A 195,218-nucleotide genomic window follows, 5' to 3' on the forward strand; every position below is an offset into this window, starting at 1 on the left:
GTCGCCGACGCCGAGGAGCGAGACCAGCGCGGTGCCCTTGAGCAGCTCGACCAGCAGGTTGCAGAACGGCGGGATCATCTCCGGCACCGCCTGCGGCAGCAGCACCAGCCGCATCCGCTGCCACGGCGTGAGGCTCAGGGCTATGCCGGCCTCGCGCTGCGCGGCCGGGACCGAGTTCAGCGCGCCCCGGACGATCTCCGCCCCGTACGCCCCGTAGGACAGGCCGAGCGCCAGGACGGCCGCCCACATCGGCACCAGCTGCCAGCCCACCAGCGGCGGCAGCACGAAGAACAGCCAGAACATCAGGACCAGGGCGGAGGTGCCCCGGAAGACCTCGGTGTAGAAGCCGGCCAGGAACCTGACGAACACCGAGCGGTGCGTACGGGCCATGCCGACCCCGAAGGCGACGGCGGCGGCCAGCGCCGCGCTGTACACGGTCAGCTGGACGGTGATCCAGATTCCCGGCAGCACCCAGTGCTGCCACAGTCCCGCCGTCATCGGCACAGCTCCTTGGCGGTGAGGTTGGTCATCTCCGCGCGGGTGAAGCCGAACGGCCGCAGGATGCGGAAGAGTTCGCCGCTGGCGCGCATCTTGCGCAGCTCGGTGTTGAAGGCGTCGCGCAGGGTGGTGTCGGTGGGCCGGAAGGCGAAGCCGCCGCCGTCGACCTTCTTCCTGCCGTCGACGACGGCGGCGAAGGGCGCGGTGGCCTCGGCGCGGCTGCTCTTGCGCACCACGGCGCGGGTGGTCAGCGCGGTCCCGGCGAAGACGTCGACGCGGCCGGACTCCACCGCGTTCAACCCGGCGACCTGGTCCTGGAGGATGACGATGTCCTTCTCGGGGATACCGGCGGCGACCGCGTACTGGATCTCGGCGTAGCCGGTGCCGGTGGCGAAGCGGGCGCGGGTGCGCACCACGTCCCGGTAGGTGTGCAGCCCCTTGGGGTTGCCCTTGCGCACGATGAACGCGTCGAGCATCTGGTACTCGGGGTCGGCGAAGAGGACCTGCGCGCAGCGCTCCTTGTTGATGTACATCCCGGCCGAGACGACGTCGAACTGCTGGGAGTTGAGGCCCGGGATCAGTGAGGAGAAGTCGGTGGCCACCGGCTGGACGCGGTCGATGCCGAGCCGCTTGAAGATGACTTTGGCCAGTTCCGGTGCCTCGCCGGTGAACCGGCCGTCCTCGTCGACATAGCCGTACGGGACCTCTCCGGCGATTCCCAGCCGTACCGTGCCCTGCGATCTGAGGCGCCCGAGCGCGTCGCCTTCGGGCACCCGGGAGCAGCCGGCGGCGGCCAGGGCCACGCCGACACCCCCGGCGAGAAACGTTCGTCGTGCAGTTGCTCGAACCATGGCGGCGCCGCTACCCGGGATCGACGCCCCCATGCGTACCGACCGGCTCCCTCAGCTCTCCAGTGCGTGCGCCGCCCTCAGCACCAGGTCGTCGCGGTGGCGCGCGGCGACCAGCTGGAGGCCGATCGGCAGCCCCGCCGCGTCCGTGCCGACCGGGACGGTGAGCGCCGGCTGGCAGGTCAGGTTGAAGGGGTACGTGAACGGGGTCCAGCCCGTCCAGTGGCGCAGCCCGGACCCCTCGGGGACCTCCGCGCCCGCCTCGAAGGCGGTGATCGGCAGGGTCGGGGTGACCAGCAGGTCGTAGGTGCGGTGGAAACGCGCCATCCGGTGGCCGAGCTCGGCGCGCACGTCGAGCGCGGCCAGGTAGTCGAGCGCCGAGTACCGCGCGCCCCGCTCGGCGATGTCCCGCAGCCCCGGCTCCAGGGCCGCGCGCCGCTCGGAGGGGACCCGGGCGGCCACGCGCGCCGCCCCCGTGAACCACAGGGTGTGGAAGGCGGCGACCGGGTCCGCGAAGTCCGGGTCGGCCTCCTCGACGTAGGCGCCGAGTCCGGCGAGCCGGGTCACGCCCGCCCGTACCGCCGCCGCGACCTCGGGGCGCACGGCCACCTGGCCGCCGAAGGACGGCGAGTACGCCACGCGCAGCCCCTTCACGCCCTCGGCGAGGCACGGGGAGACGGGCCGGGCGGCCTCGCCCGCCGACCAGTCGCGCCAGTCGGCGCCGCTGATCACGTCGAGCAGCAGCGCCGTGTCGGCGGCGTCCCGCGCCAGCGGCCCGACGTGCGCCAGCGAACCGAAGGGGCTCGGCGGGAACAGCGGCACCCGCCCGTACGTCGGCTTCAGCCCGACGACCCCGCAGAACGAGGCGGGAATGCGCACCGAGCCGCCGCCGTCGGTGCCGAGGGAGAGCGGCGCCGCCCCGGCCGCCACCGCCGCCGCGCTGCCGCCGCTGGAGCCGCCCGCCGTACGGGAGGGGTCGTGCGGGTTGCGGGTGATCCCCGAGAGCGCCGAGTCGGTGACCGCCTTCCACCCGAACTCGGGCATCGTGGTCTTGCCCACCAGCACCGCCCCGTGCTCGCGCAGCCGCGCCACGGCGGGCGCGTCCACCTCCCAGGGCCCGGGGCCCGCCGGGAGCGTGGAGCCGCGCAGGGTCGGTCCGCCGGCCACCGGGAGCGCGTCCTTGACGGACACCGGCACCCCGTCGAGCGGGCCCAGCGGCTCCCCGGCCCGCCAGCGCGCGGTGGATTCCACGGCCCGGGCCAGCGCCGCCTCGGCGTCGACCCGGACGAAGGCGTTGATCCGGGGCTGTACGGCGGTGATCCGCTCCAGTACGTCGCGGACCGCGTCGAGCGGGGAGAAGTCGCCCCGGCCGTATCCGGCCCTGAGTTGACGGGCGGTCAGGTCGGCGAGGGAGGTGGTGAGGCCTGTCGTCGGCTCGGTCATGCCCGGGTTCGTACCCGGGTTTGCTGATCGACAGCGGCCCGGCGGATGCCTGTGGCCGGGAATAAAACGGAGACCGCCTCCAGTTGGCTTCGGTGTATCCGTACGGCACGAACTGGAGGAGCGGACCGGTGGACGTGGACGACATTCGAGGGACGGCGTTCGGCAGCGCGCCCGTGCCCCTGTCCGTGCTGGACCTGGTGACGGTCGGCAGCGGCTACACCGCGAGCACGGCCCTGCGCACCAGCGTGCAGATCGCCCGGCTCGCCGAGCGGCGCGGCTTCACCCGCCACTGGGTCGCCGAGCACCACTCCATGCCCGGCGTCGCCTCCTCGTCCCCGGCCGTCATCCTCGCCCACCTCGCCGCCCACACCGAGCGCATCCGGCTCGGCTCGGGCGGCGTGATGCTGCCCAACCACGCCCCGCTGGTGATCGCGGAGCAGTTCGGCACGCTGGAGGCGCTGGCGCCCGGGCGCATCGACCTGGGCCTGGGGCGCGCGCCCGGCACGGACGGCGCGACGGCGGCGGCCCTGCGCCGCACCGACCACTTGAACGAAGGCGCGGACGATTTCCCGCAGCAACTGGCCGAGCTGACCCGCTTCCTGGACGACGACTTCCCCGACGGGCACCCCTACGCCCGTATCCACGCCGTGCCCGGCCCCGTGCAGGGACCCACCGGCCGCCCCCCGATCTGGCTGCTGGGCTCCTCCGGCTTCAGCGCCCGGCTCGCCGGGATGCTGGGCCTGCCGTTCGCGTTCGCGCACCACTTCTCGGCCGCCAACACCGTGCCCGCGCTGGACCTCTACCGGGAGTCGTTCCGGCCCTCGGCGGTGCTGGCCGCGCCGTACGCGCTGATCGGCGTCTCCGCGCTGGCCGCCGACACCGAGGAGGAGGCCCGCCGCCAGACGCTCACCAACGCCCTGTCGATGGTGCGGCTGCGCACCGGCCGCCCCGGTCTGGTGCCGACGCCCGAGGAGGCGGCGGCGTACTCCTTCAGTGCGCTGGAGCGGGAGTTTGTCGACGGCTGGCTGGCCAACGTGGTCTCCGGGACGGCCGAGGAGGTGCGCGAGGGACTCGACGCGCTCCAGAAGCGCACGGGCGCGGACGAGCTGATGCTGACGGCGAACGCGCACGGGCCCGAGGTGCGGCTGCGCTCGTACGAACTGATCGCGGACGTCTACGGGGCGCCCACGGCGTAGTCCACCGGCGCCCCCGCGGCGAGCGCCCGAAGCCTCGCGCGGTGCCCGCGCACCGGTGAATCCTGAATTCCGCAAGGCCGGTGGTCCAACCCGGCCACGGCCCCACCCAAGATCCATAAGACACCCTTAAACCGCTCGTCACCGATGGTGGCGGGCGGTTCGTGCGTAAGGTCCACCGCGCTGACAAGCGGTTTCGCTCCCAAATTGGTCTAGTCCTCAATTTGGTTCAGACCATTGACTCGGCCCCGGAGTGATCGCTATCACTGCTGCAACCGCCGTTCCGCTCAGCTCCCCGGAGGCCGACCGTGCCCGTCCGCAGACCTCTAGCCGCAGCCCTCACGACCGCGACGCTCGCCGCCGGCGCGCTGGCCGCCTTCGCGGGCCTCGGCCCGGCCGGCGCCGCCTCCGCCGGCCGCACCGAGACGGTCGCCGCCTCCACGGGCGGCGTGAAGATCGCGTACTACGACCAGTGGAGCGTGTACGGGAACGCCTTCTACCCCAAGCACCTCGACACCCGGGGCATCGCGGGCAAGCTGGACGTCATCAACTACTCGTTCGCCAACATCCACCCCACCGACCTCACCTGTTTCGAGGCCAACAAGGCGGCGGGCGACGACAGCAACGCGAGCGCCGGTGACGGCGCGGGCGACTCCTACGCCGACTACCAGAAGTCGTTCGGCGCGGCCGACAGCGTCAGCGGGACCGCCGACACCTGGAACCAGCCCATCGTCGGCGTCTTCAACCAGTTCAAGCAGCTCAAGGCGAAGTACCCGAAGCTGAAGATCAACATATCGATCGGCGGCTGGAGTTACTCCAAGTACTTCTCGGACGCGGCGAAGACCGACGCGAGCCGCAAGAAGCTGGTGGCGTCCTGCGTCAAGCAGTACATCCAGGGCGACCTGCCGGTCGACGGAGGCTTCGGCGGCCCCGGGACCGCCGCCGGGATCTTCGACGGCATCGACATCGACTGGGAGTACCCCGGCTCGCCCGACGGCCACCTCGGCAACCACTACGCGCCCGAGGACAAGCAGAACTTCACGCTGCTGCTCGCCGAGTTCCGCAAGCAGCTCGACGCCTACGGGGCCGCGCACGGCGGCAAGAAGTACCTGCTGACGGCGGCGATGCCGGCCGGCCAGGACAAGATCAAGAACATCGAGACCGACAAGGTCGGGCAGTACCTCGACTACGCCAACGTCATGACGTACGACATGCACGGCGCCTGGGACGGCGACGGGCCGACGTACCACCAGTCGCCGCTGTACTCGGGCGCCGACGACCCGACCGACGTGATCAAGCCGGGCACCCAGAAGTACTCGATCGCCAACGCGGTCGACTCCTGGCTGGACGGGAACGCGGCGTACGGCATCGCGGGCGGCTTCCCGGCGAACAAGCTCACCCTCGGGTACGAGTTCTACTACCGCGGCTGGAAGGGCGTCCCGGCGGGCAGCGCGGGCGGCCTCGCCCAGACGGCGACCGGCCCCTCGGGCGCACGGCCGCTGAGCCAGCAGCCGGGCATCGCCCACTACAAGGAGCTCGGCGGGATCGTCGACAACGCGGCGACGACGTACTGGGACGACCGGGCGAAGGCGTCCTACTTCTACAAGGACGGCGAGTTCTTCACCGGCCTGAACCAGAAGTCGATCCAGGCGCGCGCCGACTACGCGCACAGCCGGGGGCTCGCGGGCGCGATGATGTACTCGCTGCTCGGGCTCGACGACCGGACGACGCTCCTGAACCAGATCGTCACGGCGGTCGGCTCGTCCCCGTCCTCGACGCCGGACCCGACGACGCCGCCGACGACTCCCCCCACCACGCCGCCGACGACGCCTCCCACGACGCCTCCGACGACTCCGCCGACGACGGGCTGCACGGCCGCGGCCTGGGACAAGGGCGGTACGTACACGGGCGGGGCGCAGGTCTCCCACAAGGGCCACACCTGGAAGGCCAAGTGGTGGACGCAGGGCGAGGAGCCCGGGACGACGGGTGAGTGGGGGGTGTGGCAGGACCTGGGCGCGTGCTGATGTGAGCCGAGAGCCCCCTTCGGGGGGAAGCCGCCCCACCCCGTGCCGGGGGTGGGGCGGCTTTCTCTTGCCGGGGGCTCCGCCCCCGGACCCCCGCTCCTCGATTTTGTCCGCGGGTGAGTGGGGGCTGGTCGCGCAGTTCCCCGCGCCCCTCAAGAACGGGCTCCGCCCCGATCGACGGACGGGGGCTGGAGGTGCGGCGACCAGGAGGTACCCAGGGCCGCGGAGAACTGCGCGAGCAACCTCCCACCGGCCGGCAGGCGAACACCGGCCCCTTCAGGGGCGCGGGGAACTGCGCGAGCAACCCTCCACCGGACGGTCAGACGAACCCCGGGCCGACCCAGGGGCGCGGGGAACTGCGCGACCAGCCCCCACCGGACGGTCAGACGAACCCCGGGCCGACCAGGGGCGCGGGGAACTGCGCGACCGGCCACCCACTTACCCGCGGACGAACCCCGTTACTGCGGCACCCCGCACCCCCCGGACAGCATCGTCCCGATACACCCCGGCCCCACCGCCCGCGAATACAACCACCCCTGCCCCGTGTCGCACCCGATCCGCCGCAGCCGCCCCGCCTGGTGTGACGTCTCCACGCACTCCGCCGTCACCTTCAGGCCCAGCCGGTGCGCCAGTTGCACCAGTGCCTCGACGATCGTCTCGTCGGCGGGGTTGGGATGCGTACCGCCCTCGTCGTACTGGAAGCCCCGGACGAAGGAGCCGTCCAGTTTCAGGACCGAGACCGGCAGCCGGGAGAGGTACGCGAGGTTCGAGTAGCCCGTGCCGAAGTCGTCGATGGCGATCCGTACGCCCATGTCGGACAGGGCCTGGAGGGCCTGGAGGGGACGGCCCGCCGAGCCCATCACGGCGGACTCCGTGAGCTCCAGTTGCAGCAGGTGCGGCGCGAGGCCCGTCTCCGCGAGGATCTCCGCCACGTCCGCGACCAGGTCGGAGTCCCAGACCTGGCGCACGGCCACGTTCACGCTGACGAAGATCGGCGGCACCCCGGGGTGCTCGATCTGCCAGCGGCGTGCCTGCCGGCAGGCCGTGCGCAGGACCCAGCGGCCGAGCTGGACGATCGAGCCGTCTTCTTCCGCAATTCCGATGAACCGATTCGGCGCCAGTGTGCCGAACTGTGGATGGTTCCATCTGACAAGCGCCTCGACGCCCTCCACTGATCCGTCGGCCATCCCCACCAGCGGCTGGTACTCCAGCGCGAACTCGCCCCGCTCCACGGCCGGGCGCAGCGTCGAGGAGAGCGCCTGACGGGTCATCCGGTGCGCGTTGCGCTCGGGGTCGAAGAGGGTCCAGCGGGCCTTGCCGTCGGCCTTGGCCCAGTACAGGGTCGTGTCCGCGTCCTGCATCAGACCGGTGGCCGTCGTGCCCGCGACCGCCCGCTCCACCACGCCGATGGACGCCGAGACCGACAGCCGCTGCCCGGCCAGGTCGAACGGCTGCTGGAGCACCGCCAGTACGGACTTCGCCAGATCCGCCAGCTGCTCGGTCCCCGTCGAGTCCTCGACCAGGACCGCGAACTCGTCGCCGCCCAGGCGCGCCACCAGATGGCCGCCGCTGCGGGCGTAGCCGCTCTGGTCGGCGCAGTGCGTGAGGCGGGCCGCGACCGCCGACAGGAGCCGGTCGCCGATGCGGTGGCCCAGCGTGTCGTTGACGGCCTTGAAGCCGTCGAGGTCGAGGTAGCAGATCCCGATCCGGCCGGTGCCGCCGCGTCCGTACGTGGACGCCTCCATCGCCCCCGCGAGCCGCTCGAAGAAGAGCGTCCGGTTGGGCAGGCGGGTCACCGGGTCGTGCATCTGGAGGTGGCGCAGCCGCGCCTGGAGCTCGCGCCGGTCGCTGATGTCGGTGATCGAGAGGAGCGCTCCGGTCCCGTCGCGCACCGGCGAGACGGTGACCTCGGCCCACAGCGAGTGCCCGTCGGGGTGCTTGAGGCGGCGGGTGCAGCGGAACCGGGAGCGGCTGCCGTGCAGGACGTCCTGGTAGATGTGCCAAGTACGGGCGTCGGCGGCGAGGTCGACGAGGTCGGCGGCGGCCTGGCCGCACAGCTCGGTGGGCGCGGAGCCGAGCAGTTCGGCCAGCGCGTGGTTGACGGCGGTCACCGTGCCGTCCCGGTCGACGACGGCCATCGCCAGATGGGCCGCGTCGAACGCCGCGCGGTAGTCGCGCGGCTCGGCCGTGGTGCGCCCGACCGCGTGACGTTCGGGCGGTCGTCCCATGGGCCCCAGCGGCCCCTCCAGATCACGCTCTGTGACCGGTGGCCGCATGGTCCCGGGGGCTGCTCCCGGTCCTTCGGGGGTTCCGCTCACCGCTCGCTCCCGCTGTGCATTCGAGTCGTACAGAGATGTGGTCGGGGCCGTCGGCCGAGTGGAGGACAGCCGTCCGAGGCTGAATCCACGCAGGAAAGTGTGCCGATCATAGAGGCAGGCGCAATGGCCGAGCCAGCTCCACAGTCGTGATCATGCGCACCCGGGAGCACAGGCCGATCGTTTCTGCACGTGCCTGGCCAGCGGCGATTCACAAGTGACCAATTGTGACTTTCTGTAAGGCGTCGGGGTGTCGGGCTGGTGTCGGGCCCCTCACCCGCCTGGGGCAGCGGAACAGGGCGTAATCACACAAATCACCACAAGGTGGGTGAGGTGTCCCGCATTCCGTACCCGGAGGTCGACGTGGAGCGTCAGCTGACACCCGGGGGAGTGGAGCGTGCCCGGCTGCGCAGTGCCGCCGCCGCGCTCACCTCCCTGACCGCGGTCGCCGCCACCACCCTCGTGGCGGGCCCCGCCGTGGCCGCCAGATCCGCGATGCCCTGCGCCCTGCCCCGCACCGCGGCCCACCACTCGCTGGGAGTGGACACCTGGAACACCGCCTATCCCCGCCCGGTGCGCACGCTCAGGGCGGTGATGGTCTTCCTCTCCTTCCCGGACTCGGTGCCCGTGGCCGCCCCCAAGGACATCGCCACCGACTACTTCCCCGCGACCAGCGACTTCTTCGCCCGCGCCTCGTACGGGAAGTTCCGGCTCCAGGCCGACACACGGCCGGAGTGGGTGCGGATGCCGAAGCCGTCCACCTCCTACCGGATACAGCGCGACTGGGACCCGGACCGGCGCACCGAGTACCTGCGCGACGCCGTCACGGCCGCCGACCCGGGCGTGGACTTCTCCGCGTACGACATCGTCTACCTGGTCGCGGACCCGGACGCGCCGGGCGTCGACTCGGACGCCACCAAGGTCGTCAACTTCGACCAGCCGCTGCGGGTCGACGGGACGGACCTCAAGCGGGTCGTCACGGTCTTCGAACAGCACCCGCCGGACCGCAATGTCCTGGCGCACGAGACCGGGCACGTCTTCGACCTGCCCGACCTCTACCACCGCCCGGTCGACGGCAAGGGCGACTGGGACACGTACGTCGGCGACTGGGACGTCATGGGCAGCCAGTTCGGGATGGCCCCGGACCTGTTCGGCTGGCAGAAGTGGAAGCTGGGGTGGCTGGACCGGCGCCAGGTGGCGTGCGTGGCGACGCGCGGGTCCTCACGCCTGACCCTGGCGCCGCTCTCGGAGTCGCCCGCGCGGGTGGGCCACGGCGGCGTCCGGCTCGCGGTGGTGCGGACCTCGCAGGACAGCGCGGTCGCCATCGAGGCCCGGAACTCGGCGGGCAACGACCGTACGACCTGTACGTCGGGGCTGCTGATCTACCGGGTCCGCAGCGAGACGGCGTCGGGCACCGGCCCGGTCGAGGTCCTCGACACCCACCCCAATACGGGGGCGTGCTGGGAGCGCTCGGTCTACCCGGCGCTCGCGGACGCGCCGCTGAACGTGGGCGAGACGTTCACCGTGCCGGGGGAGGGGATCCGGATCGAGGCGACGGGGCGGACGCGGTCGGGGGGCTGGACGGTGAAGGTCACGCCGTAGGCGCGACGGCTCCGCCCCGGGCGTACCCGGCGGACCCGTCCGGGCATACGAAAAGGCCCCCCGCTCGCGCGAGGGGCCTTCTCCGTCTGTGCGCCGCCAGGGACTCGAACCCCGGACCCGCTGATTAAGAGTCAGCTGCTCTAACCAACTGAGCTAGCGGCGCCTGCTGACGTCGTAGACCTTAGCACCCTGATCGGCGGGAGGAAAAATCGATAAGCGCCGGTCGGCGGGGGCGCTGTCGCGGGCGGCCCGGACGCATGCCCACAGCAGTACGTCCGGGCCCGGCAGTCTGGGGTGGCGGGTGTCCGGGGCGATCAGCCAGCGGGCGGCGCCGGGGCGGCCGGGGTCCCCGGGGCGGCCGGTGCCGGGGCGGCCGATGCCGGGCACGGTGACCGCGTCGCCCGTGCCGTGGCAGAGCAGCGGCGGCACCTCGGCCCACTCCTCCCAGCCGAGCAGGGCGGGCAGGCGGTGGGCGGTGCCGGGGGTGGCGAAGAGCAGCATCCTGCCCCGGTGCCGGGCGACCGGCCCGGAGCCGGCGCCCTCGCCCCACAGCCGGTCCAGCATCCGGCGCCCGAAGAGGGCGGGTACGCCGACCACGTCGAAGACCGAGCCGCAGGGGAGCACGACGGGGGCGTCCGGGCGGTCCTCCCACAGGGCGAGGGTGCTGCGCGGGTACGAGCTCGCCGACGCCAGCCACGCGGCGCCCTCGGGGGTCACCTCCCCGGCACCGTCATGGGGGAGCAGGGCCTCGTCGCGCCGCATGATGCTCATGGGTCATAGGTCTACGGGTCGCGGCGCCCCCGTCTGGGCGGATTGCCGGAAACCGGGACGGGGTGGGGCGGGTAGGAGTATCTTGCGCGGCCGGTGGCATATGCCCGTGGGGTTGCCCGGTGTTTGGGTGCGGGTGGTGGTGGGTTGCTCGCGCAGTTCCCCGCGCCCCTGCAAGCCTGTGGCTGAGCCAACTGCTCGGGCTGCGGCCGACCCCCTGAGGGGCGCGGGGAACTGCGCGACCAGCCACCCACTCACCCGCAGACGAACCCCCCACCCCACCCCCTACCCCCGCTCCCCCCGCGACAGATCCCGGCCGAACTCGACCATCTTCTTCGCGTAGTCCTCGGTCCACTGCGCCCGCTCGGCGATGTCCGCCGCCGTGAGGCGGTCGAAGCGGCGGGGGTCGGCCAGCTGGGCCGCCGCGATCGCCTGGAACTCCACCGCCCGGTCCGCCGCCGCGCGGAACGCCAGCGCCAGTTCCGTGGAGCGCGACAGCAGCTCCCGGGGGTCGTCGATCGACTCCAGGGCGAAGAAGTGCTCCGGGTCGGCGGCGGCCTCGGCCGGCTCGAACAGCAACGGCGCCGGCCTCAGCCGCTGCTCTTTCCGCTCGGACTCCGCCATCGGGTCTCCTCCTGCCGCAGTTCAGCGGCCCGGAGTTCGCCCCGGGCCACCCTCCATTGTCCCGCGCCCCGCAAGTGGGCCTCACGCCGTCCGCGCGCCCCCTACGGCCGCCACCGCACCCGGTGCTCCGCCAGATGCGTGAGGACCGCGTGGTTCGCCTCCCAGCCGTCCGGGGCTGCAACCATGGGCCGCTTCCAGCGGCGTGCCGGACTCCGTCCGGCGGTCCGGCGGGGTGCTCGCCGCCGGACAGGCAGGAGCCGGAGCGCCGGTCACGGCCGCCACCGCACCCGGTGCTCCGCCAGATGCGTCAGGACCGCGTGGTTCGCCTCCCAGCCGTCCGGGAACTTCACCGTGACCCCCAGCTGGACCGGCTCGGTCGAGGGGTGTTCGTCCAGCAGGTCCGTCACGCCCGCCCGGCACACCACCACGCAGGCGTGCCGGTGGCGGGAGGCCAGGACGCACAGGCGGCCCGTCTCCAGGTGGAACGCCGTGGCGTCCGGGCGCCCCGACAGCGGGTGCAGGACGACCGTCACGTCGAACTCGCGGCCCTGGAGCCGGTTCGCCGTGTCCACCGCGACCCCGCTCACCCCCAGCTCCGCGAGCGCGGCCCGCACGGCCGCCGCCTGGTCGCGGTGGGCGGTGCCGACGGCGACCCGGGCGGCGGTCAGCGGCGCCGGGTCCGGGGAACGCTCGCTGGTCGCCGCGCCGCCCCGGTCGAGCAGCCTGCGGACCACCTGGGCCACCGCCCGTACCGCCTCCGGGTCGGTGCGCGGGGTGTGCCGCGCCGGCAGCTCCAGCAGGGCCCAGCCCGACTCGGCCGCCTCGTCCAGCGCCCGGTCCGGCGCCGAGCCGTCGGAGGGGACGCCGAAGGAGAGCCGCCGGTCGCCGTGGTCCGTACCGCTGCGGAACGGTGTGTACGGGTAGAACGCGTCGGAGACCAGCGGCGCCGCAGACGCGGGCAGCCGCCAGGAGACGGGCAGCCGGTGCTGCGGCAGCTCGGGGTTGTGGGCGAGCAGCGTCGTCACCGCGCTCGCCGACGGGTCGTAGGAGAGCCCCGCCCACTGCTCGGAGTCCGCGATCGCGAACGGGTCCAGCTGGCCCGGATCGCCCACGAACAGCGCCCGCTCGAACAGCCCGGCCACGGCGAGCAGCGCGTCCGAGCGCATCTGGTACGCCTCGTCCACGATCGCGTGCGCCCACGGCTCGACGTCCTTGACGTGCGCCCACTTCGCGGCCGTCGACAGCACGATGTCCAGACCGGCCAGATCGGCGGCCCTGGACGACTTGCGTACGTGCGCCAGGTCGTCCAGCGCCTTGTCGTACGGGTCGGCGTCGCTGCTGTGCAGACGGCCCACCGGCAGCTCCGGCTGCTGCTCGGCGAGGCGCAGGACGAGGTCGTCGACCTGGGCGTTGGTCTGCGCCACCACCATCAAGGGGCGCCCGGCGGCGGCCAGTTCGAGCGCCGCGCGCACCACGAGCGTCGACTTGCCGGCGCCCGGCGGCGAGTCCACGACGACGCCCCGGGCCTCGGCGTGCAGGGTGTCGTGGAGGATCCTCCCGGTGGCCTCGGCCGCCGCCGTACCCGGGTCGAAGCCGCGCTCGGCACGGATCACAGCAGGTCCTCTGGGGTGAGGGGGTCGGGGTGTTCCACGTCCGTGCCCGGCGGGCCGCCGTGGGTCCACGGGGTGGCCTCCGGGTCCGGCAGCTTCGGGCCGCCGCGCTGGTCGTGCTCGAAGAGCGTCCAGCACACCCGGTCGCCCTTCTCGGGCACCGATCCGGGCGCGGGGTCCTTGCTCCGGCCCATCTTGTCGAGCAGGCGCAGCACGAGCGAGCCGTCCCGCTCGTACCCCACGAACTCCGCCGACTGGGGCTTGCCGTCCAGCGAGCGGAACACCTTCGCCCGCTCGGCCAGGTGCGGCGCGTCACCGGTGCGCACGGTCACCAGCGGGCGCGGGCTCGGCCGCTTCGACTCCGACCAAGCCATCACCACCTCGACGACCTCGCCCGCGAACGCCTCGCCCGCGAGGCGCCGCCCGGCCATCACCAGCGGGTCGTCCAGCGCCTCCTGCGCCTCCAGCTGCGCCTGGGCGCTCTCCCGCGAGGCGAGCTTGGCCGCCGCCGTCACCGCGTCGTCGCGGCGGGGCTGCGGCGGCTCACCGGCCCGCACCCGGTCCCGGTGGGCGGTGAACGACCAGCGGTCGCGGGTCCAGCGGTCCGCCGCGCGCGGCGCCTCGGGCAGCTCCCGCAGCAGGTCCAGGGAGCGCCACACCGCGTCCCAGGTGGGTCGCAGCTGGCCTCCGACCAGTCGGCGGATCTCCTGCTCGGCCCGGGTCAGGGCGGCCAGGCGCGCGTCGGCCGCCTCGCCGTCCTGCGCCGCGGACAGCGCCTGGCGGGCCCGGTCGTAGCGGTCGATCGCCGGGGCGAGCAGCTTGTTGTCGAAGGCCGGGTCGGTGGCCGGGCCCGCGGGCGGGCACAGCAGCTGGCCGTCCCGGTCGCGGGCCAGCTCGGCCCGCAGGGCCGCCTCGGCGCCCGTGGCACCCTCGGGCGGGTCGATCCAGGCGAGCAGCGCCCCCAGGTGCTGGTCCTCCAGGCCGGACTGGCCGGTCGCCCAGTGCCGGGCGAGCAGATCGGTGGCGGCGAGCAGCAGCGCGGAGCCGGGGACGCGGGCGCGCTCCCCGTAGTGCGTCAGCCAGCGGCCGAGCAGCGGGACGCGCGGCGGCGCGGGGTGCGGGGTGTCCGGGTCCTGCTCGGCGGTCCGGCGAAAGCGCATGGAGCGGCCGAGCAGCCGTACGAAGTCGACGGCGGCCCGGCCCGGCACCACGATCTGCGGCGCGTCGGCGCACAGCTCGACCTCGACCTTGACCTTCTTGCCGGTCTCCGGGTCCGTTTCGTTGCGCTCGGCGGCCTCCACCTCGTCCGCGTACGCGTCCAGATGCGGCAGTACGGCGTCGGCGAGCTCGGCGAGGAAGGCGAACCGCAGCTCGCGGTCGCGCGGCTGCGGCACGACGAGCAGCCGGGGCGCCTCGCGGTCGGTCCCCACCAGCGCGCCGAGCGGCGCCCCGGCCTCTCCGGAGGTGGTCAGCGGGACGAGCACGAGAGGCCGCTCGGACAGATGCCGGTGGCGCACGGTGGCCAGCGGCGCGGCCCGTCCGGCCTCGACGGCCTCCAGCCGCGCGAGGGTGGCGATCAGCGACATACCGCGCCTCCGGTGGCCGCGCCCTCCAGGGCCTCCGCCCGCAGGGCCGCCGCCCTGCGCAGCGCCGCCACCGCCGGGTCGGCCGGGTCGCCCGTATGGCCGCGCGCCGCGTCCAGGACCGCGCCGACGCTGGTCAGCCCGCCCAGCTCGGCCCGCAGGCCGCGGCCGAGCGCCGTCACCGCGGCCACGGAGCGGGCCCGCTCGCGGCAGTGGAAGGCCAGCTCGCAGGCGGCCAGGCACTCCGGCGCGTACGTCGCCGGGACCGACTCGACCGTGTCCACCAGCTCGGGGGCCGGCCGGTCCAGCGCGAAGCTGGCGCCCGGCGGCAGGGCGTCGGCGATCTCCTCGATCCGGGTGAGCCGGGCCAGCTGGCGCCGGGTCACCGACAACTGCTTGCGCACGTCCACCAGGGAGGCGGTCGGCAGGTTGGAGAAGTCCTTGGGGCAGACGAGCAGCACCGAGTGCGCGACGGCGGGGGCCGGGGAGGCTGTGTCCTGCGGCCCTCCCACCAGCCCCGCCACCCGCTCCAGTGCCAGTACGTACACCGCCGCCTGGCGTGCCGCGGCGCCCACCTTGGCCGGGTCGGCCGCCGCGTCGATCATCGGGAAGGACTTGATCTCCACGACCGTCCAGCGGCCGTCCGGGGCGATGACCACCGCGTCCGGCTCCAGGTAGGCGGGGGAGCCCGCCACCTCGAGGGTCAGCATCGGGTGGTCCAGGAGCGTCCATCCGCCGGACGCCGTCGCCTCGCGCAGCGCGAGCGCCGTGCGGGCGGCCCGGCCCTCGGGACCGGCCGCCGCCAGGTCGGGGACTGCCGCGTCCTTGGGCGGTTCGCCGCCGGTGCGCTCGTGCAGCAGGCGCAGCAGTTCCGTACCGCCGTCGGACTTCACCCGGGCCTCGAAGGTGTTGCCGCGCGCGATGGCGAACTGGGACTGGCCGAACGCCGCCGACGGGGAGCCCAGCGCCTCGGCCAGCGCGCCCTTGTCGACGCCCGCTCCGTCGAGCAGGGCGCGGCGGCGGCAGCCCGGGTTGGCGGCCAGCGCCGCCAGCGCCCGGGCGTCCAGCGGGCGCGGCACGGTGGTGGGACCGCGCAGCTCAGCGAGCCGCTGACGAATGGCTGTCGCCCGCTCCCGCGGTGGAGTCGTCGGACGCGCGCTGCCCTGGGATTCGCTCACCCGGGGAAGTCTTGCATCCGGCACTGACAATCGGGGCCGGTGCGGCGAACGAGCCGGGTGCGACACGGGCGCGCACCGCGTTCGCGAGCCGCATCGCGGGCCGGGAGAGCAGCAGTCCGAGCCCCATCACGACCGCCCCGGCGACCGCGTCGAGCAGATAGTGGTTGGCGGTGCCCATCACCACGAACGTGATGGTCAGCGGGTACGCGACGCCCAGCACCCGGGTCCAGCGCCGGCCGCCGAACCGCCACAGCATCACCCCGCACCACAGCGCCCAGCCCACATGGAGGCTCGGCATCGCCGCGTACTGGTTGGTCATGCCGCCCATGCCGCGCGGTGCGCTGGCCTCGCCGCCCCACCAGCCGTACGAGCTGTACTGCGCCATGGTGTCGACGAAGCCGTGCGAGGGGTCGAGCAGACGCGGCGGGCAGGTCGGCAGCAGCGAGAAGCCGATCAGGCCCATGAGGGTGGAGAGCATCAGCCAGGTGCGGGCGGCGCGGTAGCGCACCGGGCGGCGCCGGAAGAGCCACACCAGGATCGCCGGCGTCACCAGGTAGTGCAGCGACGCGTAGGCGAAGTCGGCGGGTATGCCGAGGGAGGGGGTGCGGGTGAAGAGCCGGTTGAGCGGGTGCTCGGCGTTGAGGTGCAGGTACTTCTCGATGCGCAGGATCGCCAGACCGTGGTCCACGGCCTGCGACTCGTCGCCGCTCACCAGGAGTCGGCCCGCCGAATAGGCGGCATACACGATGGCGATGAGCGGCAGCTCGGTCCACCAGCGGGGCCGAGGCGCGGGGTGCTGCATCTCCGGACCCTCTCCATCTCTTCTTCAGGGCCCCGTCGGGCCCCGTTCAGGTGTTCAACCGTACGGTGGTCGTGGGCGCGCGCGTGCACCCACCCCCGAAGGACGCAGGGGAGGGCCGCGAGGGTGCGCGATGATGGAGGTGAACCTCCGCCGAACCCTCGGCATTCTGCACGCGCCCCGGGAGTGACCTGACATGCCAGCCGCCGAACCGCGCATCCTGCTCGCCCGGCACGGGCAGACCGAGTGGTCGCTCGCCGGCAGGCACACCGGCCGTACCGACATCCCGCTCCTGGAGGAGGGCCGCCGGGGCGCGAAGCTGCTCGGCGAGCGCCTGCACCGCGCGCCCTGGGACGGCCTGGCGGACGTCGAGGTCCGTACGAGTCCGCTGGTGCGCGCGCGGGAGACCTGCGACCTGGCCGGATTCGGGGAGCGCGCGCGTGACTGGGACGCGCTGATGGAGTTCGACTACGGGGCGTACGAGGGGCTCACCCCGGCCCAGATCAAGGCGGGGCGGCCCGACTGGTTCATCTGGCGCGACGGGGTCGAGGGCGGCGAGACGCTGGCCCAGGTGTCGGACCGGGCGGACGAGGTCGTCGAGTGGGCGCGGTCGGCCGGGCGGGACGTGCTGGTCTTCGCGCACGGGCACATCCTGCGGTCGATCGCGGCGCGCTGGCTCGGCGAACCGATCGGCTTCGCGGCCCGCATCAAGCTCGATCCGACGTCGCTGTCGGTGCTGGGCTGGGCGTACGGGGCTCCGGCGGTCGAGCGGTGGAACGACACGGGGCACCTGGAGGTCTGAGGCCTGCCGGGGCCTGCGCCCCGCACCCGCCCCGGCCGCAACGGCTACACCGACGCCCTCCGTTCGAGGAACGTCCGCACCTCCGGGCAGTTCCCGTGGGGAGCCAGAATCCGGGCCGTGTCCGCCAGCATCGCCTGGATGCGGGTGGACTGGACCTCGGGGAGGAGGTCGAGGACCTGGTGACCGGCCGCCGCCGACTCCGTGGGGGAGCCGGCGCGGGCCAGGTCGTCGGCGAGTTCCGCGCGGTACAGGGCCAGGTTGCGGGCGAAGTGCGGGTCCTGGAGACAGGCCGCGCGGTGGGCGTGGCGGGCCGCACGGGACCACTCGCCCAGTGCCGACCAGCACTGCGCCTCCAGCATCTCCAGCTCGGCCTCCACGAAGAACGTCATCCACTCCGGGTCCCGCTCGGACGGGCCGCGCGCGAACAGCGTGTGCGCCCGGGCGAGCGACTGCTCGCACGCCCCCCGGTCCCCGAGCCCGGCCCAGCCGCCGGCCTCCCGCAGGCTGAGCAGCGCGAGCAGCCGGGGCGAGCCGAGCCGGCGGGCCGCGCGCCCGCCCGCCTGCGCGGCCCGCAGCGCCTCGCGCGGCCGGCCCGCGTCCCTGGCCAGGAACGACATATTGCAGAAGGCGTGCGCCTCCAGGGCCGGGTCGCCCGCGAGCCGGGCGGTCGCCAGCGCCTCCGCGTAGTGCGAGCGGGCCTCCTCGTAGTGGCCCGAGTCATGGGCGAGCCATCCCACCGAGATGGCGAGCTCGCCCGCGCCGGCGTGCAGCCGGTCGGCCGTGGAGCGGCGCGCGGTACCCGCGTCGAGCAGCGCGTAGGCGGTGCGCAGCGGCTGGGCGGCCCTGCGGTAGAGCCCGTTCGCGCCGTGCCGGTCGTCGAGCAGCCGGATCCGCCGTACCGCCTCCTCGACCGCGCCCACCTCGGCCTCGCCGACCCGCCGCACCGAGTGGTGGACGCGGTCCTGGGGCGCGGCGCCCGCGTACTCGGGCAGCAGCCCCAGGGAGACGGCCGCCAGGGTGGCGGAGCCGCCGGTCATGAACGCGCGACGCAGCACGTCGCTCTCCTCGTCATTACGGTTTTCCTCGTGGTCGATGGTGCCGCAGGGGGGTGCGGGGTGCTGTTGACGCGCCGCGGACGCGGGGGTCGCACCACACCCCGCACGCGCCCCCCGGCCCCGTACCGCCTCACGCGACGAGAACCCCATGTCGGCCAGCGTCAAACCCGGGAACATGTGGCGGAACACGCGTTCGTAGGCGTAGTTGGGGCAACGGATCTCGCCCGCCTCCACCCGTCCGACGTACCGCGCGTCACAGGCGACCTGTTCACCGATCTCGCGGGCCGCTCTGCGGACCGCCGCCGCGAACTCGCCGGGGGAGCGCTGCCCCCGCAGTTCGCGGAAGGCGGTGTTGGGGCCCTTGGCGGGACTCCGTTCGGGGGGACGTGCGGCGGAGTTCGCTCCGGCACGGGGATCCGTGGTCGTCGCCATGGCTCAACAGCTCTCTCTGGCGTGGTGGTGCGGAGCAAGAAGGTACCGACAACCTCGGCCACCACAACCGAAGTTTGGCTACAAAAGGGATATCTCATCCCTGATCTGCCATGAACTGCCATCCTTTGCGGCGGCATACCGCCGTAGCCGTTGACAGCGAACGGCGTTGAACCATGTGGATACCGCCAACCCGCAGAAACCACGTGGGGGTTGCCTTGTTGGAGGCCGGCATGGACATCAATGGCACCGGGACGACCACGACGACCGTGCGGCACCGGCCCGGCCGGGACGCCGGTGGACCGCCGGGCGGCGAGGAGCCCTGCGACCTGGTCACCGTGCCCGCGCGGCAGGGCCTGGAGGCGGTGGACATCCTGCGCCGCGCCGTCGCCCCGGCGGCCGTCGGCCCGGTGCTCCACGACGGCGCCTGCGACACCCTGGGCTTCCTGGTGCCGCCCGGCACCGCCGCCGCCTGGGACGTGCCGGGCAGCGCCTGCACCGAGACGAACGGACGCGGTCTGCGCCTGCCCGGGCCGGCCGCCGGGCCGCCGGTCTCCGGCAGCGGCTGGCTGCTCCCGCCGGACGCGGTGACGGTCACCGACCCGGCCGTGCTGCGCCTCGCGCTGGGCGAGGCCGCCCGGCTCATCAAGGCCGCGGACGGCATCACCGAGGCGGGCGGCAGATAATGGTCGGATGGCGGCACGAAGCGGTACGAAGAACACGGCGAAGGGCGGGGCGAAGGCCGCGCAGGGCGGGCGGCGCGGTCGCCCGGCCGCCCCGCAGGCCGTCGTGGAGCCGGTCGACGGCGGCCTCGCCGAGCTGATACCGGACCGGGACCGCCCCCGCGGCTGGACGCTGCTGCTCGACGGCGCCCCCCAGTCCCACGTCGACCTGGACGCGCCGGAGCGGCTCACCTTCGAGTACCAGCGCCGCCTCGGCCACGTCATCGACCTGGCCGGCGAGCCGGGCCGCCCCCTCCAGGTGCTGCACCTGGGCGGCGGCGCCCTCACCCTCGCCCGCTACACGGCCGCCACCCGTCCCCGCTCCACCCAGCAGGTCGTCGAGATCGACGCGGCGCTCGTGGCACTGGTCCGCCGCGAGCTGCCGCTCGATCCACAGGCCCGCATACGGGTGCGCTCCCTGGACGCGCGCGAAGGTCTCGCCAAGCTCCCGGACGGCTGGGCCGACCTGGTCGTCGCCGACGTCTTCAGCGGCGCCCGCACCCCGGCCCATCTGACCAGCACCGAGTTCCTGGGCGAGGTGCGCCGGGTGCTGCGGCCCGGCGGGATCTACGCGGCCAACCTCGCCGACGGCCCCCCGCTGACACATCTGCGCGGCCAGATAGCCACCGCCGCCGGGCTCTTCCCCGAACTGGCGCTCGCCGCCGACCCGACCGTGCTGCGCGGCAAGCGGTTCGGCAACGCGGTCCTGCTCGCCTCGGACGTGCCGCTGCCGGTGGCCGAGTTCACCCGCCGGATCGCGGGCGACCCGCACCCCGGACGCGTCGAACACGGGCGTGCGCTCGCCGACTTCACCGGCGGGGCGTCCCCGGTGACGGACGCGACCGCCAAGCCGTCCCCCGTACCGCCGCCCGCGGTGTTCCGCTAGGAAGGTGGAGACTCGGCGACCGCGGGCTCAGCCCCGGTCGTCCAGCTCCACGGTCGGCGCGTGGTCGTACCAGGTGCAGAAGACCGACACCTCGCGCGTGCCCCGGCTGAACGTCACCCGGATCCACGTCGGCTGCTTCCACACCTGCATCCGCCAGCCCGAGTCCGGCGTCGCCGTCACCAGCTCCGCCGAGGCGGTGCCGATGTCGAAGACGACCCGGCCGCCGTCGACGTTGTAGCCCTTCACGTTTCCGGAGGAACCGGAGGAACCGTAAGAACCGGAAGAGCTCGAAGAAGGGCGGTCGGAGGGCGACTTGGGCGGTGGCGGCGCGGCGGGGGAGCGGCCCGGTTGCCTGCCGCCCGGGTCCGAAGGCGTACCGGAGGGGCTGGTGGACGGCGACGGCGAGTCCTTCGGCCGCCGCGTCGAGGAGGCGAGCGGCCGTACCCCCTGGGTGGTGTGCCCGTCACCGGTGAGCGGAACCGCGCGCGGGGGGTCGTACGCCGTCCCGGCCATCACCGTGTGCACGCCCCACCAGGAGAGCGTGACCGCCGCCCCGGTGGCCAGCGACCAGGCGCAGACGTGAACGATTCCTCGGTGCATCGGGGTCATATCGGGGGCCATACTGCCCCACGCGCCCCACGCGTGTCCCCTATCGCGGCCTCCCGCCGCCTCCCGCACCCTCTCGTCCCGGCCGGGACCGGTGTACTCCGGATGACGTACGGTGCCGCCCATGGCAAGTGTGCTCGTGGTCGAGGACGACCAGTTCGTTCGCTCCGCCCTCATCCGCCACCTCACCGAGGCCTCCCACACCGTACGGAGCGTCGGCACGGCGCTGGAGGCGCTGCGCGAGGTGGCCCATTTCCGCTTCGACGTGGTCGTCCTCGACCTCGGACTGCCCGATCTCGACGGGGCCGAGGCGCTGAAGATGCTCCGCGGCATCACCGACGTACCGGTGATCATCGCGACCGCGCGGGACGACGAGACGGAGATCGTCCGGCTGCTCAACGACGGCGCCGACGACTACCTGGTCAAGCCGTTCTCCGTGGAGCACCTGTCCGCCCGGATGACGGCCGTGCTGCGCCGGGCGCGGGCCGCGGGCGCCGAGCCGCCGCCGACGCTGATCCGGGTCGGCGGCCTCTCCATCGACCCGCTGCGCCGGCAGGCCGAACTCGACGGGCTGCGGCTCGATCTGACCCGCCGTGAGTTCGACCTGCTGGCGTTCCTCGCCGGGCGGCCCGGCGTGGTCGTACCGCGCAAGGAGCTGCTGGCCGAGGTGTGGCAGCAGTCGTACGGCGACGACCAGACCATCGACGTCCATCTGTCCTGGCTGCGCCGCAAGCTCGGCGAGACCGCCGCGCAACCCCGCTATCTGCACACCCTGCGCGGGGTGGGTGTGAAGCTGGAGCCACCGCGGGCGGAGCCCGGCCGATGAGATGGGCCCTGGTGAAGGTCGCGGTCGCCGTCACCCTCATGGTGGTGCTCGCCTTCGCCGTACCGCTGGGGCTGGTCATCAAGGAGATGGCGCGCGACCGCGCCTTCTCCAACGCCGAGCGCCAGGCCGCCGCGATCGGCCCCACCCTGTCGATCACCACCGACCGGGACGCGCTGGAGCGGGCCGTCGCCTCCACCCAGGCGGGCGCGGCGGGCCGGATGGCGGTGCACATCCCGGCGCCGCCGGACGGCGCGCCCCTGGAGATCGGCAAGCGGCGGGCGGCCCGCAAGGATCTGGACGCGACCCGCAAGGTGGTCCGCGCGTACATCTCCGGCGTCCCCGGCGGCTCCGCGCTCCTCCAGCCGACCGCGCTGAGCTCGGGCGAGATCGCGATCGTCGAGGTGTACGTCCCCGAGGCCGAGGTCACCAACGGCGTGGCCACGGCGTGGCTGGTCCTCGCGGGCGTGGGCATCGCGCTCGTCATCGGCTCGGTCGCGGTGGCGGACCGCCTGGGCGTACGGATGGTGCGCCCCGCACAGCGGTTGGCGGGGGCGGCGCACGACCTGGGCGAGGGGAGGCTCGGGGCGCGGGTGCCGGAGGAGGGGCCGGCGGAACTGCGTTCGGCGGCGGTCGCCTTCAACTCGATGGCCGACCAGGTGGTCCAACTCCTGGCGAACGAACGGGAGCTGGCGGCCGATCTCTCCCACCGGCTGCGCACCCCGCTGACGGTGCTGCGCCTCAACGCCGCGTCCCTGGGGGACGGTCCGGCAGCCGAGCAGACGCGGGCGGCGGTCGAGCAGCTGGAGCGCGAGGTCGACACGATCATCCGTACGGCCCGGGAGGCCAAGCCGCAGACCCAGCCGGCCGGGGCGGGGGCCGGGTGCGACGCGTCCGAGGTCATCCGGGACCGGATGGCGTTCTGGTCGGCGCTGGCGGAGGACGAGGGCCGGGAGGTGCGCCTCGCGGGCGTCGACCGGCCCGTCCGTATCCCGGTCGCCCGGCCCGAACTGGCCGCCGCGCTCGACGCGATGCTCGGCAACGTCTTCCGGCACACCCCGGAGGGCACGGCCTTCGCGGTGGACGTCCACAACGGCGAGGACGCGGTGATCGTCCTGGTCTCCGACGCGGGCCCCGGCATCGCCGACCCCCGGGCGGCCCTGGCCCGGGGATCGAGCGGCGGCGGCTCGACTGGCCTGGGCCTGGACATCGTGCGGCGGATGGCGGAGGCGACGGGGGGCGACGTGCGGCTGGGGCGGTCGGTGCTGGGCGGGACGGAGGTGCGGGTGTGGATCGGGCTGGGCGGCGCCGGCACGAGGCCGTCAAGAATCCGCCGCCGTGGCAGACGCCGCCGCCCGGAGCTACGGCGCACGGGCCCGCCTGCGGCGTAGGGGCGGGGTCGCCGGGGCGTGGGGGGCGATGCGGTGGGCCGGCCTTCGTTTTTGGCTGCGGACCGTGGTGGGTTGCGCGCGCAGTTCCCCGCGCCCCTGGGTGGCCGGGGGCGCAGCCCCGCAGCGGGTCGGTGGGCCGAGGGGTCCGGCTCCCCGGCCCCCGTCCCCCTAGGGGCGCGGGGAACTGCGCGAGCAACCCCCACCGGCCCGCAGAAGAACCCCCCGGAATTAACCGCACCACATCGCCCCCTTAAGCGAACCCTAAGATCCCCAACCCCCGCCCCCCACGCCCCATTTGCCCGTTTCCCAACGGCTAGCGTGCTGCCCGCACCCCATCACCCCCTCACCCCCAACCACTCAAATCCCCCCCACCTCCCAAGGGCAGGCGCACTCATGACCCACCCCCGTACCCACCGCCGCCGCGCCACCGGCAAGGCGAAGGCGATCGGCGCCATAGCCACCGCCGGTGCCATCGCGGGCGCCGCCATCGTCCTCACCGGCACCGCGCACGCCGCCTCCGTCGCCGCCGCGTACACCAAGACCAGTAGCTGGGACGGCGGTTACACCGGGCAGTACGTCATCACCAACGACACCGGCAAGGCCCTCCCCGACTGGACCCTGGAGTTCGACCTCCCCGCCGGGACCAAGCTCTCCTCCCTCTGGAACGGTGAGCAGACCGTCAAGGGCCGGCACGTCACCGTGAAGCCCGCCACCTGGGACAGGAACGGCCTCGCCGCGGGCGCGTCCGTCACCGTCGGCTTCGTCACCAGCTCCACCGGCACGGCGGGCGACCCCACCGGCTGTCTGATCAACCAGGAGAAGTGCTCGGCCGGCACCGGCGCCACCCCCGCCCCGACCGGCCGCCCGACGACGAAGCCGACCCCGACCACCCAGCCCACCAGCCAACCCACCACCCCGCCCACCACCCGCCCCACCGCCACCGCTAAACCCACCCCCGGCCCCACCGAGCCCACCACCCCCCAGCCCCCCACCACCGGCACGACCTCCCGCTTCGCCCCCTACATCGACACCTCGCTCTACCCCGCGTACGACCTCGTCGACACCGCCACCAAGACCGGCGTGAAGGAGTTCCACCTCGCCTTCATCACCTCCGGCGGCGGCTGCACCCCGCTCTGGGGCGGTGTCAGCGGTCTGGACAGCGACGCCGTCGCCGCACAGATCGGCGCCCTGCGCGCCAAGGGCGGCGACGTACGCGTCTCCTTCGGCGGCGCGTCCGGCTCCGAACTCGGTCTGGTCTGCAAGAGCGCCGACGAGCTCGCCACCGCGTACGGCAAGGTCATCGACGCGTACAAGCTCACGAAGGTCGACTTCGACATCGAGGGCGCGGCCCTGCCGGACACCGCCGCCAACGCCCGCCGCGCGCAGGCCGTCGCGCGGCTCCAGAAGTCCCACCCCGGCCTCGACGTGTCGTTCACGCTGCCGGTGATGCCGGAGGGCCTCACCCAGCCCGGCGTCGACCTCGTCGCCGACGCCAAGAAGAACGGCGTCGCCGTCTCGGCCGTCAACATCATGGCGATGGACTACGGCCCGGCGTACAGCGGTGACATGGGCACGTACGCCATCCAGGCCGCCACCGCCACCCAGGCCCAGATCAAGGGCGTCCTCGGACTCTCCGACGCCGCCGCCTGGAAGGCCGTCTCCGTCACCCCGATGATCGGCGTCAACGACGTCAACACCGAGACGTTCAAGGTCGACGACGCCACCCAGCTGGTGGACTTCGCCAAGTCCAAGGGCCTGGGCCGGCTCGCGATGTGGTCCGGCGCCCGGGACAAGCAGTGCGCGGGCGGCGCCAAGAACTCCGCCGACCCGACCTGCTCCTCCATCGTCCAGGAGCCGCTGGCCTTCACCAAGGCCTTCGCCGCCTTCAAGTAGCCCCGACCCCCGGACCCCACAGCCCCCGGGCCCCACCCCAGCGCGCGCCCCGCCGGTTCACCCCCCACCCGGCCGGGGCGCGCGCCTCCTCCGTACGAGGACGAGCACCCCCAGCGCGCACGCCACCCCCACCACCGCCTCCCACGGCACCACCCCCACCACGGCCAGTACGCCCAGCAGCGGCAGTCCCACCAGCAGCAGCGGCGCCACCGAATACCCCCTCACGCGCGCTCACTTCCCCGCGCCGCGTCCAGGTAGGACGACAGGTCGTCCCACTGCCCCGGGCGCGCCGTCGCGTCACCGCTCAGGGCGGCCGGATCCGCGCGCCACGCCTCCCGTACTCCCGCCGAGACCGCCCGGTCCCCGCCGCCGAACAGCGCGCTCAGCTCGTCCATCCGCGCCACCAGCTTCCGTACCGGGGCGGCGGTCGGCGGTGTCCCGGCCGTGCGCAGCGCCTCGGCCCGCCGGTACAGCTCGGGCCACTCGACCTCCAGGAGGTAGTGCGCGGCCGGGCCGAGCGCGGCGGCGCGTGCGCCCAGGGCGCTCACCTGCTCGTCGTCCAGGTGGTGGCGCAACGCGCGCTCGGCCGCCGGACCCGCCGCCCCGGTCGCGCGCAGCGCCGACAGCACCGCCTCGGTCGTGGGCGCGCGCCCCTCGGCGAGCTCCTCCTCGATGTGGAGCAGCCGCTGCCGCAGCGCGCCGAGTGACGCCAATGCCTCCTCGACGCCCGCGCGATGGTCGCGCAGCACCCGGGTCGGGTCGAGGCCGGAGTCGAGGCAGACGGCGATGGACTCCAGGCCGAGACCCAGGCCGCGCAGGGCCAGGACCTGGTAGAGGCGGACGATGTCGTCCTCGGTGTACTCGCGGTGCCCTCCCGCCGTGCGCCGGGACGGTGAGAGCAGCCCGATGGCGTCCCAGTGGTGCAGGGTGCGGACGGTCAGCCCGCTGGACTCGGCCAGCGGACCCACCTTCCAGGTCGTGGAAGCGGTCATGGCCCCTACGATGCCTCCTGACGTGGCGTGAGGTTCAAGCGCCGAACGGCGACCGCCACCGCGATCGCCGCCGCCACCCCCTGCGCACCGTCACGCCGACGGCGCCGCATCCGGCAGCTCGCCCGTCCGCGCCACCTCCCCGTACCACCGCGCGCTGGACTTCGGCGTACGGGTCTGCGTCTCGTAGTCGACGTACACCGCCCCGAAGCGCTTGCCGTAGCCGTACGCCCACTCGAAGTTGTCGAGCAGGGACCACAGGAAGTACCCGCGTACGTCCGCCCCGTCCCGCATCGCGCGGCGCACCGCCGCGAGGTGGCCGTGCAGATAGCGGATGCGGTCGGGGTCGTGCACCGAGCCGTCGGGGGACGGCTTGTCGTCGTACGCGGCGCCGTTCTCCGTGATCATCAGCGGTACGCCGGGCGCCTCGCGGGTGTAGCGCATCAGCAGGTCGTACAGCCCCGTCGGGTCGATCGACCAGTCCATCGCGGTCAGCTCGCCCGGCGGCTGGTGGAAGACGACGGAATCGGCCCCGGGCCAGGGCGAGTGGGCGCTCGCGCCGTGCCCGTCGGGGCGGGGTACTCGCAGGTCAGGGCCCTCGCCGGGGCCGTTGTCAGTGGCGGCGGATACAACTGAGGGTGCGTAGTAGTTGATGCCCAGCACATCGAGGGGGTGCTTGATGGTGCTCAGATCGCCGTCGTGGACGAACGACCAGTCGGTGAGCCGCGCGGTGTCCCGCAGCAGGTCCTCGTCGTACGCGCCCTTGAACATCGGCCCGGTGAACACCCGGTTGGCGAGCGCGTCGATGCGCCGCCGCGCGTCCAGGTCCGCGGGGGACTGGGTGCGGGCCCTGACCGCGCTCGGGTTGAGGCTGACCGCCAGCCTGGCGGCCTTCGGCAGCCTGGCGCGCAGGGTCTGGGCGGCCAGGCCGTGGCCCAGGTTCAGATGGTGCGCGGCCCGCAGCGCGGCCACCGGATCGGTGCGGCCGGGCGCGTGGACGCCGGAGCCGTACCCGAGGAAGGCGCTGCACCAGGGCTCGTTGAGGGTGGTCCACATATCCACCCGGTCGCCGAGCGCCTCGGCGACGAGCCCCGCGTAGTCCGCGAACCGGTGGGCGGTGTCCCGTTCGGGCCAGCCGCCCGCCGACTCCAGCTCCTGCGGCAGGTCCCAGTGGTAGAGCGTGAGGGAGGGCCGGATGCCCTGCTCCAGGAGCCCGTCCACCAGCTTGCGGTAGAAGTCGAGCCCGCGCTGCACCGCGGGTCCGCGCCCGGTCGGCTGCACCCGGGACCAGGACACGGAGAAGCGGTACGCGGTGAGGTTCAGCTCCGCCATCAGCCGGATGTCGTCCTGCCAGCGGTGGTAGTGGTCGACGGCGACGTCCCCGCTGTCCCCGCCGAACACCTTCCCCGGGGTACGGCAGAAGGTGTCCCAGATGGACGGCGTACGGCCGCCCTCGGCGACCGCGCCCTCGATCTGGTACGCGGAGGTGGCGGTGCCCCAGAGGAAGTCGGGCGGAAACCGGTCGGTCATGGAGGCGCTCCCATCGAGGGGGTATGGAAGGGGGGTGCTGTCGGGCGCGTGGTCGGTGCTCACCCCTTGACCGCTCCCTGCATGATTCCGCCGACGATCTGCCGCCCGAAGAGGACGAACGCCAGCAGCAGGGGGAGGGTGCCGAGGAGGGCGCCGGCCATGATGACCGACTGGTCGGGGATGTAGCCGCGGCCGAGTCCGGTGAGCGCCACCTGGACCGTGGGGCTGCCGTTCTGGGTCAGCGCGATGATCGGCCAGAAGAAGTCGTTCCAGGCCATCACGAAGGTGAGCATCCCCAGGACGGCCATCGCGGGCCGGGCGGCCGGGAAGACCACGTGCCACACCACCCGCCAGCTGCTGGCGCCGTCGACCCGGGCGGCCTCGATCAGCTCGGTGGGCAGCGCCTCGATGAGGAACTGCCGCATGAAGAACACCCCGAAGGCGCTGACCAGGGTCGGCAGGATGACCGCCTGGAGCTGATCGGTCCACGACAGCTTCGCCACCATCATGTAGAGGGGGACGACGCTGAGCTGCGGCGGGATCATCATCGTGCCGATGACGAGCAGGAGCAGCACGTTCTTGAAGCGGAACCGCAGCTTGGCGAAGGCGAATCCGGCGAGTGTGGAGAAGAAGACCGTGCCGAGCGCGATCGAGCCCGCCACGATCGTGGTGTTGAGCAGGGCCGTGCCCATGTTGGCGTCGGTCCAGGCGATCTTCAAATTCTTGAAGAGGTTCCCGCCGAACCAGAACGGCGGCGGAGTCTGGGCCAGCCGCTCGTTGGTACGGGAGGCGGCGATGGCCGTCCACACCAGCGGGAAGAGCGAGCCGGCGGTGAAGAGGATCAGGATCGCGTACGTCAGGCGTCCGCCGTGGAGCTGGCGCCCGGCGCGGTGGACGGACCGGGGGGAGGAGCGGCCGGCGGCGGGACCGCCGGCGGGGACGGCCGGGGCCGTCGTCTTGGCGTTCATGACGTCTCCTTGCGCAGGGCGCGCGAGACCAGCCAGTTCACCGCGCCGATCAGCAGCAGGATCAGGAACATCGTCCAGGCGATCGCCGAGGCGCGGCCGAGGTGGAGGTTCACCCAGCCCTGCTCGTACAGATACAGCCCGAGCGTCTGGAACTGGTGGTCGGAGCCTCCGGTGGCTCCGGCGCCGCCGTTGAACAGCAGCGGTTCGCCGAACAGCTGGGTCGCGCCGATCGTGGACACGACGCAGGTGAACAGGATGGTCGGCCGCAGCGCGGGCACGGTGACGTGCCGGAACTGCTGCCAGCGCGAGGCGCCGTCCAGCGCGGCGGACTCGTACAGATCGGGCGCGATGGCCTGCATCGCGGCCAGATAGATCAGCGCGTTGTAGCCGGTCCAGCGCCACACCACGATCGTGGAGACGGCGAACTGCGAGGTCCAGGTGCCGTTCTGCCAGTCCACCGGGCCCACCCCGAGCTGACCGAGCGCCCAGTTGATCATGCCGTAGTCGCGTCCGAAGAGGAGCACGAAGACGAGGGTCGCGGCGGCCACGCTGGTGGCGTACGGGGTGAGGACGGCGACCCGGAAGAACATCGAGCCGCGCAGCTTGTAGTTGAGCAGATGGGCGATGCCGAGGGCCATCAGGAGCTGGGGGACGGTGGAGATGAGGCCGATGGTGAAGGTGTTGCGCAGCGCGTTCCAGAAGAACTCGTCCGAGAGCAGCCGCGAGAAGTTGCGCAGCCCGACCCAGTGCATGTCGTTCGGCGCGGTCAGCTCGACCTGGTGCAGCGAGGCCCAGCCCGTGTAGAGGAGCGGGAAGAGGCCGAAGGCGGCGAAGAAGAGGAAGAAGGGCGCCACGAAGGCGTACGGGCTCCAGCGCACATCGCGCCGGTAGCGCCGGCTGCGCCGCTCGCGCCGCCGCGCCTCGCGGGGATCGGCGCCCGGGGCGGGGGAGGCCGCGGGGCGCGGGGCCGCCGCGGCCGGGGCGGCCCCGTCCGGGGTGGCGGCGGTCAGCCCCGCCACACCCCCGCCGCCCCGGTCCCCGGAAGCCCCCGCCCCCGTGCCGTTGGCCGTCCTCACTGGTCCAGCGCGTTGTCGATGGCCTTCACCGCGGCCTCCCAGCCCGCCTGCGGGGACCGGCCCTTCTGGTCGACCTGGAGCATGCCGACGTCGGCCAGGTTCTGCGCGATGATCAGGTCCTTGGGTCCGAGGACCTGCACCGGCGTGCCCTCGGCGGCCTTGGCGAAGATCTGCCCGATGGGCGCGCCGCCGAAGTAGTCGTGGTGGGCGTTGGCGACGGTGGGCAGGCCGTACGCGGCCTTGGCGCTCGGGAAGCTGCCGCGCTTCTCGAAGAACGTCGCCTGCTGGGCCGGCGCGGTGAGCCAGGCGGCCAGCTCGGCGGCCTGTTCGCGGTGCTTGCCCGCCGACGGGACGACGAGGAACGAGCCACCCCAGTTGGACGGCTTGGGCGCTGCCGCCACATCCCACTTGCCCTTGCCCGCGGCGCCCGCCTTGTCCTGGATGTACCCGAGCATCCAGGCCGGGCAGGAGACGGTGGCGAAGCTGCCGTTGGCGAAGCCCTGGTCCCAGCTGGGCTGGAACTGCTGCAACTTGGCGGTCAGCCCGTGCGTGGCGAAGGAGGCGGCCGTGTCCCAGGCGTCCTTCACGGCCGGGTTGGACTTGTAGACGACCTTCCCGGCGGCGTCGTAGTAGCGGGTGTCGCTGGAGCCGGTGATGGCGTTCAGGACGCCGGAGGCGGAGTCGACGAAGGCCGTCCCCTTGGGCGCCTTCGACTTGTAGCGCTCACCGGCCGCGAGGTACTTCTGCCAGTCGCCCTCCCACAGCTTCCCCACGGCCTCCCGGTCGGTCGGCAGCCCGGCCGCGGCGAACAGGTCCTTGCGGTAGCAGATGCCCTGCGGCCCGATGTCGGTGCCGAGGCCGACGGTCTTGCCGTCCTTGTTGGTGGCCTGCCCCCACTTCCACGGCAGGAAGGCGGCCTTGTCGACGCCCTTCACCTTGCCGAGGTCCTCCAGATGGGCCGCCTGGGTGGCGGTCACCTCGGCGATGTTGTTGACCTCGACCGCCTGGATGTCGGCGAGCCCGCTGCCGGAGCCGAGGTGGGTGAGCAGCTGCGGGTAGTAGTTCTCGTTCCGCTCGATCGAGGTCTGCTTGATCTCGATGTCCGGGTGGAGCTTCATGTACGCGTCGTAGAGCCCGGCCTCCTTGAGACCGAAGGCCCCGAAGACACCGACGGTGAGCGTGGTCTTCGCCCCGCCGCCCCCGCCGCCCCCGGAGGAGGACGAGCCGGAGCCGGTCGAGTCCTTGCTGTCGCCGTCGTCGGCGCAGCCCGCGAGCAGTCCGGCGCCGAGTACGGAGACGACGGCGAGCGCCGCGAGCCGCCGGGGCGCGCGGGTGCCGAGGGGTGTTCTTGTACGGGTTCTCGAACGCATGGTGGTCCTCCAACGTGCTTTCCGTGCAGAACGATTGACGGTCGGTCGTGCAGTGGTGGAAGGTGCGGAAGGTGTACGGGCAGCTAGGGGTGGGAGCGCTCCCAGTCGTGATGTGTTGAAGGGTGGCGACTGTCCGGGAGGGTGTCAAGGGAGCGGGCAAAGGCAGTCCGCCGCCGGGGTCGTGCTGTTAGTTTTCACCCCGAGGTCCACGATGTGCGGCAAGACGGGGAGGCAGCCATGAAAGCAGCTCGCACGGTCCGGGGCCGCGGGGCCGGGCGGCCCACCCTTGAAGAGGTGGCGGCGCGTGCCGGGGTCGGCCGCGGCACGGTGTCCCGGGTGATCAACGGTTCGCCCCGGGTCAGCGACCGTACGCGCGCGGCCGTCGAGGCGGCGGTCGCCGAGCTCGGCTACGTCCCCAACCGTGCGGCCCGCGCCCTGGCCGCCAACCGTACGGACGCGATCGCCCTGGTCGTCCCCGAGACCGAGACGCGCTTCTTCGCGGAGCCGTACTTCTCCGAGGTGGTCCGGGGTGTCGGCCAGGCGCTCGCGGAGACCGACATGCAGCTCCTGCTGACGCTGGTGGGCAGTGAGCGGGAGCGCCGCAGGCTCGCCCAGTACCTGACCGGCCAGCGCGTCGACGGGGTCCTGCTGGTGGGCGTCCACGCCGACGATCCGCTGCCCGAGCTCCTGGAGCAGCTCGACATGCCGGTGGTGATCAGCGGCCCGCGCTCGGAGGAGGAGCCGCTGGCGTCGGTGGACTCGGACAACTTCGGCGGGGCGCGGGCGGCCGTGGCGCATCTGCTGGCCCGGGGCCGGCGCCGGATCGCCACGATCACCGGCCCGCTGGACGTCTACGGCGCCCGCTGCCGTCTGGACGGCTACCGGGCGGCCCTGGCCGGGGCGGGCCTGCCGCCCGAGCCCGGGCTCATCGGCCCCTCGGACTTCACGGAGGAGGGGGGCCGCGAGGCGATGGCCCTGCTCCTCGACCGCGAGCCCGGCCTCGACGCGGTCTTCGCCGCCTCGGACGTGATGGCGGCGGGCGCCCGCCAGGTCCTGCGCGAACGAGGCCGGCGCGTCCCCGAGGACGTGGCTCTGATCGGCTTCGACGACTCGGCCATAGCCCGCCACATGGAGCCCCCGCTGACCAGCGTGCGCCAGCCGATCGAGGAGATGGGCCGGGCGATGACGGACCTGCTCCTCGCCCAGATCGCGGCGGGCGAGCGCGCGGGCACCCAGCTGGTGCTGCCGACGGAGGTGGTGGTGCGGGCGTCCGCGTGAGGCCCGCGCTACCTCTTGCCGCTCTTGCCGCTCTTGCGTACGCAGCCGGGCGTACCGGCCGGATGCCGGTACGTGTCCGGCCGGGCCCCGCACGACGAGAAGCCGACCACGACCTAGGCCTCACCGCCGACGGGTTCGTCGCAGACGGCGCAGATCCGGGGGAGCGCGTGCCCCGGGCAGGCCCGGGGGTACCAATAGGTCCGGTAGTCCAGGATCTTCAGCGGCCGTGGCCCCAGGTCGACGGCGGTCGCCGCGGTGAGCGTCACCCCGCACCACACGCAGTCGACACCGCGCTGCTGTGCCTGCGAGAGCCCGCCGATGTCGGGGAGCCCGCCGATGAGCCTCGTCGCGGGCCTCCCGTGTGCCCCGAGGGCCGGTCCGCCGCGGCGTACCCCCGCGCCTGGTTCGTCAGAGGATTCGGGGTCGGACATGGGGACTCCCTGGGTGGGTGGTGCGGATGCCGTCGGTCAGGAAGGTAGGCGGGCGCGATGCCGCACATCGAGCTTTGTGCAGATATGTGCGCACGCCCCATGGAGCTCCATATGGTCCGGCGCACGCCCTTGAAGGGCGCCCTCGTGGACGAGGAGAGTTCTGCACACAGCTGCACAACTCACCGCAGGAGGACGACATGTCATTACTGTTCGTCGGGATCGACCCCCACACGGGCGACAAGCAGAGTCCGACCGTCTGGGTGGACCAGACGAACAGGGAGATCGTCTTCCAGGGATGGCGGGCTCTGTCCGGTCAGCCGAGCACCTGGAGATGCGGGACGCGTACGCCGTCGACTACGAGGAGGGGCCGTTCGCCGCATGGCGCAAGGGCTTCCGGCACGATCCGGCGGACCGCGCGTCCTGGTGGAGGCCGTGGCTCGACCTCATGAGCGAGACCGTCGCCAGGGGCGTCACCGTGCGCCGGGCGCGCATCGTCTCGGAACCGGTCAGCGAGTACATTCGGTACGAGCACGCGGGCACCTTCACCAACGTCGCAGCCGGAGAGCAGGTGCGCTGGCTGCCCAGGCGGCAGGCCTCGACCATCCCTTTGCCGGGCAACGACTTCTGGCTCTTCGACGGCCGGTGGGTGCACTGGAACCACTTCGCCGGTGACGGCACCTGGGCTGGTGAGGAGGTCACCGAAGACCCGGCCGCGGCGCGGCTGTGTGCCGCCGCTTTCGAGGAGGTCTGGTCCAGAGCGGTTCCTCATGAGCGGTACGAGATCCACTGACAGGAAGTACGGACAGCGCGCCTCATGCCCATCTCACCGTCCTCGTCCGCCCAGGCCGCCCGGGAGATCGTCGCCGAGCGGCTTCGCGGCATCCGTAAGGAGGCGGGGCTCACGGTTTCGGAGCTGGCTGCCCGGTGCGGCTGGCATCACTCGAAGACCTCCCGGATCGAGAACGCGCGTACCGCCCCGACCGCGAAGGACATACGTCTGTGGTGCGAGGCGGGCGGTGTCGCCGATCAGGCAGCCGGGCTGGTCACCCAGTCCCTCAACGCCGAGTCCCTGTACAGCGAGTGGCGTCTCCAGCTGCGGAACGGGCTCAAGCAGCTCCAGGACAGCTGGGTCCAGTTCTTCCACGAGACGCGGCTGTTCCGGGTGTACTCGGCCACGCTCGTGCCCGGTCTCCTGCAGACCGAGGGCTACGTCACGGCACTGTTCCGCCGCATCGCGGAGTTCCGGGAGATCCCCGACGAGTCGGAGACGGCCGCCACGGCACGGGTCGAGCGGTCCCGGGTGATCCATGAGCCGGGGCACAGGTTCGTGCTGCTCGTGGAGGAGTCGGCGCTCTACTTCCGAATGGGGCAGGAGGAGGCGATGGCCGCTCAGCTCGGCTACCTGCTGACGGCCGGTGCGCTGCCGTCCGTCTCGCTCGGGGTGATTCCGGCGGTCACCCGGGAGAGGACCCTGTGGCCGATGGAGACCTTCCATGTGTACGACGACACGTACGTGTCGGTGGAACTCCTGTCGGCCCAGGTCAACATCGTCCAGCCGGACGAAGTCGCCCTGTACCTGAAAGCCTTCGAGCACCTGCGCACCATGGCCGTCTACGGCCCCGAGGCCCGCGCGCTCATCCTCAAGGCCATCGCGTCCCTGGGCTGACCCGTTCCCGTACCCGCAGGAGCCCGTATCCGCCCAGAGTCCGCGCAACGAAGAAGGCCCGGTCCGCTTGCGCGGACCGGGCCTTCCCGATCAGGGTGAGTAACGGGACTCGAACCCGCGACATCCTGGACCACAACCAGGTGCTCTACCAGCTGAGCTATACCCACCATGCGTGGCCGGACTGTTGTGGTCTGGGAAAGTCCCTGGGGGCTTTCCTTACCGGCCGAGAAAAAGTGTACAGGGTCCGGGAGGGTGCTCGCGCACATGTTTCGCGGCACCCTCCCGGGGCGGTCCCCGGTCGCCCCCGGAGTGACCCGGAAGGGTTACTCCGCAGGCAGGACGTGCTTCGCCGCGATCGCCTTCGCCGTGTCCGAGTCCGGGCCCGGCTGGGCGACGAAGATCGCCTCGCGGTAGTAGCGGAGCTCCGCGATGGATTCGCGGATGTCCGCCAGCGCGCGGTGGTTGCCGTTCTTGTCCGGGCTGTTGAAGTACGCCCTCGGGTACCAGCGGCGGGCGAGCTCCTTCACCGAGGAGACGTCCACGATCCGGTAGTGGAGGTACTCCTCCAGCGCGGGCATGTCGCGGAGGAGGAACCCGCGGTCGGTGCCGACCGAGTTTCCGCACAGCGGGGCCTTGCCCGGCTCCTTCACGTGCTCGCGGACGTACGCCAGGACCTGCGCCTCGGCGTCGGCCAGCGTGGTGCCGCCGGCCAGCTCGTCGAGGAGCCCGGAGGCGGTGTGCATCGTGCGCACCACCTCCGGCATGGTCTCCAGCGCGGCGTCCGGGGGACGGATCACGATGTCCACCCCTTCACCGAGCACGTTCAGCTCCGAGTCGGTGACCAGGGCGGCCACCTCGATAAGTGCGTCGTCCGTCAGCGAGAGCCCGGTCATCTCGCAGTCGATCCACACCATGCGGTCGTTCATGTGTCTCAGCCTACGGGGCCGCTGCGCTGCCCCGGCAGACTCGGACGCATATAACCGGTGGCGTACATCTCCGAGACGGACTTCCCCGGGTGGTCCGGCGGCGCCGCGTGGGTGATCGCCGCCGGGCCGACCAGTGCGCTCGCCGCCGTGCGCCGCGACTGCGGCATGGCCTGCGACGGCACCGTCTCCAGGGTCGGCGGACCGCCGGACGGCTCCGCCTGCGGCCGGCGCGCCCGGTAGGCGGCCCGGTAGGACGCCGGGGACGAGCCGAGCTGGCGGCGGAAGTGCCCGCGCAGCGCGACCGGCGAGCGGAAGCCGCAGCGGCCCGCGACCTCGTCGACCGAGTAGTCCGACGTCTCCAGGAGACGCTGGGCCTGGAGCACCCGCTGGGTGATCAGCCACTGGAGCGGGGCCGATCCGGTCAGCGAGCGGAACCGCCGGTCGAACGTACGACGTGACATGTACGCGCGAGCGGCGAGGGTCTCCACGTCGAACTGCTCGTGGAGGTGCTCCAGCGCCCAGGACACGACCTCGGCCAGCGGGTCGGACCCGATCTCTTCAGGTAAAGACCTGTCGAGATAGCGCTCCTGACCGCCGCTGCGCCGCGGCGGGACGACGAGCCGGCGCGCGAGGGCTCCGGCGGCGTCGCTGCCGTGGTCGGTCCGCACGATATGCAGACAGAGATCGATTCCGGCCGCCGTGCCCGCCGACGTGAGGACGTCCCCGTCGTCGACGAACAGCTCCCGCGGGTCCACATGGACCGACGGATAGCGCTTGGCGAGCGTCGGCGCGTACATCCAGTGCGTCGTCGCCGGGCGGCCGTCGAGCAGCCCGGCGGCGGCGAGGACGAACGCCCCGGTGCACAGGCCCACGATGCGGGCCCCTTCCTCGTGCGCCCGGCGCAGCGCGTCGAGCGCGGCGGCCGGCGGTGGCGAGGTGATGGATCGCCAGGCGGGCACCACGACGGTGCCGGCCCGGTTGATGGCCTCCAGCCCATAGGGCGCGGTCAGTTCGAGCCCGCCTGTGGTCCGCAGGGGGCCCTCCTCTCCGGCACAGACCAGCAGGCGGTAACGGGGCACGCCCGCGTCCTGCCTGTCGATCCCGAACACGGAGAGCGGAATGGAGCTCTCGAAGATGGGGCCGCCACTGAACAGCAGTACGGCAACGACTTCCCGGCGTCGACGGCCGGCGAGCTTCCTTGTGGCCTCCGGTGATGCGGCAGCGGAGTCCTGGCTCATTTTGCTAAGCCCCCCTCGGTGTTCGCGGCTCCCCGTTCTTGTCCGGCTTGTCGCTCCTGCACTTTTCCCCTTGGTTTTGCACGAGTCCCCCAGCCTTCGATACGCATGATCGAATCTACTGCGTTCTGTGGCGTCGGCGTGACAAGTCCGGTACTCAGCGCTATGTCGACTTGGCAACTTGGCGCGAAGCGTTCGATCACGAAGGGTTTCACCCGAGGCGCCCGTAGGGAAGTGGGCGTGGCATGCATGGCCCGTACCCGTATGGCGAAATCCGCCACGGCTGCCCGTTTTTCCCTGGTGACAAGGGGGCTGGCAGGCCATTTCGGGCAGGCGGGAGGGGGGAGGGGAAGTTGGCTGAAAACATACGGGTCCGTGTGTGCGAACCCGTCAGTCCGACGGCGGACTTTCGCCGTTCGTCCGCCGGTCGCGGTGTCTGCCGGGTCCCGGTCGGGCGGTCGTGTGCCCCGCCCGCCCCGTCCGCTCCGTCCGCGCCGTCCGCGCCGTCTGCTCGGAGTGTCGCAGCAGCAGCCGGCAGACCGCGGTGACGGCCGCGAGCCCGAGGGCCCAGCCGGCCGCGCCGGCGAACGAGGAACCGTAGACGAGGAGCACCACCGGGACCAGGACGCAGCTGAACGCCGCCCAGCGCACGACATCGCCCGCACAGTCACCGGTGCCCGCCGCGGGCCTTCGTACGCCGTGCGCGCCCCCCTGCGGGCTCTCCCGGTGGCGCGGCGCCCCCGCCCCGGGCGCGCCGGACTCCCGGGGGGTGTGCGCCACCCGGGGGATGCCGCCGGGCGGCGTGGGCGGACAGGCGTCCTGGGCGAACGGCGGGGCGGACACGGGCGGGGGCTCCCTGGGGGGTGCGGTGTGGAACAGCGTCGCGGCGACCGCGTGTCTAACGGCCGGGCACCTGTTCCGGTCACTCCGCGTGCACAGCGGGGGCATAGCCGGGACACAGCCGGAACCGGCCGGAGGTCACCCAGGCGGATCGAACGTGCACAGAATGTTGAAGACCAGACCTCTGTACCAGCCATCTGCCATTGCCATCCGGGGCGGGCTCGTGCATGCTCCGGGGAACGTCGTGCAGCACCGGCGGCTCTGTGCAGGAGAGGAGTGTCGCCGTACCCTTGGGGGTATGGGCTTGGGAAGATGATTCCCGGACACAGCTCCGCCGCCAACTGTCGCCCTCCATGAGGATCCAAACGCCGAGACACCCATGGCCGGTCAAGAATTTTCCGAACCCGCGGACCGCAAGCAGGTAGCCGACCCGACGTCGGACCTCCAGGCGGCGGAAGAGCCACGTCTGTCCTGCGACCCCGCCTTCCGGCACGGAGTGGTGGTCGGCTTCGACGGCTCGACGTCCAGTGAGCGCGCCCTGGCGTACGCCATCGGTATGGCCAGACGCTCCGGCTCCGGCCTGATCATCGTGCACGTCGCCAACCGGCTGCCCACCACCGTGTGGGCGGGGTGCGAGCCGCCGGTCTTCGTGGACGTGCCGGACCACCGTACGGAAGTGCTCGGCCTGGAGCTGGCCTGCGCGGACTACCTCACCGAGGTCTCCTGGATCCTGGTCGAGCGCGGTGGGGACATCTGTCACGAACTGGAAGAAGTCGGGCGGGAGTACGCGGCGGACGCGATCGTCGTCGGCTCGACCCACGGCATCGTCGGCCGGATCTTCGGCTCGGTGGCCGGGCGGCTGGCCCGGCGTGCCCAGCGCCCCGTGGTCGTCATCCCGTAACCCCGTCCCTCGCGCCGGCTGAGGCGGCGTCAACTCCCTTGCCCGAGAGGCGAATCTACCCTTCGGTAGGTGGTGGATTGTGCCCTTGTGAAGGGTACATAAGGGTCGCTGGGGACGCCCCACAGCATGCCCCACAGCACGGCCCGCAGCACAACTGCACAGGAAGGGAGCCCGCCGTGGACCACGAAGCCCCCGCGGGAAGCGTCACCTCCACCCTCGGCCACCTCGCACTCGGACTCACCCTGCTCGCCTTCGGCCTCGGCACCACCCGGGTCGTCGACGGCGTCACCGTGGCCGACGCGGTGTCGATCGCGACGTACATCGGCGGCATCGCCCTCTTCGTCCTCGGCATCGTCGCCTTCCGTGACCAGGACGCCTTCACCGGCACCGCCTTCGCGGGCCTGGGCGCCTTCTGGTTCACCTGGGCGAACGGTGCGGACGCCAAGTTCTCGGCCAACGCGGCCGGCCTGTTCCTGCTGCTCTTCGGGCTCCTCGCGCTGAGCCTGGCGGTGGGCTCGACGGGCTACGGGCCCATCCGGCAGGGCTCGTTCGCGCTGCTCTTCGTCTCCCTGGTGCTCCTCGCCATCGCGGACTTCGCCACCAACGACGGTCTGGCGAAGGCCGGCGGCTGGGTGGCCGCGGTCGCGGGCGCCGTGTCCTGGTACGGGGCGACGGCGGGCCTGGCCAACTGGCCGACCGCGGTCCCGCGACGCGCTGCCGGCCGGGGGGTGACGGCCGCCGGCTAGGCAGCCGCACGCCGGTGCGATGGGCGGCACCGGCAGGCAAGGGAGCGGCCCCGCACGCCAGGTGGCGCGTGCGGGGCCGCTTCTGCCTCTACGGGGCCGATGGATACGGAACCAGCCGTACCGGACGGACTACTCGACCGTGACGGACTTCGCCAGGTTGCGCGGCTTGTCGATGTCGCGGCCCATGGCCAGCGCCGTGTGGTACGCGAAGAGCTGGAGCGGGATGCCCATCAGGATCGGGTCCAGCTCGTTCTCGTTCTTCGGGACGACGATGGTGTGGTCGGCCTTCTCCTGCTCGCGGTGGGCCACGGCGAGGATACGGCCGCTGCGGGCCTTGATCTCCTCCAGGGCCGCGCGGTTCTTCTCCAGCAGGTCGTCGTCGGGGACGATCGCGACCGTCGGTAGCGCGGGCTCGATGAGCGCCAGCGGGCCGTGCTTGAGCTCGGAGGCGGGGTAGGCCTCGGCGTGGATGTAGGAGATCTCCTTGAGCTTCAGGGAGGCCTCCAGGGCGACCGGGTAGCCGCGCACCCGGCCGATGAACATCATCGACTGGGCGCCGGCGTACTCCTTGGCCAGCTTCTCGATCTCCGGCTCCATCGCCAGGATCTCGGAGATCTGTGCGGGCAGCTTGCGCAGGCCCTCGATGATCCGCTTGCCGTCGGCCACCGACAGGTCGCGGATGCGGCCCAGGTGCAGGGCGAGCAGCGCGAAGGCGACCACGGTGTTGGTGAAGCACTTGGTGGAGACGACGCAGACCTCGGGACCGGCGTGCACATAGGTGCCGCCGTCCGCCTCGCGGGCGATCGCCGAGCCGACGACGTTCACGACGCCGAGGACGCGGGCGCCCTTGCGCTTGAGCTCCTGGACGGCGGCGAGCACGTCGTAGGTCTCACCGGACTGGGAGACCGCGATGTACAGCGTGTCGGGGTCCACCACCGGGTTGCGGTAGCGGAACTCGGAGGCCGGCTCAGCGTCCGCGGGGATACGGGCCAGCTCCTCGATGAGGCCGGCGCCGATGAGACCGGCGTGGTACGAGGTGCCGCAGCCGAGGATCTTGATCCGGCGCACACCGCGGGCCTCGCGGGCGTCGAGGTTGAGGCCGCCGAGGTGGACGGTGGAGAACCGGTCGTCGATCCGGCCGCGCAGCACGCGGTCCACGGCGTCGGCCTGCTCCGACATCTCCTTGTGCATGTACGTGTCGTGGCCGCCCATGTCGTAGGAGGCGGCCTCCCACTCGACGGTCTCGGGGGTGGCGTTGGTGAGCGTGCCCGAGGTCGTGTACGTACGGAAGTCGTCGGCCTTCAGCGTCGCCATCTCGCCGTCGTTGAGGGTGACGACCTGGCGGGTGTGGGCGATCAGCGCGGCGACGTCGGAGGCGACGAGCATCTCCTTCTCGCCGATGCCGAGGATGACCGGGGAGCCGTTGCGGGCGACCACGATGCGGTCGGCGAAGTCGGCGTGCATCACGGCGATGCCGTAGGTGCCCTCGATGACCTTGAGCGCCTCGCGGACCTTCTCCTCCAGGGAGTCGGCCGGGGAGCGGGCGATCAGGTGGGTGATCACCTCGGTGTCGGTCTCGGAGGCGAAGACGACGCCCTCGGCCTCCAGCTTGGCGCGCAGCTCGGCGGCGTTGTCGACGATGCCGTTGTGGACGACGGCGACCTTGTTCTCGGGGTCGAGGTGCGGGTGCGAGTTCACGTCGCTGGGGGCGCCGTGGGTGGCCCAGCGGGTGTGCGCGATGCCGGTGGTGCCGGTGAAGCGCTTGGGGACGCGGGCCTCCAGGTCGCGGACGCGGCCCTTGGCCTTGACCATCTTCAGCGCGCCCGACTTGGGGCTGTTGATGACCACGCCCGCGGAGTCGTAACCGCGGTACTCCAGCCGCTGGAGGCCTTCCAGCAGCAGGGGAGCGACATCACGCTTACCGATATAACCGACGATTCCGCACATAGAGTCTTGACCCCTCCATCGACGTACAGGTTCAACAGGTCCAACACGTTCGGGTGTGCTCAGCCGTAGACGATGCGGCGCAGCTGGCGGAGCGAGAGCTCCGGGGGCGCCACGGCGCGGTGCGGCAGTTCGGCCGCGATCCGCTCGAAGATCTCCGCGTTCACCAGACCACCGGACTGCAGTTCACGGTGGCGGCGGCGGACGAACTCCTCGTACGTCTCGTCGAAGTACGCCAGCACATCGAGGACCACCCGGGCGGCCTCACCGCGCTGGAGCGCGGTGCTGCGCACCAGATGGTCGATGAGGTCGTCGTGCGACGACGGGCTGCGGCGTTCGAGCACCCGTCGATATTGCGGGCTATCCGGTTCGCACGCAAGAATCCTGCCCGATATCGGGCAGGATTCCCATGATCATACGCATCCTGGTACGGACCAGGCCTGCGGAGGGCTGTTGGCTATTGGTCTGCACCTTGACGGTGGCGGTGGCGGGCGGCTGTGATGGTTCCCGTTCGGTTGCTCGCGTCCCCTGCTCGTGTCCCGTCGAAGGGAACCGCTTGTGAGACCGCTCGTGAGACCGCGTACGAGACAGCGCACGAGGCGGCGCGGGACGATCACGGGTCTGCTGGGCGCCGCCCTGCTTCTTCTGGCGGCGGGCATCTCCTCGGCCGGCGCCTCCTCCGCCGCAGCCGCGCCCCGCGCCCCGCGCCCGCTGGACCACATCGTCCCGGCCCCGGCCTCCGTCACCCCCGGCGGCTCCCCGTACACGCTCACGCCCGCGACCGTGATCCGGGTCGACGCCTCGGCGGGCGCCGAGGGCCGCCGCATCGCCGGGTACCTGGCGGACGTCCTGCGCCCGTCGACCGGGTACGCGCTGCCGGTACGGGCGGAGGGGCGCGGCGGCATCCGGCTGCGGCTCTCCGGCGAGGCGCGGCTCGGACCGGAGGGGTACCGGCTCGAAAGCGGCCCCGGCGCGCTCACGCTCACGGCGCACCGGGCGGCCGGGCTCTTCCACGGAGTCCAGACGCTGAGGCAACTGCTGCCCGCGCCGGTCGAGAGGCGCACCCGGCAGCCGGGGCCGTGGCAGGTGGCGGGCGGGACGATCACGGACGTGCCGCGCTATGCCTACCGGGGTGCGATGCTGGACGTCTCCCGCCACTTCTTCACCGTGGCGCAGGTCGAGCGGTACATCGACCAACTGGCCCTCTACAAGATCAACAAGCTGCATCTGCACCTCAGCGACGACCAGGGCTGGCGGATCGCCATCGACTCCTGGCCCCGGCTGGCGGAGTACGGCGGGCAGACGCAGGTGGGCGGCGGCAAGGGCGGCCACTACAGCAAAGCGGACTACCGGGAGATCGTCCGGTACGCGGCGAGCCGATATCTGGAACTCGTCCCCGAGATCGACACGCCCGGCCACACGAACGCGGCCCTCGCCTCCTACGCCGACCTGAACTGCGACGGTGTCGCACCGCCCCTCTATACCGGCACGGACGTCGGTTTCAGCTCACTGTGCGTGCCCAAACAGGTGACGTACGCGTTCCTGGACGACGTGGTGCGGGAGCTGGCGGCGATGACCCCGGGTCGATATGTCCACATCGGCGGCGACGAGGCGCACTCGACGCCGCACGCGGACTACGTGGCCTTCATGGACCGGGCCCAGGCGGTGGTCGGGAAGTACGGCAAGACGGTCATGGGCTGGCACCAGCTCACCGGGGCGCGGCCCGTCGCCGGGGCGGTGGCCCAGTACTGGGGCACGGAGGGGAACGAATCCGAGGTCGTCGCGGCGGCGAAGGCGGGGACGAAGGTGGTGATGTCCCCGGCGAACCGGGCGTGTCTCGACATGAAGTACGACGCGCACACGGAGCTGGGGCAGGACTGGGCGGGCTATGTGGAGGTGGACCAGGCCTACGGCTGGGACCCGGACACCTTCGTGAAGGGGATGCCGGCGGGAGCGGTGCTGGGGGTGGAGGCGCCGCTGTGGTCGGAGACGCTGGTGCGGAGCGGGGACGTGGAGTACATGGCGTTTCCGCGCGTGCTGGGGATCGCGGAGCTGGGGTGGTCGCCTGCGGCGACGCACGACTGGGGGGCGTACCGGGTCCGGCTGGGGGAGGAAGGGGCTCGGATGGCCGCGCGGGGGGTGAACTTCTATCGGTCGCCGCTGGTGCGGTGGGGGTGAGGTTTCCGGGGTACGCCCCCGGCCCCCCGAGGCGCGGGGCCTGCGGCCCCCCGGACCCCGCCGCTGTGTGTTCGTCCGCGGGCCGGTGGGGGGCTGGTCGCGCAGTTCCCCGCGCCCCTGTTCGGGCCACGGGGTCGCTCGTGCAAGCCCCCCGCGCCCCTGATCGGGCGGGTCCCAACTGCGCACCAGCCACCCACGGTCCGCAGGTCGACACTCAGAAGGGCCCCGCAGCGGGGGTCACCCCCCGATCGGGTTTCGCAGGGTGCCCACCAGCTGCAACGCCCCCGCCGGATCACCCAGATCCACCATCTGCCGGTTGTTCCGCAGCTGGAGCCGGTTCAGGCACGACAGCGCGAACTCGGGCGCGAACATGTCGTACTGCTTGAACTTCTCGGCCAGCTCCGGCACCGACGCCTGGTACGACCTGACGCACTCCGCCACGGCCCCCCAGAACTCCGTTTCCTCCAGCACCCCCTCGCTCACCAGCGTCGCGTTCAGGAAGCGGAAGAAGCAGTCGAAGACGTCCGTGAAGACGGACAGGAGCTTCATGTCGTCGGGGACGTCGGCCCGGATCCGCTCCACCGTGGGCGGCAGCACCGCGTCCGGGTCCATGACCGCGATCTCCTCGGCGATGTCCTTGAAGATCGCCCGTGAGACCGTGCCGTCCGGCGCCAGCACGAGGATCACGTTCTCGCCGTGCGGCATGTAGACCAGGTCGTAGGCGTAGAAGGAGTGCAGGACCGGGAGCAGATAGGCGTCGAGGTAGCGCCGCAGCCACTCCCGCGCCCCCACCCCCGACCGCTCTATCAGCGCGCCCGCGAAGGACGCCCCGGCGCCGTCGACGTGCAGGAGCGACGCCATCGTGGCCAGCCGCTCGCCCGGCTGGAGCGTCGGCACCGGGCTCTCGCGCCACAGCGCCGCCAGCATCTTGCGGTACGGCGACGAGCGGTCGGTGGCCCGCTCGTACTGGCGGTGGTGGTAGCCGATCGCCGCCCGTTCGCGGATGATCGAGAAACGGGCCGCGCGCAGGACGGAGTCGCGCTCCACCAGCCCCGCCAGCCAGTCGTTGATGGCCGGTGTCGCCTCCATGTAGGCCGCCGACAGGCCCCGCATGAAGCCCATGTTCAGGACCGACAGCGCCGTCTTGACGTAGTGCTTCGTCGGGTCCGTCGTGTTGAAGAAGGTACGGATCGACTGCTGGGCGAGGTAGTCGTCGTCGCCCACCCCCAGCGGCACCAGCCGGTCCTGCGCGACCTCCGCCGCGAACGTCACCGACAGCTTGTTCCACCACTGCCAGGGGTGGACCGGCAGCAGGTGGTAGTCCGCGAGGTCCAGGCCCCGCTCCGCCATCGTGTCGGCGAAACGTTCCAGCGTCGCGGCGCCCAGCTCCGCCTGGATCAGCGTCTCGTAGTCCAGGCCCGCGCCCGAGGTGAAGGTCGCCCGGTCGCGCCGCGCCGCCAGCCAGATCAGCCGGACGGGCGCGGCGGCCTCCGGCGCGTACGCCGGGTACTCGTGCGCGCCGAAGCCGAGCCGTCCGTTGTTGGCCACGAAGCACGGGTGGCCCTCGGTCATGCCCGTCTCGATCGCCTGGAAGTCCGCCTCGGCGAGCTCGGCCGCCGGGATCTGCTCCTTGGTGAGCTTGTACGCCGTACCGGAGAGCGTGGAGGAGATCTCCTCCAGGTACACCGGCAGGATCTCGTCGCTCAGGCCCAGCGTCGTGCGCAGCTCGATGAAGAAGTCGAGCGCGTCGAGCGGCAGTGGGCCCTCGGCGCCGTGCCGCGACACCGACTCCGGGTCGATCTGCCAGTGGTCGAGCGCGTACAGCGTGGCGGTGAAGCGGTACTCCACCGTGCCGTCGTCACTGGGCACGCCGTACCGGTTCGCACCGAGCGGTCGCGGCTCCAGCAGCCGTTCGTGGGCGAACTCGGCGAGCGCCTTGCGGACCAGCAGCCGGTTGGCGCGGGCCCAGAGGCCGGGGGTGAGGTGGGGGACGGTGACGTCGGGGGTGCTCGGGGCGGGCCGCGCGGTCATCGGGTGGCCTCCTCGAACGCGGCCCGTGTGCAGACGCTGAGCAGCGCCCGCTTCTCCGGCTTGGTGATCTCCCCGACGACCTCGAAGCCGACGGCCGCGTTGAGCGCGTGGACGGCCTTGTTGCCCACGTCCGGCTCCACGACGACCCGCCGGGTCGCCGGGTCCGCGAAGAGGTGCGCCATCACGGCGGTGATGACCGCGCGGGTGAAGCCGTGGACGGGCGTGCCGGTCGGCGCGACCAGGAAGTGCATCCCGACGTCGCCCGGCTCGGGCTCGTACAGGCCGACCAGCTCGCGGTGGGCGGGGTCGTACGTCTCCATCAGGAAGGCGGGCTCACCGTCGTGCAGTCCGAGCAGCGCGTGGTGGTGCTCGTCGGCGGCGATCTCCATGTACGCCCGCTCGACGTCCTCCAGCCTGGCGTCCCCCATCATCCAGAACGCGGCCTTGGGGTGGGTGACCCAGCCGTGCAGCAGCTCGGCGTCCTTGAGGGGGTCGAGGGCGCGGACGGTGAAGGTGCCTATGCCGGCGATGGTGTGCGTGGTGCTCATACGGCGAACTCCTGGAAGGCGATGGACTTCTCGACCGGGTAGTACTCACGGCCGAGGAGTTCGCCGATGATGTACGCGTTGCGGTAGGCGCCCATGCCCAGGTCGGGCGAGGTGATCGAGTGGGTGTGCACGGCGGCGTTCTGGAGGAAGATCTCGCGGCCGGCGGTGTCGATGGCGTAGTTGCGGGCCACGTCGAAGCGGCCGTGGCCGTCGCGCCTGATCCGGTCGGCGATCGGCTCCAGGAACTCGGGCTCGGCGTACTGGTAGCCGGTGGCCAGGACCAGGCCCTCGGTGTCGAGGGTGTAGTCCTTCTCCTGCTCCTCCTGGCGCAGCCCCAGGGTGTACGTGCCGGTCGTGGTGTCGTAACTGGCGGCGTTCAACGACGAGTTGGTCAGCAGCCGGGTGCCGACGGGGCCCTTGAGGTTCTTCTGGTACAGCAGGTCGAAGATCGCGTCGATGAGCTCCGAGTCGATGCCCTTGAACAGGCCCTTCTGCTGCGACTCCAGGCGGTAGCGGGTGGACTCGGGCAGCGCGTGGAAGTAGTCCACGTACTCCGGCGAGGTCATCTCCAGCGTCAGCTTGGTGTACTCCAGCGGGAAGAAGCGCGGCGAGCGGGTGACCCAGTTCAGCCGGTAGCCGTGGACGTCGATCTCGCTCAGCAGGTCGTAGTAGATCTCCGCCGCCGACTGACCGCTGCCCACCAGGGTGATCGACTTCTTCTTCTGGAGCGCTTCCTTGCGCTCCAGATAGCGGGAGTTGTGCAGATAGTCGCCCCCCAGGCCCTGGCACGGCTCGGGCACGAACGGCGGGGTGCCGGTGCCGAGCACGAGGCGCCGCGCGCGGAACCGGGAGCCGTCCTCGGTGCGTACGACGTACACCTCGTCCTCGTACGTGACCGTCTTCACCGTCTGGTTGAAGCGGATCGAGGAGAGTTTCCCGGCCGCCCAGCGGCAGTAGTCGTTGTACTCGGTGCGCAGCGGATAGAAGTTCTCGCGTATGTAGAACGCGTAGAGGCGGCCCGACTCCTTCAGATAGTTGAGGAAGGAGTACGGCGAGGTCGGGTCCGCGAGCGTCACCAGGTCCGACAGGAACGGGGTCTGGAGGTGGGCGCCCTCCAGGAACATGCCCGAGTGCCACTCGAAGTCCGGCTTGGACTCCAGGAAGAGGCCGCTGAGCTCGTCGACCGGCTCGGTGAGGCAGGCCAGGCCCAGGTTGAAGGGCCCGAGGCCGATCCCGATGAAGTCGTACGGCTCACGAGGCTGCGTGGACAAGGTTCTCTCCCAGGTACTGCTCGGCGTGGCCGGCGATCAGATCGAGGACGGCGGCGATGTCGTGGACCGTCGTCTCGGGGTTGAGCAGGGTGAATTTCAGGTACTGGCGCCCATCGGCCCTGGTGCCCGCGACGACCGCCTCGCCGGACGCGAACAGTGCCTTGCGGGCGTAGAGGTTGGCGCGGTCGATCTCGGCGGGCGAGGTGATGGCGTCCGGGACGTAGCGGAAGACCAGGGTCGAGAGGGTGGGCTCGACGACGACGTCGTAGCGCGGGTCGGCGGCGAGCAGCCGCCAGCCCTCAGCGGCCAGCTCGCACACCTCGTCGAAGAGCGAGCCGATCCCGTCGGCGCCCATGGTGCGCAGGGTCATCCACAGCTTCAGGGCGTCGAAGCGGCGGGTGGTCTGGAGGGATTTGTCGACCTGGTTGGGGATGCGCTCCTCAGCGGCCCGGCGCGGGTTGAGGTAGTCCGCGTGGTACGTGGCGTGCCGCAGCGTGGTGCCGTCCTTGACCAGGATCGCGCTCGAACTGACCGGCTGGAAGAAGGACTTGTGGTAGTCCACGGTGACCGAGTCGGCGTGCTCGATGCCGTTGAGGAGGTGGCGCCGGGTCGGGGAGACGAGCAGCCCGCAGCCGTACGCGGCGTCCACGTGGAACCAGGCGCCGTACCGCTCGCACAGCTCGCCGATCTCCGGCAGCGGGTCGAGCGAGCCGAAGTCGGTGGTGCCGGCGGTGGCGACGACGGCCATGGGCACGTTGCCCTCGGCGGCGCAGCGCTCCAGGGCGCGGGCGAGCGCCACGGTCTGCATGCGCTTGTCGCGGTCGCAGGGGACCGACACGACGGCGGACCGGCCGAGGCCGAGGAGCTGGGCGGACTTCTGGACGCTGAAGTGGCTGCACTCGGAGGAGAAGATCCGCAGTTTCGCCAGGTCGTCGGTCTTGGCCTCCTCGCGGGCCAGCAGCAGCGCCTGGAGGTTGGACTGGCTGCCGCCGCTGGTGAACACCCCGTCCGCGCCCGGTCCGTAGCCGACCCGCCCGGCGGTCCAGTCGATCAGCCGGCGCTCGATGAGGGTGCCGCCGGCGCTCTGGTCCCAGGTGTCGAGCGAGGAGTTGACGGCCGAGAGGACCGCTTCGCCGAGGACGGCGGGGATCACCACCGGGCAGTTGAGATGGCCCAGGTAGCGGGGGTGGTGGAAGTAGACGGCGTCGCGCAGATACACGTCCTCCAGCTCGTCCAGGACGGCGGAGGTGTCGCCCAGCGGCCGGTCGAGGTCGACGCGGTCGATGAGGGGGGCGATGTCCTCCACGCCCGCGCCGGTGAACGGGCGCCGGGTCGCGGCGAGTTTCGACGCCACCCGCTCGACTCCTTCGGTCACGGAGCGCCGGTAGCTCTCCGCCGTCGTGTCATTGAGCAGGTGCGAACGCATGAACTGTCCTCCCGGATCGGGGACTTCGTCGGGCCCTCCGGGCAGAAAGGAAGGGGGCGAGGACCGCGATCTGTAAGTAAGGTTAGCCTAACCTAACTTTGATCTCAACAGGCCTCGCCCCCCTTGAGGCGGGGTGCGGCGCCCTGAGGCCCGGCCTCCGTCTGCGGTTGAGTGGGTGGCTGTTCGCGCAGTTCCCCGCGCCCCCAAAAGCTTGTGGCTGAGCAGAGTTCTCCGGCTGCGGCGGACCCCCTAGGGGCGCGGGGAACCGCGCGACCAGCCCACCACCGGCCCGCAGCCGCGCAACCGGCCTACGCTGCCTCTTCCTCGCGGAGCTGGTCCTCGGAACGCCCCCGCCGCCAGTAACCGACGAAAGTAACGTTCCTGCGGTCGACATGACGCTCATGCACGAAGTGCCGCCGCAGCTCCCGCATGGTGCCGGCCTCCCCGGCGATCCATACGTACGGGTCTAGCCCCGGCAGCACCGGCTCCGCCCGCACCGCGTCCAGGACGGAGGGCGCGCCCTCCTCCTTCACCAGCCAGGTGACCGTGGCGTCGGCGGCCGTCGCCAGCGCCATCCGGTCCTCGCTGTACGGCACTTCGAGCCAGACCCGCGCGGGCGTACCGGCCGGCAGCCACTCCAGGATCGCGGAGACGGCGGGCAGTGCCGTCTCGTCGCCCCAGAGCACGACCCCGTCCGTCCCCGCCGGGGGCCGGAAGCGCACCGCCGTGTTGTCGGCGACCGCCGGACCGAGGACCGCCACACGGTCCCCGGGCACGGCGCGCCCGGCCCAGCGGCACGCCGGGCCGCCGTCCTCGTGGAGCGCGAAGTCGATGTCGACCTCGTCGGGGTCACGGCGCTGGTCGCGCAGGGTGTACGAGCGCATCACGGCCCGTACGTCGGCGGGCAGCGCCCGGTACTCCGCGAACCACGTCCGCGGGTCCTCGGCCGGCGGCAGGACGGGCGCGTCCTGGCCGGGGTGCGGCAGGAAGAGCGAGAGGCTCTGGTCCCGGCCGCCGCCCTCGAAGTACGCCAACTGCTCGCCGCCGAAGGTGATCCGCACCAGCGACGGGCCGAGCCGCCGGGTCCGTACCACGCTCAGGTCGAAGAGACGGAAGGGGACGGTGGCGGTCTCGGCTGTCAGCGTCATGGTCAGGCAACCTTCTTCGCGGTCTCGATGGCCTGGGCGAGGGTTTCGAGGATCGGGGCGCACTTGGCGTACGAGTAGATCGGCTCGGTGGTGCGCGGGGTGATCTGGCCGGCCTTGACGGCGGGCAGTCCGGCCCAGGTCGGCTTGGACTTCAGGGAGTCGGGCTGGAGGGCGGTGGAACGGTTGTCCATCATGATCACGTCGGCCTTGTACTTGCCGACGTTCTCCCAGCTCAGCTCCTCGAAGAAGCCCTGCGCGTTGACCTTCGGCTCGACGAACTTCACGCCCAGCTCCTGGAAGTAGGCGGTGTCGGCGGAGGTCTTGGGCGCCGAGACGTAGAACAGGTCGGCGCTGGCGGAGCCGATCATCACCGTGACGTTGGGGTTGGCCCTGGTGGCGGCCTTCAGCCGGGCGGCGGCCTTCTCGAACCGGGCCTTGGCCTCGGTGACCTTGGCGGCCTTGAGGTCGGCGCCCAGGGAGGCGGCGAGGTCGGCGCGGCGCTGGAGGGCGGCGGGCATGCTGAGCTGCGCGGCCCACAGGGCGACGCTGGGGGCGAGCTTGAGGATCTTGTCCTTGCTGTTGTCCGGCACGTACCAGAGGGCGTCCTTCTCCCACATGTCCGTGACGAGCAGGTCGGGGGCGAGGGCTGCGTACTTCTCGACGCTGAACTCGCCCCAGACGTTGCCGAGGATCTCGACCTTGTTGATGTCGAGGTCGCCCGCCTGGACGTCCGGCTTGCCGTCCTTGGTCTTCGTCGGGCCGAACACGGCCTTGACCTCGACGCCGTAGTCGTGGAGGGCGGCGGCGGTGCCGGTGAAGGCCACGATGGTCTTGGGGGTGGACTTCGTCCGCACGGTCTTGCCGCGGTCGTCCTTGAAGGACCAGGGGCCGGACTTCTCCCCGGCCTTCTGCGCGTCGCCCGTCGCGTCGCCCGTTTTCTTGTCGTCGTCGCCGTCCCCGCAGGCGGCCAGCGCGGCCCCGAGGCCGATGGCGCCGCCGGCGGCCAGCAGACCGCGACGGGAAAGGTGGGACGCTCGGGAAAAGGGCATGACGATCCGCTTTCGTGCGTGCCGGGGTCGGCCTCTGGCAGTTCTTGGGTAGGTTAGCCTAACCTCACAAGGATCTGTAGAGGGGGAGCTTGGCCCTGGGCGCTCTGGCGTTCCGGGGGTTGGGGGGGCTCGGACGCGTGGCCACGGGTGCCTATCGCCGCAGCGGGGCGTAGGTGAAGCGGACTTTGTGGGACGCGGTGGGTTCGTAGAGGGTGCGGCAGACGGTGCAGTGCCAGTGCCAGTGGTCGGCGGCGCCGGGGGCGGTGGCGGAGGTGTCCTTCCACAGGGGTGGCCGCGTGGGGCAGGCGGGGCAGGTGGGCGGGGTCACGGTGCCCAGGGTGGGGGTGGGGGGTGCGGGTGCGGGGGGTGTACGGGCCGGGTCCACCCCTTCGGGGGATTTCCCCCGCCCCGCCCCTTCCCTGAACCCTCCGGGGGTGGGGGTGGGTTGAGGCGCCTTCCCGGGGCCCATGGCCCCGGTGCCCCGCTGCCGACCGGGAGCGGACCTGCGGACCGTGCTGGGTTGCTCGCGCAGTTCCCCGCGCCCCTGGGCAGTTAGGGGCGCGGGGAACTGCGCGCTCAGCCAAAGACGGTCCGCAGACGAACTTCGCAGCCCGCCCCGCAGACGCTTCCCGGGCCGAGTCGCAACCCCCTGAGGGGCGCGGGGAACTGCGCGAGCAACCCACCACTCAGCCGCAGACGAAGGCCGGGCACCACGCCTACGCCGGCAAACCGAGTTCCCTCGCGATCAGCATCCGCTGCACCTCACTCGTCCCCTCCCCGATCTCCAGGATCTTGGAGTCCCGCCACATCCGGGCCACCGGGTACTCGTTCATGAAGCCGTACCCGCCGTGGATCTGCGTCGCGTCCCGCGCGTTGTCCACCGCGACCGTGGACGAGTACAGCTTCGCCACCGCCGCCTCCTTCTTGAAGGACTCGCCCCGCACCAGACGGGACGCCGCGTCGCGCCAGCCCACCCGCGCCATGTGTGCCCGCATCTCCATGTCCGCGATCTTGAACTGGATCGCCTGGTTGTCCCCGATGGGACGGCCGAAGGCGTGGCGCTCGCGCGCGTACTTCACCGACTCGTCGACGCAGCCCTGCGCCAGCCCCGTGGCCAGCGCGGAGATCGCGACACGGCCCTCGTCGAGGATGCGCAGGAACTGGGCGTAGCCCCGGCCCTCCTCGCCCAGGAGGTTGGCCGCCGGGACGCGGACGTCCACGAAGGACAGCTCGCGGGTGTCCGAGGCGTTCCACCCCACCTTCGAGTACGGCGCGGCCACCGTGAAGCCCGGCGTCCCGGACGGGACGATGATCGAGGAGATCAGCGGGCGTCCGTCGGGCTTGCGGCCGGTCACGGCCGTGACCGTCACCAGGCCCGTGACATCCGTACCGGAGTTGGTGATGAAGCACTTGGTGCCGTTGATGACCCACTCGTCGCCGTCGCGCACCGCCGTCGTGCGCGTGCCTCCCGCGTCCGAGCCGCAGTCCGGCTCGGTCAGACCGAACGCGCCCAGCGTCTCCCCGGCGCAGAGCTTGGGCAGCCACTCCCGCTTCTGCTCCTCCGTACCGAACCGGAACACCGGCATCGCCCCGAGCGAGACCCCCGCCTCCAGGGTGATGGCCACCGAGGAGTCGACCCGCGCCAGCTCCTCCAGCGCGATGCCCAGCGCCAGGTAGTCGCCGCCCATGCCCCCGTACTCCTCGGGGAAGGGCAGTCCGAACAGGCCCATACGGCCCATCTCGCGGACGATCTCGTACGGGAACTCGTGGCGCTCGTAGAAGTCGCCGATCTTGGGGGCGACGACGTCGTGCGCGAACTCCTCGACCGTACGGCGGAGTTCTTCGTGCTCGTCGGAGAGCCGGTGGTCAAGGGACATGGGGGGTCACTCCTTGTGGGAGTCGGGGGAGAGGGCGCGGACGGTGCGGGACGGGCTCGGCCGTCCCAGCTGCTCGGCGAGCCACACGCTGGTGGCGGTGAGCCTGCCGAGGTCGACCCCGGTGTCGATACCGAGGCCCTGGAGCATCCACACGAGGTCTTCGGTGGCGAGGTTTCCGGTGGCGGACTTGGCGTACGGACAGCCGCCCAGGCCGCCCGCCGAGGCGTCGACCGTGGTGACGCCGTGCTGGAGGGCCGCGAGGGTGTTGGCGAGCGCCTGACCGTAGGTGTCGTGGAAGTGCACCCCGATCGCGGAGGTCGCCACGCCCTCCTCGTTGAGCGCCGTCAGCAGGATCTGGACATGGGCCGGGGTCGCGACCCCGATCGTGTCCCCGAGACTCAGCTCGTCGCAGCCCAGGTCCATGAGGGACTTGGCGACGCGGACGACCTGCTGGACGGGGACGGCTCCCTCCCACGGGTCGCCGAAGCACATCGACAGATAGCCCCGGACATGGACCCGCTGCTCCTTCGCGCGGGCCACGACCGGCGCGAACATCGCCAGCGACTCGTCCACCGTACGGTTCAGATTGGCCTTGGCGAAGGACTCCGTGGCGCTGGCGAAGACCGCGATCCGGTCGGCGCCCAGCGCGAGCGCCCGGTCCAGGCCGCGCTCGTTGGGCACCAGGACCGGCAGCGCCACGCCCGCGATGTCCCCGAGCATCGGGAAGAGCCGCTCGGCGTCGGCCAGTTGGGGCACCCACTTGGGGTGGACGAAGCTGGTCGCCTCGATGGTGGTCAGGCCCGCGTCCGCGAGGCGGCGCACGAACTCGGCCTTGACCTCGGTGGGGACGACGGCCTTCTCGTTCTGGAGCCCGTCGCGGGCCCCGACCTCGTGGATGCGCACCGAGGCGGGCAGGCCCGGCGCCGGTACGACCATGGGGAGCGTCACTGGTCCTCCTCCTTCGGGGTCACCACGGCCAGCACCTGGTCCATGGCGACGGTCGAGCCGGGGGAGACGTCCAGCTCGGTGACGGTGCCGGCGTGCGGGGCGGAGATGACGTGCTCCATTTTCATCGCCTCGACCACCAGCAGGCTCTGGCCCGCCGCGACCTCGTCCCCGACGGCCACCTTGACGACGGTGACGGTGCCGGGCATCGGGGCGGCCAGGGTGTCCGCGCCGCCGCGCGCGGCGCCGCCGAGGCTCGCCGCGACCGGGTCGTGGTCCAGCACATGCCAGCTGTCCCCGTCCCGCCCCAGCCAGGTCCCCTCCGGGGAGGAGGCGGTGGTGAAGGTGTGGGTGACACCGTCGAGTTCCACCCGGACGTGTCCGGGGGCGACCTGTCCGGCGGCCTCGCCCCGCACCACATGAGTGACGGGTTCGAGTCCCGGTACCCGGAACGGGAACGCCAGCGGGGCCGGTTCGCCGCCGATGCGCCAGCCGCTCGGCACCGCGAACGGGTCCAGCCATCCGCCGGCGGCCGTCGGCCGCAGGGCCTCCTGCCGTACCAGCGCCGCCGCCGCGTACACCTCGTCCGGCACACCGTCCGGGACCAGGGTGTCGGCCTCGCGCTCGACCAGGCCCGTGTCGAGGTCGCCCGCGACCACGGCCGGATGGGCGAGCAGCCGGCGCAGGAAGCCCGCGTTGGTGGGCACGCCCAGGGTGACCGTGTCGGCCAGCGCGGCGCGCAGCCGGCGCAGGGCAGTGGCGCGGTCCGGTCCGTATGCGATGACCTTGGAGAGCATCGGGTCGTAGAGGCTGCCGACCTCGGTGCCCTCGCTCAGGCCCGAGTCCGTGCGCACCCCGTCGCCCTGGGGCTCGCGCAGCGCCAGGACCGTACCCCCCGAGGGCAGGAAGCCCCGGGCGGGGTCCTCGGCGCAGATCCGGGCCTCCACGGCGTGGCCGGTCAGGGTGATGTCCTGCTGTCCGAACGGCAGGTGTTCGCCGGAGGCGACCCGCACCTGCCACTCCACCAGGTCCAGCCCGGTGATCAGCTCGGTGACCGGGTGCTCGACCTGGAGGCGGGTGTTCATCTCCATGAAGTAGTACGAGGAGGGGTCGTTGCCCGGGACGATGAACTCGACCGTGCCCGCGCCCGCGTAGCCGCAGGAGCGGGCCGCCTGGACCGCCGCCTCGCCCATGGCGGCCCGGGTCTCCTCGTCGAGGAGGACCGAGGGGGCCTCCTCGATGATCTTCTGGTGGCGGCGCTGGAGGGAGCACTCGCGCTCGCCGAGGTGCACCACGTTGCCGTGGCCGTCCGCGAGGACCTGGATCTCGATGTGGCGGGGGCGGTCGACCCACCGCTCCACCAGGAGCGTGTCGTCGCCGAAGGAGGCGCGCGCCTCGCGCCGGGCGGCGGCGATCTCGTCGGCGAGGGCCGCCTCCTCGCGGACCAGCCGCATGCCCTTGCCGCCGCCGCCCGCGCTGGGCTTCAGCAGGACCGGCATCCCGATCTCGCGGGCCGCGTCGGCGAGTTGGCCGTCGCTCAGGCCGCTGCCGGAGGAGCCGGGCACGACCGGGACGCCGGCCGCCTTCACGGTCTCCTTGGCCCGGATCTTGTCGCCCATCAGGGAGATGGCGTCCGCCGGGGGGCCGATGAAGACCAGGCCCGCTTCGGCGCACGCGCGCGCGAAGGCCGCGTTCTCGGCGAGGAAGCCGTAGCCCGGGTGGACGGCCTGGGCGCCGCTGCGCGCCGCCGCCGCAAGGAGCCGGTCGATGGAGAGGTAGCTCTCGGACGCCGCCGCCGGGCCGATCCGCACGGCCGTGTCGGCCTCGCGCACATGGCGGGCGTCCGCGTCCGCGTCGCTGAACACCGCGACCGAGCGCACCCCGAGGGCGCGCAGGGTGCGGATGACACGGACGGCGATCTCGCCCCGGTTGGCGACGAGGACTGTGTCGAACATCGTCATGGTCCGCCTCACATCCGGAAGACGCCGAAGCCGGGCGCCGAGTAGTCCCGCTGGGGGAGGGGGGCGTTGGCACAGGCCGTCAGGGCGAGCCCGAGGACCTGGCGGGTGTCCGTCGGGTCGATGACCCCGTCGTCCCACAGCCGGGCCGACGCGTAGTAGGCGTTGCCCTGCTGCTCGTACTGCGCGCGGATGGGGTCCTTGAAGGACTCCTCCTCCTCGGCGGGCCAGGACTCGCCGCGCGCCTCCAACTGGTCGCGCTTGACGGTGGCCAGCACCGAGGCGGCCTGCTCACCGCCCATCACGGAGATCTTGGCGTTGGGCCACATCCACAGGAAGCGCGGCGAGTACGCCCGGCCGCACATCGAGTAGTTCCCCGCCCCGTACGACCCGCCGACCACGACCGTCAGCTTGGGGACGCGAGTGCAGGCCACGGCGGTGACCATCTTGGCGCCGTGCTTGGCGATGCCCCCCGCCTCGTAGTCCCGGCCGACCATGAAGCCCGAGATGTTCTGGAGGAAGACCAGCGGGATGCCGCGCTGGTCGCACAGCTCGATGAAGTGGGCGCCCTTCTGGGCGGACTCGGAGAACAGGATGCCGTTGTTGGCGACGATGCCGACCGGGTGGCCGTGGATCCGGGCGAAGCCGGTGACCAGCGTCTGCCCGAACTCGGACTTGAACTCCTGGAAGCGCGAGCCGTCGACCACGCGCGCGATGACCTCGCGGACGTCGTACGGCGTGCGCGAGTCGACCGGGACCGCCCCGTACAGCCCCAAGGGGTCGACCTTCGGCTCCTCCACCGGCTCGACGCTCCAGGGCAGCTCCCCGCGCGCGGGGAGGGTGGCGACGATGGTGCGGACGATGCGCAGCGCGTGCGCGTCGTCCTCGGCGAGGTGGTCGGTGACGCCGGAGGTGCGCGAGTGGACCTCGCCGCCGCCCAGCTCCTCGGCGGTGACGACCTCACCGGTGGCGGCCTTCACCAGCGGCGGCCCGCCGAGGAAGATCGTGCCCTGGTTGCGGACGATCACGGCCTCGTCGCTCATCGCCGGGACGTAGGCCCCGCCGGCCGTGCAGGAGCCGAGAACCGCCGCGATCTGCGGGATCCCGGCGCCCGACATCCGGGCCTGGTTGTAGAAGATCCGCCCGAAGTGGTCCCGGTCGGGGAAGACCTCGTCCTGCATCGGCAGGAAGGCGCCGCCGGAGTCGACCAGGTACAGACACGGCAGCCGGTTCTCCAGGGCCACCTCCTGGGCGCGCAGGTGCTTCTTCACCGTCATCGGGTAGTACGTGCCGCCCTTGACCGTGGCGTCGTTGGCCACGATCACGCACTCGCGACCGCTGACCCGCCCGATCCCGGCGATCACCCCGGCGGCGGGGGCCTGGCCCCCGTACATCCCGTCCGCCGCCAGCGGCGCCAGCTCCAGGAAGGGCGAGCCGGGGTCGAGCAGGGTGTCGACCCGGTCGCGCGGCAGCAGCTTGCCGCGCGCGACATGGCGCTCGCGGGCCCGCTCGCCGCCGCCGAGGCGCGCCGCGGCCAGTCTGGCGCGCAGCTCCTCGCCGAGGGTGCGGTGCGCCTCCTCGTTGGCCCGCCATGCCTCGGACGCGGGATCGGCCGCGCTCCCAAGGACCGGTGCCTGCTGCATCGTGTCGAGCCCCCTTGCCCGTACGAAGTCTCCGGCGGAGTCTTCCGGTGAGATCTCCGGCCGGATGTTAATGACCGTTAACTCATTTCCACCAGGTTAACGAGCGCTAACCGCGTTGTCTAGAATGAATTCCCATGAGCACCCGGACCGATGCCCCCACCCGCCGCGAGCAGATCCTGCGCGAGGCCGCGCGCCTCTTCGCCGAGCGCGGCTTCCACGGCGTGGGCGTCGACGAGATAGGCGCGGCCGTCGGCATCAGCGGTCCCGGCCTCTACCGGCACTTCGCGGGCAAGGACGCGATGCTGGCGGAGCTGCTGGTCGGGATCAGCGGGCGGCTCTACGACGGCGGGCGCAAGCGGGTCGCCGAGGCGGACGGGGGCCCCGAGGCGGTCCTCGGCTCGCTCATCGACGGCCACATCGACTTCGCCCTGGACGACCGGGCGCTCATCACCCTCCACGACCGGGAGCTGGACCGGCTGCGCGACAGCGACCGCAAGCTGGTGCGCCAGCTCCAGCGGCAGTACGTGGAGCTGTGGGTCGCGGTCGTCCGCGAGCTGTACCCGCACGGCTCCGAGGCCGAGGTCCGCGCCGCCGTCCACGCGGTGTTCGGCCTGCTCAACTCGACCCCGCACCTGGGCTCGTACGGGGCGGGGCTGCCGGGGCGCGCCGCCACGGAGGCGCTGCTGCGGCGCCTGGCGCACGGGGCGTTCGCGGCGCTCGCGAACTGAGCCCCCACGCGCGCGTGAACGGGTGCGCGAGGGAGGCGCGAGGGGTGCTTCCCCGCGCCCGTGGCCGCACGTCCACTGCGCGGACGACGGCGCCGGGTGCCGCGCGCGGGGGCAGAATGGGGCGCATGCCGATACCCAGCCGTGCCGCTCTCGTCGACCACCTCGTCCGCACCCGTATCGCCGGAGACGTCGCCACCCCCCGCGACAACAACCTCTCCCACTACCGCAAGCTCGCCAACGGCGACCGCCACTACTGGCTGGGCCTGGAGCTGGGCGAGCGCTGGAGCGACGAGCAGGACGTGCTCGCCGTGATGGCCGAGCGCTGCGGCGTCGTCGACGACCCCGGGCACCGCACCGGCCAGGACACCATCGACCCGGAGCTGACGGTCGACGCGCTGGAGCGGATGGCGGCACGGCTGCGGAAGGCGGTGGCGGGCAATCAGCGGGTGCTCTTCGCCACCGGCCACCCCGGTGCGCTCATCGACGTGCACAGCCGGACCGCGGCGGCGCTGCGGGCGGCCGGGTGCGAGATCGTGCGCATCCCGGACGGGGTGACGGCCGACGAGGGCTGTGTGGTGCAGTTCGCGGACGTCTCGCTGTACGAGCGGGGCGCGTCCCTGTGGCACACGCACTCGCCCGCGCCCATGGCGGCGATCCTGGACGCGCTGGAGCGGGAGGGACGGGCGCTGCCCGATCTGGTCGTCGCGGACCACGGGTGGGCCGGGTGCGCCGCCCAGCGCGGGATCGACGCGGTCGGGTACGCCGACTGCAACGACCCCGCGCTGTTCCTGGCGGAGGCGGAGGGGACGCTTCAGGTCGCGGTCCCGCTGGACGACCACGTGGTGGACCCGCGCTACTACGAGCCCATGACCGAATACCTGCTGGCTGCGGCCGAGTTGGTCTGAGGCCGTCCCTAAAGGGGCCGCGGGACCCTGACCACGCCCTCCTGGACCACCGTCACCGCCAGGCGGCCGTCCTGGGTGTAGATGCGGGCCTGGCCCAGGCCCCGGCCCGCCGAGGCCGAGGGGGACTCCTGGTCGTACAGGAGCCACTCGTCGGCCCGGAACGGGCGGTGGAACCACATCGCGTGGTCCAGCGACGCGCCCACCACGTCCCCGACCGCCCAGCCGCCCCGGCCGTGCGCGAGCAGCACCGAGTCGAGCAGCGTCATGTCGGAGACGTAGGTGGCCAGCGCGATGTGCAGCAGGGGGTCGTCCGCGAGCTTGCCGTTCGTACGGAACCAGACCTGCGAGCGCGGCTCGCGCGGGGTGCCGGCGCTGGCCCACGGCGGTGCGTCCGCGTAGCGCAGGTCGACGGCCGCGCGCGCCTCGATCAGGCGCTCGGCGACGTCCGCGGGCAGATGGCGCGGCAGCATCTCGGCCGCGGTCGGCAATGACTCCGGGTCCGGTGCGGGCGGCATGTCCGCCTGGTGCTCCAGCCCTTCCTCGTACTTCTGGAAGGACGCCGAGAGGTGGAAGATCGGCTGGCCGTGCTGGACGGCGACGACCCTGCGGGTGGTGAAGGAGCGGCCGTCGCGGATGCGGTCGACCAGGTAGACGATCGGCGCGCCCGGGTCCCCCGCACGCAGGAAGTACGCGTGCAGGGAATGCGGCGTCGGGGTCTCGGCGGGAACGGTGCGGCCCGCGGCGACCAGCGCCTGGGCCGCGACCTGTCCGCCGAAGACGCGCGGGACGAGCGCCGAGCGGGAGCGGCCCCGGAAGTAGTCCCGCTCGATCTGCTCCAGGTCGAGCAGATCGAGCAGGGCATCCAGAGCCTCGGTCACAGACCCATGTCCTTGGCGATGATCGACTTCATGATCTCGCTGGTGCCGCCGTAGATCCGGTTGACGCGGTTGTCGGCGTACAGACGGGCGATCGGGTACTCGTTCATGAAGCCGTAGCCGCCGTGCAGCTGGAGGCAGCGGTCGATGACGCGGTGGGCGACCTCGGTGCAGAACAGCTTGGCGGAGGCGGCCTCGGCCGGGGTCAGCTCGCCCGCGTCGAGGGCTTCGAGGGCGCGGTCGGCGACCGCCTCGGCGGCGTCCACCTCGGCCTGGCAGGCGGCCAGTTCGAACTTGGTGTTCTGGAAGTGCGCGACCGGCTTGCCGAAGACGGTGCGCTCCTGGACGTACTCCTTGGCGAACCGGACGGCCGCCTTGGCCTGCGCGTAGGCGCCGAAGGCGATGCCCCAGCGCTCGGAGGCGAGGTTGTGGCCGAGGTAGTAGAAGCCCTTGTTCTCTTCGCCGAGCAGGTCCTCGACGGGGACCTTCACGTCGACGAACGCCAGCTCGGCGGTGTCGGAGGTCTTCAGGCCGAGCTTGTCGAGCTTGCGGCCGATGGAGTAGCCCTCGGACTTGGTGTCGACGGCGAACAGCGAGATGCCGTGGCGGCGGTCCTCGGCGGTGGGCGCGGCGGTGCGGGCGCAGACGATCACGCGGTCGGCGTGGACGCCGCCGGTGATGAAGGTCTTGGCGCCGTTGAGGACGTAGTGCGTGCCGTCCTCGGAGAGCTTCGCGGTGGTCTTCATGCCCGCGAGGTCGGAGCCGGTGCCCGGCTCGGTCATCGCCAGCGCCCACATCTCCTCACCGGAGACGAACTTGGGCAGGAAGCGCTTCTTCTGCTCGTCGCTGGCGAGCATCTTGATGTAGGGCAGGCCCAGCAGCACGTGCACACCGGAGCCGCCGAACTGCACGCCCGCGCGGGCCGTCTCCTCGTACATGACGGCCTCGAACTTGTACGACTCGATGCCGGCGCCGCCGAACTCCTCGTCGACGCGGATGCCGAAGACGCCGAGCTCGGCGAGCTTGTAGTAGAAGTCGCGCGGCGCCTGGCCGGCGGCGAACCACTCGTCGTAGACCGGGACGACCTCGGCCTCGATGAAGGCCCGGATGGTGTCCCGGAACGCCTCGTGGTCCTCGTTGAATACGGTGCGGCGCACGGACGCTCTCCTTCTGACGGTGGCGGCGGCTTGGCTAAGCGCTTGCTCAGAGTTTGAAAGACGAAGTTACCCGGCGGTCACTCGCACTGTCCAGAGTGAGCCTCAGCACGTCCATGCGCACTCCGTAGGGCGAGCCACAGCTCCGTACGGACGTCCATGTCGTCCAGGTCCGCGTCCAGCAGCGCCGCGCAGCGGGCCACGCGCTGGCGGACGGTGTTGCGGTGCACCCCGAGGGCCACGGCCGTGCGGTCCCAGCTGCCGTGCAGCGAGAGCCAGGTGCGCAGCGTCGTCACCAGCGGCTCGGTGAGCGGGGCGAGCAGCGCGCGGGCGTACGCGGCGGCCTCCTCCGGGTCCACCAGCGAGGCGTAGCCGCCGGTGCGGTGGCGTACCAGCGGTGTCCGGGCGGCCTCGGCCCGGCGCAGGGCCCGCGCCGCCTGGGCATCGGCCGCGGCCAGCTCCCCGGCCGCCACGGGCGCGCTCACGCCCAGCGTCCAGCCGGCGCGCGCGGCCACCTCCCGCCCGCCGGGGACGAGTACGCGCGCGTGGCCGCCGTCCGCCTCCACCAGCGGGCTGCCGAGGTCGGGCGGGTCGCCCTCGCCGCGCGCGTGGACGACGGTCCAGGGCCCCTCGCCGAGCAGTGGCGCGACCTCGGCCGGGGCCGCGCCGAGCAGCAGCCGCACCAGCGCGGCCGAGCGGACGGCCTCACCCGCGCCCTGGCGCTCCGCGGTGAGCAGCGAGAGCAGTACGGACGCGACCCCGGCCACGGTGTGGTCGCCCGCCTCGCGCCCCTCGGCCACGGTCCCGAGCACCAGCTGCCGCGGTCCGGTCAGGGCGTACGCGGCGAGGTGCGGGCCCGCGCCGGTGTCGGTGGCGGACGCGGGGGAACCGGGGGTGCCCGGGGCCACCACCACCGCCAGCCGGCGCAGCGCCGCCGCCGCGCGCGGGGACGGCTCCGGGCCGGCCGCCCGCAGGACCTCGCCCCCGGGGCCGAGCAGCCCCGCCCAGCCGTCGAGCCCGACCGCGAGCTGGTGCAGGACCGCCGGGACCGGGTCCGGGCGGGCCGCCGCCGCGGCGAGCCCCTGCTGAGCGCGGGCGACCCGGCGCAGCTCATGGTGGCGGGCCCGGGTCATCAGGCCCCACACCGCGCGGGCGACCGCGGTGAAGGTCGTGGTCGGCGGCACTTCGAGCAGCGGCAGCCCGTGCCGCTCGCAGGCGTCGACCAGCGCCGCCGGGACCGTGTCGTACACGGGCGTGACGCCGAAGCCGAGCGCCGCCGCGCCCGCCTCGGCGACCCGCGCCGCGTACCGCTCCGGGTCGCTGAGCTGCACGCCCGCGGTCAGCAGCAGCTCCCCGCCGAGCAGATACGGATACGGGTCGGCCATCTCCGAGGTGTGCACCCAGTGCACATCGGCCTCGGGCGGCCCTGCGATCCGCCGCAGACCGAGGTCGGTGCGGGTCAGCAGGGCCGACAGCGGCACGGGAGGGGTGGGAGGGACGGAGGAGTCCGGCATGGTGGAGGATCCATCCATCATCGGTGTCGGGAGTGGAGGAAACGTACACTTCAGTGTCGCTGCCCGGCGACCTATCGTCGTGGTGAACCGCATGAACCGTGTGAAGTGCGCGAACTGCACAGATCGCATGAATCGCTGAAACGAAGGGCCATTCACATGAGCAGCAACGGAACGCCGCGCGGTCCGATCGACTCGTCCCGCGTCCCGCGGTACGCCGGTCCCGCGACCTTCGCCCGGCTGCCCCGCCTCGACGAGGTCGGCACCGCCGATGTCGCCGTCGTCGGCGTGCCCTTCGACAGCGGTGTCTCCTACCGGCCCGGCGCCCGCTTCGGCGGCAACGCCATCCGCGAGGCCTCCCGGCTGCTGCGCCCCTACAACCCGGCCCAGGACGCCTCGCCCTTCGCGCTCGCCCAGGTCGCGGACGGCGGTGACATCGCGGTCAACCCGTTCAACATCAACGAGGCCGTGGACACCATCGAGGCCGCCGCCGACGACCTGCTCGGCACCGGCGCCCGGCTGATGACGCTGGGCGGCGACCACACCATCGCGCTGCCCCTCCTCAGAAGCGTCGCCAAGAAGCACGGCCCGGTCGCGCTGCTCCACTTCGACGCGCACCTGGACACCTGGGACACCTACTTCGGCGCCGAGTACACCCACGGCACCCCGTTCCGCCGCGCGGTCGAGGAGGGCATCCTCGACACCGAGGCGCTCTCCCACGTCGGCACCCGCGGCCCGCTCTACGGCAAGCAGGACCTCACCGACGACGAGAAGATGGGCTTCGGCATCGTCACCTCGGCCGACGTCTACCGCCGCGGCGCCGACGAGATCGCCGACCAGCTGCGCCAGCGCATCGGCGACCGCCCGCTCTACATCTCCATCGACATCGACTGCCTCGACCCGGCGCACGCCCCCGGCACCGGCACCCCGGAGGCGGGCGGCATGACCTCCCGCGAGCTCCTGGAGATCCTGCGCGGCCTGGCCTCCTGCAACCTGGTCTCGGCCGACGTCGTCGAGGTCGCCCCGGCGTACGACCACGCCGAGATCACCTCGGTGGCCGCCTCCCACACCGCGTACGAGCTCACGACGATCATGTCCCGGCAGATCGCGGCGGCCAAGGCCGCCAAATGACCCACGACCACGACCTGGTGCTGCGTCCGACGCCGCGCCAGGTCGAGGCGGCCCTCAACCCGCCGCCCGGCCGCATCGGCGGCGACCTGGTCGTCGAGACCCTGCGGGGACTCGGCGCCACCACCGTGTTCGGCCTGCCCGGGCAGCACGCGCTGGGGATGTTCGACGCGCTGCGCCGCTCGTCGATGACGTACGTGGGCCTGCGCATGGAGAACAACGCGGCCTTCGCCGCCGACGCCTACGGCCGGGTCACCGGCGAGGCGGCGCCGCTGCTGCTCTCCACCGGGCCCGGCGCCCTGATGTCGCTCGCCGCGCTCCAGGAGGCAGCCGCGGCGAGCGCCCCGGTGCTGGCCGTCTGCGCCCAGGTGCCCACCGCCGGGCTCGGCGGCGGACGCCACGGCCATCTGCACGAACTGCGCGACCAGCAGGCCGCGTTCCGCGACGTGGTGAAGTCGGTGCACCCGGTGCGCGCCCAGTCCCAGATCCCCTCCGCGCTCGCGGCGGCCTGGGAGTCGGCGCTCACCGCCCCGCACGGCCCGGTGTACGTGGAGATCCCGCAGGACGTCCTGCTCGCCGAGACCGCGCTGCCGGTCGTCACGGCCGTGGACGCGACCCCGCGCGACCTGGTGCCCCGCCCCGAACTGACCGCCCTGGCCGCGCACCTGCTGGAGAACGCGGCCCGCCCCGTGATCGTCGCGGGCGGCGGGGTGGTGCGCGCCGACGCCGCCGGCAAGCTCCGCGCGCTCGCCGAGCGGCTGGACGCGCCGGTGGTCACCACCTTCGGCGGCAAGGGCGCGTTCCCCTGGGAGCACCCGCTCTCGCTCCAGTCCTGGATGGAGGACCGGCACACCACCGACTTCCTACAGGACGCCGACGTCCTGCTGGTGGTCGGCTCGGGGCTGGGTGAACTCTCCTCGAACTACCACACGTTCCGGCCGCGCGGCCGGGTGATCCAGATCGAGGCCGACCTCGGCAAGCTGGAGTCCAACCACCCGGCGCTCGGCATCCACGCGGACGCCCGGATCGCGCTCTCGGCGCTCCTGGAGAGCGTGGGTGAGCGCACCGACCCGGCGGCGGCCGAGGCGGTACGGGGCGTCCTGGCCCGGGTGCGCGAGCGCCTCGACGGGCAGGGGCTCCAGGCCGAGCGGCGAATCCTGGAACAGGTGCGCGCGGCCCTGCCCGCCGACGCGCCCAGCTTCTGGGACATGACGATCCTGGCGTACTGGGCCTGGTCCGCCTGGCCGGGCGCGATGCACTCGGCCCAGGGCGCCGGCGGCCTCGGCTACGCCTTCCCGGCGGCCATCGGGGCCGCGGCGGCCGATCCGACCCGCCCGGTGCTCGCGGTCAGCGGCGACGGCGGCGCGATGTACTCGATCGCGGAGCTCGCCACGGCGCGCCAGTACGACGCGCCGGTCACCTGGCTGATCGTGGACGACGGCGGCTACGGCATCCTGCGCGAGTACATGACGGACGCCTTCGGCACGGCCACCGCGACCGAGCTGGACCGCCCCGACTTCGTCGCGCTCGCCGAGTCCTTCGGCGTCCCGGCGGTCCGTACGAGCGAGGAGGCGCTCCGGGACGACCTGGCCGCGGCGCTGGCCGCCCCCGGTCCCTCGGTGGTCGTCCTGCCCGCCGTACTGAGGATGTTCGCGCCCACGCACCGGTGACGGAGGCCGGCGATGCGAGGGAGGCGGGCGATGCGACGAAGTCCGCCTTCTTCCGCGTGCGCGAGGTACAACCTTTCGGCCCTCGGTGAGTCATCTGAAGCGAGCACGTCACAACGACGTGCTCGCCTCAAGACGTATCAGGGGACGGGGACGCTTTGCCCAGGAAACTCCGCACATCCCGCATATCCCGCCGGGCGCGCCGCGGCGCGCTCTCGGTGGCCGTCGCCGCGGGCGTGCTCGCGCCGGTGGCCGCGGGCGCGACACCGGCCGCCGCCGCGACGACGGTGAGCTGCACCTCCGCCAAGGCCGGACTCGCGGCCAGGCTGACCAACGACATCACCTCCGCGCTCAAGGGCCACGCCTCGCTGACGGCCGTGGCGCTGTACGACCGCTCGACCGGCACCAAGTGCGAGCTGCGCGCGACCGACACCTTCGACTCCGCGAGCGTGATCAAGGCCACCGTGCTGGCGACGCTGCTCTGGGACGCCGGCAACCACCACCGCTCGCTCACCTCCAACGAGCGCGCGCTGGCCACGAAGATGATCACCGAGTCGGACAACGACTCGACGACCGCGCTGTGGAAGCAGCTCGGCGCCTCCAAGGTGTCGGGGTTCCTCAAGGCCGCCGGGATGACCCAGACGACGCCGGGCTCCGACGGCTACTGGGGCCTGAGCCGGGTCTCCGCCCGCGACCAGGCCAAGCTGCTCGCCCTGCTGACCTCCCGCAACCCGGTGCTCAGCGACGACGCCCGGGAGTACGAGCTGGGCCTGATGAACCGCGTCCGCTCGGACCAGCGCTGGGGTACCCCCGCGGGGGTCCAGGGCGGGACGACCGTGCACGTCAAGAACGGCTGGCTGCCGCGCGCCACGCACGGCTGGCGGGTGCACAGCATCGGTGCCTTCACCGACGGCGGCCACGACTACGGCCTGGCCGTCCTCACCGAGGACAACAGTTCGATGAGCCAGGGCATCAGCACCATCGAGGCCGTCGCCCGCGCCGTCCACGCCGATCTCGGCCGCCCGGCCGAGGGCGGCAAGCCCTGGCACCCGCCGAAGTGGCAGAAGCCGACGCCGGTGAGCGAGGCCATCCCGCCGGTGCCCGAGGCACCCGCGGGCCGCGACCTGGTCACGGTGGTCCCGACCCGCTAGGGCCCCGGCACGCCCCCGGAAAACCCGCCCGGTCCCCAGCGACCGAGGCGGGTTTTTAGTCGCCGTACGTTGCGGCGGGATGAAATCCGCCGGTGACGGCGTTGGAGCCTTCCGGCGGAGCGGACACACGGGAGGCACCAGTGGCGGCGGCAGAGCAGGGGTGGGCACGACGGCTCACCGGGTACGCCTGGCGGTACCGGCGGGATGTGCTGCTGGCCCTCGGGTCGTCGCTCGGCGGCATGGCGGTGATGGCTCTGGTCCCGCTGGTCACCAAGGTGATCATCGACGACGTGATCGGGGCCCACACCCGGTCCCTGGCCGTGTGGACCGGGCTGCTCATAGCCGCGGCCGTGGTCGTGTACGTCCTGACGTACATCCGCCGCTACTACGGCGGCCGGCTCGCCCTCGACGTCCAGCACGACCTGCGGACCGAGATGTACGCGACGATCACCGGGCTCGACGGGGGGCGTCAGGACGAGCTCTCCACCGGCCAGGTCGTCGGCCGCGCCACCAGCGACCTCCAGCTCATCCAGGGCCTGCTCTTCATGTTGCCGATGACCATCGGCAACATCCTGCTCTTCGTGATCTCCCTCGCGGTCATGGCATGGCTCTCGCCGCTGCTGACCCTGGTGGCGCTGGCCGTGGCGCCCGCGCTGTGGTTCATCGCCAGGCACAGCCGCAACCGGCTCTTCCCCGCCACCTGGTACGCCCAGGGCCAGGCGGCGGCCGTCGCGGGCGTCGTCGACGGCGCCGTCTCGGGTGTCCGGGTGGTCAAGGGGTTCGGGCAGGAGGAGCAGGAGACCGGCAAGCTCCGCGAGGTCGGCCGCAGGCTCTTCGCGGGCCGGCTGCGCACGATCAAGCTGAACTCCCGCTACACCCCCGCCCTCCAGGCCGTGCCCGCGCTGGGCCAGGTCGCCATGCTGGCGCTGGGCGGCTGGCTCGCCACCCGGGGCGAGATCACCCTCGGTACCTTCGTCGCGTTCTCCACGTATCTGGCGCAGCTCGTGGGTCCGGTGCGGATGCTGGCCATGGTCCTCACCGTCGGTCAGCAGGCGCGGGCCGGCGTCGAGCGGGTGCTGGAGCTGATCGACACCGAGCCGTCGATCGCGGACGGCACCAAGGAACTGCCCGCGGACGCGCCCGCCACCGTCGAGTTCGACGACGTGAGCTTCGCGTACGAGGACGGGCGGCCGGTCCTGGACGGCTTCTCCCTGGAGATCGCCCCCGGTGAGACCGTCGCCGTGGTCGGCGCCTCCGGTTCGGGCAAGTCCACGGTGTCGCTGCTGCTGCCGCGGTTCTACGACGTCACCCATGGCGCGGTCCTGGTCGGCGGCCACGACGTGCGCGAGCTGACGATGGCCTCGCTGCGCTCCGCCATCGGCCTGGTCCCGGAGGACAGTTTCCTCTTCTCCGACACCGTGCGCGCCAACATCGCGTACGGCAGGCCCGACGCCACCCAGGAGGAGGTCGAGGCCGCCGCGCGGGCGGCCCAGGCGGACGGGTTCATCTCGGACCTGCCCGAGGGCTACGACACCACCGTCGGCGAGCACGGTCTGACCCTCTCCGGCGGCCAGCGCCAGCGAGTGGCGCTGGCGCGTGCCATCCTCACCGATCCGCGTCTGCTGGTCCTGGACGACGCCACCTCGGCCGTGGACGCGCGCGTGGAGCACGAGATCCACGAAGCCTTGAAGACGGTGATGGCCGGGCGCACCACGCTGCTCATCGCGCACCGCCGCTCGACCCTCAACCTCGCCGACCGCATCGCCGTCCTCGACGAGGGCCGCCTCGCGGCGCTGGGCACCCATGAGGAGCTCCAGCGCGACTCGGCGCTCTACCGCCGTCTGCTGACCGACCCGGACGAGCTGGGCGCGGTCTCGCCCGGCCACATCGTGGCGGTGGAGGCGGTGGAGGACCACACCGTGCGGGAGGAGCTGGACGCGGAGTTCGACGCCGAGCGGGGCATCACGCCGCCGCTGTGGATCCGCGAGGACAAGCCGGTCTCCGCCGCGCCCGGCGGGATGCCCGCCACCCCCGAGCTGCTGGCCCAGGTCGAGGCGCTGCCCCCGGCCACCGACACCCCCGGCGTCGACGAGGCCAGGGCCGTGCGGCCCGAGACGTCCTACGGGCTGCGCCGGCTGCTGAAGGGCTTCGGCCGGCCGCTCTGCGTCAGCCTGGCGCTGGTCGCGGTCGACGCGGGCATGTCCCTGCTGCTGCCGGTGCTGATCCGGCACGGCATCGACCAGGGCGTCACCAAGCTGGCGCTCGGCGCGGTGTGGGCGGCGGCGGGTCTGGCCCTGCTGACCGTGGTGATCCAGTGGGCCGCGCAGTTCGGCGAGACCCGGATGACCGGACGCACCGGTGAGCGTGTCCTCTACAGCCTCCGGCTGAAGATCTTCGCCCAGCTCCAGCGGCTCGGCCTGGACTACTACGAGCGCGAGCTGACCGGCCGGATCATGACCCGGATGACCACGGACGTGGACGCGCTGGCCACCTTCCTCCAGACCGGTCTGGTCACCGCGTTCGTCGCCGTCGTCACCTTCTTCGGCATCATGCTGGCGCTGCTGGTCATCGACCTCCAGCTGGCGCTGGTCGTCTTCGCCACCCTGCCGCCGCTGATCCTGGGCACGTACTTCTTCCGCAAGCAGAGCGTCAAGGCGTACGAGCTGGCCCGCGAGCGGGTCGCCGGGGTCAACGCCGACCTCCAGGAGTCGGTGAGCGGACTGCGGATCGTGCAGGCCTTCGGCCGCGAGCGCGACGGCGCCGAACGGTTCACCGCCCGCAGCGCCGACTACCGCGCCGCCCGTATCCGCGGCCAGTGGCTGATCTCGGTGTACTTCCCCTTCGTCCAGCTCCTGTCGTCGGTCGCCGCCGCGGCGGTGCTGATCGTGGGCGCCCACCGGGTCGACGCGCACACCCTCACCACGGGCGCGCTCGTCGCCTATCTGCTCTACATCGACCTGTTCTTCGCCCCCGTACAGCAGCTCTCGCAGGTCTTCGACGGCTACCAGCAGGCGGCCGTCTCCCTCAAGCGCATCCAGGAGCTGCTGCGCGAGCCGACCTCCACGGCGGCGGCCGGCGCACCGAAGGAGGTCCCCTCGCTGCGCGGCGAGATCGCCTTCGAGGACGTCGACTTCCGTTACGGGGACGAGGAGGAGGCCCTGTCGGGTGTGAACCTGCGCATTCCGGCCGGGCAGACCGTCGCCTTCGTCGGCGAGACCGGAGCGGGCAAGTCCACGCTGGTCAAGCTGGTCGCGCGGTTCTACGACCCCACCGGGGGCCGGGTCACCGCCGACGGCACCGACCTGCGCGACCTCGACCTCACCGCCTACCGGCACCGCCTCGGGGTCGTCCCCCAGGAGGCGTACCTGTTCGCCGGGACCGTCCGGGACGCCATCGCCTACGGGCGGCCCGACGCCACGGACGCCCAGGTCGAGGCCGCCGCCCGCGCGGTCGGCGCACACGACATGATCGCCACGCTGGACGGCGGCTACCTCCACGAGGTGGCCGAGCGGGGCCGCAACCTCTCGGCCGGACAGCGCCAGCTGATCGCACTCGCCCGCGCCGAGCTCGTCGACCCGGACGTGCTGCTCCTGGACGAGGCCACCGCCGCCCTGGACCTGGCGACCGAGGCCCAGGTCAACCAGGCCACCGACCGGCTCACCGGCCGCCGCACCACGCTGGTGGTCGCCCACCGCCTCACCACGGCCGCCCGCGCGGACCGGGTCGTGGTGATGGACCACGGCCGGGTCGTCGAGGACGGCACCCACGACGAACTCCTCGCCCGGGACGGGCGCTACGCCAGCCTGTGGCGCACCTTCATCGGCGAGGACGAGCCCGCCGCGGTGTGAGCGTCTGAGTACGCGCACACAGACGAATGAGTACCGGGGACGGTCCGCGCGGCGGGCCGTCCCCGGTTGGATCGGGGCATGACCACGAAGACCGCGTTCACCCCCGCCCCCGTCCCGAAGAGCTCCGGGGCCCGGCTGCGTACGGCCGCCGTGCTCTCGGCGTTCGGGCTGATCCCCGCCGTCGTGCTGGTCGGGCTGGCCGTGGCCAGTTCCGAGCGGTTCTCCCGGTGCCTGACCTACGGCGACTACTACACGGACTGCGCCTCGCACGGGGCGAGCGCCACGCAGATGAGCTGGGCGCTGTGGGCCGCCGGTCTCGCGTTCGTCCTCGTCCTGGCCGTGCCCGGCCGCGCCCGGCGCGCCAGGGAGCTGCGGACGGCGGGGCTGTGGGTACAGATCGTGGCCGAGGCGGTCTTCCTGGCGATGCTCGGGAGCAACGCCTGACGAGCCGCTCCGCCTCCGGCGCAACCGTGGGTAGCCCCCGCGCGTCCGTACCCACATACGTTCATGTGAGGGAAGGAGGCACGGGTGTTCGGTGGGGGAAGGCGGGCGCTGCGGGACCGGGCAGGACCGGGGCTGGTGGTGCTGCTGGCGACGGCGGCCCTGACCGTGCTCGGACCGGGCGCGGGCAGCGCGGACGCGGCGGCCTCGTGCGGCGGACGGCAGGTCAGGACGGTCTCGTTCGCCACCGGCGAGCTGCGGGTCTACAAGACGCACGGCTACGCGTGCGCGGTGTCCGTCGCCAAGTCGCCCGGCGCCAGACGGCAGATGTCCGTGACCATCCAGGCGCGCGGCGGCGGTCCGGTCTCCGACAGCGGCCAATTCACCCGGCAGGCGGGCCCGGTCACGGTGCACGCCATCAACCGCTGTGTACGGGCCTCGGGTTCGGTGGCGGGCAGGGGCGGCTCAACGGGCTGGATCCTGTGCTGAGACGGCCCTGAGGACGGGATGACAACGCTGCCATGACGGCCGGCGGTACAACGGGGTCTGGTCGCACTGGTGTTGCCCCCGCTAGGTTCACGACGATCACGTCACGTCGTGACCCCAGGGGAGAGTGCATGCGCAAGACGCTCAGATGGCTTCTTTCACTCGTCGTGCTCATAGGCACGGTGAGCGTGGCGGGAGCCACGGCAGGGGCGGCCACCGCCGCCGAGCCGGACATCAAGGACCGCATCCTGGCGATACCCGGGGTGAGCCTCATCGAGGAGAAGCCCTACGCGGGCTACCGCTACTTCGTCCTCAACTTCACCCAGCCCGTGGACCACCACCATCCGAAGGCGGGCACCTTCCAGCAGCGGATCACCCTGCTGCACAAGGACACCAGCCGCCCGACCGTCATGTACACCAGCGGCTACAGCGTCTCGACCAACCCCAGCCGCAGCGAGCCGACCCAGATCGTGGACGGCAACCAGGTCTCGGTCGAGTACCGCTACTTCACCCCGTCCCGGCCCGCGCCCGCGGACTGGAGCAAGCTGGACATCTGGCAGGCGGCCAGCGACCAGCACCGCGTCTTCCAGGCCCTCAAGCCCCTCTACGGCAAGAACTGGCTGACCACGGGCGGCTCCAAGGGCGGCATGACGGCGACCTACTACAAGCGCTTCTACCCCCGCGACATGGACGGCGTGGTGGCGTACGTCGCGCCCAACGACGTCGTCAACGACGAGGACTCCGCGTACGACCGCTTCTTCAAGACGGTCGGCACCAAGGAGTGCCGCGACAGGCTCCAGGCCGTGCAGCGCGAGGCGCTGGTGCGCCGCAAGCCGCTGGAGGCCAAGTACGCCGAGTACGCCAAGGCCCACGGCTACACGTTCACCACCACCGGCTCCCTCGACAAGTCGTACGAGGCGGTCGTGCTCGACTACGTGTGGGCGTTCTGGCAGTACAGCCTGCTGTCGGACTGCGCCACCATCCCCGCGGACGCGCCGCACGCGACCGACCAGGCGATCTGGGACACGGTCGACACGATCTCCGGGTTCTCCTTCTACACCGACCAGGGCCTGGAGCCGTACACGCCGTACTACTACCAGGCCGGCACCCAGCTGGGCTCGCCCACCATCGAGCAGCCCTGGCTGCGCGGTCTGAGCCGCTACGGCTACCAGCCGCCGCGCCACTTCGTCCCGCGCTCCATCCCGATGCGCTTCCAGCCGTCGGCGATGGCCCACGTGGACACCTGGGTGCGCCACCACGCCGACCACATGCTGTACGTGTACGGCCAGAACGACCCGTGGGGCGCGGAGCGCTTCCGTCTCGGGCGCGGGGCGCGCGACTCGTACGTGTTCACGGTCGCGGGCGGCAACCACGGCTCCAAGGTCGCGGGTCTCGCGGCCGGGGAGAAGTCGACGGCGACCTCGGCGATCCTGCGCTGGGCGGGTGTGCCGGCGGCGACCGCGGCCCAGGCCAGGCCGCTGGCGTCCTTCGACGCGCGGCTCGACCGCCCGTCCGTCGAGCGGGAGCCGACGCTGCGGCCGTAGCACCACGGCTCACAGCCGCCGCGCGCACCCCACCCTGTCCCCGCCCCCCGGCAGCTGCACATAGAGCGCCGTGGAGGCGGGGCAGTCGGGGCGGCGCGGCACCGCCGAGGTGACCTCGAACTCGGCGGGATGGGCGCCGGACCCGTCGCACGGCGTCTCCTTCACCAGGTCCGGCCCCGCGTGGTACACGCAGTCGCCCACCACGGTGTAGGGGCCGCCGCCCATGCCCGGGTCGCCCGGGTGGGGCGCCTCCAGGTTGCGCATACAGGCGTAGCCGGAGGCACCCTCACCCCCGATGTACAGCACGAAGTCCGTGTCCGCCGGGCAGCCCGCCGCCCCGGCCGCCCGCGTCCCCTCCCGGCGCGCCAGGACCCGGGCCACCGCCCGCTCGCTGGTGCACGGCACCTCGCGGAACGTCCGCCCGCGTGCCGCGCAGTCCCCGGCCCCGAGGAAGGTGGCGCCGTAGGACGGCGGCACGGAAGAGGCGGGGACGGCCGCGTCGCCCGGGTCCTGCCGACAGCCCGTCAGCAGCAGCGTCCCGGCCCAGAAAACGGCCGAAACGGCCCGAACCAGTCTTGTGGCACCGTACTCGTACATGTCCGACCCCCCGCTCCAGCGTGACGTGTCACGCCGAGAACACGCCAGAGGGCCCGGGGGTTATCTCCGGTACGACAGCCCGTAGCCGATCGGGTACAGCACCCGGTCCGGATCGTCCCCGCGCGGCACCGCCACCGGCAGCCGCCCGAGGGGCTCGGCCCGGCCCGCCATGACCCGTACCGCGGCGCGCAGTTCGACGTCGGTCCAGGAGTAGGTGGCGAGCGAGGCGGTGTACCCGCTGAGGTGCGCGATGTCGTAGGGGTTGCGGATCGCGAGGTGCACCACCGGCACACCGCTCGCGCCGAGCGCCGCCACCAGCCGGGCCTGCGCCCCACCCGCTCCCGCGTTGTACGTGCCCACGACCACCACGTCCCTGCCGCGCGCGGCGGCCACCGCCGCGTCGATCTGCGCCTGCGAGGGCAGGGTGCCGGTCGGCAGGGCGCTCGCGGTGAAGCCGAGCCCGGTCAGCGCCTCGGCCAGGACGGCCGTCGGGGGCCCGGTCGTCCCGGAGGGGGAGGCCGGGTCCGCGCCGACGACCAGGACGGAGCGATGGCGCCGCCGGGAGAGCGGGAGCAGTTCGCCCGTGTTGACGAGCAGGGTCGTGGTGCGCTCGGCCACCGCGTCGGCGGCGGCGCGGTGCGGCCGGGTGCCCACCACCCGGTCCACGGCCTCCTGGGAGACGTACGGATGGCTGAACAGCCCCCGGCGCTCCTTGAGTTCCAGCACCCGCAGGATCGATTCGTCGAGCCGGGCCTCGCTGATCTCGCCGCTGGTGACCGCCGCCATCACACCGTTCCACGCCACCGCGAGGTCCGGCGGGTTGAGCAGCTGGTCGGCCCCGGCCTTCAGGGCGAGCACCGGGACCCGGTCGTCGCCGTACTTGTCCCGGACGCCCTGCATGCCCAGCGAGTCGGTGACGATGACCCCGCGGTAGCCGAGCTCCTCGCGCAGGATGCCGGTGAGGATCGGACGTGACAGCGTCGCCGGGTCGTCGGTCGCGTCGAGCGCCGGGAACTGGATGTGCGCGGTCATGATCGAGTCGATCCCGGCGGCCACGGCGGCCCGGAACGGCGGCGCGTCCAGCTCCTCCCACTGCCGCCGGGTGTGGGTGATCACCGGGATGCCGGTGTGGCTGTCGACCGTGGTGTCGCCGTGCCCGGGGAAGTGCTTGGCGGTCGCCGCGACCCCCGCCTCCTGGTAGCCGCGCACCTCGGCGGCGACCATACGGGCCACCGCCGCCGGGTCGGCGCCGAAGGAGCGCACCCCGATGACGGGGTTGGCCGGGTTGACGTTCACATCGGCGTCGGGGGAGTAGTTCTGCCGGATACCCAGTGCGCGCAGCTCGGCCCCGGCGACGCGCCCGAGCGTGCGCGCGTCGCGCGCCGACCCCCCGGCGCCGAGCGCCATCGCGCCCGGGAAGAGCGTGGCGGGGTAGCCGACCCGGCACACGATGCCGTGCTCCTGGTCGGTGGCGATGAGCAGCGGTACGGGCGTGGGCTGGGACAGGCCCGCCCGCTGGATGCCGTTGGAGAGGTCGGCGATCTGGTGCGGGTCGCGGGTGTTGTGCGCCCAGGCGAAGTAGATGATGCCGCCGACGTGGTACTTGGCGATCAGCTCCGCGGCGGTGCGCACGCCCAGCTCGCGCAGGTTGGCGTCGATGTCGGCCTGGTCGGGCGCGGTCGCGGAGTGTCCGTACACCCGCATCACGAAGAGCTGGCCGACCTTCTCCGCCAGGGACATCCGGGCGAGGAGCCGGCGCAGCCGGGCGGCGGGGGCGCGCGGCGTCTCGGCGTACGCGGGGAGCGCGGGCCCCACGGCAGCCGCGGCGGCCGTCGCGGCGGCGGTGGTGAGAAGGGTGCGTCTGGAGGTGCGGTACGACACGGGCACTCCATCCCTAGGTCTGGAAGAAACTTCCAGACCGAACCGATAACCGGAAAGTTATTGCCGGTCAAGGGGGCGCGCACCGCCCGGCCCGGAATCCGGGCGGGAACGCGCGGGAGGCGGCCCGTCACCGGAGCGGCCCCGGGACGGTCAGGGGCGGGCCAGGGCGGCGAGCCGCTCCCGGCCGGCCGTCAGCAGCCCCGCCAGCCCGGCCGCCTCCGGGTACCAGCGCTTCTCGTACTCCCAGCACAGCCAGCCCCCGGCGCCCAGCGCCGCCAGCGCGTCCGCCAGCGGCAGTACCCCGGCCCCCAGCGGCAGCGGGGCGGTGTCCTCGGCCGAGGCGATGTCCTTGACCTGGACGTACCCCAGGTGCGGGGCGAGCGCCGCGTACGACTGGGCGGGGCTCTCGCCGCCGAGCCAGGTGTGCATCACGTCCCACAGGGCGCCGGCCGAGGGCGAGCCCACCCGGTCCAGGACGCGGGCGACGGCCGCGCCCGTGCGGTGCGAGTCATGGGTCTCCAGCAGCACGCGCACGCCCCGCTCGGCGGCGAGCGCGCACACCCGGCGCAGCCGCCGCACCGCGATCCCGTCGTCGTCCGGACCGCCCCGGCCCCCGGGAAAGACCCGCACATAGGGGGCGCCGAGGTCGTGCGCGAGGTCCACCAGCGCGTCGACCGGCTCGGGGTCGTCGGGGTCGGCCACGCGCGCGTAGCCGGCGACGGCGAGGACGCTCACGCCGTGCGCCGCGAACTCGGCGGCCACCCGCGCCCGTTGGCGGGCGCCGAGGCCGGGGTGGACCGGCTCCTCCGGATGGGCGCGCAGCTCCACGCCGTCGTAGCCGTGCGCGACGGCGAGGCGCACCACCTCGGCGACCGGCAGACCCGGCACCCCGAGCGTGGAGAACGCGTACCGCGTCCGCCCGCTCACCGGTCCGTCCGGCCGGGCCGCGCACCGAGGGGCGCGGCCGGGGCCCCGCCCAGCACCGCCGTGAACCGCTCCACCGTCTCCTTCAGCACCGCCGTCCCGTCCCGGCCCCACAGCTCCTCGTTGAACAACTCGACCTCCACCGGGCCCGTGTAGCCCGCCGCCTCCACCCGGTCGTACCACGCCACCAGGTCGATCGCCCCGTCCCCGAGGGGGCCGCGCCCGGTCAGGACCCCGGCGGGCAACGGGGTGACCCAGTCGGCCAGCTGGAAGGAGTGGATGCGGCCCGCCGCACCGGCGCGGGCCACCGCCGCCGGAGCCAGGTCGTCCCACCAGACGTGGTACGTGTCCACGACCACCCCCACCTCCCGCGCCGGGAAGCGCTCCGCGAGCTCCAGGGCCTGGCCGAGGGTGGAGACGACACAGCGGTCCGAGGCGTACATGGGGTGCAGCGGCTCGATCGCCAGGCGTACGCCCCGGGCGCGCGCGTAAGGACCGAGCTCGGCCAGCGCGTCCGCGACCCGCTCGCGCGCACCGGCCAGGTCCCGGCTGCCCCCGGGCAGCCCGCCGGAGACCAGCACCAGGGTGTCGGTGCCGAGCGCCGCCGCCTCGTCGAGCGCCGCCCGGTTGTCGTCCAGGGCCCTCGCGCGCGCGTGCGGCTCGTCCGCCGTGAAGAAACCGCCCCGGCACAGCGTGGTGACGCTCAGCCCGGCGTCCCGCACCAGCCGCGCGGCGGCCTCGACGCCGTACGCCCGCACGGGTTCGCGCCACAGCCCGACCCCCGGCACGCCCGCGTCGGCGCAGGCGCGGACCAGATCGGGCAGCGGGAGCTGCTTCACGGTCATCTGGTTGATGCTGAGGCGGGAGAGGGTAGCGGGGCTCATGAGGTGACTCCATAGACCGTGAGCAGGGCGCGCATCCGGGCGGCGGCGGCCTCCGGGTCGGGGAACAGGCCGAGGCCGTCGGCCAGTTCGTAGGCCCGTGCCAGATGCGGCAGCGGGCGGGCCGACTGGAGGCCGCCGACCATGGCGAAGTGGTCCTGGTGGCCCGCGAGCCACGCGAGCAGGACCACTCCGGTCTTGTAGAAGCGGGTCGGTGCCCCGAAGAGATGGCGGGCGAGCCCGACCGTCGGGTCCAGGCGCTTGCGGAAGCCCGCCGGATCGGCCGCGTCCAGCGCCCGTACCGCGTCCGCCGCGAGCGGACCCAGCGGGTCGAAGATCCCCAACAGGGCGTGGCTGAAGCCCTGTTCGTCGCCCTCGATCAGCTCGGGGTAGTGGAAGTCGTCCCCGGTGTAGCACTTCACACCGTCCGGCAGCCGCCGTCGCAGCCGGACCTCGCGGTCGGCGTCGAGCAGCGACACCTTCACCCCGTCGATCTTCCCCGCGTGCGCCGCGACGATCCCCAGGAACGTCTCGGTGGCCGCGTCGAGGTCGGTCGAGCCCCAGTAGCCGGCCAGCGCCGGGTCGAACATCGGGCCAAGCCAGTGCAGGATCACCGGCCGTCCGGTCTGCTCCAGCAGCCGCCCGTACACGGCCCGGTAGTCCTGCGGGCCGCGCGCCACCGCCGCCAGCGCGCGCGAGGCCATCAGGATCGCCTGCGCGCCGGCGCCCTCGACGACGGCGAGCTGCTCCTCGTACGCGGCCGTCACCTCGGCGAGCGAGGCCGCCCGCACCAGCTGGTCGGTACCCGCCCCGCAGGCGATCCGCCCGCCGACGGCCCTCGCCTCGGCGGCCGAACGCCGGATCAGCTCGGCGGCCGAGGGCCAGTCCAGGCCCATCCCGCGCTGGGCGGTGTCCATCGCCTCCGCGACGGCGAGGCCGTGCGACCACAGATGGCGGCGGAAGGCGAGCGTGCCCTCCCAGTCGAGGGCGGCGGGGCCCTCGGGCCCGGCCTCGGCACACGGGTCGGCGACGACGTGCGCGGCCGAGAAGACCGTACGGGACAGCGGGGGGCCGCCCGGGGCGACGGGGGCAGGGTCCGGGCGCGGCTCGTACCGTACGAGCGTCCCGTCCGCGCGCGGCAGCAGCAGGCTCACAGCGCGATCTCCGGCACCTCGACGCGGCGGCCCTCGGCCGAGGACCGCAGCCCCAGCTCGGCGAGCTGCACCCCGCGCGCGCCCGCCAGCAGGTCCCAGCGGTAGGGGGTGTCGAGCGCGACATGGCGCAGGAACAGCTCCCACTGCGCCTTGAACCCGTTGTCGAACCCGGCGTTGTCCGGCACCGGCTGCCACTGCTCGCGGAACTCCTCGCCGGCGGGCAGGTCCGGGTTCCACACCGGCTTGGGGGTGGCCGCGCGGTGCTGGACGCGGCAGGTGCGCAGCCCCGCCACCGCCGAGCCCTCGGTGCCGTCCACCTGGAACTCGACGAGCTCGTCACGGTGTACCCGGACCGCCCAGGAGGAGTTGATCTGGGCGACCGCGCCGCCCTCCAGTTGGAAGATCCCGTACGCGGCGTCGTCGGCCGTGGCGTCGTACGGCTTGCCGCCCTCGTCCCAGCGCTGCGGGATGTGGGTGGTCGCCAGCGCCTGTACGGAGGTGACGCGGCCGAAGAGCTCGTGCAGGACGTACTCCCAGTGCGGGAACATGTCGACGACGATGCCGCCGCCGTCCTGCGCGCGGTAGTTCCACGACGGGCGCTGGGCCTCCTGCCAGTCGCCCTCGAAGACCCAGTAGCCGAACTCGCCGCGCACCGACAGGATCCGCCCGAAGAAGCCGCCGTCGACGAGCCGTTTGAGTTTCAGCAGGCCCGGCAGGAACAGCTTGTCCTGGACGACGCCGTGCTTGATCCCGGCGTCCCGGGCGAGCCTGGCCAGCTCCAGGGCGCCGGCCAGGCCCGTCGAGGTGGGCTTCTCGGTGTAGACGTGCTTGCCCGCGGCGATGGCCCTGGTGAGGGCCTCCTCGCGGGCGGAGGTGACCTGGGCGTCGAAGTAGATCTCCACGGAGTCGTCGGCGAGCACGGCGTCCAGGTCCGTGGACCAGTGGGCGAGGCCGTGGCGTACGGCGATGTCCCGCAGCGCGGACTCGCGGCGGCCCACCAGGACCGGTTCGGGCCACAGGACCGTGCCGTCGCCGAGGTCGAGGCCACCCTGCTCGCGCAGGGCGAGCAGGGAGCGGACGAGGTGCTGGCGGTAGCCCATGCGGCCGGTGACGCCGTTCATGGCGATCCGCACGGTCCGGCGCGCGGACGCCGGTGGCGCCGGCAGCGCAGACGTCGGTGTCATCTGAAGTCCCCTTCGTCCCATCAGCCCCGTCCGCCGGGCGGCGGGACTCGGTGATCCAGCGGCGATCTACTGGTAACAGGCGTAGCAAGCGCTTTCTATCGAGGGGGACGCTAGCCTGCGCACAGCGCCGCCGACAAGAGGCGCGCGGCGGTCCACCCCAAGTGCCCACGAGACGTGCCCGGAGGCAGAGATGACAGCGACCCTGGCGGATGTGGCGGCGCGCGCCCGGGTGTCCCCGGCGACCGTCTCGCGGGTGCTCAACGGCAACTACCCGGTCGCCGCGGCCACCCGGGAACGGGTGCTGCGGGCCGTGGACGAACTGGACTACGTCCTGAACGGGCCCGCCAGCTCCCTCGCCGCCGCCACCTCCGACCTGGTCGGCATACTCGTCAACGACATCGCCGACCCCTTCTTCGGGATCATGGCGGGCGCCGCCCAGTCCGAGATCGGCGGCGGCCCCGGGGCCCGCGAGAAGCTCGCGGTGGTCTGCAACACCGGCGGCTCGCCGGAGCGCGAACTCACCTACCTCACCCTGCTCCAGCGCCAGCGCGCGGCGGCGGTCATCCTCACCGGCGGCGCCCTGGAGGACCCCGGGCACGCGGCGGCGGTCGCGGCCAAGCTGGGGCGGCTGGCGGAGGCGGGCGCGCGGATCGTGCTGTGCGGACGGCCCCCGCTGGCGCTCTCCGGACCCGGCGGGCAGCCGCGCAGCGCCGGGCCGGACGCGGCGACGCTCACCTTCGACAACCGGGGCGGCAGCCGCCGTCTGACGGAGCATCTGCTCGCGCTGGGCCACCGCCGCATCGGCTATGTGGCGGGCCCCGAGGAGCGCACCACCACCCGGCACCGCGTCGAGGGCCACCTCGCGGCGCTGGCGGACGCGGGCGTGGCGCCGGGACCGCTCGTCCACGGCTCGTACGACCGCCGCTCCGGCTACGACGCCACCAACGAACTCCTGCGCCGGGACCCGGCGTTGACCGCCGTCGTGGCCGCCAACGACACCGTCGCGCTCGGCGCCTGCGCGGCCCTTAGGGACCGGGGCCTGTCCGTCCCGGACGACGTCTCGGTGGCGGGCTTCGACGACCTCCCGTTCAGCACGGACGCGGTCCCGGCCCTGACGACCGTACGGCTGCCGCTGTACGAGGCGGGGGCGCGGGCGGGCCGGCTCGCCATGGGCAAGGAGCCGGTGCCGCCGGGCGGGATCGCCACCGTGCACGGGGAGCTGATGGTCCGCGGCTCGACGGGACGTACGCGCGCGTAGCGGGAGCCGGCGGCGGTTCGGGGGCGTGACCGGGCGGAGTTCGCTGCCGGATTCCCGCCAGCCGACCGGGGCGCGGCGGCGCAGGATCGTGGGCACGGCCTTCGGTTCGCCCCCTTCGGGGCCAGGGCCGCAACCCTAGGAGACCCCTCATGGACCTGCACCTTTCCGGCCGCACCGCGCTCGTCACCGGCGCCTCGAAGGGCATCGGCCTCGCGGTCGTGAGCACCCTGCTCGACGAGGGCGCGCGGGTGGTCGCGGTCTCTCGCCGCACCAGCCCGGAGCTGGAGAAGCTGGCTCGCCCCGAGCTCGTCCACGTACCGGCCGACCTCATGGACCCCGCGGCCCCCGCGCGTGTGGTGGCCCGTACCGTCGAGGAGTTCGGCGCGCTGGACGTCCTGGTCAACAACGCGGGCGGCCCGCCGCCGGGCGTGTCCCTGCCGCGCACCTCGTTCCTGGACGCGGACGACCCGGACTGGTCCGCGATCTTCGAGTTCAACCTGTTCTCGGCGGTACGGACGGTCCGCGCCGCCCTGCCGCACCTGCTCGCCGACGGCGGCGGCGCCGTCGTCACCGTCTCCACCGCCCTGGCCCGCCAGCCCTCGGTCGGCAACGCCGAGTACGGCGCGGCCAAGGCGGCCCTGACCAACCTCACCAAGGTCCTGTCGGAGGAGTACGCCCCGCGGGGCGTCCGCTTCAACACGGTCTCGCCGGGGGCGGTACGGACCGCGTGGTGGACCGAGGAGGGCGGCGCGGCCGATGTGATCGCGGCCATGGCGGGTTCGGACCGGGACACGGTGATGGACAGTCTGGCCCCGCAGATGATGAACGTGTCGACCGGCCGCCTGGTGACCCCGCAGGAGATCGCCGACGCGGTGGTCCTGCTGGCCTCCCCGAGGTCGGGCAGTACGACGGGGACGGACCTCGTCGTCGACGGGGGCTACCTCAAGGCGGCGTGAGGACCGGGCGCAGATAAAACCTTCCTGGTTGCCCCCTTTTGTCGGCACGTAGGGATTCCGGAAAAATTACTGCCCGCAGTTGTACAACCCTTCTGGCGTGACGGGTGTCTTAGTTGGCGTCGGTGTTCCGGGGGAGGGATCCGGGGGGGGGGTCCGAGGGGACATCGGCAGGGGAGGGAATGGGGAGGATCGAGGGGCCCGGTCATACGGACCGGGCCCCCTTGAATTCCCGGCCCCCGCCCGACCTCCGGCCCCCGCCCGACCTCCGGCCCCCGCCCGCCGAACCCCCGGCCCGGCGGCCGAAGTTGTCCACAGGCGTCCCGCGATGTCCGAGGCCACGGGTAGCGTCGGATCATGTCCAATCTCGCGGTGCTCGAAGGGGTCCTGGAACGGATCACCTATGCCAACGAGGAGAACGGCTACACGGTCGCCCGGGTCGACACCGGGCGCGGCGGTGGCGACCTCCTCACGGTGGTGGGCTCGCTGCTCGGCGCGCAGCCGGGCGAGTCCCTGCGGATGGAGGGCCGCTGGGGCTCCCACCCGCAGTACGGCAAGCAGTTCACCGTGGAGAACTACACGACGGTCCTGCCCGCCACCATCCAGGGCATCCGGCGCTATCTCGGCTCCGGCCTGATCAAGGGCATCGGCCCCCGCATCGCCGACCGCATCGTCGAGCACTTCGGCACGGACACCCTCGACATCATCGAACAGCGGCCCGAGCGCCTGGTGGAGGTGCCGGGCCTCGGCCCCAAGCGCACCAAGCTGATCGGCGCCGCCTGGGAGGAGCAGAAGGCCATCAAGGAAGTGATGGTCTTCCTCCAGGGCGTCGGCGTCTCCACCTCCATCGCCGTGCGCATCTACAAGAAGTACGAGGACGCCTCGATCTCCGTGGTGAAGAACCAGCCCTACCGGCTGGCCGCCGACGTCTGGGGCATCGGCTTCCTCACCGCCGACCGCATCGCCCAGGCCGTCGGCATCCCGCACGACAGCCCGGAGCGCGTCAAGGCCGGCCTGCAGTACGCCCTGTCCCAGTCCACCGACCAGGGCCACTGCTTCCTGCCCGAGGAGCAGTTGATCGCCGACTCGGTGAAGCTCCTCCAGGTCGACACCGGACTGGTGATCGAGTGCCTGGGCGAGCTGGTGGCCGAGGAGGGCGTCGTCCGCGAGTCGGTGCCCGGACCGCCGGGCGGGGCCGAGCGGGTCAACGCCGTCTATCTCGTCCCCTTCCACCGCGCCGAGCTCTCCCTGGCCGCCCAGGTCGTCCGGCTGCTGCGCACCGGCGAGGACCGGATGCCCGGCTTCCAGGACGTGGACTGGGACCGCGCCCTGTCCTGGCTCGCCGGACGCACCGGTGCCGAGCTCGCCCCCGAGCAGCAGGAGGCCGTCCGGCTCGCCCTGACCAGCAAGGTGGCGGTGCTCACCGGCGGCCCCGGCTGCGGCAAGTCCTTCACCGTGCGCTCGGTCGTGGAGCTCGCCCGCGCCAAGAAGGCCAAGGTGGTCCTCGCCGCGCCCACCGGCCGTGCCGCCAAACGGCTCGCCGAGCTCACCGGCGCCGAGGCGTCCACGGTCCACCGCCTGCTGGAGCTGAAACCGGGCGGCGACGCGGCCTACGACAAGGACCGCCCGCTCGACGCCGACCTCGTCGTGGTCGACGAGGCCTCGATGCTCGACCTGCTGCTCGCCAACAAACTGGTGAAGGCGGTCGCCCCCGGTGCGCACCTGCTGATGGTCGGGGACGTGGACCAGTTGCCCTCCGTCGGCGCCGGCGAGGTGCTCCGGGATCTGCTCGCCGAGGGCGGCCCGGTCCCGCGCGTGCGGCTGACCAGGATCTTCCGCCAGGCCCAGCAGTCCGGTGTGGTCACCAACGCCCACCGCATCAACTCCGGGGTCCCCCCGCTCACCCAGGGTCTGAGCGACTTCTTCCACTTCGTGGAGGAGGAGACCGAGGACGCCGGACGGCTCACCGTGGACGTGGCGGCGCGGCGCATCCCCGCCAAGTTCGGCCTCGACCCCCGGCGCGATGTGCAGGTGCTCGCCCCGATGCACCGCGGCCCGGCCGGCGCGGGCACCCTCAACGGCCTCCTCCAGCAGGCCATCACCCCGGGCCGCCCCGATCTGCCGGAGAAGCGGTTCGGCGGAAGGGTGTTCCGGGTGGGCGACAAGGTCACCCAGATCCGGAACAATTACGAGAAGGGCAAGAACGGTGTCTTCAACGGCACCGTAGGCGTGGTGACCGCGCTCGACCTGGACGAACAGCGGCTGACGGTGCTGACGGACGAGGACGAGGAGGTGGGTTACGACTTCGACGAACTGGACGAGCTCGCCCATGCCTACGCGGTGACGATCCACCGCTCGCAGGGCAGCGAGTACCCGGCGGTGGTGATCCCCGTCACCACGGGCGCGTGGATGATGCTCCAGCGGAACCTGCTCTACACGGCGGTGACCCGCGCCAGAAAACTCGTCGTCCTGGTGGGGTCCCGCAAGGCGATCGGCCAGGCAGTGCGTACGGTTTCCGCAGGCAGACGCTTTACCGCACTCGCTCATCGGCTGTCAGGAGGGCCCTCGGTGGGAAACATCACCTAGGGCTTCCAGAACCGGGGCGAAGGGGGCAGGATGAGCAGGTTGACGGCACTGAGTGCCGCTAATAAGCCCAATGGGCGACCCCGAGTGCACTCTGCTGAGCCAAATGGGGGATGGTAGAGACAGTCAGGGCACCTCGAAGAAGAGGCACTACGTCGGTGAGGGATGACGTGAGCGAGAACGCTAACAACGCTGTAGTACTGCGGTTCGGCGATGGCGAGTACACCTACCCGGTGATCGACAGCACCGTCGGCGACAAGGGCTTCGACATCGGGAAGCTCCGGGCCCAGACCGGTCTCGTGACCCTGGACAGCGGATACGGCAACACTGCCGCCTATAAATCCGCCATCACCTACCTCGACGGCGAACAGGGCATCCTGCGCTACCGCGGATACCCGATCGAGCAGCTCGCCGAGCGCTCGACCTTCCTGGAGGTCGCGTACCTCCTCATCAACGGTGAGCTGCCGACGGTCGACCAGCAGTCGACGTTCAAGAGCGAGATCACCCAGCACACGCTGCTGCACGAGGACGTCAAGCGCTTCTTCGACGGCTTCCCGCGCGACGCCCACCCGATGGCCATGCTGTCCTCGGTCGTCTCCGCGCTGTCGACGTTCTACCAGGACAGCCACAACCCGTTCGACGAGAAGCAGCGCCACCTCTCGACGATCCGCCTGCTCGCCAAGCTTCCGACGATCGCGGCGTACGCGTACAAGAAGTCGATCGGTCACCCGTTCGTCTACCCGCGCAACGACCTCGGCTACGTCGAGAACTTCCTGCGGATGACGTTCTCGGTCCCGGCGCAGGAGTACGAGCTGGACCCGGTCGTCGTCTCGGCGCTCGACAAGCTGCTCATCCTGCACGCGGACCACGAGCAGAACTGTTCGACCTCCACGGTCCGCCTGGTCGGCTCGTCGCAGGCCAACATGTTCGCCTCGATCTCGGCGGGCATCTCGGCGCTGTGGGGCCCCCTGCACGGCGGCGCCAACCAGTCGGTCCTGGAGATGCTGGAAGGCATCCAGGCCAACGGCGGCGATGTCGACTCCTTCATCCGCAAGGTGAAGAACAAGGAGGACGGCGTCCGTCTGATGGGCTTCGGCCACCGGGTCTACAAGAGCTTCGACCCGCGCGCGAAGATCATCAAGGCTGCCGCGCACGACGTCCTGTCGGCCCTCGGCAAGTCCGACGAGCTGCTCGACATCGCGCTGAAGCTGGAGGAGCACGCGCTCTCCGACGACTACTTCGTCTCGCGCAACCTGTACCCGAACGTGGACTTCTACACGGGTCTGATCTACCGCGCGATGGGCTTCCCGACCGAGATGTTCACGGTGCTGTTCGCGCTCGGCCGGCTGCCGGGCTGGATCGCCCAGTGGCACGAGATGATCAAGGAGCCCGGCTCCCGCATCGGCCGCCCGCGCCAGATCTACACGGGTGAAGTTCTTCGGGACTTCGTGCCGGTCGAGGCCCGCTAGTCGCTCCGCGAGGAGCAAGGGTTTTCGGCTGCGGACCGTGCGTGGCTGGTCGCGCAGTTCCCCGCGCCCCTAGGGGGTTGGGAGCCTCCGGGACCGAGCCCCAAAAAAACACAGAAGCGCCCCGCCCACCAATCCCCCCACGGGTTGGCGGGCGGGGCGCTTCCCCTATACCCGGTGCGGATTCCCCCCACGGGATCCGGCCGGGAGCCCGGCGGTCTGCCGGGGTACGTACGTCACGGGTGGGCCGCTCAAAGCTCCCCGTGGTACGTGCCCCGGCCAACGCGCTGCCTGGAACGTCCCCCAAGACATTCCATGGACGTCCCCCAAGACATCCTCGGCATCGCCCACTTAGACTCCCGAACCGGTCCGATGGTTACCTCATAATCTCTGTGATCTAGCTCTCTTTGTGGAGATCAGGTGAAGGAGCGCAACCGTAGGCTGTTGGTTACCACGAAGACCGAGGAGAACGCCATAGCCGCGCCCGCGATCATAGGGTTCAGCAGGCCCGCCGCGGCGAGCGGAACCGCGGCCACGTTGTAGCCGAAGGCCCAGAACAGGTTGCCCTTGATGGTCGACAGGGTCCGCCGGGAGAGCCGGATGGCGTCGGCCGCGACCCGCAGGTCACCCCGGACGAGGGTCAGGTCGGACGCCTCTATCGCCGCGTCCGTCCCGGTGCCCATGGCGAGCCCCAGATCCGCGGTGGCCAGCGCCGCCGCGTCGTTGACGCCGTCGCCCACCATCGCCACCGAACGGCCCTCGGCCTGGAGCCGTTTGACCACGTCGACCTTCTCCTCGGGCAGCACCTCGGCGTGGACGTCCTCGGCGGCGATCCCGACCCGGGCCGCCACCGCCTCGGCCACCGCCCGGTTGTCCCCGGTCAGCAGCACCGGCCGCAGTCCGAGGCCGCGCAGCATGGCCACCGCCTCGGCGCTGGTCTCCTTCACCGCGTCGGCGACGGTCAGCACCCCCCGCGCGGCGCCGTCCCAGGCCACCACGACCGCCGTACGCCCCTCGGCCTCGGCGGCCTCCTTGGCGGCGGAGAGGGAGGCGGGCAGCTCCACGCCCCGGCCCACGAAGACCGTGTGGCCCTCGACCACACCCTCGACCCCGCGTCCGGGCAGGTTGCGGAACGACTCGGGGACGGGCAGCTCTCCCGCCTGGTCGGCGGCGCCTTCCGCGATCGCCCGGGCGATGGGGTGTTCGGAGGCGTGCTCCAGGGCGCCCGCGTACCGCAGGAGTTCCTTGTCGCCGGTGCCCTCCGCCGCGTACACGTCGTACAGCGTCATCCGGCCCGTGGTGACCGTGCCGGTCTTGTCGAGGACGACGGTGTCGACGCGGCGGGTGGACTCCAGGACCTCGGGGCCCTTGATGAGGATGCCGAGCTGGGCGCCCCGGCCGGTGCCGACCATGAGCGCGGTCGGGGTCGCGAGCCCCAGGGCGCACGGGCAGGCGATGATCAGGACCGCGACGGCGGCGGTGAAGGACGCGGTGATGTCGTCGGTGGCCAGCAGCCAGCCCACCAGGGTGCCCAGCGAGATGAGCAGCACGATCGGCACGAAGACGCCGGAGATGCGGTCGGCGAGGCGCTGGACCTCGGCCTTGCCGTTCTGGGCGTCCTCCACGAGCCGGGCCATCCGGGCCAGCTGGGTGTCGGCGCCGACCCTGGTCGCCTCGACGACGAGCCGGCCGCCCACGTTGACGGTGGCGCCGGTGACACCGTCGCCCGCGCCCACGTCCACCGGGACGGATTCGCCGGTCAGCATGGACGTGTCCACGGCGGAGGCGCCCTCCACGACCGTGCCGTCGGTGGCGACCGTCTCGCCGGGCCGCACCACGAACCGGTCCCCGGTCCGCAACTCGCCGATCGGCAGGCGCACTTCGCGGCCCCCGCGCAGCACGGCCACGTCCTTGGCGCCGAGTTCGAGCAGGGCCCGCAGGGCCGCGCCCGCCTTCCGCTTGGAGCGGGCCTCCAGATAGCGGCCCAGCAGGATGAAGGTGACGACGCCGGCGGCGACCTCCAGATAGATGGTGGAGGCGCCGTCGGCGCGGCTGACGGTGGCGTCGAAGCCGTGGCGCATCCCGGGCATTCCCGCGTCACCGAGGAACAGCGCCCACAGCGACCAGAGGAAGGCGGCGAGGGTGCCCACGGAGACGAGGGTGTCCATGGTGGCCGAGCCGTGGCGCAGATTGGCCCAGGCCGCCCGGTGGAAGGGCAACGCCCCCCAGACGACGACGGGCGCGGCGAGGGTGAGGCTCAGCCACTGCCAGTTGTCGAACTGGAGCGAGGGCACCATGGCGAGCAGGACGACGGGCGCGGCGAGCAGGGCCGAGACCTGGAGCCGCCCGCGCAGTGCGGCGAGCGCCTGCGCGGCGCGGCTCTCGGCGGCGACCGCCGCGTCGGCCCGCGCGTCGGCGCGGGGCGCGGGCGGCTGCTCCGTCCCGTCCGTCCCGGCTCCCGTCGGCGCGGGCCCGGTGGCGCCGGTGGGGGGCGGGGGCTCCGGCGGGGGCGGAGCCAGTGATTCGGCGGTGTACCCCATCTTGGTGACCGTCGCGACGAGACCCGCCACCTCGACGCCGTCGACGAAGGCGACCTTCGCCTTCTCCGTCGCGTAGTTGACGCTCGCCTCGACCCCGTCCATCCGGTTCAGCTTCTTCTCGATACGGGCCGCGCACGAGGCGCAGGTCATACCGCCGATGGACAGCTCGAGCAGGTTCGTTTCCACGTGGGCTCCTGAAAAAGAGACCGGGCCGTACGGCGCGGACGCGCTCGTCGTACGGCCCGGAAGAGGGGGAGCGGGCCGCTCAGGCCCGGCCGACCAGCTCGAAGCCGGCCTCGTCGACCGCCGCGCGCACGGCCTCGTCGTCCAGCGGCGCCGCCGAGACGACGGTCACCTCGCCGGTCGCGGCGACGGCCTTCACCGAGCCGACGCCGGCGATCTCGCCGATCTCGCCCGACACCGCGCCCTCGCAGTGCCCGCAGGTCATGCCGGAGACCTTGTAGACGGTGGTGACGGAGCCGACCTGGACGTCGGCCGGGCCCTCGCTGTGGCAGGAGCCGGCGGGCGAGCAGCAGGAGCCGGTGGTGCCGGCGGCGGCTTCGGTCTCGGCGGTCATGGACTTCTCCTCTTCGGGGGTACGGATTCCATGGTGCACCAGGGGGTCACGAGAAGGCCGGGACCCGCTGACGGTCTCCACGTTATACCCCTGGGGGGTATAAATCCAATACCCGGCGTACGGACTTCCCAGTCAGTCGTTGCCCTTGCGGCCACGGTTCCCGGGACGGCGCGAGACCCAGGTGCGGATGGTGTCGGCGTACCAGAAGGGCTTGCCGTTCTCGACGAGGTCCGGAGCGGGCAGCAGCCCGTGCTTGCGGTACGAGCGGACCGTGTCCGGCTGGACGCGGATGTGCGCGGCGATCTCCTTGTACGACCAGAGCCGTCGGTCGGTCATGGTGGGCACCTCCCTGCGTGCGCCGCAGCGGCGGTCTGGCGGCCGTCGGGGGAGCTGGGCGCGGACAGTTGACGATCACTCAGCCTGTGCCCGTTGAACGACGGAGAGTGAAGGCGGGAGTGCGGCTGTCGACTCTCTGTGACGCAAGACCCGCGTAATGGAGACATCTGTGACAGGAAAGGGGTAGTTGTGACGGGCGTGGCGAATGGGACGGGCTCATGGCCAAGGGTGCGCCCCCTGCCATGGCCCGGTCCGGCCCCGCCCGCCACGTCCCGCCCGCCACGTCCCGCCTGTCAGGTCCCGCCTGTCAGGTCCCGCCCGTCAGGTCCCCCCGGTCAGGCCCCGCCCGTTACGCGTAGAGCCCGGGCCGCTCCCGTGCCGGTTCCACGGCCACCCGTGCGCCCGAGCGCTGGGCCCGTACGCCCGCCTCGCAGACCACGGCCGCCATATAGCCGTCCCAGACGCCGGGGCCCTCGACGCGGCCCCGCCGGGTGGCGTCGACCCACGCCTGCACCTCGCGGTCGTACGCGTCGGCGAAGCGGGTCGTGAAGTCCTGCGGGAGCTCGCCTCCCCAGCGCCCGCCGGAGCGCACCACCGGGCCGGTCCCGTCGCCGACGGAGGCGGCCCCGCGTTCGCACACGGCCTCGCAGCGGACCTCGTACCCGAAGCCGCAGTTGACGAAGATCTCGACGTCGACGACGGCGCCCCGGGCCGTCTCGAAGAGCACGAGCTGGGGGTCGCCCAGGTCCTCGGGCGCGTACGAGGACGGGCGCGGGCGCAGCACCTGGACGGCGGTGAGTTCCTGGCCGAGCAGCCAGCGGGCCGCGTCGACCTCGTGGACCACGGAGTCGCGGATCAGCATCTCGGTGGTGAAGAACGAGGGGGAGGAGGCGTTGCGGTGGCGGCAGTGCAGAAACAGCGGGCGCCCGAGGCCGCCCTCGTCGAGCAGCGCCTTGAGGCGGAGGAACTCGGCGTCGTAGCGGCGCATGAACCCCACCTGCGCCAGACGCCGTCCCAGCCGCGTCTCGGCCTCCAGGACCCGCAGGGCCCCGGCCGGGTCGGGTGTGAGGGGCTTCTCGCACAGCACGGGCAGCCCGCGCCGGAACGCCTCCAGGAGCGCGGACTCGTGGGCCGGGCCCGAGGACGCGATCAGGACCGCGTCGACGCCCGGCGCGGCCATCGCGGCGGCCGGGTCGGTGTGGGCGGTGCAGCCCTCGACCGGGCCGGCCACCTCCTTGGCGCGCTCGGCGTCGATGTCCGCGACGGCGGCCACCCGGGCCCCGCCGGTCACGGTGGTGAGGCGGCGCACATGGTCGGCGCCCATCTTCCCGGTGCCGATGACGGCGATCCCGAGCGGTGCGGCGGCCATCGCCTCACGCCCCGCAGGAGCGCAGGAACGCGCGCGTGCGCGTGGCGATCGGCAGCGGACGGTCCGGGTCGCAGGGGTACATGTCCTGCTCCACGATCGCGAACAGGTCCACGTCGAGCGCCTGGGCCGCGGCCAGGACCGGTTCGAGGGCGGGCACCCCGGCGGGCGGCTCGCACATCACCCCCCGGGCGACGGCGGGCCCGAACGGCAGCCGTTCGGCGTGCACCTGGGCCAAGACGTCCGGGTCCACCTGCTTGAGGTGGAGGTAGCCGATCCGCTCGCCGTACGTCTCGATCAGCTTGACGCTGTCGCCGCCGCAGTAGGCGTAGTGCCCGGTGTCCAGACACAGGTTCACCAGGTCGGGGTCGGTGGCGTCGAGGAAGCGGGCCACGTTCTCCTCGCTGTCGATGTGGGTGTCGGCGTGCGGGTGCACCACGATCCGCAGTCCGTAGCGCTCGCGCACCTCGCGGGCGAGCCGTTCGGTCTGCCCGGCGAGGTCGCGCCACTGGGCGGCGCTGAGGGTTGCGCTCTCCAGCACCTCGCCGGTCCTGTCGTCCCGCCAGAACGCCGGGATGAGGACCAGGTGCCCGGCGCCGGTGGCCCGGGTCAGCTCCGCCACGTCCGCCACGTGCTCCCAGGTGGTGTCCCACACCGCGGGGCCGTGGTGCAGCCCGGTGAAGACGGTCCCGGCCGAGACGCGCAGGCCGCGCCGCGCGGTCTCGTCGGCGAGGCGCGCCGGGTCGGTGGGGAGGTAGCCGTACGGTCCGAGTTCGATCCATCCGTATCCGGCCCCGGCGACCTCGTCGAGGAAGCGGGTCCACGGGACCTGGCGGGGGTCGTCGGGAAACCAGACGCCCCAGGAGTCGGGGGCCGAACCGATCCGGATGCGAGTCTTGGCCGTCGTCATGGGAGCAGCCTTCCGGGGGCGCCGGAACGGTGTCAAGGCTACGTCCGAATGTCAGGACAAAAGATTGACAGGGTCGGTCCGGGCCCGTTAGACCTGGGTCGGCCGGACTGGCCCTGAGGTCGCCGATGAAGGGGGCGTTGCATGGAGGCGGTTCCGTACGACGTGATCACCATGGGGCGGATCGGGGTGGACCTCTACCCGCTCCAGACCGGTGTGCCGCTCGCGGAGGTGACCTCGTTCGGCAAGTTCCTCGGCGGCTCGCCCTCCAACGTGGCGGTCGCGGCGGCCCGGCTCGGGCGCCGCACGGCCGTGGTCACCGGCACCGGCGAGGACCCCTTCGGGGCGTATCTGCGCGAGGAGCTGGGCGCGTTCGGGGTCGATGCCCGCTGGGTGAAGAGCGTGCCGGGCCTGCCGACCCCGCTCACCTTCTGCGAGATCTTCCCGCCGGACGACTTCCCGCTGTACTTCTACCGCGCGCCCAAGGCCCCCGACCTGGAGCTGTACGAGGCGGACCTCGACCTGGACGCGATCCGCGCGGCGCGGATCTTCTGGGTCACCGGCACGGGCCTGAGCGCCGAGCCGAGCCGGTCCACCACGCTGGCGGCGCTGGCCGCCCGGGCGCGCGCGGGCACCACCGTCTTCGACCTCGACTGGCGGCCCATGTTCTGGGGGAACCCCGAGGAGGCGCGCCCCTACTACCGCGAGGCCCTGCGGCACGCGACCGTGGCCGTCGGCAACCTGGAGGAGTGCGCGGTGGCCACCGGGGAGAGCGAGCCGCACGCCGCCGCGCGGGCGCTGCTCGCCGCCGGAGCCGAGCTCGCCGTGGTCAAACAGGGGCCCGAGGGGGTGCTAGCCCTCCACCGGGACGGCGCCGCCGCCGAGGTGCCGCCGGTCCCCGTCGAGGTGGTCAACGGGCTGGGCGCCGGGGACGCCTTCGGGGGCGCGCTCTGCCACGGACTGCTGTCCGGCTGGGACACCGGACGGCTGATGCGGTACGCCAACGCCGCCGGCGCGATCGTCGCCGCCCGCCTCGCCTGCTCCTCCGCGATGCCGTACCCGGCCGAGGTCGAACGCGTCCTGGCGGGGGGAGCGCCGTGAGCGTCCACGTCAGCCCCGGTGAGCTCGCCCGGGTCCGCACCCGCCACCCCGAGGCCGTCGCGGAGGCGGCGGCCCGGCGCGCCCGGCGCCCGCTCGTCCGGGACTCCGGGCGGCTGCTGATCGTCGCCGCAGACCACCCCGCCCGGGGCGCGCTGGCCGTCGGCGACGACGCCTTCGCCATGGCCGACCGGTCCGTCCTGCTGAGCCGCCTCTGTCTGGCGCTGTCGCGGCCCGGCGTCGACGGGGTGCTCGCCAGCGCCGACATCCTGGAGGACCTGCTGCTCCTGGGGGCCCTGGAGGACAAGGTCGTCATGGGGTCGATGAACCGGGGCGGGCTCGCCGGGTCCGCCTTCGAACTGGACGACCGCTTCACCGGCCACCGCGCCCAGGACCTCGCCCGGCTCGGCTTCGACGCGGGCAAGCTGCTGCTCCGCCTCGACTACGAGGACCCCGGCTCGCTCGACACCCTGCACACGGCGGCCCGCGCCATCGACGCGATGGCGGAACGTCGGCTTCCCGTCTTCGTGGAGCCGTTCATCTGTCACCGGCGCGACGGACGGCTCCGCAACGATCTGGGGGCGGACGCCGTGACGCGCTCGCTCGCCATCGCCTCCGGTCTGGGCGGCACCTCGGCGTACACCTGGCTGAAGGTGCCCGTCACCGAGGATCCCGACGACATGGCCCGGGTGATGGCGACCACCACGCTGCCCGCCGTGCTGCTCGGCGGGGACACCGGCAGGACACCGGGGGAACAGGAGGCGGCGTACGAGAAGTGGCGCGGCGCGCTGGGCCTGCCCACCGTGCAGGGGCTGGTGGCGGGGCGCACCCTGCTCTATCCGGCCGACGGCGACGTGGCGGGCGCGGTCGACATCGCCGCCGGGCTGCTGAAGGGGTAGGGATCGGGCATGGACGAGCGCAAGGACGAACTGTTCGTACGGGCCGGATCCGCCGCCGGCGGGGCGTACGCCCTGGACATCGGCCCCGAGCGGGCCGGCTGGGGCTACTCGGCGCTGCGGATCCTGGAGCTGGCGCCGGGCGCGGACCACACCTTCGCCACCGGCGACAGCGAGTGGATCCTGCTGCCCCTCAGTGGTGGTTGTGCCGTACACGTAGAGGACCGGACAGAGGAAAGCACCGAGGACAGCACCGAGGACAGCACCGAGGACCGGACCCTGGAACTGCGGGGCAGGGAGAGCGTGTTCGCCGGAGTCACCGACTTCGCGTACCTCCCGCGTGACGCCCACGCACAGATCGCCTCCGGCGCGGGAGGCCGTTTCGCACTGGCAGGGGCGAGATGCGAGCGCCGACTCCCCGCTCGCCACGGCCCCGCGCCGGAGGTACCCCTCGAACAGCGCGGCTCGGGCGTCAGCGCCCGCGAGATCCGGGGCTTCGCCGCCGCCGACGCCTTCGTCTGCGACCGGCTCATCGCCGTCGAGGTGATCACCCCGGGCGGCAACTGGTCCTCCTACCCGCCGCACAAGCACGACGAGCACCTGCCGGGCCGGGAGTCGGAGCTGGAGGAGATCTACTACTTCGAGTTCGCGAGCCCGGACGGCTTCGGCTACCAGCGCGTGTCGCCCTCGCGCCCGGGCGGCGCCGATGTCCTCGCCGAGGTCCGCACCGGCGACACCGTCCTGGTCCCCGACGGCTGGCACGGGCCCTCGATCGCCGCCCCCGGACACCCCATGTACTACCTGAACGTGATGGCGGGGCCGGGCGAGGAACGCGCGTGGCGCATCAGCTTCCACCCGGGCCACACCGACTACACAGAGGGTTACCGATGAGCGGTACGACCAGGCGTCTGACCACCGCGCAGGCGCTGCTCGCCTTCCTCTCCCGCCAGTACACCTCCCGCGCCGGGACCGAGCAGCGTCTGATCACCGCCGCGTGGGGCATCTTCGGCCACGGCAACGTCGCCGGGATCGGCCAGGCGCTCCTGGAGCCGGGCAGCGACATGCCGTACCACCAGGGCCGCAACGAACAGGCCATGGTGCACGCGGCCGTCGGCTACGCCCGCCAGTCCGGCCGGCTCTCGGCGCACGCGGTGACCACCTCGATCGGTCCGGGCGCCACCAACCTCGTCACCGGCGCGGCCCTGGCGACCGTCAACCACCTGCCCGTCCTGCTGCTGCCCGGCGACGTGTTCGCCTCCCGGCCGGCCGATCCGGTCCTCCAGCAGCTCGAAGTCCCCTACGCGGGCGATGTGTCGGTCAACGACTGCCTGCGGCCCGTCTCGCGCTACTTCGACCGGATCACCCGCCCCGAGGCGCTGGTCCCGGCCGCGCTCGCCGCGATGAGCGTGCTCACCGACCCGGCCAGGACCGGGGCGGTGACCCTGGCGCTGCCGCAGGACGTACAGGCGCAGGCGTACGACTGGCCCGAGGAGTTCTTCCGGCGCCGGGTGTGGCACGTACGCGCCCAGGAGCCGGACCCGTACGAGCTGGACGCGGCCGTCCGCCTGCTGCGCGCCGCCCGCCGTCCGCTGGTCGTCGCGGGCGGCGGGGTCCACCACGCCCGCGCCGAGGACGCGCTGCGCCGCTTCGCGGACCAGACCGGCATCCCGGTCGCCGCCACCCAGGCGGGCAAGGGCTCACTGCCCCACGACCACCCGTGCGACGTCGGCGGGATCGGCCACACCGGTACCGCCACGGCCGACGCGCTGGCCCGCGAGGCCGATGTCGTCCTCGGGGTCGGCACCCGCTGGACCGACTTCACCACCGCCTCCTCGACCCTCTTCCAGAACCCCTCGGTCCGGTTCGTCGGGCTCAACGTCAACGGCGCCGACGCCCACAAGCTCGGCGCGCTCCAACTGGTCGCGGACGCCCGCGCGGGCCTGGACGCCCTGACGCGGGCCCTCGACGGGCACCGGGTCGCGCCCGCGTACCCGGCCGCGTACGGCGAGGCCAAGGCGGCCTGGGAGGAGCGGGTCACCGCCGCGTACACCCCCGGGGACGAGGACGCCCGCCCCACCCAGGCCCACGTCCTCGGCGTCCTCGACACGTTGGTCACCGGCGACGACATCCTGATCAACGCGGCGGGCTCGCTCCCGGGCGATCTGCACAAGCTCTGGCGCACCCGCTCGCGCGACCAGTACCACGTCGAGTACGGCTACTCCTGCATGGGCTACGAGATCCCGGCCGCGATCGGCGTGGCGCTCGCCGCACCCGGCCGGCCGGTGTGGGCGCTGGTCGGCGACGGGACGTATCTGATGAATCCCACCGAGATCGTCACGGCGGTGCAGGAGAACCTGCCCATCAAGGTGGTGATCCTCCAGAACCACGGATACGCCTCGATCGGCGGGCTCTCGGAGTCGGTGGGCGGCGAGCGGTACGGGACGGCCTACCGCTTCCGGGCGCCCGACGGGAGCTTCACGGGTGAGCCGCTGCCGGTCGACCTGGCGGCCAACGCGGCCTCCCTGGGGATGGTCGTGCTGCGCCCCAGAACCGTCCGTGACCTGCGGGAAGCCCTCGCCACGGCCCGCGCGGCGGACCGTCCCACATGTGTCTACGTCGAGACCGAAACGGCAGACACTGTGTCGGGCCCGCCCCCGGCGCAGGCGTGGTGGGATGTTCCCGTGGCCGAGACCGCGACCCGCTCGTCGGCGGTCGAGGCGCGCGAGGAGTACGACCGGCAAGTCGCAGCCCGACGCCGCCATCTCTGAAGGAGTTTCCTGCCATGACGAAGACCGTCAACCACTGGATCGGTGGTAAGCCCGTCGAGAGGGCTGCGGGCGCCTCCGGTTCGTACGGCCAGGTCACCGACCCCGCGACCGGGGCCGTGACCACACAGGTCGCCTACGCGAGCGTCGAGGAGGTGGACGCGGCGGTCGCCGCCGCCCGCGAGGCCTACGCCACCTGGGGCCAGTCCTCGCTGGCTCAGCGCACGACGGTGCTCTTCAAGTTCCGCGCCCTGCTGGACGCCAACCGCGACGCGATCGCGGAGCTGATCACCGCCGAGCACGGCAAGGTGCACTCCGACGCGCTCGGCGAGGTCGCGCGCGGCCTGGAGATCGTGGACCTGGCGTGCGGCATCAGCGTCCAGCTCAAGGGCGAGCTGTCGACGCAGGTCGCCAGCCGGGTGGACGTGGCGTCCATCCGCCAGCCGCTGGGCGTCGTCGCGGGCATCACGCCGTTCAACTTCCCGGCGATGGTGCCGATGTGGATGTTCCCGCTCGCCATCGCCTGCGGCAACACCTTCGTCCTCAAGCCGTCCGAGAAGGACCCCTCGGCGTCGATGAAGATCGCGGAGCTGCTGAGCGAGGCCGGGCTGCCCGACGGCGTCTTCAACGTCGTGCACGGCGACAAGGTCGCCGTCGACCGCCTCCTGGAGCACCCGGACGTGGCCGCCGTCTCCTTCGTCGGCTCCACCCCGATCGCCCGCCACATCCACACCACCGCCTCCGCCCACGGCAAGCGCGTCCAGGCGCTCGGCGGCGCCAAGAACCACATGCTGGTCCTGCCGGACGCCGACCTCGACGCGGCGGCCGACGCCGCCGTCTCGGCCGCCTACGGCTCGGCGGGCGAGCGCTGCATGGCCATCTCGGCGGTCGTGGCGGTCGGCGCCATCGGCGACGAGCTGGTCGCGAAGATCCGCGAGCGCGCCGAGAAGATCAAGATCGGCCCCGGCACCGACCCGGCCTCCGAGATGGGCCCGCTGATCACCGCCGCCCACCGCGACAAGGTCGCCTCCTACGTCACCGGCGCCGCCGCCCAGGGCTGCGAGGTCGTCCTCGACGGCACAGGTCTCACCGTGGAGGGCTACGAGGACGGCCACTGGATCGGCCTCTCGCTCCTCGACAAGGTGCCCACCTCCGCCGACGCCTACCGGGACGAGATCTTCGGCCCGGTGCTGTGCGTGCTGCGCGTGGAGTCCTACGAGGAGGGCCTGGCGCTCATCAACGCCTCGCCGTTCGGCAACGGCACCGCGATCTTCACCCGTGACGGCGGCGCGGCCCGCCGCTTCCAGCTGGAGGTCGAGGCCGGCATGGTCGGCGTCAACGTGCCGATCCCGGTGCCGGTGGGCTACCACTCCTTCGGGGGCTGGAAGGACTCGCTCTTCGGCGACCACCACATCTACGGCAACGACGGCACGCACTTCTACACCCGCGGCAAGGTCGTCACCACCCGCTGGCCGGACCCCTCCGACGCGCCCGCCGGCGTCGACCTGGGCTTCCCGCGCAACCACTGACCCCGGCCCGGCCGACCCCCCGCCCGGCCCCTCGAAGCGGCCCGTACGGTTCTCCCCCACCGTGCGGGCCGCAGCCTTTCCCGCCCCGGCGGGGGCCCGGCGGGCCCACCGGTCGGCGCCGACCGGTGACCAGGGGTAACCGCAGGTGTGGCACGGGGTGCCAAAGGCGTTCCGGTATACGGAATCCCGCAAATTTTTTCGGCGCGACGGCTGCGGTTCCCGTAGCGGCCGAACATTGCGCTTTTGTTGCGCTCTTAACGCCGTATCAGTTCCCTAAGCGTCCCAGAGCAACGAATTCCGTAGGTGAACAGCTATTGACCTGCGGATCGAGTGGAGATTGAAATGGCGGCCCGGGAGCGACCCACCACTCACCACCGGGGCCGGACGGGCCCCGGAGCACCACCCGGAGGTCGATAGCGCTCCCCGCTCACACCCCCACCCGCCGATCGGACGCACATCGATGACCGAAACGCTCAGCCCGCCCCACGTCCTCTCCCCGGCCACGGGCGAAGCCCCCAAGAAGCTCAAGCGTTCCATCGGCGTCGTGGGCGGCACCCTGCTCACGCTCTCCTGCGTGACGCCCGCCTCCACCCTCTTCGTGGTCGTGCCCGACCTCTTCTCCAGCCTCGGCACCTACACCGCGCTCACCATCGCCATCGGCTCGCTGCTCTGCGTCGGCGTCGCGTTCTGCTACTCGGAGCTGGGCACCCTCATCCCCAGCGCGGGCGGCGAGTACGCGATGGTCTCCACGCTGGCCGGACGGCTCGCGGGCTGGCTGGTCTTCGTCCTCTCGCTGCTCGTCGTGATGATCGTCCCCCCGGTCATCGCCATGGGCACCGCCGACTACCTGGCGCCGCTCGTCCACATCCCGGCCCCCGTCGCCGGCGGCGGCGTGATGCTGCTCGCCACCCTCGCCGGGCTGCTCGACCTGCGGGCCAACGCCTGGATCACCGGTATCTTCCTGGTCCTCGAAGTGGTGGCCGCGGCCCTGGTCGCCGTCCTCGGCTTCGCCCACAGCGAGCGCGGCGCCGCCACCCTCGTCCACGGCACGGTCGCCGCCGACGGCGGCGGCCACTCCACGGTCACCGCGATGATGGTCGTCTCGGGCCTCGCCATCGCCCTCTTCATCACCCAGGGCTTCTCGACCGCCGTCTACCTCTCCGAGGAGCTGGAGCACCCGCGCCGCAACGTGGCCCGGACCGTGCTCGCCACCCTCGCCATCTCCACCGCCGTCATCCTCGTCCCCGTCGTCGCCATCACCCTGGGCGCCTCCGACCTCTCGGCGCTCACCTCCGGCGACATCAGCGGCATGGTCACCGCCTGGTCCAACTCGGCCGTCGGCACCTTCGTCAGCCTCTGCGTGGCCCTCGCCATCGTCAACGCGGGCATCGTCATGGTCATCCAGAACTCCCGCGTCCTGTTCGCCTCGGCCCGCGACAAGGCCTGGCCCGAGCCGGTCAACCGCGCCCTGTCCCGCCTCGGCCGCTTCGGCTCCCCGTGGGTGGCCACCCTCCTGGTCGGCGTCCCCGGCGCCGCCCTGTGCTTCGTCAACCTCGACACCCTCTACGGCGTCACCGGGGTCTCGGTCACCGGCATGTACCTGCTGGTCGCCGTCGCCGCCCTGCTCAGCCGCCGCGGCGGGCACCGGGAGACCGCGGCCTGGCGGATGCCGCTGTGGCCCGCCGTCCCGGTGGTCCTGATCGCCGTCCTCGCGTACATCCTCACCCAGCAGGAGACGCGCTACCTGCTGTGGACCGGCGGCATCACCGCAGTCGCCACCCTCTACTGGGCGCTCTACCTGCGCCCGCGCCGTGAGACGCGGTGGCTGGTGAGCATCCCGGAGGACGAGCAGACCTGACGCGGCCCGGTGGCGGGGACCGCCCGGACCCGGCGGCGGACTGTCCGGATCCGGCGGTCCCGCCACGGGACGCAACGGGCGTGCCCCGCCTAGGGTTTGGGGTATGACTGCCGCGCACACGCCGCTCGACCACGACTTCTACTGCTCCGAAATCCTGCGCCAGACCGACGCGCTGGTGTCGCACCTGGCCGGCGCCGATCTCTCCGCGACCGTACCGACCTGCCCCGACTGGACGCTCAGGCAGCTGGCCGTCCACGTCGGCGGCGCCCACCGCTGGATCGCCGAGATCGTCCGTACGAAATCCACCACCGCCGTCCCGCAGGAGCGCGTGCCCGACTACGACGGCCCCGAGAAGGACGAACCGGAGGCGCTGGACGCCTGGTTGGGCCAGGGCGCCGCCCTCTGCGCCGACGTCCTGCGCACCGCCGGGCCCGACCAGGCGGCCTGGTCCTGGACGGGCGACGCGACCGCCGGGTTCTGGGCGCGCCGGATGACCCACGAGACGGTGGTCCACCGCGCGGACGCGGCGCTCGCGGTGGGCGCGGAGTACGTGCTCGCACCGGAGGTCGCCGCGGACACGATCGACGAGTGGCTGGAGATCGTCACCTACGTCCAGGCCGCCCGACTGGCCCCGGCCGCCGCCGAACTGCGCGGCCCCGGCCGCAGCATCCACCTGCACGCCACGGACACGCCCGGCGCCGAGTGGCTGATCGAGCTCGGCGAGGACGGGGTGAGCTGGCGGCGCGCCCACGAGAAGGCCACGGTGGCCCTGCGCGGCCCGCTCACCGATGTCCTGAGCGTCTTCTACCGGAGGCTGCCCGCCGACAGCCCCCGGGTCGAGGTCCTGGGCGACGCCGGGCTCCTGGACTTCTGGCTGGAGCGGGCCTCCTTCGGCTGAGCACCCGCCGAGCCGCACGGGGAGGCCGCCCGGCCATCACCGGGCGCCTGCCCGGCCGTCACTGGCGCCCGCGCCCGTACTGCCGCTGCGGTACGGGAACGGCCGCCCGTACGCCGCGAGTACACCCCGGCCTCCACCTGGCGGCAGGTCCGGTTGTCGGACCCGGCGCTTACCGTGGAGGCATGAGACTGCGCAGACCTCGTGGGAGGGCGGCGGCCGGGGTGGCCGCCGCCCTCGTGGTGCTCGCCGGTGCCGGTGTGTGGACGGCCACCGGCGCCGGCGGCGCGCCCGCGGTGCACCAGGAGGACCGGGTGATGGAGATGCCCGGGGCGAAGATCGACACGTCGTACTTCACGGCGGGCGACGCGAAGAAGAAGCGCCCCGCCGTCCTTCTCGGCCACGGCTTCGGCGGCAGCAAGGACGACGTCCGCACCCAGGCGCGCGACCTCGCGCGCGAGGGCTACGCGGTGCTGACCTGGTCCGCGCGCGGCTTCGGCGACTCCACGGGCGAGATCGGCCTCAACGACCCGGCGTTCGAGGTGAAGGACGTCTCCCGGCTGGTCGACTGGCTGGCGAAGCGCCCCGAGGTGCGGCTCGACGCGGCGGGCGACCCGCGCGTCGGCGTCACCGGCGCGTCCTACGGAGGCGCGATCTCCCTGCTGGCCGCCGGTCACGACAAACGGATCGACGCCATCGCCCCCCAGATCACGTACTGGAACCTGGCCGACGCGCTCTTCCCCGACGGCGTCTTCAAGAAGCTGTGGGCCGGCATCTTCTTCTCCACCGGCGGCGGCTGCAAGACCTTCGAGAAGCAGCTCTGCGAGATGTACGAGAGGGTCGCGGTCAGCGGGAGGCCGGACGCCGAGGCGCGCGACCTGCTCGCGGCCCGCTCCCCGTCCGCCGTGGGCGACCGCATCAAAGTGCCCGCGCTGATCGTCCAGGGCCAGAGCGACTCGCTCTTCCCGCTCGGCCAGGCCGACGCCATGGCCCGGCGGATCCGCGCCAACGGCGCCCCGGTCGCGGTCGACTGGATCACCGGCGGCCACGACGGCGGCGACCGCGAGTCCGGACGGACCGCCGCCCGGATCACCTCCTGGTTCGACCGCTACCTCAAGGGCGACAAGACCGCCTCCACCGGCCCCGCCTTCCGGGTCACCAGGACCGGAGGCATCAGCTCCACCGACGGCGCCGCCCAACTGCGCGGCGCCACCAGCGGCAGCTACCCGGGCCTGTCGGACGGCACGCGCGCGGTGCGGCTCACCGGCCGCGAGCAGACCTTCCAGAACCCGGCGGGCGCCGCCCCGCCCGCCATCTCGGCCGTGCCCGGCGTCGGCGGAGGCCTCGCGGGCCTGTCCTCGCTGGGCGTGGGCGGCCTGTCCATCGACTTCCCCGGGCAGTACGCGCGCTTCGACTCCGAGCCCCTCAGGCCCGGCCTGCGCGTCACCGGCTCGCCCACGGTCCGGCTCAAGGTCACCTCCAGCGCCGACGACGCGGTGCTCTTCGCCAAGGTGTACGACGTCGGCCCCGGCGGCAAGCAGCAGGTGCTCCCCGCCCAACTGGTCACTCCCGTCCGGGTGGAAGGCGCCAAGGAGGGCAAGGAGGTCGAGGTCCGTCTGCCCGCCGTCGACCACAACGTGGAGGCGGGCCACCGGCTGCGCCTGGTGGTCGCCGCCACCGACCTCGGCTACGCCTCCCCGGCCGAGCCGGGCACGTACAAGGTCTCGCTCGTGGACGGCTCTCTGGCCGTGCCGACGGCGCCCGGCGTGAAGACCGAGCCCGCCGGGGTGCCCTGGTGGGCCTGGGGGCTGCCGCTCGCGGGCGCGGTGATCGCGCTGGGCCTGCTGGCCACCCGCCGCGCCACGGCCCCCGCGCCCGACCCGGAGCTGGCCGAGGTCCCGCTCCAGATCACCGGTCTGACGAAGAAGTACGCGAAGGCGACCGACCGGTACGCGGTCCGCGACCTCTCCTTCCGTGTGGAGAAGGGCCAGGTCCTCGGCCTGCTCGGGCCCAACGGGGCGGGCAAGACCACCACCCTGCGGATGCTGATGGGCCTCATCCGCCCCGACAGCGGCGAGATCCGCGTCTTCGGCCACGCCATCCGGCCGGGCGCCCCGGTGCTCTCGCGCGTCGGCGCGTTCGTCGAGGGAGCGGGCTTCCTGCCGCACCTGTCCGGCCGCGCCAACCTGGAGCTGTACTGGCAGGCCACCGGCCGCCCCGCCGAGGACTCCCACATGGAGGAGGCCCTGGAGATCGCGGGCCTGGGCGACGCGCTCCAGCGCGCCGTGCGGACGTACTCGCAGGGCATGCGCCAGCGCCTCGCCATCGCGCAGGCCATGCTGGGCCTGCCCGACCTGCTGATCCTCGACGAGCCGACCAACGGCCTCGATCCGCCGCAGATCCGCGAGATGCGGGACGTGATGATCCGCTACGCCCAGGGCGGCCGTACGGTCATCGTCTCCAGCCACCTGCTCTCCGAGGTCGAGCAGTCCTGTACGCATCTGGTGGTCATGGACCGTGGCCGGCTCGTCCAGGCGGGCCCGGTCGCCGAGATCACCGGCGGCAGCGACATGCTGCTGGTCACGGTCGACGGCCCGGTCACCGAGGTGGTGGCCGACAAGGTGGCCGCCCTGCCCGGCGTCGGCGCGGCGACGCCGGCCGACGGCGGCCTGCTGGTGCGCCTGGAGGGCGCCACGGCCACGGAACTGATCGCCGAACTGGTCCGCCTGGACGTGCCGTTGACGGGCGTCGGCCCGCACCGCCGCCTGGAGGACGCCTTCCTGACCCTGATCGGAGGAGCGGCATGAGCGCGCCCACGCACACCGGGGCCGGGGCGACGCCCGACCTGAGGGCGACCGCCCCGGGCTACCGTCCGCGCCGCACGCTTCCCCTGCGGGTGGAAGCGGCGCGCCAACTGCGCCGCAGGCGCACCCTGGTGATGGCCGGCATCCTCGCCGCGCTGCCGTTCATCCTGGTCACGGCGTTCGCCATCGGCGGCACGCCGTCCGGGCGGGACGGCCGGATCACCCTGATCGACACGGCGACGGCCTCGGGGGCGAACTTCGCGGCGACCGCCCTGTTCGTCTCGGCCGGCTTCCTGCTCGTGGTGCCCGTCGCGCTGTTCTGCGGGGACACGGTCGCCTCGGAGGCCGGCTGGTCGTCACTGCGCTATCTGCTGGCCGCGCCCGTGCCCCGAGCGCGGCTGCTGTGGAGCAAGCTGGCGGTGGCACTCGGCCTGAGCGCGGCGGCGATCGTCCTGCTGCCGCTGGTGGCCCTGGCGGTGGGCACGGCGGCGTACGGCTGGGGCCCGCTGGAGATCCCCACCGGCGGCTCGCTCGGAGCCGGTGAGGCGCTGCCGCGCCTGGCCATCGCCGTGGGGTTCGTCTTCGTCTCCCAACTGGTCACGGCCGGGCTCGCGTTCTGGCTCTCCACCAAGACGGACGCGCCGCTGGGCGCGGTCGGCGGCGCGGTGGGCCTGACGATCGTGGGCAACGTCCTGGACGCGATCACGGCCCTGGGCGACTGGCGCAAGGCCCTGCCCGCCCACTGGCAGTTCGCCTGGGCGGACGCCCTCCAGCCCCATCTGGAGTGGAGCGGCATGGCCCAGGGCGCGGGTGTGTCGGTGGGGTACGCCCTGGTGCTGATGGCACTGGCGTTCCGGGGGTTCGAGAAGAAGGACATCGTGTCGTAGGGCGGCGGGTGGCGCGCTGCCGCGCGGGCGGCCCGGGTGGCGCAGGTGGCCGAGTGGGACGACCCGGACGGGGGTGTGCGGTGAGGGGACGCCCCGTCACCGCGTAGCCCTGGGCCGCCCGCAGGGTCCGGAAACAGCCGGCCGGAGGGCCGGACGCGTCCCGGCCCACCGGGCGGCGCGTACGGTGCTTTACGCGGCCTCTACGGCCCACTCGCTAGGTTGCGGCTGACCAGCAAGAAGGCCCTCCCGAAGGGGAGGGCCCGACACCGCACGGCAGTGGCGCCCCCGGCAGGACTCGAACCTGCGGCCAAGCGCTTAGAAGGCGCCTGCTCTATCCACTGAGCTACGGGGGCCGGATGGCCTGGAGCCCCCGGGCGGGCAAGGCTGTGATCCGGAGCTCGGCTCCGGGCCGTGACCTTGCCGGGGACAAGGATAGGGCTCCTCTCACCTCGCCCCGGTTGCTTCACCTGCGTGGCACGATGTGGAGGTTCGGTGAAGCGAACCGATAATCGCAGGCGAGCGCGGAACATGCAGCGCTTTTGACGCTCGCGGGGCCGGGTGTTGTGCACTCGTTATGCCTGCGTCCCACTCCTCCCGTCTGTCCCATGTGTCCGATCGGCGCGCGAAGGCTTCCATACGCTTCAAAAAGCCGCCAAAATTGGGCATTCTTCGCATGTGGTGACCTTGGACGTACGGCCTCAGCTGATCGACGCACTCTCCGCCCTGCGCGACAGGGTCGCCGCCGTGCGTCTTCCGCTTCCCCTCCCGGGGGCGGCGCGCGCACGGCAGACCCGGGGCGAACTGCTCGCACAGCTCGACGACTATCTGCTGCCCCGGCTCAGAGATCCCGAGGCGCCCCTGCTCGCCGTCGTCGGCGGGTCCACCGGCGCCGGAAAGTCCACCCTCGTCAACTCCCTTGTGGGGCGACGGGTCAGCGAGGCCGGTGTGCTACGGCCGACGACCCGCACCCCCGTACTCGTCTGCCACCCCGACGACCACCACTGGTTCACCGAGGTCCGCGTCCTGCCCCAGCTCACCCGTGTCTGGCTGCCCCAGCAGAACGACGAGGCGGACATCGACGAGGGCATCGGGGGCAACGACGCGGAGAACTCGCTGCGCGTCGAGACCTCGCGGAACCTGCCCGTCGGGCTCGCCCTGCTCGACGCGCCCGACATCGACTCACTGATCGTCAGCAACCGTCTGCTCGCCGCCCAGCTGATCTGCGCCGCCGACATCTGGGTGATGGTGACGACCGCCTCGCGGTACGCGGACGCCGTCCCATGGCATCTGCTGCGGACCGCCAAGGAGTACGACGCCATGCTGATCACCGTCCTCGACCGGGTGCCGCACCAGGTCATCGGGGAGGTGTCCCGGCAGTACGCGGCGCTGCTGACCAAGGCCGGGCTCGGTGACGTGCCCCGCTTCACCATCCCCGAACTGCCCGAATCGGCCGGGGGCGGAAGCGGATTGCTGCCCGCCACCGCGGTCGCCGCGCTCGGCCAGTGGCTCGCCCACCGGGCCCAGGACCCGGCCGCCCGCCAGCAGGCCGTCTTCCGTACCGCCGTCGGGGTCATCGACTCGCTCAACGCCCGGATGCCCGAGCTCGCCTCCGCCGTCGCCGCCCAGTACGCCGCCGCCGTACGGATGACGACGGCGGTGGAGGAGGCGTACGAGCGGGAAGGGGCGCGGGTGCGGCGCAGGCTCCAGGCGGGGGGCGTGCTCGCCGGGGACGCGCTGACCCGCTGGCGCGCGTATCCCCGGGACGCCACCTCCGTCGAGCTCCTGGAGGCCCTCTGCGAGAGCCTCATCGAACTGCTCGGCTGCGCCGCTGCCGCCGCCGACGAACGGGTGCGCGAGGCATGGGGCCGCGAACCGGCCGCCGCAGAGCTGGTCCGCCGCGTACGGGACCGGGAGGCGGGGGACCGCATCGGGCTCGCCGTCCGGCGCTGGCGGCGGGTCCTGGAGGAGCTGGCCGAGGAGGAGGTACGCGAGATGGACCGGGCCGTCGCGCCCTCCTCCGAGGCCGTGGCGGCCCTGCTGGCGGCCTCGCTCCTCGGCGGGCGCCGCGCCCGCAGGGCCGGGGAACGGCTCGCCGAACGCATCGGAGCCAAGCGGGCGCTGCACCTGCGCGACCAGGGCGGGAAGCTCGTCACGTCGTACATCGACCGCGTCCTGAACGCCGAACGCGACCGCCGGCTCGCCCCGCTGGACGCGCTCCGGGTGACCCCGGAACCCCAGGCCGAGCTGATCGCCGCGCTGTCCCTACTGCAGAAGGAGAGGTGAGCGGGGTGACCGCTCTGACGGACCGGCAGGGGGCCGACCAGCCCGAGTCCGGGGGGCCGGAACCGGAACCGGACGCGGGGGAGGGGGGCGGTGCCGGGGGCGGGAGTGGCAGCGGGGCGGGTGCCGGTGCCGGTGCCGGTGCCGAAGCCGGGGCTGGGGCTGGGGCTGGGGCCAAGGGTGGGGCGGGGAGTTCCGCCACTTCCGCCGCTGCGGGCGCTGCGGCCTCCGGCGACTCCGGCGATTCCGGTGTAGAGGGCAAGGCGCCGCCCGTCGACGGCTCCGGGGAGGGCCCCGCCCAAGCGGTGGCGGTCCAGTCCGTGACGGTCGAGGTACGGATCCCCGGGAGGCCGCCGATCGGCGGGCTGGAGACCGTCCGGCCCACCTCCGGGTGGCTCGGTTTCGACCGCCCGTGGGCCGAACGGCCGCCTTCTCGTCGGTCGGAGCCGGATGGGCGGGCGGCCGGGGCCACCGGAGCCGCCGCCGTGGCGTCGGAGCCGGAACTCCTCTCGGAGGAAGCCGACACGCCGGACGCCGACACAAACGGAAGTACGTCTTCCGGCGGCGATACGCCCGAGTCCGGCGCGTCCAAGCCGGTCGCGCCGGAGCCGCGCAAGTCCGGGTCGGGGCCGTTGAGGCGCGACAAGTCGAGGCGCCTCAAGCCCGAGCCGGACACGGCCAAACGTGACAGGTCCAAGCCGTTCAGGCAGGAGGCGGCCAAGCGCGACAGGGCCAACCACGAGGCGGCCACGCCGGTGGCGGCCGAACCGGGGAGGCCGGCGCCGGACGCGGCCAAAACGGATGCGCCCAGGTCGGCGGACGTGGCCCAGGCGGGCGGTTCCGTACCGGACACGTTCAAGGCCGATGCGTCCAGGTCGGGCGTGGCTGAGGCCGGCGGCCCCGAGCCAACCAGGCCCAAGCCGGTTGCGGCCAACCCCGGTGCGTCCCGGCGGGACGTGGTTGAGGTCGGCGGCTCCGTACCGGACAGGTCCAAGGCCGATGCGTCCAGGCCGGGCGCGGCTGGGGCGGACAGCTCCGGGGACGCACTCAAGCCGGTCGCCGCCAACTCCGGCGCGTCCCAGCCGGGCGTGGCTAAGACCGGCGGCCCCGTGCCGGAGACACTCAAGTCCGAGGCGTCCGAGCCGGGCGTGGCTGAGGCCGACTGCTCCGAGCCGGACACGCCCGAGCCGGTCGCGGCCAACCCGGGGGCGTCCAAGCGAGACGTGGTTGAGTCGGGCGGCTCCGTACCGGAGCCGCTCAAGGCCGATGCGTCCAAGCCGGATGCGGCTGAGTCCGAGAGGTCCAAGCCGGACGCGTCCAAGCCGAACACCCCCAACTCAGACGCCTCCAAGCCCGCAACTCCTGGCCCCGAGGCGTCCAGCCCCGCCGCAGCCAAACCCGACCCATCCAGCCCAGCCGCCACCAAGCCCGACCCGTCCAGCCCACCCGCAGCCGAGCCCGACCCGTCCACCAGGGCGGTCACGCCCGGGCCGGTCACCTCCAGGGAGGGCACCACGGGCGGGCCGGGCACCACGGCGGGGCCGGGCACCATGTCCGGGCCGGGCACCACGGCGGGGCCAATCACCTCCAGGGTGGTCACGGCCAGGCCCGCCACCTCCAAGCTCCTCACTTTCAAGCCCGTCACGTTCAAGACCGACACACCCAAATTCGACACGCCCGGGCCCAAGACGACAGAAGTCGACATGTCGCTAGCCGATACGGCCAAGAAGACCCCGCCCCCCACCGAGGCTCCCAGGAGCCGTCGCCTCCTCACCCGAGGCACCACGAGCACCCGCACCAAGACACCCCCGCTCCCCCCATCGGCCCCGCGGACCCCACCGGCCCCGACCCGCTCGGCGGCGCCTTCACCCGCCCCCGCGGCCGTCCCGCCCCGGCCGAGCCGCCCCCCGTCCCGCCGCGCCCGCGCCGACTCCACGCAGGCCACCCAGGCCATCCACGCCACCCAGGGCGCCCCGGTCGCGGAGGCCGAGCCCGGCTGGGACGACGGGCTGATCGCCCGACGCGTCAACGAAGCGGCCGAGGACCTGGTTCCCGTCGAGGAACCCGAGCCGGTCGAGGCGTACGTGCCCATCGGAGGTCCCTACGGCGCCGAACTGCGCGGACGGCTGGAGGCGTTGCGGGAGCTCGTGGGGCTGTCGCGGACGCGACTCGACGGGAAGACGCTGGCCGAGGCGGGCCGCGTGCTCGACGAGGCCGCCGCACGGCAGCGGCTGTCCGCGCGGCACACCGTCGTCGCCATCGCCGGAGCCACCGGCAGCGGCAAATCGACCCTGTTCAACGCCCTCGCCGGTACGCACATCTCCGAGACGGGGCTGCGCCGCCCCACCACCGGCGCGCCCATCGCGTGCAGTTGGACCGACGGCGCGGCGGGACTGCTGGACCGGCTCGGGCTGCCGGGGAGACTGCGGCGCAGACCGCTGCCCACCGACCCGCACGCCGAGGCCCTCCAGGGCCTGGTCCTCGTGGACCTGCCCGACCTCGACTCGGCGGTCGTCGAACACCGTCGCCAGGCCGACCGCGTCCTGGCGCTCGTCGACGCGGTCGTCTGGGTCGTGGACCCGGAGAAGTACGCGGACGCCGTACTCCACGAGCGGTATCTGCGACCGCTGGCCGGGCACGCCGAGGTCACCTTCGTCGTACTGAACCAGGTGGACCGGCTCCCCGGTGACGCCGCCGACCAGGTGCTCGACGATCTGCGCCGCCTCCTCGACGAGGACGGCATGGCGCTCGGCGAGCACGGCGAACCCGGCGCCACCGTGGTCTCCCTCTCCGCCCTCACAGGCCAGGGAGTCGGCGAACTGCGCGATCTGCTCAGCCGGTTCGTGCAGGAGCGCGGCGCCCCGGAACGCCGGGTCGCGGCCGATCTGGACGCGGCTGCCGCCGACCTGCGACCGGTGTACGTGGCGGACGGCCGCGCGGGGCTCGACGAGCGGGCCCGCGAGGCGTTCACCGACCGCCTCGCCGCGGCCGTGGGCGCAGCCGCCGCGGGGGAGGCCGCCGAACGGGAGTGGCGGCGCAACGCCGGCCGCGCCTGCGGCACTCCGTGGCTGCGGCTCTGGCGCTGGTACGAGGGGATGCGCGTCCCGGGCCGGGAGTCGCCGCAGCCCGCTCCTCCTCCGGAGGAGGAGGTGACGGCCCGCCAGCGGGTAGAGCAGGCGGTCCGCCTGGTCGCGGAGGAGGCGGCCACCGGACTGCCCGCCCCCTGGGCGCAGGCGGTACGGGAGGCCGCGGTGCGCGGCGCGGAGGGGCTGCCGGAGGCCCTGGACGAGCTGGCGGTACGGGCGGAGCTGGAACGGGGCACCTCGCCCAGGCCCGCGTGGTGGCCCGCCGCGGTGGTGGTGCAGGCGGCCATGACGCTGGTGCAGATCGTGGGCGGTGTGTGGCTCGCCGGGCAGATCGTGGGGGTGTTCCCGCCCGGGCTGCTGGTGCCGGCGTTGGTCATGCTGGCCGGGATCGTCGGGGGCCCACTGGTCGAGTGGGCCTGCGGGGTCGCGGCGCGCGGACCCGGCCGGCGCTACGGGCAGGAGGCCGAGCGGCGGTTGCGGGAGGCGGCGGCCGGGTGCGGCCGGGCGAAGGTTCTGGACCCGGTCGCGGCGGAGCTGATGCGCTACCGCGAGGTGCGGGAGCAGTATGTGGCGGTGCGCGGGGGGACGGCAGCGGGGGTGCGGGTGGGGGTGTCGTGACGGGGTTTTGTGACGGGGATGTCGTGACGGGGGTGGCATAGGGAGCGCGGGGGCGGGTCGGGAGCAGGGGGCGCAGGGGGCGCGTGGGTGGCGCCCGCTCCCGGCAACCCCCGTACGGGTGACGAGGTTTTCCACAACCGCCGGGCGGTCCACAGGCCCCGGCACAAGGTCCTCCGTCCGGTCCAGCATGGTGATCGACAGCGCAAGGGTTCGATCGGCCGACTGGGCCGGACGGAGCCGCGACGGGGACGCCGTGCGGGCGAAGGGCGCGCGCGGCAGGCGGGACGGGGGAGTGGTGGGGATGAACGACACGCTGGTGACGCTGGTGGGGAACGCTGCGACGCGGGTGGAATACCGGGAGACGGCGACGGGCGGGGTGGCCCGGTTCCGGCTCGCGGTGACTCCGCGCCGGTTCGACCGGCAGAAGAACGCCTGGGTGGACGGCCACTCCAGTTTCTACACGGTCTGGGCCTGGCGGACGCTGGGCCTGAACCTGGCGAGTTCGGTCGCCGTGGGCGAACCGCTGGTGGTGCACGGCAGGTTGCGGGTGCGCGACGAGGACCTGGACGGACAGCGCCGGTTCTCGGCGGATGTCGAGGCGATCGCGGCGGGCCACGATCTGACGCGGGGGACCTCAGCGTTCCGGCGGGTGGTGAAGGCGGACCCGGCGCTGACCGAGCCGCCCAAGGACCCTGCGGGAGAGCCCGGTTCGGCGGATGCGGAAGTACGGAAACCGGTCCTGCAACCGGTTTCTGCGGCCTCTCCGGGATGGACGGGAACGGGCGGTGCGGGCGTGGTAGCTGGGGGTGACGGGGCGGCGGGGGTGAGTGCCGACCGGGTTGGTGAAAGCCCAGGTGGGGGGCGTGAAGCGGCTTCCGTGAAGCCGCGCGCCGCAGCCGTCGCGGCGCCCTGAAAGTCCGTTTCCGCACTGGAGATTTGTCGATAACCCCAGGTGGGGACGGGTAACGGCGATAACGATTCCGATTCGGAATGGTTATCTGATCGCATGACAGGGGATCAGGGCGCCCGATCTCCATAGGATTTCCGTTACTCACGGGGCACTTGAGTCAGCAGGCGAGGCACTTCCCCCACGCGCACGTACGCGAAAGCTCCTCGCCCGAAGGGGAATTCTGTGTTTTCAGTCGTTCACGGGCTTTCTGTACCCAAGTCTGTACGCAAGCGCGGCATGGCACGCGTCGCCGCCGCTGTCGCCGTCTCGGGTCTGGTCGCCGGCGGCGCCATAGCCGGGGCGGGCACGGCGATCGCCGACACGCCCGGCCAGCAGCACCAGGGTGGCGCGGTCGCCACCATCAAGGGCCTGGACCCGGACGCCTCCGGCAAGGCCGTCATCCACCAGCAGGGCGGCGACCGCCCGGTCTCGGCCGGCCTCTTCCAGATGGTCGTCGACGGCGGCGGCACCCTGCGTACGTACTGCATCGACATCCACAACCCGACCCAGCCCGCCGCGAAGTACCAGGAGACCCCCTGGAGCGGCACCTCGCTGAGCGGCAACCCCGACGCGGGCAAGATCCGCTGGATCCTCGAGCACTCGTACCCGCAGGTGAACGACCTGACGGCGCTCGCCAAGTCGGCCGGTCTCAAGGGCCAGCTGACCAATGGCACGGCCGCCGCGGCCACCCAGGTCGCCATCTGGCGCTACTCGGACCACGCCCAGGTCGACGCGGTGGACGCGCAGGCCAAGGACCTGGCGGACTGGCTGACCAAGTCCGCGCAGAACGTCGCCGAGCCCAAGGCGTCGCTGACCCTCGACAACCCGGCCGTCTCCGGCAAGGCGGGCTCCAAGCTCGGCCCGGTGACCGTCCACACCAACGCCGACAAGGTCACGGTGACCCCGTCCGAGGAGCTCAAGGCCGCAGGCGTCAAGGTCCTCGACAAGGGCGGCAAGGCCGCCACGGTCGCCAAGAACGGCACCCAGCTCTACTTCGACGTGCCCGCGGGCGCCCAGCCGGGCTCCGGCTCGCTGACCGTCCAGGCCGCCACCCAGGTGCCGGTCGGCCGCGCGTTCGCCAGTGAGTCCAAGAGTCAGACGCAGATCCTCGCCGGCTCCAGCGACTCCACGGTGACCGCGGTCGCCAAGGCGACCTGGGCCAAGCAGGGCGCCATTCCGGCCCTGACGGCCGCGAAGAACTGCGCCAAGGGCGGCGTGGACGTCACGGCGACCAACAAGGGCGACGAGGCGTTCACCTTCAAGCTCGCCGGCTTCTCGTACACGATCGACGCCGGCAAGTCGAAGACCATCACCGTGCCGGTCGCCGAGGACCAGGCCTACGACTTCGTGATCACCGGCCCGAACGGCTTCAAGCAGGAGTTCAAGGGCGTCCTGGACTGCAAGACCGCCGGCACCCCCAGCACCACCAAGCCGTCGTCGCAGCCCAGCCCCGCCTCCGCGGGCGGCACCTCGTCCGGCTCCACCACCGGTGGTGACCTGGCCGAGACGGGTTCCTCCAGCTCCACGCCGATGATCGCGGGCGTCGCTGTCGCCCTGGTCGTCATAGGCGGCGGCGCGGTGTTCTTCCTCCGCCGCAAGAAGGCCGGGACCGCCGGGCACTGACCCCGCGGCTCCGAGCCACGTGACCGTGGACTCGGAGTGACCACCTCGTGACAGTGGCCCCGGTGAGCGCAGGCGCACCGGGGCCACTGGCGTCCCCGCGGAAGTACCCGTTTCCGCCAAGGGGTGGCGGTACGGCAAGATGGGGTGTATCTGCCCACAGCCCGATTCACACTGCCGGACGGTTTCTCTTGGCTGAGTACATCTACACCATGCGCAAGACGCGCAAGGCGCACGGCGACAAGGTGATCCTTGACGACGTCACGCTGAGCTTCCTGCCCGGCGCGAAGATCGGTGTGGTCGGTCCCAACGGTGCCGGTAAGTCCACCGTCCTCAAGATCATGGCGGGCCTTGAGCAGCCCTCCAACGGTGACGCCTTCCTGTCGCCCGGCTACAGCGTCGGCATCCTGATGCAGGAGCCGCAGCTGGACGAGACGAAGACGGTCCTGGAGAACGTGCAGGACGGCGCCGCCGAGATCATGGGCAAGCTCAAGCGCTTCAACGAGGTCGCCGAGCTCATGGCGACGGACTACTCCGACGCGCTCCTCGAGGAGATGGGCAAGCTCCAGGAGGACCTCGACCACGCCAACGCCTGGGACCTCGACGCCCAGCTGGAGCAGGCCATGGACGCGCTGGGCTGCCCGCCCGGCGACTGGCCCGTCGTCAACCTCTCCGGTGGCGAGAAGCGCCGTGTGGCGCTCTGCAAGCTGCTGATCGAGGCGCCCGACCTGCTCCTCCTCGACGAGCCCACCAACCACCTCGACGCCGAGTCGGTGAACTGGCTGGAGCAGCACCTCTCGAAGTACCCGGGCGCCGTCGTCGCGGTCACCCACGACCGGTACTTCCTGAACAACGTCGCCGAGTGGATCCTGGAGCTCGACCGCGGCCGGGCGATCCCGTACGAGGGCAACTACTCCACGTACCTGGACAAGAAGGCGTCCCGCCTCAAGGTCGAGGGCCGCAAGGACGAGAAGCGCGCCAAGCGGCTCAAGGAAGAGCTGGAGTGGGTCCGCTCCAACGCCAAGGGCCGGCAGACCAAGTCCAAGGCGCGCCTCGCCCGTTACGAGGAGATGGCTGCCGAGGCCGACAAGATGCGGAAGCTGGACTTCGAGGAGATCCAGATCCCGCCGGGCCCGCGTCTGGGCTCGATCGTCGTCGAGGTCGCGAACCTCTCCAAGGCCTTCGGCGACAAGGTCCTCATCGACGACCTGTCGTTCACGCTGCCGCGCAACGGCATCGTGGGCGTCATCGGTCCGAACGGCGCGGGCAAGACCACGCTGTTCAAGATGATCCAGGGCCTGGAGACCCCCGACTCCGGCTCCATCCGGGTCGGCGAGACCGTCAAGATCTCGTACGTCGACCAGAGCCGCGCCAACATCGACCCCAAGAAGACCCTCTGGGCCGTGGTGTCGGACGAGCTCGACTACATCAACGTCGGCCAGGTCGAGATGCCGTCGCGCGCGTACGTCAGCGCGTTCGGCTTCAAGGGCCCGGACCAGCAGAAGCCGGCCGGGGTGCTCTCCGGTGGTGAGCGCAACCGCCTCAACCTGGCGCTGACGCTCAAGGAGGGCGGCAACCTGCTGCTCCTCGACGAGCCCACCAACGACCTCGACGTCGAGACGCTCTCCTCGCTGGAGAACGCGCTCCTGGAGTTCCCGGGTGCCGCTGTCGTGATCTCCCACGACCGTTGGTTCCTGGACCGGGTCGCGACGCACATCCTGGCGTACGAGGGCGACTCGAAGTGGTACTGGTTCGAGGGCAACTTCGAGTCGTACGAGAAGAACAAGATCGAGCGGCTCGGTGCCGACGCGGCGCGTCCGCACCGCGCCACCTACAAGAAGCTCACCCGGGGCTGATTTTCTTGGCTCGCCACATCTACAGCTGCCCGCTCCGCTGGTCGGACATGGACGCCTTCGGGCACGTCAACAACGTGGTCTTCCTCCGCTATCTGGAGGAGGCCCGGATCGACTTCATGTTCCGGCTGGCGCCGGGGGACGGCTCGCCGTCGTTCTCGGGCGGGTCCGTCGTGGCCCGGCACGAGATCGACTACGTACGGCCGCTGGTGCACCGCCACGCGCCGGTGACCGTCGAGTCGTGGGTCACGAAGATCGGCGCGGCGTCGCTGACGATCGCGTACGAGATCAAGGACCCCGAGCAGGTGTATGTGCGGGCGTCCACGGTCGTGGTGCCGTACGACCTGGCGGCCGGGCGGCCCCGGCGGATCTCCGCGGAGGAGAAGTCGTTCCTCCAGGAGTACGTCGAGGGGCCGGCCGGTGCGGGGAAGCCGGCGCGGTCCGGGGCCGCGGGGTCTGCGGGAGCTGCGGGGTCCGCGGGGTCCACGGGGTCGGAGCGGGCCGCGGCATGACCGTGAAGCTGGGCTTCGCCGACGCCGGGGAGGTGGCGGATCTCGCCGCCTTCCTGGCCCGGCTGATCCACTACGACCGGTCGGCGGCCGTGCGGCTGCAGGCCGGGAGTGGTGCGCTGGCGGTGTTCGGGCGCCCGCCGGCGTTCGAAGTGCTGGCGATTCGTACGGTGCGGCTGGACGCGGTGGTGGAGCTCGATGTCACCGTGTCGGCGGGTGAGCTCCTGGAGGCGCTCGACGAGCCCGCGTCGGCGGTGGTCGTCCCGTCCGCGGTGACCGGGCCGCCCTGGGCCGGGGTGCTGCCGCCGCGCGGCGGCTGGCGCCGGCTGCCCGGGCTTCCCTCGGCCGAGGAGATGCGCGGCGCGGTCGGGGCGGCGGTGGCGGAGTTCCGGGCCCGGGACGAGGCGCTGCCGGAGCAGTCGCGTACGCGCGCGGAGCGGGAACGGATCGGGCGCGAGATCTGGTCGCGGACGCTGGGGGAGACCGAGGTGCCGCTGCGGGTCGTGCACGCGGCGCAGTCCCTGGGGTTCCTGCGGTCCGGCGTATCCGCGTCCGGGGCGGAGCCGGCGCTGCTGGGGGCGGGGCCGTGGTTGCGGCTTCGTACGGCGTACGGGTCTGTGGCGGTTAGGCGGGCGGGGGCCGGGGCGCTGCCGTTGTCCCCGCTCTGACGTTCCCGGGGGCTTCGCCCCCGGCCCCCCGGGCGTGGCCGCCCCCGTACTTTGGGCGTGGCTGCGCCCCGCCTCCCCTCCCGGGGCCTGCGGCCCCCGCGCCCCGCTGCGGGCCGGGAGCAGACCTGCGGGTCGTGGTGGGTTGCTCGCGCAGTTCCCCGCGCCCCCAAGACGGCCCGGAGTGGATCTGCGGGCTGTGGTGGGTTACTCGCGCAGTTCCCCGCGCCCCCAAGACGGCTCGGAGCAGACCTGCGGGTCGTGGTGGGTTACTCGCGCAGTTCCCCGCGCCCCTCAATACCTGGGGGCGCGGGGAACTGCGCGCTCAGCCACAGACAGCCCGCGGACGCACTCCGGCCCGCACCCCGCACACGCACCCCCCCCGCACACGCGCCCCGCAACCCCCTACTCCCCGCCCCCGTCCGGCCACACCTGGATGTGGTCCTGTTCCAGTTCCAGCAGCACCCTTCGTTCCATCTCCAGTGCCTCCGTGTACTCCGTGGGGAGCTGGAGGCGGCCCGCTCTGTCGAGCATCGCGTACTCGCGGGAGATCACCGACTCCTCGCCGGTCCGCTCGTCCAGGTGGGTGCGGCGCAGGACCTCCGTCGAGGTGCGGCCGTCGCGGATCGCCACCGTGCGGCGGACCTCGGTCGCGACCGTCTGGTCGTGGGTGACGATGACGATCGTCGTGCCGAGCTCCTCGTTCGCCTTGCGGAAGGCCGCGAAGATCTGTTCCGCCGTGGCGGAGTCGAGTTCGCCCGTCGGCTCGTCCGCCAGCAGGACCGCGGGGTTGTTGGCGAGGGCGACCGCGATCGCCACGCGCTGCTGCTCGCCGCCGGACATCTGGTGGGGGCGGCGGTCGCGGCAGTGCGCCACGTCCAGGAGCGTGAGGAGTTCGTCCGCCCGCGTCGACCTGTTCTTCGCGCGGCGGCTCCGCAACTGGATGGGCAGGGAGACGTTCTGAGCTGCCGTCAGGTACGGCAGGAGGTTCCTCGCCGTCTGCTGCCAGACGAAGCCGACCACCTCCCGGCGGTAGTCCAGCCTCGCCTTCGCGTCCATCGACAGCAGGTCCCGGCCCGCCACCTTCGCCTGGCCGGCCGTCGGGACGTCCAGGCCCGCCAGGATGTTCATCAGCGTGGACTTCCCGCTGCCGGACGCTCCCACCAGGGCCATCAGTTCGCCCTCGGTGACCAGGAGGTCCAGACCCTGCAACGCCTGGACCTCCACGCCGTCCGTGGTGAAGATCCGTACCAGCCGGTCGCAGGCGATCAGGGCGTCATGGCCGTACGCCGGGCGGTCGCGGCGCGCCGCCGCCCGCGCCTCCAGCTCCGACAGCGTCCGGACCTGCGACCCGGCCCCCGGCCCCGGTCCCGCCCCCGGTCCCGCCCCCGTCGTCGTCTCCGTCCCCGTCATCGCGCGTCTCCCGCCCTCAGCTCCGTCACCGAGCCACGCCGGCTCGTCCACCACGCCTGTGTCGCCGCCACCCCGGCCGCCAGTGCCACCACGCACACCGCCGGGACGAGGAGCGACAGCGCATCCGTGCGCAGCCCGCCCCCGGCCGCGGCCGTCGACGGTGATGCCGCCAGGGCCAGGCCGGTCAGGTCCACGCCGGGGGCTAGCAGCTCCGTCGCCGCCCAGCCCGTGAGCGCCCCGCCGAGTGCGGCCAGAGCCGCCTGCGGCAGCGCCTCCAGGATCAGCAGCCGGCGGCCCTGCCGGCGGGTCAGGCCCATCGTCCGCAGCCTCGCAAGCAGCGCCGACCGCTCCGGCGCGCCCCGCAGCAGCGAGAGCAGCAGCGCCAGCACCGCGTACCCGGCGCCCGCCGCCACCGCCGCCCCGTACACACCTTCCGCCCCCGACTGGAGCGGGGAGTCGATCAGCTGGTGCCGGGTCTCCGAGCGGAGCTGGACGGTGGGGGCGTCCGGGGAACGGGAGGGAGTCACCGTGCGGCGCAGCGCCGTCGCGTCCAGATCCGCCCCCGCCATCAGCAGCGTCGTGGGCTCCCGCGCGCCCAGCCCGGCCACGTCCACCAAGAGGAAGTCGCCGCGCGGGACGGCCGGGGTGCGCTCGCGCACCGCCACCACCTCGACCATGAGGCGGTAGCCCGCCACCTGTACCTCCCGGGGCCCCCGGCCCAGGTCCGCCGCGACCTTCGGGGACGCGATCGCCGTCAGGGCCCCGCCGCGGCGGGCCTTGAGGTCGTCGGCGTGGATCGCGCCCAGGCCGGTGCCCGCGGTGAGGCGCGCGTACGGGGAGGGGTCCGCGCCGATCATCGCGACCTTGTCGCCGGACGGCAGCGCCACGCCGTACTCGACGTGCGCCGCGGTCACCTGCGACACCCCGCGGACCTTGGCGACCCGGTCCGCGAGGCCCGGCGGCAGCGGTCCCTGGCTGTCGATCCGCGCGTCCGCGCCCGTCGTGTACAGCGCGGCCCGGTCCCGCGCGTCCGCCACCCCGGCGAGCACCGACCCGCCGAACGCGGCCGTGGTCAGCGCCGTCAGCAGGGCGAGCAGCGGGAGGACCCCGCCGCCGGGGGCGCGGCCCGCGCGGGCCAGCGAAAGGAAGCCGACCGTGCCGCGCAACCGTGCGGCCGGGCGGGCCGCCCAGCGCAGGGGCAGCGGATACAGCCGTACCAGGACCAGCGCCGCGATCACGCCGATGAGTACCGGCGCCGAGCTGACCAGCGAGTCGGAGCCCGCCGCCGTGCTGCGCCGGCGCAGGGCGTACACCGCGCCCGCCGCCAGCACCAGCAGTGTCAGCTCGGCCACCGTGCGGAGCCGGGTGGGCCGGGTGCGTACCAGGTCGTCGCGGTCGGCAGCGGTACGGACCGTGCGGTGGGCGAACACCGCCCGCACCGGCAGCGCCAGAGTGGACACCGCCGCCACCACGGCCGCGGCGAGCAGCGAGGGGCCGAGCCGCCCGCCGCGTACGGTCAGGACCGCCAGGGCCAGGCCCAGGGCCGCCGACGGGAGGGCCACCACGGCCATCTCCGCGGCGAGCCGGGCGCCGATGCCGGGCAGTGAGCCGCCCCGGGCGCGCAGCAGGGCGAGTTCGGTGGTGCGGCGGGCCGCCGCCAGACCGCCCGCCATCAGCAGGACCACGGCCGCGACCGTGCCCGTGCCGAAGGTGGCGACGGCGACCACCGGGGTGATCGAGTCGCGTACGGCGGTGTACCGCGTGAAGATCGCGTCGAGTTCGGTGGCGGCCGTGGTGCCGGGGCCGAGCGACTCGCGCAGCACGGCGAGTGCCGGGCCGCCCTCCAGGGAGGCCACCGAGGTGGAGAGGGCGTGGAGCCGGCGGGCGTCCATGGCGCTCGCGGCCGGGGCGATGTCCGCGTACACCTCGGGGTGGCCGCCCGCGTCGAGGAGCGCGGGCGCCGAGCCGTCGCCGAGCAGCAGGCCCCCGTACCAGTAGTGCGGCGCGTCCGGCTTGGGGGACATGGGGACGAGCTGGGGGTCGCGCAGCGCCGCCGCGGTGGCCCAGTAGCTGGAGTCGGGGGCCAGGGGGCGCACGATCCCGGTGATCCGGATCGCGAGGGGTGCGCCCTTGGCGCCGGGGGCGTGGACGACCGAACCGGCGGAGATGTGCAGCGCGGTGGCGGTCGTGGCGGTCACCACGGCCTCCGCCGTGAGGGAGTCCGCGGCGACCGTCGCGGTGGGCAGACGTCCGCTCACCAGACGGGCGTGGTCGGCCAGGGACGACCGGGAGGCGATCAGCAGGCGCGGCGGCAGCCCCTCGGGCCGGGGCAGCCAGGGGTCGAGCTGGGGGTCGGCGACCACCTTCTCGGTGGTGCGCACCCCGTACGCCGACTGCCCCTCGTCCGCCCGCAGCGGCGCCGGGATCGCCCCGAGCTCCTCGCGGAAGCCGCGCTCCATGGCCTGCGGGCGGAGCGCGTCGCCCGGGGCCGGGTGCTGGGGGTCGCCGCTCGCGGGCAGCCCACCGGCCAGCCGCAGCACCGAGTTCTCCGGGGCGGCCGACGTCACCGCGTGGCGCAGGCCCCGGTCCTCGTACCCGTCGACCCCGCGCGGCAGGGCGCCGGCCAGAAACGCGGTGAGGGTCACCAGCAGGGCGAGCGCGCCCGCGGCGCCCGGCGCGGTCCGCAGCCGGGTGCGTACCCAGGGGGCAACGGCCTTGGTGGTCATGTCAGTTGTCCCCCTGGTGGCGCAGCGAGACCGCCGGGTCGGTGCGCCGCAGCGCCAGTGCCGCGACGATCAGCAGCGGTACGGCGGCGACTCCCGCGAAGAGCACGGCGAGCCGCCCGGCGGGCAGCTCCACCAGCACCTTCGGCACCGGCTGGGTGGCCTGCCCGGTCAGCACGATCAGCGGCACCACCGCTCGGGTCAGCACCTCGCCGAGCGCCAGGCCCACCAGCAGCGCCAGCGCGATCAGCACCCCCTGCTCGGCCGCGATCAGCCGGGCCAGCTGGCGGCGCGGGGTGCCCAGGGCCCGCAGCACGGCGAACTCCGCGCCGCGTTCGCGCAGCGAGCCCGCCGCGCTCACACCGAAGCCGACCGCGGCCAGGGCCGCCGCCGCGATGGCGGCGGCGATGAGCGCGGCCTGCGGACCGGCGCCCAGCGGGTCGTCGCGCAACTGCTCGGCGACCTCGGCGCGCACCACCACCTGCTGCGGGTCGATGTCGGGCCGGGCGCGCAGCGCGGCGGCGGCGCGGGCGGCGCCGCCCGGGTCGGTGGAGAGCCACCACTCGGTCGGGGCGAGGCTGTTGCCGGTGTCGGCGAGCTGCTCGTTGACGGCGCGCAGATCGAGCAGGAGCGCGCCGCCGTCGTGTCCGTCGCCCGGCGTGCTCTGCGCGCCGGGTCCGGTCGTGGGGAACTCGTCCATCCGGTCGACGACCTTCGCACGCAGGGTCTGACCGGCCAGGACGGCTGTGACGGTCTGGCCGACCCGGGTGCCGCTGGAGGCGAGGAACCGGTCGGTGGCGATGGCGGTCAGCGCGGGGGCGGCGGGCCGCATGGCGGCGAGCCGGACGGTACGGCTCGGGACCGATGTAGAGAACGGGCCGGGGGCCGGGCTCGACCCCGTGGTGTACGGAACGCCCAGGCCCTGCCCGTCGGTGCCGGGCGTCAGGCCCACCACGCCGACGGGGCCGGCGGCGACCTCCGTCGAGGTGGCCCGCCAGCGGTCGGCGGCGGGCACCGGGACGGCGGTGGTGCGTCCGTCCCGCGCCACGCTCCTCAGCTCATGGACGGTGAACCGCTGCCGCTCGTCCCGCTCCGGCACGCTGAACTCCACGTCCAGGCCGGTGAGGGTGAGCGGCGCGGCCGGGCGGCCCACCGGCGCGCCCGCCGCCAGATCGAGGGAGAGCCGGCGCTCGGCCGTCCGCCCGTCGGCCTCCAGGGTCCCGGCCGGGAGGCGGTACCGGATGCCGAAGCGGTCCTCGATCACCGCCGTCACGTTCACGGTGAGCGGGTCGGAGGAGGCCCCGCCCGGGGCGCCCTCGGTGTCGATCCGCAGCCCGAGGACGAGCTCGGCGGCGTCCGCCGGGAGCGGCACCCCGCCGCGCGCCGCCCGGGGCGGGGTGAGCTCGGCCAGGAGCGCCGGGGCGGGCCGGCCGCCGAGGTCGGGGCGGAGCAGCAGCCCGTCCGTGGCCGCGGTGTCCAGGGCCAGCAGCGTCCCGGAGCGCCCGCCGGAGAGCTCCACCGAGGAGCGCGCCGCCGGGGCCACCTTCCGTACGCCGGGGACCGTGTCGTACGAACCGGCCTGGCCGAAGCCGTTGAGGCTGGATCCGAAGACCCGTACCGCGGTGCCCGCGCGGAAGTCCGCCTGGTCCTCCTGCGAGCGGTCCCAGGAGGCGGACTGGCCGATCGCCAGCATGCCCATGGCGACCGCGAGCACCAGCAGCAGTACCGGGCCCGCGCCGCGCAGCGGGCGGCGGGCGAACTGCCAGCCCGCGAGCGCCGCCGGGAGCCCGCGCCCGCTCGCGGCCCGCCGCTCGGCGAGCCGGGCGGCGGGCGGCAGCAGCCGCAGGGTCAGTACGGTCCCGGCGAGCAGGGCGAGGGCGGGCGCGGCCACCAGCAGCGGGTCGATGCCGAGGCCGCCGGCGCGGGTGTCGCTGAGCGCCCCGGAGCCGGAGGTCTGGCGGTCCAGCTGCCAGTAGGCGACCCCGGCGATCACCAGGAGTCCGACGTCGGCCCCGGCGCGTACGGCGGCGGGCAGGGTGGCCGCCCGGGCGCGGGTGGCCCGCCCGGCCGACAGGGCCGGGGCCACCACGGCCGCCGCGCACCCCAGCGCGACCAGCGCCGCCACCAGCCACACCGTGCCGGTGGGGGCGGTCTCCAGACGGACGCCGCTGCGGGCGAGCGGGCCGTGACCCGCCAGGAGCCGGGTGAGCGGGCCGGAGAGCAGGGGCGCGCCGAGCACCGCCGGGGCGGCGAGCAGCAGCGCCTCGGTGGCGGACAGGCCGAGGAGGCGGGCACGGGAGGCGCCGCGTGCCCGCAGCAGCTCGGTCTCGCCGGTGCGCTCGCTGCTGAGCAGCCGCGCCACGAGCAGCAGCGCGTACCCGGCGAGCAGCACCAGTTGCAGGGCGACGATCAGCAGGGTCGAGCGGGAGACGAGCAGGGAGCGCTCGGCGCGGTCGAGCACGTCGGGCAGGGCGGTGGTGGCGGTCGCGTCACCCGCGAACACCCCGGTGTCCACCAGGGACTTGGGGCCCGTCCGGGCCGCCGTGCGCAGCGCGCCGATGCGCTCGGTGGTCAGGCCCGAGAAGTCGGCGGTGGCCAGCCAGGACGTCTGGCCGGCGCTGAGCCGTCCGCCGGTGAGGGCGGCGGGGTCGGTGAGCAGCGGCCCGTAGGTGGTGAAGTTGACGCGGCGCGAGCCCCGGCCGCCGAGGTCGTCCAGTTGCCAGTACGCGTCGGTGATGTCGACGGGCCGGTAGACGCCGGTGACGCAGACCCGCACGGCCGGGCCGTTCAGCCGGTCGGTGAGGGTCAGGGTGGCGGGCCAGTGGCGCAGGCCGAGCTGGGCGGCGGCGCTCTCGGGCAGCGCGGCCTGGACCTCGCGGCCGGTGCCCGGCGGCGCGGGCCAGCCGCCGCCGGTCAGCCGGACGCGACCGCGGTCGACGGCGGCGAAGAGCGTGAGGTCGGGTTCGCTGCCCTTGCGGGCGTCGGGCGACTGGAGGGTGCGCGGCAGGGCGTACGGCCCGGACTGCGCCAACGTGGCCGTGGTGACGGGGAGTCGGTCGAAGGTACGGCTCGCGCCCGCCCGTACGGCGGCGTCGGCGGCCTGCCGTTTCGCCTCGGGGACGGCCGCCTTGACGACCAGCGCGGCGGGCACGGCGGACCGGGTGGTGAGGGTGTCGCGCAGGGCCGCGTCCCCGATGGAGCCGGAGAACGCGGTCAGGGCGGCCAGCACCGAGGTGGTGAGCACCACCGCGAGCAGCGCGGCGGCGAGCAGCAGCCGGTGCGCGCGCACCCGCAGAAACACGAACACCGCCACACGGCCCCCATCCCCCGGCCCAGCCCTGTACCCGAAAGTCTGTACGGATGCTCGCAGAGGGCGCGGGGCGGTGGTAACCGCTTACGGGTTCACCTTGACCGGATCGTGACCGGAATGCGCTCATGGAGTGCCGCATTCCGGTGCCGGGAGGATTGGAGGCTGAAGTTCCGGCCTACTCGGCCGCGTTGACCATGGAGGCCGCCGCGTACGTCAGATAGTTCCAGAGCGTCTTCTCGTGCTCCGCGGAGAGCCCCAGCTCGTCGACGGCCGTCCGCATATGGGTCAGCCAGGCGTCGTGCGCGGCGCGGTCGACGGTGAACGGCGCGTGGCGCATCCGCAGCCGGGGGTGGCCGCGGTGGTCGCTGTAGGTGCGCGGGCCGCCCCAGTACTGGATCAGGAAGAGGACGAGCCGCTCCTCGGCCGGGCCCAGATCGCCCTCCGGGTACATCGGCCGCAGCAGCGGGTCCTCGGCGACGCCCTGGTAGAACCGGTGGACCAGGCGCCGGAAGGTCTCCTCGCCGCCGACCTGCTCGTAGAAGGTCTGCTCCTGAAGCGTGCCGCGCGGGATCTCATTCACCCCTCCATGGTCTCAGACGGGACGGCCGAGGACCGGGGGCCTAGGACCACTCGTCCGCGGGCCCGCGGGCGGACGACCGCTCGCCTCCCCGGCCCCGGCGCAGCACAGTGGACCTATGGGCGCATACCGGGATCCGGCCGCCGGGGCGCGGGCCGCCCTCGTCGCGCAGATCACGGCCGGCGGCTCGCTCACCGACCCGGCCTGGCGGGCCGCCTTCGAGGAGGTGCCCCGCCATCTCTTCGTGCCGTACTACTTCGTCGGGCGCCCCGGCGGCTACGAGCGGCTGTGGGGCGAGGACCCGGACCCGCGGCGCCGGGCGCGCTGGCTGGAGGGGGCCTACACCGACATGCCGCTGGCCACCCGGCTGCGCGACGGGGAGCTGCTCTCCTCCAGCAGCCAGCCCTCGCTGATGGCGCTGATGCTGGAGGCCCTGGACATCCGGGACGGGCACACGGTCCTGGAGATCGGCGCCGGGACCGGCTACAACGCGGCGCTGCTCAGCCATCGCCTGGGCGAGGAGCGGGTCACCACCGTCGACCTGGACCCGGAGATCACCGAGTCCGCCCGGACCCATCTGACCGCCGCGGGCTTCCATCCCGCGGTGGTGACCGGCGACGGGGCGCGCGGCTGTCCGTCCCGGGCGCCCTTCGACCGGATCATCGCCACCTGCACCCTGCCGTCGGTGCCCGCCGGGTGGCCGGGGCAGTGCACACCGGGCGCGCTCATCGAGGCCCCGCTGGCCACCGGTCTGATCCTGCTGAGGGTGCGCGACGCCGGGCACGCCGAGGGGCGCTTCCTGGACACCCCGGCCTATTTCGTACCGCTGCGGGGCGCGGCGTCCGCGCCCGGGACCCCCCACCGCGGCGCACTGCCCCGCCCGGGCCCGGAGAACGAGCTCTTCCGGTTCCTGCTGGCGCTGACCGCGGACAGCCTGGACCCGTACGAGGCGTACGCGCTGTGGCGGCGCGAGGGTCGCCCCGGCCGGGAGCGGTTCGGCGTGACGGTCAGCGGCGAACGGCAGTGGGCCTGGCTGGACGACCCGCGGGGGCCGCACACCTGGCCCCTGCGGGATGCCGCGCGGAACGACGTGTCCTAGCCCCGCCGGACGGTCAGCGTCGTCCAGGCGCCCACGTGCACCCGGTCGCCGTCCTGGAGCGGGACCGGCACATAGGGCTGGATGGGCTCCTCGGCGCCGTTGACCGTGGTGCCGTTGGTGGAGTTCTGGTCGACCACCGCCCAGCCGCCGTCGGGCTGCTGGACCAGGACCGCGTGCTGGTGCGAGACGCCCGGGTCCTCCGGCGGCACGGACAGGTCGATGTCGGGCGCCTCGCCGGTGGAGTGGCGGCGGCGGCCGATGGTGAGCTGGCTGCCGGTGAGGCGGCGCTGCTGCTCGGGCGAGTACGCGGGCAGGTTGAGCCCGGCGGCCTCCGGCCCGCTGCGCTGCATCATCGCCATGAAGTACTCGCGGTCCGGGCCGATGGTCACCGTCCAGCCGAGCTGCTGGGACGGCGGGGCCTGGAACTGCTGCTGGGGCGGCTGGGGCTGCTGCTGGACCTGAGGGGCCTGCGGCGCCTGGGTGTGCTGTGGAGGCTGCGTGTGCTGCGGCGGCGCCTGGGTGTGCTGAGGCGGCTGCGGCTGCGACTGGGAGGGCGGCTGGATCATCCAGTCGTCGTTCTCGGCCCGGGCGGGAGGCTGGAACGCCGGGGGCGCCGGCGGTCCCGCCTGCTGGAAGGCGGGCGGGGGCGGCGGGCCCTGCTGGAAGTGCGGCGGCGGACCCTGGCGCCGGGACGGGTCCCCGTTCGGCGGGGGCGGCGGGCCCTGGCGGAACGGCGGCTGCCCCTGGCGCTGCGAGGGGTCGCCGGTGAGCGGCTCCGCGGGCCGGTTGACCTGCGAGGGCCGCGAGCTCTGGTACTCGAACGGGTCGCGCTGCTGCTGGACCGGGGGCGCCGGGGGAGCCTGACCGTGGCGCGGCGGCGACTGGAACCCGGGCGGCAGGTTGAGGCCCTCGCCCCGCCCGGGGGACGGCTGGGGAGCCAGCGGCGTGTACGAGGTCGCCGTCTGGGTGAGGTAGTTCCAGCGGCACTCCTCGCAGAAGGGCGTGTTGCCCTCCCGGGGCGTGCGGCACTGCGGGCAGAGCTCCGCCGGGGCGGCGGGCGCCTCGGGGCCGGGATAGCCGTAGCCGCCCTGCGGGGGCGGTCCGGGGAAGGCCGGCGGGGGCGGGGGAGGCGGCGGCACGGCGCCCATGCGATGGCCGCAGACCTCGCACCAGTCGTCGGAACCCGACTGGTGTCCGTTCGGGCAGGTCGGCATGGAGTCGCTTCCCCCTCTCCTCGTCCGGCCCCTCGGGCCGAGGCACTCACGTGGTCTCGCTACCGCGCACCGCCCGGTGCGGCGCGCTCCCGGGCCGGTGCCCGGGTCGTTCCCGTCGTCACTTCTTCACGCGTACGGTCTTCGTCGAGCGGGTTTCGAGAGTCATCTCGTCCGCCTCCGCGACCTTCGCCTTCAGTCGCACAGTACCCGTCGCCTCGTCGACGACGTCCACCACCTTCGCGAGCAGCTTCGCCGTATCGGCGTTCCCGGAGGCCGCGGCGAGCTGGACGGCCCGGCCGAGCTTGGCGGTGGCGCCGTCGATATCGCCCGACTTGCGGGCGTCCAGACCCTGTTGGATGACCTGTGCCAGTTCGGCCTGACCCGTGTAGTGGGCGACCTGGGGGTTGATCGCGGTGGAGGCGGCCATGTCCTCGGTCCACACCGCCCGGACCAGCCCCTGCGACAGGGTCTGCGGGGTGCCGCCCGCCGGGTCGGGCAGGATCAGCGAGACCCGGGCGGCGAGCATCTCCTGCCCGATCCCGGCCTCGGGGACCCGCACGCAGACGTGGTAGTCGCGCGACTCGTCGCCCCACGAACCCGTCGGGTAGTCCCCGGCGCGCGGCCCCGCCTCGGTCCGGCGGCCGGTCAGGTCCTCGACGGCGGGCGCGACCTGCTTGACGTACCGGATCTCCACACCGACCGGCGTCCACAGCCGCAGCGCGACGTCCGCGACCTCCTTGCCCATCGCGTTCTCCATCATCCGCGTGAAGTCCGCGGCCAGGCCCGAGGGGTCGGCCACGATGTCGGCGGTGCCGAGCAGCGCGGAGGCGATCCCCGTGACCTCCTTGACCTCCCAGTCGGTGCCGACCCCGCGCGCGTCGCAGGTGAAGCGGCCCGCGCAGGCGTCGAGCGCGGCCTTCAGAACGGCCGGCGACTCGTGTTCGTTGCGGCCGTCGGTGAGCAGGATGCCGTGCCGGATCGGTACGTCCGCCGAGTTCAGCAGCCGGTCGGCGAGCCGCAGCCAGGTGCCGATGGCGGTGCCGCCGCCCGCGCTCAGCTTGCGCAGCGCCTCCTTGGCCCGGGCGCGGGTGTCCGGGCCGGCGACGGCCAGGCGGCCGTCGCCCGGGTAGACCTCCTTGGCCTGGTGGGTGCCCGCGACCACCGCGAAGCTCACGCCGTCGCGCAGGGTGTCGATCGCGGCGGCCGTGGCGTCGCGCGCGTTGCGCATCTTCGTCGGCGGGTAGTCCATCGAACCCGAGCAGTCGACCATGATCACCACGGCGGCGCCGGGCGTCTGCCCCGGTACGGCCGAGGGCGAGAGCCCGGCCCCGGCCAGGGCCGCCCCGCCCACGGTCCGGCCGCCCGTCGACGTCACGGTGACGATCGCGTTGACCTCACGGCCGCCCTCCGGCAGGTACTCGTTCTGGTAGACGTCGACGGAGAACCGGGGCGCGTGCGGCTTGGAGAAGTTGGCCATCTGCTGGGCTCCTTGAGGCTTCTGGGCCTGAAGAGACGAGAATGCGGGGAAAACCGGTGCCACGGCCTAGTTGTAGGCGGATCCTGCCCCCGGCCGCGGGACCGCGAACGGCACGACGGCCACTGTTACGTTGTCGTGGCCGCCGCCGTCCAGGGCGTGGCCGACCAGCACCTGGGCGCTGTGCAGCGGCCGTTCGGCGGCGTCCGCGGGCACGGCCCCGGCCATCTCCTCGGCGCCCTCCGCGTAGTTCCACAGCCCGTCGGTGCAGACCACGACCACACCGGAGCGGTCCGGCTTGAACGCGGCGGTGTGCGGCTCCAGTTCGTAGGCGTCGGCGCCCAGCCAGCCGGTGATGGCGTGCGCCCGCTCGTCCGCGTACGCGTCGGCCTCGCTCATCAGGCCCGCCGCCACCATCTGCGCGGCCCAGGAGTCGTCCTCGGTGAGCCGGGCGGGCGGGGTCGTACGGTCGTCGGGCACCCAGTAGGCGCGGCTGTCGCCGACCCAGCCGACCACCAGCAGGCCGCCCGCGGCGATGGCGCCGACCAGGGTGCAGGCCGGTGCGTTCTGATGGCGCTGGGGGTCCTGCTCCGGCCCCGAATCGGTCTGCCCGGCCAGGGAGTTGACCGCATCGGCGGCGGCCACGATCGCCTCGTGCATGGCCTGCTGGGGATGCGTGCCCTGGGGCAGCGCCTGGAGCAGCGACTCGTTGGCGCGGGCCGCCGCCGCGGCCGAGGCCTCGTCGGGGCGGGTCGCGGAGGAGACGCCGTCGCAGACGATCGCGACGACGGCGGGGGAGCCGTCGGGCAGCGCGGTGGTGGACACCGCGAACGCGTCCTCGTTGCGGTGGTGGCGCAGCCCCCGGTCGCTGACCGCCGCCACCGGACCGAGCTCCTGCTCCATGTGGTCGCGCTCGCGCGGCTGGGCGTGCCCGCAGTTCTCGCAGTACCCGTCGTCGTCGACCCGCCCGGCCCGGCAGGCCACACAGACCTTCAGGGGCGTGCTGACGTGGGTGGCCCGGTCGTCGAGGGCGGACGGGTCGGCCGTACGGGGGTCCGGCGCGGGCAGCGGGTACTCCTCCGGCTCGGGCTCGGGTTCGCCGCCGGGCCCGTCGTGCCGGACGTTCCCGGGCAGCGGGGAGCCGCCCGAGTCGGTGCCGGGCAGATCGGTGGGCAGGAGCACCGGGGCCGCCGCCGGGCCCTCCGCCGTACGGGCGGCGGGCCACGCCTCACCCGCCACGGGGCTGCCCAGGACCACCGTCGGGCTGTCCGTCGCGGCCACGGGCGCGGCCGACAGGTCGTACCCGCAGGCCCCGCAGTACCGGTCGCCCGACTCCAGCGGCTCGTGGCAGCCGGGGCACGTCCCGGTTGCCGGCTGGTGCATCTGCGCCATCAATCACACCCACGTCCGGGGGCGGAAGCGGTTGGCCCGCTCCACCAGTTCGATCCGCTCCTCGCCGCTGCCGGCGAGCCGGGCGAGCACCCGGTACGAACGCTCCAGGCCGAAGCGCAGGCCTCGTTCGTCCAGCTCGCTGCCGAGAAGTATGGCCCCGCCGCCCGGGCCGTCGCCGGGCCGCCCGCCCTCACCGGGGGCGCCCCGGCTTCCGGAGAGTACCCAGTCGAGCGCGGTACCGAGGACCTCGGTGGCCAGCCGCTCGCGGCGCACCGCGTCCAGGCCCAGCTGCTGGAGCGCCTCCACCTGGTCCGCCGCGGCCCGCAGATCGGCCAGCAGCGCGTCACCCGGGGCGCGCCGGCGCAGCCTCGCCCGGACGGCGGCGACCCGGGCCGCCGTGTAGTGGATGGAGGCCTCCGGCACCGACTCCAGGGTGGCCACGGCCGCCTCGCGCTCCCCGGCGGCCAGTTGGACCCGGGCCAGGCCGAAGGCGGCGCTCACATAACTCGGGTCCGTCGTCCACACCAGCCGGTAGTACTCGGCGGCGTTGTCGAGCTGGCCCAGCACCTCCGCGCACACACCGAGCGCCAGCTTGGGCGTCGGCTCACCCGGGAACGCGTCGTAGACGGCGTCGAAGGAGAGTGCGGCGTTCTCGTGGTCGCCGGAGACCAGCGAGGCCACGCCCCGGTACCAGACGACCCGCCAGTCGTCGGGGTGGTCGGCCTCCAGGGATTCCAGGCCCCGGGCCGCCGAGAGGAGTTCGCCGAGGTCGAGCCGGGCGCGCAGCTCGCGCAGCCGCTTCTCCACCGAGTTGGCGGGCGCGGTGCGCAGCGCGGCGATCAGCTCGGCGGGCGCGGCGCCCATCAGACCGGCCAGGAAGCCCGCGTTGGGGTCGCCCGGGTCCACGTGCGGCACCGGCAGCGCCAGCGCGGTGGCGGGCGCGTCGAGCGGGCGCAGATAGCCGTCGCCGTCCGCTCTCCCGCCGTACGGGGCCGGGGCGCCGCCGGAGCGGGGCGCGGGGACGAGGGCGGTGTGCGCGGGTGCGCCGCCCGGCACCGCGGCGCCCGTGCCGGGGGCGGGGTGCGGCGCGGCGGTGACGGTCGGGCCCGCCACGGCGACGGGCACCGCGCCCCCGCCCGTGTGGACCACGGCGGAGGGGGCGCCGACCGGCGCCGGGGAGCCGTTGGCACCGGAGCGCGCCGCGCGTCCGCGCGTCCACCGGCTCCGCGGCACCGCTCTGGCCCCCAGCGCCGAGACCTCGCCGGTGAGCTCCGCGAACAACGTCGTGTCGGTGACCCGCAGTTCGGTGCCGAAGAGCGTGGACAGGGCGGGGCGGGGGCGGCCGGTCTGGAGCGCCACGACCTCCCGCAGCACCCCGGTCAGCTGCTCGGCCATCTCCTGCGCGGAGGCGAACCGGCGCGCCGGGTCGGGGTCGGTGGCGCGCACGAGGAACCGGTAGAACGACTCGTACGTCCGGAAGACCTCGATGTGGTCCGGGTCCGGCAGGCTGTCCGCGAAGACGTTGGTGTAGCCCTGGAAGTCGAAGGTGAGCACCGCGAGGGTGCGCGCGACCGTGTAGAGGTCGGAGGCGACCGAGGGGCCGGCCTCGGCGACCTCGGGGGCCTGGTAGCCGACCGTGCCGTAGATGGCCGACTCGTCGTCGTCCATCCGGCGGACCGCGCCCATGTCGATCAGCTTGAGCTGGTCCTCGGTCTGGATCGCGTTGTCGACCTTGAAGTCGCAGTAGAGCAGGTTGCGGCTGTGCAGATGACCGAGCGCCTCCAGGGCCTCGATCCCGTACGCGCAGGCCTGCTCGACGGGGAGCGGGTCGCGCTTGCCCTCCGGGCCGCGCCGCTCGTTGGCGATCTCCTTGAGTGACTTGCCGCCCACGTACTCCATGACGATGTAGCCGTCCATGGAGCCGGTGCGCTGGTCGAGGTGCTCCACGAAGTTGTAGATGCGCACGATGTTGGAGTGCTCGATCTCCGCGAGGAAGCGGCGCTCGGAGATCGCCGCCGCCATCGCGTCCTGGTCGCCGGTGTCGAGCAGGCCCTTGAGGACCACCCAGCGGTCGGAGACGGCGCGGTCCACGGCGAGGTAGACCCAGCCGAGGCCGCCGTGCGCCAGACAGCCCACCACCTCGTACTGACCGTGCACGATGTCGCCGCGGTGCAGCTTGGGCACGAACGAGTACGGGTGGCCGCACTTGGTGCAGAAGCCCTCGGTGCGCCCGGCCCGCTCCCCGCGCGAGCGGCCGACCGGCGCCCCGCAGTCCGCACGCGAGCAGAAACGCTTCCTCTCGGGGACCTCAGGGTGCTCCATCACGGCCGTGGCCGGATCGGGGCGCGGCACTCCCGGCACGCTCACCAGCCCCGCCCCGAGCCTGCTGCGCCCGGAGGCGCCGGTCGCCGGGCCCGAGCTGCGCACCGAGACCGAGCGGGCGCTGCCCGACCCCGTCAGCGAGCGCGACAGACGTCCCGACACCGACCGCCGGGACGTGGCGGAGCGCGAGGAGGAGCGGGACGAGGCGGAGGAGCGCGCGGAACGGGCGGAGGAGGAGCCGCCGCTTTCGCGGGCGCCCGCGGCGATCCCCGTCGCGGGCGAGGCGATGGCCCCGTTCACCGACACCACCGGCGCCAGACCGCAGGTGTCGCAGTACAGCTCGCCGCCGCCCATGTCCTCGTAGGAGCCCTCGCAGCCGGGGCGCTGGCACTTCTTCTGGTCGCTCACGATTCCCCCCTCTGGTCGACGGGCCCGGGCTGCCGGGGAACCAGCGCCTCGGCCGCCGCCTGCTGGTACCGCAGCACCGCCTGCTCGGCGACGCGCAGATCGCAGGGCGCGGACCACAGCATCCGGCGCGCCGCGTCGTACCGTTCGACGAGCAGCGGGTCCTCGGCCATGCCGTGCCGGGCGACCTTCGCCTTGTAGGCGTCGAGCCGGCCGCGCAGCTCCGCGCGGACCGCCAGCGGCGCGGTGACGGCCGTCAGCGACTCCCGCGCGCGCAGCAATTCGTCCTCCGCCTCGCGCTCCAGGGACTCCAGGAGCGGGGAGAGCCGGTGCCACTGGGCGTGTCTGCGGTACTCGGCGGCGGCCACCAGGCGCTCCTGGAGCCGGGTCGGCGGGCCGCTCACCGCGGGCACCTCGGACGCGGCGATCTTCGCCAGCACCTCACCGCGCGCCGCCCGCGCCTCGGTGAGGGTGCGGTCCGCCCGGGAGAGCACGTCCCGCAGCCGCACCAGCCGCTGTTCGGCGTCCTGGCGGACCGTCAGCACCGCGTCGATCTCCCGGCGTACGTCCTCCAGGGCCCGGGCGGCCCGGTCGTAGCGCTCGGTGTCCGGGCGCCCGCCGCCGGGCGCGGAGCTGCCGGGGGCGGGCACCCAGAACGCCAGCGGGTCCGACACCACCTGCGCCCGCAGCGACGCCAGCTCCTCGGTGATCGACTCCAGGTCGTCGCCGGCCGGGTGCTCCCCGGGGCGCACGCCCACCGAGTGGGCCAGCCCCCGGGTGCGGTGCAGCTCCGCGGCCAGGAGGTCTATCCGGGCGGGCAGCGCCGACCACACCGCGTCGGCCGCGACGACCAGGTCGAGCGAGCGCGCGTACAGCTCGTTCATCCGGTTCACCAGCTGCTCCAGGGTGAACCGCTCGGTCAGCCGTGCGGGGCCGGTCAGCGACGCGGCCTGGGAGGCGGCGCCGGCGACCGTGACCGACTCGCCGCGCAGCCGCTCGGTCAGCTCCACCAGGTCCTCGCGGGAGGGCCAGCGGCGCCGCTCGCGCAGCTCACGGGCGTCGTCCAGGGCCGCCTTGTACGCGTCGAAGTACGCCCACAGCACGGTGATCGACTGCTCGGCCGACGCCCAGCGCTCGCGGGTGACCCCGGTCAGTTCGGCGCCCTCCAGCAGCCGCCGTCCCGCGTGGTCCTGGAGGGCGAGCAGCGAGGTCTCGATCGCCTCGTGCTCGGCGTCGAGCCGGGCCAGCGCGCGGTCCACCTCGTCCCGGTCGAGCACCGGCCGGACGGGCCTCCCCGAGGAGGAGCCGGGGAAGGATCCCGCGCCCATCGATCACCTCTCTGCTCTGCGTGTGTCTGTGCGGTCGTGCCGTGCCGGGCCAAGCCGGGCGCTATGAACGGTACTTGGGCTCGGGCGGGCCCGATATCCCGGGCAGGTCGGCGGCGAGCCACTGGCGGTAGGCCTTCATCCACGGGCTGTTGTCGCCGCCGCTGCGGTAGTCCACCAGGACCTGGTTGATCCGCCGGACCAGGTCGGTGTTCTCCAGCTTGGTGGCCACCCCGTAGTACTCCTTGGTGAACGGGGCGCCCATGAGCCGGACCGCCGGGTCCTGGGCCGCCTGGCTCGCGGCGAGCGCGCTGTCCGTCACCACCGCGTCGGCCTGGCCGAGCTGGAGGCGCACCAGGCAGTCCAGCTGGTTGGGGACGGTCAGGTCCTTGTAGACGGCCCCGTGCGAGTCCTTCTCCAGGGCGTCGAACGCGGTCGAGCCGGCCGCGACGCAGATCTTCCGGCCCTTCAGCGTGTCGTTGTAGCCGGTGATCCCCGACCCGTCCGGCGCGAGCACCTGCTGACCCGCCTGGAAGTACGCCGAGGAGAAGGCGACCTGGCCGATCCGCTTGCAGTTGATGGTCATCGTCCGTACGACGACGTCGACCTGGCCGCTCTGCAGGGCCGTGATGCGCTGGCTGGTGGGGATGGCGCGGTAGACGACCGCGTCCGGGTCGCCCAGGATGTTCTTGGCGATCGCCCGCACCAGCTCGATGTCGAACCCTTCGAGCTTTCCGTCCACCGGATTGCGGTAGCCCCAGCGGAAGCTGTTCTGGTCGACGCCCGCGACCAGCTTCCCGGCCCTCTTGATCCGGTCGATGCTCGGTCCGCCGTCGGAGGACGGGGGCAGGCTCGCCTCGGGGTCGACGCAGGTGTCGGCCTTGGCCTGGAGGCCGCTCGCCACCCCGGGACCGCCGGTCCGCACCCCGTCGCCGCCCGTCTCGTGCCGCGCCAGCGGGAGCAGCAGGGAAGCGGCGGCGGCGCAGGCGAGCGCCATCGCGCCGACGCCGCCCCACCCGCGGAGCCTGCCGTTCCTGTTCATCGCGCCTCCTGCCGGGGCCGCTGTGCCTCCGGGGCCGGTGTTCCCCTGAATCCCACGGTGCTCACCTGTACTCCGCGAGCCTGCGGCTGACGCCCACGCCCGCCGCCGCCGCGCCCAGCACCGCCAGCACCGCGGCGCCCAGCGGAAGCCCGGCCAGCGCCCCCTTGCCGTCGGACGCGGCCCGGGTGAACTCGCGCTGCTCGTGCCCGATCGCCTTCTCCAGGGCCGCGTCGACCCGGTCGAAGGACTGGCCGGTGGAGCCGGACGCGCCGATGACCTGATCGAGCGCGTCGCCGTAGTCGCCGGCGGTGTCGGTCCGGTGCGCCTTGTCGTGCCGCTGCTGCCACTCGGTGACGCTGCTGCGCGCCTCCTCGACCGGGGTGCGCCCAGCGCTGTCGTCGGCGAGCCGCCCGGCCGAGCCGAGCTGGTCCACGAGCTCTTTCATCTCCGCCTTGTAGTCCGCGTCGTACTTGTCCTCCTTGCCGTCCTCGGTCAGGACGGCCCCGCGCGCCACCAGCGTCAGGTTCTCGTTGGCGCGGGCCTGGAGGGAGTTGATCCGGGCGTCGTTGAGCACCTTCAGCGACTCCTGTCCGTGCGAGCGCGAGGTCGACAGGTCGGCGGCGGCCACCGCGTGCCCGGCGACCAGCCACAGCAGGACGACCAGCGAGGCCGCGCTGCCCGCGAGCAGCCCGTGGTTGAGGACCCGGTTGGTGCGCCGGTAGGTGCGCCGCTGGGCCCAGAAGAGGGCGCCGAGCGCCACCGCGCCGACCGCCAGCGCCGCGTACGGCCAGGTCTCCGCCTGGTCGTAGTCGTGGTAGAGCCGGCCGGTCTCCGCCTCGTAGAGCTCCTGGGCGGCGGGCAATAGATGCTTGGTCATCTGCTCGTTCGCGTACCGCAGATAGGCGCCGCCGACCGGGAAGCCCTGGCGGTTGTTGGCGCGGGCCTGCTCGATCAGGCCGTTGTAGACCGGCAGTTGCTCGTTGAGCGCGGCTATCGCGCGGCCGGAGTCGGAGCTGCCCGTGGTGTTGGCCGCGGCCTTCACCAGCAGGCGGGAGGCGGTCGCGATGTCCGACTCGTACCGCAGGCGGACAGCGCGGGGCTCCTTGGCGCCCGAGAGGAAGCCGCTGGCAGCCGCCGTGTCCGCGTCGGCCAGCGAGCGGTAGATGGAGGCCGCGTCGGCGCTCAACGGCTGGCTGCGGCTCACCACGTCGTCGGCCGCCGCCGCCCGGTCGGTGACCTCCCAGGCCGTCACCGCGCCGAACGCCACCACCAGCAGCGCGACCACCGCGGCGATGATCCACAGCCGTCCCGGCTCGGTCGTCGCGGCGGCGCGCACCCGCTCCCGGGCCACGGCCCAGCCGCCCCGGCGGGGCGCGGGCGCCGGAGCCGGCGCCGCCACCGGTGTCCGCGGTGCGTGTGTGCTCGGCGGGTGTGCCACTTGACCTCCCCCTGGGTCACCGAGTGCCTGGCCAGCAGTATGGATGCAGGGACCGACCACCACACAAGGGTTGACCTGATCTTGTTACCCGCTTGCTCCGCCGCTGCCCCCGCTGCCTCCCCACCATGTATACGCCGCACGCCGCGGATCGGTTCCCCTCGGCGCGACCGGATGCGAGGGCGCCGCGCGCGCGTCCTCGCGCACGCCCCTCGCTCCTACGCGTGCGCCCCCGGCCGCTCCCGCGCCCGGACCGTCCCGCGGCCCGCCACCGGACCCGTCCTCACGCCCCGGCGTACTGTCCGCGCAGCCGCTCGAACACCTCCGGGGAGGCCCCCACCGCGTCCAGGCCGAGCAGACCCGCCCCCAGTACCGGTGAGGCCGCCACCACCAGCGGGACCGCCTTGGGCGCCCGGGCCGCCAGCAAGGTACGTACCCCGTCGTCCAGTTGGGGATGGCGGGCCGCCAGGACGCTGCCGCCGAGCAGGACCGGCGTCTCCTCGTCGAGCAGGTCCAGGCGCTCCAGGGCGACCACGGCCAGCGCCACGATTTCCTGGGCCTGGCGGTCCACCAGCGACCGGGCCACCGGGTCCCCGGCCGCCGCCACCGCGAAGAGCACCGGCGCCAGTTCGTGGCGGCGGGCGGGCGCCACGTGCTCCAGGTGGAGCGCCTCGATCAGCGCGTACACGGACGCCAGTCCGAAGTGCTCCGGCAGCGCCCGGGCCAGCGCGGTGGGTCCGCCCCGCCCGTCCTCGGCGCGCGCGGCGAACCACAGGGCCTCCTCGGCGAGGCCGCCGCCCCCGCCCCAGTCCCCGGAGATCTTGCCGAGCGCGGGGAAGCGGGCGGTGCGGCCGTCCGGGGTCATCCCGACGCAGTTGATCCCCGCCCCGCACACCACCGCGACCCCGCGCGGCTCGGCGCCCCGCGGCAGCCCGGCCCGCAGGATCGCGAAGGTGTCGTTGTGGACCCGGACCGAGCCGCCCCAGCCCCGGGCCGCCAGGGCCTCGGTCAACTGGCGCTCCTCCACCGGCAGGTCGGCGTTGGCCAGACACGCCGAGACGTGGTCGACCGCCACCGCGCCGGCGTTCCCCGCCGCCGCCCAGGCCTGGTCCACCGCGTCCGCCAGCCCGTCCACCGCCGTCTCCACCCCCACCGCCGGCGGACGGAAGCCGCCGCCCCGGGCGGTCCCCAGGACCGTGCCGTCGGGGCCGATCAGGGCGACGTCGGTCTTGCTGTTGCCGGCGTCGATCGCCAGCACGCTCATGCCCACGCGAGGTGCTCCCGGTTGTGCGCGACGAGCCGGTCGGTGAGGCCGTCGGCCAGCGCGTACTGACCGACCAGCGGGTGGGCGAGCAGCGCCCGGAACACCCGTTCGCGCCCCCCGCGCAGCGCCGCCTCCAGGGCCAGGTCCTCGTACGCCGTGACATGGGCGATCAGCCCCGCGTACAGCGGGTCGAGCTCCGGCACGGCCAGCGGCACCGGGCCGTCCGCGCCGACCCGCGCCTGCACCTCGATCACCGCGTCGTCGGCGAGGAAGGGCAGGGTGCCGTTGTTGCGGGTGTTGACCACCTGTACCGGGCTGCCGCCGTCGCCGAGCAGCGAGGCGGCCAGGTCCACGGCGGCCTCCGAGTAGAAGGCGCCGCCGCGCCGGGCCAGCAGCTCCGGCTTCTCGTCGAGCGCCGGGTCCCCGTACATCGTCAGCAACTGCCGTTCCATCTCGGCGACTTCGGACGCCCGGGACGGCTTGGTGCCCAGCTCCCGTACGACCTCGTCGTGTGCGTAGTAGTAGCGCAGATAGTACGAGGGCACGACACCGAGCCGGTCGAGGACCTGCCGGGGCAGGCGCAGGTCGTCCGCCACCGCGTCCCCGTGCTCGGCGAGCAGCTTGGGCAGCACGTTCTCCCCGTCGGGGCCGCCCAGGCGCACCCCGAGCTCCCAGGTGAGGTGGTTGAGCCCCACGTGGTCCAGGTGGACCTGGCCGGGCGCGGCGCCGAGCAGCGCGGCGAACTTGCGCTGGAAGCCGATGGCCACGTTGCAGAGCCCGACCGCCTTGTGGCCGGCCTGGAGCAGCGCGCGCGTGACGATGCCCACCGGGTTGGTGAAGTCGATGATCCAGGCGTCGGGGTTGGCGCGCCGCACCCGCTCGGCGATGTCCAGGACCACCGGGACGGTCCGCAGCGCCTTGGCGAGACCGCCCGCCCCGGTCGTCTCCTGGCCCACGCAGCCGCACTCCAGCGGCCAGGTCTCGTCCTGTTCGCGGGCCGCCTGGCCGCCGACGCGCAGCTGGAGCAGGACCGCGTCGGCGTCCGCGACGCCCGCGTCCAGGTCGGAGGTGGTGGTGATGGTGCCCGGGTGGCCCTGCCGGGCGAAGATGCGCCGGGCGAGGCCGCCGACCAGCTCCAGGCGGTCGGCGGCCGGGTCGACCAGGACCAGTTCCTCGATGGGCAGGGTGTCCCGCAGCCGGGCGAATCCGTCGATGAGTTCGGGGGTGTAGGTCGATCCTCCGCCGACCACGGTGAGCTTCATTTCTCTAGCCCTTCACTCCGGTGAGCGTGACACCCTCGACGAACGCCTTCTGCGCGAAGAAGAACACGAGGATCACGGGGGCCATGACCAGTACGGTCGCGGCCATGGTCAGGTTCCAGTCGGTGTGGTGCGCGCCCTTGAAGGACTCCAGGCCGTAACTGAGCGTCCAGGCGCCGGGGTTCTCCGAGGCGTAGATCTGCGGCCCGAAGTAGTCGTTCCAGGCGTAGAAGAACTGGAAGAGGGCCACCGCGGCGATGCCCGGCCTGGCCATCGGCAGCACGACCCGCAGCAGGGTCCGCAGCTCTCCGCAGCCGTCCACCCTGGCCGCGTCCAGGTACTCGTTCGGGATGGTCATCAGGAACTGCCGCAGCAGGAAGATGGAGAACGCGTCGCCGAACGCCATCGGGATGATCAGCGGCCACAGCGTGCCGGACAGGTCGAGCTGCTTCGCCCAGAACAGGTACATCGGAATGATGATCACCTGTGGCGGCAGCATCATCATCGAGATGACCAGCATCATCGACAGATTGCGGCCCCGGAAGCGGAACTTGGCGAGCGCGTAGGCCACCGGGACGGACGACACCACGGTCAGGACGGTGCCGAGCCCGGCGTAGAGCAGGGTGTTGCGCCACCAGGTGAGGAAGCCGGGGGTGTCGAACACCTTCCTGTAGTTGGACCACTGCCAGTGGTCGGGGATCAGGTCCCGGGTCAGCGTCTGCTGGTCGTCCATCAGGGAGGTGAGCACGATGAAGACGAACGGCAGCACGAAGAAGAGGGCCGCCGCGACCCCGAGGGCGTGTACGCCGATCCAGTGCAGGAGCGCCTTGCGGCGGGCCGTGCGGGCCGCCGGGGTCGTCGTCACCGGGGCGTCGAGTGGGTACGTCATGTCGGCCATCGGCTAGTCACCTGCCTGGATCAGTCCGCCACGGCGCCGCATGAGCAGGGCGGTGAACGCCATGGAGAGGGCGAAGAGGACCAGGGCGACCACACAGGCGGAGCCGTAGTCGAAGCGCTGGAAACCGAGGTTGTAGACCAGCTGGGGAAGGGTCAGCGTCGACTTGTCCGGGTAACCGGGCTCGAACTGCTGGCCGGAGCTGCCGATGATCCCCGAGGCGACCTTTCCGGCCACCAGCGGCTGGGTGTAGTACTGCATGGTCTGGATGATCCCGGTGACCACCGCGAACATCACGATGGGCGAGATGTTGGGCAGCGTCACGAACCGGAACCGCTGCCAGGACGAGGCCCCGTCCAGCTCGGCCGCCTCGTACTGCTCCCTCGGCACGTCCAGCAGCGCGGCCATGAAGATCACCATCAGGTCGCCGACGCCCCACACCGCCAGCATGGTCAGCGCCGGCTTGGACCAGGTGGGGTCGGTGAACCAGGCGGGTGCCGGGACGCCCAGGTCGGACAGGACCGAGTTGACCGGGCCCGTACCGGGGTTGAGCAGGAAGACGAAGGCGAGGGTGGCGGCGACGGGCGGCGCGAGGTAGGGCAGGTAGAAGAGCGTCCGGAAGACCCCGGTGCCCGTCTTGATCCTGGTGATCAGCAGCCCGATGCCGAGCCCGAAGACGACCCGGCAGGCCACCATCACCACCACCAGCCACAGCGTGTTGCGCAGCGCGGGCCAGAAGAGCGGGTAGTCGTTGAAGACGTACGACCAGTTCCTGAGCCCGTTGAAGGTGGGGTCGGCGAACCCGTCGTAGTGGGTGAAGGAGAAGTAGACGGTGGAGATCAGCGGGTAGGCGAAGAAGACGCCGAAGCCGATCAGCCAGGGGGACATGAAGGCGGCCGTCCGCAGGGCCGCCCGGCGGCGCTTGGCGCGCAGGGTGTACGTCGTCATGGGGTGCTCCGCGGCGCTCGTCGGACCCGGCCTACTTGGCCTGGTCGATCGCCTTGTCGATCTCCGCGGCGGTCTTCTCCAGACCGGCCCGGACGTCGCTCTGCCTGCCCTTCTCCACGTCGTAGCCGAGGTTCTGGATCGACACCAGGTACTGGCCGCCGTTGACCGAGGCCGGGCTGGTCGTGGAGGCGGGGTTCTGCGCGATGTCCAGGAACGTCTTGAACCGCGGGTCGTACTTGAGGTTCGGGGACCGGAGCGCCTCCATCGTGGAGGGCACGTTGTGGATGGCGTTGGCGAAGTTCACCACCGCCTCGGTGTCGGTGGTCATGTACTTCACCAGCTCCCAGGCGGCGTTCTGCTTGCCGGAGGTGGCGGCGATCCCGGCGATGGTGCCGGTGATGTACCCCTTGCCGTAACCGTCGGCCCGGTCGTCCGGCACCGGCAGCGGGGCGACCCCGATCTCGAACTTCGGCTTGGCGTCCTCGGCCATCCCCAGCCGCCACTCGCCGTCCATCTGCATGGCGACCTGCCCCAGGTGGAAGGGGTGCTTGGCGCCGAACTCGTCACCGAAGCCCGAGCGGAACTTCTCCAGCTTCTGGAAGCCCCCCAGGTCGTCCACCAGCTGCTTCTGGAAGGCGAGCCCCTGGGCGAAGGCCGGGTCCTTGGCGATGTTCGACTTGCCGCTGGAGTCGAAGTACGTGGGCGACCACTGCGCGATGTAGTGCTCGGTCGTCGACTCGTAGCCGTGGTAGTCGGGCATGAACCCGAGCTGCTCGTACGAGTCGCCCTTCGTCTTCGTCAGCTTCTTGGCGTCGGCGGCGAACTCGCTCCACGTCCGGGGCGGCGCGGTGATCCCGGCGGCCGTGAAGGCGTCCTTGTTGTAGTACAGCGCGTAGGCGTCGCCGAGCAGCGGGAGCGTGCAGCGCCTCCCCTCGAACTGCGTGTACTCGTTCATCGCCTTCGGGAAGGTCTTCGCCGGGTCGATCCCGTCCTTCTTGAGGAAGGGCGCGAGGTCGACGAAGGCGCGGGAGGAGCAGAACTTGCCGACGTTGTTGGTGGTGAAGGAGGAGACCACGTCCGGCGCGTTCGAACCGCCCGCGCGCAGCGCCTGGTTGATCTTGTCGTCGTTGATGTTGCCGACGACCTTCACATGGATGTTGGGGTGCGCCTTCTGGAAGGCGTCGACGTTGGCCTGGATCGCCTTGACCTCCTCGGGGGCGCTCCAGCCGTGCCAGAAGGTGATCGTCGTCTCCTTGGAGGCGTCGTCCTCGGCGGAGGAGGAGCTCTGGCCCGTACAGGCGGAGGCGAACAGGGCGATGGAGGCGGTCACGGCGAGGGCGGCGGCCGATGTGCGGCGGCCTGGGCTGTTTCCGGACATGGCGAAGTCTCCCGGGGCAGGGGCTGGGAAAGGGGGTGTGCGGATGTACGGAGGTGCGTCGGGGGTGGCGGGGGGTCAGCGCGAGGTGTCGAAGACCTCGTCGCGGGTGGCGGCGAGGGCGCTCTCCAACGCGCCGCGCAGGACGGGGTGGTGGCGCACCTCGCCGATGACGAGCCGCGGCCGGGAGGCGGCGAGCTCGCCCAGCTCGTGCTGGACCAGGGCGCGCAGGGGCTCGCCCCCGGCCGAGATCAGGGCGCCGGAGAGGACCACCAGCTCGGGGTCGAGCACGGCGACCAGGGAGGCGAGACCGGTGGCCAGACCGGTGGCGAAGGTCTCCAGGAGTGTGCGGTAGGGCCCGCTCTCCCGCTCCCGTACGGCCTCGGCGGCGCGGGCGACCAGGGCGGCGGCGGCCTCGGTGGACGGGCCGCCGGGGATGTCGGCGACACCGAGCTCCCGGGCGAGGCGCGGGACCACCTGCCCGCCGGCCAGCTCCTGGAAGCCGCCGGAGTTCGCCTTGGTGACGTGCCGCACCAGCGGGGCGCCCGGCACCGGCAGGAAGCCGACCTCGCCCGCGCCGCCGGTGAACCCGCGGTGCAGCCGGCCGCCGATGACGAGCGCGGCGCCGAGACCGCCCTCGTTCCACAGCAGGACGAAGTCGTCATGGCCGCGCGCGGCGCCGAGCCGCTGCTCCGCGATGGCCGCGAGGTTGACGTCGTTCTCGTACTCGACCGGCATGGGCAGCGCCGCCGCGAGCTCGTCGAGGAGGGTGGGGGAGTGCCAGCCGGGCAGATGGGAGGCGTACCGCAGCCGTCCGGTGCCGGGGTCGAAGGCGCCGGGCGTGCCGATGACGACGCGGTGCAGATCGGCGCGGACGAGGTCGGCGGCCTTCACGGCCCCGTCCAGCGCGTCGGTGACCTGGCGCACCACCGACTCGCCGGTCCGGCGCCCCGGGGTGCGCACCTCGAACTCCCCGACCACGTCCCCGGCGACGTCCGCGACGGCGGCGCGGATGCGCTCGGGGGTGACATCGAGCCCGGCGACGTGCGCGGCGCGGGCGTTGACCGCGTACAGCTGCGCGTTGGGTCCGGGCCGCCCCTCGGTGGTCCCGGTCGCCACGACCAGCCCGGCCGCCTCCAGCCGCGCCAGCAGCTGCGAGGCGGTCGGCTTGGAGAGCCCGGTGAGCTTCCCGATCCGGGTACGGGACAGGGGCCCGTGCTCCAGCAGCAGATCGAGCGCGGCACGGTCGTTCATGGCGCGGAGTACGCGCGGCGTTCCCGGGGTAGTACCGGCCACGGCGGCTGCACCTGCCCTTCGGCTCTGAGAAGGCTCTTACTCTCCCACATCACTGTTAGGAAAGTTTCCTATCTGATGGGAGGAAAGTAGGCCGCTGGTCCGGGGGGCGTCAATGGGGTGAACGGCGGGGGCTACCAAAGCGTTACCTCGGCGGCCGGCCGCCACGGGCGGCCCCGCACACGGCGAAGGGCGCCCCCGCCGCTGACCGGCCGGGGCGCCCTTCGCGCGCCACTACTTCGCCAGACCCTGCCCCGGCGGTATCGGCGCCGTGGCCAGGGACTGCGGGGACGTGGGGTTGTTCAGGGCCGACGGGGCGGCCACCCCGGCGGACGGGTCCGCGGCCGGGGCGTCCGGGTCCGCCGCCGGCGCACCCCCCACGATCCGGATTCCCGCCGCGTCCAGGGACCGCTTGATGCGCCAGCGCAGTTCGCGCTCCACGCCCAGCGCCTTGCCCGGCATCGTCTTCGCCGAGACGCGGATCACCATCGAGTCCAGCAGCACCTCGTCGAGACCGAGGACCTCCACCGGGCCCCACAGCCGCTCGTTCCACGGCTCGTCCTTGGCCATGGACTCGGCCGCCTCCGTGATGGCCGCACGGACCTGCTCAAGGTCCTCCGTCGGGCGGACCTGTACGTCGACGGCGGCCGTGGCCCAGCCCTGGCTGAGGTTGCCGATGCGCTTGATCTCACCGTTGCGCACGTACCAGATCTCGCCGTTGTCGCCGCGCAGCTTCGTCACGCGCAGCCCGACCTCGACCACCTCGCCCGAGGCCACGCCCGCGTCGATCGAGTCGCCGACCCCGTACTGGTCCTCCAGGATCATGAAGACGCCGGAGAGGAAGTCGGTGACGAGGTTGCGCGCTCCGAAACCGATCGCCACACCCGCGACACCCGCCGAGGCGAGCAGCGGGGCCAGATCGATGTTGAGGACGCCCAGGACCATCAGGGCCGCGGTGCCCATGATCAGGAAGGACGCCACCGAGCGCAGCACCGAGCCGATGGCCTCCGAGCGCTGGCGGCGGCGCTCGGCGTTGACCAGGAGGCCGCCGAGCGCGGTCCCCTCCACCGCCTGGGCGCTGCGGTTCATCCGGTCGATGAGCTTGGTCAGCGCGCGGCGCACCAGCACCCGCAGCACCGACGCGATGATCACGATGAGCAGGATGCGCAGGCCGATGGCGAGCCATGTCGACCAGTTCTCCTCGACCCAGCCCGCGGCCTCGGTGGCCTGCTTCTGGGCGTCGTCGAGGGTGACCGGGGCGGTCGTCGGGCCGGCGGGATCTGACGGGGATCCGGCGGCCAGTACGGCGGGCCAGTGCACGGCGGGGTACCTCCAGGCATTGCGCTGCCGACAGTGCGACGGCAGACCAACCACACTAACGGGGCAACCCGTGTGCTTCGGTGCCGTGTTCGAGACGGGCAGGACAGCGGGCCCGCGAGGCGGGGGAGTGTGGTCGAAAACACTTCAGGGCCGTTACCCGGACGTGGTGGCGCTCCGACCGGCCCTGAGGAGAGACTGAAGGCAGATCGTCCCGGCGCGAGCCACGCGCCGCCGGCGTACAAGGAGGCATCCACGTGCCGCACGTCCTGGTCCTCAACGCGTCGTACGAGCCCCTCGGCGTCGTACCGCTCCGCCGCGCGCTCGTCCTCGTGCTCGAAAACAAGGCAGTCTGCCTAGAGGAATCCGGCGCCTTCATGCACAGCGCGACCCGGGTCGTCCCCGCTCCCAGCGTGGTCCGGCTGAAGAGATTCGTACGGGTCCCCTACCGGGGGCCCGTCCCACTGACCCGCCGTGCGCTCTTCGCGCGTGACGGCGGGCGCTGTATGTACTGCGGTGGCGTCGCAACCAGCGTCGACCACGTGATCCCGCGCAGCCGCGGCGGTCAGCACGTCTGGGACAACGTGGTGGCGGCCTGCCGCCGCTGCAACCACGTCAAGGCCGACCGGCACCTGCTGGAGCTCGGCTGGCGCCTGCGCCACCAGCCCGCCCCGCCCAGCGGTCTGGCGTGGCGCATCATCGGCACGGGGCACCGGGACCCACGCTGGCTCCCGTACCTCCAACCGTTCGGCGCGGACGACGCCCTGGCCCGGATCGACGGCATCTCAGCCTGAGTCCGGGCCTTCGTCGTCCCCGGGGGCCGGCCCGCCGGCCCCCGGCGCCGGCGTGCCCGCGTCCCGCCTACCGGCCCCGCGCCACGCCGTACGCCTCCACCGACCACAGCGAGTACCCGTACGGGGTCGCGCGCGCCACGCCCTGCACCCGCAGGAAGCGCACATCGCGCGCGTCCATCCGCACCGCCTCCCGGCCGCCCCTGCCCTCCCGGACGGTCGCCGCCGTCCGCCAGGTCCGCCCGTCCGGCGAGACCTGCACGGTGTAACCGCTCGCGTAGGCGTCCTGCCAGTTCAGCACCACCAGACCGACCCGGCTCGGCGCGGCGAGCTCCGCCTGCCACCAGGCGTCGTCCCGCGCCGGGGAGGACCAGCGCGTCGAGGGGTCGCCGTCGGCCGCCGCGCGCGCCGGGAACGCGGGCGTCTCGTCGCCGGAGGAGGAGGCCGCGGCCCCCGCGATCAGATCGGGACCGGCGGTGCGCGGATACGCCCGTACGGTCAGGACGCGCTCCTGCCCGGAGAAGACCACCGGCACCCGGTACTCGCCCGCCGGGGTGCCCGGCGCCACCGTCACCTCCACCGGCACGCTCACCGCGGCGCCGCGCGGGACCGTGAGCGCGCCCGCGACCCGGACGGACAGCCCCCGCGGGGCCTTCGCGGCGAGCGTGCCCCGGACGTCCGAGGGCCGGGTGGAGGTCAGCACGGCCGCCACCACCTGAGGCTTCCCGCCGATCTCGGCGTCGGCCTCGTCCCGGGCGAGTTCGAGGCGGGCCCGCGGCTCGTCCGCGAACCACGGCACCAGATGGCGTACGGACCGTACGGCGGCGGTCGGGCCGGTCACGCGGACGGCGTCGGCGCGCACGCCCCGCGCGGCGCTCTGCGTCCAGCCGTCCGGCGAGAGCGGCCCGAGGCTGCGCCAGCCCACACCGGGCAGATGCGCCTGCACCAGCGCCCCGCCCTCGGCCCAGGCGACCCGGCCGGGACCCGGGCCCGGCCCCCAGGCGGCGTCCGGCACGGGCTGCGCTCCGGCCGTGGCCCAGGCGGGCGGGCCCGAGCCGGGGCCGACCGACGGGCTCTGCCCGGCGCCGGAGTCGTCCATGACCGTGACCGCCTCCACCGGGCGGACCCGGCCCAGCCGCACGGTGTAGGCGTCCGGCGAGACGGTGATCTCGCCGGGCGGCCGGTCGGCGCCCGTCCAGGTGGCCGAGGCCCGCGCCGCGCGGGTCAGGAACGCGTCCAGGACGCCCTTGCCGACGATGACCGAGCCGGTGGCGGCGTCCCGGCGCAGCGGCTCGAGGGCGAGCGCGGCCCGCCAGGCGCCCGCGCCGTCGCCGTGCGCCTGTGCCTGGAGCATGTCCACGGCCTTCTCCCCGGCCCGGCCGTAGCGGGCGAGCCGGTCGGACCAGGGGCGCAGCTCGTCGGCGAGCGCGCCGCTGCCCGCGAGCCGCTCGGGCGTCTGGCGCATCACCGTGAACGCCGCGCGCAGCCGCGCCGCCGCCCGGTCGCGTACCGCCGCGTCCGCCGCGCCGCGCGAGCTCCAGAACGTGTCGAGCAGCGGGCGCAGATAGGCGGACTCGGCGCTGCCGAGGACCGACGAGGAGTCGTTGCCCGCCAGCGCCGTGAGCGCCTCGCGCAGCCGCGTGTCGCCGCCCGCGAGGTCCGCGATCGCCGCCCGCCAGGAGGCCTCCGGCTCGTAACCCTGCGGGTTCCAGGCGTAGTCGGCCGCCGTGAACAGCGGGATGCGGGAGGCCGAGGCCTGCGCCATGGCGTTGGCGAGCAGGGCGGCCGAGCCGGTGGCGACGGCGGGCTCGCGGCCCGTGTAGGGGCCGAGGAAGATCCGGTCCGGCGCCCAGTCGTTCACCGGGTAGTTGTCCATCGTCACCAGCGGATGCCCGAACGCGTCCCGCGCGCCCGCCAGTTCGTGCCCGGTGATGGTGCGCGGCACCACCCCGACGCCCGTCCAGGCGACCTGGACGCGGGCGTCCAGCCCGTTCGCGAGCGCGTCCCGGTAGGCGGTGGCGCCCTCCTGGTAGTACTCGGTCGGCATCAGCGACAGCGGCTGCGCGCCCGGGTGACGTTCGGCGAGGTGCGCGGCGACGGCGTTCGCCACGCGTGCGTGGGCGCGGGCCGCGGCGGCCGGTCCCCGCCCGAAGGTGCGCGCGTCCTGCCCGCAGTGCCACTCGCTGTAGCTGACGTCCTGGAACTGGAGCTGGAAGGCGCGCACGCCCAGCGCCCACATCGCGTCCAGCTTGCGCAGCAGCGCCTTGAGGTCCTTGTCCGAGGACAGGCACATCTCCTGGCCGGGCGCCACGGCCCAGGCGAGGGTGACGTGGTTGGCGGCGGCGCGGGCGGCGAGCGCCCGGAAGTCGGCGCGCCGGCCGGCCGGGTACGGGTCGCGCCAGCGGGCCAGGCGGTACGGGTCGTCGCCGGGGGCGTAGAGGTAGCGGTTCTGCTTGGTGCGGCCCATGAAGTCGAGCTGCTCCAGGCGCTGTTCGCGCGTCCAGGGCTGCCCGTAGAAACCTTCCGTCGTGCCGCGCACGGCCGTGGCGGGCCAGTCCCGCACCCGCACGCCCGGCAGCGTGGCGCCGCCGCGCCGGTCCTGCCCCAGGAGCTGACGCAGTGTCTGGACGGCGTGGAAGAGCCCGTCCTCGCCGACCCCGTCGAGCGCGACCGTGTCCCGCCCGGCGACCCGGCCGGCACCGATCCGGTAGCCGCCCGGGGGCAGGTCCCCGCGCTCGGCGACCCGCAGGGCGCGCAGCGCCTCCTGGGCGCCGCTCCCGCCGAGGCGGAACACCGGGCCCACGCCCAGCGGTTCGCTGTGCAGCGTGGTGACGCCCGCCCGGCCGAGGACGTCCCCGAGCGCGGCGACCGCGTACGGGTCGGCGCCCGGGTCGGCGATCAGTACGGCCTCGGAGCCGAGGCGGAGCCCCGGTCCCGCGCGGCGGACGGACTGGGGGCGCGGCCAGACGGCCGGGGTGTCGTCCCGTGCCGCTTCCGTCGGCGTCCCCGTGGACGCGCCCGTGGCGGTGGGCTGTTCGGGGGCCGGCGGGTCCGCCGGGGCGGCGAGGGCGCCGGGCGCCGCGCCGAGCAGTCCGCCGACGACGGCGACCGCGACGGCAGCCGCCCGCTTCCCGCGCCCGAACCGCACACCATCTCCCCGTCTGAGTGGACTTGTGGAGCCCCGGTGCGCCCATGACGGCCCCCGGCGGAGCGTCCCGCACCGCAACCGGACCCGAGCCCACCACCCCCGTGCCGAAGGTGTCAACGCGCATGCCCGCTGTGCCGGAATTGCCCGTTCCGGTGACCTGGGTCACAGGACGGGGGTGACGAGCGCGACTTGCCCCGCGTTGTACGTCTGGGAGCCCGCCCGCTGGGTAGGGCTGCTGTGTCCCCGTCGCCGACCTCCGTGGAGCCCTCCGTGGCCGTCTCCGCCCTCGAACAGCCCCTGACCAGCGAACCTCCGCTGGCCGACGCCGCACCGCTGACCAGCGAGCCGCCCCTGACCGAGGCCGCGCCCCTGACCAGCGAACCGACCCCGGTGGCCGCGCCAGCCGGAGCCTGACGCCATGACCCTCGCCCGGCTCGCCGCACTGCACGGCGTCGCCACGTCCTACGCCCCGTCGGCCGACCGCACGGTCCCCGTCCCGGAGGCCACGGTCGTCGCCGTCCTCGCGGCCCTGGGCGTAGAGGCGGCGACCCCGCAGGCGGTGGCGGCGTCCCTCGCCACCGCCGAACTGGCCGCGGCGGAACGCCTGTTGCCGCCGACCGTGGTCCACTGGCGCACCCCCGACCCCGCCCCGCCCCCACCGCTCGCCGCCCTGCCGCCCGGCACCCGCGTCCGGGTCGAGACCGAGGACGGCGGACGGACGCGGTGGACGGCGCCGGGCACCGGGCGCGAGGCGGCCCGGGACGCCCCCTGGCCCGACCTCCCGCTCGGCATCCACCGGGCCACCGCCCGCACCCCCGACGGCCGCACCGCCGCCGCCTGCCTCGTCGTCGCCCCCGAGCGCACCCCCCAGCCGGCCGGGCGCACCCACGGCTTCCTGGTGCAGCTCTACTCGCTGCTCTCCGCCCGCTCCTGGGGCATGGGCGACCTCGGGGACCTCGCCGAGCTCGCCGGCTGGGCCGGGCGGGCCGTCGGCGCCGGTTTCCTCCAGGTCAACCCGTTGCACGCGGCCGTCCCCGGCACCCCCACCGACCCGTCCCCCTACCGCCCCTCCTCGCGCCGCTTCCCCGATCCCGTACACCTGCGGATCGAGGACGTTCCCGAGTACGCCTACGTACGCGAGCGCACCCGGCTGGACGAGCTGCTGAAGGCCGCGGACGCGCTGCGGCGGTCGGTGCTCGACGACGGCGAGCTGATCGACCGGGACGCGGTGTGGGCGCTGAAGCGCGAAGCCCTCGAAGTCCTCCACGCGGTGCCGCTGTCGCCGGGACGGCGTGAGGCGTACTGCGCCTACCTGGCGCACCAGGGCCAGGCCCTGGAGGACCACGCCACCTGGTGCGCGCTGGCCGAGCGGTACGGATCCGACTGGACCGGCTGGCCCGGCGCCCTGCGCGACCCGCGCTCGCCCGCCACCGCCCGCGCCCGGCGCGAGCTCATCGACCGTATCGACTTCCACACCCGGCTCGCCTGGCTCACCGACACCCAGCTCGGCGCCGCCCAGCGGGCCGCCAGGGACGCCGGGATGGCCGTCGGCCTCGTCCACGACCTCGCCGTCGGCGTGCACCCCGGCGGCGCCGACGCCTGGGCGCAGCAGCGCACCTTCGCCCAGGGCATGTCGGTGGGCGCGCCCCCCGACGCCTTCAACGCGCGCGGCCAGGACTGGGGGCTGCCGCCCTGGCGCCCGGACGTCCTCGCCGCCTCGGGCTACGCCCCCTACCGGGGCCTGCTGCGCGATCTGCTGCGGCACGCCGGGGCGCTGCGCATCGACCATGTGATGGGCCTGTTCCGGCTCTGGTGGATTCCGCGGGGGCAGGAGCCCACGGCGGGCACCTATGTGCGCTACGACGCCGAGGCGATGCTCGCCGTGCTCGTCCTGGAGGCCGACCGGGCCGGGGCGGTCGTCATAGGGGAGGACCTGGGCACGGTCGAGCCCGGGGTGCGCGAGGCCCTGAGCCGGCGCGGGGTGCTCGGCACCTCGGTGCTCTGGTTCGAGCGCGACTGGGAGGGCACCGGCCGCCCGCTGCCCCCGGCCGACTGGCGCGAGGGCTGTGTGGCCACCGCCACCACCCACGACCTGCCCTCCACGGCCGCCCGGCTCACCGGCGAGCACGTGGGGCTGCGCCACCGCCTCGGCCTGCTCACCCGGCCGCTCGCCGAGGAGCAGGCCGAGGACGCGGCCGAGGTGGGCGAGTGGCTGGCCTACCTCACCCGGCTGGGGCTGCTGCCCGAGGGCGCCCGGGGCGAGGAGGGCGCGGTGCGCGCGGTCTACCGGTTCCTGCTGAGCACCCCGGCCCGGATGGTCGGGGTGTGGCTGCCCGACGCGGTGGGCGACCGCCGTCCGCAGAACCTGCCGGGCACCTGGGACCAGTACCCCAACTGGCGTCTGCCGGTGGCCGGTCCCGACGGGCGCCCGCTCGCCCTGGAGGACGTGGTCGCCTCGCCGAGGCTGCACAATCTGATGCGGGTGTTCGCGCCCGCCCCGGACACTCCCGCCCCCCCGGTCCGGGGCCCGCGGCCCCGTACGGCACCCCCGGGCGCGCGCCCCTCCTAGGCGTTCGCTACGTTTGCACCGTGGACAAGAAGAACACCCTGCGCGCCGGCGCCGTGGCAGCCGGTACGACGCTGATGATGCTGCTCATGTCGGCCCCGGCCCTCGCGGTCACCCGCGACGACGGCGACGACCCGGGCTCCGGCCTGAGCGTGTTCGACACGATCGGCCTGTATGTGATCGCGCCCATCGCGCTGTTCGCGGTCATCGCCGGTCTGGTCATGGTCCTCGACAAGTCGAAGAAGGCCTGACCGACCAGGTTGTACGCGCGGTGAGGCGCTTCGCGGTACGAGTGGCACTCGTACCGCGAAGCGCCTTTCCGTTTTTCCCCGCCGGGGCTGTCAGTGCGCCGCGAGCAGCTTGCGCAGCAGCCCGTTCAACTGCTCCGCCTCCGCCGCGTCGAGCACCCCGTCCAGCACCTCGTGCTGCATCTCCAGGCCGGCCGTCACCGACTCGTCGACGATCTCGCGGCCCTTCTCGGAGAGGGTGACGCGCAGTCCGCGCCGGTCGTCCGGGTCCGGGCTGCGGCTGAGCAGCCCGGCCTTCTCCAGTTTGTCCAGGCGTCCGGTCATTCCGCCGGTGGTGAGCATCGTGGTCGCCGAGAGCTGGCGCGGCGAGAGCGTGTAGGGCTCGCCGGAGCGGCGCAGCGTCGCCAGGACGTCGAACTCGCCGCGGGAGATCCCGAACCGCCGGTACTCCTTCTCCACCCGGTCGCCCATGGCCCGGGCGATGCGGTAGATGCGCCCGTAGAGGGCCATCGGAACGGTGTCGAGATCGGGTCTGACCTCAGCCCACTGCGCGGTGATGGCGTCGACGGGGTCACGGGGGGTCGCAGTCATGGGACCAGTATCGGAGCCCTATGGAACGGACGCAAGAAAGTTGCTTGACGAAAAGTAGCTTAGGAGTAAGCTACTTCCCATGAAGCGAACCCAGAGCCGTATCGCCACCGTCGCCCTCACCGCCCTCGCCCCGATCTCCTGGGGCTCCACGTACGCCGTGACGACGGAGTTCCTCCCCGCCGACCGGCCGCTCTTCACGGGAATGATGCGGGCGCTGCCCGCCGGAGTCGCGCTCATGCTCGCCACCCGGCGACTGCCACGGGGCTCGTGGTGGTGGAAGGCGGTGGTGCTGGGGGCGCTGAACATCGGGGCCTTCTTCCCGCTGCTCTTCCTCGCCGCCTACCGTCTGCCCGGCGGGATGGCCGCGGTCATCGGCTCGCTCGGACCGCTGTGGGTGGCCGGACTCGCCGCCCTCTTCCTCGGGGAGCGCCCCTCGCTGCGGACCCTGCTCACCGGCATAGCGGCGGCCCTCGGGGTCAGCCTGGTCGTCCTGAAGGCCACGGGGGCGCTGGACGCCGTCGGGGTCGTGGCGGGAGTGGCCTCGTCCGTGTCGATGGCCGCCGGGACCGTCTTCACCAAGCGGTGGGGACGCCCCGAGGGGGTCGGCCCGCTGGTGCTCACCGGCTGGCAGCTGACCGCCGGCGGACTGCTGATCGCGCCGGTCGCCTTCCTGATCGAGGGCGCGCCGCCCGCGCTGGACGGCCGCAACCTCGTCGGCTACCTCTACCTCGCCCTGGTCAACACGGCCGTCGCCTACTGGCTCTGGTTCCGCGGCATCGGCCGCCTCACCGCCACCTCGGTGACCTTCCTGGGCCCGCTGTCGCCGCTGACCGCCGCCGTGATCGGCTGGGCCGCGCTCGGCCAGGCGCTCACCCCGCTCCAGCTGGCGGGGATGACGGTCGCCTTCGGGGCGACGCTGGCGGGCCAGTACGTGCCGAGGGCGCGGGCCGCGGCGGCCAGGACCGAAACGCTCACGCCCACCTCGACCGAACGAGCGGCTCGGGAAGGTTCGGTGGAGGTGATGGCCGGGGCGGTGCGGCGGTAGCCCGGCGCCCCCGACCGACCACCGAGGGAGCACCCACGACTGTGGCAGCCCTGGAGCACGACCGAACCACGCGGACCCCCCCAGAGGGCGAGCCGGGCCAACGGCCCCGGACTCGCCCTCGCGGGCGTCGCGGCCCCCACCCACCCCCGCAGGGCTCAGGGAAGGGGCCGGGGACAAGGGCCTAGGCCGCCGCGTCCGCCTCCTGCGCCCGCAGCGCCCGCTCGACCCCAGCCCGGGACTCCGAGATCAGCCGCCGCAGCGCCGCGTTGGGGGACGCCGACGCCAGCCACGCGTCCGTCGTGTCCAGCGTCGCCTGCGAGACCTGGAGCGACGGATACAGCCCCGTCGCGATCTGCTGCGCGATCTCGTGGGAACGCGACTCCCACACGCCCTTGACCGCCGCGAAGAACTTCTCCGTGTACGGCGCCAGCAGCTCGCGCTGGTCGACCTGGACGAAGCCCCCGATCACCGCCTCCTGCACGGCGTTGGGCAGCGAGTCACCCTCCACGACCGACGCCCACGCCTCGGCCTTCGCCTCGGCCGTCGGCCGCGCGGCACGCGCCGTCGCCGCGTGGCGCTCGCCCGCCGCCGTACGGTCGCGCTCCAGCTCCGCCGCGATCGCCTTCTCGTCCGCGCGCCCGGTCGCCGCGAGGCGCTCGACGAACGCCCAGCGCAGGTCGGTGTCGACGGCCAGACCGTCCACCGCCTCGGTGCCGTCGAGCAGCCCCTGGAGCAGGTCGAGCTGCTCGCCGGTACGGGCGGTCGCCGCGAACGCCCGCGCCCACGCCAGCTGGTGGTCGCTGCCGGGCGCCGCCGCCCGCAGCTGCTCCAGCGTCGCGTCGGTCCAGCGGGTCAGGCCCGTCTCGCGCCACTCGGGCGCCGCGTACAGCTCGAGGGCCAGCTTCACCTGGCGGTGCAGCGACTGCACCACACCGATGTCCGACTCCTTGGCGATGCCGGAGAGCACGAGCGCCAGGTAGTCGCGGGTCGCCAGCTCCCCGTCACGGGTCATGTCCCAGGCCGAGGCCCAGCACAGCGCGCGCGGCAGCGACTCGGCGAAGTCACCGAGGTGGGCGGTGACGACCTTCAGGGACTCCTCGTCGAGGCGCACCTTCGCGTAACTCAGGTCGTCGTCGTTGAGGAGGACGACCGCCGGGCGGTGCGTGCCCGCCGGAAGCTCGACGGGCGTGCGCGCCCCCTCCACGTCCAGCTCGATGCGGTCGGTGCGCACCAGCTTGCCCGTCTCGTTCAGCTCGTAGAAGCCGATCGCGATCCGGTGCGGGCGCAGGGTGGGCTCGCCCTGGGCGCCGGCGGGCAGCGCCGGGGCCTCCTGGAGGACGGTGAAGGAGGTGATGCGGCCCTCGCCGTCGACCTCGATCTCCGGGCGCAGCACATTGATGCCGGCCGTCTCCAGCCACGCCTTCGACCAGGTCTTCAGATCACGCCCGGAGGTCTTCTCCAGCGCGCCGAGCAGATCGGACAGGCGCGTGTTGCCGAAGGCGTGCGCCTTGAAGTACGCCTGCACGCCCTGGAAGAACGCGTCCATGCCGACGTACGCGACGAGCTGCTTGAGCACCGAGGCGCCCTTGGCGTACGTGATGCCGTCGAAGTTGACGAGCACGTCGTCGAGGTCGCGGATGTCCGCCATGATCGGGTGCGTGGAGGGCAGCTGGTCCTGCCGGTACGCCCAGGTCTTCATGGAGTTGGCGAAGGTGGTCCAGGCGTGCGGCCACTTGGAGCCCGGCGCGTACGCCTGGCAGGCGATGGAGGTGTACGTGGCGAACGACTCGTTCAGCCACAGGTCGTTCCACCACTCCATGGTGACGAGGTCGCCGAACCACATGTGGGCGAGCTCGTGCAGGATGGTCTCGGCGCGCACCTCGTAGGCGGCGTCGGTGACCTTGGACCGGAACACGTACTGGTCCCGGATCGTCACCGCGCCCGCGTTCTCCATCGCGCCCGCGTTGAACTCCGGCACGAAGAGCTGGTCGTACTTGGCGAACGGGTAGGCGTAGTCGAACTTCTCCTGGAACCAGTCGAAGCCCTGCCGCGTCACGTCGAAGATCTCGTCCGCGTCGAGGAACTCGGCGAGCGAGGGACGGCAGTAGATGCCCAGCGGCACCGACTGCCCGTCCTTCTCGTACGAGGAGTGGACGCTGTGGTACGGACCGGCGATCAGCGCGGTGATGTAGCTGGAGATCCGGGGCGTCGGCTCGAAGACCCAGACGTCGTCGGCGGGCTCGGGGGTCGGCGAGTTCGAGATCACGGTCCAGCCCGAGGGGGCCTTCACGGTGAACTGGAAGGTCGCCTTCAGGTCCGGCTGCTCGAAGGAGGCGAAGACGCGGCGGGCGTCCGGCACCTCGAACTGGGTGTAGAGGTACGCCTGGTCGTCGACCGGGTCGACGAAGCGGTGCAGACCCTCGCCGGTGTTGGTGTACGCGCAGTCGGCGACCACCTTCAGCTCGTTCGGCCCGGACCGCAGGCCGGCGAGCGCGATGCGCGAGTCGGCGAAGACGGCGGCCGGGTCGAGCGCGGTGCCGTTGAGGACGACCTCGTGCACGGCGGGCGCGACGAGGTCGATGAACGTCTGCGCGCCGTCCTCGGCGGAGTCGAAGCGCACGGTGGTCACGGACCTGTAGGTCCCGCCCTCCTGCGCGCCGCTCAGATCGAGCTCGATCGCGTACGAGTCGACGCTCAGCAGCTCCGCGCGCCGCTGGGCCTCTTCACGGGTCAGATTCGTGCCAGGCACCCGGCCATCTCCTTAAGGACTTCTCTACGTTTTCGGCCATCCTTGCACGAGACGTCCGGGGGGCGTACAGGGCTTTTGCCCGGAGGGTAAAGGTCCGAATTCCGCCGGTGGGGGTGGGGGCGCGTCGGCAGCCTGGAGGCATGACGCAGACAACCGAGACGACGCAGACGCCCCGGACTCCCCGCATGACCCGGGCGACGACGGCCGCGCCGGCCTACACGCCCCTGCCCATCCCGCCCTCCGCGCTCGCGCGGCTCCGCGTCGCGGACGACGCCGGGCGGGCGCCGGCCCCCTTCACGGACGAGGAGGGCGACGCCCCGCTGCGCTGCTGCCTGCGCCGCAGCGCGCCGGGCGAGCGGATCGCCCTCGTCTCGTACGCGCCGTTGCGCCGCTGGGCGGCGGGGACGGGGGCGGAGCCGGGGGCGTACGACGAGCAGGGCCCGGTGTTCATCCACGCGGCGGAGTGCGGGGGCCCGGGGGACGGGGAGGGGTACCCGTTCGCTCGGGCGGGTGCGCTGCGGGCGGTGCGGCGGTACGACGCGCAGGGGCGGATTGTCGGGGGCAGCCTGCTGGAGATCCCGCCGGACACCACGGAGGGCTTCGAGAAGGCCTTCGAGGAGGCCTTCTCCGATCCCCGGGTGGCGCTGGTCCATGTGAGGGCGGTGGACTACGGCTGCTTCCACTTCGAGGTGCGGAGGCCGTAAGGGGGGTCGCCTGCGGGCCGGCTCTGTGGCCGGGGGTTCGTCTGCGGGCCGGTGGTGCCCGCGCTGCTCTGTGGCCCGGGGTTCGTCTGCGGGCCGGTGATGGGCTGGCCGCGCAGTTCCCCGCGCCCCTGGGGGGACGGGGTGCGGGGTGTGGTGCCTGCGCGCCAGTGGTGGGCCGGCCGCGCAGTTCCCCGCGCCCCTCAAGGGCACCCCCGGCGTCCTCGGACGCAAGCCCGTCCCCCGCGCACGCAGAGCCGGCGAAACCCCGACCCCTTAGGGGCGCGGGGAACTGCGCGAGCAACCCAGCACGGTCTGCAGCTGACAGCGGACCCAGGGGCGCGAGGAACTGCGCGACCGGCCCCCACCGGCCCGCAGGGCACAGCGGACCCGGGGCCGCGGGGCCGCCCGTCGGGGGGGCTGGGGGGCGCAGGTCTCAAGAGACGACCCCGCCCCCTCCCGCCCCCGGAGGGTTTGGGGAAGGGGCGGGGTGGGGGAACAACTACCCCCGCAACTCCTCCCCCACCAGCTCCGCAATCTGCACCGCGTTCAACGCCGCCCCCTTACGAAGGTTGTCGTTGGACAGGAACAGCGCGAGACCGTTCTCCACGGTCTCGTCCACCCGGATCCGCCCCACATACGACGCGTCCTTCCCCGCGGCCTGCAACGGCGTCGGAATCTCCGAGAGCTCCACCCCCGGCGCCGAGCCGAGCAGCTCGTACGCCCGCTCCACCCCGATCGGCCGCTCGAAGCGCGCGTTCACCTGGAGCGAGTGCCCGGAGAAGACCGGCACCCGGACGCACGTGCCGGAGACCTTCAGCTCCGGGATGCCCAGGATCTTGCGGGACTCGTTGCGGAGCTTCTGCTCCTCGTCCGTCTCGAACGACCCGTCGTCCACGATCGACCCCGCCAGCGGCAGCACGTTGAAGGCGATCGGCCGCTTGTAGACGCCGGGCTCCGGGAAGGACACCGACTCCCCGTCGAAGGCCAGCCGGTCCGCCGCGTCCACCACCGCACGCGCCTGCGTGTGCAGCTCCGCCACGCCCGCGAGGCCCGAGCCCGACACCGCCTGGTAGGTGGTGGCGACCATCGCGGTCAGCCCGGCCTCCTCGTGGAGCGGGCGCAGCACCGGCATCGCGGCCATTGTGGTGCAGTTCGGGTTGGCGATGATCCCCTTGGGGCGGTTCTTGATCGCCTCGGGGTTCACCTCGGACACCACCAGCGGTACCTCGGGGTCACGCCGCCAGGCGGAGGAGTTGTCGATCACGACGGCGCCCTGTCCGGCCACCTTCTCCGCCAGCGCGCGCGAGGTCGCCCCGCCCGCCGAGAAGAGCACGATGTCCAGGCCGGTGTAGTCGGCCGTGGACGCGTCCTCGACGGTGATCTCCCGGCCCTCCCACGTGAGGGTGGAGCCCGCGGACCGCGCGGAGGCGAACAGGCGCAGCTCGTCGACCGGGAACTTCCGCTCGGCGAGGATGCTCCGCATGACTCCGCCGACCTGTCCGGTGGCTCCGACGATTCCGACCCTCACAGTGACTCCTTCGGTACGCGCGGGGACGCGCATGTACGGCACGGGCGCTTCCATCATGCGTCGGCGCCCGGCGGACTTGTCCAATCCATTGTCCGGGGTGTGGGACGGCCCGGACGGTGTCAGCGGAGACTCTTGCCCTCTTGTGACGAGTTCATGGCGGCTCTGTTGCATCCGCCCCGGAATACACCCGCACGGCCCTTTCGCTGGTTACGGTCCTGCCGTCCGGTCGATAAACGATCATCGGAAACCGTATTCCGGAGGAGCCCCGTGCGCGCATCCCGCCGCAGCAGAGTCATAGCGGTCCTGGCCGCAGCCCCCGTACTCCTGGCGGCGGCCGGTCCCGTCGCCGCCCACCCGCACGCCGGCAAGGACCCGCACCGGCAGGCCGAGCGGCTCGCGAGGAAGCTGGTCGCCCGGACGTCGGGGGAGAGCGCCTACCGCCATCTGGAGGAGTTCCAGAGGATCGCCGACGCCCACGGCGGCAACCGCGCCGCGGGCACCCCCGGCTTCGACGCGTCGGCCGCGTACGTCTACGGCGAGCTCAAGAAGGCCGGGTACGACGTCGCGTACCAGGACTTCGACATCTACGAGTCCAAAACCCTGCGCGAGAAGCTCACTGTCCGCGCACCCGGGCCGCGCGAGCTGAAGACCACCGCCTTCGACTTCAGCAAGGCGACCCCGGCGGGCGGCCTCACCGCCCAGGTGAAGGCGGCCCGCGTCGACGCCACCCCCGGCTGCGAGCTCGACGACTACGCGTCGGGCTCCTTCGCCGGGAAGATCGCCCTGGTCAAGCGCGGCAACTGCACCTTCGTACAGAAGGAGGCCGTCGCGGCCCGGGCGGGCGCGGCCGGGATCATCCTCTACAACCACTCCGGTGACGCCCCCGTCCACGGCACCGTCAGCGACCCGGCCGAGGCGCACATCCCGGCCGCCGGCATCTCCCTCGCCGACGGCGAGGCGCTGGCGGCCCAGGTCGCCGAGGGCGAGGTCACCGTCACCCTGGACGTCGCCACCGAGACGGTCGCCCACAGGACCCGCAACGTCATCGCGCAGACCAGGAGCGGCGACGCGGACAGCGTGGTCGCCCTCGGCAGCCATCTGGACTCGGTGAAGGCCGGGCCCGGTATCAACGACAACGGCTCCGGCTCGGCCGGTCTTCTGGAGGTGGCGCTCAGGCTCGCCGAGGAGACCAAGCAGACCCGCAAGCACCCCAAGCCCCTCGCCAACAAGGTGCGGTTCGCCTGGTGGTCCGGCGAGGAGCTGGGCCTGCTGGGATCCGAGCACTACGTCAAGTCCCTGACGCAGAAGCAGAAGCAGCAGATCAAGCTGTATCTGAACTTCGACATGATCGCCTCGCCCAACCCGGCCGAGCTGGTCTACGACGGCGACGACTCCGACCGCACCGGCGCGGGCGCGGGCCCGGCCGGCTCCGCCCAGATCGAGCGGCTCATCAACGGCTACCTCGACACCGCGCGCGTCCCGCACTGGGGCACCGACTTCGACGGCCGCTCCGACTACGGCCCGTTCATCGAGCAGGGCATCCCGGCCGGCGGCACCTTCACCGGCGCCGAGGGCCTCAAGACCGAGGAGCAGGCGGCGGGGGCGGGCGGCGCGGCGGGCAAGCCGTACGACGCCAACTACCACGCCGCCGGTGACACCCTGAAGAACATCGACCGCAGGTACTTCGACCTCAACATCGACGTCATCGCCCACGCGGTCGGCACCTACGCCCAGGATCTGAGCTCCCTCAAGGGCTGAGCCGGGGGCCGTACGGAAGAAAAAAGGGGGCCCGGCGTTCTCGCGAACGCCGGGCCCCCTCGTACCCGCTCACTCCGTTACGGCGTGACCTTCTCGATCACGACGCTGCCGGTGCCCGCGGCCGTGCCGCGCGCGTTGACCAGCTTGACCTCGCCGAAGAACTGGCGTCCCTCGGGCGCCGCGCCGGCCACCACGACCTGCGCGCCGACGGTCGCCGTGGCGCCGTTGGCCAGCTTGACCGCCTTCGACTCGTCGACCTTGACGGTGCCGAGCGACGGCGCGTAGTACACGTCGCGGTAGTTGTACGTGGTCGTACCGGACGGGACCGCGTAACCCGCGACCTGGATCGTGTACGTGCCGGCGGCCGGCTTCAGCAGGCTGACGGCCTCCTCGGAGTCGCCGTCCGCGGACGAGCCGACCTGCACGCCGTCCTTGAGGACCGCGAGGTCGAGGTCGGCCGCGGTGTCCGAGACGCCGCCGATGGCGACGTCGAGGCGCTCCACGCCCTCGCCGATGGTCAGCGTGCTCGTCTGGACCTCACCGGCCTTGATGGTCGGCCTGGCGACCTTCGCGGAGCCGAGCGAGCCGCCCTTGAGCTTGCCGTCGATGGCCGCGAACCCGTTGGTGACCTTCCACTCGACCGGGGCCGAGGCGCCGATCTTCGCTTCCGGCACGGTCTTCACCGCCGGGTCGAAGGCGGCACCGAGCACCGCCACGTCCAGCTTGTACGGGTTGTCGAGGTAGGGCGACGTCCGGCGCGACTCGACCTCGATCTCCCACACGCCGGCCTGCGGGTCCGCGTAGGAGCGCAGGTCGGGGCGGCAGGTGTTGGCCGGGTTGTCGTAGTTCGGGTAGCAGTTGGGCGTCCCGGTGTCGTCGACCGGCACACCGTAGGGGTGGATCGCGATGAACCGGGTCTGGCTGCCCGAGCGCAGCGCGCCCATGGAGACCTCAAGGGCCTTGGCGCCCGCCGGGACGGTCACGAAGTACGACTTGGTGCTGTTGCGCTGCACCGAGGACGAGTCGGTGAACGTGTAGGCCGGCTTGGCCAGCGGCTTGGCGACGATCACGGTGGCGAGGATCTGCTGGTCCACGCCCTTGGTCCGCTTGTCGTCGACCTCCAGGATGGCGCTGTGCACGCCGGCCGACTTCGGCTGCGCCTGCACCTTGACGGTGACCGGCTTGTTCAGCTCCAGCGCGACCTCGTCCTTGCCCAGGACCTTGAAGGTGCCGTCGTTGTTCCTGAACGACAGCTTGTGCTTCACGGCCTTGTCCGGGCCCGTGGTGCGGGTGACGGTGACGTCGTACGTCTTCTTCTCGCCCGCCTTGAGGCCGCCCTCGCGGTCGTAGACGCCGGTGCCGAAGCCCGGGGTCTTCAGCGCGGCGTCGATCGCGGTCCTCACCGGCGCCTTGACGGTGTACTCGTGGGCCGTCGCACCGTCCTGGATCGCGTCCCAGGCGTCGACGATGTCGATCAGGCCCGCGCCCTCGGCGTACGCCTGAACGCCCTTGATGTGCTTGGCCGTCGACGTCAGCGCGGTGCGCAGGTCGGCCGGGGCCAGGTCCAGGTGCTTCTGCTTGGCGGCCGACAGCAGCAGGGCCGCGGCGCCCGTCGCCTGCGGCGAGGCCATCGAGGTGCCCTGGAGCATCGAGTAGCCGGCCGGCAGCGAGTAGCCCGACTCCCTGACCGGGGAGCCCGGCAGCCACGTCTGCGTGGTGTTGATCGCGGCGCCGGGCGCCGACAGCGTCGGGGTGAAGCCGCCGTCCTCACGCGGACCGCGCGAGGAGAACGGCATCATGTCGTACTTCTTCGACACGTTGGAGCCGTAGTTGGCGGCCCAGGTCTGCTGCGAGATGCTCGCGCCGACCGAGATCACGTGGTCGGCCAGGCCGGGGTCGCCGATGGTGTTGACGCCCGGGCCCTCGTTGCCGGCCGAGATGACCAGCTGGACGCCGTAGGTGTCGATCAGGCGCTTGTAGAGCTCCGCGCGCGCGTTGTTGCCGTCGTTGAGCGCCGGCAGACCGCCGATCGACATGTTGACGATGTCGACGTGGCGGTTGGTGACCAGGTCGATCATGCCCTCGGTCAGCGCGATGTTGGTGCAGCCGCCGGACCAGTTGCAGGCCCGCGAGGAGACGATCTTGGCGCCGGGGGCGGCGCCGCTCATCTTGCCGCCGAACAGTCCGTTGGCGGCGGTGATGCCGGCCACGTGGGTGCCGTGCTCGGACTCGATGATGCCGATGTTGACGTAGTCGGAGGTGTGCCCGGCCGCGTCGTACTTCACGTTCTTGCGGATCTCGACGGTGAACGGCATCCGCTCGACGACGTCGGTGACGGGGTTGTCCGTACCGAAGTAGCCGACCTGGTAGCCGTCCTTGTACGGCTTCATGGCCTCGTCGTCGGTGAAGTCACCGTTGTTGTTGAGGTCCACCCGCACGGTCTGGGCCACCGGGTCGTAGAGCACGCCCCAGGTGTCGGTGGTGTCGCCGTCGCGGTTCACGTCGCCCTTGGCGTCGCCGCCCGCGGTGACCTTCTCCGAGAACAGGCTCACGTCGTAGCTGCCCGCCGGGGCCTTCCAGGTGCGGCCCTGGTAGGTGAACTCCGGTCCGGAGACGGCGGTGTTCATCCGGCGCCAGGTGCCGTCGGCGTCGGCGACCGGGTCGGTCGCGGTGACCCAGTCGACGATCTTGCGCTCGCCGGTGGTGGTCTTCTGGAGCGCCGGGTGGCCCAGGTCCACGCCGGAGTCCAGGACGCCGATGGTGATGCCGCGGCCGTCGGCCTTGGGGTGCTGCTTGACGAAGTCGACCGCGCCGGTCTCGAAGGACGGGTTGTACGGGTTCTTCGCGGGCGTGTCCTTGCCCGGCGCCGGGTACGAGCCCGAGAGCGACCGGCGCGGGGCGGCGGCGCCCTTGGCGCTGTCGGCCGAGGGGGTCGGGTCGTCCAGCTGGATCTCCTGCTTGAGGTCGATCCCGTGGACGGAGGGCAGCTTGGCGGCGGCCTTCAGGGCGGACTCGGCGGTGCCGGTCGGCAGGGTGGCCCGGACGTAGCCGAGCTTGTCGTCGGTCTTGCCGACGGTCGCGCCGGGCACCGAGTCGAGCTGGTGCGAGACGGCGCCGGTGGCGCCGGGGGCGGTGGCGACCATCACGGTGACGGTCTTCTCGCCCGCGGCCCGGGCCTCGGCGAGCCGCTGCTCGTCGGCGGCGCCGAGCTTGTCGGCCGGGGACTTCGCCGGCGTGGACTTCACCGGGGCGGGAGTGGGATCGGCCGTTTCCGCGGCGAAGACGGGGGCCGCGCCCGCGGTGATGAGCGCGGCCACCAGGCCTGCCGCGGCCACTATTCGGGCCGTGCGTCTAGCGCCGGGTATGGCGCGCGGCGATTCGGAGGTCATCTGCATCCCTAGTGGTCAGAAAGGGTCCGGAATACGGTGCCGGATGACCGCTGAGCATTTCCTATATGACCGTTGTTTGTGGAGAGTTGACCGAGCCCGGAATCGGACATGGCGGGATCCCGCCATACGCCATCGGGGCCGAGACGGGGTGAACCGGGGCGAACCAGCACGCGCGGAACCGGGCACGGTGACGGCCCGCCTTCGCACGGTTGCCGCACCCGGCCGTCGAGCACCGGCCGATCGGGGGCAGGGGCCGGGCCGCGTACGGGACCGGGATTAGGCCGAAACCCGCTCAACCGCGTCCCGCCGGGCAACTCCACCGCCGGCGGCCGGGTCCTGTCCGCCGACGGCGCCGCCCTGGGCGCCGCGGGCACCAGGAGAGCGCATGCCGGTACGTACGGGCAGGAGAGTCAGGACCGCCGCCCTCGGGATGGCCGTCGCCGCGGGGATCACCGCGACCGTGTGCGTGGCCCCGGCCTCGGCGCGGCAGGCGCCGCCCGGTCCGTCCCACCGGGCCACCCAGCAGGCGATGCAGGCGGCCGTGCGGGACGGGGTGCCGGGGGTGGTCGGGACCGCCCAGGACGGCGGGCGCGTCTGGAACGGGGACGCGGGCGTCGCCGATCTGCGCACCGGCCGCGAGCGGCGGAGCGAGGACCGCTACCGGGTCGGTTCGATCACCAAGTCGTTCGTGGCCACCGTGGTCCTCCAGCTCGAAGCCGAGGGCAGGCTGAGCCTGGACGACACCGTGGACCACTGGCTGCCGGGCGTGGTGCGCGGCAACGGCCACGACGGCACGAGGATCACCCTGCGCCAACTCCTCAACCACACCAGCGGCATCTACAGCTACGACGAGGACGAGGCCTTCGGGCAACGGGTCTTCAGCACGGACTTCCTGCGCCACCGCTACGACACGTACACCCCGCGGCAGTTGACGGACATCGCGATGCGGCACGCCCCGGACTTCGAGCCGGGCACCTCCTGGCACTACTCCAACACCAACTTCATCCTGGCCGGCATGGTGATCGAGAAGGCCACCGGCCACTCCTACGCCACCGAGATCGAACGCCGCGTCCTGCGCCCCCTCGGTCTGCGCTCCACCTCGCTGCCCGGCACCGACGCCCGGATGCCCCGGCCCAGCGGCCGGGCCTACTCCAAGCTGTCCGTCAAGACGACCGGCACGACGTACGACGTGACCGCGCTCAACCCCTCGATGGGGGGCTCGGCCGGTGAGATGGTGTCGGACTCCGCCGATCTGAACCGCTTCTACCGGGCCCTGATCACCGGCATGCTGCTGCCGCCGCGCCAGCTGAAGGAGATGACCACCACCGTCCCGGTGGGGCCCGAATCCCCGGACAACCGCTACGGACTGGGTCTGATGACGACCCGGCTGCCCTGCGGCACCGAGGTCTGGGGCCACGACGGCGGCATCCACGGCTCCACGTCGGTGGCGGTCACGACGAAGGACGGGCGCCACTCGCTGGCGTTCAACTTCAACAACGACTGGTCCGGCGACGCCTCGGCGGTCGTGCGCGCGGAGTTCTGCGGCACGGCACCGGTGGCCAAACCCATGAAGTGACCGTGCGGTGCTCCCCCGTTCACTGGGGGAGCACCACCACATACGCGGCGGCCTCCCGGTCCGTCGACGCCATCAGGGCGGTGCGGACCACCGTCGCCTGCTGCTCCATCGACTCGCGCAGCTTCCTCGGCGTGAGGTGGACGACGGTGATCCCCAGCCGCTCCAGCGTCTCGCGCTTACGGGCGTACTCGCTCCACAGGTCGTCCTCGGCCCCCTCCTCGCGCCGCCGGCCCTGGCGCGGCGCCCGGGTGTCGAGCTCCACCGCCACCGCCTGGTCCGGCCAGTAGGCGTCCACGCCCCCGATGTGCGGCCCGCCCGGCAGCCGCAGGTCCACGTTCCACAGCGGGTCGGGCAGACCGTGGGCGCGCACCATCTCGTAGAGGCGCCCCTCGGCGATGGCCCGGCCCTCGGCGAGCAGCGAGTCCACCGCGTCCACCACATGCGCCCGCGTCAGCAGCCGCGCCCGCGTCAACTCCCTTACCACGGCCGCCGGTTCGCAGTGGCCGCCGCGTACGGCCTCGGTGAGCAGCCGGCGTACCGCCTGGGCGTCGGTGAGCTCGTCCACCGCGTCCGCCAGGGCCCTCGGCACCGGCGCCACCGGCACCCCGTCCACCGCCTCGGGCACCGGCATCACCGGCGTCCGCACCAGCCGCACACAGCCGGTCGAGCGCAGCCGCCGGGTGCGCGGCACCAGGACGTCGATCCGGTCGAGGGAGAGCAGCGGGGGAGCGGAGGAGAAGCGGTGCAGGGCGAGCGCGGCGAGACCGGTGACGACCGCGTCGACGGGCGCGGCGTGCGCCTGGCCCTGGGCGGGGACCGCCCTGGCGCGCTCGGGGGCGGGGCGTCCCGCGTAGAGCAGGGCCGCGTGCAGCCGCTCCTCCCCGGTGGGCGGTCCGGGGTGCAACACATAGACGCCGGGCAGCAGTTGCTGCCAGGGGCCGCCGGGGCGGCACTGGGCGGCGGCGGTGGCGGCCGGGACGCCGTGGGCGCGCAACTGGGCGGCGGAGTAGACGCGGCGCTGCACCTCGGTGAGGTGGCTGAGGGGGCGCGGGGAGAGCGGTGAGGGGGTCTCGCCGCCGAAGGTCGGGGTGTTGTGGTTCATGCCCGGGGTGTTCCGCGCCCGGAGCGGCCCTTAACCGCTGTTACACGCTCGTCGACAATTCCGGACAAGCCCGTCCTAAAGTACGGGCGTTCGAGTGCCGATCGGGGGGCCCGTCGCCGGGCCCCCGATTCTCCTCAGCGGGCGCCGGCCGCCGCGTCGCAGGCCTGGCCGCGCAGGGTGCGGGCCAGGTCGTCACGGGCCTCCAGGACCAGTCGGCGCAGCGCCGGGGCCGCGTCCTGGTGTGCCGCCAGCCACTCGTCCGTGGAATCGAGCGTCGACCGGTTGTCCCGCAGGCTCGGGAAGAGCCCGCGCACCACGTCCATACCGATCTGGATGGACCGCTCGGTCCACAGCCGCTCGATCGCCTCGAAGTACTTCGGCGCGTACGGAGCGATCAGCTCGCGCTGCGAGGACTGGGCGAAGCCCGCGATGGTCGCCTCCACCAGCGCGTTCGACAGCGTGTCCGACTCGACGACCTGCGCCCAGGCCTGCGCCTTCACCGCGGCCGAGGGCCGGGCCGCCAGGCAGCGCACCTGGTGGCGCTTGCCCGAGGCGGTGTCGTCGCGGGCGAGCTCGGCGCCGATCACCGACTCGTCGGCGCGGCCGTGCGCGGCCAGCGGCTCCAGCAGGACCCAGCGCAGCTCCTGGTCGACCTCCAGCCCGTCGATCTTCGCCGTCCCCGCGAGGAGGCCCTCCAGGAGCTGGAAGTCGGCGTCGGTCGTCGCGGTGGAGGCGAAGAAACGGGCCCAGGCCAGCTGGTGCTCGCTGCCCGGCGCCGCGATCCGCAGCTCGCGCAGCGCGCCCTCGGCCAGCAGCCGCCCGCCCTCTTCGCGCCACTCGGGCGCCGCGTAGTGGGTGTGCGCCGAGAGGGTCCAGGCGTGCAGCATCTGGAGCACGCCGATGTCCGTCTCGCGCCCGGAGTGGGCGAGGACCAGCTCGACGAAGTCCCGCGCGGGCATCAGCGCGTCCCGCGTCAGGTTCCACAGCGCCGACCAGCACAGCGCGCGGGCCAGCGGGTCGGTGATGTCGCCGAGGTGCGCCCGCAGGGTGGCGAGCGAACCCTCGTCGAAACGGATCTTGCAGTACGTGAGGTCGTCGTCGTTGACGAGGACCAGCTCGGGCCGCTCGGCCCCGGCCAGCTCCGCCACCACCGTGCGCGGGCCGTCCACGTCGACCTCGGCGCGCGCGTACCGCACGAGGGCGCCCGCCTCGGCGCGGTAGAGGCCGACCGCCACGCGGTGCGGGCGCAGCGTCGGGTGGCTCTCGACGGCCTCCTGGACCACCGCGAGCTCGGTGATGCGGTCGCCCGCGTCACAGGTGACCTGCGGGGTGAGCGAGTTGACGCCCGCCGTCTGGAGCCAGGACCGCGACCACGCGGCCATGTCGCGCCCGGAGACCTCCTCCAGGACCGCCAGGAGGTCGCCGAGGCGGGTGTTGCCGTAGGCGTGGCGCTTGAAGTAGCGCCGGGCGCCCTCCAGGAACGCCTCCCGCCCCACGTACGCCACCAGCTGCTTGAGGACCGAGGCGCCCTTGGCGTACGTGATCCCGTCGAAGTTCAGCTTGGCGTCCTCCAGGTCACGGATGTCGGCCGTGACCGGGTGGGTGGAGGGCAGCTGGTCGGCGCGGTACGCCCAGGACTTGCGGCCGTTGGCGAAGGTGATCCAGCCGTTGTCGAACCTGGTCGCCTCCACCTGGGAGAAGCTGCCCATGAAGTCGGCGAACGACTCCTTCAGCCACAGGTCGTCCCACCAGCGCATGGTGACCAGGTCGCCGAACCACATGTGCGCCATCTCGTGCAGGATGACGTTGGCACGCCGCTCGTAGGCGGCCCGGGTCACCTTGCCGCGGAAGATGAACTCCTCGCGGAAGGTCACCAGGCCCGGGTTCTCCATCGCCCCGAGGTTGTACTCCGGCACGAAGGCCTGGTCGTACTTGCCGAACGGGTACGGGTAGTCGAACTGGTCGTGGAAGAAGTCGAAGCCCTGCTTGGTGACGAGGAAGACGTCGTCCGCGTCGAAGTGCCGGGCCAGGCCCTTGCGGCACATCGCACCGAGCGGGATCTCCAGCGTGCTGCCGTCGTCGAGGGTGCGCGTGTAGGTGTCCGTCACGTAGTGGTACGGACCGGCGACCACGCAGGTGATGTACGTGGAGATCGGCGCGGTCTCGGCGAACCGCCAGACGCCGTCCCCGCCCCGCTCGCCCTCGCCGTTGGACCACACCGTCCAGCCCTCGGGGGCCTGGACCTCGAAGCGGTAGGGCGCCTTCAGGTCGGGCTGCTCGAAGTTGGCGAAGACCCGCCGGGCGTCGGCCGGCTCGTACTGGGTGTAGAGGTAGACCTCGCCGTCCTCCGGGTCGACGAAGCGGTGCATGCCCTCGCCGGTCCGGCTGTACGCGCAGTTGGCGTCGACCACCAGCACGTTCTCCGCGGCGAGGTCGGCGAGCGCCACCCGGGTGCCGTCGAAGACCTCGGCCACGTCCAGCGGCTTGCCGTTGAGGGTGACCGCGTTCACCGACGGCGCGACCAGGTCCGCGAAGGAGCCGGCGCCCGGCCGCGCGCAGCGGAACCGGATCGTGGTGACCGAACGGAACGTCCGCGGCCCGTCCGGGGCGTCCCCGACCGCGGACCGCAGATCGAGGGCGACCTCGTACCCGTCGACGGACAGCAGGTCGGCCCGTTCACGGGCCTCGTCGCGGGACAGATTCTCACCGGGCACGGGCACTCCTTCGTGTCTCGTTCGAACACCGCTGATCCTGCCATGCCCGCCCGGCGCCGGACACGCGGGAATGCGCCGGGCCGCCGCGGGCGTTCCCCACCGTGAGCCACCCCGCGTTGCCCCGATGAGGAGAGACATGTCCCAGACCACGACCCGGACCGGGAAGACCCCCGTCGACTTCTGGTTCGACCCGCTCTGTCCCTGGGCCTGGATGACGTCCCGCTGGATGCTGGAGGTCGAGAAGGTCCGTGACGTCGAGGTCCGCTGGCATGTGATGAGCCTGGGCGTCCTCAACGAGGACAGGCTGGACGAGCTGCCGGAGTCCTACCGCGACTTCCTGGTCAACCGCTCCTGGGGCCCGGTGAAGGTCGTCATGGCCGCCCAGCAGAAGCACGGCGAGGAGGTGCTGGGCAGGCTCTACACCGCGCTCGGCACCCGGGTCCACAACCAGGACCTCGGCTCGGGCCGCGAGGTCCTGGTCGCCGCCCTGGAGGAGGCGGGCCTGCCCGCCGACCTCGCCGACTACGCCGAGGTCGACAACAGCGCCTACGAGTTCGACGCCGAGCTGCGCGCCTCCCACAAGGAGGGCATAGACAAGGTCGGCCAGGACGTCGGCACCCCGGTCATCGCCGTGCCCGGCGCGGACGGCGAGCAGATCGCCTTCTTCGGCCCGGTCGTCACCCCGGCCCCCAAGGGCGAGGCCGCCGGACGGCTGTGGGACGGCACCCTCCTGGTCGCCTCCACCCCGGGCTTCTACGAGATCAAGCGCACCCGCACCCAGGGCCCGATCTTCGACTGACCCCGGCCCCGGCCCCGGCCCCGCTCCCGGCCCCGGCGGGCCACCGGCTCGCCGGGGCCGGGTGTGCCCTCACCCGTACAGCGCGGCCAGGCGCGGCAGGCGTCTGGCCATCTCGCCCAGGTCGTCGAAGTCGAAGTCCCAGCCGGGGTCCAGCTCCGGGTAGCGGATCGTGAAGCTGTCGCCGGGCAGCTTCTCGCCGGTGGCGGCCAGGTGCGCGTTCCAGGCGATGGCGAGCGCCTCCTCGCACTCCACCTCCCAGCCCTCGACCGCCGCGTCCCGCACGGCCGCGACGCCCGCGAGCCCGTCCGGGTCGGCCACCGCCCCGTCGAACACCTCGCGCCCCTGCGCGATCAGCCAGCCCCGGAAGTAGTCGAAGGCGTCGTCCGAGCACCCGCCGTTGATCGTGTACGCCGCCGCCCAGAGCGGCTGGCGGTAGGAGGCGGCCATCAGGTCCCAGAAGACCTGCTGGAACGCCACTATCTCGGCGGCCGGCCGGGCCGCGAGCAGGGCCGCGGCCCGCGCCGCGACCGCCTCGGCGTCCGCCGCGTGTGCCACCTGCGCGCGGGCGTCGTCGATGAGCGTCCAGAACTCCTGTGTGTCCATGGCCCGAGCATGGCACCCGGCACTGACAACGGCCCCGGCGCGCAAGGGCGCGGGACCGGCGAACGGCCCCCGCGAGTCACGTCCTCGCGGGGGCCGTCCGTATTTCCGCCCGCACGTGAAAGGTGAGAAGACGATCACGAGCAGGACGACACGGGGTCCCTAGGGGGCCAGCAGCAGGGTGTTCCCGGCGGTCCTGGCGGTGGCGTAACGCTTCGCCACGTCCTGCCAGTTGACGACGCGCCACATCGCCTCGATGAAGTCCACCTTCTGGTTCTTGTACTGGAGGTAGAAGGCGTGCTCCCAGGCGTCGAAGACCAGGATCGGGGTGGAGCCCTGGCCGACGTTGCCCTGGTGGTCGTAGATCTGCTCGACGACGAGACGCCCGCTGACCGGCTCGTACGCGAGGACGCCCCAGCCCGAACCCTGCGTCGTCGCCGCCGCCTTGGTCAGCTGGGCCTTGAACTTGGCGAAGGAGCCGAAGGACTCGGCGATGGCGTCCGCCAGCTCGCCCACGCCGTCCTTCTCCAGCGGCTCGCCGCCGCCGTCACCGGTCATGTTGTGCCAGTAGATGGAGTGCAGGATGTGGCCGGAGAGGTGGAACGCGAGGTTCTTCTCCAGACCGTTGACCGAGCCCCAGGCGTCCTTGTCGCGAGCCTCCGCGAGCTGCTCCAGGGTGTCGTTCGCGCCCTTCACATACGCCGCATGGTGCTTGTCGTGGTGCAGCTCGATGATCTCCGGGCTGATGACGGGTTCGAGCGCGGCGTAGTCGTACGGAAGTTCAGGAAGCGTGTAGATGGCCATGTCCGAAGCCCCTCCGACTGCTTGTTGCAACTGATATGCAAGTGCACGCTATCAGCAGATACATATGGCCGTAGTCGAGGAGGCCCAGCGAAAAGCCCCGCGTCCGGAGGTCTCGGACCTCCGGACGCGGGGCTCTTCCGGCGAAGGGGCGCGGGTTCAGGCCGCCGGACGGGCCGCCATCCGCTGCCGGACGTACCCGAGCACGGCCAGGACCACGGTCAGCACACCGGTCGCCATCAGCTGGTCCCGCGTGTCGGACTGGCGGGCCATCAGGACGAAGATCGCGGCCATCGCGGCGAGCGCCACCCAGGTCAGCCCCGGGTACAGCCACATCCGCACCACCAGCCTCTCCGGCGTCTCGCGCTCGGTGCGCCGGCGCAGCAGCAGCTGGGAGACGGCGATGAAGATCCAGACCACCAGGATCACCGCGCCGATCATGTTCAGCAGCCAGGGGAAGACGTCGTCCGGCCGCCAGTAGCTCAGCAGCACGCACCCGAAGCCGAAGACCGAGGAGCACAGCACCCCGACGCGCGGCACACCGCCGGAGATCCGGCCGAGCGCCTTGGGGCCCTGGTCCCGCTCGACCAGCGAGTACGCCATGCGCGAGGCGCCGTAGATGTTGGCGTTCATCGCGGAGAGCAGGGCCACCAGGACGACCACGTTCATGATCTGCCCGGCGCCGTCGATGCCCAGGTGGTCGAGGGCCGCCACGTACGGGCCCTTCGCCACCACGGTCTTGTCGTTCCACGGCACCAGCGTGACGATGACCGCCATCGAGCCGATGTAGAAGACCGCGATGCGCCACATCGCCGTACGCACCGCGCGGGCCACGCCCTGCACCGGCTTCTCGGACTCGGCCGCGGCGATCGTCACCGTCTCCAGGCCGCCGTACGCGAAGACGGAGGCGAGCAGTCCGAGCACCAGGCCCTCGGAGCCGTTGGGCAGGAACCCGCCCTCGCCGGTGAGGTTCGAGGTGCCGGGGGCGGGGGTGTCCGGCAGGACGCCGAGGATGGCGAGCAGGCCGAGGACGAGGAAGAGGGTGATGGCCGCGACCTTGAGCGCGGCGAACCAGAACTCGAACTCGCCGAAGTTCTTCACGGCCGCGAGGTTGGTGGCGGTGAACACCAGCATGAAGAGCGCGACCCAGGCCCACTCCGGCGTACCGGGCAGCCAGACCGTGACGATCTTCGCGGCGCCGATCCCCTCCAGGCCGACCGCCACACAGAGCAGCACCCAGAACGACCAGCCGGCGGTGAAACCGGCCCAGGGCCCGATGGCCCGCTCGGCGTGCACGGAGAAGGAACCGGAGGCGGGGTTGGCCGCCGACATCTCGCCCAGCATGCGCATCACCAGCATGACGAGCGCGCCGGATATGCCGTAGGCGAGGACGATGGAGGGCCCCGCGGCGGCGATGCCCGCGCCGGAGCCGACGAAGAGCCCGGCGCCGATGACGCCGCCGAGGGCGATCATCGAGAGATGGCGCTGCTTGAGACCGTGGGTGAGAGGGGAGTCGACCTTCGGCGGCGCGTCGGTCGTCGCGGGCGCGTTTGTCCGGGACATGGGCAGGCCCTGTTCAGTAGCTGAGACGGGGGGCGGGAGCCACAGTCTGGAGGCGGCTCCGCTCAGAGGGAACACCAGACCGCTATCCGGACACTCGACTCACACAGCGTGAAGCCCTGCGCACAAGTCGCACACGGAATGCGCACCTCCGGCCTCGTGGGTCCCGCCAAACCCGCCCGTAACTACCGACCTGACGATCGGTCGGCCGACGGACCGCCGGATTCGGCCCGCGCCCGCCACTCCCGTACGAGAGCGACGGCCAGCACCACGGCCGTCGCACCCGCCGACCACAGCAGCTGGGGCCGGGCCCCGTCGTCGAAGAGCATCAGCACCAGCACCGCCGCCATCGCCGCGAGCGCCGCCCAGGTGAGCCACGGGAAGGCCCACATCCGCAGGGTCAGCCGCTCCGGGGCCTCGCGCTCGATCCGCCGGCGCAACCGCAGCTGCGAGACGGCGATCAGACCCCAGACGAACAGCAGCACCGCGCCGACCGCGTTGAGCATGTAGAGGAAGACCGAGTCGGGCCACTCCAGATTGAGCAGCACCGAGACGAACCCGAAGGCCACCGACGCCAGCACCGCGCGCCGGGGCACCCCGCCGCCCGACACCTTCAGCAGCCCCCTCGGCGCCTCACCGCGCTCGGCCAGCGAGAAGACCATCCGGGACGAGCCGTACAGATTGGCGTTGAGCGCCGAGAGCAGGGCCACGAAGACGACCACGTTCATGATCTGCCCCGCGCCGGGGACACCGATGGAGTCGAGCACCGCGACGTACGGGCTGTGCCCCGGCCGCATCGAACCCCACGGCAGCAGGGTCACGATCACCAGCATCGAGCCGACATAGAAGAAGAGGATGCGCCACACCGCGCTGCGCACCGCGCGCCCGACCGCGCGCACCGGGTCGTCCGACTCGGCCGCCGCGATGGTGACGACCTCCAGGCCGCCGAAGGCGAAGATCACCGCGAGGACCCCGGAGACCACGCCGTCCCAGCCGTTGGGCAGGAAACCGCCCTGCCCGGTGAGGTTGGCGAACCCGACCGGATCGGTGTCCGGCAGCACCCCGAAGACCGCCAGCAGCCCCAGGACCAGGAACAGGACGATCGCGCCGACCTTGAGCGCGGCGAACCAGAACTCGAACTCGCCGAAGTTCTTCACGGCCGCCAGATTCGCCACGGTGAACACCACCATGAACACCAGCACCCACGCCCACTGCGGCATCCCCGGCACCCACCCGTGGGCGATCTGCGCCGCGCCGGTCGCCTCCACCGCGAGCACGACGACGAGCAGGAACCAGTAGAGCCAGCCCACACTGAACCCGGCCCACCGCCCGAGGGCCCGCTCGGCGTGCACCGAGAACGAACCGGACGCCGGCATGGCCGAGGACATCTCCCCGAGCATCCGCATCACCAGCATGGCGATCGCGCCCGCGATGAGATACGAGACGACGATCCCCGGCCCCGCCACCGCGATCCCGGCGCCCGACCCCACGAAGAGACCTGCGCCGATCACCCCGCCCAGGCCCAGCATGGTCAGATGGCGCTGCTTCAGCCCGTGGGACAGCGGCTCGGGCTCCACCGAGGCGGTGTCGGCGGCGGTGGCCCCGGCCGTGGTCTTGCCGTCGTGCATGGCGCTCGTTCTCTCGGATCAGCGACTGATCGTTTATGGGGAACCTACAGTCTCCCCGAGTCCGCGCCGGATCCGCAAAACCGTACGTACTCCTCATCGGCGCAGTGACGAGAGTCACCCCGTCGGACGGAAGCAGTCCGGCCTTTGTGCGATCTCCACCAAGGCCCCAACCGCCGCTTTGTGGGCCGCTGATGGTGATCCAGCGAGAATCCCTCGGCTAACGTCACCGTGTCCCTTGCATGTATCTCGCTGCCCGTCCCCGAACCCGCGGAGCCCACGATGGCCACCACTGTCACTGCCCCTGCCGCACCCCGCACCGGAGGTACCGGCAAGGTCCTCGCCGACCTGCTGCCCGGCGCCCGCACCCGGGACGCCGTCCTGGTCCTCGGCGGCGCGGCGCTCACCGGCCTGGCCGCCCAGATCGCGGTGCCCGTCCCGGGCTCCCCGGTCCCCGTCACCGGCCAGACCTTCGCGGCGCTGCTGGTCGGCACCTCGCTCGGCGCCCGCCGCGGCTTCCTCTCGCTCGGGCTGTACGCGCTGATCGGCATGGCCGGAATGCCGTGGTTCGCGGGCGGCACCTCGGGCGCGGGCGGCGCGTCCTTCGGCTACGTCCTGGGCATGCTGCTCGCCTCCACCGTCGTGGGCGCGCTGGCCCGCCGCGGCGGCGACCGCTCGGTGCTGCGCACGGCGGGCACGATGGTGCTGGGCTCGGCGATCATCTACGCGGTGGGCGTGCCGTACCTGGCGGCCTCGGCCGACGTGTCCCTGACGCGCGCGGTGGCGCTCGGTCTGACGCCGTTCCTGCTCGGGGACGCGCTGAAGGCGGCGCTGGCCATGGGGGCGCTGCCGACGGCGTGGAAGTTCGTGGGCCGCAAGTAACCGGTACGACCGCATCCGGTACGACGCAGAGGGGCCCGGCCGCGCGACGAGCGCGACCGGGCCCTAGGTACGTCCGCGTCCTGGTCCTCGTCCCTCAGCGCATACGCCTGCGGTGGTGATGGCGGCTGTTGGCCCACCAGATGCCGGTGGAGCCGACGAAGAGGAGCAGGCAGGCGGCGGCGAGCAGCGGCAGGATGCCGTCGTTGACGCCGGTCCTGGGCAGTTGGGCGGGCGGAGCGGGGGAGGGGGTGCCAGGTGCGGTCGGGGAGGGGCTCGCGGAGGCGCCGGGCGGCGCGGCCGGCACGTTGTCGGTGCCGAGCAGCAGCGGGGTGTCCGGGGCGTTGGGGGTAGGCCGGGTCGTACCGAACGGGACCGGCCCCTGCTGCCACAGCAGTTTCCCGCCGGCGCCTTCGGTGCCTTCGGTGACGGGCAGGCAGATCTTCCCGGTCCTGTTCAGATCATAAGTGGCCGCGATGGTGAACGATTTGTCGGCGCCGGCGCCCAAGTTGTCGATGGCGCAGGCGAATCCGGTGTTCGTCCCTTTCGGCAGTTTGTTCTCGGGGACGGTGGCGCATCCGTCGACGCCGGTGATCCGCATACCGTCCAGGCCGAGGACGGTGAGGGTGATACGGCCGGTGTCCTTGGTGCCCTTGTTGAGAATCTTCGCGGTGAGCGCGGTCTTCCCGGAGGAATGGGCGACCCTGATTTCCTTCGGCAGTTCGGTGGAGATCCCGAGCCCGGCCGGAGCGCTGGGCCCCGGCGATCCGCCCTGGTCACTGCCGGGTGTCGGATCGGCCGCGTGAGCGACCGCCCCCCAGGGCAATAACAGCGCCCCGGCGAGAAGTCCGGCGGCCAGAGATCCCCGGTGTTTCTTCGAACGCATTTCCATCCCCCTCAGCCGAGTTGAGCGGCCGATGTACTGAGAGCAGTGCTGAGAAGGGTCCCACAAGATTTCGCGGAATTATGCTGTGATGGTGGCAAGTTCGTGTTTCTGTCCTGGGTGCGCCAGGTACTGAGGGGGCGGGCGGTAATGCCGGGAATCCGGGGGCTGTTGGTCGCGGGGCGATACCGGCTCGACGCCACGATCGGCCAGGGCGGAATGGGGCGCGTATGGCGGGCGTTCGACGAAATCCTCGACCGCCAGGTCGCCGTGAAAGAGATGCGGATGGGAGATCTCGACGCCGAGGACAGCCGCATCCGCCGCGAACGCACCCTGCGCGAGGCGCGGGCGACGGCCCGGATCGACCATCCGAACGTGGTGCGCGTCCATGACGTGGTGGAGGAGTCCGACCGCCTCTGGATCGTGATGGAACTGGTGGACGCGCGCTCCCTGGAGCAACTCCTCATCGAGGACGGCCCGGTGGCCCCGCGTGAGGCGGCGCGGATCGGCCTGGGCCTGGTGGAGGCGCTGCGGGAGGTGCACGCGGTGGGAGTGCTGCACCGGGACATCAAGCCGGGGAACGTCCTGCTGGCCCGGACCGGCCGGGTGGTCCTGACCGACTTCGGCATCGCGGCGATCCAGGACGCGACGGCGCTGACGGTGGCGGGGATGCTGGTCGGCTCGCCGGACTACATGGCGCCGGAACGGGTGGGGGGACGCCCCCAGGGCCCCGCGTCGGACCTGTGGTCCCTCGGGGCGACGCTGTGCGCGGCGGTGGGGGGCCGGTCCCCGTTCGCCCGTGAGACGACCCTGGCGACGCTGCACGCGGTCCTGTACGAGGAGCCCGAACTCCCGCCCGAGGCGGGCCCGCTGGCTCCCGCCCTGTCGTCCCTCCTGGTCAAGGACCCCGCCCGCCGCCCGGACCTGGACGCCCTCGCGACGCTCCTGCTCCCGACGGCGGCTCCGCCGACGGTCCTGTCCCCGAGCCCGCATCCCCCCACGGTGGCGGTGTACGCGACCCCGCCGGAACCGCCGCGCCCGGCGCCGGGGGAGGGTGCGGGGCGGAGCCCCGAGGGGGGTGAAGCACCGGCGGACCAGCCTCCGCCCGCACCGGAGGCACCCCCACCGGGCCCGGGACACAGCCCCGAGCGGGGTTCGGGGGGCGAAGCCCCCGCGTGGGGGTTCCGGGGCCGGGCCCCGGGGAATCGGCCGCAGACCGGCCCCCGGACGTCCGCCCAGGGCTTAGGGGCCGGGTGGGGGATCCGCCGCCGTACCGCCCTCGCCGCCGCCCTCGCCGTCACCGCCGCAGCCGCGACCACCACCCTCGTCCTGACCACCACCCACCACCAGGACCACCCCGCCCCGGCCGCGACATCCACCCCCACCGTCGCGGGCACCTCCCGTCCCCCCGGCACCCGCAGCGAAACCGGTTTCGCCTGGGCGCCCCCCGCCGCGTGGACGCGGACCGCCAAGAGCCCCTCCAACATCCACTACCACGCCCCCGGCGGAAAACAGGAGATCGCCGCCTCGTACGCACTCGTACGCGGCGGCGATCTCCTCACCCAGTGGCAGCAGGCCGAACAGGGCTCCCACGACGTCCCGGGCTACCGCGCCATCCGGCTGGAGCGGACCACCTTCGACGGCCGGCCGGCCGTCGTCTGGGACTACTACTTCACTCAGGACGGCGCCCCCTGGAAGGCCCGCCAGACGGGCTTCGACGAGGGCGGCAAGTCGTACCAGCTCAACATCTGGTACCTCGCCGCCACCGAGGACGAAGCCCTGCGCACCTACTCCGCGGTGACCTCGTCCTTCACACCGCTCTGAGCGACGGCGCCGCGCCGGGTGAAGTCCCGTACCAGCGCGATGGCCACGACCACGGCCGCCACCAGCAGCGACAGCAGCACCTGCTTGCGCCCGGCGTCGTCCGTCAGCATGTACACCAGCACGAACGAGATCATCGCGATCGTCGCCCACGTGAGGTACGGGAAGAGCCACATCTTGACCGTCAGCTTCTCCGGCGTCTCGCGCAGGATGATCCCGCGCATCCGCAGCTGCGTGAAGCAGATGACCAGCCACACGAAGAGCGCGACCGCGCCCGAGGAGTTCAGCAGGAAGTCGAAGACGGTGTCGGGCCACTTGTAGTTGAAGAAGACCGCGACGAACCCGAAGAGGACCGAGCAGAGGATGGCCGCCTGCGGCACGCCCCGCGCGTTGGTACGGGCGAAGGCGCGCGGCGCGTCACCGCGCTGGCCGAGCGAGAAGGCCATACGGGAGGCCGTGTACAGGCCGGAGTTGAGACAGGACAGCACCGCGGTCAGCACGATCACGTTCATGATCTGCCCGGCGTGCGGGATGCCGATCGAGTTGAGCGCGGCGACGTACGAGCCGTCCTTGACGATCGCCGGGTCGTTCCACTTCAGCAGGGTGAGCACGACGAGGATCGAGCCGAGGTAGAAGACACCGATACGCCAGATCACGCTGTTGGTGGCCTTGGTGACGGCCCGCCGCGGGTCCTCGGACTCACCGGCGGCCAGCGTGACGATCTCGCTGCCCATGAAGGAGAAGACGACCATCAGCACACCGGTCAGGACGGCCCCGGCGCCCTTCGGCATGAATCCGCCGGCATCGGTCAGATGCGCGAACCCGTCTCCGGGGTTGTCCGAGCCGGGAAGTATGCCGAAGACGGCCAGCAGCCCGATGGCGACGAAGGCGCCGATGGCGACGACCTTGATCCCCGCGAACCAGAACTCGAACTCGCCGTACGAGGAGACGGAGACGAGGTTGGTGGCGGTCAGCACGATCATCACGATCAGTGCCCAGCCCCACTGCGGGACCGCCCCGACCCAGCCGTGCAGGATCTTCGCCCCGGCGGTCGCCTCGACGGCGAGCACCACGACCCAGAAGAACCAGTAGAGCCAGCCGATGGAGAAGCCGGCCCAGCGGCCGAGCGCCCGGTCGGCGTAGGCGGAGAACGAGCCGGAGGTCGGCCGTGCGGCGGCCATCTCGCCCAGCATGCGCATGACGAAGACGACCATCAGGCCGACGAGCGCGTACGAGAGCAGGATGGCGGGACCGGCGGCGGCGATGCCGGAGCTGGAGCCGACGAAGAGCCCGGCGCCGATGACACCGCCGATGGCGATCATCGACAGATGACGGTTCTTGAGACCGGCCTGGAGGCCGTTGGAGCCGTGCGGGGCGCCGACGACGGGGGAGTCGGGCGTTCCGGGATCGCCCGGTCGGCCGTCTTCCTTCGCAAGGGAGGGTTGCGAGGTCATGGACGAATCCTTAGGTCTAAGGGTCGCTCGGGTTACGAACCAACGCATTGAAGCCCGGTACTCCCAGGTACGGAAGGCCTGACTCCGAATCGTGATGAGGGGCACAACGGCACAAGCCGGGAGGAACAAGGTCATCGGGCGCCGTGGCGGGGGCCCTCACCCCGATGAACCCTGCCCGGCGGATCGCATGCCACACTCGGGGGCATGCGCGTGTACCTCGGTTCAGACCATGCCGGATACGAACTCAAGAACCACCTGGTCGAGTGGCTCCAGGCCCATGGCCACGAGGCCGTCGACTGCGGTCCCCACATCTACGACGCCCAGGACGACTACCCGCCGTTCTGTCTCCGCGCCGCCGAGAAGACGGCCGCGGACCCGGACTCGCTGGGCATCGTGATCGGCGGCTCCGGCAACGGTGAGCAGATCGCCGCGAACAAGGTGAAGGGCGTACGGGCGGCCCTGGCCTGGAGCGAGCAGACGGCGGCGCTGGGCCGTGAGCACAACAACGCGAACGTGATCTCCATCGGTGGGCGGATGCACACCCGGGAGGAGGCGACCAAGTTCGTGGAGGTGTTCCTCAGCACGCCGTACTCGGACGAGGAGCGCCACACGCGCCGTATCGAGATGCTGTCCGCGTACGAGACGACGGGCGAGCTCCCGCCGATCCCCGCGCACCACCCGCAGCAGGGCTGACCCGGCCCGATGCCCGAGGGCCATACGATCCACCGGCTGGCCGCCGACCACTGGGAGCGGTTCGGCGGCCGTCGCGTGCGCGCGTCGAGCCCGCAGGGGAAGTTCTCGGACGGGGCGGCCCTCGCCGACGGCCAGGTGCTGACGTCCGCCGAGGCGCACGGCAAACACCTCTTCCTGGGCTTCGGCGGGGTGGGCTGGGTCCACGTCCACCTGGGCCTGTTCGGGAAGTACGCGCTGGGCGACGGCCCGCCGCCCCCGCCGACGGAGACGATCCGTCTGCGCCTCACCGACGCCACCGGCTACGCGGACCTGCGCGGCCCCACGACCTGCGCGCTGATCACCGACCCCGAGAAGCGGGCGATACACGACCGCCTGGGGCCGGACCCGCTGCGCCCCCACGACGACGGCGAGAAGGCGTGGTCGCGGATCTCGCGGAGCCGGACGACGATCGCGGCGCTCTTGATGGACCAGAAGGTGATCGCCGGGGTCGGGAACGTGTACCGGGCGGAGGTCCTGTTCCGCCACGGGGTGGACCCCTACCGGGCAGGCCGTGACGTGCTGCGTTCCGAGTGGGACGCGATCTGGGCGGATCTGGTGGCGCTGATGCGGGAGGGGGTGCGGCTGAACCGCATCGACACGGTGCGTCCGGAGCACACCCCCGAGGCGATGGGACGACCGCCGAGGGTGGACGACCACGGGGGCGAGGTGTACGTGTACCGGCGGGCGCACCTGCCGTGCCACGTGTGCGGGACGGAGATCCGCACGGCGGACCTGGCGGCACGGAACCTGTTCTGGTGCCCCGGCTGCCAGACCGCCTGACTCAGCCCACCGCCAGAATCAGAACCCGTGCGGCAGCCACGGCGCCACCGGTGTCGTGAACGCCACCGACGCCTCCCGCAGGGCCCCCTCCCGCACCTCCCTGACGTGCCCGGCCGCCGCGAGCGAGCCGAGGGACGGGCCGCCCAGGTACGCCGCGCCCAACTCCCGTACGGACAGCGCCACATCGGCCGCGTCCGTCGTGCGCGAGCACACCGCCCCCTTGGTGTCCCCGCTCAGCCGCCACCGCCCCGCGTTCCACCCGCAGAACGCGTCCGACACCTCGAACACCACGTCCACCGGCGCGGAGTACGTCCGGGACGCCAGCGCCGCCCCGACGTCCACCGGCCGTACGTACATCCCGTCCCGCACCCGCGCCCCGCACCGCCGCACATCGGAGACGAGGTGCAGCAGCGGGTCGTCCACCGGACGGTTGCCCGCCTTCACCGTCGACATCAGGTCGATGCCGCAGAGGAACCGCCACAGCGCGGCGTACGCGGCCGGATCGTCCGCGCCGATGTCCCGCAGCGTCACTGTCCCCTTGGGTCCCGCCGCGTCCCACACCGGCTTGGTGTGGAAGCGGACGTACCCGACGGCCTCCCCGTCCCGCGAGGCGAGCACGCACTGCGCCGGCGACGCCCCGTCCCGCGCTCCCGCCGGGTCGAGCAGCGGATGCCGCTCCCAGCCCGGCGTACGCAGGAACCGGCCCGCGCGCTTACCCGCCGCGCGCCCGTAGACCTCCTCGCACACCGAAGCCGCCTCGGCGACCGGCACGTACCGCAGGGTCACGTCGTCCCCGCCGCCGGGGACCTCCACCCGCACCCGCGAGGAGTCGATCTCCAGCGCCAGCTGCTGGGTGGCGAGGCCGAACCCGAACCGGCCGTAGATGCCCGGCTCGGACGCCGTGAGCACGGCGAGCGACAGGCCCTCCTCGCGCACCACGTCGAGCTGCGCCCGCATCAGCGACCGGAGGATCCCCCTGCGCCGGTGCGTCGCCGCGACGCCCACCGCGCTGATCGCCCCGGTCGGCACGAACCCGCCCCCCGGGACCTCCACCGAGAGCGCGAAGGTCTGCGTCGTCCCGACGACGCGCGCCCCCTCGTACGCCGCCAGACACCGCTTCCGATCGATCACGGTGTCCCAGAACGCCTCCAGCTCCGGCTCCTCCGGGACAGCCCCGAACACCCGCTCCACCGCCGTGTACCACTCGTCGAAGTCGGCCGGGTCCAGTACACGTACATCCACAGTCATACGCCATGACTACCAGCGCGTATGACATCCGGTCGACCCGATTTCGAACGCATTGCCACAGGGGGTCCCCCTGCGCACGCGCGCGTTCGCTGGATAGGGTCACCGGCAATGGCACGTCGCGTGGGAGCGGATTCGTTCAGTGCCCGATGGCGCAAGTCCGCGCACCGGGCACGCATCGCGCTGCGCAAATCGGGAGTCGACTACTTCCGCGGCGACGGCTCGGACTGGATCGCCCTCGTGGGCCTCCTCCTCACCGTGCCCGCGATCGCCGGCGCCACACTCGCCTCACCGGTCTGGTGCGCCCCCAGCGCTCTCACCCTCCCCATCGTCGCGGGCGGCGTCCTGCTCCGCCCCGCCAGCCTGCTCGGTCTGTACGCCGCCGCCGCCCTCGCGCTGATCGTGGAATCCGTCCAGCTCGGCCCGTATACCGAGGGCCCCGCCCGGGTCACCCCCGGCACGGTCCTGGTGGTCGCCGCGTGCGGCCTCTTCGGGCTGCTCATCGCCCAGTTCCGGGCCCGCGTCGGCGTGCCCTGGCGGCGCGGCGGCACCATGCTCTTCGACCTGCGTGAACGTATCCGCGTGCAGTCCGCGCTGCCGCGGCTGCCGCGCGGCTGGCACCGCGAGATGGCGCTGCGCCCGGCCGGCGGCCAGTCCTTCTCCGGCGACTTCGTCGTGGCCGCCCGGACCAACGGCAACCGCACCCTCGAAGTCGTCCTCACCGACGTCTCCGGCAAGGGCATGGACGCCGGCTCGCGCGCGCTGCTCCTGTCCGGCGCGTTCGGCGGCCTCCTCGGCTCGCTCCCGCCGCACGGCTTCCTGCCGGCCGCCAACGGCTATCTGCTCCGGCAGAACTGGGACGAGGGGTTCGCCACCTCCATCCACCTCGTCCTGGACCTGGACTCCGGCGACTACGAGCTGCTCTCCGCCGGACACCTCCCCGCGCTCCACCTCCAGGCGGGCTCCGGCCGCTGGCGCGAGGTGTCGGGGGAGGGGCCGCTGCTCGGGGTGTACGACAGGGCCGAGTTCCACCCCGTGAAGGGCTCACTCGGGCCCGGCGACGTCCTGATGCTGTTCACGGACGGACTCGTCGAGACGGCCGAACGCGACATCGCGGAGGGCATCGACCGCCTCACGGGCGAGGCCGACCGCTATGTCACGACCGGCTTCGAGGGCGCGGCCTGGCATCTGATCGAGGCGGTCGCGAAGGACGTCAACGACGACCGCGCCCTGCTCCTGATCAGACGGGACGCATGAGGTCGCCCGTCATGGACGGGCCGGCTCCAGCACGGGGGTAGGGCTTTCCCCACCCCCGGTCCGCCGGGAGCCGCCATGGTCCCCGACCTGCCTCGATCCGTAGCTTCGACGTATCGGAAACGTACGGACGAGGAGAGGCCGAAGACGATGGCACTGCGACGGAGCAAGCGGCGGGCAACACCGGTCGAGGGCGCCGAGGGCGACCCCGGCTGGGCCGTCGAGCTGCGCGGGGTGCGGCGTCAGTACGGGCGCGGCGGCTCGGCCGTGCACGCCCTGCGGGGCATCGACATCCGGCTCCGGCGCGGCAGCTTCACGGCGGTGATGGGGCCCTCCGGCTCGGGCAAGTCGACGTTCCTCCAGTGCGCGGCGGGGCTCGACCGGCCCACCGACGGGTCGGTGCGGCTCGGCGGGACCGAGATCACCGGGATGAGCGAGAACAGGCTGACCGAACTGCGCCGGGCCCGCCTCGGCTTCGTCTTCCAGGCCTTCAACCTGCTGCCGTCGCTGACGGTCGAGCAGAACGTGGTGCTGCCGATGCGGCTCGCGGGGCGGCGCCCGGACCGGCGCCGGGCCGAGGAACTGCTCGGGCAGGTGGGCCTCGCGGGCAAGGGCCGGCGACGGCCCGGCGAGCTCTCCGGCGGGCAGCAGCAGCGCGTGGCGATCGCCCGCGCGCTGGTGACCCGCCCGGACGTGGTCTTCGCGGACGAGCCCACGGGCGCCCTGGACACCACGACGGCCACCGAGGTGCTGACCCTGCTGCGGACGGCCGTGGACGGCATGGGCGCGACCGTCGTCATGGTCACCCACGACCCCGGCGCCGCCGCCTACGCCGACCAGGTCCTCTTCCTCGCGGACGGATCGATCGTCGACGCGCTCACCCGCGCCTCGGCGGCGGACATCACCTCCCGGATGCGCACCCTGACCGCCCGGCCCACCCCCGCCCACGCCGGAACGGCGGCCTGATGCGCGGCAACGGCCTCGCCCGCGCGGCGCTCCGCTTCAAGCCCTCCGCGTTCGCCGGGACGTTCATCGCCCTGTTCATGGCCGCGATGATCGTCTCCGCGTGCGGCATCCTCCTGGAGACCGGCGTGCGTGCCTCCGTCCCGGCCGAGCGGTACGCGGGTGCCCCCGTCGTCGCCGCCGCCGACCAGCGGGCCCACTACACCAGCGGCAGCGGCGAGAACCGGGAGACCGAGTCCGTCGCGCTGCCCGACAAGGCCCGCCTCGACGCCGCCCTCACCGCCCGCGCGGCCTCGGCCCCCGGCGCAGCCGCCGCCATCGCGGACGTCTCCTTTCCCGTACGCGTGGGACAGACGCGCGGCACCGCCCACGGGTGGGGCTCGACCGCCTTCACCGGTACGAAGCTCACCTCCGGCACCCCGCCCCGTACCGGCCAGGTGGTGACGGGGGACGGCACGGGAGTCGGACAGCGCGTGAGCGTCGACACCCCGTCCGGTAACCGGCAGTTCACGGTGTCCGGCACCACCAGCAGCCCCGGCACAGTGTGGTTCGCCGACACCCAGGCCCTCGCCCTCTCCGGACACCCCGGCAAGGCCGACGCCATCGCGGTGCTGCCCTGGCCGGGCGTCAGCGCCTCCGCGCTCGCCACCCGGGTCGCCCAGCGGCTCGGGGACGCCGCCGAGGTCCACACCGGCGACGACCGGGGCGCCGTCGAGACCCCGGGTCTGGCCTACGCCAAGGAGATGCTGACCGCGCTCGGCGGCTCCTTCGGCGGCATGGCCACGGCCGTCGCCGTCTTCACCGCCGCCGGGACCGTCACCCTCTCGGTCGGCCAGCGCCGCCGCGAGTACGCCCTGCTGCGCGCCATCGGCGCCACCCCGCGCCAGATCCGGCGCACCATCGCCACCGAGACCCTGCTCGTCGCCCCGCTCGCGGGGGCGCTCGGCTGTCTGCCGGGCGTGGCGCTGGCGACCTGGTGGTTCGGCCAGCTCCGCGACAAGGGCGCGGTCCCGCGGGCCGTGGAGCTCTCGGTGTCGTGGATCCCGCTGGCGGCGGCGGCCGGCGCGGCCGTGCTGACCTCCTTGCTCTCCGGTTACCTGGCGGCCCGCCGCCCCTCGCGCGTCAAGCCCGGCGAGGCCCTGCGGGACGCGTCGGTGGAGCGGTTGCGGGCCGGCTGGATCCGCACCCCGCTCGGGGTTGCGGCCCTGGGCGGCGGCATCGCGCTCTCGGGTGTGGCCGCCGCCGAGAAGGGCGAGGACGCCGCCAACGCGGCCCTGGGCGTCGTCATGCTGTTCATGCTGGCGGTGGCGCTGCTCGGCCCGCTGATCGCCCGCGCCTGCGCGGGACTGTTCGGGCTGCCGCTGCGCGCGGCGGGCGCCCCGGCCTCGCTCGCGGCGGCCAACTCCCGTACCAACGCCCGCCGGCTGGCCTCCGCGATCACCCCGATCGTGCTGGCGATGGCGTTCTCCTCCACCCTCGTCTTCCTGCACACCAGCGAGGACCGTGTCGCCGGGAAGCAGCAGCGGGCGGGCCTCGTCGCGGACCGGGTGGTCACCGGCCCGGACGGCCTGGCCACGGACGCCGTGGCGCGGGCGAAGGCGACCCCGGGCGTCGCCACGGCGGTGGGCCTGACCCGTACGTCCGTGCTGGTCCACTCCGGCGGCGCCCTCCAGTCCGCCACCACCCAGGGCTTCACCGGCACCGGCGCCGACCTGGCCCGCGTCCAGGACCCGGGCGTGCGCACGGGCTCCCTGGACGCCCTGCGGCCCGGCACGGTCGCCCTCGACCAGGCCCTCGCCGACGACCTGGGGACCCGAGTGGGCCGGCGCGTCGCCCTCGTCCTGCCCGACGGCGCCAAGGCCTCCCCGACGGTCGTGGCCACGTACGCGAGGGGCCTGGGCCTGTCCCGGGTGACCCTCCCGCAGAGCGACCTGGCGCCCCACACCACCACCGTGCGCGCCCCCACGGAACTCCTCCTCAAGGGCCCTGTCCGCGCCGCCGCGCTGGCACCGCTCGGCACGGTCACGGACGCGGCGGGCTACGCCACGGCCAAGAGCCTGGACCGCGAGCTGAACGCCTGGGCCAACACCACCATGGCGGCGGTCCTCGGCGGCTTCGCGGCCATCGCGGCGGCGAACACGCTGGTCATGACCGTGCTGGACCGCCGCCGCGAGCTCGGCACCCTGCGCCTGATCGGCACCACCCGCCGCCAGGTGCTGGGCATGATCCGCTGGGAGGCGCTGCTGGTGACCTCGGCGGGGCTGGTGCTCGGCACGGCGATCGCGCTGGCCACCCTCTTCCCGATGACCAACGGCCTGACCGGCGAGAACCCGTACATCCCGCCCGTCCTGTACGGCTCGTTCGCCGCCGGAATCCTGGGCCTGGGCCTCGCCTGCACGGCGCTCCCGGCGCGGGCGGCCCTACGCTGAACCGCATGCTCACACTCCCCGAGGTCGAGGCCGTCGCCCGGGCGGCCCACGCCGCCCAGACCGACAAGGCGGGCCGCCCCTACACCGAACACCTGGCGGCCGTGGCCGAGGGCGTACGCGCGCGGGGCGGCAGCGAGGCGCAGATCGCGGCGGCCTGGCTGCACGACGCGGTGGAGGACGGGGCCCTGCCGCCGGGCTGGCTGGAGGAGACGGAACTCGCGCCCGGGGTGCGGGAGATGGTGAGGGCGCTCACCAAGGAGCCCGGCGAGGACCTTCGGGCCTACACGGCCAGGATCCTCGCCACCCCGGGCGCGCTGCTGGTCAAGGAGGCGGACCTGGCCCACAACGCGGACCCGGCCCGCCTCGCCGCCCTCGACCCGGCGACCCGGTCCCGCCTCACCCGCAAGTACGCCACCGCCCGCGCCCTCCTGGAACTCCCGGACCCGCACGCACGTTTGGGGTGATGCATACCTTGGCTATGTGTCAGGCGGCAGGACCTGGAGGGGTGTTGGTGGCACGATGGACCCTGCGGGGTGTGCTCGGCGGCACACTCCGGGCCGGCAAGGCGGACCGACCAAGGGTGTGATCAGTTGTGGCCATTTCACTGTCTGTGGTGCTGCTGTTGGCGATCGTCCTCGTGGTGATGATCCGCGGCGGCTCCATCAAGACCGGCCCGGCCATAGTCGCCGCGCTCTTCGGTTTCTTCATGGCGTCGACCGGAATGGCGCCGTCGATACAGCGCTTCCTGAACTCGCTCGCGGACACGATCAACCAGATCAAGTTCTGAGCCGGCCGTCCGGGCCCGGGACCCGGGAAACACCTCGGGCCCGGTGACCTGGTCACCGGGCCCGAGGGCTGTGGAGCGGGCGACGGGAATCGAACCCGCGTAGCTAGTTTGGAAGACTAGGGCTCTACCATTGAGCTACGCCCGCGTGCGCCGCGCCGCAGGTCGGGAACGACCGCGGCACGAAGAGCATCGTAGCGGGTCACCCCCCGCGCGCGCACACCGCGTCCGGCCGCGCGGCCCGCCGTGGAAAGCGGCCTACGGATTCCTCGCGGGCATGTACCCTACGTGTCGCACCGACGGGGTGTGGCGCAGCTTGGTAGCGCGTCCGCTTTGGGAGCGGAAGGCCGTGGGTTCAAATCCCGCCACCCCGACCAGCGCCTCGCACGATCTTCCGAGTGCGCCTTACACGATTCCCGCGCACAAGATCACATTGTGGGTGGCATCCCGCTTGCGGTTACTATGCAAGCTGCGTGCCCGTGTGTCTGATGAATCCGATGAACCGGGCCCGATCCGCCCGCGGCCGTCGGCCACCGGGTAGAACCCCCCAGAAGTCAGCCACAAGGAGACCGAACCGTGAAGAGCGCCGTGGAGACCCTGAACCCGACCCGGGTTCGGCTCACTGTCGAGGTGCCCTTCGAGGAGCTCAAGGACAGCCTCGACGCGGCGTACAAGAAGATCAACCAGCAGGTCACGGTCAAGGGCTTCCGCAAGGGCAAGATCCCGGCCCGCGTCATCGACCAGCGGTTCGGCCGTGGTGCTGTGCTGGAGGAGGCCGTCAACGACGCCCTCCCGAAGTTCTACACCGAGGCGGTCAACGAGGCCGAGCTGAACCCGCTCGGCCAGCCCGAGGTCGACATCACGGAGCTGAAGGACGGCGAGACGCTGAACTTCACCGCCGAGGTCGACATCCGTCCGACGATCGAGATCCCGGACTACTCGGGCATCGAGGTGACCGTCGACGCCGTCGAGGTCTCCGAGGAGGACGTCGAGAAGGCCGTCTCCGACCTGCGTGAGCGCTTCGCCTCGACCTCCCCGGTCGAGCGCGCCGCCCAGGACGGCGACGTCGTGACGATCGACCTGGAGGCCAAGGTCGACGGCGAGGTCCTGGAGGACGGCGTCGCCGAGGGTGTCTCGTACACCATCGGTTCCGGCGAGCTCCTCGACGGCATCGACGAGGCCGTCAAGGGCCTGGAGGCCGGTGGCGAGGCCACCTTCACCTCCCAGCTCAAGGGCGGCTCGGCCGAGGGCAAGGACGCCGAGGTCACCGTCAAGGTCACCCAGGTCGCCGCGCGTGAACTGCCGGAGCTGGACGACGACTTCGCGCAGCTCGCCTCGGAGTTCGACACCCTCGACGAGCTCAAGGCCGACAGCCGCAAGCGCCTCGAGAACATGAAGCAGTTCGACCAGGCCACCCAGGCCCAGGAGCGCGTGCTCGACGAGCTGCTGAAGATCACCGAGGTGCCGATCCCCGAGAAGCTCCTCGCGGACGAGATCCAGACGCGCAAGCACAACCTGGAGCACCACCAGCTCGGCCAGATGGGCCTCGACCTCGCCAAGTACTTGGAGATCCAGGGCAAGACGCAGGAAGAGTTCGACGCCGAGACCGAGGAAGCGGCCGTCAAGGGCATCAAGACGCAGTTCATCCTCGACGAGCTCGTCAACAAGGAGAAGCTGAACGTCAACCAGGAGGAGCTCACCGAGCACCTGGTGCGCCGTGCCGCCTCCTCCGGCATGTCCCCCGACCAGTTCGCCCAGGCCGTCGTCGAGGGCGGCCAGGTGCCGATGCTCGTCGGCGAGGTCGCCCGCGGCAAGGCGCTGGCCGTGGTCGTCGAGTCCGCCAAGGTGGTCGACACCAACGGTGAGGTCGTCGACCTGGAGGACGACGAGGACGAGGCCGCCGAGGCCGCCGAGGCCGGCGAGGCCGGCGAGACGGAGGCCGTGGAGGCCGCCGCCGACGCCGACGCCGAGGAGAAGACCGAGGCCTGAGCCTCGGCCGGACCTCGTACGGCAGGCACCGCCTGACCACGTACGACGTACGTACGGAGGGGCCCGTGACGCAGCCGCGTCCGGGCCCTTCCGCGTACCCGCGCCGCAGCCGCCCGGGCCCCTCCCGTGGCCGGATCCGCACGGCCCCGCGCTTCAACCACCTTGCGCTCCGAGCGAACAGTTCGGGAACCGGGATGGCGTTGTCCTACCTGCGCGTTAGGGTCCATGAATACGGGGGTGGAGTCAGCCGGTGACGAGTCGGCCCCGAAGGCCCCGCCCTCTGAACGAAGACGCTGAGACGGTTGAAGCCGTCAGAGACGAGCAGGTGGATACGTGACGAATCTGATGCCTTACGCCGCCGGCGAGCCGTCCCTCGGTGGTGGCCTCGGCGACCATGTCTACAACCGGCTGCTCAACGAGCGCATCATCTTCCTCGGCCAGCAGGTCGACGACGACATCGCGAACAAGATCACGGCGCAGCTGCTCCTCCTGGCCGCCGAGCCGGAGAAGGACATCTACCTCTACATCAACAGCCCCGGCGGCTCGGTGACGGCCGGCATGGCGATCTACGACACCATGCAGTACATCCCGAACGACGTGGTCACGATCGGTATGGGCATGGCGGCCTCGATGGGCCAGTTCCTGCTCACCGGCGGCGCCGCCGGCAAGCGCTTCGCCCTGCCGAACACCGACATCCTGATGCACCAGGGCTCCGCCGGCATCGGCGGCACCGCCTCGGACATCAAGATCCAGGCCGAGTACCTGCTGCGTACGAAGACGCGCATGGCGGAGATCACCGCCCGCCACTCGGGCCAGACGGTCGAGACGATCATCCGCGACGGCGACCGCGACCGCTGGTACACGGCGGAGGAGGCCAAGGAGTACGGCCTCATCGACGACATCATGGCCCACGCGGCCGGTGTTCCGGGCGGCGGCGGCACCGGGGCCTGAGCCCCGTCCCCCGGCTCCGAGCGAGCCGGGGACCCCAGCCCCGGCCCCGAAGCCCCCGAGCCCCCCGAACGCCACCAGGATGGTGAACCCCGACATGCAGAACAACCTCTCCGCAAGCGGCCTCTACACCGGCCCGCAGGTGGACAACCGCTACATCGTGCCGCGCTTCGTCGAGCGCACCTCGCAGGGCGTGCGCGAGTACGACCCGTACGCGAAGCTGTTCGAGGAGCGCGTGATCTTCCTCGGCGTGCAGATCGACGACGCCTCCGCCAACGACGTCATGGCGCAGCTGCTGTGCCTGGAGTCGATGGACCCGGACCGCGACATCTCGATCTACATCAACAGCCCCGGCGGCTCGTTCACGGCCCTGACGGCCATCTACGACACGATGCAGTTCGTGAAGCCCGACATCCAGACCGTCTGCATGGGCCAGGCGGCCTCCGCCGCCGCCGTGCTGCTCGCCGCGGGCACCCCCGGCAAGCGCATGGCCCTGCCGAACGCGCGCGTGCTGATCCACCAGCCGTCCTCGCAGACCGGCCGCGAGCAGCTCTCCGACCTGGAGATCGCGGCCAACGAGATCCTGCGCATGCGCAGCCAGCTGGAGGAGATGCTCGCCAAGCACTCCACCACGCCCATCGAGAAGATCCGGGACGACATCGAGCGGGACAAGATCCTCACCGCCGAGGACGCCCTGGCGTACGGCCTGGTCGACCAGATCGTGTCGACCCGGAAGACGACGTCGGCCGCGGCTGCCTGACGCAGCCGGAAGCCCCTGGCGCGGCGCACCCGACGGTCCCCGTCGAAGTGAACCGCGCCAAGGGGGGCCCGAACGGGGGGCCAGGCAAGGTACCGTCGGATATGAGGCACCAGGAGCCGCTGAACGTGGCGTCTCCCAGGCGAAGGGGAAGCACCTCGTGGCACGCATCGGTGATGGCGGCGACCTGCTCAAGTGCTCGTTCTGCGGCAAGAGCCAGAAGCAGGTGAAGAAGCTCATCGCAGGCCCCGGTGTGTACATCTGCGACGAGTGCATCGATCTCTGCAACGAGATCATCGAGGAGGAACTCGCGGAGTCCTCCGAGGTGCGGTGGGAGGAACTGCCCAAGCCGCGCGAGATCTACGAGTTCCTGGAGAGCTACGTGGTGGGCCAGGAGCCCGCCAAGAAGGCGCTCTCCGTAGCGGTCTACAACCACTACAAGCGCGTCCAGGCCGGCGAGAACGGCGGCGCGCAGGGCCGTGACGACGCCATCGAGCTGGCGAAGTCCAACATCCTGCTGCTCGGCCCCACCGGCTCGGGCAAGACCCTCCTCGCGCAGACCCTCGCCCGGATGCTGAACGTCCCGTTCGCCATCGCGGACGCGACGGCGCTGACGGAGGCGGGGTACGTGGGCGAGGACGTCGAGAACATCCTGCTCAAGCTCATCCAGGCCGCCGACTACGACGTCAAGAAGGCCGAGACGGGCATCATCTACATCGACGAGATCGACAAGGTCGCCCGGAAGAGCGAAAACCCGTCGATCACGCGCGATGTCTCCGGCGAGGGCGTCCAGCAGGCCCTGCTCAAGATCCTGGAGGGCACCACGGCCTCGGTGCCGCCCCAGGGCGGGCGCAAGCACCCCCACCAGGAGTTCATCCAGATCGACACGACGAACGTGCTGTTCATCGTGGGCGGTGCCTTCGCGGGCCTGGAGAAGATCATCGAGTCCCGGGCCGGCGCGAAGGGCATCGGCTTCGGCGCGACGATCCGCTCCAAGCGGGAGATCGAGGCGAGCGACCAGTTCCAGGAGGTCATGCCGGAGGACCTGGTGAAGTTCGGGATGATCCCCGAGTTCATCGGCCGCCTCCCCGTCCTGACCTCCGTCCACAACCTGGACCGCGAGGCGCTCCTCCAGATCCTGGTCGAGCCGCGCAACGCGCTGGTCAAGCAGTACCAGCGCCTGTTCGAACTCGACGGCGTGGAGCTGGACTTCGACCGCCCCGCCCTGGAGGCCATCGCCGACCAGGCGATCCTGCGCGGCACCGGGGCGCGCGGTCTGCGCGCGATCATGGAGGAAGTCCTGATGTCGGTGATGTACGAGGTCCCGTCCCGCAAGGACGTGGCCCGCGTCGTCATCACGTCGGACGTGGTCCACAACAACGTCAACCCGACGCTGGTCCCGCGCGAGCCGCGCATCGTGAAGAACGACGGGCGGCACGAGAAGAGCGCGTAGCGCTCGGAGTACGTACGGGAAGGGCGCCCGGCCGGTTGGAGACCCAACCGGCCGGGCGCCCTGGTGTTCCCGCGGCGACGCGCGGCTACTTCTTCACGCGCGCGGTGTTGTAGAGCTTCGCGGCGAGATCGGCGACCTGGTCGGTGGGCATGGCCGCGCCGCCGGTGCCCAGGATCTGCGCCACGTCGACGTTCTCGACGACGCCAACGGTGCTGTAGTCGGCCCAGATGCAGACCGGGACCTCGAAGGTCTTCAGTCCCTGGCTGGTCGCGGCCGGCTTGGTGTTGGTGAACTTGACGTTCTGGCACTTCATGAGAGCGCCCGAGAAGCCGGCGGGCTTGACTGCCTTCGGGCTGCCGATCAGCTCGGCCTTCAGACCGTCGTCGCTGCCCTTCTTCTTGTCCTCGTCGCTGCCCTGCTGCATCTTCGCGAATGCGGCGTCGAGAGTCTTCGACGGGTCGCTGATCTCGCCGTAGACACCCTTGAGCATCAGCATCTTCCCGGCCATCGGGTTCTTGGGGTCACCGGCCTTGTACTGGGCGCTCACCTGCGCGGGGTCCTTGATCCCCATGGCCTCGGACTTCGACTTGTCCTTGGCCGTGAACTCGTTGTCGGCCGAGGACGACGGGGCCTTCTGGTACTCGCCGACCGCATCGGGCGCGACCAGCTTGTAACCCTTGGTGCTCGCCGACACGTCGCTGTTGTCGCCGCCCGAGCCCTTCGTCATGAAGTACACGCCACCCCCGACCGCCGCGATCGCGACCACGGCGGCCGTGATGATCAGGCCCGTCTTCTTCTTGGCCGGGGCGGGCGGCGGCGGCATCGGGGCGCCGTACGGCGGCTGCTGGCCGTACTGGGGCTGCTGGGTCGGGTAGCCGTAGCCCTGCTGCGGCGGGACGCCCTGCGGGGGCTGCTGCGGGTAGCCGTAGCCGGGCTGGGGCTGGCCGTAGGGCTGCTGAGGCGGCTGCTGACCGTACGGGCCGGGCTGCTGGGGCTGGCCGCCGTACGGGCCCGGCTGGTTGTAGCTCATTGCTGGTGTTCCCCCTAGGGATGCTTATCCGATCCCGACATCCTCGCGGACGGCCCGCCCACACACCGCATCGGGGGGCCGACCGTTACCAAAGATTCCCGTTTCAGTACCGGCCGGTGACACCCCTAAACTGACCCCGTGACCGAGAACACTCAGCAGCAGAATCCAGCGCCCACGACCGAACTGCCGACCCAGTACGCGCCGGCCCAGGTAGAGGGGGAGCTGTATGAGCGCTGGGTGGAGCGCGGTTACTTCGAGGCGGACGCCAAGAGCGACAAGCCTCCGTACACCATCGTCATCCCGCCGCCCAACGTCACCGGCAGCCTGCACCTGGGCCACGCCTTCGAGCACACGCTGATCGACGCCCTCACCCGCCGCAAGCGCATGCAGGGCTACGAGACGCTGTGGCAGCCGGGCATGGACCACGCGGGCATCGCCACCCAGAACGTCGTCGAGCGTGAGCTCGCGAAGGAGGGCAAGTCCCGTCACGACCTCGGCCGGGAGGCGTTCATCGAGCGCGTCTGGCAGTGGAAGAGCGAGTCCGGTGGCCAGATCTCCGGCCAGATGCGCCGCCTCGGTGACGGTGTCGACTGGTCGCGTGAGCGGTTCACCATGGACGAGGGCCTGTCCGAGGCCGTCCAGACCATCTTCAAGAAGCTCTACGACGACGAGCTGATCTACCGCGCCGAGCGCATCATCAACTGGTGCCCGCGCTGTCTGACGGCGATCTCGGACATCGAGGTCGAGTACCAGGACGACGACGGCGAGCTCGTCTCCATCCGGTACGGGGACGGGGACGCGTCCATCGTCGTCGCCACCACCCGCGCCGAGACGATGCTCGGTGACACGGCCGTCGCGGTCCACCCCGAGGACGAGCGGTACAAGCACCTCGTCGGTACCGAGATCGAGCTGCCGCTCACCGGCCGCCGTATCCCGGTCGTCGCGGACGAGCACGTCGACCCCGAGTTCGGCACCGGCGCCGTCAAGGTGACCCCGGCGCACGACCCGAACGACTTCGAGATCGGCCAGCGCCACGGCCTGCCCAACCTCGCCGTCATGGACGAGCACGCGGTCATCACCGTCCACGGCCCCTTCCAGGGCCTGGACCGGCTGGAGGCCCGCTCCGCCATCGTCGCCGCGCTGCGCGCCGACGGCCGGATCGTCGCCGAGAAGCGCCCGTACACCCACTCGGTCGGCCACTGCTCGCGCTGCAAGACCACCATCGAGCCGCGTCTGTCGATGCAGTGGTGGGTCAAGGTCGGCCCGCTCGCGAAGGCCGCCGGTGACGCGGTCCGCGACGGCAAGGTCAAGATCCACCCGCAGGAGATGGAGAAGCGGTACTTCGACTGGGTCGACAACCTCCACGACTGGTGCATCTCGCGCCAGCTGTGGTGGGGCCACCGCATCCCCGTCTGGTACGGCCCGAACGGCGAGATCGTCTGCGTCGGCCCGGACGAGCAGCCTCCGACGGGCGAGGGCTGGCGCCAGGACACCGACGTCCTGGACACCTGGTTCTCCTCGGGTCTGTGGCCCTTCTCCACCCTGGGCTGGCCGCAGCAGACCGAGAGCCTCGCGAAGTTCTACCCGAACTCCGTCCTGGTCACCGGCTACGACATCCTCTTCTTCTGGGTCGCCCGGATGATGATGTTCGGTCTGTACGCGATGGACGGCACCCCGCCGTTCCACACCATCGCCCTGCACGGCATGGTCCGCGACCAGTTCGGCAAGAAGATGTCGAAGTCCTTCGGCAACGCGGTCAACCCGCTCGACTGGATGGACACGTACGGCTCCGACGCCGTCCGCTTCACCCTGGCGCGCGGCGCCAACCCGGGCGTCGACGTCCCGATCGGCGAGGACTGGGTCCAGGCGTCCCGCAACTTCGCCAACAAGATCTGGAACGCGACGCGCTTCGCGCTGATGAACGGCGCCACCGTCGAGGGCGAACTGCCGCCCGTCGAGCAGCTGTCGGCGGTCGACCGCTGGATCCTGTCGCGGCTCAACAAGACCGTGGCCGAGGTCGACGGCCTCTACGAGGACTACCAGTTCTCGAAGCTGTCCGAGGCCCTCTACCACTTCGCGTGGGACGAGGTCTTCGACTGGTACGTCGAGCTGTCGAAGACGACCTTCTTCGCGGGTGGCGAGCCGGCGAAGGTCTCCGGGCGGGTCCTGGGCGAGGTCCTGGACGTCACCCTGCGTCTGCTGCACCCCGTCGTCCCCTTCGTCACCGACACCCTGTGGACGACGCTGACGGGCGGCGAGTCGCTCGTCATCGCCGACTGGCCGAGCGACAGCGGCTTCCGCGACGAGGCCGCCGAGCGCGAGATCGAGCTCGTCCAGCAGGTCGTCACCGAGGTGCGGCGGTTCCGCTCGGACCAGGGGCTCCAGCCGGGGCAGAAGGTCCCGGCCGAGCTGACCCTGGACGGTACGGCGCTGGCCCCGCACGAGGCGGCCATCCGTCAGCTGCTCCGCCTCCAGCCGGCCGGTGAGGGCTTCCACGCCACCGCCTCGCTGCCGGTCGCGGGTGCGACCGTGGCGCTGGACCTGTCCGGCACGATCGACGTCGAGGCCGAGCGCAAGCGCCTGGCCAAGGACCTCGCGGCGGCCGAGAAGGAGAAGGCGCAGGCCAACGGCAAGCTCGGCAACGAGGCGTTCCTGGGGAAGGCGCCGGACAACGTGGTCGACAAGATCCGTACGCGGCTGGCCAAGGCCGAGGCCGATATCGAGCGGATCACGGCGCAGCTGGGGAGTCTGCCGCAGGCGTAGCGAGGGCTGTGTGCTGTGGAGGGGCCCCGGACCGTCTTACGGTCCCGGGCCCCTCCGCCGCTTCCCCGGTCGGCCGGCCGACCGGCTCGGGCACCGGCGCGCCACGTCGGGCCATGGGCCCCGCCCCCTTCTTCCGTCTGCGGGCTGTGTGTGGCCGGTCGCGGGGGGGGGGGGGGGGGGGGGGGGGGGGGGGGGGGGGGGGGGGGGGGGGGGGGGGGGGGGGGGGGGGGGGGGGGGGGGGGGGGGGGGGGGGGG

General features: G+C 72.7%; 150 protein-coding genes and 5 tRNA genes (1 of these 155 cut by a window edge). 69 read left to right on the plus strand and 86 right to left on the minus strand.

The features are described 5' to 3' along the window. The 3 genes in view from ehuC to ACZ5ID_RS15915 are tightly spaced (at most 51 nt apart) and all read right to left on the minus strand, a layout consistent with a single transcriptional unit that may run on beyond the window. Positions 1-498, minus strand: partial view of an ectoine/hydroxyectoine ABC transporter permease subunit EhuC gene (ehuC, locus tag ACZ5ID_RS15905; protein WP_468897715.1) — the 5' portion only. 162 nt of this gene lie to the left of the window's left edge; the window shows 498 of its 660 coding nt (coding positions 1-498); it begins with the start codon at positions 496-498; the stop codon falls past the left edge of the window. Continuing rightward, entirely contained in the window at positions 495-1,349 is an 855-nt protein-coding gene (gene ehuB / locus ACZ5ID_RS15910; RefSeq protein WP_468897717.1) for an ectoine/hydroxyectoine ABC transporter substrate-binding protein EhuB, read from the minus strand. The genes ehuC and ehuB overlap by 4 nt, the downstream gene beginning before the upstream one ends. A 51-nt stretch (positions 1,350-1,400) precedes the next feature. Beyond that, a complete protein-coding gene (locus ACZ5ID_RS15915) occupies positions 1,401-2,789 on the minus strand; it encodes an amidase (RefSeq protein ID WP_468897719.1) in 1,389 nt (462 codons plus the stop codon). Between the two features lie 92 nt (positions 2,790-2,881). Between ACZ5ID_RS15915 and ACZ5ID_RS15920 the strand changes: the two genes are divergently transcribed. Further along, complete coding sequence (locus ACZ5ID_RS15920) at positions 2,882-3,985, plus strand: LLM class flavin-dependent oxidoreductase (RefSeq protein ID WP_468897977.1); 1,104 nt, start codon at positions 2,882-2,884, stop codon at positions 3,983-3,985. 305 nt (positions 3,986-4,290) lie between these two features. Then, entirely contained in the window at positions 4,291-6,006 is a 1,716-nt protein-coding gene (locus tag ACZ5ID_RS15925; RefSeq protein ID WP_468897721.1) for a glycosyl hydrolase family 18 protein, read from the plus strand. Positions 6,007-6,464: 458 nt separating this feature from the next. Here the strand turns inward: ACZ5ID_RS15925 and ACZ5ID_RS15930 are convergent, their stop codons facing one another. Next, entirely contained in the window at positions 6,465-8,324 is a 1,860-nt protein-coding gene (locus ACZ5ID_RS15930; protein WP_468897723.1) for a putative bifunctional diguanylate cyclase/phosphodiesterase, read from the minus strand. 330 nt (positions 8,325-8,654) lie between these two features. Here ACZ5ID_RS15930 and ACZ5ID_RS15935 point away from each other — a divergent pair, with 330 nt between their 5' ends. Continuing rightward, positions 8,655-9,923 carry a M6 family metalloprotease domain-containing protein gene (locus tag ACZ5ID_RS15935; RefSeq protein ID WP_468897725.1) on the plus strand — a complete coding sequence of 423 codons (1,269 nt, stop codon included), beginning with the start codon at positions 8,655-8,657 and terminating at the stop codon, positions 9,921-9,923. A gap of 89 nt (positions 9,924-10,012) precedes the next feature. Here ACZ5ID_RS15935 and ACZ5ID_RS15940 read toward each other — a convergent pair. From ACZ5ID_RS15940 to ACZ5ID_RS15970, 7 genes are all read right to left on the minus strand, one after another. Continuing rightward, positions 10,013-10,086 (minus strand) — tRNA-Lys (locus ACZ5ID_RS15940). After that, complete coding sequence (locus tag ACZ5ID_RS15945; protein ID WP_468897727.1) at positions 10,077-10,694, minus strand: bifunctional DNA primase/polymerase; 618 nt, start codon at positions 10,692-10,694, stop codon at positions 10,077-10,079. Before ACZ5ID_RS15945 ends, ACZ5ID_RS15940 begins: the two co-directional genes overlap by 10 nt. A gap of 282 nt (positions 10,695-10,976) precedes the next feature. Then, positions 10,977-11,315: a hypothetical protein gene (locus tag ACZ5ID_RS15950; protein ID WP_468897729.1), complete on the minus strand. Its 339-nt coding sequence runs from the start codon at positions 11,313-11,315 to the stop codon at positions 10,977-10,979. 269 nt (positions 11,316-11,584) lie between these two features. Further along, positions 11,585-12,928 (minus strand): AAA domain-containing protein, encoded by a 1,344-nt coding sequence (locus ACZ5ID_RS15955; protein WP_406554606.1) that lies wholly within the window; start codon positions 12,926-12,928, stop codon positions 11,585-11,587. After that, positions 12,925-14,511 carry a hypothetical protein gene (locus ACZ5ID_RS15960; RefSeq protein ID WP_468897731.1) on the minus strand — a complete coding sequence of 529 codons (1,587 nt, stop codon included), beginning with the start codon at positions 14,509-14,511 and terminating at the stop codon, positions 12,925-12,927. The genes ACZ5ID_RS15955 and ACZ5ID_RS15960 overlap by 4 nt, the downstream gene beginning before the upstream one ends. Continuing rightward, positions 14,502-15,686, minus strand: coding sequence for a hypothetical protein (locus tag ACZ5ID_RS15965; protein ID WP_468897733.1), 1,185 nt, complete (start codon positions 15,684-15,686; stop codon positions 14,502-14,504). The genes ACZ5ID_RS15960 and ACZ5ID_RS15965 overlap by 10 nt, the downstream gene beginning before the upstream one ends. Beyond that, positions 15,607-16,488, minus strand: a complete 882-nt coding sequence (locus tag ACZ5ID_RS15970) for a phosphatase PAP2 family protein (protein ID WP_468897735.1) — start codon at positions 16,486-16,488, stop codon at positions 15,607-15,609. The genes ACZ5ID_RS15965 and ACZ5ID_RS15970 overlap by 80 nt, the downstream gene beginning before the upstream one ends. Positions 16,489-16,681: 193 nt before the next feature. Between ACZ5ID_RS15970 and ACZ5ID_RS15975 the strand changes: the two genes are divergently transcribed. After that, positions 16,682-17,287 carry a histidine phosphatase family protein gene (locus ACZ5ID_RS15975; RefSeq protein ID WP_468897737.1) on the plus strand — a complete coding sequence of 202 codons (606 nt, stop codon included), beginning with the start codon at positions 16,682-16,684 and terminating at the stop codon, positions 17,285-17,287. A 44-nt stretch (positions 17,288-17,331) separates the two neighbouring features. Here the strand turns inward: ACZ5ID_RS15975 and ACZ5ID_RS15980 are convergent, their stop codons facing one another. Beyond that, entirely contained in the window at positions 17,332-18,774 is a 1,443-nt protein-coding gene (locus ACZ5ID_RS15980; RefSeq protein WP_468897739.1) for a tetratricopeptide repeat protein, read from the minus strand. Between the two features lie 230 nt (positions 18,775-19,004). Between ACZ5ID_RS15980 and ACZ5ID_RS15985 the strand changes: the two genes are divergently transcribed. Then, on the plus strand, positions 19,005-19,457 hold the full coding sequence (locus tag ACZ5ID_RS15985; RefSeq protein WP_468897741.1) for a hypothetical protein: 453 nt from the start codon (positions 19,005-19,007) through the stop codon (positions 19,455-19,457). Between the two features lie 7 nt (positions 19,458-19,464). Then, positions 19,465-20,379, plus strand: coding sequence for a spermidine synthase (locus tag ACZ5ID_RS15990; protein ID WP_468897743.1), 915 nt, complete (start codon positions 19,465-19,467; stop codon positions 20,377-20,379). A gap of 27 nt (positions 20,380-20,406) precedes the next feature. Here the strand turns inward: ACZ5ID_RS15990 and ACZ5ID_RS15995 are convergent, their stop codons facing one another. Beyond that, entirely contained in the window at positions 20,407-20,988 is a 582-nt protein-coding gene (locus ACZ5ID_RS15995) for a hypothetical protein (protein ID WP_468897745.1), read from the minus strand. 121 nt (positions 20,989-21,109) lie between these two features. Here ACZ5ID_RS15995 and ACZ5ID_RS16000 point away from each other — a divergent pair, with 121 nt between their 5' ends. From ACZ5ID_RS16000 to ACZ5ID_RS16010, 3 genes are all read left to right on the plus strand, one after another. Next, a complete protein-coding gene (locus ACZ5ID_RS16000; RefSeq protein WP_406557005.1) occupies positions 21,110-21,811 on the plus strand; it encodes a response regulator transcription factor in 702 nt (233 codons plus the stop codon). Beyond that, positions 21,808-23,199 carry a HAMP domain-containing sensor histidine kinase gene (locus ACZ5ID_RS16005; RefSeq protein WP_468897747.1) on the plus strand — a complete coding sequence of 464 codons (1,392 nt, stop codon included), beginning with the start codon at positions 21,808-21,810 and terminating at the stop codon, positions 23,197-23,199. Before ACZ5ID_RS16000 ends, ACZ5ID_RS16005 begins: the two co-directional genes overlap by 4 nt. A 393-nt stretch (positions 23,200-23,592) precedes the next feature. Continuing rightward, a complete protein-coding gene (locus ACZ5ID_RS16010) occupies positions 23,593-25,092 on the plus strand; it encodes a glycoside hydrolase family 18 protein (RefSeq protein WP_468897749.1) in 1,500 nt (499 codons plus the stop codon). 57 nt (positions 25,093-25,149) lie between these two features. Here ACZ5ID_RS16010 and ACZ5ID_RS16015 read toward each other — a convergent pair whose 3' ends face one another. The 6 genes from ACZ5ID_RS16015 to ACZ5ID_RS16040 all read right to left on the minus strand — a co-directional run bounded on the left by ACZ5ID_RS16015 (position 25,150) and on the right by ACZ5ID_RS16040 (position 31,025). Continuing rightward, a complete protein-coding gene (locus ACZ5ID_RS16015) occupies positions 25,150-25,317 on the minus strand; it encodes a hypothetical protein (protein WP_468897751.1) in 168 nt (55 codons plus the stop codon). Then, positions 25,314-26,084: a MerR family transcriptional regulator gene (locus ACZ5ID_RS16020; RefSeq protein WP_468897753.1), complete on the minus strand. Its 771-nt coding sequence runs from the start codon at positions 26,082-26,084 to the stop codon at positions 25,314-25,316. The genes ACZ5ID_RS16015 and ACZ5ID_RS16020 overlap by 4 nt, the downstream gene beginning before the upstream one ends. 90 nt (positions 26,085-26,174) lie before the next feature. Then, entirely contained in the window at positions 26,175-27,611 is a 1,437-nt protein-coding gene (locus ACZ5ID_RS16025) for a glycoside hydrolase family 1 protein (RefSeq protein ID WP_468897755.1), read from the minus strand. Between the two features lie 59 nt (positions 27,612-27,670). After that, complete coding sequence (locus ACZ5ID_RS16030) at positions 27,671-28,579, minus strand: carbohydrate ABC transporter permease (protein ID WP_468897757.1); 909 nt, start codon at positions 28,577-28,579, stop codon at positions 27,671-27,673. After that, positions 28,576-29,598: a carbohydrate ABC transporter permease gene (locus tag ACZ5ID_RS16035; RefSeq protein WP_468897979.1), complete on the minus strand. Its 1,023-nt coding sequence runs from the start codon at positions 29,596-29,598 to the stop codon at positions 28,576-28,578. Before ACZ5ID_RS16035 ends, ACZ5ID_RS16030 begins: the two co-directional genes overlap by 4 nt. Positions 29,599-29,651: 53 nt before the next feature. Continuing rightward, complete coding sequence (locus tag ACZ5ID_RS16040; protein WP_468897759.1) at positions 29,652-31,025, minus strand: ABC transporter substrate-binding protein; 1,374 nt, start codon at positions 31,023-31,025, stop codon at positions 29,652-29,654. 237 nt (positions 31,026-31,262) lie between these two features. On the opposite strand from ACZ5ID_RS16040, the gene ACZ5ID_RS16045 reads away from it, so the two are divergent. After that, entirely contained in the window at positions 31,263-32,303 is a 1,041-nt protein-coding gene (locus ACZ5ID_RS16045; protein WP_468897761.1) for a LacI family DNA-binding transcriptional regulator, read from the plus strand. A gap of 113 nt (positions 32,304-32,416) precedes the next feature. Here the strand turns inward: ACZ5ID_RS16045 and ACZ5ID_RS16050 are convergent, their stop codons facing one another. Next, on the minus strand, positions 32,417-32,734 hold the full coding sequence (locus ACZ5ID_RS16050; RefSeq protein ID WP_468897763.1) for a hypothetical protein: 318 nt from the start codon (positions 32,732-32,734) through the stop codon (positions 32,417-32,419). 295 nt (positions 32,735-33,029) lie between these two features. On the opposite strand from ACZ5ID_RS16050, the gene ACZ5ID_RS16055 reads away from it, so the two are divergent. Then, positions 33,030-33,524 (plus strand): DUF6879 family protein, encoded by a 495-nt coding sequence (locus ACZ5ID_RS16055; protein ID WP_468897765.1) that lies wholly within the window; start codon positions 33,030-33,032, stop codon positions 33,522-33,524. 24 nt (positions 33,525-33,548) lie between these two features. Continuing rightward, complete coding sequence (locus tag ACZ5ID_RS16060) at positions 33,549-34,400, plus strand: helix-turn-helix domain-containing protein (RefSeq protein ID WP_468897767.1); 852 nt, start codon at positions 33,549-33,551, stop codon at positions 34,398-34,400. Positions 34,401-34,494: 94 nt separating this feature from the next. Here the strand turns inward: ACZ5ID_RS16060 and ACZ5ID_RS16065 are convergent. The 4 genes from ACZ5ID_RS16065 to ACZ5ID_RS16080 form a co-directional block, all read right to left on the minus strand. Then, positions 34,495-34,567, minus strand: a tRNA-His gene (locus ACZ5ID_RS16065). Positions 34,568-34,723: 156 nt separating this feature from the next. Beyond that, on the minus strand, positions 34,724-35,326 hold the full coding sequence (orn, locus tag ACZ5ID_RS16070; RefSeq protein ID WP_358835468.1) for an oligoribonuclease: 603 nt from the start codon (positions 35,324-35,326) through the stop codon (positions 34,724-34,726). A 5-nt stretch (positions 35,327-35,331) separates the two neighbouring features. Further along, positions 35,332-36,564 carry a helix-turn-helix domain-containing protein gene (locus tag ACZ5ID_RS16075; protein ID WP_358835469.1) on the minus strand — a complete coding sequence of 411 codons (1,233 nt, stop codon included), beginning with the start codon at positions 36,562-36,564 and terminating at the stop codon, positions 35,332-35,334. A 387-nt stretch (positions 36,565-36,951) separates the two neighbouring features. After that, the gene (locus ACZ5ID_RS16080) at positions 36,952-37,404 is read right to left on the minus strand and encodes a hypothetical protein (RefSeq protein WP_468897770.1); all 453 of its coding nucleotides are present in this window, start codon (positions 37,402-37,404) and stop codon (positions 36,952-36,954) included. Positions 37,405-37,780: 376 nt separating this feature from the next. On the opposite strand from ACZ5ID_RS16080, the gene ACZ5ID_RS16085 reads away from it, so the two are divergent. After that, positions 37,781-38,302: a universal stress protein gene (locus ACZ5ID_RS16085; RefSeq protein ID WP_358835471.1), complete on the plus strand. Its 522-nt coding sequence runs from the start codon at positions 37,781-37,783 to the stop codon at positions 38,300-38,302. Between the two features lie 176 nt (positions 38,303-38,478). Beyond that, positions 38,479-39,048: an acetate uptake transporter gene (locus ACZ5ID_RS16090; protein WP_468897772.1), complete on the plus strand. Its 570-nt coding sequence runs from the start codon at positions 38,479-38,481 to the stop codon at positions 39,046-39,048. 129 nt (positions 39,049-39,177) lie between these two features. On the opposite strand, the gene glmS is transcribed toward ACZ5ID_RS16090, so the two are convergent. Both glmS and ACZ5ID_RS16100 read right to left on the minus strand, forming a co-directional pair. Continuing rightward, positions 39,178-40,995, minus strand: a complete 1,818-nt coding sequence (gene glmS / locus ACZ5ID_RS16095; protein ID WP_468897774.1) for a glutamine--fructose-6-phosphate transaminase (isomerizing) — start codon at positions 40,993-40,995, stop codon at positions 39,178-39,180. 59 nt (positions 40,996-41,054) lie between these two features. Continuing rightward, complete coding sequence (locus tag ACZ5ID_RS16100) at positions 41,055-41,336, minus strand: hypothetical protein (RefSeq protein ID WP_067159327.1); 282 nt, start codon at positions 41,334-41,336, stop codon at positions 41,055-41,057. Positions 41,337-41,550: 214 nt separating this feature from the next. On the opposite strand from ACZ5ID_RS16100, the gene ACZ5ID_RS16105 reads away from it, so the two are divergent. Further along, positions 41,551-43,170 carry a beta-N-acetylhexosaminidase gene (locus ACZ5ID_RS16105; RefSeq protein WP_468897776.1) on the plus strand — a complete coding sequence of 540 codons (1,620 nt, stop codon included), beginning with the start codon at positions 41,551-41,553 and terminating at the stop codon, positions 43,168-43,170. A 237-nt stretch (positions 43,171-43,407) separates the two neighbouring features. Here ACZ5ID_RS16105 and ACZ5ID_RS16110 read toward each other — a convergent pair whose 3' ends face one another. The 11 genes from ACZ5ID_RS16110 to ACZ5ID_RS16160 all read right to left on the minus strand — a co-directional run bounded on the left by ACZ5ID_RS16110 (position 43,408) and on the right by ACZ5ID_RS16160 (position 57,066). Beyond that, the gene (locus ACZ5ID_RS16110; RefSeq protein WP_468897778.1) at positions 43,408-45,201 is read right to left on the minus strand and encodes an IucA/IucC family protein; all 1,794 of its coding nucleotides are present in this window, start codon (positions 45,199-45,201) and stop codon (positions 43,408-43,410) included. Next, positions 45,198-45,749, minus strand: a complete 552-nt coding sequence (locus tag ACZ5ID_RS16115; RefSeq protein WP_468897780.1) for a GNAT family N-acetyltransferase — start codon at positions 45,747-45,749, stop codon at positions 45,198-45,200. Before ACZ5ID_RS16115 ends, ACZ5ID_RS16110 begins: the two co-directional genes overlap by 4 nt. Continuing rightward, entirely contained in the window at positions 45,746-47,020 is a 1,275-nt protein-coding gene (locus ACZ5ID_RS16120) for a lysine N(6)-hydroxylase/L-ornithine N(5)-oxygenase family protein (protein ID WP_468897782.1), read from the minus strand. The genes ACZ5ID_RS16115 and ACZ5ID_RS16120 overlap by 4 nt, the downstream gene beginning before the upstream one ends. After that, positions 47,001-48,446: a pyridoxal phosphate-dependent decarboxylase family protein gene (locus tag ACZ5ID_RS16125; RefSeq protein ID WP_468897784.1), complete on the minus strand. Its 1,446-nt coding sequence runs from the start codon at positions 48,444-48,446 to the stop codon at positions 47,001-47,003. Before ACZ5ID_RS16125 ends, ACZ5ID_RS16120 begins: the two co-directional genes overlap by 20 nt. Before the next feature lie 308 nt (positions 48,447-48,754). Then, positions 48,755-49,594, minus strand: coding sequence for a siderophore-interacting protein (locus tag ACZ5ID_RS16130; RefSeq protein ID WP_468897786.1), 840 nt, complete (start codon positions 49,592-49,594; stop codon positions 48,755-48,757). A 2-nt stretch (positions 49,595-49,596) separates the two neighbouring features. Further along, complete coding sequence (locus tag ACZ5ID_RS16135; RefSeq protein WP_468897788.1) at positions 49,597-50,643, minus strand: ABC transporter substrate-binding protein; 1,047 nt, start codon at positions 50,641-50,643, stop codon at positions 49,597-49,599. A gap of 151 nt (positions 50,644-50,794) precedes the next feature. Then, a complete protein-coding gene (locus tag ACZ5ID_RS16140; protein WP_468897790.1) occupies positions 50,795-50,971 on the minus strand; it encodes a hypothetical protein in 177 nt (58 codons plus the stop codon). A gap of 388 nt (positions 50,972-51,359) precedes the next feature. Continuing rightward, positions 51,360-52,520: an acyl-CoA dehydrogenase family protein gene (locus tag ACZ5ID_RS16145; RefSeq protein WP_468897792.1), complete on the minus strand. Its 1,161-nt coding sequence runs from the start codon at positions 52,518-52,520 to the stop codon at positions 51,360-51,362. 6 nt (positions 52,521-52,526) lie between these two features. Then, positions 52,527-53,456 (minus strand): hydroxymethylglutaryl-CoA lyase, encoded by a 930-nt coding sequence (locus ACZ5ID_RS16150; RefSeq protein WP_468897981.1) that lies wholly within the window; start codon positions 53,454-53,456, stop codon positions 52,527-52,529. A gap of 8 nt (positions 53,457-53,464) precedes the next feature. After that, positions 53,465-55,420 (minus strand): acetyl/propionyl/methylcrotonyl-CoA carboxylase subunit alpha, encoded by a 1,956-nt coding sequence (locus ACZ5ID_RS16155; RefSeq protein ID WP_468897983.1) that lies wholly within the window; start codon positions 55,418-55,420, stop codon positions 53,465-53,467. 14 nt (positions 55,421-55,434) lie between these two features. Continuing rightward, positions 55,435-57,066: a carboxyl transferase domain-containing protein gene (locus tag ACZ5ID_RS16160; RefSeq protein ID WP_468897794.1), complete on the minus strand. Its 1,632-nt coding sequence runs from the start codon at positions 57,064-57,066 to the stop codon at positions 55,435-55,437. 134 nt (positions 57,067-57,200) lie between these two features. Between ACZ5ID_RS16160 and ACZ5ID_RS16165 the strand changes: the two genes are divergently transcribed. After that, positions 57,201-57,794 (plus strand): SACE_7040 family transcriptional regulator, encoded by a 594-nt coding sequence (locus ACZ5ID_RS16165; protein ID WP_406551535.1) that lies wholly within the window; start codon positions 57,201-57,203, stop codon positions 57,792-57,794. 125 nt (positions 57,795-57,919) lie between these two features. Further along, positions 57,920-58,699, plus strand: a complete 780-nt coding sequence (locus ACZ5ID_RS16170; RefSeq protein ID WP_468897796.1) for a phosphatase — start codon at positions 57,920-57,922, stop codon at positions 58,697-58,699. A gap of 8 nt (positions 58,700-58,707) precedes the next feature. Here the strand turns inward: ACZ5ID_RS16170 and ACZ5ID_RS16175 are convergent, their stop codons facing one another. The 3 genes from ACZ5ID_RS16175 to ACZ5ID_RS16185 form a co-directional block, all read right to left on the minus strand. Continuing rightward, entirely contained in the window at positions 58,708-59,577 is an 870-nt protein-coding gene (locus tag ACZ5ID_RS16175; protein ID WP_468897798.1) for an acyl-CoA thioesterase, read from the minus strand. After that, on the minus strand, positions 59,574-60,731 hold the full coding sequence (locus tag ACZ5ID_RS16180) for an acyl-CoA dehydrogenase family protein (protein ID WP_468897800.1): 1,158 nt from the start codon (positions 60,729-60,731) through the stop codon (positions 59,574-59,576). The genes ACZ5ID_RS16175 and ACZ5ID_RS16180 overlap by 4 nt, the downstream gene beginning before the upstream one ends. A gap of 77 nt (positions 60,732-60,808) precedes the next feature. After that, positions 60,809-62,242 carry a PucR family transcriptional regulator gene (locus tag ACZ5ID_RS16185; protein WP_468897802.1) on the minus strand — a complete coding sequence of 478 codons (1,434 nt, stop codon included), beginning with the start codon at positions 62,240-62,242 and terminating at the stop codon, positions 60,809-60,811. A 156-nt stretch (positions 62,243-62,398) separates the two neighbouring features. On the opposite strand from ACZ5ID_RS16185, the gene speB reads away from it, so the two are divergent. The 7 genes from speB (at position 62,399) to ACZ5ID_RS16220 (ending at position 72,504) form a co-directional block, all read left to right on the plus strand. Further along, positions 62,399-63,370 carry an agmatinase gene (gene speB / locus ACZ5ID_RS16190; protein WP_468897804.1) on the plus strand — a complete coding sequence of 324 codons (972 nt, stop codon included), beginning with the start codon at positions 62,399-62,401 and terminating at the stop codon, positions 63,368-63,370. Then, positions 63,367-65,037, plus strand: coding sequence for a thiamine pyrophosphate-binding protein (locus tag ACZ5ID_RS16195; RefSeq protein ID WP_468897806.1), 1,671 nt, complete (start codon positions 63,367-63,369; stop codon positions 65,035-65,037). The genes speB and ACZ5ID_RS16195 overlap by 4 nt, the downstream gene beginning before the upstream one ends. Positions 65,038-65,192: 155 nt before the next feature. Beyond that, entirely contained in the window at positions 65,193-66,185 is a 993-nt protein-coding gene (locus ACZ5ID_RS16200) for a serine hydrolase (RefSeq protein WP_468897808.1), read from the plus strand. Between the two features lie 140 nt (positions 66,186-66,325). Then, entirely contained in the window at positions 66,326-70,033 is a 3,708-nt protein-coding gene (locus tag ACZ5ID_RS16205) for an ABC transporter ATP-binding protein (protein WP_468897810.1), read from the plus strand. Between the two features lie 78 nt (positions 70,034-70,111). Next, entirely contained in the window at positions 70,112-70,477 is a 366-nt protein-coding gene (locus ACZ5ID_RS16210; RefSeq protein WP_468897812.1) for a hypothetical protein, read from the plus strand. An 84-nt stretch (positions 70,478-70,561) separates the two neighbouring features. Next, the gene (locus ACZ5ID_RS16215) at positions 70,562-70,963 is read left to right on the plus strand and encodes a hypothetical protein (protein WP_468897814.1); all 402 of its coding nucleotides are present in this window, start codon (positions 70,562-70,564) and stop codon (positions 70,961-70,963) included. A gap of 128 nt (positions 70,964-71,091) precedes the next feature. Further along, a complete protein-coding gene (locus tag ACZ5ID_RS16220) occupies positions 71,092-72,504 on the plus strand; it encodes a S28 family serine protease (RefSeq protein WP_468897816.1) in 1,413 nt (470 codons plus the stop codon). 9 nt (positions 72,505-72,513) lie between these two features. Here the strand turns inward: ACZ5ID_RS16220 and ACZ5ID_RS16225 are convergent, their stop codons facing one another. The 6 genes from ACZ5ID_RS16225 to ACZ5ID_RS16250 form a co-directional block, all read right to left on the minus strand. Further along, entirely contained in the window at positions 72,514-73,101 is a 588-nt protein-coding gene (locus ACZ5ID_RS16225) for a hypothetical protein (protein ID WP_468897818.1), read from the minus strand. A gap of 60 nt (positions 73,102-73,161) precedes the next feature. Beyond that, a complete protein-coding gene (locus ACZ5ID_RS16230; protein WP_468897820.1) occupies positions 73,162-74,982 on the minus strand; it encodes a glycoside hydrolase family 3 protein in 1,821 nt (606 codons plus the stop codon). A gap of 150 nt (positions 74,983-75,132) precedes the next feature. Continuing rightward, positions 75,133-75,909, minus strand: coding sequence for a sugar phosphate isomerase/epimerase family protein (locus ACZ5ID_RS16235; RefSeq protein ID WP_468897822.1), 777 nt, complete (start codon positions 75,907-75,909; stop codon positions 75,133-75,135). Continuing rightward, positions 75,906-76,790, minus strand: coding sequence for a sugar phosphate isomerase/epimerase family protein (locus tag ACZ5ID_RS16240; RefSeq protein ID WP_468897824.1), 885 nt, complete (start codon positions 76,788-76,790; stop codon positions 75,906-75,908). Before ACZ5ID_RS16240 ends, ACZ5ID_RS16235 begins: the two co-directional genes overlap by 4 nt. Then, on the minus strand, positions 76,787-77,941 hold the full coding sequence (locus ACZ5ID_RS16245; RefSeq protein ID WP_468897826.1) for a dihydrodipicolinate synthase family protein: 1,155 nt from the start codon (positions 77,939-77,941) through the stop codon (positions 76,787-76,789). The genes ACZ5ID_RS16240 and ACZ5ID_RS16245 overlap by 4 nt, the downstream gene beginning before the upstream one ends. After that, complete coding sequence (locus ACZ5ID_RS16250; protein WP_468897828.1) at positions 77,938-79,125, minus strand: Gfo/Idh/MocA family protein; 1,188 nt, start codon at positions 79,123-79,125, stop codon at positions 77,938-77,940. The genes ACZ5ID_RS16245 and ACZ5ID_RS16250 overlap by 4 nt, the downstream gene beginning before the upstream one ends. 190 nt (positions 79,126-79,315) lie before the next feature. On the opposite strand from ACZ5ID_RS16250, the gene ACZ5ID_RS16255 reads away from it, so the two are divergent. From ACZ5ID_RS16255 to ACZ5ID_RS16270, 4 genes are all read left to right on the plus strand, one after another. Beyond that, positions 79,316-80,383 (plus strand): LacI family DNA-binding transcriptional regulator, encoded by a 1,068-nt coding sequence (locus ACZ5ID_RS16255; RefSeq protein ID WP_468897830.1) that lies wholly within the window; start codon positions 79,316-79,318, stop codon positions 80,381-80,383. Between the two features lie 149 nt (positions 80,384-80,532). Further along, complete coding sequence (locus ACZ5ID_RS16260) at positions 80,533-81,339, plus strand: SDR family NAD(P)-dependent oxidoreductase (protein ID WP_468897832.1); 807 nt, start codon at positions 80,533-80,535, stop codon at positions 81,337-81,339. Between the two features lie 354 nt (positions 81,340-81,693). Further along, a complete protein-coding gene (gene recD2, locus ACZ5ID_RS16265; protein WP_468897834.1) occupies positions 81,694-83,922 on the plus strand; it encodes an SF1B family DNA helicase RecD2 in 2,229 nt (742 codons plus the stop codon). Positions 83,923-84,089: 167 nt separating this feature from the next. Beyond that, complete coding sequence (locus ACZ5ID_RS16270) at positions 84,090-85,388, plus strand: citrate synthase (RefSeq protein WP_101388377.1); 1,299 nt, start codon at positions 84,090-84,092, stop codon at positions 85,386-85,388. Positions 85,389-85,801: 413 nt separating this feature from the next. Here the strand turns inward: ACZ5ID_RS16270 and ACZ5ID_RS16275 are convergent, their stop codons facing one another. The 5 genes from ACZ5ID_RS16275 to ACZ5ID_RS16295 form a co-directional block, all read right to left on the minus strand. Next, a complete protein-coding gene (locus ACZ5ID_RS16275) occupies positions 85,802-88,075 on the minus strand; it encodes a heavy metal translocating P-type ATPase (protein ID WP_468897985.1) in 2,274 nt (757 codons plus the stop codon). A gap of 115 nt (positions 88,076-88,190) precedes the next feature. Continuing rightward, positions 88,191-88,502: a heavy-metal-associated domain-containing protein gene (locus ACZ5ID_RS16280; protein WP_468897837.1), complete on the minus strand. Its 312-nt coding sequence runs from the start codon at positions 88,500-88,502 to the stop codon at positions 88,191-88,193. Between the two features lie 132 nt (positions 88,503-88,634). Next, a complete protein-coding gene (locus tag ACZ5ID_RS16285) occupies positions 88,635-88,838 on the minus strand; it encodes a helix-turn-helix transcriptional regulator (RefSeq protein WP_468897839.1) in 204 nt (67 codons plus the stop codon). Between the two features lie 349 nt (positions 88,839-89,187). After that, positions 89,188-90,207 carry a Gfo/Idh/MocA family protein gene (locus tag ACZ5ID_RS16290; RefSeq protein ID WP_468897841.1) on the minus strand — a complete coding sequence of 340 codons (1,020 nt, stop codon included), beginning with the start codon at positions 90,205-90,207 and terminating at the stop codon, positions 89,188-89,190. Positions 90,208-90,211: 4 nt separating this feature from the next. Then, positions 90,212-91,114, minus strand: coding sequence for a sugar phosphate isomerase/epimerase family protein (locus tag ACZ5ID_RS16295; RefSeq protein WP_468897843.1), 903 nt, complete (start codon positions 91,112-91,114; stop codon positions 90,212-90,214). A gap of 141 nt (positions 91,115-91,255) precedes the next feature. Between ACZ5ID_RS16295 and iolC the strand changes: the two genes are divergently transcribed. From iolC to ACZ5ID_RS16340, 9 genes are all read left to right on the plus strand, one after another. Further along, positions 91,256-92,212 carry a 5-dehydro-2-deoxygluconokinase gene (gene iolC / locus ACZ5ID_RS16300; protein WP_468897845.1) on the plus strand — a complete coding sequence of 319 codons (957 nt, stop codon included), beginning with the start codon at positions 91,256-91,258 and terminating at the stop codon, positions 92,210-92,212. Beyond that, positions 92,209-93,108, plus strand: a complete 900-nt coding sequence (locus ACZ5ID_RS16305; RefSeq protein WP_468897847.1) for a Cgl0159 family (beta/alpha)8-fold protein — start codon at positions 92,209-92,211, stop codon at positions 93,106-93,108. The genes iolC and ACZ5ID_RS16305 overlap by 4 nt, the downstream gene beginning before the upstream one ends. Before the next feature lie 9 nt (positions 93,109-93,117). Then, positions 93,118-93,996 (plus strand): 5-deoxy-glucuronate isomerase, encoded by an 879-nt coding sequence (gene iolB, locus ACZ5ID_RS16310; RefSeq protein WP_468897849.1) that lies wholly within the window; start codon positions 93,118-93,120, stop codon positions 93,994-93,996. Further along, positions 93,993-95,873, plus strand: coding sequence for a 3D-(3,5/4)-trihydroxycyclohexane-1,2-dione acylhydrolase (decyclizing) (gene iolD / locus ACZ5ID_RS16315; RefSeq protein ID WP_468897851.1), 1,881 nt, complete (start codon positions 93,993-93,995; stop codon positions 95,871-95,873). The genes iolB and iolD overlap by 4 nt, the downstream gene beginning before the upstream one ends. A 14-nt stretch (positions 95,874-95,887) precedes the next feature. Beyond that, a complete protein-coding gene (mmsA, locus tag ACZ5ID_RS16320; protein WP_468897853.1) occupies positions 95,888-97,399 on the plus strand; it encodes a CoA-acylating methylmalonate-semialdehyde dehydrogenase in 1,512 nt (503 codons plus the stop codon). A 460-nt stretch (positions 97,400-97,859) separates the two neighbouring features. Further along, positions 97,860-99,257: an APC family permease gene (locus ACZ5ID_RS16325; RefSeq protein ID WP_468897855.1), complete on the plus strand. Its 1,398-nt coding sequence runs from the start codon at positions 97,860-97,862 to the stop codon at positions 99,255-99,257. 103 nt (positions 99,258-99,360) lie between these two features. Further along, positions 99,361-100,155, plus strand: a complete 795-nt coding sequence (locus tag ACZ5ID_RS16330; RefSeq protein WP_468897857.1) for a maleylpyruvate isomerase family mycothiol-dependent enzyme — start codon at positions 99,361-99,363, stop codon at positions 100,153-100,155. A gap of 182 nt (positions 100,156-100,337) precedes the next feature. After that, entirely contained in the window at positions 100,338-102,959 is a 2,622-nt protein-coding gene (locus tag ACZ5ID_RS16335; RefSeq protein WP_468897859.1) for an alpha/beta fold hydrolase, read from the plus strand. After that, complete coding sequence (locus ACZ5ID_RS16340; protein ID WP_468897861.1) at positions 102,956-103,843, plus strand: ABC transporter permease; 888 nt, start codon at positions 102,956-102,958, stop codon at positions 103,841-103,843. The genes ACZ5ID_RS16335 and ACZ5ID_RS16340 overlap by 4 nt, the downstream gene beginning before the upstream one ends. A 277-nt stretch (positions 103,844-104,120) precedes the next feature. On the opposite strand, the gene ACZ5ID_RS16345 is transcribed toward ACZ5ID_RS16340, so the two are convergent. After that, positions 104,121-104,196: transfer RNA gene (locus ACZ5ID_RS16345), tRNA-Arg, on the minus strand. A 331-nt stretch (positions 104,197-104,527) separates the two neighbouring features. Between ACZ5ID_RS16345 and ACZ5ID_RS16350 the strand changes: the two genes are divergently transcribed. From ACZ5ID_RS16350 to ACZ5ID_RS16380, 7 genes are all read left to right on the plus strand, one after another. Beyond that, positions 104,528-106,126: a dynamin family protein gene (locus tag ACZ5ID_RS16350; RefSeq protein ID WP_468897987.1), complete on the plus strand. Its 1,599-nt coding sequence runs from the start codon at positions 104,528-104,530 to the stop codon at positions 106,124-106,126. 1,949 nt (positions 106,127-108,075) lie between these two features. Beyond that, a complete protein-coding gene (locus ACZ5ID_RS16355) occupies positions 108,076-109,827 on the plus strand; it encodes a YfjP family GTPase (protein WP_468897989.1) in 1,752 nt (583 codons plus the stop codon). Positions 109,828-110,128: 301 nt separating this feature from the next. Beyond that, positions 110,129-110,740, plus strand: coding sequence for a single-stranded DNA-binding protein (locus ACZ5ID_RS16360; protein WP_468897863.1), 612 nt, complete (start codon positions 110,129-110,131; stop codon positions 110,738-110,740). Between the two features lie 273 nt (positions 110,741-111,013). Further along, positions 111,014-112,399: an LAETG motif-containing sortase-dependent surface protein gene (locus ACZ5ID_RS16365; protein WP_468897865.1), complete on the plus strand. Its 1,386-nt coding sequence runs from the start codon at positions 111,014-111,016 to the stop codon at positions 112,397-112,399. Between the two features lie 188 nt (positions 112,400-112,587). Continuing rightward, entirely contained in the window at positions 112,588-114,252 is a 1,665-nt protein-coding gene (gene ettA, locus ACZ5ID_RS16370; RefSeq protein WP_468897867.1) for an energy-dependent translational throttle protein EttA, read from the plus strand. A gap of 5 nt (positions 114,253-114,257) precedes the next feature. Beyond that, a complete protein-coding gene (locus ACZ5ID_RS16375) occupies positions 114,258-114,761 on the plus strand; it encodes an acyl-CoA thioesterase (RefSeq protein ID WP_468897869.1) in 504 nt (167 codons plus the stop codon). Beyond that, positions 114,758-115,426, plus strand: coding sequence for a DUF8010 domain-containing protein (locus ACZ5ID_RS16380; RefSeq protein WP_468897871.1), 669 nt, complete (start codon positions 114,758-114,760; stop codon positions 115,424-115,426). The genes ACZ5ID_RS16375 and ACZ5ID_RS16380 overlap by 4 nt, the downstream gene beginning before the upstream one ends. A gap of 402 nt (positions 115,427-115,828) precedes the next feature. Here the strand turns inward: ACZ5ID_RS16380 and ACZ5ID_RS16385 are convergent, their stop codons facing one another. The 4 genes from ACZ5ID_RS16385 to ACZ5ID_RS16400 form a co-directional block, all read right to left on the minus strand. Further along, entirely contained in the window at positions 115,829-116,836 is a 1,008-nt protein-coding gene (locus ACZ5ID_RS16385; RefSeq protein ID WP_468897873.1) for an ABC transporter ATP-binding protein, read from the minus strand. Continuing rightward, the gene (locus ACZ5ID_RS16390) at positions 116,833-119,562 is read right to left on the minus strand and encodes an FtsX-like permease family protein (protein ID WP_468897875.1); all 2,730 of its coding nucleotides are present in this window, start codon (positions 119,560-119,562) and stop codon (positions 116,833-116,835) included. Before ACZ5ID_RS16390 ends, ACZ5ID_RS16385 begins: the two co-directional genes overlap by 4 nt. Before the next feature lies 1 nt (position 119,563). Then, positions 119,564-122,872: an FtsX-like permease family protein gene (locus tag ACZ5ID_RS16395; RefSeq protein WP_468897877.1), complete on the minus strand. Its 3,309-nt coding sequence runs from the start codon at positions 122,870-122,872 to the stop codon at positions 119,564-119,566. A gap of 172 nt (positions 122,873-123,044) precedes the next feature. Next, complete coding sequence (locus ACZ5ID_RS16400; RefSeq protein WP_406555025.1) at positions 123,045-123,449, minus strand: globin; 405 nt, start codon at positions 123,447-123,449, stop codon at positions 123,045-123,047. 115 nt (positions 123,450-123,564) lie between these two features. On the opposite strand from ACZ5ID_RS16400, the gene ACZ5ID_RS16405 reads away from it, so the two are divergent. Beyond that, the gene (locus ACZ5ID_RS16405) at positions 123,565-124,545 is read left to right on the plus strand and encodes a methyltransferase domain-containing protein (protein WP_468897880.1); all 981 of its coding nucleotides are present in this window, start codon (positions 123,565-123,567) and stop codon (positions 124,543-124,545) included. On the opposite strand, the gene ACZ5ID_RS16410 is transcribed toward ACZ5ID_RS16405, so the two are convergent. From ACZ5ID_RS16410 to ACZ5ID_RS16475, 14 genes are all read right to left on the minus strand, one after another. Continuing rightward, the gene (locus ACZ5ID_RS16410) at positions 124,542-125,759 is read right to left on the minus strand and encodes an FHA domain-containing protein (protein ID WP_468897882.1); all 1,218 of its coding nucleotides are present in this window, start codon (positions 125,757-125,759) and stop codon (positions 124,542-124,544) included. The two genes, ACZ5ID_RS16405 and ACZ5ID_RS16410, sit on opposite strands and share 4 nt — an antisense overlap. Before the next feature lie 118 nt (positions 125,760-125,877). Then, positions 125,878-127,236, minus strand: coding sequence for a vWA domain-containing protein (locus tag ACZ5ID_RS16415; RefSeq protein ID WP_468897884.1), 1,359 nt, complete (start codon positions 127,234-127,236; stop codon positions 125,878-125,880). A 66-nt stretch (positions 127,237-127,302) separates the two neighbouring features. Continuing rightward, positions 127,303-128,625, minus strand: coding sequence for a PP2C family protein-serine/threonine phosphatase (locus tag ACZ5ID_RS16420; protein ID WP_468897886.1), 1,323 nt, complete (start codon positions 128,623-128,625; stop codon positions 127,303-127,305). A 3-nt stretch (positions 128,626-128,628) separates the two neighbouring features. Continuing rightward, positions 128,629-131,301, minus strand: coding sequence for a tetratricopeptide repeat protein (locus tag ACZ5ID_RS16425; protein ID WP_468897991.1), 2,673 nt, complete (start codon positions 131,299-131,301; stop codon positions 128,629-128,631). A 50-nt stretch (positions 131,302-131,351) separates the two neighbouring features. Next, the gene (locus tag ACZ5ID_RS16430; protein ID WP_468897888.1) at positions 131,352-132,680 is read right to left on the minus strand and encodes a coiled-coil domain-containing protein; all 1,329 of its coding nucleotides are present in this window, start codon (positions 132,678-132,680) and stop codon (positions 131,352-131,354) included. Positions 132,681-132,741: 61 nt separating this feature from the next. Beyond that, positions 132,742-133,719: a glutamate ABC transporter substrate-binding protein gene (locus ACZ5ID_RS16435; RefSeq protein ID WP_468897890.1), complete on the minus strand. Its 978-nt coding sequence runs from the start codon at positions 133,717-133,719 to the stop codon at positions 132,742-132,744. Positions 133,720-133,780: 61 nt separating this feature from the next. Then, positions 133,781-135,157: a hypothetical protein gene (locus tag ACZ5ID_RS16440; protein ID WP_468897892.1), complete on the minus strand. Its 1,377-nt coding sequence runs from the start codon at positions 135,155-135,157 to the stop codon at positions 133,781-133,783. Between the two features lie 280 nt (positions 135,158-135,437). After that, positions 135,438-136,418, minus strand: a complete 981-nt coding sequence (locus ACZ5ID_RS16445) for an N-acetylglucosamine kinase (RefSeq protein WP_468897993.1) — start codon at positions 136,416-136,418, stop codon at positions 135,438-135,440. Next, the gene (locus tag ACZ5ID_RS16450) at positions 136,415-137,680 is read right to left on the minus strand and encodes a 6-phospho-beta-glucosidase (RefSeq protein WP_468897894.1); all 1,266 of its coding nucleotides are present in this window, start codon (positions 137,678-137,680) and stop codon (positions 136,415-136,417) included. The genes ACZ5ID_RS16445 and ACZ5ID_RS16450 overlap by 4 nt, the downstream gene beginning before the upstream one ends. Positions 137,681-137,684: 4 nt before the next feature. Further along, complete coding sequence (locus ACZ5ID_RS16455) at positions 137,685-138,566, minus strand: carbohydrate ABC transporter permease (protein WP_468897896.1); 882 nt, start codon at positions 138,564-138,566, stop codon at positions 137,685-137,687. A 12-nt stretch (positions 138,567-138,578) separates the two neighbouring features. Beyond that, positions 138,579-139,520, minus strand: a complete 942-nt coding sequence (locus tag ACZ5ID_RS16460; protein ID WP_468897898.1) for a carbohydrate ABC transporter permease — start codon at positions 139,518-139,520, stop codon at positions 138,579-138,581. A 31-nt stretch (positions 139,521-139,551) separates the two neighbouring features. Further along, positions 139,552-140,898, minus strand: coding sequence for an ABC transporter substrate-binding protein (locus tag ACZ5ID_RS16465; protein ID WP_468897900.1), 1,347 nt, complete (start codon positions 140,896-140,898; stop codon positions 139,552-139,554). Positions 140,899-140,973: 75 nt separating this feature from the next. Then, positions 140,974-142,191 (minus strand): ROK family transcriptional regulator, encoded by a 1,218-nt coding sequence (locus ACZ5ID_RS16470; RefSeq protein ID WP_468897902.1) that lies wholly within the window; start codon positions 142,189-142,191, stop codon positions 140,974-140,976. A gap of 231 nt (positions 142,192-142,422) precedes the next feature. Further along, positions 142,423-143,508 carry a mechanosensitive ion channel family protein gene (locus ACZ5ID_RS16475; RefSeq protein ID WP_468897905.1) on the minus strand — a complete coding sequence of 362 codons (1,086 nt, stop codon included), beginning with the start codon at positions 143,506-143,508 and terminating at the stop codon, positions 142,423-142,425. 254 nt (positions 143,509-143,762) lie between these two features. Between ACZ5ID_RS16475 and ACZ5ID_RS16480 the strand changes: the two genes are divergently transcribed. Continuing rightward, complete coding sequence (locus ACZ5ID_RS16480) at positions 143,763-144,299, plus strand: HNH endonuclease (RefSeq protein ID WP_283143448.1); 537 nt, start codon at positions 143,763-143,765, stop codon at positions 144,297-144,299. A 67-nt stretch (positions 144,300-144,366) separates the two neighbouring features. On the opposite strand, the gene ACZ5ID_RS16485 is transcribed toward ACZ5ID_RS16480, so the two are convergent. Continuing rightward, positions 144,367-147,444: a beta-N-acetylglucosaminidase domain-containing protein gene (locus tag ACZ5ID_RS16485; protein ID WP_468897908.1), complete on the minus strand. Its 3,078-nt coding sequence runs from the start codon at positions 147,442-147,444 to the stop codon at positions 144,367-144,369. 270 nt (positions 147,445-147,714) lie between these two features. Between ACZ5ID_RS16485 and ACZ5ID_RS16490 the strand changes: the two genes are divergently transcribed. The 3 genes from ACZ5ID_RS16490 to ACZ5ID_RS16500 are packed head-to-tail and all read left to right on the plus strand — an operon-like array spanning position 147,715 to position 150,261. Continuing rightward, positions 147,715-147,858, plus strand: coding sequence for a hypothetical protein (locus tag ACZ5ID_RS16490; protein WP_468897997.1), 144 nt, complete (start codon positions 147,715-147,717; stop codon positions 147,856-147,858). Positions 147,859-147,862: 4 nt separating this feature from the next. Next, positions 147,863-150,013 carry a 4-alpha-glucanotransferase gene (malQ, locus tag ACZ5ID_RS16495; protein ID WP_468897910.1) on the plus strand — a complete coding sequence of 717 codons (2,151 nt, stop codon included), beginning with the start codon at positions 147,863-147,865 and terminating at the stop codon, positions 150,011-150,013. A gap of 20 nt (positions 150,014-150,033) precedes the next feature. Next, positions 150,034-150,261: a hypothetical protein gene (locus tag ACZ5ID_RS16500; protein ID WP_101388341.1), complete on the plus strand. Its 228-nt coding sequence runs from the start codon at positions 150,034-150,036 to the stop codon at positions 150,259-150,261. Positions 150,262-150,351: 90 nt separating this feature from the next. Here ACZ5ID_RS16500 and ACZ5ID_RS16505 read toward each other — a convergent pair whose 3' ends face one another. Next, the gene (locus ACZ5ID_RS16505; RefSeq protein ID WP_468897913.1) at positions 150,352-150,849 is read right to left on the minus strand and encodes a MarR family winged helix-turn-helix transcriptional regulator; all 498 of its coding nucleotides are present in this window, start codon (positions 150,847-150,849) and stop codon (positions 150,352-150,354) included. A 79-nt stretch (positions 150,850-150,928) separates the two neighbouring features. On the opposite strand from ACZ5ID_RS16505, the gene ACZ5ID_RS16510 reads away from it, so the two are divergent. Next, positions 150,929-151,894 carry an EamA family transporter gene (locus ACZ5ID_RS16510; protein WP_468897915.1) on the plus strand — a complete coding sequence of 322 codons (966 nt, stop codon included), beginning with the start codon at positions 150,929-150,931 and terminating at the stop codon, positions 151,892-151,894. A 181-nt stretch (positions 151,895-152,075) separates the two neighbouring features. Here the strand turns inward: ACZ5ID_RS16510 and pepN (ACZ5ID_RS16515) are convergent, their stop codons facing one another. Continuing rightward, positions 152,076-154,643, minus strand: a complete 2,568-nt coding sequence (gene pepN / locus ACZ5ID_RS16515) for an aminopeptidase N (RefSeq protein ID WP_468897917.1) — start codon at positions 154,641-154,643, stop codon at positions 152,076-152,078. 185 nt (positions 154,644-154,828) lie between these two features. Here pepN (ACZ5ID_RS16515) and ACZ5ID_RS16520 point away from each other — a divergent pair, with 185 nt between their 5' ends. After that, positions 154,829-155,347: a DUF1203 domain-containing protein gene (locus ACZ5ID_RS16520; protein WP_468897995.1), complete on the plus strand. Its 519-nt coding sequence runs from the start codon at positions 154,829-154,831 to the stop codon at positions 155,345-155,347. A 499-nt stretch (positions 155,348-155,846) separates the two neighbouring features. On the opposite strand, the gene ACZ5ID_RS16525 is transcribed toward ACZ5ID_RS16520, so the two are convergent. Then, complete coding sequence (locus ACZ5ID_RS16525; protein WP_468897919.1) at positions 155,847-156,875, minus strand: aspartate-semialdehyde dehydrogenase; 1,029 nt, start codon at positions 156,873-156,875, stop codon at positions 155,847-155,849. Between the two features lie 267 nt (positions 156,876-157,142). Here ACZ5ID_RS16525 and ACZ5ID_RS16530 point away from each other — a divergent pair, with 267 nt between their 5' ends. Continuing rightward, positions 157,143-158,633 carry a M28 family peptidase gene (locus ACZ5ID_RS16530; RefSeq protein ID WP_468897921.1) on the plus strand — a complete coding sequence of 497 codons (1,491 nt, stop codon included), beginning with the start codon at positions 157,143-157,145 and terminating at the stop codon, positions 158,631-158,633. A gap of 77 nt (positions 158,634-158,710) precedes the next feature. Here the strand turns inward: ACZ5ID_RS16530 and ACZ5ID_RS16535 are convergent, their stop codons facing one another. After that, entirely contained in the window at positions 158,711-162,028 is a 3,318-nt protein-coding gene (locus ACZ5ID_RS16535) for a S8 family serine peptidase (protein WP_468897923.1), read from the minus strand. 379 nt (positions 162,029-162,407) lie between these two features. On the opposite strand from ACZ5ID_RS16535, the gene ACZ5ID_RS16540 reads away from it, so the two are divergent. Continuing rightward, positions 162,408-163,598: a serine hydrolase domain-containing protein gene (locus ACZ5ID_RS16540; RefSeq protein ID WP_468897925.1), complete on the plus strand. Its 1,191-nt coding sequence runs from the start codon at positions 162,408-162,410 to the stop codon at positions 163,596-163,598. A 19-nt stretch (positions 163,599-163,617) separates the two neighbouring features. Here ACZ5ID_RS16540 and ACZ5ID_RS16545 read toward each other — a convergent pair whose 3' ends face one another. Beyond that, the gene (locus ACZ5ID_RS16545; RefSeq protein WP_468897927.1) at positions 163,618-164,700 is read right to left on the minus strand and encodes a hypothetical protein; all 1,083 of its coding nucleotides are present in this window, start codon (positions 164,698-164,700) and stop codon (positions 163,618-163,620) included. Positions 164,701-164,834: 134 nt separating this feature from the next. Beyond that, a complete protein-coding gene (gene pepN, locus ACZ5ID_RS16550; RefSeq protein ID WP_468897929.1) occupies positions 164,835-167,414 on the minus strand; it encodes an aminopeptidase N in 2,580 nt (859 codons plus the stop codon). A 136-nt stretch (positions 167,415-167,550) separates the two neighbouring features. Here pepN (ACZ5ID_RS16550) and ACZ5ID_RS16555 point away from each other — a divergent pair, with 136 nt between their 5' ends. Further along, positions 167,551-168,213, plus strand: coding sequence for a DsbA family oxidoreductase (locus ACZ5ID_RS16555; RefSeq protein ID WP_468897931.1), 663 nt, complete (start codon positions 167,551-167,553; stop codon positions 168,211-168,213). A gap of 69 nt (positions 168,214-168,282) precedes the next feature. Here the strand turns inward: ACZ5ID_RS16555 and ACZ5ID_RS16560 are convergent, their stop codons facing one another. The 4 genes from ACZ5ID_RS16560 to ACZ5ID_RS16575 form a co-directional block, all read right to left on the minus strand. Further along, positions 168,283-168,816: a DUF4240 domain-containing protein gene (locus tag ACZ5ID_RS16560; protein ID WP_468897933.1), complete on the minus strand. Its 534-nt coding sequence runs from the start codon at positions 168,814-168,816 to the stop codon at positions 168,283-168,285. A gap of 159 nt (positions 168,817-168,975) precedes the next feature. Further along, positions 168,976-169,617, minus strand: coding sequence for a superoxide dismutase (locus tag ACZ5ID_RS16565; RefSeq protein ID WP_468897935.1), 642 nt, complete (start codon positions 169,615-169,617; stop codon positions 168,976-168,978). 156 nt (positions 169,618-169,773) lie between these two features. Next, entirely contained in the window at positions 169,774-171,177 is a 1,404-nt protein-coding gene (locus ACZ5ID_RS16570) for an amino acid permease (RefSeq protein WP_468897937.1), read from the minus strand. 182 nt (positions 171,178-171,359) lie between these two features. Next, positions 171,360-172,802 carry an amino acid permease gene (locus tag ACZ5ID_RS16575; protein ID WP_468897939.1) on the minus strand — a complete coding sequence of 481 codons (1,443 nt, stop codon included), beginning with the start codon at positions 172,800-172,802 and terminating at the stop codon, positions 171,360-171,362. Positions 172,803-173,081: 279 nt separating this feature from the next. On the opposite strand from ACZ5ID_RS16575, the gene ACZ5ID_RS16580 reads away from it, so the two are divergent. Then, positions 173,082-173,681, plus strand: a complete 600-nt coding sequence (locus tag ACZ5ID_RS16580) for a biotin transporter BioY (RefSeq protein WP_468897941.1) — start codon at positions 173,082-173,084, stop codon at positions 173,679-173,681. Between the two features lie 94 nt (positions 173,682-173,775). On the opposite strand, the gene ACZ5ID_RS16585 is transcribed toward ACZ5ID_RS16580, so the two are convergent. After that, positions 173,776-174,564: a hypothetical protein gene (locus ACZ5ID_RS16585; RefSeq protein WP_468897943.1), complete on the minus strand. Its 789-nt coding sequence runs from the start codon at positions 174,562-174,564 to the stop codon at positions 173,776-173,778. Positions 174,565-174,711: 147 nt separating this feature from the next. Between ACZ5ID_RS16585 and ACZ5ID_RS16590 the strand changes: the two genes are divergently transcribed. Then, entirely contained in the window at positions 174,712-176,385 is a 1,674-nt protein-coding gene (locus ACZ5ID_RS16590) for a protein kinase domain-containing protein (protein ID WP_468897945.1), read from the plus strand. Here ACZ5ID_RS16590 and ACZ5ID_RS16595 read toward each other — a convergent pair. Beyond that, on the minus strand, positions 176,349-177,836 hold the full coding sequence (locus ACZ5ID_RS16595; protein WP_468897947.1) for an amino acid permease: 1,488 nt from the start codon (positions 177,834-177,836) through the stop codon (positions 176,349-176,351). The genes ACZ5ID_RS16590 and ACZ5ID_RS16595 overlap by 37 nt on opposite strands. Before the next feature lie 204 nt (positions 177,837-178,040). On the opposite strand from ACZ5ID_RS16595, the gene ACZ5ID_RS16600 reads away from it, so the two are divergent. Beyond that, positions 178,041-178,529: a ribose-5-phosphate isomerase gene (locus tag ACZ5ID_RS16600; RefSeq protein WP_468897949.1), complete on the plus strand. Its 489-nt coding sequence runs from the start codon at positions 178,041-178,043 to the stop codon at positions 178,527-178,529. A 9-nt stretch (positions 178,530-178,538) separates the two neighbouring features. Continuing rightward, complete coding sequence (locus ACZ5ID_RS16605) at positions 178,539-179,348, plus strand: Fpg/Nei family DNA glycosylase (RefSeq protein ID WP_468897951.1); 810 nt, start codon at positions 178,539-178,541, stop codon at positions 179,346-179,348. 18 nt (positions 179,349-179,366) lie between these two features. Here the strand turns inward: ACZ5ID_RS16605 and ACZ5ID_RS16610 are convergent, their stop codons facing one another. After that, positions 179,367-180,596, minus strand: a complete 1,230-nt coding sequence (locus ACZ5ID_RS16610; protein ID WP_468897953.1) for a GNAT family N-acetyltransferase — start codon at positions 180,594-180,596, stop codon at positions 179,367-179,369. Positions 180,597-180,704: 108 nt separating this feature from the next. Here ACZ5ID_RS16610 and ACZ5ID_RS16615 point away from each other — a divergent pair, with 108 nt between their 5' ends. The 5 genes from ACZ5ID_RS16615 (at position 180,705) to ACZ5ID_RS16635 (ending at position 186,026) form a co-directional block, all read left to right on the plus strand. Continuing rightward, positions 180,705-181,850, plus strand: a complete 1,146-nt coding sequence (locus tag ACZ5ID_RS16615) for a PP2C family protein-serine/threonine phosphatase (protein ID WP_406553562.1) — start codon at positions 180,705-180,707, stop codon at positions 181,848-181,850. Positions 181,851-181,997: 147 nt separating this feature from the next. Beyond that, positions 181,998-182,813 carry an ABC transporter ATP-binding protein gene (locus tag ACZ5ID_RS16620; RefSeq protein WP_468897955.1) on the plus strand — a complete coding sequence of 272 codons (816 nt, stop codon included), beginning with the start codon at positions 181,998-182,000 and terminating at the stop codon, positions 182,811-182,813. Further along, the gene (locus tag ACZ5ID_RS16625; protein WP_468897957.1) at positions 182,813-185,239 is read left to right on the plus strand and encodes an ABC transporter permease; all 2,427 of its coding nucleotides are present in this window, start codon (positions 182,813-182,815) and stop codon (positions 185,237-185,239) included. Before ACZ5ID_RS16620 ends, ACZ5ID_RS16625 begins: the two co-directional genes overlap by 1 nt. A gap of 5 nt (positions 185,240-185,244) precedes the next feature. Further along, complete coding sequence (locus tag ACZ5ID_RS16630) at positions 185,245-185,703, plus strand: HD domain-containing protein (protein WP_468897959.1); 459 nt, start codon at positions 185,245-185,247, stop codon at positions 185,701-185,703. Between the two features lie 128 nt (positions 185,704-185,831). Next, the gene (locus ACZ5ID_RS16635; RefSeq protein ID WP_067159004.1) at positions 185,832-186,026 is read left to right on the plus strand and encodes a hypothetical protein; all 195 of its coding nucleotides are present in this window, start codon (positions 185,832-185,834) and stop codon (positions 186,024-186,026) included. Between the two features lie 71 nt (positions 186,027-186,097). Here the strand turns inward: ACZ5ID_RS16635 and ACZ5ID_RS16640 are convergent. Further along, a tRNA-Gly gene (locus tag ACZ5ID_RS16640) sits at positions 186,098-186,171 on the minus strand. Positions 186,172-186,323: 152 nt separating this feature from the next. Here ACZ5ID_RS16640 and ACZ5ID_RS16645 point away from each other — a divergent pair. From ACZ5ID_RS16645 to clpX, 5 genes are all read left to right on the plus strand, one after another. Beyond that, positions 186,324-186,400, plus strand: a tRNA-Pro gene (locus ACZ5ID_RS16645). Between the two features lie 199 nt (positions 186,401-186,599). Then, positions 186,600-188,012 carry a trigger factor gene (gene tig, locus ACZ5ID_RS16650; protein WP_468897962.1) on the plus strand — a complete coding sequence of 471 codons (1,413 nt, stop codon included), beginning with the start codon at positions 186,600-186,602 and terminating at the stop codon, positions 188,010-188,012. 333 nt (positions 188,013-188,345) lie between these two features. Beyond that, the gene (locus tag ACZ5ID_RS16655) at positions 188,346-188,963 is read left to right on the plus strand and encodes an ATP-dependent Clp protease proteolytic subunit (RefSeq protein ID WP_467874866.1); all 618 of its coding nucleotides are present in this window, start codon (positions 188,346-188,348) and stop codon (positions 188,961-188,963) included. A gap of 94 nt (positions 188,964-189,057) precedes the next feature. After that, positions 189,058-189,720, plus strand: a complete 663-nt coding sequence (locus ACZ5ID_RS16660; protein WP_101392375.1) for an ATP-dependent Clp protease proteolytic subunit — start codon at positions 189,058-189,060, stop codon at positions 189,718-189,720. A 157-nt stretch (positions 189,721-189,877) separates the two neighbouring features. Further along, entirely contained in the window at positions 189,878-191,170 is a 1,293-nt protein-coding gene (clpX, locus tag ACZ5ID_RS16665; RefSeq protein WP_067158960.1) for an ATP-dependent Clp protease ATP-binding subunit ClpX, read from the plus strand. Between the two features lie 85 nt (positions 191,171-191,255). On the opposite strand, the gene ACZ5ID_RS16670 is transcribed toward clpX, so the two are convergent. Next, complete coding sequence (locus ACZ5ID_RS16670) at positions 191,256-192,200, minus strand: hypothetical protein (RefSeq protein WP_468897964.1); 945 nt, start codon at positions 192,198-192,200, stop codon at positions 191,256-191,258. Positions 192,201-192,338: 138 nt separating this feature from the next. On the opposite strand from ACZ5ID_RS16670, the gene ACZ5ID_RS16675 reads away from it, so the two are divergent. After that, positions 192,339-194,963, plus strand: a complete 2,625-nt coding sequence (locus ACZ5ID_RS16675; RefSeq protein ID WP_468897966.1) for a valine--tRNA ligase — start codon at positions 192,339-192,341, stop codon at positions 194,961-194,963. Positions 194,964-195,218: the final 255 nt, after the last annotated feature.

The sequence above is a fragment of the Streptomyces sp. NPDC031670 genome (genome assembly GCF_055580545.1).

Excerpts from the sequence above, each read along its gene's own strand:
- ACZ5ID_RS16030 (WP_468897757.1), bottom strand. The coding sequence starts at position 28,579 with ATGAACGCCAAGACGACGGCCCCGGCCGTCCCCGCCGGCGGTCCCGCC.
- ACZ5ID_RS16210 (WP_468897812.1), top strand. The coding sequence starts at position 70,112 with ATGACCACGAAGACCGCGTTCACCCCCGCCCCCGTCCCGAAGAGCTCC.
- ACZ5ID_RS16020 (WP_468897753.1), bottom strand. The coding sequence starts at position 26,084 with ATGACCGCTTCCACGACCTGGAAGGTGGGTCCGCTGGCCGAGTCCAGC.
- ACZ5ID_RS16430 (WP_468897888.1), bottom strand. The coding sequence starts at position 132,680 with ATGGGCGCGGGATCCTTCCCCGGCTCCTCCTCGGGGAGGCCCGTCCGG.
- ACZ5ID_RS16125 (WP_468897784.1), bottom strand. The coding sequence starts at position 48,446 with ATGCGTTCGCACCTGCTCAATGACACGACGGCGGAGAGCTACCGGCGC.
- ACZ5ID_RS16520 (WP_468897995.1), top strand. The coding sequence starts at position 154,829 with ATGACCCGGGCGACGACGGCCGCGCCGGCCTACACGCCCCTGCCCATC.
- ACZ5ID_RS16135 (WP_468897788.1), bottom strand. The coding sequence starts at position 50,643 with ATGCCCTTTTCCCGAGCGTCCCACCTTTCCCGTCGCGGTCTGCTGGCC.
- ACZ5ID_RS16005 (WP_468897747.1), top strand. The coding sequence starts at position 21,808 with ATGAGATGGGCCCTGGTGAAGGTCGCGGTCGCCGTCACCCTCATGGTG.
- ACZ5ID_RS16025 (WP_468897755.1), bottom strand. The coding sequence starts at position 27,611 with ATGACCGACCGGTTTCCGCCCGACTTCCTCTGGGGCACCGCCACCTCC.
- ACZ5ID_RS16085 (WP_358835471.1), top strand. The coding sequence starts at position 37,781 with ATGGCCGGTCAAGAATTTTCCGAACCCGCGGACCGCAAGCAGGTAGCC.
- ACZ5ID_RS16050 (WP_468897763.1), bottom strand. The coding sequence starts at position 32,734 with ATGTCCGACCCCGAATCCTCTGACGAACCAGGCGCGGGGGTACGCCGC.
- iolD (WP_468897851.1), top strand. The coding sequence starts at position 93,993 with ATGAGCGGTACGACCAGGCGTCTGACCACCGCGCAGGCGCTGCTCGCC.
- ACZ5ID_RS16385 (WP_468897873.1), bottom strand. The coding sequence starts at position 116,836 with ATGACGGGGACGGAGACGACGACGGGGGCGGGACCGGGGGCGGGACCG.
- ACZ5ID_RS15960 (WP_468897731.1), bottom strand. The coding sequence starts at position 14,511 with ATGTCGCTGATCGCCACCCTCGCGCGGCTGGAGGCCGTCGAGGCCGGA.
- ACZ5ID_RS16435 (WP_468897890.1), bottom strand. The coding sequence starts at position 133,719 with ATGAACAGGAACGGCAGGCTCCGCGGGTGGGGCGGCGTCGGCGCGATG.
- ACZ5ID_RS16290 (WP_468897841.1), bottom strand. The coding sequence starts at position 90,207 with ATGGCCGCCGCACCGCTCGGGATCGCCGTCATCGGCACCGGGAAGATG.
- ACZ5ID_RS16505 (WP_468897913.1), bottom strand. The coding sequence starts at position 150,849 with ATGACTGCGACCCCCCGTGACCCCGTCGACGCCATCACCGCGCAGTGG.
- ACZ5ID_RS16185 (WP_468897802.1), bottom strand. The coding sequence starts at position 62,242 with ATGCCGGACTCCTCCGTCCCTCCCACCCCTCCCGTGCCGCTGTCGGCC.
- ACZ5ID_RS16580 (WP_468897941.1), top strand. The coding sequence starts at position 173,082 with ATGGCCACCACTGTCACTGCCCCTGCCGCACCCCGCACCGGAGGTACC.
- ACZ5ID_RS15985 (WP_468897741.1), top strand. The coding sequence starts at position 19,005 with ATGGACATCAATGGCACCGGGACGACCACGACGACCGTGCGGCACCGG.
- ACZ5ID_RS16590 (WP_468897945.1), top strand. The coding sequence starts at position 174,712 with ATGCCGGGAATCCGGGGGCTGTTGGTCGCGGGGCGATACCGGCTCGAC.
- ACZ5ID_RS15975 (WP_468897737.1), top strand. The coding sequence starts at position 16,682 with ATGCCAGCCGCCGAACCGCGCATCCTGCTCGCCCGGCACGGGCAGACC.
- ACZ5ID_RS16165 (WP_406551535.1), top strand. The coding sequence starts at position 57,201 with ATGAGCACCCGGACCGATGCCCCCACCCGCCGCGAGCAGATCCTGCGC.
- ACZ5ID_RS16555 (WP_468897931.1), top strand. The coding sequence starts at position 167,551 with ATGTCCCAGACCACGACCCGGACCGGGAAGACCCCCGTCGACTTCTGG.
- ACZ5ID_RS16405 (WP_468897880.1), top strand. The coding sequence starts at position 123,565 with ATGGGCGCATACCGGGATCCGGCCGCCGGGGCGCGGGCCGCCCTCGTC.
- ACZ5ID_RS16360 (WP_468897863.1), top strand. The coding sequence starts at position 110,129 with ATGAACGACACGCTGGTGACGCTGGTGGGGAACGCTGCGACGCGGGTG.
- ACZ5ID_RS16545 (WP_468897927.1), bottom strand. The coding sequence starts at position 164,700 with ATGAACCACAACACCCCGACCTTCGGCGGCGAGACCCCCTCACCGCTC.
- ACZ5ID_RS16160 (WP_468897794.1), bottom strand. The coding sequence starts at position 57,066 with ATGCAGCAGGCACCGGTCCTTGGGAGCGCGGCCGATCCCGCGTCCGAG.
- ACZ5ID_RS16410 (WP_468897882.1), bottom strand. The coding sequence starts at position 125,759 with ATGCCGACCTGCCCGAACGGACACCAGTCGGGTTCCGACGACTGGTGC.
- ACZ5ID_RS16220 (WP_468897816.1), top strand. The coding sequence starts at position 71,092 with ATGCGCAAGACGCTCAGATGGCTTCTTTCACTCGTCGTGCTCATAGGC.
- ACZ5ID_RS15995 (WP_468897745.1), bottom strand. The coding sequence starts at position 20,988 with ATGACCCCGATGCACCGAGGAATCGTTCACGTCTGCGCCTGGTCGCTG.
- ACZ5ID_RS16250 (WP_468897828.1), bottom strand. The coding sequence starts at position 79,125 with ATGACACCGACGTCTGCGCTGCCGGCGCCACCGGCGTCCGCGCGCCGG.
- glmS (WP_468897774.1), bottom strand. The coding sequence starts at position 40,995 with ATGTGCGGAATCGTCGGTTATATCGGTAAGCGTGATGTCGCTCCCCTG.
- ACZ5ID_RS16115 (WP_468897780.1), bottom strand. The coding sequence starts at position 45,749 with ATGAGCACCACGCACACCATCGCCGGCATAGGCACCTTCACCGTCCGC.
- ACZ5ID_RS16620 (WP_468897955.1), top strand. The coding sequence starts at position 181,998 with ATGGCACTGCGACGGAGCAAGCGGCGGGCAACACCGGTCGAGGGCGCC.
- ACZ5ID_RS16145 (WP_468897792.1), bottom strand. The coding sequence starts at position 52,520 with ATGTCCCTTGACCACCGGCTCTCCGACGAGCACGAAGAACTCCGCCGT.
- speB (WP_468897804.1), top strand. The coding sequence starts at position 62,399 with ATGAGCAGCAACGGAACGCCGCGCGGTCCGATCGACTCGTCCCGCGTC.
- ACZ5ID_RS16325 (WP_468897855.1), top strand. The coding sequence starts at position 97,860 with ATGACCGAAACGCTCAGCCCGCCCCACGTCCTCTCCCCGGCCACGGGC.
- ACZ5ID_RS16610 (WP_468897953.1), bottom strand. The coding sequence starts at position 180,596 with ATGACTGTGGATGTACGTGTACTGGACCCGGCCGACTTCGACGAGTGG.
- ACZ5ID_RS16000 (WP_406557005.1), top strand. The coding sequence starts at position 21,110 with ATGGCAAGTGTGCTCGTGGTCGAGGACGACCAGTTCGTTCGCTCCGCC.
- ACZ5ID_RS16110 (WP_468897778.1), bottom strand. The coding sequence starts at position 45,201 with ATGACCGCGCGGCCCGCCCCGAGCACCCCCGACGTCACCGTCCCCCAC.
- ACZ5ID_RS16605 (WP_468897951.1), top strand. The coding sequence starts at position 178,539 with ATGCCCGAGGGCCATACGATCCACCGGCTGGCCGCCGACCACTGGGAG.
- ACZ5ID_RS16040 (WP_468897759.1), bottom strand. The coding sequence starts at position 31,025 with ATGCGTTCGAGAACCCGTACAAGAACACCCCTCGGCACCCGCGCGCCC.
- ACZ5ID_RS16425 (WP_468897991.1), bottom strand. The coding sequence starts at position 131,301 with ATGGGCGGCGGCGAGCTGTACTGCGACACCTGCGGTCTGGCGCCGGTG.
- ACZ5ID_RS16280 (WP_468897837.1), bottom strand. The coding sequence starts at position 88,502 with ATGACCGCCGAGACCGAAGCCGCCGCCGGCACCACCGGCTCCTGCTGC.
- ACZ5ID_RS16575 (WP_468897939.1), bottom strand. The coding sequence starts at position 172,802 with ATGCACGACGGCAAGACCACGGCCGGGGCCACCGCCGCCGACACCGCC.
- ACZ5ID_RS16075 (WP_358835469.1), bottom strand. The coding sequence starts at position 36,564 with ATGAGCCAGGACTCCGCTGCCGCATCACCGGAGGCCACAAGGAAGCTC.
- ACZ5ID_RS16540 (WP_468897925.1), top strand. The coding sequence starts at position 162,408 with ATGCCGGTACGTACGGGCAGGAGAGTCAGGACCGCCGCCCTCGGGATG.
- ACZ5ID_RS16510 (WP_468897915.1), top strand. The coding sequence starts at position 150,929 with ATGAAGCGAACCCAGAGCCGTATCGCCACCGTCGCCCTCACCGCCCTC.
- ACZ5ID_RS16570 (WP_468897937.1), bottom strand. The coding sequence starts at position 171,177 with ATGTCCCGGACAAACGCGCCCGCGACGACCGACGCGCCGCCGAAGGTC.
- ACZ5ID_RS16130 (WP_468897786.1), bottom strand. The coding sequence starts at position 49,594 with ATGACGCTGACAGCCGAGACCGCCACCGTCCCCTTCCGTCTCTTCGAC.
- ACZ5ID_RS16535 (WP_468897923.1), bottom strand. The coding sequence starts at position 162,028 with ATGCAGATGACCTCCGAATCGCCGCGCGCCATACCCGGCGCTAGACGC.
- ACZ5ID_RS16455 (WP_468897896.1), bottom strand. The coding sequence starts at position 138,566 with ATGACGTACCCACTCGACGCCCCGGTGACGACGACCCCGGCGGCCCGC.
- ACZ5ID_RS16295 (WP_468897843.1), bottom strand. The coding sequence starts at position 91,114 with ATGACGACGGCCAAGACTCGCATCCGGATCGGTTCGGCCCCCGACTCC.
- ACZ5ID_RS16150 (WP_468897981.1), bottom strand. The coding sequence starts at position 53,456 with ATGGTCGTACCGGCGCCGGGCCTGCCCGCCTCGGTGCGCATCCACGAG.
- ACZ5ID_RS16335 (WP_468897859.1), top strand. The coding sequence starts at position 100,338 with ATGAGACTGCGCAGACCTCGTGGGAGGGCGGCGGCCGGGGTGGCCGCC.
- ACZ5ID_RS15945 (WP_468897727.1), bottom strand. The coding sequence starts at position 10,694 with ATGAGCATCATGCGGCGCGACGAGGCCCTGCTCCCCCATGACGGTGCC.
- ACZ5ID_RS16155 (WP_468897983.1), bottom strand. The coding sequence starts at position 55,420 with ATGTTCGACACAGTCCTCGTCGCCAACCGGGGCGAGATCGCCGTCCGT.
- ACZ5ID_RS16380 (WP_468897871.1), top strand. The coding sequence starts at position 114,758 with ATGACCGTGAAGCTGGGCTTCGCCGACGCCGGGGAGGTGGCGGATCTC.
- ehuB (WP_468897717.1), bottom strand. The coding sequence starts at position 1,349 with ATGGTTCGAGCAACTGCACGACGAACGTTTCTCGCCGGGGGTGTCGGC.
- ACZ5ID_RS16010 (WP_468897749.1), top strand. The coding sequence starts at position 23,593 with ATGACCCACCCCCGTACCCACCGCCGCCGCGCCACCGGCAAGGCGAAG.
- ACZ5ID_RS16170 (WP_468897796.1), top strand. The coding sequence starts at position 57,920 with ATGCCGATACCCAGCCGTGCCGCTCTCGTCGACCACCTCGTCCGCACC.
- ACZ5ID_RS16565 (WP_468897935.1), bottom strand. The coding sequence starts at position 169,617 with ATGGCCATCTACACGCTTCCTGAACTTCCGTACGACTACGCCGCGCTC.
- ACZ5ID_RS15970 (WP_468897735.1), bottom strand. The coding sequence starts at position 16,488 with ATGCAGCACCCCGCGCCTCGGCCCCGCTGGTGGACCGAGCTGCCGCTC.
- ACZ5ID_RS15990 (WP_468897743.1), top strand. The coding sequence starts at position 19,465 with ATGGCGGCACGAAGCGGTACGAAGAACACGGCGAAGGGCGGGGCGAAG.
- iolC (WP_468897845.1), top strand. The coding sequence starts at position 91,256 with ATGGAGGCGGTTCCGTACGACGTGATCACCATGGGGCGGATCGGGGTG.
- ACZ5ID_RS16560 (WP_468897933.1), bottom strand. The coding sequence starts at position 168,816 with ATGGACACACAGGAGTTCTGGACGCTCATCGACGACGCCCGCGCGCAG.
- ACZ5ID_RS16630 (WP_468897959.1), top strand. The coding sequence starts at position 185,245 with ATGCTCACACTCCCCGAGGTCGAGGCCGTCGCCCGGGCGGCCCACGCC.
- ACZ5ID_RS16060 (WP_468897767.1), top strand. The coding sequence starts at position 33,549 with ATGCCCATCTCACCGTCCTCGTCCGCCCAGGCCGCCCGGGAGATCGTC.
- ACZ5ID_RS16670 (WP_468897964.1), bottom strand. The coding sequence starts at position 192,200 with ATGAGCTACAACCAGCCGGGCCCGTACGGCGGCCAGCCCCAGCAGCCC.
- ACZ5ID_RS16275 (WP_468897985.1), bottom strand. The coding sequence starts at position 88,075 with ATGACCTGCGCCTCGTGCGCGGCCCGTATCGAGAAGAAGCTGAACCGG.
- ACZ5ID_RS16595 (WP_468897947.1), bottom strand. The coding sequence starts at position 177,836 with ATGACCTCGCAACCCTCCCTTGCGAAGGAAGACGGCCGACCGGGCGAT.
- ACZ5ID_RS16415 (WP_468897884.1), bottom strand. The coding sequence starts at position 127,236 with ATGGCCAACTTCTCCAAGCCGCACGCGCCCCGGTTCTCCGTCGACGTC.
- ACZ5ID_RS16330 (WP_468897857.1), top strand. The coding sequence starts at position 99,361 with ATGACTGCCGCGCACACGCCGCTCGACCACGACTTCTACTGCTCCGAA.
- malQ (WP_468897910.1), top strand. The coding sequence starts at position 147,863 with ATGACCCTCGCCCGGCTCGCCGCACTGCACGGCGTCGCCACGTCCTAC.
- ACZ5ID_RS16285 (WP_468897839.1), bottom strand. The coding sequence starts at position 88,838 with ATGACCGACCGACGGCTCTGGTCGTACAAGGAGATCGCCGCGCACATC.
- ACZ5ID_RS16625 (WP_468897957.1), top strand. The coding sequence starts at position 182,813 with ATGCGCGGCAACGGCCTCGCCCGCGCGGCGCTCCGCTTCAAGCCCTCC.
- ACZ5ID_RS15915 (WP_468897719.1), bottom strand. The coding sequence starts at position 2,789 with ATGACCGAGCCGACGACAGGCCTCACCACCTCCCTCGCCGACCTGACC.
- ACZ5ID_RS16225 (WP_468897818.1), bottom strand. The coding sequence starts at position 73,101 with ATGTACGAGTACGGTGCCACAAGACTGGTTCGGGCCGTTTCGGCCGTT.
- ACZ5ID_RS15950 (WP_468897729.1), bottom strand. The coding sequence starts at position 11,315 with ATGGCGGAGTCCGAGCGGAAAGAGCAGCGGCTGAGGCCGGCGCCGTTG.
- mmsA (WP_468897853.1), top strand. The coding sequence starts at position 95,888 with ATGACGAAGACCGTCAACCACTGGATCGGTGGTAAGCCCGTCGAGAGG.
- ACZ5ID_RS16420 (WP_468897886.1), bottom strand. The coding sequence starts at position 128,625 with ATGGCGCAGATGCACCAGCCGGCAACCGGGACGTGCCCCGGCTGCCAC.
- ACZ5ID_RS16045 (WP_468897761.1), top strand. The coding sequence starts at position 31,263 with ATGAAAGCAGCTCGCACGGTCCGGGGCCGCGGGGCCGGGCGGCCCACC.
- ACZ5ID_RS16460 (WP_468897898.1), bottom strand. The coding sequence starts at position 139,520 with ATGACGACGTACACCCTGCGCGCCAAGCGCCGCCGGGCGGCCCTGCGG.
- iolB (WP_468897849.1), top strand. The coding sequence starts at position 93,118 with ATGGACGAGCGCAAGGACGAACTGTTCGTACGGGCCGGATCCGCCGCC.
- ACZ5ID_RS16465 (WP_468897900.1), bottom strand. The coding sequence starts at position 140,898 with ATGTCCGGAAACAGCCCAGGCCGCCGCACATCGGCCGCCGCCCTCGCC.
- ACZ5ID_RS16450 (WP_468897894.1), bottom strand. The coding sequence starts at position 137,680 with ATGAAGCTCACCGTGGTCGGCGGAGGATCGACCTACACCCCCGAACTC.
- ACZ5ID_RS16390 (WP_468897875.1), bottom strand. The coding sequence starts at position 119,562 with ATGACCACCAAGGCCGTTGCCCCCTGGGTACGCACCCGGCTGCGGACC.
- ACZ5ID_RS16600 (WP_468897949.1), top strand. The coding sequence starts at position 178,041 with ATGCGCGTGTACCTCGGTTCAGACCATGCCGGATACGAACTCAAGAAC.
- ACZ5ID_RS16365 (WP_468897865.1), top strand. The coding sequence starts at position 111,014 with ATGGCACGCGTCGCCGCCGCTGTCGCCGTCTCGGGTCTGGTCGCCGGC.
- ACZ5ID_RS16240 (WP_468897824.1), bottom strand. The coding sequence starts at position 76,790 with ATGAGCCCCGCTACCCTCTCCCGCCTCAGCATCAACCAGATGACCGTG.
- ACZ5ID_RS16445 (WP_468897993.1), bottom strand. The coding sequence starts at position 136,418 with ATGAGCGTGCTGGCGATCGACGCCGGCAACAGCAAGACCGACGTCGCC.
- orn (WP_358835468.1), bottom strand. The coding sequence starts at position 35,326 with ATGAACGACCGCATGGTGTGGATCGACTGCGAGATGACCGGGCTCTCG.
- ACZ5ID_RS16055 (WP_468897765.1), top strand. The coding sequence starts at position 33,030 with ATGGCGGGCTCTGTCCGGTCAGCCGAGCACCTGGAGATGCGGGACGCG.
- ACZ5ID_RS16195 (WP_468897806.1), top strand. The coding sequence starts at position 63,367 with ATGACCCACGACCACGACCTGGTGCTGCGTCCGACGCCGCGCCAGGTC.
- ACZ5ID_RS16615 (WP_406553562.1), top strand. The coding sequence starts at position 180,705 with ATGGCACGTCGCGTGGGAGCGGATTCGTTCAGTGCCCGATGGCGCAAG.
- ACZ5ID_RS16260 (WP_468897832.1), top strand. The coding sequence starts at position 80,533 with ATGGACCTGCACCTTTCCGGCCGCACCGCGCTCGTCACCGGCGCCTCG.
- recD2 (WP_468897834.1), top strand. The coding sequence starts at position 81,694 with ATGTCCAATCTCGCGGTGCTCGAAGGGGTCCTGGAACGGATCACCTAT.
- ACZ5ID_RS16585 (WP_468897943.1), bottom strand. The coding sequence starts at position 174,564 with ATGCGTTCGAAGAAACACCGGGGATCTCTGGCCGCCGGACTTCTCGCC.
- ACZ5ID_RS16340 (WP_468897861.1), top strand. The coding sequence starts at position 102,956 with ATGAGCGCGCCCACGCACACCGGGGCCGGGGCGACGCCCGACCTGAGG.
- ACZ5ID_RS15980 (WP_468897739.1), bottom strand. The coding sequence starts at position 18,774 with ATGGCGACGACCACGGATCCCCGTGCCGGAGCGAACTCCGCCGCACGT.
- ACZ5ID_RS16660 (WP_101392375.1), top strand. The coding sequence starts at position 189,058 with ATGCAGAACAACCTCTCCGCAAGCGGCCTCTACACCGGCCCGCAGGTG.
- ACZ5ID_RS16255 (WP_468897830.1), top strand. The coding sequence starts at position 79,316 with ATGACAGCGACCCTGGCGGATGTGGCGGCGCGCGCCCGGGTGTCCCCG.